The sequence below is a fragment of the Streptomyces sp. NPDC017991 genome (genome assembly GCF_044328075.1).
In the GTDB taxonomy this organism is placed as follows: domain Bacteria; phylum Actinomycetota; class Actinomycetes; order Streptomycetales; family Streptomycetaceae; genus Streptomyces.
The window spans coordinates 1-213,844 of record NZ_JBIRGP010000017.1 but is presented as its reverse complement, the minus strand read 5'-3'; the positions used below and the strand labels follow the sequence as shown (position 1 = coordinate 213,844).

180 protein-coding genes, 2 pseudogenes and 1 riboswitch are annotated in these 213,844 nt (G+C 70.7%); of the genes and pseudogenes, 63 read left to right on the top strand and 119 right to left on the bottom strand.

The annotated features are described in order from the left end of the window. Positions 1-349 precede the first annotated feature (349 nt). The 3 genes from ACH4DZ_RS39295 to ACH4DZ_RS39285 form a co-directional block, all read right to left on the bottom strand. Positions 350-1,966 carry a BTAD domain-containing putative transcriptional regulator gene (locus ACH4DZ_RS39295; RefSeq protein WP_398293666.1) on the bottom strand — a complete coding sequence of 539 codons (1,617 nt, stop codon included), beginning with the start codon at positions 1,964-1,966 and terminating at the stop codon, positions 350-352. 157 nt (positions 1,967-2,123) lie between these two features. Continuing rightward, complete coding sequence (locus tag ACH4DZ_RS39290) at positions 2,124-3,536, bottom strand: FAD-binding oxidoreductase (RefSeq protein WP_398293664.1); 1,413 nt, start codon at positions 3,534-3,536, stop codon at positions 2,124-2,126. A gap of 72 nt (positions 3,537-3,608) precedes the next feature. After that, the gene (locus ACH4DZ_RS39285; RefSeq protein WP_398293661.1) at positions 3,609-4,073 is read right to left on the bottom strand and encodes a hypothetical protein; all 465 of its coding nucleotides are present in this window, start codon (positions 4,071-4,073) and stop codon (positions 3,609-3,611) included. Positions 4,074-4,708: 635 nt separating this feature from the next. Between ACH4DZ_RS39285 and ACH4DZ_RS39280 the strand changes: the two genes are divergently transcribed. Further along, a complete protein-coding gene (locus ACH4DZ_RS39280; RefSeq protein ID WP_398293659.1) occupies positions 4,709-4,885 on the top strand; it encodes a hypothetical protein in 177 nt (58 codons plus the stop codon). A 488-nt stretch (positions 4,886-5,373) separates the two neighbouring features. Here the strand turns inward: ACH4DZ_RS39280 and ACH4DZ_RS39275 are convergent, their stop codons facing one another. Next, the gene (locus ACH4DZ_RS39275; RefSeq protein ID WP_398293657.1) at positions 5,374-5,730 is read right to left on the bottom strand and encodes a hypothetical protein; all 357 of its coding nucleotides are present in this window, start codon (positions 5,728-5,730) and stop codon (positions 5,374-5,376) included. Between the two features lie 217 nt (positions 5,731-5,947). Here ACH4DZ_RS39275 and ACH4DZ_RS39270 point away from each other — a divergent pair, with 217 nt between their 5' ends. Then, positions 5,948-7,720: a hypothetical protein gene (locus ACH4DZ_RS39270; RefSeq protein ID WP_398293655.1), complete on the top strand. Its 1,773-nt coding sequence runs from the start codon at positions 5,948-5,950 to the stop codon at positions 7,718-7,720. Between the two features lie 68 nt (positions 7,721-7,788). Here ACH4DZ_RS39270 and ACH4DZ_RS39265 read toward each other — a convergent pair whose 3' ends face one another. Beyond that, entirely contained in the window at positions 7,789-8,280 is a 492-nt protein-coding gene (locus tag ACH4DZ_RS39265) for a DUF6299 family protein (RefSeq protein ID WP_398293652.1), read from the bottom strand. Positions 8,281-8,535: 255 nt separating this feature from the next. On the opposite strand from ACH4DZ_RS39265, the gene ACH4DZ_RS39260 reads away from it, so the two are divergent. From ACH4DZ_RS39260 to ACH4DZ_RS39220, 9 genes are all read left to right on the top strand, one after another. Continuing rightward, entirely contained in the window at positions 8,536-8,784 is a 249-nt protein-coding gene (locus ACH4DZ_RS39260) for a DUF5999 family protein (protein WP_398293650.1), read from the top strand. Positions 8,785-8,913: 129 nt separating this feature from the next. Further along, positions 8,914-9,756 carry a PaaX family transcriptional regulator C-terminal domain-containing protein gene (locus ACH4DZ_RS39255; RefSeq protein WP_398293648.1) on the top strand — a complete coding sequence of 281 codons (843 nt, stop codon included), beginning with the start codon at positions 8,914-8,916 and terminating at the stop codon, positions 9,754-9,756. Between the two features lie 116 nt (positions 9,757-9,872). Continuing rightward, positions 9,873-10,802: a sulfotransferase family protein gene (locus ACH4DZ_RS39250; protein WP_398293646.1), complete on the top strand. Its 930-nt coding sequence runs from the start codon at positions 9,873-9,875 to the stop codon at positions 10,800-10,802. Beyond that, on the top strand, positions 10,799-11,227 hold the full coding sequence (locus ACH4DZ_RS39245) for a hypothetical protein (RefSeq protein WP_398293644.1): 429 nt from the start codon (positions 10,799-10,801) through the stop codon (positions 11,225-11,227). Before ACH4DZ_RS39250 ends, ACH4DZ_RS39245 begins: the two co-directional genes overlap by 4 nt. Continuing rightward, positions 11,224-12,519, top strand: coding sequence for a glycosyltransferase family 4 protein (locus ACH4DZ_RS39240; RefSeq protein WP_398293642.1), 1,296 nt, complete (start codon positions 11,224-11,226; stop codon positions 12,517-12,519). The genes ACH4DZ_RS39245 and ACH4DZ_RS39240 overlap by 4 nt, the downstream gene beginning before the upstream one ends. Continuing rightward, on the top strand, positions 12,516-13,088 hold the full coding sequence (gene cysC / locus ACH4DZ_RS39235; RefSeq protein WP_398293640.1) for an adenylyl-sulfate kinase: 573 nt from the start codon (positions 12,516-12,518) through the stop codon (positions 13,086-13,088). The genes ACH4DZ_RS39240 and cysC overlap by 4 nt, the downstream gene beginning before the upstream one ends. A gap of 80 nt (positions 13,089-13,168) precedes the next feature. Continuing rightward, a complete protein-coding gene (gene cysD / locus ACH4DZ_RS39230; RefSeq protein ID WP_398293680.1) occupies positions 13,169-14,056 on the top strand; it encodes a sulfate adenylyltransferase subunit CysD in 888 nt (295 codons plus the stop codon). 2 nt (positions 14,057-14,058) lie between these two features. Beyond that, complete coding sequence (locus ACH4DZ_RS39225) at positions 14,059-15,378, top strand: sulfate adenylyltransferase subunit 1 (RefSeq protein ID WP_398293638.1); 1,320 nt, start codon at positions 14,059-14,061, stop codon at positions 15,376-15,378. Between the two features lie 197 nt (positions 15,379-15,575). Further along, complete coding sequence (locus ACH4DZ_RS39220) at positions 15,576-16,028, top strand: ATP-binding protein (RefSeq protein WP_398293636.1); 453 nt, start codon at positions 15,576-15,578, stop codon at positions 16,026-16,028. Between the two features lie 54 nt (positions 16,029-16,082). On the opposite strand, the gene argF is transcribed toward ACH4DZ_RS39220, so the two are convergent. Continuing rightward, positions 16,083-17,090 (bottom strand): ornithine carbamoyltransferase, encoded by a 1,008-nt coding sequence (gene argF / locus ACH4DZ_RS39215; RefSeq protein ID WP_398293634.1) that lies wholly within the window; start codon positions 17,088-17,090, stop codon positions 16,083-16,085. 119 nt (positions 17,091-17,209) lie between these two features. Further along, on the bottom strand, positions 17,210-18,436 hold the full coding sequence (locus ACH4DZ_RS39210; RefSeq protein ID WP_398293632.1) for an arginine deiminase: 1,227 nt from the start codon (positions 18,434-18,436) through the stop codon (positions 17,210-17,212). A 183-nt stretch (positions 18,437-18,619) separates the two neighbouring features. On the opposite strand from ACH4DZ_RS39210, the gene ACH4DZ_RS39205 reads away from it, so the two are divergent. Beyond that, a complete protein-coding gene (locus ACH4DZ_RS39205) occupies positions 18,620-19,756 on the top strand; it encodes an SPFH domain-containing protein (protein WP_398293630.1) in 1,137 nt (378 codons plus the stop codon). After that, positions 19,753-20,673: a hypothetical protein gene (locus tag ACH4DZ_RS39200; RefSeq protein WP_398293628.1), complete on the top strand. Its 921-nt coding sequence runs from the start codon at positions 19,753-19,755 to the stop codon at positions 20,671-20,673. The genes ACH4DZ_RS39205 and ACH4DZ_RS39200 overlap by 4 nt, the downstream gene beginning before the upstream one ends. 55 nt (positions 20,674-20,728) lie before the next feature. Here the strand turns inward: ACH4DZ_RS39200 and ACH4DZ_RS39195 are convergent, their stop codons facing one another. The 14 genes from ACH4DZ_RS39195 to ACH4DZ_RS39130 form a co-directional block, all read right to left on the bottom strand. Continuing rightward, positions 20,729-22,441 (bottom strand): aKG-HExxH-type peptide beta-hydroxylase, encoded by a 1,713-nt coding sequence (locus ACH4DZ_RS39195; protein WP_398293626.1) that lies wholly within the window; start codon positions 22,439-22,441, stop codon positions 20,729-20,731. A gap of 60 nt (positions 22,442-22,501) precedes the next feature. Further along, a complete protein-coding gene (locus tag ACH4DZ_RS39190) occupies positions 22,502-22,726 on the bottom strand; it encodes a hypothetical protein (RefSeq protein ID WP_398293624.1) in 225 nt (74 codons plus the stop codon). A gap of 100 nt (positions 22,727-22,826) precedes the next feature. Beyond that, positions 22,827-23,951: a caspase family protein gene (locus tag ACH4DZ_RS39185; protein ID WP_398293622.1), complete on the bottom strand. Its 1,125-nt coding sequence runs from the start codon at positions 23,949-23,951 to the stop codon at positions 22,827-22,829. After that, the gene (locus ACH4DZ_RS39180; protein WP_398293621.1) at positions 23,948-25,120 is read right to left on the bottom strand and encodes a hypothetical protein; all 1,173 of its coding nucleotides are present in this window, start codon (positions 25,118-25,120) and stop codon (positions 23,948-23,950) included. Before ACH4DZ_RS39180 ends, ACH4DZ_RS39185 begins: the two co-directional genes overlap by 4 nt. A gap of 108 nt (positions 25,121-25,228) precedes the next feature. Continuing rightward, a complete protein-coding gene (gene fxsT / locus ACH4DZ_RS39175; protein WP_398293619.1) occupies positions 25,229-29,749 on the bottom strand; it encodes an FxSxx-COOH system tetratricopeptide repeat protein in 4,521 nt (1,506 codons plus the stop codon). Next, the gene (locus ACH4DZ_RS39170; protein WP_398293617.1) at positions 29,691-30,800 is read right to left on the bottom strand and encodes an AAA family ATPase; all 1,110 of its coding nucleotides are present in this window, start codon (positions 30,798-30,800) and stop codon (positions 29,691-29,693) included. Before ACH4DZ_RS39170 ends, fxsT begins: the two co-directional genes overlap by 59 nt. Beyond that, positions 30,797-32,305 (bottom strand): hypothetical protein, encoded by a 1,509-nt coding sequence (locus tag ACH4DZ_RS39165; RefSeq protein WP_398293615.1) that lies wholly within the window; start codon positions 32,303-32,305, stop codon positions 30,797-30,799. Before ACH4DZ_RS39165 ends, ACH4DZ_RS39170 begins: the two co-directional genes overlap by 4 nt. 196 nt (positions 32,306-32,501) lie before the next feature. After that, a complete protein-coding gene (locus ACH4DZ_RS39160; protein ID WP_398293613.1) occupies positions 32,502-35,168 on the bottom strand; it encodes a polynucleotide kinase-phosphatase in 2,667 nt (888 codons plus the stop codon). After that, positions 35,165-36,631 (bottom strand): 3' terminal RNA ribose 2'-O-methyltransferase Hen1, encoded by a 1,467-nt coding sequence (locus ACH4DZ_RS39155; RefSeq protein ID WP_398293610.1) that lies wholly within the window; start codon positions 36,629-36,631, stop codon positions 35,165-35,167. The genes ACH4DZ_RS39160 and ACH4DZ_RS39155 overlap by 4 nt, the downstream gene beginning before the upstream one ends. Before the next feature lie 149 nt (positions 36,632-36,780). Next, complete coding sequence (locus ACH4DZ_RS39150) at positions 36,781-37,701, bottom strand: LLM class F420-dependent oxidoreductase (protein WP_398293608.1); 921 nt, start codon at positions 37,699-37,701, stop codon at positions 36,781-36,783. Positions 37,702-37,888: 187 nt separating this feature from the next. After that, the gene (locus ACH4DZ_RS39145; protein ID WP_398293606.1) at positions 37,889-38,350 is read right to left on the bottom strand and encodes a DUF6099 family protein; all 462 of its coding nucleotides are present in this window, start codon (positions 38,348-38,350) and stop codon (positions 37,889-37,891) included. Positions 38,351-38,605: 255 nt separating this feature from the next. Beyond that, positions 38,606-38,932 (bottom strand): nucleotide pyrophosphohydrolase, encoded by a 327-nt coding sequence (locus ACH4DZ_RS39140; RefSeq protein WP_398293604.1) that lies wholly within the window; start codon positions 38,930-38,932, stop codon positions 38,606-38,608. Continuing rightward, the gene (locus tag ACH4DZ_RS39135; RefSeq protein ID WP_398293602.1) at positions 38,929-40,227 is read right to left on the bottom strand and encodes an ATP-binding protein; all 1,299 of its coding nucleotides are present in this window, start codon (positions 40,225-40,227) and stop codon (positions 38,929-38,931) included. The genes ACH4DZ_RS39140 and ACH4DZ_RS39135 overlap by 4 nt, the downstream gene beginning before the upstream one ends. A gap of 123 nt (positions 40,228-40,350) precedes the next feature. Then, the gene (locus ACH4DZ_RS39130) at positions 40,351-40,740 is read right to left on the bottom strand and encodes a cell division protein SepF (RefSeq protein ID WP_398293600.1); all 390 of its coding nucleotides are present in this window, start codon (positions 40,738-40,740) and stop codon (positions 40,351-40,353) included. A 421-nt stretch (positions 40,741-41,161) separates the two neighbouring features. Between ACH4DZ_RS39130 and ACH4DZ_RS39125 the strand changes: the two genes are divergently transcribed. From ACH4DZ_RS39125 to katG, 3 genes are all read left to right on the top strand, one after another. Continuing rightward, the gene (locus tag ACH4DZ_RS39125) at positions 41,162-45,238 is read left to right on the top strand and encodes a molybdopterin-dependent oxidoreductase (RefSeq protein WP_398293678.1); all 4,077 of its coding nucleotides are present in this window, start codon (positions 41,162-41,164) and stop codon (positions 45,236-45,238) included. Positions 45,239-45,510: 272 nt separating this feature from the next. Then, complete coding sequence (locus ACH4DZ_RS39120; RefSeq protein ID WP_398293597.1) at positions 45,511-45,966, top strand: Fur family transcriptional regulator; 456 nt, start codon at positions 45,511-45,513, stop codon at positions 45,964-45,966. A gap of 55 nt (positions 45,967-46,021) precedes the next feature. Then, positions 46,022-48,253 (top strand): catalase/peroxidase HPI, encoded by a 2,232-nt coding sequence (gene katG / locus ACH4DZ_RS39115; RefSeq protein ID WP_398293595.1) that lies wholly within the window; start codon positions 46,022-46,024, stop codon positions 48,251-48,253. Between the two features lie 51 nt (positions 48,254-48,304). On the opposite strand, the gene ACH4DZ_RS39110 is transcribed toward katG, so the two are convergent. Further along, the gene (locus ACH4DZ_RS39110; RefSeq protein WP_398293593.1) at positions 48,305-48,514 is read right to left on the bottom strand and encodes a DUF397 domain-containing protein; all 210 of its coding nucleotides are present in this window, start codon (positions 48,512-48,514) and stop codon (positions 48,305-48,307) included. Then, positions 48,496-49,338: a helix-turn-helix domain-containing protein gene (locus ACH4DZ_RS39105; protein WP_398293591.1), complete on the bottom strand. Its 843-nt coding sequence runs from the start codon at positions 49,336-49,338 to the stop codon at positions 48,496-48,498. The genes ACH4DZ_RS39110 and ACH4DZ_RS39105 overlap by 19 nt, the downstream gene beginning before the upstream one ends. 211 nt (positions 49,339-49,549) lie before the next feature. Between ACH4DZ_RS39105 and ACH4DZ_RS39100 the strand changes: the two genes are divergently transcribed. Together ACH4DZ_RS39100 and ACH4DZ_RS39095 are read left to right on the top strand one after the other, a co-directional pair. Continuing rightward, positions 49,550-49,771 carry a hypothetical protein gene (locus ACH4DZ_RS39100; protein ID WP_398293589.1) on the top strand — a complete coding sequence of 74 codons (222 nt, stop codon included), beginning with the start codon at positions 49,550-49,552 and terminating at the stop codon, positions 49,769-49,771. Continuing rightward, positions 49,768-50,016 (top strand): hypothetical protein, encoded by a 249-nt coding sequence (locus ACH4DZ_RS39095; protein ID WP_398293587.1) that lies wholly within the window; start codon positions 49,768-49,770, stop codon positions 50,014-50,016. The genes ACH4DZ_RS39100 and ACH4DZ_RS39095 overlap by 4 nt, the downstream gene beginning before the upstream one ends. Positions 50,017-50,045: 29 nt before the next feature. Here ACH4DZ_RS39095 and ACH4DZ_RS39090 read toward each other — a convergent pair whose 3' ends face one another. The 10 genes from ACH4DZ_RS39090 to ACH4DZ_RS39045 form a co-directional block, all read right to left on the bottom strand. Continuing rightward, positions 50,046-50,396: a DUF3140 domain-containing protein gene (locus ACH4DZ_RS39090; protein WP_398293585.1), complete on the bottom strand. Its 351-nt coding sequence runs from the start codon at positions 50,394-50,396 to the stop codon at positions 50,046-50,048. Then, positions 50,393-50,620, bottom strand: a complete 228-nt coding sequence (locus ACH4DZ_RS39085; protein WP_398293584.1) for a DUF2945 domain-containing protein — start codon at positions 50,618-50,620, stop codon at positions 50,393-50,395. The genes ACH4DZ_RS39090 and ACH4DZ_RS39085 overlap by 4 nt, the downstream gene beginning before the upstream one ends. 113 nt (positions 50,621-50,733) lie before the next feature. Next, the gene (locus ACH4DZ_RS39080; protein WP_398293582.1) at positions 50,734-51,750 is read right to left on the bottom strand and encodes an LD-carboxypeptidase; all 1,017 of its coding nucleotides are present in this window, start codon (positions 51,748-51,750) and stop codon (positions 50,734-50,736) included. 104 nt (positions 51,751-51,854) lie between these two features. Beyond that, on the bottom strand, positions 51,855-52,868 hold the full coding sequence (locus tag ACH4DZ_RS39075; RefSeq protein WP_398293580.1) for a DNA topoisomerase IB: 1,014 nt from the start codon (positions 52,866-52,868) through the stop codon (positions 51,855-51,857). A gap of 111 nt (positions 52,869-52,979) precedes the next feature. Continuing rightward, a complete protein-coding gene (locus tag ACH4DZ_RS39070) occupies positions 52,980-54,131 on the bottom strand; it encodes a spore photoproduct lyase family protein (protein ID WP_398293578.1) in 1,152 nt (383 codons plus the stop codon). A gap of 61 nt (positions 54,132-54,192) precedes the next feature. After that, positions 54,193-55,767 (bottom strand): cryptochrome/photolyase family protein, encoded by a 1,575-nt coding sequence (locus ACH4DZ_RS39065; protein ID WP_398293576.1) that lies wholly within the window; start codon positions 55,765-55,767, stop codon positions 54,193-54,195. A 220-nt stretch (positions 55,768-55,987) separates the two neighbouring features. Further along, entirely contained in the window at positions 55,988-56,872 is an 885-nt protein-coding gene (locus ACH4DZ_RS39060) for a glycosyltransferase family 2 protein (RefSeq protein ID WP_398293574.1), read from the bottom strand. Next, positions 56,872-57,954: a glycosyltransferase gene (locus ACH4DZ_RS39055; RefSeq protein WP_398293572.1), complete on the bottom strand. Its 1,083-nt coding sequence runs from the start codon at positions 57,952-57,954 to the stop codon at positions 56,872-56,874. The genes ACH4DZ_RS39060 and ACH4DZ_RS39055 overlap by 1 nt, the downstream gene beginning before the upstream one ends. Continuing rightward, positions 57,951-59,057: a glycosyltransferase gene (locus ACH4DZ_RS39050; protein ID WP_398293570.1), complete on the bottom strand. Its 1,107-nt coding sequence runs from the start codon at positions 59,055-59,057 to the stop codon at positions 57,951-57,953. Before ACH4DZ_RS39050 ends, ACH4DZ_RS39055 begins: the two co-directional genes overlap by 4 nt. Further along, entirely contained in the window at positions 59,054-60,166 is a 1,113-nt protein-coding gene (locus ACH4DZ_RS39045; RefSeq protein WP_398293567.1) for a glycosyltransferase family 1 protein, read from the bottom strand. The genes ACH4DZ_RS39050 and ACH4DZ_RS39045 overlap by 4 nt, the downstream gene beginning before the upstream one ends. 356 nt (positions 60,167-60,522) lie before the next feature. Between ACH4DZ_RS39045 and ACH4DZ_RS39040 the strand changes: the two genes are divergently transcribed. After that, on the top strand, positions 60,523-62,055 hold the full coding sequence (locus ACH4DZ_RS39040; RefSeq protein ID WP_398293564.1) for an FAD-dependent oxidoreductase: 1,533 nt from the start codon (positions 60,523-60,525) through the stop codon (positions 62,053-62,055). Positions 62,056-62,105: 50 nt separating this feature from the next. Here ACH4DZ_RS39040 and ACH4DZ_RS39035 read toward each other — a convergent pair whose 3' ends face one another. From ACH4DZ_RS39035 to ACH4DZ_RS39025, 3 genes are all read right to left on the bottom strand, one after another. Next, positions 62,106-63,584, bottom strand: a complete 1,479-nt coding sequence (locus ACH4DZ_RS39035; RefSeq protein ID WP_398293561.1) for an aminotransferase class I/II-fold pyridoxal phosphate-dependent enzyme — start codon at positions 63,582-63,584, stop codon at positions 62,106-62,108. 245 nt (positions 63,585-63,829) lie between these two features. After that, positions 63,830-64,366, bottom strand: coding sequence for an isochorismatase family cysteine hydrolase (locus tag ACH4DZ_RS39030; RefSeq protein WP_398293559.1), 537 nt, complete (start codon positions 64,364-64,366; stop codon positions 63,830-63,832). Positions 64,367-64,425: 59 nt separating this feature from the next. Continuing rightward, complete coding sequence (locus ACH4DZ_RS39025; RefSeq protein WP_398293557.1) at positions 64,426-65,355, bottom strand: LysR family transcriptional regulator; 930 nt, start codon at positions 65,353-65,355, stop codon at positions 64,426-64,428. A 92-nt stretch (positions 65,356-65,447) separates the two neighbouring features. Here ACH4DZ_RS39025 and ACH4DZ_RS39020 point away from each other — a divergent pair, with 92 nt between their 5' ends. The 3 genes from ACH4DZ_RS39020 to ACH4DZ_RS39010 all read left to right on the top strand — a co-directional run bounded on the left by ACH4DZ_RS39020 (position 65,448) and on the right by ACH4DZ_RS39010 (position 68,459). Continuing rightward, positions 65,448-66,362: an alpha/beta hydrolase gene (locus ACH4DZ_RS39020; RefSeq protein ID WP_398293555.1), complete on the top strand. Its 915-nt coding sequence runs from the start codon at positions 65,448-65,450 to the stop codon at positions 66,360-66,362. A gap of 77 nt (positions 66,363-66,439) precedes the next feature. Then, a complete protein-coding gene (locus ACH4DZ_RS39015) occupies positions 66,440-67,942 on the top strand; it encodes an MFS transporter (protein WP_398293553.1) in 1,503 nt (500 codons plus the stop codon). Positions 67,943-68,132: 190 nt separating this feature from the next. After that, complete coding sequence (locus ACH4DZ_RS39010) at positions 68,133-68,459, top strand: plasmid stabilization protein (RefSeq protein WP_398293551.1); 327 nt, start codon at positions 68,133-68,135, stop codon at positions 68,457-68,459. 113 nt (positions 68,460-68,572) lie between these two features. Here the strand turns inward: ACH4DZ_RS39010 and ACH4DZ_RS39005 are convergent, their stop codons facing one another. The 3 genes from ACH4DZ_RS39005 to ACH4DZ_RS38995 all read right to left on the bottom strand — a co-directional run bounded on the left by ACH4DZ_RS39005 (position 68,573) and on the right by ACH4DZ_RS38995 (position 71,763). Then, positions 68,573-70,039 (bottom strand): aminotransferase class I/II-fold pyridoxal phosphate-dependent enzyme, encoded by a 1,467-nt coding sequence (locus ACH4DZ_RS39005; protein ID WP_398293549.1) that lies wholly within the window; start codon positions 70,037-70,039, stop codon positions 68,573-68,575. Positions 70,040-70,237: 198 nt separating this feature from the next. After that, complete coding sequence (locus ACH4DZ_RS39000; protein WP_398293546.1) at positions 70,238-71,431, bottom strand: amidohydrolase; 1,194 nt, start codon at positions 71,429-71,431, stop codon at positions 70,238-70,240. A 137-nt stretch (positions 71,432-71,568) separates the two neighbouring features. Next, a complete protein-coding gene (locus tag ACH4DZ_RS38995; protein ID WP_398293544.1) occupies positions 71,569-71,763 on the bottom strand; it encodes a hypothetical protein in 195 nt (64 codons plus the stop codon). Between the two features lie 415 nt (positions 71,764-72,178). Here ACH4DZ_RS38995 and ACH4DZ_RS38990 point away from each other — a divergent pair, with 415 nt between their 5' ends. From ACH4DZ_RS38990 to ACH4DZ_RS38970, 5 genes and pseudogenes are all read left to right on the top strand, one after another. After that, positions 72,179-72,856, top strand: coding sequence for a hypothetical protein (locus ACH4DZ_RS38990; RefSeq protein WP_398293542.1), 678 nt, complete (start codon positions 72,179-72,181; stop codon positions 72,854-72,856). Positions 72,857-72,862: 6 nt separating this feature from the next. Further along, positions 72,863-72,916, top strand: a pseudogene (locus ACH4DZ_RS38985) (hypothetical protein); the annotation flags it as partial. Between the two features lie 31 nt (positions 72,917-72,947). After that, a pseudogene (locus ACH4DZ_RS38980) lies at positions 72,948-73,481 on the top strand (MMPL family transporter); the annotation flags it as partial. 292 nt (positions 73,482-73,773) lie between these two features. Next, positions 73,774-74,172, top strand: coding sequence for an ANTAR domain-containing protein (locus ACH4DZ_RS38975; protein WP_398293540.1), 399 nt, complete (start codon positions 73,774-73,776; stop codon positions 74,170-74,172). A gap of 633 nt (positions 74,173-74,805) precedes the next feature. Then, entirely contained in the window at positions 74,806-74,982 is a 177-nt protein-coding gene (locus ACH4DZ_RS38970; RefSeq protein ID WP_398293537.1) for a hypothetical protein, read from the top strand. A 288-nt stretch (positions 74,983-75,270) separates the two neighbouring features. On the opposite strand, the gene ACH4DZ_RS38965 is transcribed toward ACH4DZ_RS38970, so the two are convergent. Next, positions 75,271-75,804 (bottom strand): beta-ketoacyl synthase N-terminal-like domain-containing protein, encoded by a 534-nt coding sequence (locus ACH4DZ_RS38965; protein WP_398293535.1) that lies wholly within the window; start codon positions 75,802-75,804, stop codon positions 75,271-75,273. 72 nt (positions 75,805-75,876) lie between these two features. Here ACH4DZ_RS38965 and ACH4DZ_RS38960 point away from each other — a divergent pair, with 72 nt between their 5' ends. Next, positions 75,877-76,077, top strand: coding sequence for a hypothetical protein (locus tag ACH4DZ_RS38960; RefSeq protein WP_398293533.1), 201 nt, complete (start codon positions 75,877-75,879; stop codon positions 76,075-76,077). Positions 76,078-76,285: 208 nt separating this feature from the next. Here the strand turns inward: ACH4DZ_RS38960 and ACH4DZ_RS38955 are convergent, their stop codons facing one another. Both ACH4DZ_RS38955 and ACH4DZ_RS38950 read right to left on the bottom strand, forming a co-directional pair. Next, positions 76,286-77,626, bottom strand: coding sequence for a class I SAM-dependent RNA methyltransferase (locus tag ACH4DZ_RS38955; RefSeq protein ID WP_398293531.1), 1,341 nt, complete (start codon positions 77,624-77,626; stop codon positions 76,286-76,288). Positions 77,627-77,810: 184 nt separating this feature from the next. Further along, positions 77,811-79,862: an APC family permease gene (locus ACH4DZ_RS38950; protein ID WP_398293529.1), complete on the bottom strand. Its 2,052-nt coding sequence runs from the start codon at positions 79,860-79,862 to the stop codon at positions 77,811-77,813. Between the two features lie 464 nt (positions 79,863-80,326). Between ACH4DZ_RS38950 and ACH4DZ_RS38945 the strand changes: the two genes are divergently transcribed. Both ACH4DZ_RS38945 and ACH4DZ_RS38940 read left to right on the top strand, forming a co-directional pair. Further along, on the top strand, positions 80,327-80,998 hold the full coding sequence (locus ACH4DZ_RS38945) for a TrkA family potassium uptake protein (RefSeq protein WP_189774659.1): 672 nt from the start codon (positions 80,327-80,329) through the stop codon (positions 80,996-80,998). Beyond that, the gene (locus ACH4DZ_RS38940) at positions 80,998-81,675 is read left to right on the top strand and encodes a TrkA family potassium uptake protein (RefSeq protein ID WP_107021534.1); all 678 of its coding nucleotides are present in this window, start codon (positions 80,998-81,000) and stop codon (positions 81,673-81,675) included. The genes ACH4DZ_RS38945 and ACH4DZ_RS38940 overlap by 1 nt, the downstream gene beginning before the upstream one ends. A 157-nt stretch (positions 81,676-81,832) precedes the next feature. On the opposite strand, the gene ACH4DZ_RS38935 is transcribed toward ACH4DZ_RS38940, so the two are convergent. From ACH4DZ_RS38935 to ACH4DZ_RS38890, 10 genes are all read right to left on the bottom strand, one after another. Further along, on the bottom strand, positions 81,833-82,570 hold the full coding sequence (locus tag ACH4DZ_RS38935) for a DUF3159 domain-containing protein (protein ID WP_398293527.1): 738 nt from the start codon (positions 82,568-82,570) through the stop codon (positions 81,833-81,835). A gap of 3 nt (positions 82,571-82,573) precedes the next feature. Then, complete coding sequence (locus tag ACH4DZ_RS38930; protein ID WP_189774656.1) at positions 82,574-82,972, bottom strand: OB-fold nucleic acid binding domain-containing protein; 399 nt, start codon at positions 82,970-82,972, stop codon at positions 82,574-82,576. Between the two features lie 46 nt (positions 82,973-83,018). Continuing rightward, positions 83,019-83,702 carry a response regulator gene (locus ACH4DZ_RS38925; protein WP_398293525.1) on the bottom strand — a complete coding sequence of 228 codons (684 nt, stop codon included), beginning with the start codon at positions 83,700-83,702 and terminating at the stop codon, positions 83,019-83,021. Further along, positions 83,699-86,263, bottom strand: a complete 2,565-nt coding sequence (locus tag ACH4DZ_RS38920) for an ATP-binding protein (RefSeq protein ID WP_398293523.1) — start codon at positions 86,261-86,263, stop codon at positions 83,699-83,701. The genes ACH4DZ_RS38925 and ACH4DZ_RS38920 overlap by 4 nt, the downstream gene beginning before the upstream one ends. Positions 86,264-86,553: 290 nt before the next feature. After that, on the bottom strand, positions 86,554-87,264 hold the full coding sequence (locus ACH4DZ_RS38915; protein WP_398293521.1) for an ABC transporter ATP-binding protein: 711 nt from the start codon (positions 87,262-87,264) through the stop codon (positions 86,554-86,556). 59 nt (positions 87,265-87,323) lie between these two features. Then, the gene (locus ACH4DZ_RS38910) at positions 87,324-88,568 is read right to left on the bottom strand and encodes an alginate lyase family protein (RefSeq protein ID WP_398293519.1); all 1,245 of its coding nucleotides are present in this window, start codon (positions 88,566-88,568) and stop codon (positions 87,324-87,326) included. Between the two features lie 196 nt (positions 88,569-88,764). Next, positions 88,765-89,655 (bottom strand): peptidoglycan-binding protein, encoded by an 891-nt coding sequence (locus tag ACH4DZ_RS38905; RefSeq protein WP_398293517.1) that lies wholly within the window; start codon positions 89,653-89,655, stop codon positions 88,765-88,767. Positions 89,656-90,007: 352 nt separating this feature from the next. Then, positions 90,008-90,769, bottom strand: coding sequence for a DUF3710 domain-containing protein (locus tag ACH4DZ_RS38900; protein WP_149515224.1), 762 nt, complete (start codon positions 90,767-90,769; stop codon positions 90,008-90,010). A gap of 1 nt (position 90,770) precedes the next feature. Then, entirely contained in the window at positions 90,771-91,265 is a 495-nt protein-coding gene (gene dut / locus ACH4DZ_RS38895; protein WP_373312051.1) for a dUTP diphosphatase, read from the bottom strand. Between the two features lie 23 nt (positions 91,266-91,288). Next, positions 91,289-91,873 (bottom strand): PaaI family thioesterase, encoded by a 585-nt coding sequence (locus tag ACH4DZ_RS38890; RefSeq protein WP_398293515.1) that lies wholly within the window; start codon positions 91,871-91,873, stop codon positions 91,289-91,291. Between the two features lie 58 nt (positions 91,874-91,931). Here ACH4DZ_RS38890 and ACH4DZ_RS38885 point away from each other — a divergent pair, with 58 nt between their 5' ends. Beyond that, the gene (locus tag ACH4DZ_RS38885; protein WP_398293513.1) at positions 91,932-92,393 is read left to right on the top strand and encodes a DUF3093 domain-containing protein; all 462 of its coding nucleotides are present in this window, start codon (positions 91,932-91,934) and stop codon (positions 92,391-92,393) included. Between the two features lie 223 nt (positions 92,394-92,616). Here the strand turns inward: ACH4DZ_RS38885 and ACH4DZ_RS38880 are convergent, their stop codons facing one another. The 4 genes from ACH4DZ_RS38880 to ACH4DZ_RS38865 form a co-directional block, all read right to left on the bottom strand. Continuing rightward, positions 92,617-93,513, bottom strand: a complete 897-nt coding sequence (locus ACH4DZ_RS38880) for a hypothetical protein (protein WP_398293511.1) — start codon at positions 93,511-93,513, stop codon at positions 92,617-92,619. A 13-nt stretch (positions 93,514-93,526) separates the two neighbouring features. Beyond that, complete coding sequence (locus ACH4DZ_RS38875) at positions 93,527-93,823, bottom strand: DUF4193 domain-containing protein (RefSeq protein WP_005481602.1); 297 nt, start codon at positions 93,821-93,823, stop codon at positions 93,527-93,529. Positions 93,824-94,215: 392 nt separating this feature from the next. Beyond that, a complete protein-coding gene (locus ACH4DZ_RS38870) occupies positions 94,216-95,457 on the bottom strand; it encodes a sensor histidine kinase (protein WP_398293509.1) in 1,242 nt (413 codons plus the stop codon). A 5-nt stretch (positions 95,458-95,462) separates the two neighbouring features. Then, positions 95,463-96,116, bottom strand: coding sequence for a response regulator transcription factor (locus ACH4DZ_RS38865; protein WP_006380516.1), 654 nt, complete (start codon positions 96,114-96,116; stop codon positions 95,463-95,465). Between the two features lie 425 nt (positions 96,117-96,541). On the opposite strand from ACH4DZ_RS38865, the gene ACH4DZ_RS38860 reads away from it, so the two are divergent. Next, positions 96,542-96,715 (top strand): hypothetical protein, encoded by a 174-nt coding sequence (locus ACH4DZ_RS38860; RefSeq protein WP_398293507.1) that lies wholly within the window; start codon positions 96,542-96,544, stop codon positions 96,713-96,715. 187 nt (positions 96,716-96,902) lie between these two features. On the opposite strand, the gene ACH4DZ_RS38855 is transcribed toward ACH4DZ_RS38860, so the two are convergent. Together ACH4DZ_RS38855 and ACH4DZ_RS38850 are read right to left on the bottom strand one after the other, a co-directional pair. Beyond that, positions 96,903-97,727: an inositol monophosphatase family protein gene (locus ACH4DZ_RS38855; protein WP_398293505.1), complete on the bottom strand. Its 825-nt coding sequence runs from the start codon at positions 97,725-97,727 to the stop codon at positions 96,903-96,905. Beyond that, the gene (locus tag ACH4DZ_RS38850) at positions 97,724-98,851 is read right to left on the bottom strand and encodes a ferrochelatase (RefSeq protein WP_398293502.1); all 1,128 of its coding nucleotides are present in this window, start codon (positions 98,849-98,851) and stop codon (positions 97,724-97,726) included. The genes ACH4DZ_RS38855 and ACH4DZ_RS38850 overlap by 4 nt, the downstream gene beginning before the upstream one ends. Positions 98,852-99,014: 163 nt before the next feature. Between ACH4DZ_RS38850 and ACH4DZ_RS38845 the strand changes: the two genes are divergently transcribed. The 3 genes from ACH4DZ_RS38845 to sepH all read left to right on the top strand — a co-directional run bounded on the left by ACH4DZ_RS38845 (position 99,015) and on the right by sepH (position 103,095). Beyond that, a complete protein-coding gene (locus ACH4DZ_RS38845; RefSeq protein WP_398293500.1) occupies positions 99,015-100,253 on the top strand; it encodes an MFS transporter in 1,239 nt (412 codons plus the stop codon). Then, positions 100,213-101,532 (top strand): D-arabinono-1,4-lactone oxidase, encoded by a 1,320-nt coding sequence (locus ACH4DZ_RS38840; protein WP_398293498.1) that lies wholly within the window; start codon positions 100,213-100,215, stop codon positions 101,530-101,532. The genes ACH4DZ_RS38845 and ACH4DZ_RS38840 overlap by 41 nt, the downstream gene beginning before the upstream one ends. A 471-nt stretch (positions 101,533-102,003) precedes the next feature. Continuing rightward, entirely contained in the window at positions 102,004-103,095 is a 1,092-nt protein-coding gene (sepH, locus tag ACH4DZ_RS38835; protein ID WP_398293496.1) for a septation protein SepH, read from the top strand. 153 nt (positions 103,096-103,248) lie between these two features. Here the strand turns inward: sepH and ACH4DZ_RS38830 are convergent, their stop codons facing one another. Then, positions 103,249-104,076, bottom strand: coding sequence for a sulfurtransferase (locus ACH4DZ_RS38830; protein WP_398293494.1), 828 nt, complete (start codon positions 104,074-104,076; stop codon positions 103,249-103,251). 312 nt (positions 104,077-104,388) lie between these two features. On the opposite strand from ACH4DZ_RS38830, the gene ACH4DZ_RS38825 reads away from it, so the two are divergent. After that, positions 104,389-105,183: a VOC family protein gene (locus ACH4DZ_RS38825; RefSeq protein WP_398293492.1), complete on the top strand. Its 795-nt coding sequence runs from the start codon at positions 104,389-104,391 to the stop codon at positions 105,181-105,183. Between the two features lie 166 nt (positions 105,184-105,349). On the opposite strand, the gene ACH4DZ_RS38820 is transcribed toward ACH4DZ_RS38825, so the two are convergent. From ACH4DZ_RS38820 to ACH4DZ_RS38780, 9 genes are all read right to left on the bottom strand, one after another. Further along, positions 105,350-107,989 (bottom strand): FtsX-like permease family protein, encoded by a 2,640-nt coding sequence (locus ACH4DZ_RS38820; RefSeq protein ID WP_398293490.1) that lies wholly within the window; start codon positions 107,987-107,989, stop codon positions 105,350-105,352. Beyond that, positions 107,986-108,750, bottom strand: coding sequence for an ABC transporter ATP-binding protein (locus ACH4DZ_RS38815; protein WP_398293488.1), 765 nt, complete (start codon positions 108,748-108,750; stop codon positions 107,986-107,988). The genes ACH4DZ_RS38820 and ACH4DZ_RS38815 overlap by 4 nt, the downstream gene beginning before the upstream one ends. A gap of 23 nt (positions 108,751-108,773) precedes the next feature. Then, positions 108,774-109,232, bottom strand: a complete 459-nt coding sequence (locus ACH4DZ_RS38810) for a hypothetical protein (protein WP_398293486.1) — start codon at positions 109,230-109,232, stop codon at positions 108,774-108,776. A 191-nt stretch (positions 109,233-109,423) separates the two neighbouring features. Continuing rightward, positions 109,424-110,098 (bottom strand): response regulator, encoded by a 675-nt coding sequence (locus ACH4DZ_RS38805; protein ID WP_398293484.1) that lies wholly within the window; start codon positions 110,096-110,098, stop codon positions 109,424-109,426. After that, complete coding sequence (locus tag ACH4DZ_RS38800) at positions 110,098-111,330, bottom strand: sensor histidine kinase (RefSeq protein WP_398293482.1); 1,233 nt, start codon at positions 111,328-111,330, stop codon at positions 110,098-110,100. Before ACH4DZ_RS38800 ends, ACH4DZ_RS38805 begins: the two co-directional genes overlap by 1 nt. A 615-nt stretch (positions 111,331-111,945) precedes the next feature. Beyond that, positions 111,946-112,596 carry a thymidine kinase gene (locus ACH4DZ_RS38795; RefSeq protein WP_398293480.1) on the bottom strand — a complete coding sequence of 217 codons (651 nt, stop codon included), beginning with the start codon at positions 112,594-112,596 and terminating at the stop codon, positions 111,946-111,948. Positions 112,597-112,688: 92 nt separating this feature from the next. Then, positions 112,689-113,876 (bottom strand): alkaline phosphatase family protein, encoded by a 1,188-nt coding sequence (locus tag ACH4DZ_RS38790; RefSeq protein WP_398293478.1) that lies wholly within the window; start codon positions 113,874-113,876, stop codon positions 112,689-112,691. Beyond that, positions 113,876-114,463: a DUF5998 family protein gene (locus tag ACH4DZ_RS38785; protein ID WP_398293476.1), complete on the bottom strand. Its 588-nt coding sequence runs from the start codon at positions 114,461-114,463 to the stop codon at positions 113,876-113,878. The genes ACH4DZ_RS38790 and ACH4DZ_RS38785 overlap by 1 nt, the downstream gene beginning before the upstream one ends. A gap of 41 nt (positions 114,464-114,504) precedes the next feature. Then, positions 114,505-117,612 (bottom strand): GNAT family N-acetyltransferase, encoded by a 3,108-nt coding sequence (locus ACH4DZ_RS38780; RefSeq protein ID WP_398293474.1) that lies wholly within the window; start codon positions 117,610-117,612, stop codon positions 114,505-114,507. A 199-nt stretch (positions 117,613-117,811) separates the two neighbouring features. On the opposite strand from ACH4DZ_RS38780, the gene ACH4DZ_RS38775 reads away from it, so the two are divergent. Then, positions 117,812-118,093: an HPr family phosphocarrier protein gene (locus ACH4DZ_RS38775; RefSeq protein ID WP_398293472.1), complete on the top strand. Its 282-nt coding sequence runs from the start codon at positions 117,812-117,814 to the stop codon at positions 118,091-118,093. 307 nt (positions 118,094-118,400) lie between these two features. Here the strand turns inward: ACH4DZ_RS38775 and ACH4DZ_RS38770 are convergent, their stop codons facing one another. The 4 genes from ACH4DZ_RS38770 to ACH4DZ_RS38755 all read right to left on the bottom strand — a co-directional run bounded on the left by ACH4DZ_RS38770 (position 118,401) and on the right by ACH4DZ_RS38755 (position 123,323). After that, positions 118,401-119,093, bottom strand: a complete 693-nt coding sequence (locus ACH4DZ_RS38770) for a GntR family transcriptional regulator (RefSeq protein WP_398293470.1) — start codon at positions 119,091-119,093, stop codon at positions 118,401-118,403. Between the two features lie 259 nt (positions 119,094-119,352). Beyond that, complete coding sequence (locus ACH4DZ_RS38765) at positions 119,353-120,138, bottom strand: M23 family metallopeptidase (RefSeq protein WP_398293468.1); 786 nt, start codon at positions 120,136-120,138, stop codon at positions 119,353-119,355. A 12-nt stretch (positions 120,139-120,150) separates the two neighbouring features. Continuing rightward, positions 120,151-120,306, bottom strand: a riboswitch (cyclic di-AMP (ydaO/yuaA leader). Positions 120,307-120,552: 246 nt separating this feature from the next. Beyond that, the gene (locus ACH4DZ_RS38760) at positions 120,553-121,941 is read right to left on the bottom strand and encodes a M16 family metallopeptidase (RefSeq protein WP_398293466.1); all 1,389 of its coding nucleotides are present in this window, start codon (positions 121,939-121,941) and stop codon (positions 120,553-120,555) included. Further along, positions 121,938-123,323 (bottom strand): M16 family metallopeptidase, encoded by a 1,386-nt coding sequence (locus tag ACH4DZ_RS38755; RefSeq protein ID WP_398293676.1) that lies wholly within the window; start codon positions 123,321-123,323, stop codon positions 121,938-121,940. The genes ACH4DZ_RS38760 and ACH4DZ_RS38755 overlap by 4 nt, the downstream gene beginning before the upstream one ends. A 614-nt stretch (positions 123,324-123,937) precedes the next feature. On the opposite strand from ACH4DZ_RS38755, the gene ACH4DZ_RS38750 reads away from it, so the two are divergent. Beyond that, complete coding sequence (locus ACH4DZ_RS38750) at positions 123,938-126,388, top strand: DNA topoisomerase (ATP-hydrolyzing) subunit A (protein ID WP_398293464.1); 2,451 nt, start codon at positions 123,938-123,940, stop codon at positions 126,386-126,388. Positions 126,389-126,443: 55 nt separating this feature from the next. Here ACH4DZ_RS38750 and ACH4DZ_RS38745 read toward each other — a convergent pair whose 3' ends face one another. Further along, on the bottom strand, positions 126,444-127,520 hold the full coding sequence (locus ACH4DZ_RS38745; RefSeq protein ID WP_398293462.1) for a CobW family GTP-binding protein: 1,077 nt from the start codon (positions 127,518-127,520) through the stop codon (positions 126,444-126,446). Positions 127,521-127,839: 319 nt separating this feature from the next. Here ACH4DZ_RS38745 and ACH4DZ_RS38740 point away from each other — a divergent pair, with 319 nt between their 5' ends. Next, a complete protein-coding gene (locus tag ACH4DZ_RS38740) occupies positions 127,840-128,364 on the top strand; it encodes a DUF6082 family protein (protein ID WP_398293460.1) in 525 nt (174 codons plus the stop codon). Positions 128,365-128,471: 107 nt separating this feature from the next. Continuing rightward, positions 128,472-128,708 carry a hypothetical protein gene (locus ACH4DZ_RS38735; protein WP_398293459.1) on the top strand — a complete coding sequence of 79 codons (237 nt, stop codon included), beginning with the start codon at positions 128,472-128,474 and terminating at the stop codon, positions 128,706-128,708. A gap of 203 nt (positions 128,709-128,911) precedes the next feature. Here the strand turns inward: ACH4DZ_RS38735 and ACH4DZ_RS38730 are convergent, their stop codons facing one another. Further along, positions 128,912-130,093, bottom strand: a complete 1,182-nt coding sequence (locus tag ACH4DZ_RS38730) for a citrate synthase (RefSeq protein ID WP_398293674.1) — start codon at positions 130,091-130,093, stop codon at positions 128,912-128,914. Positions 130,094-130,191: 98 nt separating this feature from the next. On the opposite strand from ACH4DZ_RS38730, the gene ACH4DZ_RS38725 reads away from it, so the two are divergent. The 4 genes from ACH4DZ_RS38725 (at position 130,192) to ACH4DZ_RS38710 (ending at position 134,961) form a co-directional block, all read left to right on the top strand. After that, positions 130,192-131,451 (top strand): citrate synthase, encoded by a 1,260-nt coding sequence (locus ACH4DZ_RS38725; RefSeq protein WP_398293457.1) that lies wholly within the window; start codon positions 130,192-130,194, stop codon positions 131,449-131,451. A 52-nt stretch (positions 131,452-131,503) separates the two neighbouring features. Next, positions 131,504-132,454, top strand: a complete 951-nt coding sequence (locus ACH4DZ_RS38720) for a sucrase ferredoxin (protein WP_398293455.1) — start codon at positions 131,504-131,506, stop codon at positions 132,452-132,454. Positions 132,455-132,598: 144 nt separating this feature from the next. Continuing rightward, positions 132,599-134,284: an ATP-binding protein gene (locus tag ACH4DZ_RS38715; protein WP_398293453.1), complete on the top strand. Its 1,686-nt coding sequence runs from the start codon at positions 132,599-132,601 to the stop codon at positions 134,282-134,284. After that, entirely contained in the window at positions 134,281-134,961 is a 681-nt protein-coding gene (locus ACH4DZ_RS38710) for a response regulator (RefSeq protein WP_398293451.1), read from the top strand. The genes ACH4DZ_RS38715 and ACH4DZ_RS38710 overlap by 4 nt, the downstream gene beginning before the upstream one ends. Positions 134,962-134,980: 19 nt before the next feature. Here the strand turns inward: ACH4DZ_RS38710 and ACH4DZ_RS38705 are convergent, their stop codons facing one another. The 6 genes from ACH4DZ_RS38705 to ACH4DZ_RS38680 all read right to left on the bottom strand — a co-directional run bounded on the left by ACH4DZ_RS38705 (position 134,981) and on the right by ACH4DZ_RS38680 (position 141,893). Continuing rightward, a complete protein-coding gene (locus ACH4DZ_RS38705; RefSeq protein ID WP_398293449.1) occupies positions 134,981-136,573 on the bottom strand; it encodes a cation acetate symporter in 1,593 nt (530 codons plus the stop codon). Then, positions 136,570-137,058: a DUF485 domain-containing protein gene (locus ACH4DZ_RS38700; protein ID WP_398293447.1), complete on the bottom strand. Its 489-nt coding sequence runs from the start codon at positions 137,056-137,058 to the stop codon at positions 136,570-136,572. The genes ACH4DZ_RS38705 and ACH4DZ_RS38700 overlap by 4 nt, the downstream gene beginning before the upstream one ends. Before the next feature lie 104 nt (positions 137,059-137,162). Continuing rightward, positions 137,163-137,843 (bottom strand): response regulator, encoded by a 681-nt coding sequence (locus tag ACH4DZ_RS38695; RefSeq protein ID WP_398293445.1) that lies wholly within the window; start codon positions 137,841-137,843, stop codon positions 137,163-137,165. Further along, complete coding sequence (locus ACH4DZ_RS38690) at positions 137,840-138,991, bottom strand: sensor histidine kinase (RefSeq protein ID WP_398293443.1); 1,152 nt, start codon at positions 138,989-138,991, stop codon at positions 137,840-137,842. Before ACH4DZ_RS38690 ends, ACH4DZ_RS38695 begins: the two co-directional genes overlap by 4 nt. Next, entirely contained in the window at positions 138,988-139,512 is a 525-nt protein-coding gene (locus ACH4DZ_RS38685) for a DUF1453 domain-containing protein (protein ID WP_398293441.1), read from the bottom strand. Before ACH4DZ_RS38685 ends, ACH4DZ_RS38690 begins: the two co-directional genes overlap by 4 nt. Positions 139,513-139,769: 257 nt before the next feature. Continuing rightward, a complete protein-coding gene (locus ACH4DZ_RS38680) occupies positions 139,770-141,893 on the bottom strand; it encodes a type IIA DNA topoisomerase subunit B (protein WP_398293439.1) in 2,124 nt (707 codons plus the stop codon). Between the two features lie 441 nt (positions 141,894-142,334). Between ACH4DZ_RS38680 and ACH4DZ_RS38675 the strand changes: the two genes are divergently transcribed. Continuing rightward, entirely contained in the window at positions 142,335-142,565 is a 231-nt protein-coding gene (locus ACH4DZ_RS38675) for a hypothetical protein (RefSeq protein WP_107021495.1), read from the top strand. A gap of 133 nt (positions 142,566-142,698) precedes the next feature. Here ACH4DZ_RS38675 and ACH4DZ_RS38670 read toward each other — a convergent pair whose 3' ends face one another. From ACH4DZ_RS38670 to ACH4DZ_RS38640, 7 genes are all read right to left on the bottom strand, one after another. Then, the gene (locus ACH4DZ_RS38670) at positions 142,699-143,514 is read right to left on the bottom strand and encodes a S1 family peptidase (RefSeq protein WP_398293437.1); all 816 of its coding nucleotides are present in this window, start codon (positions 143,512-143,514) and stop codon (positions 142,699-142,701) included. Positions 143,515-143,649: 135 nt separating this feature from the next. Beyond that, positions 143,650-145,188: an RNA polymerase sigma factor gene (locus tag ACH4DZ_RS38665; protein WP_398293435.1), complete on the bottom strand. Its 1,539-nt coding sequence runs from the start codon at positions 145,186-145,188 to the stop codon at positions 143,650-143,652. 406 nt (positions 145,189-145,594) lie between these two features. Further along, positions 145,595-146,482, bottom strand: a complete 888-nt coding sequence (locus tag ACH4DZ_RS38660; protein ID WP_398293433.1) for a FadR/GntR family transcriptional regulator — start codon at positions 146,480-146,482, stop codon at positions 145,595-145,597. Positions 146,483-146,644: 162 nt separating this feature from the next. Next, on the bottom strand, positions 146,645-148,516 hold the full coding sequence (locus ACH4DZ_RS38655; RefSeq protein ID WP_398293431.1) for an ATP-binding cassette domain-containing protein: 1,872 nt from the start codon (positions 148,514-148,516) through the stop codon (positions 146,645-146,647). Positions 148,517-148,643: 127 nt separating this feature from the next. After that, on the bottom strand, positions 148,644-149,402 hold the full coding sequence (locus tag ACH4DZ_RS38650) for an NUDIX domain-containing protein (protein WP_387328671.1): 759 nt from the start codon (positions 149,400-149,402) through the stop codon (positions 148,644-148,646). Positions 149,403-149,527: 125 nt separating this feature from the next. After that, the gene (locus ACH4DZ_RS38645; RefSeq protein ID WP_398293429.1) at positions 149,528-151,642 is read right to left on the bottom strand and encodes a glycogen debranching N-terminal domain-containing protein; all 2,115 of its coding nucleotides are present in this window, start codon (positions 151,640-151,642) and stop codon (positions 149,528-149,530) included. A 499-nt stretch (positions 151,643-152,141) separates the two neighbouring features. After that, entirely contained in the window at positions 152,142-153,890 is a 1,749-nt protein-coding gene (locus tag ACH4DZ_RS38640) for a DUF4192 domain-containing protein (protein ID WP_398293427.1), read from the bottom strand. A 132-nt stretch (positions 153,891-154,022) separates the two neighbouring features. Between ACH4DZ_RS38640 and ACH4DZ_RS38635 the strand changes: the two genes are divergently transcribed. Together ACH4DZ_RS38635 and ACH4DZ_RS38630 are read left to right on the top strand one after the other, a co-directional pair. Beyond that, complete coding sequence (locus ACH4DZ_RS38635) at positions 154,023-156,185, top strand: RecQ family ATP-dependent DNA helicase (RefSeq protein ID WP_398293425.1); 2,163 nt, start codon at positions 154,023-154,025, stop codon at positions 156,183-156,185. Positions 156,186-156,406: 221 nt separating this feature from the next. After that, positions 156,407-157,033, top strand: a complete 627-nt coding sequence (locus ACH4DZ_RS38630) for a hypothetical protein (RefSeq protein WP_398293423.1) — start codon at positions 156,407-156,409, stop codon at positions 157,031-157,033. Positions 157,034-157,481: 448 nt separating this feature from the next. Here the strand turns inward: ACH4DZ_RS38630 and ACH4DZ_RS38625 are convergent, their stop codons facing one another. The 3 genes from ACH4DZ_RS38625 to ACH4DZ_RS38615 all read right to left on the bottom strand — a co-directional run bounded on the left by ACH4DZ_RS38625 (position 157,482) and on the right by ACH4DZ_RS38615 (position 159,665). Then, positions 157,482-158,111: a hypothetical protein gene (locus ACH4DZ_RS38625; RefSeq protein ID WP_398293422.1), complete on the bottom strand. Its 630-nt coding sequence runs from the start codon at positions 158,109-158,111 to the stop codon at positions 157,482-157,484. A 68-nt stretch (positions 158,112-158,179) separates the two neighbouring features. Next, a complete protein-coding gene (locus tag ACH4DZ_RS38620; RefSeq protein WP_398293420.1) occupies positions 158,180-158,881 on the bottom strand; it encodes a ribonuclease HII in 702 nt (233 codons plus the stop codon). Positions 158,882-159,041: 160 nt separating this feature from the next. Next, positions 159,042-159,665: a TetR/AcrR family transcriptional regulator gene (locus ACH4DZ_RS38615; protein ID WP_398293418.1), complete on the bottom strand. Its 624-nt coding sequence runs from the start codon at positions 159,663-159,665 to the stop codon at positions 159,042-159,044. A 215-nt stretch (positions 159,666-159,880) separates the two neighbouring features. Here ACH4DZ_RS38615 and ACH4DZ_RS38610 point away from each other — a divergent pair, with 215 nt between their 5' ends. After that, on the top strand, positions 159,881-161,428 hold the full coding sequence (locus ACH4DZ_RS38610) for an MFS transporter (protein ID WP_398293416.1): 1,548 nt from the start codon (positions 159,881-159,883) through the stop codon (positions 161,426-161,428). 176 nt (positions 161,429-161,604) lie between these two features. On the opposite strand, the gene ACH4DZ_RS38605 is transcribed toward ACH4DZ_RS38610, so the two are convergent. From ACH4DZ_RS38605 to ACH4DZ_RS38590, 4 genes are all read right to left on the bottom strand, one after another. Further along, positions 161,605-163,281 (bottom strand): DUF4153 domain-containing protein, encoded by a 1,677-nt coding sequence (locus ACH4DZ_RS38605; protein ID WP_398293413.1) that lies wholly within the window; start codon positions 163,279-163,281, stop codon positions 161,605-161,607. Positions 163,282-163,632: 351 nt separating this feature from the next. Continuing rightward, entirely contained in the window at positions 163,633-164,544 is a 912-nt protein-coding gene (locus ACH4DZ_RS38600) for an ADP-ribosylglycohydrolase family protein (protein WP_398293411.1), read from the bottom strand. Between the two features lie 61 nt (positions 164,545-164,605). Next, positions 164,606-165,265 carry a histidine phosphatase family protein gene (locus tag ACH4DZ_RS38595; protein ID WP_398293409.1) on the bottom strand — a complete coding sequence of 220 codons (660 nt, stop codon included), beginning with the start codon at positions 165,263-165,265 and terminating at the stop codon, positions 164,606-164,608. Between the two features lie 122 nt (positions 165,266-165,387). Next, on the bottom strand, positions 165,388-165,993 hold the full coding sequence (locus ACH4DZ_RS38590; RefSeq protein WP_398293407.1) for a YdbC family protein: 606 nt from the start codon (positions 165,991-165,993) through the stop codon (positions 165,388-165,390). A 153-nt stretch (positions 165,994-166,146) separates the two neighbouring features. Between ACH4DZ_RS38590 and ACH4DZ_RS38585 the strand changes: the two genes are divergently transcribed. Beyond that, entirely contained in the window at positions 166,147-166,680 is a 534-nt protein-coding gene (locus tag ACH4DZ_RS38585; protein WP_398293405.1) for a TerD family protein, read from the top strand. Positions 166,681-166,784: 104 nt separating this feature from the next. On the opposite strand, the gene ACH4DZ_RS38580 is transcribed toward ACH4DZ_RS38585, so the two are convergent. Then, positions 166,785-169,682, bottom strand: a complete 2,898-nt coding sequence (locus ACH4DZ_RS38580) for a vitamin B12-dependent ribonucleotide reductase (protein ID WP_398293403.1) — start codon at positions 169,680-169,682, stop codon at positions 166,785-166,787. Positions 169,683-169,835: 153 nt separating this feature from the next. Continuing rightward, on the bottom strand, positions 169,836-170,387 hold the full coding sequence (gene nrdR / locus ACH4DZ_RS38575; RefSeq protein WP_398293401.1) for a transcriptional regulator NrdR: 552 nt from the start codon (positions 170,385-170,387) through the stop codon (positions 169,836-169,838). 527 nt (positions 170,388-170,914) lie between these two features. Between nrdR and lexA the strand changes: the two genes are divergently transcribed. Beyond that, positions 170,915-171,697 (top strand): transcriptional repressor LexA, encoded by a 783-nt coding sequence (gene lexA / locus ACH4DZ_RS38570; RefSeq protein WP_189774560.1) that lies wholly within the window; start codon positions 170,915-170,917, stop codon positions 171,695-171,697. A gap of 201 nt (positions 171,698-171,898) precedes the next feature. On the opposite strand, the gene ACH4DZ_RS38565 is transcribed toward lexA, so the two are convergent. The 5 genes from ACH4DZ_RS38565 to ACH4DZ_RS38545 all read right to left on the bottom strand — a co-directional run bounded on the left by ACH4DZ_RS38565 (position 171,899) and on the right by ACH4DZ_RS38545 (position 180,988). After that, positions 171,899-173,893, bottom strand: coding sequence for an ATP-dependent DNA helicase (locus tag ACH4DZ_RS38565; RefSeq protein ID WP_398293399.1), 1,995 nt, complete (start codon positions 173,891-173,893; stop codon positions 171,899-171,901). 100 nt (positions 173,894-173,993) lie between these two features. Further along, positions 173,994-176,294, bottom strand: coding sequence for an IucA/IucC family protein (locus ACH4DZ_RS38560; protein WP_398293397.1), 2,301 nt, complete (start codon positions 176,292-176,294; stop codon positions 173,994-173,996). Positions 176,295-176,351: 57 nt separating this feature from the next. Further along, positions 176,352-177,158, bottom strand: a complete 807-nt coding sequence (locus ACH4DZ_RS38555; protein ID WP_398293395.1) for a GNAT family N-acetyltransferase — start codon at positions 177,156-177,158, stop codon at positions 176,352-176,354. A gap of 39 nt (positions 177,159-177,197) precedes the next feature. After that, complete coding sequence (locus ACH4DZ_RS38550; protein WP_398293393.1) at positions 177,198-179,198, bottom strand: IucA/IucC family protein; 2,001 nt, start codon at positions 179,196-179,198, stop codon at positions 177,198-177,200. Positions 179,199-179,398: 200 nt separating this feature from the next. After that, entirely contained in the window at positions 179,399-180,988 is a 1,590-nt protein-coding gene (locus ACH4DZ_RS38545) for a diaminobutyrate--2-oxoglutarate transaminase family protein (protein WP_398293391.1), read from the bottom strand. A 352-nt stretch (positions 180,989-181,340) separates the two neighbouring features. On the opposite strand from ACH4DZ_RS38545, the gene ACH4DZ_RS38540 reads away from it, so the two are divergent. Then, complete coding sequence (locus tag ACH4DZ_RS38540; RefSeq protein WP_398293389.1) at positions 181,341-182,570, top strand: trypsin-like serine peptidase; 1,230 nt, start codon at positions 181,341-181,343, stop codon at positions 182,568-182,570. Positions 182,571-182,769: 199 nt separating this feature from the next. Then, on the top strand, positions 182,770-183,969 hold the full coding sequence (locus ACH4DZ_RS38535; RefSeq protein WP_398293387.1) for a trypsin-like serine peptidase: 1,200 nt from the start codon (positions 182,770-182,772) through the stop codon (positions 183,967-183,969). A 156-nt stretch (positions 183,970-184,125) separates the two neighbouring features. Here ACH4DZ_RS38535 and hflX read toward each other — a convergent pair whose 3' ends face one another. The 6 genes from hflX to miaA form a co-directional block, all read right to left on the bottom strand. Further along, positions 184,126-185,619: a GTPase HflX gene (hflX, locus tag ACH4DZ_RS38530; RefSeq protein ID WP_398293385.1), complete on the bottom strand. Its 1,494-nt coding sequence runs from the start codon at positions 185,617-185,619 to the stop codon at positions 184,126-184,128. Positions 185,620-185,869: 250 nt separating this feature from the next. Beyond that, on the bottom strand, positions 185,870-187,393 hold the full coding sequence (locus tag ACH4DZ_RS38525) for a M1 family metallopeptidase (protein ID WP_398293383.1): 1,524 nt from the start codon (positions 187,391-187,393) through the stop codon (positions 185,870-185,872). A 224-nt stretch (positions 187,394-187,617) separates the two neighbouring features. Next, positions 187,618-189,759, bottom strand: a complete 2,142-nt coding sequence (locus ACH4DZ_RS38520) for a RelA/SpoT family protein (protein ID WP_398293381.1) — start codon at positions 189,757-189,759, stop codon at positions 187,618-187,620. A gap of 169 nt (positions 189,760-189,928) precedes the next feature. Next, positions 189,929-190,798 (bottom strand): diaminopimelate epimerase, encoded by an 870-nt coding sequence (gene dapF, locus ACH4DZ_RS38515; RefSeq protein WP_398293379.1) that lies wholly within the window; start codon positions 190,796-190,798, stop codon positions 189,929-189,931. A gap of 124 nt (positions 190,799-190,922) precedes the next feature. Next, positions 190,923-191,444, bottom strand: a complete 522-nt coding sequence (locus ACH4DZ_RS38510) for a hypothetical protein (RefSeq protein ID WP_398293672.1) — start codon at positions 191,442-191,444, stop codon at positions 190,923-190,925. Between the two features lie 108 nt (positions 191,445-191,552). Further along, positions 191,553-192,491 (bottom strand): tRNA (adenosine(37)-N6)-dimethylallyltransferase MiaA, encoded by a 939-nt coding sequence (gene miaA, locus ACH4DZ_RS38505; protein WP_398293377.1) that lies wholly within the window; start codon positions 192,489-192,491, stop codon positions 191,553-191,555. A gap of 183 nt (positions 192,492-192,674) precedes the next feature. Between miaA and ACH4DZ_RS38500 the strand changes: the two genes are divergently transcribed. Beyond that, a complete protein-coding gene (locus tag ACH4DZ_RS38500; protein ID WP_398293375.1) occupies positions 192,675-193,091 on the top strand; it encodes a hypothetical protein in 417 nt (138 codons plus the stop codon). Positions 193,092-193,547: 456 nt separating this feature from the next. On the opposite strand, the gene ACH4DZ_RS38495 is transcribed toward ACH4DZ_RS38500, so the two are convergent. Genes ACH4DZ_RS38495 through miaB form a run of 3 tightly spaced genes read right to left on the bottom strand, consistent with a single transcriptional unit; the run spans position 193,548 to position 196,178 of the window. After that, positions 193,548-194,318: a class III extradiol dioxygenase subunit B-like domain-containing protein gene (locus tag ACH4DZ_RS38495; protein WP_398293373.1), complete on the bottom strand. Its 771-nt coding sequence runs from the start codon at positions 194,316-194,318 to the stop codon at positions 193,548-193,550. 34 nt (positions 194,319-194,352) lie between these two features. Beyond that, a complete protein-coding gene (locus tag ACH4DZ_RS38490; RefSeq protein WP_398293371.1) occupies positions 194,353-194,622 on the bottom strand; it encodes a hypothetical protein in 270 nt (89 codons plus the stop codon). A gap of 35 nt (positions 194,623-194,657) precedes the next feature. After that, complete coding sequence (gene miaB, locus ACH4DZ_RS38485; RefSeq protein WP_398293369.1) at positions 194,658-196,178, bottom strand: tRNA (N6-isopentenyl adenosine(37)-C2)-methylthiotransferase MiaB; 1,521 nt, start codon at positions 196,176-196,178, stop codon at positions 194,658-194,660. Between the two features lie 135 nt (positions 196,179-196,313). Here miaB and ACH4DZ_RS38480 point away from each other — a divergent pair, with 135 nt between their 5' ends. Continuing rightward, positions 196,314-197,309 (top strand): TAXI family TRAP transporter solute-binding subunit, encoded by a 996-nt coding sequence (locus tag ACH4DZ_RS38480; protein WP_398293367.1) that lies wholly within the window; start codon positions 196,314-196,316, stop codon positions 197,307-197,309. 94 nt (positions 197,310-197,403) lie between these two features. Here ACH4DZ_RS38480 and ACH4DZ_RS38475 read toward each other — a convergent pair whose 3' ends face one another. Together ACH4DZ_RS38475 and ACH4DZ_RS38470 are read right to left on the bottom strand one after the other, a co-directional pair. Beyond that, complete coding sequence (locus tag ACH4DZ_RS38475) at positions 197,404-198,810, bottom strand: ATP-binding protein (protein WP_398293365.1); 1,407 nt, start codon at positions 198,808-198,810, stop codon at positions 197,404-197,406. 9 nt (positions 198,811-198,819) lie between these two features. Then, entirely contained in the window at positions 198,820-199,506 is a 687-nt protein-coding gene (locus ACH4DZ_RS38470; RefSeq protein WP_398293362.1) for a response regulator transcription factor, read from the bottom strand. A gap of 313 nt (positions 199,507-199,819) precedes the next feature. Between ACH4DZ_RS38470 and ACH4DZ_RS38465 the strand changes: the two genes are divergently transcribed. The 8 genes from ACH4DZ_RS38465 (at position 199,820) to ACH4DZ_RS38430 (ending at position 206,193) form a co-directional block, all read left to right on the top strand. Beyond that, the gene (locus ACH4DZ_RS38465) at positions 199,820-200,596 is read left to right on the top strand and encodes an amino acid ABC transporter ATP-binding protein (RefSeq protein ID WP_398293360.1); all 777 of its coding nucleotides are present in this window, start codon (positions 199,820-199,822) and stop codon (positions 200,594-200,596) included. A gap of 58 nt (positions 200,597-200,654) precedes the next feature. Continuing rightward, positions 200,655-201,500, top strand: a complete 846-nt coding sequence (locus ACH4DZ_RS38460; protein ID WP_398293358.1) for a glutamate ABC transporter substrate-binding protein — start codon at positions 200,655-200,657, stop codon at positions 201,498-201,500. Positions 201,501-201,590: 90 nt separating this feature from the next. Beyond that, positions 201,591-202,256 (top strand): amino acid ABC transporter permease, encoded by a 666-nt coding sequence (locus ACH4DZ_RS38455; protein WP_398293355.1) that lies wholly within the window; start codon positions 201,591-201,593, stop codon positions 202,254-202,256. Next, a complete protein-coding gene (locus tag ACH4DZ_RS38450) occupies positions 202,253-203,149 on the top strand; it encodes an amino acid ABC transporter permease (protein ID WP_398293353.1) in 897 nt (298 codons plus the stop codon). The genes ACH4DZ_RS38455 and ACH4DZ_RS38450 overlap by 4 nt, the downstream gene beginning before the upstream one ends. Positions 203,150-203,357: 208 nt before the next feature. Then, a complete protein-coding gene (locus ACH4DZ_RS38445; protein WP_398293351.1) occupies positions 203,358-204,953 on the top strand; it encodes an FAD-dependent monooxygenase in 1,596 nt (531 codons plus the stop codon). An 89-nt stretch (positions 204,954-205,042) separates the two neighbouring features. After that, the gene (locus ACH4DZ_RS38440) at positions 205,043-205,129 is read left to right on the top strand and encodes a putative leader peptide (protein WP_310875732.1); all 87 of its coding nucleotides are present in this window, start codon (positions 205,043-205,045) and stop codon (positions 205,127-205,129) included. 81 nt (positions 205,130-205,210) lie between these two features. Further along, entirely contained in the window at positions 205,211-205,762 is a 552-nt protein-coding gene (locus ACH4DZ_RS38435) for a cysteine dioxygenase (RefSeq protein ID WP_398293349.1), read from the top strand. Then, positions 205,759-206,193 carry a rhodanese-like domain-containing protein gene (locus ACH4DZ_RS38430; protein WP_398293348.1) on the top strand — a complete coding sequence of 145 codons (435 nt, stop codon included), beginning with the start codon at positions 205,759-205,761 and terminating at the stop codon, positions 206,191-206,193. Before ACH4DZ_RS38435 ends, ACH4DZ_RS38430 begins: the two co-directional genes overlap by 4 nt. A 266-nt stretch (positions 206,194-206,459) precedes the next feature. Here ACH4DZ_RS38430 and recX read toward each other — a convergent pair whose 3' ends face one another. From recX to ACH4DZ_RS38410, 4 genes are all read right to left on the bottom strand, one after another. Next, positions 206,460-207,464 carry a recombination regulator RecX gene (gene recX, locus ACH4DZ_RS38425; protein ID WP_398293346.1) on the bottom strand — a complete coding sequence of 335 codons (1,005 nt, stop codon included), beginning with the start codon at positions 207,462-207,464 and terminating at the stop codon, positions 206,460-206,462. Between the two features lie 3 nt (positions 207,465-207,467). Next, on the bottom strand, positions 207,468-208,598 hold the full coding sequence (gene recA, locus ACH4DZ_RS38420) for a recombinase RecA (RefSeq protein ID WP_398293344.1): 1,131 nt from the start codon (positions 208,596-208,598) through the stop codon (positions 207,468-207,470). Between the two features lie 271 nt (positions 208,599-208,869). Continuing rightward, positions 208,870-210,132, bottom strand: a complete 1,263-nt coding sequence (locus ACH4DZ_RS38415) for an AI-2E family transporter (protein ID WP_398293342.1) — start codon at positions 210,130-210,132, stop codon at positions 208,870-208,872. A 61-nt stretch (positions 210,133-210,193) separates the two neighbouring features. Further along, on the bottom strand, positions 210,194-210,388 hold the full coding sequence (locus ACH4DZ_RS38410; protein WP_107021447.1) for a DUF3046 domain-containing protein: 195 nt from the start codon (positions 210,386-210,388) through the stop codon (positions 210,194-210,196). A gap of 80 nt (positions 210,389-210,468) precedes the next feature. On the opposite strand from ACH4DZ_RS38410, the gene ACH4DZ_RS38405 reads away from it, so the two are divergent. After that, positions 210,469-211,413 (top strand): hypothetical protein, encoded by a 945-nt coding sequence (locus tag ACH4DZ_RS38405; protein ID WP_398293340.1) that lies wholly within the window; start codon positions 210,469-210,471, stop codon positions 211,411-211,413. Between the two features lie 83 nt (positions 211,414-211,496). Here ACH4DZ_RS38405 and ACH4DZ_RS38400 read toward each other — a convergent pair whose 3' ends face one another. Genes ACH4DZ_RS38400 through ACH4DZ_RS38390 form a run of 3 tightly spaced genes read right to left on the bottom strand, consistent with a single transcriptional unit; the run spans position 211,497 to position 213,447 of the window. Next, the gene (locus ACH4DZ_RS38400) at positions 211,497-211,805 is read right to left on the bottom strand and encodes an AzlD domain-containing protein (protein WP_398293338.1); all 309 of its coding nucleotides are present in this window, start codon (positions 211,803-211,805) and stop codon (positions 211,497-211,499) included. Next, positions 211,802-212,545, bottom strand: coding sequence for an AzlC family ABC transporter permease (locus tag ACH4DZ_RS38395; RefSeq protein ID WP_398293670.1), 744 nt, complete (start codon positions 212,543-212,545; stop codon positions 211,802-211,804). Before ACH4DZ_RS38395 ends, ACH4DZ_RS38400 begins: the two co-directional genes overlap by 4 nt. A gap of 32 nt (positions 212,546-212,577) precedes the next feature. After that, entirely contained in the window at positions 212,578-213,447 is an 870-nt protein-coding gene (locus ACH4DZ_RS38390) for an AraC family transcriptional regulator (RefSeq protein WP_398293668.1), read from the bottom strand. Positions 213,448-213,844 lie beyond the last annotated feature (397 nt).

Below are 213,844 nucleotides of genomic sequence, written 5' to 3'. Positions count from 1 at the left end.
GAGGATGTCTTTCTCGGGTACGAGTTGCAGGGACGTCAGTGTGTGGTGGATGTCGTCCAGTTCTGTCGTGCAGGTGTCGCACTGCTGGAGGTGCCGGGCGACGCGTTCGGCGTCCCGGGTGTCGAGGGCGGCCAGGGCGTAGACGGCCAGCTCCGATTTCTCCTGCTCACAGATCACCGTTGGTCTCCTGAAATCATTGTCAGCCCCCCGGCGAACTAGCTCATTCTACGAAGACCCGGCCCCCTCGGTTCATGAAGCACCGACAACACCCGACAGGCGTAGTGGGCCACTTGGCCGGAAAGCACCGGGATTGCTTCTTCTGCATCTCGGGCAACCCGCATCCCCGGCACTACGGGGCGAGGTGGTTCGGGCTGTCCCTGGCGCGGGGCCGCGCGGAATGGGGCAGAGGCAGCTCCAACCTCAGCGTGCCGGTCGGATCCAAGCTGCCGTTACGGGCTCCCGTCGCGATCGCAGCGAGGGTGAACCCGGGATTGATCACTGCGAAAGCGGCCACCGTGGAAAGCAGCAGCGGGTTTCCGCCGCACTGTTCTGCAAGATCGTGCACGGCGTCGATGTCGGTTGCCACTCTCTCCGCACCGATGCGCCGGCTCAACATCTCACGGGATTCCGACGCCGACATCGGCCCGAGCAGAAGGGCGTGCGCGCTCTCCCGGACGGCCAGACCGCTCAGTCGCTCCCGACTGGTCACCACGACGGCCGAACCTCCCGCGCCTGGCAACAAAAGGCGTACCTGCCGAGCGTCCCGGGCGTTCTCCAGAAAAAGCAGACACCGCTTATGGGAGAGCACGCTCCGAAGGAGTGACGTCTGCGCCTGCAGACGCATCGGGATACTCGCGTCTGCCACCCCCAGGGCCCGCAGAAAGGACTTCAGCACCCTTTGCGCGGTCACCAGTGGGTCGGCGGTGCCGATTCCACGCAGGTCCGCGTAGAGCTGGCCGTCGGGGAACGTGTCCGCCAGCCGATGGGCCAGACTGAGGCCCAGAGCGGACTTCCCCACCCCGGCAGCGCCCTGGATCGCAATGATGGCGACGAATCCGGGAAACTTGGTGATGGCCGCCTGCGCCTCGGCCAGTTGGGCTTCCCGTCCGCAGAAGAACACGGGCGGGGCAGGCAGCTGTCGGGGCACCGGCAGTTCGACCGGAGCAGGCACGGGACGATCCGTCGGCGCGGCCGTCGGGACGATGGCAACGGGTTCGCCCGCCAGGATCTGTTGCCGCAGTCTTTGCAGCGCGGGCCCGGGATCGACGCCGAGTTTATTGGCCAGAGCTCGTTGGGTCTGGCGATAGACATCGAGCGCGTCAGCCTGCCGACCGTTTCTGTAGAACGAGAGCATCAAAAGCTCACGAAATCGCTCGTCCAACGGGTGCTCGGAGACAAGACGGTTCAGCTCGCTCACGGAGTCCGTATGAGCTCCGGACGATATTTCTGCGGCTATTCTTGTCTCGATAGCGGTGAGGCGAAGAGGCAGAATGAGCTGACGCTGCCTCTCGGCGTATTCCCCCGTCATCCCAGACAGTGGCGACCCTTGCCACATATCCAGAGCGCTGCGCAGTTTATCGATGGCAGCGGGGAAGTTTCCCTCCGAGCAGCAGCGTTCGGCCGCGGCTGTCAGCTCCTGGAATTCAACAAGATCGAGGCTGCCGGCAGGAGGCCAGATCTGGTACCCCTTGCTCACCGTACGGATAACGGAATCGGTCCGGTCTTCCGGCCCCCCGAGGCAGCGGCGCAGGTGGTGGATATGGGTGTGCAGGGAGGCGGAAGCCGCAGCCGGGGGCGCGCTTCCCCAGACGGCGTCGATCAGTTCGGCCGGTGACACATACGCACCCGCCCGCAGCAGGAGAGCGACCAGAACCGCTTTGCGCCGAGGCGGCCCAAGGCATATCTCCTGGTCCCCCCGCCATGCGCGTACGGGCCCGAGTAGCGCAAAACGCAACGCTCCAGTCATGTGTCCTTGATTCTCGTGTGCAGGAAACGCGGATCCTGTCCGTGCAGACCGTTTCGCCGACCGCCCGTATGTGTCAGCTTCCTTTCGCAGCGACGCCGGTCGGCATCCACTGCGAAAGGAAGCGGTAGGTGGCTCCGGGCAGACCTGGAGCGCGAGGTCACACTTCGCGGCGGGCTGTCCACGGGACGATGTTGTGGTTGTTGACCCGGAAGAGGTTGGCGGGATCGTAGAGGGTCTTGATGTCCTTGAGACGATCAAGATCGTCAGGCGTGAAGATGCTGTCGGCCGTGTCTTCGCGTGAGGTGAAGTTCTGGTACGTCCGTCCGGTCGTCCACGGGTGCAGCGCCTCGATCAGCGAGTTCATGAGTTCCGCTCCGGCACTGATCGCCTCAGGCGGTCCCACCGTGGCGCCCCAGACGGTGAACAGGGCGTCCCTGGCCGCTATGGCACTTGAGCCGGGGAGCTTCTCACCGAGAGCGCCTCCGAGGTGGCGCACCTCCACGACCGTGACGGCTCCGCCCGACTGCGGCCCCACCTTCGCGAGAATGGTGTCGACGGCCGCGGCGGGCAGTTCGGCCAGCAGGGTGCTCGCTTCCTCGTAGGGCGCGGGGTCGGTCGGGTCCTGGTGCACCGTGGCGAACGCGCTGTAGGGCTGCGGGCCGATCGCGTCGATGAGGGCGGGGCCGATGTCCCGGAAGGGAGCGATCAGTGTTTCCGCGTCCTCGGCTGATCCGAGGAAGGCAACCCGTACGTGTGCGACGGACTTTCCGCGGAGCATCTCCGGAATCTGCGGCAGTGGCGGGAAGTTCAGCAGCGCGACCGAGCAGGTGAGCTCGTTCGGAGCGCTGCGGACGATGTCCCGGTAGGCGTGCAGCACCGTCTCGGCCTGTTCGGCGGGGTAGAAGAGACCGCCGCCGTAGAAGTCGGAGACGGGAAAGAGTTCGATCTCGATCGCCGTCACGACACCGAAGTTGCTGCGGCCGCCCCGCATACCCCAGAAGAGCTCCGGCTCGGTGTCAGCCGTGAGCCGGCGGAACCGCCCCTCCGCCGTGACAACCTCGATCGCGGCGACGTGATCCGCGGCCCAGCCGTACTTCCGGCCGAGCACCGGGCTCAGGCCTCCGCCCAGGACGTAACCGACGACGCCCACCCCGGCGGACGAGCCGTTGAGGGGAGTGAGCCCGGCGGTCTGGGCCGCGTCGACGACATCTCCCCACACACCTCCCGCTTCGACCCGGGCGGTGGCACCCGCCGCGTCGATCACGACCGAACGCATCCTGCCGGTGGTGATGAGCACGAACCCCTCGGCGAGGGGGAACGGCTGATGTCCGGTGGCCAGAACGCCCACGGGAAGACCGTGGGCTGCGGCGAACCGTACGGTGGCCTGTACATCGGCCGGGTCAGCCACTGCGACGACGAGCAGGGGCCGGTGCTGCGAGAGCAGGTTGAATCCCGTGACCTCGGCCGCGTACCCGGGATCGTCCGGCGTGAAGACGGATCCCGTGAGCCGAGCCGCCAGTTCGTCCACAGCATCCTGCTGGAAACTGTTTCCTGCGATGGTTTCAGTCATTCCTTTTTCCTTCGTCAGAAATGCATCGATCAGATTCTCATCAAAAGTGGTCCGACTGTCCTCCCGCTGTCGTCATGACTTGATCAGGCTTCCGTCAGGTGCTACCGCGAACCATTCGTCGTCAATGCCCTGACCGTTCAGATCACCAGGTACGACGTCCCCGACGTAGTAGTAGAGCGGCCAGTCCTTGTACTTCACCTGAAGCACTCCCTCGGTCCGCTTGGTACGAGTGAGCAGTGCCTTATCAATGTCCTTGGCGGACTTGGCATCGGACGGGCTGGTGAGAGCGGGCCATACGGCGATGCAGTTGGCGTCGCAGTTGCTTTCGCCGTCCTTGTCCACCGTAAATCCGTAGAGAGTTCTACCGGACTGGTCCACGAGAATCTTCCCGAGTTCGGATTCGGCGGTCTTCACCGTAACCGCCTGCGGTTCGGGGGCGCCGGACTTCCCCGCCTCCGAGTCGTCGCCGCTGCAGGCGGTCATACCGAATAGGGAGAGCGAGACGATCGATGCGAGCACAAAGACTCGGTTGCGCATGTTTCTCCTTGCAGTGCAGGCGTCATGATCTGGGGCGTCGGTGAGTGGTGGCCCCCGTATCGAGTGGCGTTCCGGTAGCGAGGTACCAACGACGGTTACGTGTTCTCGCGCAGGGCGGTTCACTGGCCGCCAAGCGGCCGGCCCGGCCGTGCGCTGCGTCCGGCGGGGCACTCAATTCCGCGCGGTATCGTCCGAAAGTTCACGCCGAGCAGAGTGAACCTCCGGACGACACGGCCCGTATCCCCTATTGCACGTCTTTCGCTCTCTTTCCCGGGCGCGAGGGAAATCTGCGCATGGAAAAGACACCGCTGTTTCCTGCCGTATATTCACGCTCCAGGCGTGCGCCGACAGGGCTCCGTCGTTCTCACTATTGGCGGCACAACCGGTACGGGCCTGACGCCCCACTCGGCCGTGACGGCGGTCCGTGCGCGATCCGGTGGCCGGCTCACCGCCCGTGACACCGCCGCCCGCGCTTTCGCCCACGGCCACGGCTACGACGAGACCCACCGCACCGTCCCCTCACGGTCGTTGCCTGACGGCTTCCCGATCACCCCGTCCCGGCTTCTGAACCACCGGCGGCCGGGGCGGGGTGCGACAGGGAACCGGATGATCCGGACCGCCACGAAGGGATGGTCATGCGCGGAAGCCGCATCACGCTCACCACCGACATCGAGGCGCTCGGCACCCGGCACCGCGCCGGGGACCGGGGAACCATCGAAGAGGTGCACGCGGGCGGCCATCTGACGGTCCGCATGGACGACGGCCGCCCCAACTTCCCCACCGAGGACGAAGTGACCTATGAACAGCGGTGAGCGGGCTGCCGGTTCGGTCGGCGAGGACGGGTCTCCACGCACAGAAGAGCGCCACCATCAGCCAACTCATCTTCAACGACGTCTACTTCGACGGCGGCGCCGTCTCCATGAGGACGCCCCCTGGCTGCCCGCCGGCCCCGATGCGGTGCTCTCCGTATGAGCGGAAGCGCGCTGACCACTGCCGCGGAGGAACGAGGCCGACCTCCAGCGCAGAGCCTCGGCCCTGCCTCGCTGCTTTACGTCGAGCAGAACCGAAAGGGCATCCGTCTGCCGTGGGAGTCCTCTGGGACCCTTCTGGGACTTCCGGCTTCATCACCGGCACGAGCGTGAAACAACGGAAAGACCATTCGCACAGGTCAGCGACCAAAGACCCCTCATCATGGCCGGTCACCGCTCTGACTGTTCCCTTCCGGGACATCTGAGGGTCCGCGGAGACAACGGGCACGTCGGCGGGGGTGCCGACAGACGTATCGCCGCGCGCCGCGCTGTCAGGAACGTGTCCTCGGCATCTCGGCGAGGGAGGCCAGTGCGCTCAGCGCGGCGAACAGGGCGATGTACAGGCCTGTGGCCGTGTCGCTTGCAACGCCTTCCTCGACGAGGGTGCCGCCGATGATCCACCAGGCCACGAAGCCGGCCACGACGAGCAGGTGGTTGCCCTGTTCCCTCAGCAGCCGCATGCCCGCCCACAGCAGTAGCGGCATCGACAGCAGCCCGACGAGCCCCGCCAGCATGCCTTCCAGGAACCCCGCGCCCATGGCGTCACCGCTGGCCCGGGACACCTCGTCCGACCACTCCCACAGGGAGGTCCACATCGTGTAGCAGGCGACTGCCGCCGACGCCGACACGAATGCGCCTTTCAGCGGGCGGAAAAGCCTGCTCCTCGTCACGTAGCCACCGTTCCACGTGGCAGGGGCGCGGGCCTGAGTACGCGTACTCAGGCCGGCCTCAAGGGGGCATGCCCGAGTGCCCCGCTAAGCGTGACGGCATCCCGGGGCAGGTCGTTGGGTCCGTCGCCGGGCCGTTTCCGGTCCCCCGCCGCCGCCCTGCCCCTGGAAGAGCCCCGTGCCCGTACAGCCGCTCTCCCCGCCTGCCCCCGCTCCACCCGCGCCCGACCGCGTCCCCGAAGCGCGCCGGGTGCCCTCCGCGTACCGGCCGCGCCGGCCCCTCACCCCACGGTCGTGGCCTGTCCCGGCGCTCGCCGTGCTCGCCGTGCTTCCGCTGTACGGGGTGTGGGGCGTCCTTCTCGCGACGGGCGGCGGTGATCTCGCGGCCCAGTACGCCTGGGCGGGGTTCGTCGCGCGCAACCCCGACACCGTGTACGGGCTCTTCTGGTACGGGGGCACACACACCGCCAACTACAGCGTGCTGTCGCCTCCTTTGATGGCGGTGCTGGGTGTACGTACCGTCTCCGTCCTCGCCGGGGTGGCCGCCACCTGGCTGCTGGGCGCGCTGCTCGAACGGACCGTGGCACAGGCGCCGTTGTGGCCCGCGCTGCTCGGGGCGTTCGGGCTGTGGGCCAACGTCGCCTCGGGGCGTACGACCTTCGCCCTCGGGCTGGCCTTCGGGCTCGGGGCTCTGCTGGCCCTGGCCGGCCGCCCGGAGCGGCGGGGGCGGCGGGGGCGGCGGGCCGTGGGTGCGCTGGGCGCGTTGCTCGCGACCCTGGCGAGTCCGGTGGCCGGGCTGTTCCTGCTGGTGGCCGCCGCCGGGTGGCTGTCGCACCGGCGGTACGCCGCGTGCCTCGTCCTGTCCGTGCCGCCCGTCGCCGTCGGCGCGCTGACGGCACTGCTGTTCCCCTTCGAGGGCGAACAGCCCATGGCGGCGGGCCGCGTGCTGATGCCCGTGCTCCTGTCGGCCGCCGTCGCGATGGCGGCTCCCCGCGCGTGGCGGGCGGTGCGGGCCGGGGCGGTCGTCTACGCCGTCGGCGTGGTGCTGACCTGGCTCGTCCCCTCACCGATCGGCACCAATGTGGAGCGGCTCGCGGCGCTCTTCGCACCGGCGGTGCTGCTCGCCTGTCTGGTGAGCAGCACCCGGCCCGCCTGGTCCGTTGGCGTCCGCAACGCCGTACGCCGGACAGGGCCGCTCGATCTCGGTCTCGGCCTCGGCCTCACCCTCGGCCTCACCCTCGCCCTCGTCGTGTCGGTCGTCTGGACCACCATGTCGACCGTCAACGACCTGCGGGTCGCCACGTCCGTACCGGCCTGGGCCACCCACACGAACGGCGTCCTCAAGCAACTCGACCGGCTCGGCGCGCACCGCGACCGGGTCGAGGTGGTGCCCGCCCGCAACCACCGCGAGGCGGCCCTGTTCGCCCCGCACGCACAGGTGATACGGGGCTGGAACCGGCAGTTGGACGTCGAGCGGGGGCGACTGTTCTACGAGGGCGCTCTCGACGCGCCGCGCTATCACGCCTGGCTGCGTCACTGGGCCGTCGCTCACGTGGTCGTGCCGGACGGGAGACCCGACGGTCCCGCCGAGCACGAGGCGGCCCTGGTCGCCGCCGGACAGGACTGGCTGCAGCCCGTCTGGCGGGACGCGCACTGGCGGATCTACCGCGTCCGGGACGCCGAGCCGCTCGTCTCGGCGCCGGGCAGCGTGGTGCGGGCGGGCGAGGCGGCCGTGGTGCTGAGGGTGCCGCGTGCCGGGACGGTGACCGTACGGGTGCGGTACTCGCCGTGGCTGCGGGCCGCCGGTGGCTGCGTACGGCCGGACGGGCCCTGGACACGGCTGACCGTGCCACGGGCGGGCCTCTACCGGCTGGACTCCAGCTATGCGGCCGGGCCCACGGACGGCGGGGGCTGCGCACCGGGGCGGGACGAGGAGCGGCGGGACGGCTGAACCGGTCCGCCCTCCGGGCCTTTCGGGGCGCGGAGGGCGGACCGGTCGTGCCGCGGGCCGACGGTGTGTCAGCCGACGAGTGTGACGTCCTGTTCCCTCGCCGCGTGGAACATCGGCAGCGGCAGGCCGCCGGAGCGCAGTTCCATGAGCGTGGCCTCGACCTTCGCCGCGCCCGCCCTGAAGCGGCCCGGTTCGGTGTGTCCGGTGTTCGTCCAGCGGTGCTCGGCGCCGTCACAGACCGCGGTGGTGCTGCCGATGCCCTTGCGCACGCTGCTCCCGCCCTTGCTCAGGGACGAATCGTCCTGGCTGAGGGCGGGCCCGGCCTGGCGCAGGGAGGAGCTGACGAAGACCGGGCCCGTGCTGCCCTTGCAGCGGTACGTGCCGGACAGGGTGACGGTGCCGTCCGCGGCGAGTCGGGCCGTCGGGTCGACGGTCACCGTCTCCGACAGCGCGACCGGCTCGGCGGACGCGCCCTGTGGGGACAGCGCGCCCGCGGCCGGGGCGGCGGCCAGCAGCAGCGCCGCACCGGCGGCTGTGCCCATGACCTGGTGCAATCGCATCGGAATACCTCCTGGGGTGGGGGCCTCCACAGGTACCGGCCCGGCGGGCGCGTGGGCGTGACCCTCACCCCTTTGGTGGCGAGTTGACGGCTGGTCCGCACCGTCCGTCCTGGACTCGTCCGAGTGATGTCCGGGTGTTGTCCGCGTGTTGTCACTGTTCCCGTCCGGCTGTTCCGATGAGTTCGCGGCAGGCGCATGGTCTATCCATACGGGCGACGAAAACGCCGCCCGACTCCTCGCACGTGGAGGCCCACCATGTGTTCTCACCAGTCTTCGTGCCCGTCCGCCACCCGCTCGGACCACCCGGATCGTTCGAACGGTTCCGACGGTTCCGACCGCTCTCACCGCTCCGACGCGCACATCGTCTCCGCGCACCCGGAGCAGGGCTGGTACCTGCTGTGCGACGGCGCGATCGTCTTCGACGACACCGGCGCGCTGCTGCCCGACGGCCAGGTCGTCGCTCCGCACCGGGTGCCGGCCGAGCAGCTCGCCATCGCCGCCTGACCGCCCCGCACCGGCAGAAGCACGGCCCGCCTGCCTGGCTGCCTGTCTGCTTGCCTGCCTGTCTGTCTGTCTGTCTGTCTGTCTGTCGCGTACCGTTGACTGTCGTCAAGAAGTCGCTGACGACCTAGAGTGATCAACGTGTCCGAGCAGCACGCCCCCCGGTCCCTCATCGTCACCTTCTACGGCGCGTACGGCCGCTTCGCCCCTGGTCCCGTACCCGTGGCCGAGCTGATCCGGCTTCTCGCCGCGGCCGGCGTGGACGCGCCCTCCGTACGTTCGTCGGTGTCCCGGCTCAAACGCCGGGGGCTGCTCCTGCCGGCCCGTACAGCGGCCGGCGCGGCCGGGTACGTCCTGTCGCCGGACGCGCGACAACTCCTCGACGACGGCGACCGCCGGGTCTACGCCGCCTCCCCGCCCGAGGACGACAGCTGGGTCCTCGCCGTGTTCTCCGTGCCGGAGTCCGAGCGGCAGAAGCGTCACGTACTGCGCTCGCGCCTGGCCGGCCTCGGTTTCGGGACGGCCGCCCCCGGAGTGTGGATCGCCCCGGCCCGCCTCTACGAAGAGACCCGTCACACGCTGGAACGGCTGCGGCTGGACGCGTACGTGGAACTGTTCCGCGGCGCGCACCTGGGTTACGCGCCGACGGCCGAGGCGGTCGCGCGCTGGTGGGACCTCGCCGGGATCGCCAAGCAGCACGAGGCGTTCCTCGACCGGCACGCGCGCGTGCTGCACGAGTGGGAGAGCAGGACCGACACCCCCGCGGAAGAGGCGTACAGCGACTATCTGCTCGCCCTCGACTCCTGGCGCCACCTCCCGTACGCCGATCCGGGGCTGCCTGCCTCGCTGCTGCCCCCGGACTGGCCCGGAGCCCGCTCCGCCGCCGTCTTCCGGGCGCTGCACGAGCGGCTGCGGGACGCCGGGGCGGCCTTCGCGGGCGCGCCCGGGGCTCTTCCCGAACCCGGCCCCGAGTGACGTCACAGCACACTCAAACCCGAACCCATGTGACGTGAGGCACAATCCCCGTCGCTAAGGCAACGCTCAGGTCGCTCAATCCCTCCTCTCATAATCCTTACCTAGCGTCGGGACGCATGAGTCTGATGGGCAATCTGAACCGGGCGCTCTCCGCCACCACCGGCCTTCAGGTGCGCCGGGCCACTCCCGCCGCGCCGCCGCAGCCGAACAGGGCCGGGGCGAAACCCGGCAAGCGGCCCACGCCGGTGTACCGATGTCCGGCCCCCGGAGACCTCGCCACGGACCGGTTGCTGCGGCGGCCGGTCTTCATCATGTCTCCCGTACGCTCCGGCTCGACGCTGCTGCGGATGCTCCTGAACGCGCACTCGCGGCTGCACTCCCCGCACGAGCTGCACATCCGCCGCCTTGAGGTCGACTTCGGCAGCAGACTCTCGCAGCGCGCCATGAGCGCCCTCGACCTGGAGCGGGGCGATCTGGAGCACCTGCTCTGGGACCGGGTCATGCACCGGGAGCTGGTCAGGTCGGGCAAGGACGTGCTGGTCGAGAAGACGCCCAGCAACGCGTTCGTCCACCGGCGCATCCGGGACTGCTGGCCCGACGCCCGCTTCGTCTTCCTGCTCCGCCACCCGGTGTCCATCGCCCGGTCCTGGCACGAGGGCGACCCCGAGAAGCGGACCTTCGACGAGGCCGCGGCCGACGCCCTGCGCTACATGAAGGCCGTCGAGAACGCCCGGCGGGCGATCACCGACGGCCATCCGGACGCTCACCCCGGCGGCCAAGCCGTCCACCACACCCTGCGCTACGAGGACCTCACCGCCGACGCCGAGAAGGAGATGCGCGACCTCTGCGCCTTCCTCGACGTCGGCTTCGAACCGTCGATGCTCGACTACGGCCGCCGCGACGACACCCTGGTCGTGAAGGGCCTCGGCGACTGGCGGGACAAGATCCGTACCGGCCAGGTGCAGAGCGGACGCGCGCTGCCCGCCGAGGACGAGATCCCGGAGCTGCTGCGAACCATGTGCACGGCCTGGGGATACAGCTCGTGAACCGGCACGAACGCGAGAAGCCGCACGCCGAGATCGCGGAGGTGTGGCCGCGCGACGGGCGCGTACGGCTCGTCGGCCGCATCCACGGACGTCCCGCCGAGGGCGACTGGCGGCTGCTGCTCACCCGCCGCGGCCACGCCGGCCGCGCCCTCGACTACCCCGCGCAGGTGAAGGGCGACCGCTTCGAGGGCGAGCTGCCCATCGCCGACCTGGTGACGCCGGACCCCGCCGGGACCGAGGAGTGGGACATCCATCTCACCGACGGCGAGGCCCGGTTGAGGGCCGGACGACAGCTCGACGACATCCACGGCAAGAAGAAGATCATGGTTTTTCCCGAGCAGCGCGTACGCGGTCTGCGCGTGCGCCCGTACTACACGGTGAAGGACAACCTTTCGCTGGAGTGCCGTACGGGAGCCGCCTCATGACGGGCCATCAGATCGCTGGACAGCGGGCGGACGCGCCCCGACGGCCGAAGGTCCGCTATCTCCTGCTGCACGCCTACGGCCGCGGCGGCACCATCCGCACGGTGATGAACCAGGCCAACTCCCTGGTGCAGGCGGGCTGGGAGGTCGAGCTGGTGAGCGCGCTGCGCCGCCGGGACGACATCCAGTTCCCGCTCGACCCGCGCGTCCGCGTCAGCACGGTCGTCGACCTCCGCGAGAGCGCCCACTCCCCCGGCGAGGGCGTGGCCGGGCGCTGGCGGGACTGGCGCCGGGGGCGGCTGACCGAGCGGCCCGCGCGGCACATCCCGTCGGGCGAGTTCGGCTACCGGTACTTCAACCGGTACGTGGAGCAGCGGCTGATCGCGTACCTCGCCTCGTTGTGCGACGGCATCCTCGTGACCACCCGGCCCGCGCTCAACTTCCTCGCCGCGGAGCACGCGACGGGCGGCGTGGTGCGGGTGGCGCAGGAACACATGAACCACGGCACGCACAAGCGTGACGTGCAGCGACGCATCCGGGAGACCTACTCGCGCTTCGACGCGGTCGCCGTGCTGACGGAACGGGACCGCGAGGAGTACGAGCAGTTGCTGCCCGGCGCCCGGGTGGTGCGCATCCCCAACGCGGTGCACTCCCTCGACCAGATCCCCTCGGACCACCGGTCGAAGATCGCGGTGGCGGCCGGGCGGCTGTTCCCGCAGAAGGGTTTCGACCTGCTGATCCCCGCGTGGGCGAGGCTCGTCGAGACGTACCCCGACTGGCAGTTGAGGATCTACGGCAGCGGCGAGAAGAAGGCCGAGCTGCGGGCACTCATCGAGGAGCACCACCTCTACAACCATGTGCTCCTGATGGGTCACACGGACCGGCTGGACGACGAACTCGCCAAGGCCTCGTTCTACGTGCTCAGTTCACGCTTCGAGGGACTGCCGATGGTGATGATCGAGGCGATGAGCCACTCGTTGCCGGTGGTGGCCTTCGACTGTCCGACCGGTCCCTCGGACGTGCTCACCCACGGCGTCGACGGCCTGCTGGTACCGCCCGAGGACCCCGACGCCCTCGCCGAGTCCATGGCCAAGCTGATGGGCGACCGGGCGTTGCGCGCCGACATGGGCGTCGCGGCCGTGCTGACGGCGGCCTCGTACGGTCCGGACGCGGTGCACCCGCGTTGGGAGGCGCTGTTCAGCGAACTCGGCGCGCCGGACCGGCCCGGCACACCCCCCGCTCTCCCCGAACCACGGCACCGCACCGCGGACGCCGCGAAAGGACACCACGCATGACCACCACGGCAAGGGGCCGTCAGAAGCCTCCTACCGCTCAGGGGGCCACGGTCTGGCTCACCGGGCTGCCGAGCGCGGGCAAGACGACGATCGCCCGCTTCCTCGCCGGCCGGCTGCGCGCCGAGGGCCATCGCGTGGAGGTCCTCGACGGCGACGAGATCCGCCGCTTCCTCTCCGCGGGACTCGGCTTCTCCCGCGAGGACCGCAACACCAACGTGCAGCGCATCGGCCTGGTCGCCGAGGTACTGGCCCGCAACGGAGTCCTCGCCGTCGTCCCCGTCATCGCCCCGTACGCCGACAGCCGCGAGGCGGTGCGCAAGCGCCACGAGGCGAGCGGGACGCCCTACTTCGAGGTGCATGTCGCCACGCCGGTCGAGGTGTGCAGCGAGCGGGACGTGAAGGGCCTGTACGCGCGGCAGGCGGCCGGCCGGCTGACCGGACTCACGGGGATCGACGACCCGTACGAGCCCCCGCTCGACCCGGCGCTCGCGCTGGACACCCGGTCGCAGACGCCCGAGGAGTCGGCGGATGCGGTGCACGCGGTGCTGGCGGCCAGGGGGTTGGTGTGAGGCTCTCGACGACCCCGGCGGCGACATCGACGGCGGCGGTCCCGGCGGCGGTCCGGGCCGCAGCCGCCCGCCCGTACGCCCTGAGCCATCTGGACGCTCTGGAGTCCGAGGCGGTGCACATCTTCCGCGAGGTGGCAGGCGAGTTCGAGCGGCCGGTGGTGCTCTTCTCCGGCGGCAAGGACTCCATCGTCATGCTGCACCTGGCACTGAAGGCGTTCGCACCCGCCGCGGTGCCTTTCTCCCTGCTGCACGTGGACACGGGACACAACTTCCCCGAGGTCCTGGAGTACCGGGACCGTGTGGTGGTCGCACATGGGCTGCGGCTCCATGTGGCCTCCGTACAGGACTACATCGACCGTGGTGTGTTGCGGGAACGTCCCGACGGGACGCGTAACCCGCTGCAGACCGTGCCACTGACCGAGAAGATCCAGGCCGAACGCTTCGACGCCGTGTTCGGCGGCGGCCGGCGGGACGAGGAGAAGGCCCGCGCCAAGGAGCGCGTGTTCTCCCTGCGGGACGAGTTCTCCCAGTGGGACCCGCGCCGCCAGCGCCCCGAACTGTGGAACCTCTACAACGGACGCCACGCCCCCGGCGAGCACGTCCGCGTCTTCCCCCTGTCCAACTGGACCGAACTCGACGTGTGGCAGTACATCGCCCGCGAGGGCATCGAACTGCCCGAGATCTACTTCGCCCACGAGCGGGACGTCTTCCAGCGGGCCGGCATGTGGCTCACCGCCGGCGAGTGGGGCGGCCCCAAGGACGGCGAGACGGTCCAGACCCGCCTCGTGCGCTACCGCACCGTCGGCGACATGTCCTGCACGGGCGCGGTCGACTCCCACGCCACCACCCTGGACGCCGTGATCACCGAGATCGCCGCCTCCCGGCTCACCGAGCGGGGCGCCACCCGCGCCGACGACAAGATGTCCGAGGCCGCGATGGAAGACCGCAAGCGCGAGGGGTACTTCTAGCCATGACCAGCACCACCACCTCCAGCACCACCACCTCGGCGATCCGCGCAGGCGTCGCGATCCGCGCAGGCGTCGACACCTTGCGGTTCGCGACCGCGGGTTCCGTCGACGACGGCAAGTCCACCCTCGTCGGCCGCCTGCTCCACGACTCCAAGTCGGTCCTCACCGACCAACTGGAAGCCGTCGCACACGCCTCACGCAACCGCGGCCAGGACACCCCCGACCTCGCCCTCCTCACCGACGGCCTGCGCGCCGAACGCGAACAGGGCATCACCATCGACGTCGCCTACCGCTACTTCGCCACCCCCAAACGCCGCTTCATCCTCGCCGACACCCCCGGCCACGTGCAGTACACCCGCAACATGGTCACCGGCGCCTCCACCGCCGAACTGACCGTGGTCCTCGTCGACGCCCGCAACGGCGTCGTCGAACAGACCCGCCGCCACGCCGCCATCGCCGCCCTCCTGCGCGTCCCCCACGTCGTCCTCGCCGTCAACAAGATGGACCTCGTCGGGTACGAGGCGAAGGAGTTCGACCGGATCGTCGAGGACTTCGCGGGCCACGCCGCCGAGCTGGACCTGCCGGGCTTCACCCCGATCCCCGTATCGGCGCTGGCCGGCGACAACGTGGTGGACCGTTCCGCGCGCATGGACTGGTACGAGGGCCCCGGGTTGCTGGAGCACCTGGAATCCGTCCCGGTCGGCGCCGACCCGAGGGGCGCGCCCGCCCGGTTCCCCGTCCAGTACGTGATCCGGCACGGCGAGGCCCGTCATTACGCGGGCCAACTGGCCTCCGGCTCGCTGCGCGTCGGGGACCGCGTGACCGTCCACCCCTCCGGCGGAACGTCCGCGATCGAGGGCATCGACGTACTCGGGAAGGAGGTGCGGGAGGCGTTCGCGCCGCAGTCCCTGACCCTGCGCCTGGCGGACCACCTCGACGTCTCCCGCGGCGACATGATCACCAGCGGGGCGGAGGCGCCCGCGCTCACCCGGGACGTCCGGGGCGCCGTCTGCCATCTGGCCGACCGTCCGCTGCGTGTCGGCGACCGTGTCCTGGTCAGGCACACGACCCGCACGGTGAAGGCGATCGTGCGGGACCTGACCGGTGGGGGCAACTTCGACGGGTCGGCGCCGGGAGGAGGAGAGGCCGGGCTGTACGCGAACGACCTGGGCCGGATCACCCTGCGCACCGCCGAGCCGCTCGCGCTCGACGACTACGCCGACTGCCGCCGTACCGGCGCGTTCATCCTGATCGACCCGGCGGACGGCTCGACGCTGACGGCGGGCATGGTCGATCTGAGCGGGGTTGACGGCACGGGCTGAGCAACCCGACCGAGCAGCCGTACGAGGCCGGGCACCGAGCGACAAGGTGCCCGGCCTCCCGCTGTCGTGACACGCCCGGTCACCGGGTCACGTACTGGCCGGGGGACCGGGCCGAACGTCCCGGAAAAGGCCCACCGAGCGCCTCTGGCGGGATGCGACGTACCATTCCTAAAGTTGAAAGCAGGACATCCTGCTCCATGAACGGATCCGCCTTGCACGAGCCCCACGCCCCAGCCTCCTGGCGCATCGCCCTGCCGCACACCGTCGCGGCGGTGCCGGTAGCCCGCGCACTGGTCCGTACCGCGCTGGCGGAGATCGAGCTGACCGCCGACTGCGACACCGCGGAACTGCTCACCGCGGAGCTGGTGGCCAACGCCGTGGAGCACACCAGGGGCGACACGCCCATAGAGCTGGTCGTGGAGCTGCTGCCCACCGGATGCCAGGTCGAGGTGCACGACCCGGACCCGTCCCCGCCGGGCGATCTCACGATCCCCGATCCGTCGTGCGCGCCCGATCCCTGGCAGGAGCACGGCCGCGGGCTGCTGCTGATCCGCACCCTCAGCTCGTCGTGCGGCCACCGCCCGACGGAGTCCGGCAAGGCGGTCTGGTTCCGGCTGCCGGTCGTCCCCCACCAGCGAAGGCCCGCCTGAAAAAGCTCAAGACACAGCGCAAGACACGGCTCAGGACACGGCGCACGACACGGCTCAGGACAGCGTCGCCACCAGTACCGCCTTGATCGTGTGCAGCCGGTTCTCCGCCTCGTCGAAGACGACCGAGTGGGCCGACTCGAAGACCTCGTCGGTGACCTCCAGACAGTCCAGGCCGTGCCGCTCGTGGATCTCGCGTCCGACCTTGGTGCCCAGGTCGTGGAAGGCGGGCAGGCAGTGCAGGAACTTGACGTCCGCGTTGCCGGTGGCTCGCAGGACGTCCATCGTCACGGCGTACGGGCCGAGGTCGGCGATGCGCTCGTCCCAGACCTCCTTGGGCTCCCCCATCGACACCCACACGTCCGTGGCGACGAAGTCGACGCCCAGGACCCCCTCGCCGACCTCCTCGGTGAGTGTGATCCGCGCCCCGCTGAGCACGGCGAGCTCGCGCGCCCGCGCCACGACCTCCTCGGCGGGCCAGTAGGCCCTCGGCGCGACGATCCGTACGTCCATGCCGAGCAGCGCGCCGGTGACCAGGTAGGAGTTGCCCATGTTGAAGCGCGCGTCGCCCAGGTAGGCGAAGGTGATCTCGTTCAGCGGCCGGTCGCAGTGCTCGGCCATCGTGAGCACGTCGGCCAGCATCTGCGTCGGGTGCCAGACGTCGGTCAGGCCGTTGTAGACGGGCACACCGGCGTGGGCCGCCAGCTCCTCGACGTTCTCCTGGCTGTCCCCCCGGTACTCGATGGCGTGGAACATCCGGCCGAGCACCCGCGCGGTGTCCTTCACGGACTCCTTGTGCCCTATCTGTGAGCCCGACGGGTCGAGGTACGTGGTGGAGGCGCCCTGGTCCGCGGCGGCGACCTCGAAGGCGCAGCGCGTGCGCGTCGACGTCTTCTCGAAGATCAGCGCGATGTTCCGGCCCCGCAGGTGCTGGGTCTCCGTCCCGGCCTTCTTCGCTGCCTTCAGCTCGGCGGCGAGCTCGATCAGGCCGCGGAACTCCTCCTGCGTGAAGTCCAGCTCCTTCAGGAAGTGGCGGCCGGCGAGGGCGTACGGGACTGTCGCCATGGGGGCGCTCCAGGGTTACGTAAACAGGGACTCTTGGAATTCTATACGACGGGCCACATTTCTATACGGCCCCCCGTCCCCGTCCGGGCCGGTCAGCCCCCTGTCCCCGTCCCGGCCGGTCAGCCCACCGCGTCCCGCTGAACCGGGCAGCTCATACAGCGCGGGCCACCCCGCCCCCGCCCCAGTTCGCTGCCCGGGATCTCGATCACCTCGATGCCCTGCTTGCGCAGATGGGTGTTCGTGGTCTGGTTGCGCTCGTAGGCGACGACGACGCCCGGTTCGACCGCGAGGACGTTGCAGCCGTCGTCCCACTGCTCGCGCTCAGCGGCGTGGACGTCCTGGGTGGCGGTCAGGACGCGGATCCGGCTCAGTCCGAGCGCGGCGGCGATGGCGCGGTGCATGTGCTCCGGCGGATGGTCGGTGACCTTGAGTTCCTTGTCCCCGACACCCGGTTCGATGGTGTACGAGCGGAGCATGCCGAGGCCCGCGTACTGGGTGAAGGTGTCGCCGTCGACCATCGTCATCACCGTGTCGAGGTGCATCAGGGCCCGCTTCTTGGGCATGTCGAGCGCCACGATCGACTGCGCCGAGCCGGTGGCGAAGAGCTTGTGCGCGAGCATCTCCACGGCCTGGGGTGTCGTCCGCTCGCTCATGCCGATGAGCACGGCGCCGTTGCCGATGACGAGTACGTCGCCGCCCTCGATGGTGGACGGATAGTCGGCCTGCCCCTCGGACCACACATGGAAGGCCTCCGCGCGGAACAGCGGATGATGCCGGTAGATCGCCTCGAAGTGCACGGTCTCGCGTCTGCGCGCGGGCCAGCGCATGGCGTTGATCGAGACGCCGTCGTAGATCCAGGCGGAGGTGTCGCGGGTGAAGAGGTGGTTGGGCAGCGGGCCGAGGAGGAAGTCGTCCAGGTCCATGACATGGAAGCGCACGGAGGTCGGCTCGGGGTGCGCCTCAAGGAACTCCCGTTTGGTCATGCCGCCGACCAACGCCTCCGCCAGCTCGCCGGCCGGCAGCCCCTCGAAGGCGGCCCGCAGGTGGTCGGTGGCGAGCGGCCCGTACTCCTTCTCGTCGAAGACCCGGTCCAGTACGAGCGACCGTGCCTCCGGGATGGCCATGGCCTCGGTCAGCAGGTCACCGAAGAGGTGGACGGTGACGCCGCGGTCGCGCAGGACGTCCGCGAACCCGTCGTGCTCCGCGCGCGCCCTGCGCACCCACAGCACGTCGTCGAAGAGCAGGGCGTCCTTGTTGCTGGGGGTGAGCCTTTTGAGCTCCAGATCCGGCCGGTGGAGGATGACGCGGCGCAGCCGCCCGGCTTCGGAGTCGACGTGAAATCCCATGACTCCATCCTGACCACCCAGGGGCCGTTTGACCCACCGCTCGACCCACCGGTCGGCACTTTCTTCGCCCACGCGTTCGCGCCGACGCCCCACGCACTCACCCTCTTTATAGTCTCCTTGACTATTAATGAGGGAGTGATTATCGTCGACCAGACGACAAACGAGGGGGAACGAGGGAATCCAATGGCCGACATCACCCGGCGCCTGGGCTGGCGCCACCTGCGCGGCGCTCCGACCGCACACATTCGGCACCACCGCGGCGCGGAACTGCTGCACGACGGCCCCGGACTCAGCTTCTGGTACCGCGCACTGAGCGCCGCGCTGTCCGAAGTACCGGTGGACGACCGCGAGTTGGCGATGACCTTCCACGCCCGTACGTCCGACTTCCAGGACATCGCGGTGCAGGCGACCGTCACCTACCGGGTCAGCGACCCGGCGCTCGCCTCGGCACGCCTGGACTTCTCCATCGACCCCGACAGCGGGGTGTGGCGGGGCGCGCCGCTGGAGCAGTTGGGCACCCTGCTGACCGAGTCGGCCCAGCAGCACGCCCTGGACGTGCTGGCCCGTACGACCCTGGCATCGGCGCTGGTCGACGGCGTGGCGGCGGTACGGGAGCGGGTCGCGGCGGGGCTGGCGGCGGAGCCGCGGCTGCCCGCGACCGGCATCGAGGTGGTCGCCGTGCGCGTGGTGGCCCTTCGCCCGGAACCGGAGGTGGAACGGGCCCTGCGCACCCCGGCCCGCGAGCAGATCCAGCAGGAGGCGGACCGCGCCACGTACGAGCGCCGGGCCGTGGCCGTCGAACGGGAGCGGACGATCGCCGAGAACGAACTGGCGAGCCAGATCGAACTCGCCCGCCGCGAGGAGCAGTTGGTCGAGCAGCGCGGGACGAACGCGCGCCGCGAGGCGGAGGAGCACGCGGCGGCGGACGCGGTACGCGCCGAGGCCGAGGCGGCCCGGACGGTGAAGCTCGCAGGGGCGGAGGCCGAACGGTCCGTGCAGCTGGCGGACGCCGAGGGCAGGCGGAACGAGCGGCTGGCCAAGGCGGAGGCCGAGCGGACGGTACGGCTCGCGGACGCCGAGGCGACCCGTGCCGTGCGGCTCGCTCGGGCGGAGGCGGAGGCGGCGCGCGAGGTCGGGGAGGCGCGGGCGCAGGCCCAGGCCGCCTGGCTGCGGGTGCACGCCGAGGTCGACGTCAGCACCCTGCACGCCCTGACCGGGTCGCGGCTGGCGGAGAACCTGCCCAGCATCGACAGCGTGACCATCTCGCCGGACGTACTGACCGGCCTGCTGGCCAAACTGGGCGTCCGGGACGGCACATGAGCCTCGCCCCACGGATCGTGCTGGTCCACCGCACCACGGAGTACGAGGAGTTGGTGGCCCACCACGGCACGCACGGGCAGGCCGCCTTCTTCCTCTCCTCCCGGGGCCGGGACATCGAGGAGGTCGCCGAACGCCACCGCCGCACGAGGCGCGCGCTGTCGGACGTGACCTCCGCGATTCCCCTGACCTGGCGTCAGAGCCGGGTGGAGCGCGCCGACCTGGACCGGTTCCTGTTCGCGCCGGAGGACGTGGTGGTCGTGGTCGGCCAGGACGGCCTGGTGGCGAACGCGGCCAAGTACCTCACCGGGCAGCCGGTGGTGGGCATCGACGCGGAACCCGGCCGCAATCCGGGTGTCCTGGTGCGTCACCGCCCGGCGGACGCGTCCCGTCTGCTGCCCGCGGCGCTCGCCGCCGGCACGGGCATGGAGGAACTCACCATGGTGGAGGCGGTGGCCGACGACACGCAGCGGCTGCTCGCCCTGAACGAGATCTACCTGGGCGCGGCCGGCCACCAGACGGCCCGGTACCGCCTGGGCATCGAGGGCGAGGGGGGTGCCACGGGCGGCGGCGGGGGTCTCGTCGAGGCGCAGGCCTCCTCCGGGGTGCTGGTGGGCACGGGGACGGGGGCGACGGGGTGGATCAGGTCGGTGTGGCAGGAGAGGGGCGACCCCCCGCCCCTCCCCCGTCCCACGGAGGACTGCCTGGTGTGGTGCGTCCGCGAGGCCTGGCCGTCCCCGGCGACCGGCACGTCCCAGGTGGCGGGCCGCCTGTCGGCCACCTCCCGCCTCACCCTGACCGCCGAGTCCGAACGCCTGATCGCGTTCGGGGACGGGATGGAGGGGGACGCGCTGGAACTGACATGGGGGCAGTCGGTGCGGGTGGGGGTCTGCGGGCGGCGGTTGCGGTTGGTGGGGTGAACCGGGCTCACTCCGTCGGGCCGTGCACTCCCTGGGCCTTGCACCCCTGGGCCGCTCATCCGCTGGGCAGCGGCTGGAGCAGTTCCGGGCGGGCCAGCATCCGGCGCCCGGAGCGGCCCGGCTCCAGGGCGGCGCGGGCGACGATCCAGCCGGCGAGAGCGTGCGGGTCGCCCGGATCATGGGCCAGGACCCGGGCGTAGGCGGTCATCGCGGTGGCCGGGTCCCCGGCGGCGAGGTGCTCGTCGGCGGTGCGGGGCGCGCGCGGGCGGGCGGCGAAGGCGTAGGTGCGGTTGTCGGGCCAGGACGTCCGCTCCGTACGGAGTACGAGCGTGCCCGGTGACACCGACGCCCCCGGCCGGGGCAGCACGTTGCGCAGTCGCCATTCGGTACGGTGCAGGGTCGCTGCCGTGCGGGCTCGAACAAGAGCGGTCGCCGGGACGGGCTCACGAAGCCAGCCGTCGAGCGTTCGGGCGAGTCCCACCGCGCAGGCCCTCCCCTGGACGGTCAGCCGACCGCTCGTCAGCAGGGTCCGCACGACGAGGCGGCTCTGCGTCCGGCGCAGCGCGAAGTGATAACCGGCCACATCCGCCGCCTCGGACCGCCGGGCCTCGGCCAACCGGTCTCGCCAGAAGCCCGCGACACCGGTGAAGGCGTACGCACCCTGGAGCAGACCGGTGAGATGCCGCGGGTCGCCACGCCATGGAGCGTAGTACCGCTCCTCACGATCGTCGTCGAGCAGCGGGAACAGATGGAGCAGGGCGGCCAGTTTGCTGTGCTGGAACTCGTGCACCAACGTTTCGGCGAGCGCGAGGGCACCGGCGGGCCGGGCGATGACCATGGCGGCGTAGGAGTCGCCGCTGGAGGCGGAGAGCCGCACGGTGGGCGGGGCTGCCAACTGCGCGGTCGTGCGGCCCCATGGCACCACGGCGCGAATCTCGGCGGCGTCCAGGCGCCCCGGTCCGTTCGTGCCGTCGGCGGAAACTATGAGAGCGGCCTCCTTGAACAGCCGCTGCCACTCGGTGGCTTCCCCGGCGTCCAGCCGGGCGGGCGCAAGGGGGTCGTCGAGGTCCCGGTAGGGGTCGAGGTCGTCCAGGGTGACTGCGGCTGTTCCCGGAGGCGGGCCGAGAGTGAGGAGACGCAGCGGCAGCCAGTGCGGGTCGGTGTCCGGTACGGCTCCCGCGGTGCCCATGGCGACGGCCGCGGGATGACGGACGACGACAGGCCGGCTGTCCGTCGCCTCCGAGGAGAGCGTCAACTCGCTGGCGCGCACCCTCGCCCTGCCGACCGACGGACCTCGTGGTGCGCCGGGCAGTTGCACCAGTCCCAGGCAGGGGAGGGCCAGGGCGCCGTCGATAAGGGGCACTCTGAGGTCGGCGCCCGTGCCGGCCTTCAGAGCCGCCGCCACGGCCAGCGCGCAGAGGTGGCCCGCCTCGGCCCAAAGAGGCGGCCCGCCCGAAGCGCTGCCGTGCAGGCGGCGCAGTACGTGGCCGAGCCAGCCGCCGGTCTGCGGGGCGAGAAGCAAGCCCTCGACCATCCCGGGAGCCCGATCGGCCGCAGTTTTGATGACGCGCCACGCCTCGATGGGCGGATCGAGCGGTGACGGCCGTGCGTCGAGGCGAGCAAGCAGCGTGCGCAGGAGCAGCAGCCTGCGGGCGCGTTCACTGCGCGCGAGCAGGGCAAGGGCCTCGGGCGATCCGCCGCCGCCTGCGAGTTCTTCGAAGAGGCGCATCGGCATGCGGAGCGGTGACGCAAGCTGCTCGCTGGTCATTACCGGGAACCTCCGGTGGAACATGCGGGCACGAGAAGAAAGAGGAGCGGACATCACTCGTCACTCCGCTCTGCCGGGTTCGCCGCCCTTCATGCCGCTCCGCGCTCTCAGGACATCGGCGAGAACGCGAGAATCGTCGCTGAGCGGAGGCAGGCCGTCGAGGGCGGTCAGTGACACGGTCGCGAGGTCGGGCAGATCGGACTCCCAGTCGAGAGCGCCGCCTGCCGCTACGGCCGGCTCGCGGGCGGCGGCTCGGGCGTCGTGCAGAGCATGCGACTGGTCCAAGGCGCATCCCTTTCTCAGGCAGTGGCACTCGATGCCCCGCATACCGTCCATCATGACGAACACAGCCCTTGACGGAAAGCCGTACGATCACGCCACCTGATCAACCCGGGCGGCGCCGTTGAGTATGGTATGTCGCGAATTCCCGCAGCGCATAGGCGAGTTCTGTTCTTCTGTCGGTGTCGTCGTCCACGGACACCACGACGTCGAACAGCTCCCACAGGTCCTCGGGACGGCGGCGGCCGAGCGCGTTGAGGATGCCGGTGACATCGGTACGGGCCTTGCTGTGACGGGGCAGCGTCGCATGGATCCGTGGGCCCAAAGCGGCGACGACAGCCTGTCGTTCGACGGGGTCGGCCGTCCAGTCGTAGGCCATGATCGCCTCCACCGCCCGGAGCAGCGGGGACAGGCCACGCCCTTCCGTGGGTGGCAGCGTCTCGGTCCGCTGCGGACTCCGCAACCGGATCTCGGGGTGCTGCAGCGTCCGGCCCGCCTCGCGCAGCGCCGCCACCCGGGCCCGTACGGCGGAAAAGAGTTCCTCCGGATCGGGCAGAGCGGGCAGCACGGCGGCCCGCTCCGCGAGCAGGTCGAGCAGAATCTCGGAGAAGAGGCCGGTGGCTCGCACGGGATCGTTGGCCGCGGCCCGGCCACGCCCCGCGGCGCGCAGCGTCGACTGCCGGTGCGCGAGATTGCGCCGCCCCACCGGAAGGGCGTCGTCGGGCAGCGGGTCCCGGAAGGACAGCGCCTCCTCGAAGGTCTCGCAGGCGTCCACCAGCCACAGTTGTTCGGTGAGTGCGGGAACGGCGTCGCCCGCGTACCGGGCCAGCGCGGTGTCCAGGTCGAGAGCCACCTTGTCCCCGGTGGTCGCGTCGGAGCACAGCAGCCGGAGGTGGTCCGCGCGGTCGAGGACCCCGTGGCCGCCCCACCACACCCACAGCACTTCGCCCTGGGCGGCGGCGAGTTCCCGTACGAGTGCGCGTCGCAGGGTCGCGTGGTCGGCGGGCCGGTAGGGGGTGTCGGGGATGAACGGGGGCAGGGGGGCCAGGTGCAGGCGCAGATGGGAGTCCGGCACCCCGGCGAGGCTCAGCAGTCGGTGGAACGCGAGTGCGTCCCTGGCGGGCCCGGGCAGGTCCCACGCACCGCCCGCGTCGTATTTCTCGATACCGACGATCAGGGCGTGGACCCGGCGCGGATCCTGTCCTTTCGCTGCCGGTTCCGGGCCGGTCACGGCAACCGGTCCGCGATGTGCCGGTACACGGCGGGGTGGGTCCAGTAGGCACTGTGCGACGCGGGAAACGGCTGACGGCTGTCGACGGCGATGTCGGTGACCCGTTCGCCGAAAAGACCGGCACCGAGGTAACTGAGCAGGTCGCGGCGGTCGTACAGATTCAGCCAGGGCGGGACGTGCGACGGCAGGAGCGCGGGATGCGCGAGAGAGGGCAGGGCACCCAGCTCGTAGAGGAACGGGGCCTGCGAGCCCGCGGTGACCAGCAGGCGGACCTGTGGGAGCGGCGCGGTGACCAGCGTGTCCAGGGCGATGATCCCGCCGAGACTGTGCCCGATGAGGGTGACGGGCGGTTCGAGGCCGGCGACCAGTACACGCAGGTCGGCCCGGACCGCCTCGCCCCTGCTGAGGTACCGCAGGACGTCCCCGGCCGCGGGGTGGGCCGCCTCGGTCAGGGCCCGTCGACGACGTACGACGGCTCGGGAGGCGCCGCGGCCCACGAGCCGTAACAGCCGTGCCCCCAAGCCGCGTTCCGCGCCCCTGGGCGGTGCGCCGAGCGCCTGGGCGACGCGGTCCACCACGGCGTCCCTGGTGTCACCGGTCGGGATGAGCGGATCGTCGGCCTCCAGCGCGTCGGCGACGACCCGGGCGACCAGCCGGCGAGCCGCGACGGCCGCGAGTTCGTAGGGGGGCAGCGCGGCGGCTGCGGGACCCAGCAGTGGATGCGCGGCCAGTTCGGACGCGGCCCCCGCCAGCCCGGGGCCGAGTCCGGCGGCGGGGCCGTCCCCTTGCGCGGCCAGTTTCTCCAGCAGCGCCTGTATCTGCTGTTCCGGCGGTACGGAACCCGGCGGGCGTTCGGTGGCCGACGCCGTCTCTGCCGCCGCCAGGGCGAGTTCGGCGTCGGGGTCGGCGTACAGCACCGCCCAGACAGACGTCTCGTCGTCCGGGTCCGCCCCGGCCGGAACGTCACCGAGGCCACGGCTGACGCCCGCCTCCGGCGGCAGGCTCAACCCACCGCCGGCCAGGGTGGCCCCGTGCGGTCCACCCCAGTAGTACGGCACGACACGAAGCCCGTCGCGCAGAGCCGCGAGCCCTGCGGCCACTCGACCGGCCAGGGCCGAGAAGCCGGGTTCACGCACCCCGGTGCCATGAATGAACACGACCGTCGCCATGTGTCCCCCGCACTGCTGCTCAAGGTTCCCGTACGACTTCCCCGGGCCGACGGGCACTGCGTCCCGGCTCGGACGGCACGGAGTGCCGAACCGTGCCGGGACGTCGTGTCACAGCGGCATCGGCGCGATGTCGCACTCGATCCGCCTGCGCCGACCGGCCGCGACGAGCCACGGGTGGTCCTCCCGGACCACGCGCGCGAAGCCCTGCACCGCTCGCCGTTCCAACTCGTCCGCCTCTCCCCCGCGCCCCAGCCCTCTCAGGTCGAGCGCCAGGTTCGAAGCACAGGCCAGCGTGAGCGGGTGTTCCGCTCCCGCCACCTCGGACAACAGCGGGAGACAGACCGCGTCGATCGCACGGGCCCGCTCGAATTCCAGTCGCTGGTACGCCGTGTTTGCCTGACCGATCCCGACCGTCAGCGTCGTCACATGACGGTCGCCGACCGTCTCTGTGAGCCGGGCGGCGGCGTCGTCCTCGTGTTCCTGCGCGAGGTCGACCTCCCCGAGACCGCGCAGTGTGGCGGCCAGATTGGCCTTCGCGAGCAGGGTGTACGCGTGGTCGAGACCGAAGCGCTTCGTGCAGCCGTCCAGGGCTTCGCCGCCCAGCGCACGCGAGCCCTCCAGGTCACCGGTGAGACGCCGATCGACACTGCAGTTGATCGCCATGGCGAGGGATTCCGGGTGACTGCGCCCGTACCCGGCCACGAAACTGTGCAGAGTCTCGTCGGACAGCTTGGCGGCGTCGGTGATGGCACCGTCACGACGTCGGCAGACCGCCAAGTTGCCGGCGATGCGCAGCGTGAGGGGATTCTCGTCCCCGAGAGCGGCGCGCGCCTGGCGATGGACGTCCTCATGGAAGACGCGGGCGCCCGGATAGTCTCCGCCCTCACGCATGTCGAGCGCCAGGCCGTTGAGCGTGTTCAGGGTGAGCGAACTGTTGGGGCCGAACATTTCCTCGCGCAGCCGGGCGGTTTCCTGGTCCATGGGCAGCGCCTCTCGGAACTGGCCGCACAGCCGCAGATCGACACCCCAGCTGTGCGCGGCCCGCAACGCGATCTCGTCATCCAGTCCCAACTGGGTACGGGCGCGTTCAGTGGCTTCCTGCCCCAGGTCACGGGCTTCGGTGAACCTTCCCTGGAAGCGCCGCGCATCAGCCATCTCGATCATGGAGTCGATGAGGTCCTCCTCCTCGACCGCCCCCCGGCGTGAGAGCTCCAGCGCCTTCTCGTTGTACCGGATGGACTCGTCGGTCTCACCGATACGACGCAACAGGAACGCCAGGATCTTCGACATGCGGATGACGTGGATGTCCTCCTCACCGGAGGCGCCGAGCCATGCGCTGTAAGCCTGTCGGGCGAGAGTGGCCGCACCCTTCTGGTCACCCCAGAAATAGAGGAACAGCACGGTGTCGTACACCAGTTCACGAACATCCGCGTCCGTGTTCGTCACTGCCTGAGAGCTCAGCACGTGCGGCAGCAGAGCCTGATAGGCAGGCCATTCCTGCGATGAGGCGTTGTGGCCGGGTTTGGCCGCCGACAGGAGCTGGTGGGCCGCGTTTCGCATACGCTCACGTTCCTCGGGCCCTTGCTTGGCAAGGAGCACGTTCTGCAGCAGACGGTGCATCTGGAGTGTGTTGGCTCGAAGGTCCAGTTTCACCAAGGAGAACTGGGTCAGGGCGCGAATGGCCCGGCCGCGTTTGATCGCCTCACCGAGGATCGGATCGACATGGGGCGAGATGTCCACGCCGCGGCTCCTGCGCAGAAGCGAGAGCGGAATGGGCTCAGGGGCCATACAGGCGCAGATATCCAGAAGTTCTCGCGCTCCTGGGCTGTTCTCCTTGATCCGCCCCAGAGAGATGTCCCACGCCGCGGCGACGGAGACGGGGTAGTCGGGCGCCGGGTCGAGACGGAGGATCTCCGGACTGCGGCTGTCCAGCAGATCGATGTAGTCCTCGACAAGCATTCCCGTGACCGCGCGCCAGGCTCCCGCCTGCTCCACGGCGAGCGGCAGGTCGCCCAAGGCCGCGGCAAGCATGTCGGCGTCACCCGGGGACAGGTCCGGGGAACGCTTCTGAAGAAGCTCGACCGATTCCTCCCGCTCGAACACATTGACCGGGAGGGACATCGCGACGCGTTCCCACTCCCGGTTGCGGGACGTGACAATGATCTTTCCCGGGCCGTTCGCGGGGAAAAAGTTACGGACCAGCTCGACGTTCTCGGCGTTGTCGAAAACCAGCAGCCAATTGTCGTACGGCACTCCCGTGCGCAGCGCTTCGAGTACGGCGGGCACGGCCGTGTTGGCGGTGGGAGCACCGCCTCCGTCCTGTCCCGCCGGGGCGACCCGCAGACGGGCGGCCAGACCGGCGAGTGCCGTCAGGATCAGACTCTCCCGCTCGGCCGGGATCCAGCAAATGACGTTGTATTCGCGCTGGTGACGGTAGACGTACTCAAGTGCGAGCTGCGACTTGCCCACCCCGCCCAGGCCGTGCAGCGCGTGGGGCAGCACGGCGGCGGTGTCCCGGGCGCGCAGCTCGTCCTTCACGGTCCTGAGAAGACCCATCCGCCCCACGAACGAGTTGTTCCGCAACGGAACATTCACCATGAGAGCCGGATCTCCGGTCGCCGGCGTGCCGGTCGTGGTGCTCATCATGGGGGGCTCAGCCTCCGGGATCTCGGGTTGTGCTGTGTCGGTAACCGGACTCGTCACACGCTCTCCAGGTTGATCAGGATCAGAGACTCTGGACTCGGGTGCCTCGCCCGGTCCCGCACCCCCGGATGATCCACCAATAACTGGAGGTTTCGCCACACCCGCCGCGAATTGCGGTGAACCTGGCGCAATGCGCTGCGCACGTTCGGCGTAACGGGGACCGGACAGAGCGCGCAGCACCGCCAACTGGCTCCGCAACCAGCCTTGCTCCGCCGGGTCGGGCAGTGCGGCGCCCTCCGGATCGCTCAGGGCGTCGCGCAGCGCGACGCCCTGCTCGCCGGCCGCCGGAAGACCACTGAGGGAACCGACCGTGAGGTGGAGGTCGGTCCGGGTCACGGTCGCGAGAAGCTCCTCCCTGATCCCCTCGGCGAACTCCGGCCGCCCGTCACCGGCCCCGTTCCAGTCGATCAGACCGCCCATCAGGATCTCGGCGAGGTCGTCGACATCGGCTGTCGGCATGGCATGTTCGCGGTATTGGTCGACCAGCTCCAGGTCACAGGGCATCACGGCCATCCGGGACGCCATCCTGCGCGCCGACGGAGAAGCGAGACCGAAGAAGCGGCGCACCGCGTCCGACGCCGCACCGGGATGCCGGGGCACATCCAGTCCTGGCGCGGGCGAACCCTTCGTGAGAGTGCCGGCCAGGACGACGGGCAGCTCGCGGTAGATCCCGCGCATACCCGTGACGAGATCGGCCCAGGCGGCGACCGACGCCGGTGTACGGGACAGCACGGGTACGGGAACAGCCCCGTCGCCCCTCTCCGGCAGTGGACGCATCGGGTCGGGGCCGGGAGCGGGCGGACGGTACTGCAGGCTCTCGTTGGTCGCGCCGAACCCTCCGGCGGCAAGCTCCGCCTGGTGGGGGTCGAGCGAGGAGCGGTGGCGCAGATGAGGCGGCAGCAGGTGGACGAGCGCGGTGGGCCCCGCCCGTCCCAGGCGGCTGAGCAGCACGTCGGCCGCGGTACCCGCCCAGCCGTGTGCCAGACCGTCGGTGACGACGAGAAATACGCGATCACCGCTCCCGTCGAGCAGTTCGGCGGGGTCGGCCGGAGCCTGGTCCGCGCCGCGGCGCACGGTCGGCGCTCCGGCCCGCGGGACCGCGACCCGGACGACACGCACGGCCCGGAAGGCTCCGCTTTCCTCCGCCGCCTGCGCCAGCCGGGCGGTGCAACCGCTCCAGATCCGCATGGTGGGCGCGTCGTCCATCAGCAGTACGAGATCGAAGGAGGAAGTCAGGGCCGGTCGCAGGAAGGGCAGCCACAACCCGTCGACGATGCCTCGCTCCGCGGTGGTTTCCTCATCCAGTTCTCTGTCGAGCCGGGAGGGCACGCGGCGGCCGAGCCCGTGCAGGGCACGAGCCAGCCGGGCCGTCTCTCTGCCCGGACGCCACCGTGTGGACGACGCTTCCGCGTCGGGCAGCAGGGGCCCGCCGACGCGCAGGACTTCGGCCCCCTCGGGATCGGGCAGGAGTAGCGGTCGCGTCGTCGGGCCTCCGAAAGCGCCGCCCAGCGACAGAGCGGGCCGGACCGGCGGTTCACCGGAGCGGTCCGCGTCACCGAGAGTGACCTCGGAAAACTGCGGTGCGCGGTCGGAGGCAGCAGGGCGGTCGTACGGAAGCCGACCGGCGGCGTCGGCCGGACCTGGTCCGGCGGGACCGCCGAGACTGGCATCGGCGCCCGTGTCGGCACCGGGACTGTGGTGCCCGTGGCGTCCCCAGTGAGCCGCGAGCCACACGGCGTCAGCGAGCTCCTGCCAGTGCGGTGCCGCATCCGCATCGGCTGCGGGCAGCGTTGACGGGGACGACGTCCCGGTGGGTGGGTTCCCGTCGCCGTGCCCGGATAAGCGCTGCCTGTGAACGCCGGTCAATTCAGCGGCCCTTCGCGAGATCGCGGAGGAGCATTTCAACGAGCTTACGCCCGGCGGCATCGACCTGGGAACCACTCAGAGTAGTCAACTGCACCGCGTTCAGCAACTGATCGAGGGAGTGGGTACCCCCACTCCCCACTCGGTGCAGATAGTCGTCGACCAGGGACTCCGCCCCCACCGGCAGCTCCCTCAGGTGGCTCACCACCATGGCCAGAAGCTGCTCTCGCGTGGGCGACTGCAGCTCCAGCGGGAGACAACGCCTGCGGAACGCCGCCGGGAACTCCCTCTCCCCATTACTGGTGATCACAACGACGGGAAACTCCCGGCACTCGATCCGTCCGTCGCGCACCACGGCATGTCCGCCCGGGTCACTGGTGTGCACGACGGCCGACTCCGCGGCGTCGCGCACCAGCTCCGGGATCTCATAGCTTCCGTTCTCCAGCACATGCAGCAAGTCATTGGGCAGGTCGATGTCGCTTTTGTCCAGCTCGTCCACGAGGAGGACACGGGGACGATCGTAGGGCAGCAGAGCCGTTCCCAGGGCTCCCAGAGTAAGGAACTCCCCAAGCTTGGGCGCGTGTTGACGGATTTTCGCGGAAGCGCGCCCCCTCTCGTCGATCGTCGCACGCGCCGTGTCGTCGGCGCCGTCGTCGAACTCCGCCACACCCTCCTCCCGAAGTCCGGCCCGCCAGGCGGCGATCGCCTGTGCGCGTCCGAGCGCGTCGTAGGTGTGCAGGCCGTCCCGCAGGGTGGTGCGGCTGACGATGCCCCATTCGAGGACCCGCCCCAACCCGAGTTCACGTCCGATGAGGAAGGCGAGGGTGGACTTTCCGATGCCGGGAGGCCCGGTGACCAGCAGCGGCCGACGCAGCACCAGGGCCGCGTTGACGATGTCGGTCTCCTTGGCACCGAGCTGTTGGATCACACCACTGGTCCCCAGCCGCCGCAGTGCGGTCTCCGTGTCGTCCGGTGGAGGGGGCTGAGGCGGACCTCCCCGGAACCGCCGCCACGGCGGAGGCTCGGGCAGCAGCGATGGGGAGGCGTCGGGGGCACGTCCGGTGGCGTGAAAGACGCGCCAGTCGTGAGGGGCGGACTGCTCCAGTTCGGTCATGTCGGTGCCTCCTTGCCGTCGGGAAGGTCTTGGTCGAGATCATGGAAGTCGACGCGACGATTCGGGTCGTCCCAGAAGAAGGCGACGTGACGCCCCAGCAGAAGGGTCCGGCTGTCGTTGAGCGCGGCCTTGAGGCGCAGACGGTGGATGGCCATGGGAATCTGCGTGGGCGTCGGCACTGACGCGAACACGGCAGTCAGCACTTCCCGCCGCTCTTCAAGGAAAACACCCCGGCGATCCCACAGAGCAAGCCCGATCCCCTCGGCGATGGCGGCCTTGAGCGCCGCCAGAGGCGAAGCGGAGCCGGGGGCGTCCATGACCACCGCGGTGTGACCGCCCTCCCCGGCCAGCACGGTTCCCCACTCGTCCAGCCGCCTGACGTCGGACTCGCTCCAGCCGTGCACCACGACTCCGCGCTCGCCGAGGCCGCGCCAGCGCTCCTGCCACTGCTGCCGGACCCGTACGTCGGTGGTACGCATCCGCTCCAGGCTGCGTAGGTGGACCGGGTACTTCAGCGCGAGCGGTAACGGGCTCGCGTCGCCGATCCGGAGCATCAACCCCGCCACATCGTGGTTGAGGAGGTCGTACGGAAGAACGAACTCCACGTACGGAGGCACCTGTTTGCGTCCACCCGAGTGCGCGTCATGGTCGGTCATCCACAGACGGGCCCCCTGACGCAGGGCCAGCTCGACAGTGGGCCCGAGGGCGTCGAGCCGGGTGGTCCCGGGTTCGCCGGGCTGCGGATTCCACCGGCCGCGGGTCGTGTTGAGCCAGGAACGGACCATGACCTCGTCCGATCCGTCCCGCGTGGGCTCGACGGACACGACCAGGCAGCGGGGGATCGCGGGGTCGTACGCGGCGGCGGCACGCCGTACCCGGCGCCGCTCCAGCTCTTCGGACAGGTCCGCCTCCCGAGCCCACTCCTTGGCCCAGTCGGCCAGGGCGGTCCGGTGGTCGGACGGCGTCGGGGCGAGTGCGGCCGCCAGGTCCATGAGCAGGACGGCGGGAGGAAGGCCGTCCGACTGGACGTTCAACTCGACGGTGAAGGTGAAGAGCTGCTCGACGGAGAGTCCCATCGGCAGGTCCAGGCCGTTCAGTTCCAGGACCAGCTCGTCCCGTAATCGCATCGGTGGCACTTCGCCCTTGGCGGCGTCCAGGGTGCTGTGCGCGGCGCGCTGGTCCTCCCTGGACAGCGGTCCGGACGGCATCGCGTCCGGCACCGAGCGGACCACCGGGGAGAAGATCCGCTCCAACTCGGTCGCCGCCATGGGCCCTTCGTAAACCCGCACCACCAACAGGAGTACGCGTTCTCCCCCCGCCACGCTCAATGAGACGCGGGCGAAGAGGGCGGCGTCGTCGCGGAGTTTGATCCCGCGCGCTTCGACGGGTCTGCCCAGATGCTCTCCGAGCACCTGGCCGAACTGCATCCGCGTCTGTCCGTCGTCCAGGCAACTCAGTTCGCACAGAGCTTCCGTCAGCTCGGCCAGCAGCTCAAGTCCCCGCACACGGCCAGGATCGCTCCCGGGCTCGCCGAACCCCGCGCCTGTCCCCACCGACTGTCCCCCATGAGTCGGTACACCTGCTGGATCGACCTGCGAAGATAGCATGGCAACTCACGGTTAACCAGGTGCCCTTGAGGGCGCGTGCAGCGGTTGCGGCGCGGCTGGTGCGCCGCGCCGCCTGCCTGTCGGCATCGGATGCCTACAGCCGAGGATCCACCGGCTCCGACTCCAGCGCCAGCACCCCGAACACGGCCTCGTGCACCCGCCACAGCGGTTCGCCCCCGGCCAGTCGGTCCAGGGCCTCAAGGCCCAGCGCGTATTCGCGCAGTGCCAGTGAGCGCTTGTGGTTGAGGGAGCGCCCCCGCAACCGGTCGAGGTTCTCGGGGCGCGTGTACTCCGGCCCGTAGATGATCCGCAGGTACTCCCGGCCCCGGCACTTGATACCCGGCTGGACCAGCCGGCCGTTCCCGGTGCGTGCCACGGCCTGGACGGGCTTGACGACCATGCCCTCGCCGCCGCGGCCGGTCATCTCCAGCCACCAGTCGATCCCGGCCCGCACCGACGCCGGGTCGTCGGTGTCGACGAACAGGCGCCGGGTGGTCCCCAGGAGTCCGGACGGGTCGGCCGTCACCAGCCGGTCGATCAGCGCGAGCTGCTCGTCGTGCGGTACGGCCGCCAGGCTCCGTCCCTGGGTGGCGAGGATCTGGAAGGGGGCGAGCCGCACTCCTTCCAGACCGGACGTGGGCCAGCAGTACCGCCGATACGCGTCGGTGAAAGCAGCCGCGTCGACGGCCCGTTCCCGCTGCTTGGAGAGCAGGTCCCCCACGTCTACGCCCCGCGCCGCCGCCTTCTCCAGCGCGGCCACCGCACCCGGGAACACCGCGCCGGCCGCCGCGCCCACGGCCGCGTACTGCGAGCGCAGCAGCCCGGTGGCCTTGAGCGACCAGGGCAGCAGCTCGGCGTCGAGCAGCAGCCAGTCCGTCTCCAGTTCCTCCCACAGACCGGCCTCCGTGGCGGCGTCCCGCACCCGCCCGAGGATCTCCTCGGTGAGGGAGACACCCGTGGCCGAACCGACGGAATCGCCGGAACCGACGGAACCGCCGACCTGCTCCGAGAAGAAGGGGCGGCCCGTACGGGTGTACAGCGAGCCCGTGACCCCGCTCGTGGCCCCGAACCGTTCGCGCGCGGTCTCCGCGTTCCGGCACACCAGCGCCACCGCCCGCGACCCCATGTGCTTCTCCTCGCACACGACCCGCACGACCCCGTCGGCCCGGTACTGCTCGAAGGCCTCGGCCGGGTGTTCCAGGAAGTGCCCGTCAGCGGCTCCGCCGCGGGCCTCCGCACGGGAGGTCGCGGTGGGTGCCATGGTCGGCGGCAGGTACGGCATCAGGCGGGGGTCCACGGCGAAGCGGCTCATGACCTCCAGGGCCGCGGCGGCGTTCTCCTCGCGCAGGGAGACCCGCCCCGCGTGCCGGGTCTCGACGATGCGGCGGCCGTGCACGTCCGCGAGGTCGAGCGGCCGTCCCTCGTGGCCGCCCGGCGCCTCGGAGGCCAGCGGCCTGACCGGCTCGTACCAGACCTTCTCGGCCGGTACGTCGACGAGTTCGCGCTCCGGCCAGCGCAGCGCGGTGAGCTTGCCGCCGAACACGGCTCCGGTGTCCAGGCAGATGGTGTTGTTGAGCCAGGTGGCCTCCGGCACGGGCGTGTGGCCGTAGACGACCGCCGCCCGGCCCCGGTAGTCCTCGGCCCACGGGTAGCGCACGGGCAGCCCGAACTCGTCGGTCTCGCCGGTGGTTTCGCCGTACAGCGCGTGCGAGCGCACCCGGCCCGACGTACGGCCGTGGTACTTCTCGGGCAGGCCCGCGTGGCAGACGACGAGGCCGCCGCCGTCGAGGACGTAGTGGCTGACCAGCCCGTCCACGAACTCCCTTACCTGTGCCCTGAACTCGTCGCTCTCGTTCTCCATCTGCGCGATGGTCTCGGCGAGGCCGTGGGTGTGCTGGACCTTGCGGCCCTTGAGGTGACGGCCGTACTTGTTCTCGTGGTTGCCCGGTACGCACAGCGCGTTGCCCGAGCCGACCATGGACATCACCCGGCGCAGGACGCCCGGGGAGTCGGGGCCGCGGTCGACGAGGTCGCCGACGAACACGGCCGTACGCCCCTCGGGGTGCACGCCGTCCGCGTAGCCCAACTTGGCCAGCAGCGCCTCCAGTTCGGAGGCGCAGCCGTGGATGTCGCCGATGACGTCGAAGGGTCCGGTGAGGTGAGTCAGGTCGTTGTACCGCTTCTCGGTACGGACCTGCGCGGTCTCGGCCTCCTCCACACCCCGCAGGACGTGCACCTTCCGGAAGCCCTCGCGCTCCAACTGCTTGAGTGAGCGCCGTAGTTCACGGATGTGCCGCTGGACGACACGGCGCGGCATGCCGGCGCGGTCGGTGCGCGAGGCGTTGCGCTCGGCGCACACCTCCTCGGGCACGTCCAGCACGATGGCGATGGGCAGCACGTCGTACTTCCTGGCCAGTTCGATCAGCTGTCTGCGGCTGTCCGACTGCACGCTGGTCGCGTCCACGACGGTGCGTCGGCCCGCCGCGAGACGCTTGCCCGCGATGTAGCCGAGGACGTCGAAGGCGTCCCTGCTGGCGCTCTGGTCGTTCTCGTCGTCGGCGACGAGGCCCCGGCAGAAGTCCGACGAGATCACCTCGGTCGGCTTGAAGTGCCGCCGGGCGAAGGTGGACTTGCCCGAGCCGGACGCGCCGATCAGCACGACGAGGGAGAGGTCGGTGACGGGCAGGGTACGAACCTTGCCGCCGGTGCTGGTGCCGCCGGTACCGGTGTCGTCGGTGCCGGTGTCGTCCGTACTGGTCATGCGGCCTTCGCCTCCTTCGTGTCCTGTGCGCGCAGCGCGAAGACCGCCATCTGGGTCGGTGGGCCCACCTCGGGGTCGTCGGGGCCCACCGGTACGAACTCCACGCCGTAGCCGTGCCGTTCGGCCACCTCGCCCGCCCAGGCCCTGAACTCGGCGCGCGTCCACTCGAAGCGGTGGTCGCCGTGCCGCACATGGCCGGCCGGGAGGGTGTCCCAGCGGACGTTGTACTCGACGTTCGGTGTCGTCACGATCACCGTCCCGGGGCGCGCGGAGCCGAACACCGCGTACTCCAGGGCGGGCAGCCGCGGCAGGTCGAGGTGTTCGACGACCTCGCTGAGCACCGCCGCGTCGTACCCCTTGAGCCGCTTGTCGGTGTAGGCGAGCGAGCCCTGGACGAGCCTGACGCGCTCGGACTGCCGCTCCCCCATCCGGTCCAGGCCCAGCCGCCGCGCGGCGACGGTGAGCGCCCGCGTCGACACGTCGACCCCGACGATCTCGGTGTAGCGCGTGTCCTTCAGCAGCTCCTGCACCAACTGGCCCTGTCCGCAGCCGAGATCGAGCACCCTGGCGGCACCGGTCGCCCGCAGTGCGGCGACGATCGCCTCCCGCCGCCGGACCGCGAGCGGTACGGGCGCCTCCTCGGTGTCCGTCCGCTCGTCGACGGCGTTGTCGATCTCCTCGACCGCGCTGTCGTCCGTCTCGGCGAGCCGTACGAGTTCCAGCCGCTCCCTGGCCTGCCGGGTGAGCGTCGTCCGGCGCGCCAGATAGCGGCTGGTGATCAGCTCCCGCTCCGGGTGGTCCGGCAGCCAGCCCTCCCCGGACCGCAGCAGCTTGTCCACCTCGTCGGAGGAGACCCAGTAGTGCTTGGCGTCGTCGAGCACCGGCAGGAGGACGTACAGGTGCCGCAACGCGTCGGCGAGTCGCTGATCGCCTTCGAGTACGAGGCTCACGTACCGGGAGTCGCCCCACTCGGGGAACTGCGTGTCCAGCGGCACCGGTTCCGCGCTCACCGTCCACCCGAGCGGCTCGAAGAGCGCCCGTACGACATCGGCGCCGCCGCCGGCCGGCAGTGCGGGTACCTCGATGCGCAGGGGCAGCGGGCGTGCGGGCAGCTCCGGCTTCGCCTGGCAGATGCCCTTCATCGCACTGGAGAACACGCTGCTCAGGGCCACGGCGAGCAGAGAGGAGGCGGCGTACGGGCGGTCGTTGACGTACTGCGCGAGAGCCGCGTCCGGCGCTCCGCCACGGCCCCTGCCCTTGCCGCGCCGGACCAGTGCCACCGCGTCCAGCTCCAGGAGCAGCGCCGCCGTGCAGCGCTCCGGGCTCGCCTCGGGGTAGAAGACGTGCGCCTTGCCGTAGGAGGTGGAGAACACCTGCGCGTTGTCAGGATGCTTGTGCAGGAGATAACCGAGGTCGGTCGCAGGGCGCTCAGGGGCGCCGGTCGCACTGATCGCAAGGAACACTGGTCTGCCTCGAAACGTCTTCTGAACTGCGGAAACCTGCCGTATCCGCGCGCCCGCCCAACGTACAGCGAACCCTTCTGCCGCACCCAGGCATTTTCGAGGGCGCGGGGCCGTCGGCACGGCCCCACGCCCCTGCGGGGCACCGCCGCTCAGAGCTGGGACTGGACCTGGGAGGAGATAAGTTCCAGGTGGTCCAGGTCGTCGAGGTCGAGGATCTGGAGGTAGAGCCGCCGGGAGCCGATCTCCGCGAAACGGCCGATCCTGTCGACGACCTCGGCCGGGGAGCCCGCCAGGCCGTTGGCCTTCAGCTCCTCCACCTCACGGCCGATCGCCGCCGCCCGGCGGGCCACCTCGGCGTCGTCCTTGCCCACGCAGGCGACGAGCGCGTTCGAGTAGACCAGGTCGGAGCCCTTGCGGCCGGCCTGCTCCGCGGCGGCCCGCACCCGGCCGAACTGGCGCTCACTGTCCTCGACGGACGCGAACGGCATGTTGAACTCGTCGGCGTACCTGCCCGCGAGGCGCGGCGTACGGGAGGCGCCGTGGCCGCCGATGAGCACCGGGACCTTGGACTGCGCGGGCTTGGGCAGCGCGGGCGAGTCGGTGAGCTGGTAGTAGGTGCCGTCGTAGGTGAAGGTCTCGCCGGCCTCGGTCTCCCACAGCCCGGTGACGATCGCCAGCTGCTCCTCCAGGCGGGCGAACTTCTCCTTCGGGAACGGGATGCCGTACGCCTTGTGCTCCTCCTCGAACCAGCCGGCGCCCAGGCCCAGTTCGACCCGGCCGCCGGACATCTGGTCGACCTGGGCGACCTGGATCGCCAGCACGCCGGGCAGGCGGAAGGTGCCGGCGGTCATCAGTGTGCCGAGGCGGATCCGCTTGGTCTCGCGGGCGAGTCCGGCAAGGGTGATCCAGGCGTCCGTGGGGCCGGGGAGGCCGTCCACGGACCCCATGCGCAAGTAATGGTCCGAGCGGAAGAAGGCGTCGAAGCCGAGGTCTTCGGTGGCCTTCGCCACGGCGAGCAGGGTGTCGTAGATCGCCCCTTGCTGGGGCTCGGTGAAGATTCGAAGATCCATGCCTCCATCCTGCACGGTCGTACGCCGGTCGACCCCATCGGTACCGCCGGTCGATCGCGTCCCCGGTCGGGTGAAATCCGTCGACCGTGTGCGCGGGGCGGGGCGGGGGCGGTGACGCGCCCGTGCGGTGGTCGTCGGCCCGGGCGGAGCCGGACCGGCCGGCGGCCGAGGACGAGGAGGCCGCCCACTACCCCGTCGCCGCCCCCTGATCCCGCACCGCGAGTCTTCGCAGCATCTCAAGAACCCGGTCCCGCGACTCGTCCGCCGCGTCGATCGCCTCCATGCACTGCCAGTACGTCCCCTCGTCCGCAGCCGCGCAGGCTATACCGACCAGGGTGATCCCCACCTCCCCGAGCAACCCTCCGAGTTCGAGAAGCGCCCGCCTCGCATCACCCAGCTCGGTCAGCTGCGCCGCCCGTAAGCTGCTGACATCGACCGCCGGAGCGCCCAGAACCCCGCAACCGCGACCGGCCAGCTCCGTCAACCCCAGTGCCTCGCCCCGCAGTTCGGGGGGTCCGGACACCGCCAGCCGACTGCCTATCGCCTGGGCGAGGGCCTGGGCCTGCCAGGCCTCGGCCATGGTCTCGGAGGTGTCGCCGCTCCTCATCAGGGCACACCTGCTCGCACCGATGAGCCGCACCGCATCCATCCACTGTCCCCGTCTGTCCCGACGCGTTGTGCACACGCCTGCCCGAACTCCGCCTGCCACTACCCAGAGTGAGCTGCCTCGGGACGAAAAGCCAGAGGAAGTCTGAAATCTGCGGACACGGAATCGAATATGAACAGATCAACAACTCCGGAGAGTGACAATCGGAACTGTTGGTCCGGCTTTGCGCGCGCAGCACGGGAGTTGGCGCAGTTGGTAAGAGTTGGTGGCAGTCGGCAGCGGGCCCACCGGAGGGGGTCACTCCCCCACCGGGAATCTCACCTCGTTCCGGTCGATCTTCGCGTCCAGCGCCGCGAGTGCGTCGACCCCCAGCACCTCACACAACTGGAGCAAGTACGCGAGCACGTCCGCGACTTCGTCCCGTACACGCGGTGCTTTCTTCGGGTCGTCCATCACCCGGGCCGACTGCTCGGGCGTCAACCACTGGAAGATCTCGACGAGTTCGGACGCCTCCACGCTGAGCGCGGCGACGAGGTTCTTGGGCGTGTGGTAGGGCTCCCAGTTCCGCGCCGCGGCGAACGCGGCCAGTCGGCGCTGCAGGGTCGCCACATCAAGTTCGGTCACGGTCCAAGGTCTACCACCGTCACCCCGTCCACCCCCGCCGCCCAGGACGCGTCGCTCACGGCCCCCACCAGCCGGATGTGTCCCCGTTCGCACATCCGGGCGGCCAGCCGTACGAGCCCTTCGCGCTGCCGGGCGTCCAGATCACGGTCGAACCCGTCGACGAGCACGGTGAGCGTCTGCAGCGCCGCGGGCACCTCTCCCGCCAGGTCGACCTCCAGCACACCGGGCCCGGTCAGCAGCACCAGGGCCAGCGCGAGATAGCGCAACTCCCCGTCCCCCAGGCGGCCGAGCGGTGTCCGCAGCCCGTCCCCCCGGTCGAGCCACGCGCGGACGGTGCCGCCCGCCCCACCGGTCCCGGGCTCCGCCAGTACGTCGTGCACCGGCCCCGCGCACCCGGCCCGCACCGCGTCGACCAGCAGCCCGTGCCGCCGCCCGCACTCGGCGCGTGTACGCCACAGCACCGCGGCGAGGTTGTCGCAGCCGCGCAGCAGCCGTCCCGCGCCGAGCGGCACGTCGGCGCGCATGGAGCGGGGCTGCGGGTCGCACACGAAGACCGACCGCAGCGCGACCACCATCTGCTGGGCGGCGGCGAGTACTTGGCGCTGGCCGTCCGTCCTGCCCGCGACCCGCAGCGGCAGGAGCGCGGTGCCGAGCCGGTCGTCGGGTAGCGGCGCCCTCGTCACGGGGGACGAGCCCGCGGTGTGCCAGGCCGCCTGCACCGCCCGTCGGGCCGGATCCCGCAGGGCCGTCTCCAGCAGGGTGCGCCCTCCGGCGGTCAACCGCTCGCCCACGATACGAAGTCGCGGCTCGGCCTGTACGGCCACATCGAGCCGTACGGGACCCTCGGGGCCGTCCGCCGTGCAGCCGATCCGGAACCCGCGGCGCCGCTGGACGTCGGGCCGGGCCCGCTCGGGCACACAGGCGGCCGGATCCGGGAACACCTCGCCGAGTTCGGCGCCGCCGCCGAGCCGGGCCAGTGCCTCGTACGCCCGCAAGGCGCTGGACTTGCCGCTGCCGCTGGGCCCGCGGAGGAGGCTGAGAGGCCCGAGCGGGAAGCCGGCACCTCGGTGCGCGGCGAACGCGGACAGCCGCAGCTCGGTGACGCTCGGGCGGTCGGGACGGGAGGCTTTCGCCTCCGCCGCTTCCGCCGCCTCGGCCGCCTCCGCTGCCGGCACGCGAGGCTCGCGAGAATCTGCGGCTCCGTCGTGGTCGGCCGCGCAGTTCCCCGCGCCCCTCGGAGGCGCGGGGAACTGCGCGATCTTTTCGCCTTCAGGGAGGCGAGGAGACACGGTCATGTCCGGACCGTAGGACTCCGCCCCGAGGCGGAACCGTTTCGTCCGCGGACCTTCCTACGATCGAGGGACCCGGTCACCGCGGTTGCCGGAAAGGTCCGCGCCGAGAACGTCCGCGCGGAAACGTCACACGCCGGGGATCCCGGCCCCCTTCATCAGTCCCGCCACCTCGGTGCCCGGCGGCGTCAGCAGGAAGACGTTCTTGTCGACCCGGTGCATCCCGCTGGCCAGGCCGAAGACCACACCCGTACTGAAGTCGAGTACACGCTTGGCGACGTCCGTCTCGGCGCTGGTGAGATCCAGGAGGACCGGAATTCCGGCCATCAGGGTCTCGGCGACCTCGCGGGCGTCCGCGAAGATGGTGATGCGCAGCACCACGAAGCGGCGCCGCGTCTCGGTCTCGGCCTCCGGCAGCGCCCGATGGCCGACCGCCGACGGCCAGGCATCGCGGCCGCGCAGAGGAACTACCTGGGCGAGCCCTTCCCACTGTTCATCGGTGACGTCGTGGCTGTTCACCGGCTCCCCCACCCTGTCGTGCCCTGAGTAGTGCCCGGAATCGTGCTGATCGCCTGCACCAGTCGTTGTCGGGCCATTGTTGCGCATGGTCACCCGTTCGGCCGAATGCGACACGGTCCGCAGCCGACCGCCGTAGGCTTCGAAACCTCGGACCGGCCCTCATATCGGCCCTCGCGCCGACCTCTGCGCCGCCCCCTCACACCGGACCGGCTGCCGTTGTGTGACGGGCGTAACCCCTCAAGATCACGCCACGTGACACAGGCGTAACGGGCAATTCGTACAGTCGGGAGCCCCGAGACAAGCCGGAGAAGGGCAGCGTGTGAGCACGACCTCCCCCACGTCCTCGTCCGCCCCTACGCCCTCGTCCGCCCCCACGTCCCAGGTGCGCACGGTCTGCTCGTACTGTGGCGTCGGCTGCGGCATGGTCCTCGACATCGGGATGGGCCCCGACGGACGGCGTACGGTCCTGAAGGCGACCGGGGACAAGGCGCATCCGGCGAATCACGGCCGGCTGTGCACCAAGGGAGCGACCACCGCGGACATGCTCGCGGCGCCGGGACGGCTGGCCACCGCGCTCGTACGGGAGGACCGCGGGGCCGGACCCGCACCCGTGTCCGTGGACGCGGCGATCGCCGAGACCGCGCGGCGGCTGCGCGCGGTCATCGACGAGCACGGCCCGGACGCCTTCGCCTTCTACGTCTCGGGGCAGATGAGCCTGGAGGCCCAGTACCTGGCGAACAAGCTGGCCAAGGGGTTCGTACGGACGAACCAGATCGAGTCCAACTCCCGGCTGTGCATGGCGAGCGCGGGCGCCGGTTACAAGCTGTCGCTGGGGGCCGACGGGCCGCCCGGCTCGTACCAGGACTTCGAGTCGGCGGACGTCTTCCTCGTCATCGGCTCGAACATGGCCGACTGCCATCCGGTCCTGTTCCTGCGGATGATGGACCGGGTGAAGTCGGCGGGCGCGAAGGTCGTCGTCGTCGACCCGCGGCGCACGGCCACCGCCGACAAGGCCGATCTGTATCTGCGGATCAAGCCGGGTACGGATCTCGCCCTCCTGAACGGGCTGCTGTACCTGCTCCACGAGAACGGGCACACGGATCCCGACTTCATCGCGGCCCACACCGAAGGATGGGAGGCGATGCCCGGCTTCCTCGCCGACTACCCGCCCGCCGCCGTCGCCGACATCACCGGTATCCCCGAGGACGACATCCGTGCGGCCGCGCGGCTGATCGGCGAGGCCGGTGAGTGGATGAGCCTGTGGACCATGGGCCTCAACCAGTCCACACACGGCACCTGGAACACGAACGCCCTGGTCAACCTGCATCTCGCCACCGGCGCGATCTGCCGTCCGGGGTCCGGCCCCTTCTCGCTCACCGGGCAGCCCAACGCCATGGGCGGGCGTGAGATGGGGTACATGGGGCCCGGCCTGCCGGGGCAGCGTTCCGTGCTCGTCGACGACGAGCGCGCCTTCGTCGAGGAGCTGTGGGAGCTGCCGCCCGACACCCTCCGCAAGGACGGGGCCGGCAAGGGCACGGTCGAGATGTTCCGGAAAATGGCCGATGGCGAGATCAAGGCCTGCTGGATCATCTGCACCAATCCGGTCGCCTCGATGGCCAACCGCCGGACGGTCATCGAGGGCCTCGAAGCCGCCGAATTCGTCGTCACGCAGGACGTGTTCGCCGAGACCGAGACCAACGCGTACGCCGATGTCGTGCTCCCCGCCGCGATGTGGACCGAGACCGAGGGCGTCCTCATCAACAGCGAGCGCAACCTCACGCTCGCCCGGCCCGCCGTCGACCCGCCCGGCGAGGCGCTCGCGGACTGGCGGCTCATCGCGCGGGTGGCCTGCGAGATGGGGTACGAGAAGGGTTTCTCGTACGCGAGCGCGGAGGAGATCTTCGAGGAGATCAAGCGCGCGTGGAACCCGGGGACGGGGTGGGATCTGCGGGGGGTCACGTACGAGCGGCTGCGGGACACCTCCGTGCAGTGGCCGGCCTCGGACGTGCGGGGGCCTGACCGGAATCCGATCCGCTATATCGGCTCGGATTCCGGAGGCGGGGGGCCCGTCTTTCCCACGGCCAGTGGGCGGGCCGTGTTTCATGCCCGGCCGCACATGCCCGCCGCCGAGCTGCCCGACGACGACTTTCCGTTCGTGCTGAACACCGGGCGGCTGCAGCATCAGTGGCACACGCTGACCAAGACGGGGCGGGTGGCGAAGCTCAACAAGCTCGATCCCGGGCCGTTCGTGGAGGTGCATCCAAAGGACGCGGCCTTGCTCGGCGTGGGTGACGGGGATCGGGTCGAGGTCGCGTCCCGGCGGGGGCGGGCCGTGTTGCCCGCGGTGGTCTCGGACCGGGTGCAGCGCGGGTGTCTGTTCGCGCCGTTCCACTGGAACGATCTGTTCGGGGAGTACCTGAGCGTCAATGCCGTCACCAGTGACGCCGTTGATCCGGTGTCCTTCCAGCCGGAGCTGAAGGTGTGTGCGGTGGCGCTGACGCGGGTTTCCTCGCCGCCGAGGGCGCTGCCCCCGGGCCCCCGCTCCTCAAACGCCGGAGGGGCTGAGAGTAAGGGGGCCGAAGGGGCTGAGAGTACGGGCGCCGGAAAGGCTGAAGGGATCTTCGGGCTGCAGCCCAGTCCCCCTCCCCTCCTCTCCGCCTCCGAGCGCCAGTACCTCACCGGCTTCCTCTCGGGGCTTCCCGCGGGGTCTCCCGGGGTGCCCGTGCTTCCGGCGGACGCGCCCTTCGACGCGGGTCACGCGCTCTGGGTGAACGGCGTTCTCGCCGGTATGTACTCCCGCGCGGCCGACAGCCCACGGGTCGCGGAGGCGCCCACCCCCCTCCGCGAAGTCGTCGTCCTCTGGGCCTCGCAGACCGGGAACGCCGAGGAGTTCGCCACCGCGGCTGCCGAGCAGCTCGTCGCCGGCGGCCACCGGGCCACGCTCCTCGGCATGGACGACGCCGACCCGCGTGCCCTGCCGCCGGGTGCGGATCTGCTGCTCATCACCAGTACGTTCGGCGACGGGGACGCGCCCGACAACGGCTCCGGGTTCTGGGCGAGCCTGGCCCCGGAGTCGCCCGAGCCACCCCGCATGGACGGCGTGCGCTATGCCGTGCTCGCCCTCGGCGACTCCTCGTACGACGACTTCTGCGGGCACGGGCGGCGGCTCGACCAGCGGCTGGACGAGCTGGGCGGGGTGCGGCTCGCTCCGCGTGCCGACTGCGAGCCGGACTACGAGGCGCCCGCGCGGGCCTGGCTCGATCAGGTGGTCGGCGCGCTCGCAACCGGCGAGGAACCCGCCCCGGCGGCAGCGGTTGCCGCACCGGCCCCCACGCCGACCGCGCCGACCGCTGCGACCGCGACAAGGAAGCCCCCCGCCGTCACCGCGCGGCTCGTCGGGAACCGGCTGCTCAGCCTGCCCGGTGCGGGCAAGGAGGTGCGCCGGTTCACCTTCGACACCCGGGGTGGCGACAGCCCGCTGACGTACGAGGCGGGGGACGCGCTCGGCGTACGGCCGCTCAACTCGCCCGCGCTGGTGGCCGAGTGGCTGGCGGTGGCCGGGCTCGATCCCACAACCACCGTCGATATCGCCGGGGTTGGCCACACCTCCGTCGGCGACGCCCTCGGTCGGCTTCTCGACATCACCCGGATCTCCCCGGACCTGCTGCGTTTTGTCGCCGAGCGTACCGGCGACACCGGCGACAACCGGGAGTTGAAGCGGCTGCTGCGGCCCGACAACAAGGACGGGCTGGCCAAGTGGAGTTGGGGACGGCAGGCCGTCGACGTCATCGCCGAGCATCCGGTACGGGCGAGCGCCCAGGAGTGGGCCGGCGTCCTGAAGCGGCTCCAGCCCCGCCTGTACTCCATATCGTCCAGCCCGCTCACCGACCCGCACCACGTGTCGCTCACGGTCTCCGTGGTCCGGTACGAGAGTCTGGCCGGCCGGGCGCGCGGCGGGGTCTGCTCGCCCTTTCTCGCCGACGCCGAAGCGGGGACACCGGTGCCCGTGTTCGTACAGCGCTCCCCGCATTTCAGGCCCCCGGCCGATCCGGCGACCCCGATGGTGATGGTCGGGCCCGGCACCGGGGTTGCACCCTTCGTCGGCTTCCTGGAGGAGCGGCGGGCCCTCGGGCACCGGGCACCGAACTGGCTGTTCTTCGGCGAGCAGCACCGGGCGACCGACTTCTACTACGAGGAGGAACTGGACGGCTTCCTCGCCGACGGCACCCTCAGCCGGCTGGACACGGCCTTCTCCCGCGACCAGCGTGCCAAGGTCTACGTCCAGGACCGGCTGCGCGAACACGGACCCGAGCTGTGGTCGTGGCTCCAGGGCGGCGCCCGCTTCTACGTCTGCGGCGACGCCTCCCGCATGGCCAAGGACGTCGACCGGGCCCTGCGGGACATCGCGGTCGCCCACGGCGGCCTGGGCGGGACGGAGGCCGCCGCGTACGTCAAGCAGCTCGCGGCGGAGAAGCGATACGTCAGAGACGTGTACTGAGCCGTGCCCCTTCAGGGGCGCGGGAACTGCGCGGCCCACCCCGTGCCCCTTCAGGGGCGCGGGGAACTGCGCGGCCCGCCCCCACCGGGCCCGCAGACGAATCGCCGCCCTCACAGAGCCACATCCCTTGCCACCCCCCTTGCAGGACAAGGCCCCCACTGACCTGCACCGACACCCCCACCGGATGGTGAACGGCACCCCAAACCCACGCATCAAAACCTGTACCGTTCATTTACTTGAACTGTTCGTGTTTATGTCAGTAGGTTGGGTCCATGACCGCACCCGGGACTCCGACGACCGCCGAAGAGCTGCGCGGCGCCGGCCTGCGGGTGACGGCGGCCCGTGTCGCGCTGCTCGAAACCGTCCGGGCAGGTGATCATCTCGGTGTGGAGGCCATCGCCACCGAGGTACGGGCCCGCGTGGGCCACATCTCGCTGCAAGCCGTGTACGAGGCACTTCACGCGCTGACCACGGTGAAGCTCGTCCGGCGCATCGAGCCGCCCGGCAGCCCGGCCCTCTTCGAGGGACGTGTCGGGGACAACCACCACCATCTCGTGTGCCGGTCGTGCGGAGTCGTGGCCGACGTCGACTGCGCGACCGGTCACGCCCCCTGCCTCACCGCGTCCCAGGACCACGGCTTCGCGGTCGACGAGGCCGAGGTCATCTACTGGGGCCTGTGCCCCGCCTGTCTCACCAGTTCCCCCAGTCCCACCGGCCTCAGTTCCTGAGCAAGCGATCCACCCCGTTGAGCTTGTGCTCCACCCCGTTCGGAAGGATTTCCCCATGACCGAGAACCATGACGCGATCGTCACGGACCCTGAGCCGCAGGAGTCGGGAGGCTGCCCGGTCGCCCACGGCCGCGCCCCGCACCCGACCCAGGGCGGAGACAACCGTCAGTGGTGGCCCGAGCGCCTCAACCTGAAGATCCTTGCCAAGAACCCGGCCGTGTCGAACCCCCTCGGTGAGGAGTTCGACTACGCCGAGGCGTTCCAGGGCCTCGACCTCCCCGCGGTCAAACGTGACATCGCCGAGGTACTGACCACCTCGCAGGACTGGTGGCCCGCGGACTTCGGCAACTACGGCCCGCTCATGATCCGTATGGCCTGGCACAGCGCCGGCACGTACCGCATCAGTGACGGCCGCGGTGGCGGCGGCGCCGGTCAGCAGCGTTTCGCGCCGCTGAACAGCTGGCCGGACAACGTCAACCTCGACAAGGCCCGCCGTCTGCTGTGGCCGGTGAAGAAGAAGTACGGCCAGAGCCTGTCCTGGGCCGACCTGCTGATCCTCACCGGCAACGTCGCCCTGGAGACCATGGGCTTCGAGACCTTCGGCTTCGCCGGTGGCCGCGCCGACGTGTGGGAGCCCGACGAGGACGTCTACTGGGGTCCCGAGACCACCTGGCTCGCCGACGAGCGCTACACGGGCGACCGTGAGCTGGAGAACCCGCTCGGCGCCGTCCAGATGGGCCTCATCTACGTCAACCCCGAGGGCCCGAACGGCAACCCGGACCCGCTGGCCTCGGCCCGCGACATCCGTGAGACGTTCCGCCGGATGGCGATGAACGACGAGGAGACGGTCGCCCTGATCGCGGGCGGTCACACCTTCGGCAAGACCCACGGCGCGGGCCCGTCCGAGAGCGTCGGCGACGACCCCGAGGCCGCCTCGTTCGAGGAGCAGGGCCTCGGCTGGAAGAGCACGTACGGCACCGGCAAGGGCGGCGACACCATCACCAGTGGCCTTGAGGTCACCTGGACGAGCACGCCCACCCAGTGGAGCAACGGCTTCTTCAAGAACCTGTTCGAGTACGAGTGGGAGCTGACGCAGAGCCCCGCGGGTGCCAACCAGTGGGTCGCGAAGGACGGCGCCGGCGCCGGTACGATCCCGGACGCGCACGACCCGTCGAAGAGCCACGCCCCGAAGATGCTGACGGCCGACCTCGCGCTGCGCTTCGACCCGGCGTACGAGGAGATCTCGCGCCGCTTCTACGAGAACCCCGACCAGTTCGCGGACGCCTTCGCCCGTGCCTGGTACAAGCTCACCCACCGTGACCTGGGCCCGAAGTCCCTCTACCTCGGCCCGGAGGTCCCGGAGGAGACCCTGCTGTGGCAGGACCCGGTCCCGGCGGTCACGCACGAGCTGGTCGACGCGGCGGACATCGCCGAGCTGAAGAGCCAGCTCCTCGCCTCGGGCCTCACGGTCTCCGAGCTGGTCTCCACGGCGTGGGCCTCGGCCTCGACCTTCCGTGGCAGCGACAAGCGCGGCGGCGCCAACGGCGCGCGCATCCGCCTCCAGCCGCAGAGCGGCTGGGAGGTCAACAACCCCGACCAGCTCGCCTCGGTGCTGCGCACCCTGGAAGGCGTCCAGTCGTCCTTCAACTCCGCGCAGAGCGGCGGCAAGCAGGTCTCCCTCGCCGACCTGATCGTCCTCGCCGGTGCGGCGGGCGTCGAGAAGGCGGCCAAGGACGGCGGCGTCGACATCGAGGTGCCGTTCACGCCGGGCCGCACCGACGCGTCGCAGGAGCAGACGGACGTGGAGTCGTTCGCCGCGCTGGAGCCGACCGCCGACGGGTTCCGCAACTACCTCGGCAAGGGCAACCGCCTTCCCGCCGAGTTCCTGCTGCTCGACCGGGCGAACCTGCTGGGGCTGAGCGCTCCCGAGCTGACCGTCCTCGTCGGCGGTCTGCGTGTCCTGGGCGCCAACCACGGCCAGTCCGCGCACGGCGTCCTCACCGACAAGCCGGGGACGCTGACGAACGACTTCTTCGTCAACCTCCTGGACCTCGGTACGACGTGGAGCTCCACCTCGTCCGACCAGACCGCGTTCGAGGGCCGCGACGCGTCCACCGGCGAGGTCAAGTGGACCGGCACCCGTGCCGACCTGGTCTTCGGCTCGAACTCCGAGCTGCGCGCGCTCGCCGAGGTCTACGCGAGCGACGACGCGAAGGAGAAGTTCGTGAAGGACTTCGTCGAGGCGTGGGTCAAGGTCTCGAACGCGGACCGGTTCGACCTGGTCTGATCCTGACCTGAAGCCCGGGCCGGTCCATCTGGACCGGCCCGGGTTTCGTGTTCAGCCGCTCAACTGCCCGTTCCGGACCGCCGAGACGAACGAGGTCCAGTCGGCGGTGGGGAACACGAGCACCGGGCCGTGCGGGTCTTTGCTGTCCCGCACGGGGACCACGGCGGTGAGGTCGCCGGATATCTCGACGCACGCGCCACCGTCCGAGTTGCTGTACGAGCTCTTGTGCCACGTCGCGGCACTCAGGTCGATGGAACGCACGGTACTTCCTCCAACAGGCGCAGGATCATCTGCCTCGACTCGGCCCGGGTCAACGCCAGGTCACGAACTGCATCGTAGGCATTCTGCAGCTTCTCGACCGCCGCGCTGTCTTCGATCAGGTCGCCACGGTGCGCGTTCTCCGTGTACGCCACCGTACGTCCGCCGCGCAGCCGTAGGAACCACACGTCAGTACTGTCGAGCCCGTAGGGACCAGCGCTGAACGGCAGCACCTGAACCGCGATGTTCCGGCGCTCCGCCACCTCAGCCAGGTGCTTCAACTGCCCATGCCACTCGGTGGTGTTCAGCAAGGCGGTCCGCAACACCGCCTCCGACAGGATCGTCCGGAACGGCGGCGCGTCCTCCCCCTCCAGCAACTCCCGGCGCCCCGCCCTCGCTTCGACCTGCTGCTCAAGCTCCTTGCCCCTGAGCCCGCCCGCCGCGAGCACCTCCCGCGCATACCCCGGTGTCTGCAACAAACCGGGCAGCACACTCACCGCGAAGTGCCACAGGCTCACCGCCTCCGCCTCCAGCGCCATGTACCGCCGGTACCGCTCGCGGAACTGCGTGTGGTCCCCGGCCGCGACCTCCCAGAGCGCCAGCAACAGCCCCGGTGTCCCGTAATGCGTGTCCAGCGCCTGGACCACCTCCGGGCTGCCCAGCGTCTCGCCCTTCTCCATCTTGCCGAACAACGAGTAGTCCCAGCCCAGCCGTTCGCCGAGCGCCCGCAGACTCGTCCCGCTCGCGGCCCGTAACGTCCGCAGCTCCTCCGCGAACCGCTGACGGGGTTCCTGACTGCGGCCGGTGATGACGCGTCGCTGCGGCATACCGCTCCCTCCCGGACGTACACGTGCGTGCGCGATGTGGAACGTGTGGAACCACATCCGCGCGACCGGGAACCACTCCCCCGCCCACACCGTGGCCTTCCACCCCCGGGCGCATCCTCGTAACGACCGGACTACACAGCGTAATTCACGCAGTACAGCCGGTCATGGAATCAGCGAAACCGCCTGCCCGCCCCCACCGACGAGGACTGCCATGACCCCCACGCCCCACACCCAGGAAGCCGTCGCGGCACGCGACGCCCTCGCCGCCGCGCTCTCCCGGGCCGGCATCCAGCTCCCCGCGATGGACATCCGCACCCCGTGGGCCGACGACCGCAAGGACGAGGCCCGGTACGCGCTTGTGCACCTGGGCGTGTGCTCGGCTCCCGTCGCCCTGCTGCTCGCGGACGTGATCACGAAGGGGGCGGCCCGGTGACGGGCGACGCCGACGCGGCCCCCACCGCCGTCGACGCCACCACCGTCGGCAAGGTCGTCCGCGACGCCGCCCGCGGCCTCGTCGGACGCGTCATGGGTCACGAGGGCCCGTACATCCAGCTCCGCCCGCTGAGCGGGGGCCGTGAATGGGACGCCGACCCGGACCACGTCCGCGACCTCACGCCCGACGAACTACTGAGCGCTCTCCTCGCCGAGGTGAACGCCCGCAGCAGACAGCCAAGATGACCGCCCGGACGGCACCACCGTCAGCGTGATCACGACTTCGGGTCGTGGCCCCAGTTCATCAGGGAGTAGCGCCACCGTGTGTCCGTGACGTCGCCCGAGGGGCGCTGCTTGAGGTGGCGGTGCACATAGCCGACGACCTTGCGCATATGGGCGACGTCGTCGTCGGTCAGGTCGGCCTTCTTCTTCTCCAGCAGGCGGACGATACGGCGTCCGGACGCGTGCCCCACGCTCTCGCCGTCGCCGTCCGACTGACCCACGCTCTTCGAGTCGTCGGTGTCCAGCCACTTCTTGAGGGCACTGGGCGTCATGTTGACGGCCTCGCCGAACTCCTTGACCGTGTCCTCGCGGTCCGTGTCGGTTTTTCCGCTGCCGCCACTCATGAGCCGCCGCTCTTCTTGCGCAGCGACCCGGGCTTGTGGACGGCGTTGCGGCCCGACTTGTCGCTCTCGACCTCGTACTGCGGCTCGTCCTTCGAGGCGTCGACGGTACGGCCCGCCACCTCGGCCCGTCCCGTGATCTTCTTCTTCACCTTGCCGGGGACGGTCTGCCCATGACTGCTCCAGGAGACCTTGTCACCCTTGCTCAGCTTCTTGCCCTTCGCCACGATCCGCACGCTCCCTCGACCTCGGCCCCCGCACTGGACACCCCTCCCCACTGTCCAGCTCTTCGTGGCAGGACGCATTTCGGCGGCGTCCGAGTGGTCGGAGACGCTGTCGGTCAGCGTTCCGCGGAAGCCACGGGAGCCGCAGCTGCCTCGACCGCCGGTTCGAGCAGGGACAGCGTCCGGTTGTCCGCGTCCACGTCCGCGCGTACGCCGAGGGGCAGCGGCAGGTTCGGTGAGGTGTGGCCGAAGTCGACCTGGGCGAGGACGGGGATGTCACGCTCCCCCAGGACGTCGAGCACCACCTCGCGCAGCCCGACCTGCTCCCCGCCGCCCTCCCAGGGCGTGACCTCGTGCGGGATGCCGACCACCATGCCGGCGATCCGGTCCAGCACACCGGACAGCCGCAGGGTCTGCAGGTCGCACCAGATCCGGGTCACCGGCCGCTGCAGCTCCTCCCAGAACAGGACGGCGCCGTCGAGCCGTTCGGCGGGCAGCGCGAAGGGCGTCGCCTGCACCTGGACCAGGCGGTTCAGCAGGCCGCCGAACAGGGGACCCTGCGCGCGGCCCGGCCGCCAGGTCTCCCACGTCCCGCCTGCCGGCAGCGCGCCCGGCGCCTCGGCCCTGGTGAGCACCCGGGTGTAGAGGTCGACCAGTTCGGACCGGCGGGCCTCGTCGCCCAACGTGTACCAGTCGCTGCCGAACCCGTGGGTGACGATGTCGGCGTGGAAGCCGACGAGGCCGGTCCTGGCGTACAGGGCCATGTGCAGCACGGAGATGTCGCTGTAGCCCAGGATCGGCTTCGGGTCGGCCCGGATCGCGTCCAGGTCGATCAGATCGAGATAGCCGATGGTCGCCTGGCCACCGGTGTGCGCGACCACGGCCCGCACCTCGGGGTCCCGGAGCAGCGCGTTCAGCTCGGCGGCCTGCTCCGCCGGGGCGCCCGCCGCCCACCAGCGGCTGCGCGCGGTGTCGACCATCGGGCTGACCCGCACCCGGAAACCCATCCGCTCCAACATCGCCACACCGCGGGCGAGCAGCGGCTCGTCCCCGGGCTCCAGACGGTCCGAGGGCGCGGTGACGACCACGAGATCGCCGGGACGCAGCGCACGGGGACGACGGATCGTGGACATGGAGCCTCCTTGTTGATCGACAAGGGCGGACAACCACGCGGGTACCGCTGGTATTCCGACCACCGGGGTCCGACCACCGGGGTCCGACCACCGGGGTCCGACGTCTAGGCGCTGAGCAGGCGCAGTACCGCCTCCTCCACCGGCTGCGTGGCGAGTGCGCCCGCCACCGGGACGGAACCCAGGGACGCGAGGGCGGGGGCGATCGTCCTTCCCTCGTCGAAGAGTTCGAACAGGCGCGGGTTGATGTAGGAGGCCCGGCACACGGACGGCGTGTTGCCGAGGTAGCCGGCGACCTCGCGGACCGCCCGTGCGGCGGCCCGCTTCCGGGCGGTCGGCGAGGTGTCCGCCACCTCGGCCGACACGGCGAGCGCGACCGCGGCGAGCACCGTGGCGTGCCAGGTCCGGAAGTCCTTGCTGGTGATGTCCAGGCCCGCGAGGTCACGCAGGTGCCCGTTCAGGTCGGTCGCGTCGATGGTGTGCCAGCGGCGCGCTTCCCAGTACGCGAAGAGGTGGTCGTTGTCGTCGCGGCGGCGGAGCAGGGCCCGGACGCCGGCGTAGACCTGTTCGTCGACGATCTCCCGGCAGTAGCGGCGCCCGCTCTTGGCCGCGTAGTCGAAGCCGACCGCGCCCTTGCTGCAGGTGACCTGGTGGCGCCGTACGGTCGTCAGTCCGTACGACTCGTTCGTCTTCGCGTACCGGTCGTCGCCGACGCGGAAGAAGCCGAGGTCGAGCAGCCGGACCCCGAGCGAGAGCACCCTCTCCCGGCTCAGGCCCGAGCCTTCGAGGCTCTTGCCGACCTGCCGGCGCACCTCGGGCAGGGCGGCGCCGACCTCCAGGACGCGGGTGTGCTTGGCGGCTTCCTGCTTCTCGCGGAAGAGGGGGTGGTAGAGGTACTGGCGGCGGCCGGCCTCGTCCGTGCCGACCGCCTGGATGTGGCCGTTGGGGTGCGGGGAGATCCAGACGTCCTGCCAGGCCGGCGGGATGACGAGATCGCGTACGCGCCGGGCTTCCGGGCCGTCGGGCAGTGCCCGGCCCCTGGTGTCCAGGTAGCGGAAGCCGCGGCCGTGCCGGCGGCGGCCGTAGCCGGGGCCCGTGAGGTCACTCGTCCGGAACCGCATCGCGCTCCTCCTCCGTTCACCCGCGGCCTGCGGGACCGCGACCAGCACGGAATGTGGTTCCCTTTCCCACCCGTCTCAAAAGGCGTACCTGTCTCAGCAGGCGTACCCGTCTCAGAAGGCGTACCTGATACGCAGCCACGGCGCGTGTGCCGCCAGCAGTTCCCGCAGCCGCGCCAGGGCCCGCTGCTTGGTCTCCAGGGCGTAGCGGACGTTGAGCGCCCCGTTCTGGGAGCGCTTGGTCTCCTGGATCTCCGGCTGCCACAGCACGTCCTCGGCGCGCGGGTGCCAGCCCAGGTTGACCTCGTGGAGCGCCTGGTTGTGGGTCAGCATGATGACCTCGGCCGCCGCCTGCTCCTTCACCCGGGCGGGCAGGACGTCGTCGAGGTGCGTGAGCAGGTCGGCCCAGTCCCGCTCCCACCCCGGGCGCAGCACCACGGGCGAGAGGTTGAAGTGGACCTCGTACCCGGCGTCGAGGAAGTCGGCCGCCGCCGCGATGCGCTCGGGGACCGGGCTGGTGCGGATGTCGAGGAGCCGGGCGTCGTCGGTCGGCATGACGGAGAAGCGCACGCGGGTGCGGCCCCGCGGGTCGAGTGCGAGCAGGTCGGGGTTGACGAACTTGGTCGCGAAGGAGGCCTTCGCGGTCGGCAGGCGGCGGAACGCGGCGACGAGGTCCGCGGTGTTGTCGCAGACCAGGGCGTCGACGGAGCAGTCACCGTTCTCACCGATGTCGTAGACCCAGGCCTCGGGGTCGCACTGGTTGGGTTCCGGTTTGGGGCCCTGGGCGCGTACGTGCCGCTGTACGTGGGCCACGATCGCCTCGATGTTGGTGAACAGGGTGATGGGGTTGGCGAATCCCTTGCGGCGCGGGACATAGCAGTACGCGCAGGCCATCGCGCAGCCGTTGGAGGGGCCGGGGGCGATCCAGTCGGCCGACCTGCCGTTGGGTCGCGTGCTGAGGCTGTGCTTGACGCCGAGGACGAGTGTGTCGGTCTTGATGCGGACCCAGCGGGCGATGTTGCCGTCGTTGCCGTGCAGGGAGGGGATCTGCCAGTGGCCGTCGACCTCGGTCACCCGCACGCCCGGCAGCCGGGCCATGATCTGCTGCCCGCGCGGGGAGTCGAGGGCCGCCGGCTCGGCGTACACCTCCCGTACGTCGAGCATCCGGCGGGCCCGGGGGCTGTCCCGGAACGCCCCCTCAGCGGTCCGCGGGGGTGCCGGTGCGGTGTCCGACCAGTCGAAAAGCGGTTGCTGCTCGGGCTCCACGTGCTGTTCCTCTCCGGCTGTTCCTCTCCGGGGCAGGGGCTCAGTCCCCACACCTCACACCTCACACCCTGCGGTCGCGCTCCTGCTCCAGCAGCTCATCGAGGTCGGCGAGGCGGTCGAGGCCCCGTACGGCCTGCGTCATCCGCGGGTTGTGTTCGAACCGGGCCCGGTGGCGGTGCAGCAGGTTCCAGTACCCGGCGGTGAAGGGGCAGGCGTCCTCGCCCACCCGTACGGTCGGCTTGTAGCGGCAGGGACCGCAGAAGTCGCTCATGCGGTTGATGTACGCGCCACCGGACGTGTACGGCTTGGTGGTCATGCGGCCCCCGTCGGCGTACTGCGACATGCCGACCACGTTCGGGACCATCACCCAGTCGTAGCCGTCGACGAAGCTGCGGTGGAACCAGTCGGTGACGGCCCCGGGCTCCCACCCCCGTTGCAGTGCGAGACTGCCGAGGATCATCAGACGGGGGATGTGGTGCGTCCAGCCGGTGGCCCTGACCTGCTGGAGGACGTGGCCGAGGCAGTTGGCGTCCGTCGCGTCCGGGGACAGTTCCGTGAACCAGTCGGGCAACGGCTCGTGATGGCCCAGCGCGTTGCTCTCGCGGTACCGCGTCCCGAAGTGCCAGTAGACGTGCCAGACGTACTCGCGCCAGCCGGTGACCTGCCGGACGAACCCCTCGGCGCTGTTGAGCGGGACGTTCCCCGACCGCCAGGCCGCCTCCGCCCGCTCGGCGCATTCGGCGGGGTCGAGCAGGCCGAGGTTGAGCGAGGAGGAGAGCAGGCTGTGGCTCATCGTCGCGTCCCCGGTGAGCATCGCGTCCTCGTACGCGCCGAAGGTCGGCAGTCGGTGCTCGACGAAGCGGTGCAGCGCGGCCAGTGCCTCCCGGCGGGTGGCGGGGAACCCGCGCGGCCCGTCCTCGCCGACGAACTCGACGTCCCCGTCGCGCGACCAGCGGTCGAGATCGGCCCGTACCTCGTCGTCGATCTCGCTCTCGCGAGGGTGGTACGGGGCCGGAACGCCCAGGTCGGCGGCGCCGCGCGGCGGGGGCTGCCGGTTGTCGTGGTCCAGGTTCCAGCGCCCGCCGGCCGGCCGGTCGCCCTCCATCAGCAGGTCGTGCGTCTGGCGGACCCAGCGGTAGAAGTCCTCCTGGCGCAGGTGCTTCGTACCGCGGCCGTCCGCCCAGCGCTCGAACTCGTCGTGCGTCACGAGGAAACCGCGGGCCGGCAGGACACGTACGGAGGGCAGGGAGCGTACGAAGGCGAGGGCCGCGTGGGACGTGGGGTGGTGGACGGTCACCCGGGCGTCCCCCAGCGCCTCGCGCAGCCCCTGGCGGTAGGTGTCCGCCTTGACGTACCGCACGCGGTCACCGAGTTCGGCGGCGCGGTGGCGCATCGCCGAGAGGATCAGATGGGCCTTGGCGCGGTGGAACCGCCGTCGGCGCAGGACGCTGCGGGCCTCGATCATCAGCAGCGGCGCGTCCCGGCGCGGGCCGCCGCGCGCGGGATCGACGAAGTGCGGGCCGAGTTGGTCGCCGAAGAGCCAGTGGTGGGTGCCGGGCTCTTCGTCGGCCTCGTTCTCGGCCGCGTTCTCAGCCGCGGTCACAGGCACGTTCCCGGCCGCCGTGTTCCTTGTCATGCCGTGCGCTCCGTCGACGAGTCGTCGCCCCGTCGGCGCCCTGCGCGGCGCGACGCTTTCCTCCGCAGATCAAAGCGCACGACGGCGCGGGCGGGACGCGGCACACGCCGGGCGCCCTGCTTCTCGCGGAGCCGTCCGCTGGTGCGGTCGCTGAACCACGCCCCCAAAAAAAGAACGGGACCGCGATCCCGCCGAGGCCGAGGGCGTGGCGGCGCTCCCGTCAAGCGCCTCGGCTCGGGCGGTACCCGGAGGGCCGTGTTCCGTCGGGGGGCGGGGTGTGCTCCCAGCGGAGGGTGGAAGGGTGCCGGCGGATCAGTCCGCGTTCCGCGAACGCGTCGAGCCAGCCGCTCATCGGCCACCAGCCCCAACGGCGATGGAAGATCTCGCTGTTGCGCAGGATGTCGTGCAGATGTTCCACCGGCGGGCTGGAGGTCGGGTGGTACTGGTGGAAGGCCGGTGCGCCGCCCACCCAGGTGAGCCGGACACCGGCCTCGCGGGCCCGCTGACCGTAGTCGGTGTCCTCGCCGCCGTACCCCTCGTACTCCTCGCAGAAGCCGCCGACCGCGTGCCAGGTGTCGGCGGTCAGCGCGAAGGACAGCGACCAGAACAGGGTGTGGTCGGTGCCGTCCTGGGTCTCGCCGGCTCCGGGGGCGGGCCGGGCGGGGTGCGGTGCGGCGAGCGCCGGGAGGTCGGCCAGCCGGTAGCCGCCGACCGGGTCCGGCGGTGGCGGGAGGTACGCGACGGTGCCGCAGAGCAGGGAGCGGGGGCGGCCGGGCTCGCGGGCCACCCCGGCGTACCGCTCCAGCAGCCTGTCGCCGGGCACGCAGTCGACGTCCAGGAAGACCAGCAGTTCGGCGCCGTGGGCGAGGGCATGCGCGGCGCCGAGATTCCGGGCACGGGCGAGCGGCAGCCTGCCGTCCCGCACCGGACAGTCGACGACCGCCGCACCGGGCCGCCGCCCGGCGACAACGGCACCCAGCCCCGGATCCCCCATGGCGACGACGACGTACTGCCCGGGCATGCACGACCCGCCGCCGAGCCCGGCGTGCTGCAGAGCGAGATGCCCGTGCCGGCCGGCAGCGAGGGTGATCACGGCGGTACGCATCAGGGGGCGCCGGGGGTACGGGGGACGGTGGGGTGCTGGGGGGCGCCGGGGTGCCGTACCGGGGCGGCGTGTCCCGCCGCCTCGGCCAAGGCGGTCGCCGCCCGGGTCGCCCCGTCGCCCGGTGCCCAGTGGGACCAGCGGTCCCCGCCCCGCTCGTGGGCCTGTTCCAGGAGGGCGGGCCAGGCCTCGGGCGTCGGCCAGTGGGGGGTGACGACTGCGAGGCGGCCTCGGGTCAGGGCGCGGGCCGTGGCGGCCTGTTCGCCGAAGGGGCGTTCCTGGGGGACGACCACCGCGGGGCGGCGCGCGGCGGCGCACTCGGCGAGCGCGTTCTGGCCCGCGTGGGTGACCACGACGTCCGCCGCGCACAGCGCGGGCCACGGGTCGGCCGACCAGCCGCCGTCCGGCCCGCCGAGCGTCGTCCACTCCCAGCCGGGGGTGGCCGCCCGCGCGGCCTTCACCTCGCCGGGTGTGACGTCGGCCCCGCCCGAACCCATCAGGAGCAGCACCCTCCGCTGCGTACGCGACCGGTCCGTACGCCCCGGTTCGCCCGCGGGGCGCGGGCGGCCGTCGAAACGGGAGAAGGCGCCCGTGTGCACGGTCTTGGCCGACCAGTGCGCGGGCCGGCCCGGTTCGGGCAGCGCGGCCGGCCAGGGGGCGAGGACGAGTTCGGCCAGGTCGTACGCCATCCGGTGCGGCGGGTCGGTGCGGTCGCCCCGCATCGCCGCCAGCGCGACGGGTGTGCCCAACAGCCTTGCCAGCAGGGCCACTTCGACGGACACGTCGGACATCAGGAGCCGGGGCGCGGTCCCCTCGATCCACCGCGCGATCAGTGCCATCCGCCCGCGGAGCCCGGCGTGCCCGACGGGCGCCCAGTGCAGCCGTCCGCCCGCCGTCACGTCACCGAACCCGGCCGGGTCGCCGTCGTCGTCCCTCGGCAGCCGCACCCACTGGCCGGGCCAGGGCCAGTCCTGGGGCTCGGACAGGGTGGACAGACCCGTCACCGGGACGGGGCAGTGCGCGGCGACGGTCCGGGCGCGGTTCAGATGGCCGCTGCCCTGGTGGTGGACGTAGTAGCCGATCATGCCGACACCGAGCGGTAGAAGCGCTCGTAACTGCGGGTCATGACCTCCATGGAGCAGAAGGCCTCCGCGTGGCGTCGCGCGGCGGCCCGGGAGAGGGCGGTCGTCGGCTCGACGGCCGCTGCCAGCGCCTTACAGTCGCCGGGCTCGACCAGCAGGGCGCAGTCGTCCGTGACGATCTCCGGCAGCGCGCCGCGCGCGAATCCGCACACCGGTGTGCCGCAGGCCAGCGCCTCCGCGATCACCAGTCCGTACGGCTCGTCCCAGCAGGGCGGGACGACGGCGGCGGCCGAGGAGCCGACCAGTTCGCACAGTTCCGGCTGGGAGAGGTGGCCCTCGTAGGTGATCGTGCGGTCGAGACGGGGACGGATGCACTCCTCGAAGTACTCCGTGTCTCCGACGGGCCCCGCGAGCCGCAGCCCCCGCCCCGCGAGACGTGCGGCTTCGATCGCGAAGTGCGCGCCCTTCTCGGGCACGATCCGCCCCGACCAGACCAGCTCCTCCCCGCCGGGCCCCGGGCGCCAGCGCTCGGTGTCGATGCCGTTGCGCACCACGGTGGCGGCGGGCACCACGTGCCGCCAGGCCGCGGCGGTGTGATCGCTGACCGCGCTGAACCGCATGGGGCAGTACCGCGGCGCCTGGATGGCCGACTCCAGCCACGGCGTGGGCGGGGTGTGCAGGGTGGTGACGACCGGTACGGAGAGCACGGCGGCCATCGCCACCGGCAGGTAGTGCAGGCTGTTGTTGTGCACGATGTCGTACCGCGCCGGCGCACGGGAGAGGTCGAGCATCAGCTGCAGGTAGGCGTGGTGCTCCGCCAGCCAGTGGGCGGCCACCATGCTCGTGTCCCGGCAGGCGGCCTCGCTGATCCGGGGCGGCCGGAACGGCATCTCCACCGCCCCCAGCCCGGGGTCCGAGCCCGGCCCCGCGAAGATCGTGACCTCGTGACCGCGGGCGCGCAGGGCCTTGGACAGCGTCCAGGTGTGCGCTTCGAGACCGCCGGCGAACGGATCACGGATCGGATGCCGGGCGGAGGCGATCAGGGCGATCCGCAGCGGCGCGACGGGGTCGGGTCGCGACGGGGGCCGCACGTCGGACGCCGTCACAACAGGTCCGCGTAGAGGGCTTCGTGCGCACGGGCGAGCAGGAGACGTTCGGCCCGGCGGTCGGCCGGGTCGGCCCGCCAGACGGGCCGCTCCTCGTAGGCGGTGCGCACCGCGTCCCGCAGCGACGCCTCGTCGAGCCCGCCCCGGTCGTGGCCGTAGCTGAGGCAGGGCCGCTGCTCCGCGTAGAACCCGCAGGTCGGCGCGAGGACGGTGGTCCCCAGGTCGTGGCACGCCTCCAGCCAGCCGGAGTGGGTGCCGAAGCGGTAGGGCAGCACGGACACGTCGAGGTTGATCAGATAGTCGTAGAGCGCGTCGTCGTCGAAGTAGTCGTGGACGTGCAGCCGCAGCCGCTCCTTGCGGTCCATCCCGCGCAACTCGTCGAGCACTCCGGGCGCGTACCAGTGTCTCGCCGGATCGTCGATCTCCGGGTGGCAGTCGACGCGCAGCACCGCGTCGGGCAGTTCCGACAGCGCGTCGGCGAGCACCCGGGCCACCGGCAGCGGGTCCATGTTGGCCCGGATGCTCTTGGCGTGCAGACCGACCGTGAACGTGTCGCGTACGGGCCGGGGGCGTACGAGGCCGGCCTGTCCGACCACGTGCGGGTGCGGCAGGACCAGCGCGGTACGGCCCCAGCGTGCGGCGATCTCCCGCGCGGCGCCCGGGGTGAGGGTGATGATCCGGTCCGCGGCGGGGACGAGCACGTCCAGTTGCGCCCGGTGCTCGTCCTCGTCCCGGTGGTGGGGGTTGACGAGGTCGTGGACGGTCTGGACGAGCGGTTTGCCGTTGCGGCGCAGGGCGTCGACGAGGTCCTCCAGCGCCCGCGGAGTCTGCGCGTCGAAGCCGAAGTGGAGATGGAGGACGTCGAAGGTGTCGGCGTGCTCGTCGACCCAGTCCGGGTCGAGCATGACCGGCGGCCACCACTGGCCGGACCCGCTGGGGGCGCCGCAGGGGCGGGGGTCGGCCAGCCGGATCACGCGGTCGCCGCCCGGCGGGGACAGGTGGCGCACGTACACGTGCCCGGCGGGGATCGAGGCGACTCGGATGATGCCGCCGGTCCCGGACGCCGGACCGGGCATGGCGGGGTCGTGGCGGGTGGCCGGTTCGGGCACGGGTGTCTCCTCCTTCGGTCACGCCGAGAAAGCCGGGGATGCCCGGGGTGTCGGGGATGCCAGGGATATGGGGGATACCAGGGATGTCGGGGATGCCGGTGCGCCGCCCGGGGCAGCAGCGCGCGGGACACCCCGTACCTGCGTGTCCCACGATTCCCCGCCGGCCGGTCCGGAGCATGCGGGAGACGGCCGTCCGGGCGAAGGGCGGGCCTGCTCTTCCCTTGCGTCCGGCCCCCGCTTCAGGGGCGGCCCGCCACCTGTGGCTCCGGCGACGGGGACAGGGCCGCTCGGGGGAATCGCGGGAAGAAGGGCTCCCCGCACGTCTTCCTTTCGACCGGTGGGGGAACCCGTGGGCCATGACCACGCGATCTGAACTGCCGGGCACCGCCGAGTCGTACTGGATGGCCACCGCGCCGGGCACCCGGTGGCCGGCACTGGAGGCCGACGCGACGGCGGACGTCGTCGTGATCGGGGCGGGCATGGCCGGCCTGTCCGTCGCCTGGGAACTGACCCGGGCCGGACGCGACGTCCTCGTGCTGGACGCGGACCGTGTCGCCGCCGGGGTGAGCGGCTACACGACGGCGAAGCTCACCGCGGCGCACTCGCTCGTGTACGCACGCCTGCGCCGCACACGCGGAAAGGAAGGCGCACGCCAGTACGCCCACTCCCAGCAGGCCGCGGTGGAGCGGGTCGCCTCCGTGGCGGCGGAACTCGGCGTCGACTGCGACTTCGAAGACTCGTCGGCCCTGACCTTCACGGTCGACCCGCGACAACGATCCACGTTCGAGGCCGAGGCGGAGGCCGCCGCCGAAGCGGGACTGGCCGTCGACCTCGTGACGGAGACGGATCTGCCGTTCCCGGTCGCCGCGGCGGTACGCGTCACGCGGCAGGCTCGGTTCCATCCGCGCAAGTACCTGCTGGCCCTGGCGGACGACATCACCGCGCGAGGCGGTGTCATCCACGAACGGACCCGGGTGACCGGCCTCACCGAGGGGACCCCGTGCGAACTGACGACCGAGCGAGGCACCACGATCACGGCGAACGACGTCGTCGTCGCCACGCACTACCCCGTCTTCGACCGTGCCCTGCACTTCGCGCGCCTGTCACCGCGCCGCGAACTGGTCGTCGCCGCCCCCCTCCCCGCCTCGGCGGCACCGGAGCACATGTACCTCACGGACGACTTGGGCAAGCGGTCCGTACGCACCGCTCCGCTCGACGAGGGGCGACGGCTGCTCATCGTCACGGGGGAGAGTTTCACTCCCGGCACGGGCGACGGCCACGAGCGTTTCCTGCGGCTCGACGCGTGGATGCACGAACACTTCCCGGTCGGCGACACGGCGTACCGGTGGGCGGCCCAGGACAACGACGTGAGCGACGGCGTGCCGCTGGTCGGCCCGTTCCATCCGGGCGCACGCCATGTGTACGTGGCGACCGGCTTCGGCGGCTGGGGCATGAGCGGGGGCGCCATGGCCGGACAGCTGCTGGCGTCGACGCTCACCGGCGCGGAACCCGAGTGGGCGGGGCTGTACGACCCGCGCCGGCTGTGGAGCACCCTCCGGGAGGGCTCGGCGCTGCTGAAACAGCAGGCGGACGTGGCCAAGCACTTCGTGGGCGACCGGCTGAGGACCACCCACGTCGACTCCGTCGCCGAGATCGCCCCCGGCTCGGGTGCGGTCGTACGGGTCGAGGGGCGCCGCTGTGCCGTCTACCGCGACGAGGCGGGCACGGCCCACGCGGTGTCGGCGCGCTGCACGCATCTCGGCTGCCTGGTCGCGTTCAACGAGGCGGAGACCGCCTGGGAGTGCCCGTGCCATGGTTCACGCTTCGGCGTCGACGGCGAGGTCCTGCAGGGGCCGGCCGTACGCCCGCTGCCGCCGCGGACGGTCTGAGCGCCTGGGTCCGGGCGCGGGCCCACCAGCCGGTCCGCGCCCGGACTCCGTCAGTCCGCGTCGACGTCGTGCACGGACACGCGGATGGTGCCGGCGCTGCCGTCGGCGGCATCGGGGATGAGCATCCCCGCGCCGGCACCGCTGCGCAGGTAGTCCACCACGGCCCGGTCGAGCATCTCGCCCGGGAGCACCGCGGGGATGCCGGGCGGGTAGGGCGTGAGCATCTCGGCACAGATCCGCCCGACCGCGCTGTCCGCGGGAACCTGCTCGACCTCGCCGAAGAAGGCGTCACGCGGCAGCGTCACCTGTCGCAGGCGCAGGCTCCCCGGGTCCGGGACGCGGATGTCCGGGGCGGGCGGCAGCTCGTCGGCATGGGCGACCAGGTCGCGCAGACCGTCGAGGAGCCGTTCCGTGGTCGTCTCGTCGTCGGCGTGCGTGAGCTGGGCGTTGATGCGGCGGTGGTCGGAGGTGTGCAGGTTGATGCGGTGGTGCCGGCGCATCCAGTCGGCGGCGTCGTAACCGCTGAACCCGACTCCGCTCAGGTCGATGAAAACCTGGAGGGGGTCCATGTCGAAGGCGCGCCCGGGGGCACAGAAGTCGTCACGGTCGTTGACGTGCAGGCCCTTGATGTCCTCGATGGCGGCTCGTACCCGCCGGGCCCTCTCCAGAGCCCCCTCCATCAGCTCGTGGCCCTGTTCCACCATCTGCCGGCGCCATCCGTCGAGGGCCGCGTAGACGAGGACCGAGGGGCTGGTGGTGTCGAGCAGGTCGGCGCGGGAGGCGAGGGTCTGTGGGGTGACCCGGTCGCCCTGGAGGTGGAAGACCGACCCCTGTTCGAGCCCGGAGCCCATCTTGTGGACCGAGGTGACGCAGACGTCGGCGCCCGCGTCCATCGCCCAGGTGGGCAGCTCCGGATGGAAGGGCAGGTGGGCGCCCCACGCCTCGTCCACGATCAGCGGTACGCCGTGCTCGTGGCAGAGCGCCGCGACGGCTCCGATGTCGGCGCAGGTGCCGTAGGGGGTGGGGCTGGTGACCAGCGCCCCGCGCGCGTCCGGGTGCTCCTCGAACGCCGCGCGGAAGGCCTCGGGGGACGGCGGGTGGGCGAGGTGGAGATCGGGGTCCCACTGGGGGTCGACCCACACCGGGCGGATCCCCGCGAGGATCAGACCCGAGATGACCGACTTGTGCGCGTCACGTCCGACCAGGAGTTTCTCGTGCGGCCCGGCGACCGAGAGCATGGCGGCCTTCACCGACAAGGAGCTGCCGCAGGTGGAGAAGAACGTGTGATCGGCGCCCACCGCGTCGGCCATCAGCGCTTCGGCCTGTTTCAGGATCCCCTGGGACGTGGTGCGGTCGTCGAGCCCGGACACCGCGAGCATGTCCGCGTCGAACAGGGCGTCGCCCAGTACGGCCCGTACCCGCGGGTCGGCGCCCCGGCCCTGCTTGTGACCGGGCGGCGTGAACGGCAGATGGTCCTGCGCCTGGTACGCCACCAGCGCGTCGAGTACGGGAGCTGTCGAGTGGTCCATGGTGTGGGGCTTTCCGCTACGGAAGGGCGAAAACATCTCGCGCCGGGGCGCGACCGCCGGGACGGCTGCCGACGAGTGCCACGAGTGCCCCGCGGCGGGACGGCCGACACCTGTAGTGCTCTGTCCGGGCCGTCCGGGCCATCCGGGACCGCCGGCCGGCGCGTGGGCCCTTGCCACGCGCGTCACGCGAGGCGGCGCGTGAAGTCGGCCGTACCGGGAGCCGCCGGCTCGCCCGGCCGGCCGGCTCACCACGTGACGTCTGCGGCCCGCGTGATCTCCGCGTCCATGTTCCGCCGCATCATGCTCAGCGCGGCCTCCGCGAGTTCCGGGTGGATGGCGGCCACGGCGTCCGCGGGTACGACGACGTCGAGATGCCGGATGTGCGCGTCGAGCGCCGAGTACAGCACGCACTGCTCGGTCACCTGCCCGGTCAGAACCACCCGGTCGACGCCGAGTTCCGCCAGCAGATACGTCATCGGTGTCTCGTAGAAGATGGAGTGCCGGGCCTTCACGATGAACAAGGACTCCTCGTCCGGACGCAAGGGCTCCACGAGAGCGGCATGCGGCGTCGCCAGGGCCTCGTCGAGCAGCTCGCCGTGGTGGGAACGCCACTGCCCCCAGTTGTCGTTGGCGTAGATCACCGGGATACCGGCCTCGCGGGCGCGGTGGAGCAGCGACACGATCCCGGGCAGCGCCGCCTCGGCGGCGGGCAACAGGAGTTCCGCGTCCTTGTGCTCGTAGGTATTGATCATGTCGATGACGATGAGCGCGGAGCCGGTCATGCAACCACCATCCCCCCTCCGAGCCGTCCTGGCACATCACTGCCGGCCGGTCACAGCCCTCACGCCCGGTCCAACCGCAGGTCGAGTGCGGCACCGACGTCGGGGCAGTTCCGCCGGACGGTGTCGAGGAAGGCGTCCAGCGCCGGCGAGCGGTCCCGGTCGGCGAAGGACAGGACCAGATCGGGCAGCGCCGTCCTCGGGGTCACCTCGCAGAACCGGATCCCCGGCCTCGGGGCTTCGCGCATGCGGGAGGGCCCGAGCCCCACGCCGACCCCGCAGGCGGCCAGGCCCATGATCGTGTGCACGTCCCTGGCCACGGTGGCGCCTTCCAGTGCCGCCGCGTCCTCGCCCAGCAGAACGCGCAGCCCGGCGGCGATGACGGGCTCGTCCTCCCCGGCGGCCACGACCAGCGGCTGCCGCCGCAACTGGTCCACGCTCACCGATGCCTGGCCCGCGTAGGGGTGCGCGCTGCCGACCACGGCGATCAGATGGTCGTGTCCGACCGGGACGGACACCAGATGCTCGGCGCCGGCGCCCCGGGGCGGTCCGAGGGTGACGGCCACGTCCAGTTCCCCGGCGACGAGAGCCGCGGTGCCGCGACCGGATGCCATCTCGTGCAGCTCCAGCCGTACGTCCGGCCGCTCACGGCCGAACCGGCCCAGGACGTCCGGGAGCGGGTCCAGCAGCGCGGAGGCGACGAATCCCAGCCGCAGCCGGCCCGTCTCGCCGCGGGCCGCCCGGCCGGCGTCCGTCCTGGCCGCCGTCATCTCCTCCAGCGCCCGCCGCGCCCGGGCGAGGAACGCCTCGCCCGCGGCGGTCGGGAACACGCCCTGGCGCGTACGGTCGAACAGCCGGGCGCCGGTCTCGCGCTCCAGGTCGGCGATCTGTTTGGACAGCGGGGGCTGCGCGATACCCAGCGCGCGGGCGGCCCGGCCGAAGTGCCTGTGCTCGGCGAGGGCGAGCGCGTACCGCAGATGCCGCGCTTCCATGCCGCTCCCCCTCCATACACACAAAGTATCGCCACTCAGCGTGCCATATCTTGCCCTGGATCGACCCGCGGTGATCGCTTGAGATGGGGGCCATGCCTCCCTCCGCGAGCGACACCCCCTCCCCGAACCACATCGCCTCCCTGAACCACACCGTCTCCGTGGACCACACCGTCTCCGTGGACCACACCGTCTTCGTCCTGGTTCACGGTGCCTGGCACGGCTCGTGGCAGTGGGCAGCGACGCAGCGCGCGCTCGCCGGTCTCGGTGCCGCGAGCGTCGCCGTCGACCTGCCGGGACACGGCTTCGGCGCTCCCCTGCCCAGCGGGTACCTGCTGCCCGGCCGCCCCGGCCTGCTGACCGAGAGGTCACAGCTCGCCGACGTGACGATGGACGACTGCGCAGATGCCGTGCTGGACACGCTGCGCCGGGTCCGCCGCTACGCCCGTGTCGTGCTCGTCGCGCACAGCGCGGGCGGCGGTCCCGCGTCGCTGGCCGCGGAGCGCGCCCCCGACCTCGTCGACCAGGTCGTCTACCTCTCCGCGTTCGTCCCCGCGGGCCGTCCCCGGTTCTTCGACTACCTGGGCGCGCCCGAGAACGCCACCGCACGGGGGCAGGGCCTCAACCTCGGTGATCCCGAGGCACTGGGCGCCGTACGCATCGACCCGTTGTCGCCGGACCCCGCCTACGTCGAGGAGCTGCGGCAGACCCACTACCACGACACGCCCGCCGACCGCTTCGACCGCTGGCGCTCCGCGCTCAGCCCCGATCTGCCGCTCGCCCTCCCGTCGACTCCCATCACCCTGACCCCGGCGCGGTGGGGCCGTATCCCGCGTACCTTCCTGCGCTGCGCGGACGACCGGGCACTGCCGACGGCCGCACAGGACCTGATGATCGCGGAGGCCGACCGGGCCCTGCCGGGCGAACCGTTCACCGTCCGCACGCTTCCGGGCAGCCACAGCCCGTTCGCCGCCCGCCCGCAGGAACTCGCCGAGGCCCTGGTCCGGTGAACGGCCGACACTTCCCGCCGCCGACGGACGGGCGAGGCTTCCCGGCGCCGGTCGACCGCCGGGGCTCCCCTCCGCCGGTGGACCGCCGGAGCTTCCTGCTGCCGGTCGTGCTGAGCGCGACCTTCGTGCAACTGCTGAACGTCACGATCGCGCAGATCGCCGCTCCGGCCATCCAGTCGGGCCTGGGCGCGGGCCCCGGCGCGGTGCAGCTCGTGCTGGCCGGGTACACCCTGGCGTACGCGTGCCTGCTCGTCACCGCCGCACGGCTGGGCGACCGCTACGGTTACCGGCGGCTGTTCGTGCTGGGCACCGCGGTCTTCACGGCCGGCTCGGTGGCCTGCGCGGCCGCGCCCGGCGCCGGCTGGCTGATCGCGGCCCGGCTGGTGCAGGGTGCGGGCAGCGGCCTGGTGGCCCCGCAGGTGCTCTCGCTCATCCGCACCGGCGTTCCGCAGGACTGCCGCCCACGGGCCCTCGCCCTGTACGGCGCCACGATGGGCGTGGCCTCGCTGGCCGGACCGCTCATCGGCGGGCTGCTCGTCGGCGCCGACCTCTTCGGCCTCGGCTGGCGCGCTGTTTTCCTGGTCACGGTGCCGGTGGCACTCGTCTCGCTGGCGGGGGCGGCCCTGCTTCCCCGTACGCGCAGCGCGGACGGACCGCGCGTGGACCGGCTGGGAGCGGCGCTGGCCACCACCGGCTTCGCCACGCTGGTCCTGCCGTGCGCGCTGGGCCGCGAGGCCGGCTGGCCCTGGTGGACGTGGGCCTCCTTCGCCGTGGCCGCGGTGGCCCTCACCTGCTTCGTCCGTACGCTCCGGCACCGGCCGGACCCCCTGATCCACCCGTCGGTCCTGCGGGACGGGACCGCGCGGCGGGGCCTGCTGCTGGTGTTCGTCTTCAACGCCGGGGTCCCGTCGTTCACGTACCTGCTGTTCCTGCATCTGCAGTCCGCACTCGGGTACGCGGCGCTGTCCGCCGCGCTGGTGTCGGCGCCGTTCGCCGCCGCGGCCGTGGTGGGCAGCAGGGCCGCCCCGGCCCTCTCCCGCCGGCTGGGCACGACGGCGCTGACGGCCGCCGCGCTCGTGCTGGCGGGTACGGCCGTGGCGCTCGCGCCGCTCATCGGCACCGGGCCCGGACGCCGTGCGGCACTGCCGGTACTGGCGGTACTGGCGGTACTGGCGGCCGGGGGTGCCGCGTTCGGCCTGTTCACGGCCTCGGTGTTCACACTGGTCCTTGGGGGTCTGCGGGGCGCCGCCGCGGATTCGGTGTCCGGCCTGCTGCCCACGGCCCAGCAACTCGGCGGCTCGATCGGCGTGACGGCGGCGGGGCTGGCCTATTTCGCACCGGCCGCCAGCGCGAACGCGGCGTTCACCCACGCCATGGCGTACGAGGCCGCGGTCTTCGTACTCACGGCCCTGATCGCCCTCGGCCTGCGCCGACCCCCTTCCGAACCGAAGCGATCCCGGTTGCCGGCGTTCCGGCCGGGCACGTCCACGTGCGGCACTGCGCCGCGCGGAAGGTCCGGGTCGTGCGACCGGGTCGTGCGGCCGGGTCGTGCGGCTCACCGATCCGGTCGCCATGACTGACGTGCTTCGTACTGAAAGGCGTTCTCATCCGTTCGGGCGCCACCTGCTGGCGCACCCGCCGAGACACCGCATCTGATGGAAGCGATCCGGGTCCCGGGATGAGAAGTCGCGCTACGGGTACGCGGAAGACCATCGAAACGAGGAGAGGACGCGGGCCGAACAACTCCCCGCGTCCGGTGAGGAGAACGTCATGCCGCAGGGGTCCAATGCGAAGCGTGAGCGTCAGTACGAGCACATCAAGGAAGGCGCGGAGAAGCGCGGCACCTCCACCGGCCGCGCGAAGGAGATCGCGGCGCGCACGGTGAACAAGGAGCGGGCCCGCGCCGGAGAGTCGAAGACGTCGAGCAAGGTGTCCACCCGGGACAAGAAGTCGGCTCCGCAGCGCGGCGGCGAGCGTTCCCACAGTGGTGCCCAGGGGCCGACGAAGGACCAGCTCTACGCGGAGGCGAAGAAGCGCGGCGTCGACGGCCGCTCCTCGATGAACAAACAGCAACTGGCCAAGGCCCTCGGCCGCTGACCGTCCGCCCTCGGCCACGACGACACGGCTGTCCCGGGCAACCTTCGGTGCCATCCGGGTGCCCGTAGAACCCCGTCATGAAAACCCCGTCGTGCCGCACTCGGGGGGCCGGTTCAGTCCTCGGCGACGACCCGCACAGTCCTGACCGATGTGTCGGCGGCGTCCGGCACGACCATGCCGGCGTCGACGCCGGTACGCAGATAACGCAGGACTTCGGCGTTCAGGCGCTCGCCGGGCACCGCGGCGGGAATGCCGGGCGGGTACGGAGTGATCATCTCCGCGGTGATCCGTCCGATCGCCCCCTCCCAGGGCACCTGTTCGGTCGGCCCGAAGAACGCGTCGCGCGGGAGCATGACCTGATCCAGCCGGAGCTGTTCGGGGTCCGGGACGTCGACCTGCTCGGCGGGCCGCAGTTGGTCCGCGTGAGCGGCGACGTCCCGCAGAGCCGTCAGGAGGATCCGCGTGGAGTCCTTGTCGTCGGCATGGGTCAACTGGGCGCTGATGCGGCGGTGGTCGGACAGGTGGAGGTTGATCCCGTGGTGTTCGCGCAGCCAGTCGGCCGCCCGGTAGCCGGTCGTACCGAGCGAGGTGATGTCGATGATGATCTGGAGGGGGTCCATGTCGGTGGCGAGGCCGGTACCGCAGAAGTCGTCCCGCCCGTGTACGTGCATGCCGTCGATGTCCGCGATCCGGTCCCGTACGGATGCGGCGAGGGCCAGCGTGTCGTCGTACAGGGCCCGACCGTGCTCCACCATCTGGCGGCGCCAGCCGTCCAAGGCCGCGTAGACGAGGACCGAGGGGCTCGTCGTGCCGAGAAGGTCCTCACGGTTCCTGAGCACCTCGGGGGCGATCAGTTCACCCTGGAGGTGGAAGACCGAACCCTGCTCCAGTCCCGAGCCCATCTTGTGCACCGAGGTCACGCAGACGTCTGCTCCGGCGTCCATCGCCCAGGTGGGCAGACCCGGATGGAACGGCAGGTGCGCGCCCCATGCCTCGTCCGCGATGAGCGGCCTGCCCCGTTCGTGGCAGACCCGCGCGATGGCGGACAGGTCCGAGCAGGTGCCGTACGGCGTGGGGGTGGTGACGAGGGCGCCCTTCGCGTCGGGGTGCGCGGCGAAGGCCGCCTCGAACGCCGCCGCGGACGGCGGGTGCGCCAGGTGCAGCTGGGAGTCCCATTGCGGGGTGACCCAGACGGGCCGGATACCGGAGAGGATCAGTCCTGAGACCACCGCCTTGTGCGCGTCGCGTCCCACGAGCAGCTTCTCGTGCGGCCCGGCCACCGACAGCATCGCCGCTTTGATCGACAGCGAGCTGCCGCAGGTGGAGAAGAAGGTGTGCTCGGCCCCGACGGCGTCCGCCATCAGGGTCTGTGCCTCTTCGAGGACGCCGTGGGAGGACGTCCGGTCGTCCAGCCCGCTCGTCGCCAGCACGTCGGAGTGGAAGACCGCGTCTCCGAGTACCTCGCGGACCCTGGGGTCGGCGCCGCGTCCCTGCTTGTGGCCCGGCGGGGTGAAGGGGGTCTGCCTCTCGGCGTGGTAGGCCGCCAGAGCTTCGAGTACCGGCGCTTTCGAGTGGTCCATGTGCCTCGACTGCCCTTGCCTCGTGAGAGGGAAACAGCTTGCCGCCTCGGATGCGGCCGTGCAGGCGTACGCCGGAACCGGGCGCGCACCCGTTCGGCGGGAGGCACCGGCCCGGCGGCTCAACGGACCCGCACAGGCCGGATCCGCAGTGCTGCAAGCCGCTACTGCGGGCCACTGCGGCAGGCCGGATCCGCACTGCTACAAACCAGCCGCGACCTTGTCCCGTAGGCAGCGCCACGCCCGCTCCGCGGTCTCGGGAGTGAGCAGTACGTCCGCTGCCGTACAGGCCAGCGCCTCGGCCGCGGCGAGCATCGCGGCACGTCCGCGCTCACCGGCGGCGGCCTCCGCGAACTGCGGGGTGTGGTCGCTGCCCGACTCGTCCATGATCGCTACGAAGGGGTGGATGGCGGGGACCCGCGTACTGACGTTCCCGATGTCCGACGAGCCGAGGTAGACCCCCGGTTCGGGTTCCCGGGCGGGAATGCCGGCCCGTGCGAGATGCTCCGCGAAGAGTCCGGACAGCACGTCGTTGTCGCGGAAGTGCTCGTACCCGGCCGTCACGCGGACCGTGTCGACCGTGGTGCCGGTGGACAGCGCGACGCCCTCGGCACATCGCGCCAGTTCGGCGTCCAGGTCGTCGAGCGCGGCCGTCGTGCCGCCGCGCAGTCCGAACAGGCCCTCAGCGAAGGCCGGCACGATGTTGGTGGCCGTGCCGCCCTCCGTCACGATGCCCTGGACGTGCGATCCGGGTGGCAGGCGCCGGCCCAGCACGGCGAGCGTGTTGAACAGCTGGACGAGCGCCGCCAGCGCGTCGACGCCCTCGGTCGGGTTCCCCGTGGGATGCGCCGCACGGCCGTGGAACCCCACGCGCACCTGGCGCTGCGCGGTCAACGGCGCCCACGTCCAGGTGTGTACGCCCGGGTGGAACATCAGGGCGGCGTCGACCCCGTCGAAGACGCCCGCCTCGGTGAGCGTCACCTTGCCGCCGCCGCCCTCCTCGGCCGGGGTGCCGACGGCGAGGAGCGTGCCGTTCACCCGCTCCAGCGCGTCGCGCAGCGAAAGCGCCGCTCCCAGTCCCGCCGCGGCGATCAGGTTGTGTCCGCAGGCGTGCCCCATGTCCGGCAGGGCGTCGTACTCCATGAGCAGCGCCACGCAGGGCCCGTTGCCGTCACCCGTCCGGGCGGTGAACGCCGTGGGCAGGCCCGCCACGCCACGCTCGACGAGGAAGCCCTCCCGCTCGAAGTGCCCGGTCAGCAACTCGACCGCCCGGTGCTCCTGGAAGGCGAGTTCCGGCGTGCGGTGCAGCTCCAGTGCGACCTCCCAGAGCTGTACGGCGCGAGCGGCCACCTCCTGTCCGATACGGGCGTACGCGACGTCTCTCGTGATCGCCATGCTGCCTCCCTGGAGCCGAGGGCGCACCGGCCCCCGGACTCGCACATCTGACAACTGCGGGGAACGACATCCGGGCGTCGCGGACCGCTGGGGAGGAGCCGAGCCCCGAGCCGGACGCCTGCTGGACGGCGACGGGTTCAGGCCGGGTGGTCCGGCTGCTGCTCGGGCGGCGTACCGCCGCCTTCCCCTCCACCCTTCTCGCCGCGGTCCGTGCCCTGTGCGTGGCCGCCGTTCCCGCGAGTGCGCTGTGCCGCCTTGCGGGCCTGGCTGTCCTGCGGAGTGGCCGCGCCCTTGTCACTGCGCCGCACCTCGGGCTGCTGTGGGTTCGACATCGACTGTCCTCCTTCTTGCTTCTTTGCCTCTTGCTTCTTTGCCTCTTGCTTCTTTGCCTCTTGCCTCTTGTCCTCTTGTGGGTGCCGGAACGCTTGTTCCTCACACGAGTGGCCCATCGGTTCCCGTCCGAAACGTGCGGCGCTCGGTACTCGGCCCGCCCGGGTTGCGGCAGCCTTCGCCGGTCGGCCGGGAAAACGGCGCGTTCGGACGGCGCCCCGGTTCGAACGACAGGGTCCGCTTCGGCGGCTGTCCTCGACCTGCCTGTTCGCACCACTCACCGGCACAGCCGCGGACGGCCGAAGTCCGCTGTTCTGTGCGGTCTTTTCGGACGCTCTGCCGCGTGAGGGACTGACGCCCGCGCCGACCGGGGACGCCATGGCCGTGTCCTGCCCGCCCGAGCGAAAGGCGACACCCATGGCCTTCACCCAGCGTTCCACCGACGACCTCGCTGTTGCCGGCCTGCGCCTGCGCACCGACGGCTACGCGCCGCTGCCCCGCCTGCTCACCCCCGACGGCCTCCAGACGCTGCGGACGGAGGCGCACCGGCTGGCCGAGATCGCCCGGCGCCGGGACTTCACGATGGTGTGCACGGACAGCTCCCCCCGGCACATGACCACGCTCGGCGGCCACGTCATCGAGCGGGAATCAGCACTGGTACGCCGGCTGTACGAAGACCCGCACCTGCTCGCCCTGGTGGCCGAGGTCATCGGCGAGACACCCGTGACGGTGGCCGATCCGTTGGAGCGCTACGTACTCAACATCCTGCATCGCGTGGGTGACACGCACGGTGCCCACACCGACGACCATCCCTACGCTCTGGTGCTCTTCCTCGAAGCCCCCGACGGGCCCGGCGCCGGCGGGCTGCTGGAGTACGTGCCCCGGGCCGGCGCGTTGGCCGATCTGAACACCGGCACCGCGCTCTCGGCCCATCACCGGGCGGGCGACGCCTACCTCCTGCGCAGCGACACGACAGCCCACCGCGTGACCTCACTGGAACACGCCGGTGTACGCCGCACGGTCCTCAACCTCGCCTACACCACCCGTTCCGCGACACCCCGCAGCACTCCATCGGCACGCGCGCTCTACATGTGAGAACGGATGAACCGGTTGCTCGACCTCAACAGCAACGCCCCCACTCTCGCCACGATGCTGGGCATAGCGGTCGGCATCGACTACGCCCTCTTCACTCATCGGCCTCGAACGGACGGGCCCCATCATGAGCCTGATGCCCGTCCTCATGGTCGGCATCGTCTTCGGCCTGGCCATGGACTACCAAGGTGTTCCTGGTGACCCGCATGTGACCCGCATGCGCGAGGCGTACGTCCACGGAGCCGACGCCCGCACCGCGATCGAGACGGGCCTCAGGCACAGCGCCACCGTCGTCACCGCCGCGGCCCTCATCATGATCAACGTCTTCGCCGGCTTCGTCGGCTCCCACGACCCCATGATCAAGGCGCTCGACTTCGGTCTGGCCATCGCCGTCGCCTTCGCCGTCGCCTTCGCCTTCGACGTCGCCTTCGACGCGTTCGTCGTCCGCCTGACAATCGTCCCGGCAGCCCTCGCGCTGCTCGGCGAGCGCGCCTGGTCCCTGCCCGCCTGGATCGACCGCCTCCTGCCCGACGTCGACATCGAAGGCGAGAAGCTCGCCAAGCACTCCCCCGCCGCTCCCACGCTCCTCGAACCGAGCTACGCCGGCCCGACGGACCACCAGCGCTGACAGCCTTCGCCCCGTGGGCCCGCGGTCGCCACGGCACCGCGGGCCCACACCGCGCCCGGGGACGCCCATGCACCGTGTACTCCTCGCGGGCACGGCCGGAGCCACGGAACACCCGCCGCCGACGGGAGAGTGGACGTGCGACGGTTCACGAGACGCCGTCCGCGTTCGCCGCGCGCAGGTCCGACGTGCAGGCGCAGCAGCACCGCGCCGAGTACGCCATGAACCGGCCCACCGTGGGACACCCGCCGTGGTCGGCGGGGATGCCTCGCCAGGGTCCGGGTACGTGCGATGTATGCGCCCGTCTCAACGCCTGGAACTCCGGCGTGGCCGCACCGGAGAACCGACCCCCGGGTTCGCGCCACGCGACGACCACTCTCCCGACTCGTGCCTCCTCGATGACACCGACCGGCCCCCTGCCGAGCCGGCCGAAGCCCTGCGCGAGGAGATCGCACAGCTGCAGGAGGCGCTCGTACGGCGGCCGGTCATCGACATGGCCCGCGGAGTGCTGATGGCCGTCTGGTCCTGCACGGTGGACGAGGCATGGGAGCTCTTGGTAGACGTGTCGCAGCACTCCAACACCAAGCTGCACGACGTCGCCGACGCCGTCCTCACATCCGTACAGGGCGAGCCGCTGCCCGCGCACCTGCAGGACCACCTGGCCGCAGCGGTCGCCAGGCTGCGCGCACGCTGACGCTCACGCGCAGAGCCGGCACTCGGGGTGACCGGCGTCTGCTCCCGCAGGCCCGCTGCACCTGGCCGGCCAGGGCGTTGAACTGTGCGGGGCGGTTGCTGAGCGGTCCGCTGTCACAGCGCGCGTCGTCGAACGCGAAGCCCCGGTACACCCACGACACCCCGGCCGGCAGCCGGTCCTCGTCGGCCATGGGAGCGAGCGAGCGGGCGGGCGAAGAGGTCGGCGCCGTGCGTCGCCACCACCCACCCCCTCTCCCGGTCCGCCCCGCACAGACCGCCGGCGTCGGCCTACTCCACGGCCACGACACGGCGTGCCCGTGCGCCGGCGCCGTCAGCCGAACGGATGGCGCGCGCCCCGCGATTGACCCGACGCCTACTGTCTCCTGCGCGGATCACCCTTCCGCTGTACCGGTGGCCAGGCAGTAGGCGTTGCGTCGAAGCCGTCAGTCGAATTCGTACCCCCCGACGCGCCGCTGTCCTGCTCATGGTCCGTACAGCACTCCTGGGCGGCGCATATGGGACAGGGCCCGCCCAGACAGCCGGCGTGGCGCCACCCGCCCGCGCTTCTCGACGTGCGGTACAGCGGTAGCTGATGAACAGTCGTACCGAGTCCCCCCACTAGAAGGAGATCCTCATGCTTCGGCGTATCTCACTCGTTGTAGCCGGTGTGCTCGCGGTCGGCTTCATGGCCGCGGTTCCTGCCGCCGCTCACCCGTCGGACGTGGAAGGTTGCTGGGCGTCCGGCGGCCACCTGCAGGCCGGCGATGTCAAGGTGGCGGACTTCGACGCCACCTGCTGGTCCGTCGACTGACAACGAACCGCAGACGGACCGAAGATGATCCGTATCGAGTGCTGCGACGGGCATCGATCCTGACGTCCGCCGCCGGAGACGTCGTACGGGCCGCTGACCGTGGCCCGTACGACGTCGGCCTGTCAGACCTCGCCGGGCAGTGGGTAACCGGCATGCCCCATGGCGCGGCGCGGCCGTCGTGATGGACGAACAGGGCCGGCTGTTCCCTGACCCCGACCCTGATCCGGAGCAGGACGTCCAGGCCCGTGCGGGAGCGCGACGCGCAGCGTGCCGTCCCCGGCCCAGCGCTCAAGAGGCCGTGAATGAGGGCGAGATGGGCCCTGCTTGACCACCGGCGGTACCACGGTCCGGCGGTGGGACAGCGGCGTGCAGGCAGTCCCGGCGCACCGAGCGCGGCACCCTCCGCATACGCTCCCACGCGGTCCCGACAGGCGCAGGTACAGCGCGTAGGCGCTCACACCTTCCGCTGGCCTCTGGCCTCTGCACCCGCAGCATGTAGTCCTTCTGGCAGATCCCGAAGAACATGCCCGGTGTGTCCGACGACCGCTGGGCCGGGATCCCGGCGTGCTCAATGGCCTCCCAGACGACTTCGGACAGCAACCGGTGCTCGGGATCCACCCAGGTCGAGTCCTTCGCGTTGATGCCGAAGAACTCGGGCTCGTAGGCGTAGACGTCACCGACCGCTTCCAGGAGGCCCATGACGGGCACGGCGGCCACCGTTTCCAGCTCGGTACGCGGACCGGGTGACAGCCACCAGGGGTCCGGCGTGGTCAGCGCGCACAGCCTGCCCGCACCGGCGAGGATCGCGGCCGCTGGAGGCAACCGCGCCTCCACTCCTTCCGAAGGGGAAAGTCCATGCGCATGATCGCGCGCGTTTCACTCACCATGCTCTGCGTGACAGGAGCCGCCTTCGCGGCCCTTCCCAGTGCTCAGGCCGCCGCCGCCCCGGCCTCCGACTGCCGCTTCACCTCCACGCTCAGCCACCCCGGCACTCTGGGCCGCTCCTGCAAGGACAGCCGCTCGGACGACGACCGGGACCTGTCCGAGAACGTCGGGGGCGTCGTCGGCATCGTGCTGGACATCCTCTTCGACTGAACAACCCAGCAGGCTGCTGCGGCTGCTCCGCACCGCCGGAACCGGGCGCTCTGCCCAGCCCTCGACGACCAGGCAGAGCACTCGGTCGCGGATGGGACCACTGTCTGCCCGCGGCACAAGGCGCCCTCCCGCGCGCCGAGACGGGGCACCGCCCACCGACCGCATGACCCGCGACGACCTCATCACGCACACCACCCGAACGCGCGGGTCAGGCGCCCTTTGCCACCGGCTCAAGGATCGCCACGCACTCCACATGGTGCGTCATCGGGAACAGGTCGAACGCCCGCAGCGTCCGCACCCGGTACCCGCCCTCCTTGAAGTACGCCAGGTCCCGTGCCAGCGCCGCCGGGTCGCAGGCCACGTACGCGATCTTGCGGGCGCCCAGTGACGTCAGGTGCTGGACCGTCTTCTTGCCGGCGCCGGCGCGCGGCGGGTCCAGGACGACGAGGTTGACCTCGGTGATGCCGGTGCGCGGCAGGACCGCCTCGACCTTGCCCTGTTCGATGCGGACGCGGTCGAACGCGGCGAGGTTGTGCCGGGCGTCCTCCACCGCGCGCTTGCCGGACTCGATGCCGAGGACCGCGCCCTTGTCGCCGATGCGGTCGGCCAGCGCGCCGGCGAAGAGGCCGACGCCGCAGTACAGGTCGAGCGCCATGTCGCCCTTGCGCGGCAGCAGGCCCTGCATGACGGCCTTGACCAGGGTGTCGGCCGCCTGCGGGTGGACCTGCCAGAAGCCGCCGCTGCCGACCCGGTGCGTACGGCCGTCGGCGCGCTCGCGGACGAAGGCGCGGCCGTGCACCCGGTGGATGCCGCCGTCGTGCTCCTCGACGCGCATGACGGAGGCGGGCCTGTCGAGTTCGACGAGCGGCAGCCGCGCGCCGGGCTTCGGTTCGAGGATGACCATGCGGTCCTGCGAACCCGTCGCGGCGATCGCCTCGACGGACTCCATGCCGGACCAGTCGTGCTTCTCGATACCCAGCTCGGAGACCCCGGGGGCGGCGATCATGCAGTGCTCGACCGGCTCGACCTCGTGCGAACGGTGGCGGCGCAGACCGGCGTTGCCGTCCTCGTCGACCGCGTACTGCACGCGCGTACGCCAGGCGGGTACCTCGCCGGGGGGCAGCTTGTCGCCCTCGGCCGGCATCACCGTGCCGTCCCAACCCGCCTCCTCCGGGGTGAGGCCCGCGAGCCGCTGGAGCTGCTCGGCGATGACCTCGCCCTTCAGCCGCCGCTGCGCACCCGGCTTGGCGTGCTGCCAGTCGCAGCCGCCGCAACGCCCGGGGCCCGCGTAGGGGCACGGAGCCTCCACCCGGTCCTTGGAGGCTTCCCGGATCTCGACCGCGTCGGCGCGCAGGAAGCGCGAGTCCTCCTCGCCGTCCGTCACCCGCGCGAGCACCCGCTCACCGGGCAGCGCATGCCGTACGAAGAGGACCTGGCCGGCGTCGTTGCGGGCGACGCAGTGCCCGCCGTGCGCGACGGGGCCGACCTCGACCTCGTACTCCTGCCCCACGAGCGACCCCGCCGGCGTTTTCTTCGGTTCTGCCTGCATTACGGGGTGACTCCAGATGCGAAAGGGGAAGGCGCGACAGGGGGGCGAACGGCCGGAGCGGCCGGACCACAGCCCACCAGTCTACGTGGACGCCACCCGACCGCTCACCACAAGCCGCTCACCGCAAGCCGGTCCCCCTGGCCGCTCACCACACAAGCCGCTCGCAAACCACGTGCGGGCCCGCTCAGCGCTTGGGCCCCGACGGCTCCTTCGGCCGGTGCTCCGCCGGACCGCGGCGCACCGAGCCCGGAGCGGTCCACTCCGAACGCCTGCGGGCCCGCTTCTTGGCCACCTCGGAGGACTCCAGCTGATAGGGCACGGACGTCACCATCACGCCCGGCGTGAACAGCAGCCGCCCCTTGAGCCGCAGCGCGCTCTGGTTGTGCAGCAGGTGCTCGTACCAGTGGCCGACCACGTACTCGGGGATGATCACCGACACCACGTCACGCGGGGACTCGCGGCGCAGCCCCTTCACGTACTCGATGACCGGCCGGGTGATCTCGCGGTACGGCGAGTCGAGGATCTTCAGCGGCACGGTGAAGCCGCGTCGCTCCCACTCGTCCCGCAGGGCCTTCGTCTCGACCGGGTCGACGTTGACACTGAGCGCCTCCAGGGTGTCGGAGCGCATCAGCTTGGCGTAGCCGAGGGCACGCAGCGCCGGCCGGTGGATCTTGGAGATCAGGACGACGGAGTGGACGCGCGAGGGGCGCAGGCTGTCGTCGGACGGCCCGTCGGGCGCGGCGATTTCCTCGGCCACCCGGTCGTAGTGCTTCCGGATCGCGGACATCGTCGCGTAGAAGATCACCATGCCGAGCAGGGCGACCCAGGCGCCGTGCGTGAACTTCGTGCCGAGGACGACGACCAGGACCAGGCCGGTGAAGAAGGCGCCGAACGCGTTGATGGCCCGGGAGCGGACCATGTGGCGGCGCTTGGCCGGGTCCTTCTCGGTGGCCAGGTGGCGGTTCCAGTGCCGGACCATGCCGGTCTGGCTCAGCGTGAAGGACACGAACACGCCGACGATGTAGAGCTGGATGAGACGCGTCGAGTCGGCGCCGTAGATCCAGATCAGCAGGATGGCCGCGCCCGCCAGCAGCACGATGCCGTTCGAGAAGGCGAGCCGGTCGCCGCGGGTGTGCAGCTGGCGCGGCAGGTAGCGGTCCTGCGCGAGGATCGAGCCGAGCAGCGGGAAGCCGTTGTACGCGGTGTTCGCGGCCAGGAAGAGCACGAGCGCGGTGGCCGCGGCGAGCACGATGAACAGGAAGCTGCCGTTGCCGAACACCGCCTCGGCGACCTGGGAGATCACCGGGTTCTGGACGTAGTCGGAGCCGACCGCGACCCCGTTCTCCAGCAGGTCGTGCGCCGGGCGCTCGGCCATGCGGACGTTGGTCGCCATGGCGAGGGCGATGATGCCGCAGAACATGGTGACGGCCAGCAGGCCCATCGCCGCGAGCGTGCTCGCCGCGTTCTTGGACTTGGGCTTGCGGAAGGCCGGGACGCCGTTGCTGATCGCCTCGACGCCGGTGAGCGCCGCACAGCCGGAGGAGAAGGCGCGCAGCAGCAGGAAGACGAGGGCGAAGCCGGCGAGTCCCTGGTGCTCGGCCTTGATCGTGAAGTCGGCGGTCGGCGCCTTCATGGTGTCGCCGAGGACGATCCCGCGGAACGCCCCCCACGCGATCATCAGGAAGACGCCGGTCACGAACACGTACGTCGGGATCGCGAAGAGCTTCCCCGACTCCTTGACCCCGCGCAGGTTCATCAGGGTGAGCAGCACGATCACCGCAATCGCGCAGAGGACCTTGTGCTCGACGACGAACGGGACCGCCGAGCCGAGGTTCTCGATGCCGGACGCGATGGACACGGCGACAGTGAGTACGTAGTCCACGAGCAGCGCGCTGGCGACGGTGAGACCGGCCTTGGGGCCGAGGTTGGTGTTGGCCACCTCGTAGTCGCCGCCACCGCTGGGGTAGGCGTGCACGTTCTGCCGGTAGGAGGCCACGACGGTGAACATCAGCACGACGACCGCGACGGCGATCCAGGGGCTGAAGTGATAGGCCGACACGCCCGCGATGGACAGGACGAGCAGCACTTCTCCCGGCGCGTACGCCACGGAGGAGAGCGGGTCGGAAGCGAAAACGGGGAGTGCGATGCGCTTCGGCAGGAGAGTTTCTCCGAGCCGGTCACTGCGCAGTGCGCGCCCGATCAGGATCCGTTTGGGCACGTCGGTCAGTTTGGACACGGTGAGGATCGTAAGCGCTCGAACACCGCCTCGCCCACCCTCTCCCGCCCGCTGGGACGCCTGATCGGCGGGATCCGTGACCGGGATCTGCTCTACGAGTGAAATCCGGTGCGCACTCGCTTATGTATTGCCTGGCCAGGCGAATCTCCATGCCTATATGAAAAAAGCCAAAACTTTGCCCCCCTTTACCAATTCATGGAGGTTCCATGCTCGCCACCGCGGAACTCGCCGGCGCCACCGCCGAGCTCATCGGCGCCGCCGCCGGACTGGTCGGCCTGGGCATCCTGGCCCTCGTCAGCGTGCGCAGCATCAGCCGCCGCTGATCACCGGCGAGCTGATCGTCGTCACGGTGCGGGGCGGATGTGCACGGGGGTGCCGCCGACGGACCGCGCGTGTGTAGCTTGGGCGTCGGTCTGAGACCCTGTTTCAGCCTGAGCAGTACTTTTCACACCGGAAGGACGGTCGTGCACATCGTCATCATGGGCTGCGGCAGAGTGGGTTCCGCTCTCGCCCAGACCCTGGAGCAACAGGGGCACACGGTCGCCGTGATCGACCAGGACCCCACCGCCTTCCGACGACTGGGCTCCGGTTTCGGCGGCCGTCGTGTGACCGGCGTCGGTTTCGACCAGGACACCCTGCGCGAAGCGGGCATCGAGGAGGCGGGCGCCTTCGCCGCCGTCTCCAGCGGCGACAATTCGAACATCATCGCCGCCCGGGTGGCCCGCGAGATGTTCGGCATCGAGAACGTGGCGGCGCGTATCTACGACCCCCGGCGCGCCGAGGTGTACCAGCGCCTGGGCATCCCCACCGTCGCCACCGTCCGCTGGACGGCCGACCAGATGCTGCGCCGGCTGCTGCCGTCGGGCGCCGAGCCGCTGTGGCGCGATCCCACCGGCGGGGTGCAGCTCGCCGAGGTGCACGCGTCGACCGCGTGGGTGGGCCAGCGGATCAGCAGGCTCCAGGAGGACACCGGCGTACGCGTGGCCTTCCTCACCCGCCTGGGTGAGGCGGTGCTGCCCTCCTCGCAGACGGTTCTCCAGGAGGGCGACCTGGTGCACGTGATGATGCGCACGGACGACATCGAGAAGGTCGAGGCGTCGTTCGCCGAGGGCCCCGAAGAGGAGAGCGGTCACTGATGAGGGTCGCCATTGCCGGTGCCGGCGCCGTGGGCCGCTCGATCGCGGGCGAGCTTTTGGAGAACGGGCACGAGATCCTGCTGATCGACAAGGCGCCGACCGCCATCTCGGTCGAGCGCGTCCCCATGGCGGAGTGGCTGCTCGCCGACGCCTGCGAGATCACCTCCCTGGACGAGGCGGCGCTCCAGCGCTGCAACGTGGTGATCGCGGCCACAGGTGACGACAAGGTCAACCTCGTCGTCTCCCTGCTCGCGAAGACCGAGTACGGGGTCCCGCGGGTCGTCGCCCGCGTCAACAACCCCAAGAACGAGTGGCTGTTCAACGAGTCGTGGGGTGTGGACGTCGCCGTCTCGACACCCCGTCTGATGTCGGCCCTGGTCGAGGAGGCGGTGAGCGTCGGCGACCTGGTCCGCCTGCTCCGCTTCAGCCACGGCGACGCCAACCTCGTCGAACTGACCCTGCCGCCGGAGTCCGCGCTGGCCGGCACGCAGGTCGGTGACGTGGCCTGGCCCGAGGACACCTCGCTGGTCACCATCATCCGCGGCACCCGGGTCCTCACCCCGACCCGCGAGGACTCGCTGGAAGCGGGCGACGAACTCCTCTTCGTGGCGGCCCAGGCCCGAGAGGAACAACTGGAGGACCTGCTGTCGGTACGCCGCGAGGGCACGACGGACTGACGAGCAGAACAAGCAGAGATACGAGTAGGGGGCGCCCGGATTTCTCCGGGCGCCCCTTCTCTTTTTAGCCCGTCCGGCGTTTGAGGACGAGGCCGTTCAGGCCGACAGCGGGGTCTGGGGGCGCAGCCCCCCGGCGGCCCGCACAGGCGCAGGGTGCCTACTCAGCAGACCGAGCCGCAGCCTGCCGCTCCTTCTCGGCCTTCTCCTCGGCCTCCATCTCGGCGAAGACATCGATCGGCGGCGGAGCCTTCGCGAGGAACACCCACGTCAACCACACCGCGAGCAGGAAGGGCGGAATCTTCAGCGCGATCAGAACCCAGCCGAACTGAGTCGTGTCGGCCCACCAGTAGAGCGGAAAGAGAATCGCGCACTTGGCGAGCAGGATCAGGCCCCAGGCGTAACTGGCTTTCGCGTAGGCCTTCTTGCGGCCCGGATTACGCGTACGCCAGGAGAGGTTCTCCTTGAAGACCGGGCCGAGGATCAGGCCGATCAGCGGGACCCCGGCGAGCGTCGTGATGATGTACGCGAGGGCGAGACCGAGCGTGTACAGCATGCCCGGCAGGTAGAAGTCCTTCGCGTTGCCCGTCATCATCGCGAAGACGACACCGAAGGCGACACCGAAGACACCGCTGAACGCGTGCTTGACGGTGTCCTTCATGACCAGACGGACCACGACGAGCAGGATCGAGACACCGAGGGCCGCGATGGCCGCCGAGTGCAGGTCCTTGTTGATCGTGAAGATCGTGACGAAGAGCAGGCCCGGCAGGACCGTCTCGATCATGCCCCGCAGACCGCCGAACGCCTCGAAGAGGGCGGCTTCGGTCACCGCCCGTGAGTCCTGCGCATCCTGCGCGTCCCGCTGGGCGTCTTCGGTCGGCTTGTCGAGCGACGTCACCGGCTACTCCCGTCCGAGGGGTCTGAGTTCGTACTTCGGATTGAACAGCACGCGCCGGCCCCGGCTCATCGAGATACGGCCCGACGCCATCAGCTTGCGCCCCGGTTCTATCCCCACGATGGAACGCCTGCCGAGCCACACCACGTCCAGGGCGGCCGAACCGTCGAACAGCTCGGCCTCCAGGGCCGGGACACCGGCCCTCGGGCGCAGGGTGACCGTGCGCAAGGTACCAGTAACCGTGACCACCTGTCGGTCGCGGCAGTCACCGATACGTGTGCAGCCCGCGGTCTCGGAGTCCTCGCGCAGCTCCTCCGACTCCAGGTCCTCCTGGGAGGAGGAGAGCCGGTCGATCATGCGCCGGAACCGGCCCGCCGGCTTTTCGGATCGAGGGACAGCACTCATACCTCAAAGCGTACCGGGGGCCGCTGACAGGAACGTACCCGTAGCACTAACGCTCGAACCGGTAGCCCATCCCCGGTTCGGTGACGAAGTGCCGCGGATGCGAGGGGTCCCCCTCCAGTTTGCGGCGGAGCTGGGCCATGTAGACCCGCAGGTAGTTCGTCTCGGTGCCGTAGGAGGGGCCCCAGACCTCCTGGAGCAGCTGTTTCTGGCTGACCAGGCGGCCCGTGTTGCGCACCAGCACCTCCAGGAGGTGCCACTCGGTCGGGGTGAGGCGTACGTCGCGGCCGTCCCGGTGGACCTTCTTGGCTGCCAGGTCGACGGTGAAGTCCTCCGTCGTGACGATCACGTCGTCCTCGCCGCCGCCGGTGGGCTCGGCCCGGCGGACGGCCGCGCGCAGCCGGGCGAGCAGCTCGTCCATGCCGAAGGGCTTGGTCACGTAGTCGTCGGCGCCCGCGTCCAGGGCCTCGACCTTCTCGTCGGAGGAGTGCCGCGCGGACAGTACGAGAATCGGTACGCGTGTCCAGCCGCGCAGTCCCCTGATCACCTCGACGCCGTCCATGTCGGGCAGACCCAGGTCGAGCACGACGACGTCGGGGTGGCGGGCGGCGGCGAGCTGGAGGGCGGTGGCGCCGTCGGGGGCCGCGTCGACCTCGTACTTGCGTGCCTTGAGGTTGATCACGAGGGCTCGGGTGATCTGCGGCTCGTCGTCGACCACGAGGACCCGGGTCATGAAGCCTGCCTTTCCGGTTGTACGGGCTCTTCTTGTGCGGGTTCCGCGGGGGCTTCCGCGCGGGAGGAGCCCACTCTGAGCGTGAGAACCATGGTGAGGCCGCCGCCGGGAGTGTCCTCCGCGTTGAGCGTGCCGCCCATGGCCTCGGCGAAACCGCGGGCGACCGCGAGGCCGAGGCCGACCCCGGCGCCGCGCGGGGCGTCACCGTACCGCTGGAAGGGGGCGAATATACGGTCCTTCGCCTCGTCCGGGACGCCCCGGCCCCGGTCCACTACCCGTACCTCCACCCGGTCGCCGAGCGTGCTGGCGGCGACGAGGACGCGCCGGCCCTCGGGGCTGTACTTGACGGCGTTCTCGACGAGGTTGGCGACCGAGCGCTCCAGCAGGCCCGGGTCGACGGCGACCATGGGCAGGGTCTCGGGGATCTCCAGTTCGACGCTGTGTTCCGGTACGCCGCCCAGCGCCATCGGGACGACCTCGTCGAGGTCGATCTCGCGGATCAGGGGGGTGACCGTGCCGGTCTGGAGGCGGGACATGTCGAGCAGGTTGCCCACCAGGTGGTCGAGCCGGTCGGCGCCCGCCTCGATGCCCTCCAGGAGTTCCGCCTCGTCCTCCTCGGACCAGGCCACGTCGTCCGACCTGAGGGACGACACGGCGGCCTTGATCGCGGCCAGCGGCGTACGCAGGTCGTGGCTGACGGCGGCCAGCAGCGCGGTGCGGATGCGGTTGCCCTCGGCGAGCGTGCGGGCCTGGTCGGCCTCCTGCTGGAGGCGCTTGCGGTCGAGGACGACGACGGCCTGGGCGGCGAACGCGGCCAGCACCCGGCGGTCCTCGGCGGGCAGCACCCGGCCGGAGAGGGCGAGGGCGGTGTGGTCGCCGACCGGCATGTCCACGTCGGCGGCCTCGGGAAGCGTCGGCGGACGCGGGCCCACGCTGCCCGCGCAGGTCCACGGGGCGACGTCGCCGGCCCGCTCAAGGAGGGCGACCGACTCCATGCCGAAGGTCTCGCGGACCCGTTCCAGCAGGGCGTCGAGGCTGGTCTCGCCGCGCAGGACGCTGCCCGCGAGGAAGGAGAGGATCTCGGACTCGGCACGCAGCCGGGCCGCCTGGTGGGTGCGGCGGGCCGCCAGGTCCACCACCGAGGCGACCGAGATGGCCACTCCCACGAAGATCACGATGGCGACGATGTTCTTGGGGTCGGAGACCGTCAGCCGGTGCAGCGGCGGAGTGAAGAAGTAGTTCAGCAGCAGGGAGCCGAAGGCCGCCGAGGCGAGCGCCGGGAGCAGTCCGCCGAGCAGGGCCGCCGCCACGGTCAGGGTCAGGAACAGCAGCATGTCGTTGGCGAGCCCGAGGTCCGCGTCGGCGTTGATCAGCAGCAGCGCGAGGACCGCCGGGCCGACGACGCCGGTCAGCCAGCCCGCGATGATCCGGGACCGGCCCAGGCGCGCGCCCCGGGCGACCGGCAGACCGCGCCCCTTGCCCGCCTCGTCGTGCGTGACGATGTGCACGTCCAGGTCGGGCCCCGACTCGCGGGCGACCGTGGCGCCGACGCCGGGCCCGAACACGTACTGCCAGGCCTTGCGCCGTGAGGAGCCCAGCACGATCTGGCTGGCGTTGACGCCGCGCGCGAACTCAAGGAGCGCGGACGGGATGTCGTCGCCCACGACGTGGTGGAAGGTGCCGCCGAGGTCCTCGGCGAGGGTCCGCTGGACGGCGAGTTCCTTGGGCGAGGCGGCGGTGAGGCCGTCACTGCGGGCGATGTAGACGGCGAGCACCTCGCCGCCGGCGCCCTTCTCGGCCAGCCGGGCGGCCCGACGGATCAGCGTACGGCCCTCGGGACCGCCGGTGAGACCGACGACGATGCGTTCGCGGGCCTGCCAGGTGGAGCGGATGCCGTGCTCGCCCCGGTACTGCTGGAGGTACTCGTCGACGCGGTCGGCGACCCAGAGCAGGGCCAGCTCGCGCAGCGCGGTGAGGTTGCCGGGGCGGAAGTAGTTGGACAGGGCCGCGTCGACCTTGTCCGGCTTGTAGATGTTGCCGTGCGCCATCCGGCGGCGGAGTGCCTGGGGCGACATGTCGACCAGCTCGATCTGGTCGGCCCGCCGCACCACCTCGTCCGGGAGGGTCTCGCGCTGGCGTACGCCCGTTATCGACTCGACGACGTCACCGAGCGATTCGAGGTGCTGGATGTTGACCGTCGAGACGACGTCGATGCCCGCGGCGAGCAGTTCCTCGACGTCCTGCCAGCGCTTGGCGTTGCGCGAGCCGGGCACGTTGGTGTGCGCCAGTTCGTCCACCAGGGCGACAGCGGGGGCACGGTCCAGGACGGCGTCGACGTCCATCTCGGTGAAGGCGGCGTCGCGGTGGGCGAGCTCCCTGCGGGGGATCTGCTCCAGTCCGTGCAGCATCACCTCCGTGCGCGGCCGGTCGTGGTGCTCCACGAAAGCCACCACGCAGTCCGCGCCCCGCTCGACACGGCGGTGCGCCTCGGACAGCATCGCGTACGTCTTGCCGACGCCGGGTGCCGCACCGAGGTAGATCCGAAGCTTGCCGCGTCCCATGGCCTCATTGTCTTCCCAAACCGCACTGCGTGGCTGGGTAGACCATACGGCCGACGATCCGGACGAATAGGACGGGAGGCACGGGTACGAACGTCTTTGACACAACCCTGACGCCCCCACAAGCCCCTCGGGGACGCGGGGAACGGCGCAATCTTTCGTCTTCGGCTTCCAGGGGCGCGGGGAACGGCGCAATCTTTTCTGCGCGACCAGCCCCCACCGGACCCGCGGACGAAATGCAGGGGCCAGGCCTGAGCCCCGGCACGGGGCCGAGAGCCTCGGGGGCGAGAACCTCAGCTCTCCAAGATCTCGCCGTCACTCAGTTCCAGAACCCGGTCGGCCAGGTCCAGAAGCGCCGCGTCATGCGTGGCCACCAGCGCGGTGACCCGCTCGCTGCGAACGACCGCCCTCAGCAGTTCCATCACCCCGATACCGGTCTCGGCGTCGAGCTGGCCGGTGGGCTCGTCGGCGATGAGGAGCGCCGGGTTGTTCGCGAGGGCGCGGGCGATGGCGACGCGCTGCTGCTGCCCTCCGGACAGCTCACCGGGCCGCTGTGCCGCGTGGTCGGCGAGTCCGACCAGCGAGAGCAGCAGCTCGACGCGTTCCTCGCGCTCGCTCGGGTCGGCCCGGCGCAGCCGCATGGGCACGCCCACGTTCTCGGCGGCCGTCAGGATCGGGATCAGTCCGAAGGACTGGAAGACGAAGCCGATACGGTCCCGGCGCAGCTCAAGCAACCCGTTCTCGCCGAGTCCGGAGAGGTCGAGCCCGTCGACCGTGATCCGCCCCCCGTCCGGCTCGTCGAGCCCGCCGACGAGGTTCAGCAGTGTGGTCTTGCCCGACCCCGAACGCCCCTTGAGAGCGACGAGTTCCCCCTGCGGTATGTCGAACGACACCCCGCGCAGGGCGTGCACGGCGGTGCTTCCGCTGCCGTACGAGCGGTGGACGTTCTCCACCCGGACCATCGTGTCCGTGGCGACCGTGTCCGTGCCGACCTGAGTGCTCATGCCTCTCCCCCGTGGACCGGGCGCCAGTATCACCGTCCGACGCCCGGACCTGCAACGGTTCAGCTCGGGTTGTCGCCGTGAGTGAGCGTTTCCCAGGCGACGAACAGGTTGTTGCTGCCCGCCGGACGGTTCTGCGCCGTCAGCCGCTCGGTGTTGCTCATGGCGATGCCGAGACGGTTGTGCAGGGCGTTGTAACCGACCTCGGTGACCGGTCCGAGCCCGAGGTGCAGCGACCCACCGCACAGCCAGCTCGGGGCCGCCTCACCCAGCTCGTACTTGGCCTGGAAGCCGAGCGCGTGCCGCAGCCGCTCGCCGACGTCGGTGCCGTACAGGTCCTGGCCCTGGATCCGGCTGGTCTCGGCGATGTGCGCTATCGCGGAGATCCCGTATCCGGTGTGGGTGAGGTCGCGGCAGGTCTCCTGGGTGACCCCGTTGACGAAGGTGGACTGGCCCTGCCAGTAGTTGACGATCTTCTGGGTGGTGTCGAGGTTCTGGCTCGGCACGGTCTTCGGCAGGGCGCCGTCGGAGGATATGTAGACGTAGGCGGCCGTACGGGTGCGGAACTTGGCCATGGCCTTGTCGTAGGAGGCCTTGTCCTCCAGGAAGACGGAGATGCCGACGGCGGCCTCCATCATCGAGAGTTCCCAGTTGCCGTTGGAGTTCGAGCCGTTGATGACCTTGGGCAGATAGACGTCGCGCAGCATCGTCGAGAAGCGCCCGGAGTTCGCCCAGCCGCCGTCGTACGTGTACTTGATGATCTCGGCGGCCTTCGGCCAGGACGAGCCCGCCCAGCCGGTCTGCAGCGGCGCGTTGCTGTTGGTGTGGTCCCTGATGGTCGCGGACCAAGCGTCCATCAGCTCGATCGCCTTCTTCGCGTACCGGGCGTCGCGCGTGATGTACCAGGCCAGCGCCTGGGTGTACGCGGCGATCGCGTCCTCGCGCTCGTCGGTGCAGCCGTAGTTGGGGTTCGAGTACGAGCCGCACTCCACGACCGCGCGGGGCTTGGCGGTGCGCGTGAGCGAGCCGTACTTGCTCGACATCATCTGGTCGTACGCGCCCTTCCAGGGCTGCGCACCCGCGTTGACCTGCTGTCGGGTGAAGTCCAACTGGCCGCGGGAGACGGTGACTCCGGGGTGCGCGAAGGTCGCGGGGGCGGCCTCGGCGCGCTCGGCGGCGGGCCAGGCGAGGGCGCCGGCCAGCAGTGCGGTCACGGTGGCGAGGAGCGCGAAGCGGGATGCACCGCGGTGGCGCGCGGGGCGTGAGGGGCGTGAGGGACGTGGGGGGACCGGAGCGGTCGGCTTCATGGGGGGCCATCCGTTCTCGTATGTGAACACGGAATGCCTTTATGAACACAGGCGCTTGGCCGGTGACCATAGGTACAGACCATGTCCGCGTCAAGAGAGGGGTCACGAGAAACGTCCGACCGCGGTGGCGGACACGGCCCGCGGGCCCGGGAGCCGTCCGGAGCCCACGGACCACGGACCGCGGACCACGGACCACTCAGGCCTTGACCGTGAAACCGTGCTGCCGACCGAGCTTCTTGAGTGTGGTCTGCCCCGGGATGCCGTTCGCCTCCGCGCCACTGAAGCCGTAGCGGCGCTGCAGGGCCGCGTACGCCTCGACGGTCCTGCTGCCGAAGGATCCGTCGGCCCACTGCGCGGGCAGCAACCCCTCGGCCACCAGGGCCTTCTCGACGACCAGGACGTCGGACCCGTGCGTCTTACCACCCTGCGGCAGCCCCGGGTCGCGGCGCGCGGCGGCGATCAGATTGCTGAGGTCGACGACCGGCTTGACGGGCGCACTGCCGTTCCCCGACTTCTCGACCGGGGCCGCTTCGAAGAGGGCGGACCTGTCGATGTCGCCCGGGTCCCAGTGGTCGTTGCCCGGGATGTTCGCATGGCCGTAGTGGCCGCCCTTGCTCATCCAGACCGAGCGGGGGCGGTTGGTGGCGTCGGCGGCCGAGGTCGCGAGGCGCCCGGCCGGGAAGGTGTCCGGGATCTTCCAGGAACGGATCGCGGCCATCATGGCCTGGTAGTTCGGGCCCGGCTCCCAGGTCTTCGTGAACGGTTTGGCGGCCCACCCCAGTACCTCGATCTGGATGCAGACCTTTCCGACGCGGTTGGTCCTCGTCGATCCGTCGTTGAGCAGTGCGCGGGCACTGTGGTTCAGCGGGCCGAACTGTCCGAGGCGGTCGGTCTTCGGGTCGTAGAGCAGGTGCGGCTCGGCGGTCTTGCGGATCAGGAGCGCCGCCACGGCCTTGAAGGCGTCGTCGCCCGTACCGCTCTCCGTGGTGTGCCAGACGACCCGGCCCGGAACCGACGGATGATCCATCGCGCCTCCGATGGTCCCGTCACCCAAGCGCTGCGCCTTCTCGATCCAGTTGGTACCCACTTCGCATCCCCCATGGATTTCGCATGATCGGCAAGTCGGGTGTGGATCAAAGGACTTGAGATCCCCACCCTCCTTCGTCATGCCCAGGGTGACGCAGCGTAGTCACGCGAGGCACGACTGCGGGCCTTCTTCACTCGTTCGGCCCACACGCGGGCCCTCGAAAGGCATGCATGTCCAGACATGGATGAGGGAGGAGGAACACCCATGACGACCTGCGGTGCACGGCCCCGAGAGCATCATCCGGGCCGCGGTGGCCGCACCAGCCTCACCGGCCGCACACAACGACGGGCCGCACTCCCCGGAGGGGGAGTGCGGCCCGTCGCACACGTACGGTACGCGGCCGTCGAGGCGCCTAGCGCACCTCGGTGATCTCCGGTCCGCGCTGCAACTGCCCCATGCCGCCGGAGAAGCGGGACCCGGCCTGCTCCTCCTGCTGCACACCCTCGGCGACCATCTGCGCGTCGTCCGGCAGCTTCAGCACGATCGGGTCGCGCGGGGCCATCGGGCCCTCACCGCGGACCACCACGGTGTCCCGGAAGATCTGCTCCAGCAGACCGGCGGCCTGCGGCTGCACCGCGCCCTGCCCGGAGATCACTCCGCGCAGGAACCAGCGGGGACCGTCCACACCGATGAACCGGACGACCTGGAAGCCTCCCGTGCCGTCGGGCAGCTGCACCGGTACCTGAGCGCGCAGCTCCCAGCCCAGCGGCCCCTCGACCTCGTCGATGACACCGCCCTGCTGGGTGATGCCGGTGGCGATCTCCTCGCGCACCTCGCCCCAGATGCCCTCGCGCTTGGGAGCGGCGAAGGCCTGCAGCTGGACGGCGCTGTCCTTGAGCACCACGGTGGCCGCGACGATCGCGTCGCCCGCGACCTCCACCCGGAGCTCCATGCCGTCGACCCCGGGCACGAAAAGACCGCCCAGGTCGACCCGGCCGTCGGCCGGGTCGCGCACCTCGGTGCTGTCCCAGGGACCGTCGGGGCGCGGCTCCGGTTCGAGCCTCACGCGCTCGCGCTCCGCTCCGTCCGCCTCAGTGTCGACTCCGTCGACGACCTGCTCGGCCTCGCCCGCCGCGTCCTCGGCGGCACTGCCCTTCTTGCGACGTCCGAACACGTCACTGTCCTTCCCGGTCGGATACGACCGAAGCGTATCGATTCCCACCCGTTGTGCCGCCCACCGCGGAATGCCCGCCGGTGGACCCGAAGCCCCCTGCGGCCCGCGCCGAGTCGGGAAGCTCCGCGACTTCCTGGAAGCTCACCTTCTCGACCTGCTGGACGACCAGTTGGGCAATCCGGTCGAAGCGCTCGAACCGCACGGACTCGCGCGGGTCGAGATTCACCACGATCACCTTGATCTCCCCACGGTACCCGGCATCAACCGTCCCCGGGGCATTCACGAGAGCGACACCGCAGCGGGCGGCCAGCCCCGAACGCGGGTGCACGAAGGCCGCGTACCCCTCGGGAAGCGCGATGCACACCCCGGTGGGCAGCACGGCGCGTTCGCCGGGCTCCAGCACATGGCTCCGCGTGGTCCGCAGGTCCGCGCCGGCGTCGCCGGGGTGCGCGTAGTGCGGAAGCGGTACGTCCGGGTCGACGCGCTTGATCAGCACGTCCACCGGGGCCTGGGCGGGGGTCACGGGTTCACCTCGAAAGCGCGGGCACGACGGACCTGGTCGGGGTCGTCCATGGCCGCCCGGATCTCCTCCGGCCGGCCGTTGTCGACGAAGTGGTCGACCTTCACCTCGATGAAGAGAGCGTCCGCGCGGACGGCGACGGGCCCCTCGGGACCACCGATCCGTCCCGTGGCGGACGAATAGATCTTGCGTCCGGCCACCGCCGTGACCTCGGCCTCCAGATACAGCACGGTGCCCACGGGCACGGGCCGTACGAAGTCGGTCTCCAGGCGGCCGGTCACGGCGATGGTGCGCAGCAGCCAGTTCAGCGAGCCGAGGGTCTCGTCGAGGGCACTCGCGAGGACGCCGCCGTGCGCCAGGCCGGGAGCACCCTGGTGCGCGCTCCGCACGGTGAACTCGGCGGTGATCCGCAAGCCGTCGCCCGCGCGCGCCTCAAGGTGCAGTCCGTGGGGCTGTCCGCCGCCGCAGCCGAAACACCGGTCGTAGTGCGCGCCGAGGAGCTCGCCCGGGGCGGGCGCGTCGGGATGGCGCACCGGCGCCACGGCGTCGGCCGGGGGCCGCAGGGCCGAAGATGTACCACTCACAGGCGCAGACCTTACCTCCGCGTCAGCGGCCCGCACGCACCGTGGCAGGCTTGGCGGTATGCAGCCCTCCGCCTCGCCGTACGAAGAACGTCTGACCGCGCCCCGATCCTGGTGGTTCGTCTGCCTGCTGGTGGGCGTCTCGATGGCGCTGATCCTGCTGCCGTTCGGCACGCTGCCTCTCCTGGGCGGCCTGGTCGGCGGCACGGCGGTGTCGGCGGTGGTGGCCAGTTCGTACGGCTCCGCGCGGATCCGCGTGGTGGGCGGCGCCCTGATCGCAGGGGACGCCAAGATCCCGGTCTCGGCCCTCGGCGAGGCACACGTCCTCGACCCCGAAGAGGCCCGCGCCTGGCGGTCGTTCAAGGCCGACGCGCGCGCCCACATGCTGTTGCGGGCCTACATCCCCACAGCCCTGCGCGTGGACATCACCGACCCGGTCGACCCGACTCCGTACGTCTATCTGTCGACCCGCGACCCGCAGCGTCTGGCGGCGGCCCTGGAGGCCGCGCGTACGACCGCGTAGACGGGCGGCGACCGCGGCCGGACCGCATTCGGGGCCCGGCCGTACCGGTGTCCGACCCGCGGTCCACCGCCGTGTGCTGTCCGAGGTCCGGCCCTCATCAGCGTCCGAGCCCGAACGCGAACCCGAACAGGTTTCCGTACGCGTACTCGTACGGAAACTTTTCCTTCGGCCGGTCAGAACTTTGCCCGCCGCGAGAGACCGACGGCCGACGGCCCGTGCGGGGTCAGCTGTCCAGCTCTCTCGGGAGGTCGCCCATGCTCAGCGGATCGGCCGGTTTCTCCAGGGGCGGCAGCGCCGGGAGGGCGTCCCAGGGCACCTGCACCTTGCGGAGGTCTCCGCGGACCCGGTCCGCGAGCTTTCTCGTGTCACGGCGGTTCATGACCGCCCCTACGGCCGCGCCCACCATGAACGGCATGAGGTTCGGCAGGTTGCGGACCGTGCGCTTCATGATCTGCTGGCGCAGCTCGCGCTTCATCTGGCCCCCGAGGGCCGCGTTGAGCGTCGACGGCTTGGTCACGTCGATGCCGCGCTCCTCCGACCACGAGTTCAGATACGTGGTGGAGCGCTCTTTCAGGTTGCCGGGCGGTCGCAGGCCGTAGACCTCGTACAGCTCGGCGATCAGCTTCAGCTCGATCGCCGCGACGCCGGTGACCTCGGCGGCCAGTTCCGTGGGCATGGCGGGCGGTACGGGCATCATCGCGGCGGCGCCGACGCCGGCGCCCACGGTAGACGTCGCGTTGCACGCGCCCGCGACGAGCTTGTCCGCGAGCTGTTCGGGCCCCAGGCCCGGAAACTGCCTCCGGAGTGCGGCGAGGTCGCGTACGGGGATCCGCGGGGCGATCTCGATGATGCGGTCGGCGACGTACGCCAGGGCGGCCCTGGCCCGGCTGCCGCCCTTACGGACGCCTTCCGCGACCCCGTGGCCGACGGCGACCGCCCGGCGTCTGGCGACAGACGCCTTGGTCACCGGCACCTCAAGGGCGCCGGAGGCGCCTGTCGCGTCCACTGCTTCGAGCGAGGCCGGGTGGCCCCGCTCGTCGTCGTGCGAGCCGTCCTGAGACGGACCGGCCGCTCCCCGGTCACGGAAGCGGCGCTTCCAGGGCGGGGTCGAGCCTGTCACGGCCGACCCTGCCTCAGTCGCAGTCGCGGCAGATCGGCTGACCGTTCTTCTCGCGGGCCAGCTGACTGCGGTGGTGGACCAGGAAGCAGCTCATGCAGGTGAACTCGTCCTGCTGCTTCGGCAGGACCCGGACGGCCAGTTCCTCGTTCGAAAGGTCCGCTCCGGGCAGTTCCAGGCCTTCGGCGGCCTCGAACTCGTCCACGTCGACCGCCGAAGTCGACTTGTCGTTCCGGCGAGCCTTCAGTTCTTCAAGGCTGTCCGAGTCGACGTCGTCGTCGGTCTTGCGTGGGGTGTCGTAATCCGTTGCCATTGTCGCTCTCCCCCTCTGGGTGTCTGCGGTGTCTCAGCGCAGGTAACGCGTGAGAGGCCGGACTTGTGCCCGACCTGAGGCGGAGATTTTGCCTCACATCAAGGTCTGTTACTCAATCGACACCCAACCGGACTCCCGAGGAGTGATCGGCTTGGATGGCGAAGCGGACCGTACACGGTCCGAATGCCGCACTTCAAAGGCGTCTCACCGTGTACTTCCCGTGATCTCGACCCCCGAAAACCCGGATTTTCCCGGCTTTCCGGCAGTTCCATTGATCACGGAGGGTAGATGACCGGAAATTGGCCCTGTGATCGATCACACACGAGCGTGCCTTTCGCCTGCCCGGGAAATTCCGCGCAAAGCGAACATCCTCGCGTGTCGGCGACATGGTCTCAGATAGGCAGGGCTACTCGCATCACCAGGCCACCCCCCTCGCGCGGTTCCGCGACGATGTGGCCGCCGTGGGCGCGGGCCACCGACCTGGCGATCGACAGTCCCAGCCCGACACCCTTGTCACTTCCCGTCCGCTCGGTGCGCAGCCGCCGGAACGGCTCGAAAAGATTGTCGATCTCGTACGCGGGGACCACGGGTCCCGTGTTGGACACCGTGAGGACCGCCTGGCCGTGCTGCACCTGCGTGACGACCTCGACCCAGCCGTCCTCCGCCACGTTGTAGCGCACGGCGTTCTGGACGAGGTTCAGGGCGATCCGCTCCAGGAGGACGCCGTTGCCCTGGACGACCGCGGCGGCCCGCTCCCCGCGGACCTCCACGCCCTTCACGTCCGCCTCGCCACGCACCTGGTCTATGGCCTGCGAGGCGACCTCGGCCAGGTCGACCGGCTTGCGCTCGACGATCTGGTTGTCGCTGCGCGCGAGCAGCAGCAGGCCTTCGACCAACTGCTCACTGCGCTCGTTGGTGGCGAGCAGGGTCTTGCCCAGCTGCTGCAGTTCCATGGGGGCGCCCGGATCGGACAGGTGCACCTCCAGGAGCGTGCGGTTGATCGCCAGCGGCGTCCGCAGCTCGTGCGAGGCGTTCCCGACGAACCGCTGCTGGGCCGTGAAGGCCCGCTGCAGCCGCTCCAGCATGTCGTCGAAGGTGTCCGCCAGCTCCTTGAGCTCGTCGTCCGGGCCGTCCAGCTCGATCCGCCGGGACAGGTCCGAGCCCGCCACCGCGCGCGCGGTACGGGTGATGCGGCCCAGCGGTGAGAGAACCCGCCCTGCCATCGCGTAGCCGAAGGCGAAGGCGATCACGGCGAGACCCAGGAGAGCCATCAGCGAGCGGCTGAGCAGTCCGTCCAGGGCGTGCTGCCGCTGGACGGCGGTGCACTCCTTGAGCATGGCGTTCAGCTCTTGGTTGTTGCCCGCCCCGCTCAGCTGCGGACAGGTGGCACTGGTGAGTTCGAGGTTGCTGCCGGTCACCTGGAAGTCGACGCCGCTGCCCTCGTGCAGGGCCTGGGCCGCGAGCAGATAGATGATCGACAGCAGCAGGATGCCGGCGATCAGGAACATCCCGCCGTACAGCAGCGTGAGCCGTATCCGGATGGTCGGGCGCAGCCAGGGGAAGGGTGGCTCCGGTTTCCTCGGGTCCCAGGTGGGCTTCGGGGGCGCCTTGGGAGGCGCGGGGGTCGTGGTCATCTGGGTCAGATCCGGTATCCGGAGCCGGGCACGGTGACGATGACCGGCGGCTCGCCGAGCTTGCGGCGCAGGGTCATCACCGTGACCCGCACGACGTTGGTGAACGGGTCGGTGTTCTCGTCCCAGGCCTTCTCCAGGAGCTGCTCGGCGGAGACGACCGCGCCCTCGCTGCGCAGCAGGACCTCCAGGACGGCGAACTCCTTGGGCGCGAGCTGGACCTCCTTGCCGTCGCGGAACACCTCGCGGCGGTTGGGGTCGAGCTTGATCCCGGCGCGCTCCAGGACGGGCGGCAGCGGCAGGCTCGTACGCCGGCCCAGCGCACGCACGCGTGCCGTCAGCTCGCTGAACGCGAAGGGCTTGGGGAGGTAGTCGTCGGCGCCGATCTCCAGGCCCTCGACCCGGTCGCTGACGTCTCCGGAGGCCGTCAGCATCAGCACGCGGGTCGGCATGCCGAGCTCGACGATCTTCCGGCAGACGTCGTCGCCGTGCACGAGCGGGAGGTCACGGTCGAGGACGACCACGTCGTAGTCGTTGACGCCGATGCGCTCCAGGGCGGCTGCGCCGTCGTACACGACGTCGACCGCCATGGCCTCCCGGCGCAGTCCGGTGGCCACCGCATCGGCGAGCAGCTGCTCGTCCTCGACGACGAGTACGCGCACGTCGCTTGTCCTTCCTGTGTCCTCCCGCGCGGCGACTTCTCGGCGCACACGGGCGGGTCCGATGGGGCCCTCCCGCTCGAACGCAGCCGAGAGCGGGGAGGGTGAGACTCCATCCTGCCCTTTTCGGCCATAAGTCGGCTGTAAGACGGGTTCGGGAGCGGGGAATGCCAGATTTTCTCGGCGGGTTGAGGTTTCCGTGAAAGGGAGCGAGGGGAGGACGGCTTTACACCCCGCGATCACGCTCTGCTCGTGCCGCACCACCCGGCGGTACGTCATGGTCCGCTTCCGCAGAGCGGGCGTGGGTGTCCGGCACTGACGCCGCCCGGCTGGGCAGCGCCGGGCATCCCTGGAGACGTGATCGCCCCTTCCGAACGGCACACCCCCGTGCCACCACCGACCCACGACCCAGGACGAGGGGGCGCAGCATGGACGCATTCACCACAGGACTTCTGCAGCGCATAAGGGCGACCGAGTCCGACCTGACGATGGCTCGCGAGACCGGCGACGACTTCCTCGCGGAGGTCGAGCAGGCGGAACTCGACGACCTGCACCGCCTTGCCGCGGAGCACGGTGTTCAGGTCGGCGTGTCACACGTCTGATCCAGCTTTGACAGGAGCGGGGCCCGGCAGATCCAGTCCGGGGCCCCGCTCGGTCGTCTGTCGTGCGATGTAGGCCGCGCGGTGCCGGCCGTGTGTCCGACGCGCGGTGTCTGTCACGCGCGGTGTCTGTCACGCGCGGTGTCTGTCACGCGCGGTGTCTGTCACGCGCGGTGTCTGTCGCGCGGTGTCAGTCGTGCCAGGCGCCGAGTTCGTCGAGCCGGGACTGGAGGGTCTCGAAGAGGCCGGGCGGGGCCGCGACGGTCAGGTCGGTCGAGAGGGGCTCTCCGGGGCGCCCACCGGTCAGCGCGCCCGCCTCCCGGGCGATCAGGTCACCCGCGGCGTAGTCCCAGGGGTTGAGTCCCCTCTCGTAGTACGCGTCCAGGCGGCCCGTCGCCACGTCGCACAGGTCGATGGCCGCCGAGCCGCCGCGGCGGATGTCGCGGACCTGGCCGATCAGCTGCCCGACCACCTCGGCCTGCCGGGTCCTGCGGTCCGCGAGGTAGCCGAAGCCGGTGCCGACGAGGGCCAGCCCAAGATCGGGTGCGGGCCGCACGCGCGCGGGGCGGTCGCCGACGTGGGCGCCGCCGCCCAGGACGGCCCGGTAGGTCTCCGCCCGCATCGGGGCGTGCACGACCCCGACGAGCGTCTCGCCGTCCTTGCGGGCCGCGATGGAAACGGCCCAACTGGGCAGGCCGTAAAGGTAGTTGACAGTCCCGTCGATCGGGTCGATCACCCACTGGACGCCGCTGCTGCCCTTGATGTCGGCGCCCTCCTCCCCCAGTACGCCGTCGTCCGGCCTGGCGTCGGCCAGCAGACCGGTGATCAGCTTCTCGGAGGCGATGTCCATCTCGGTGACGACGTCGACGGCGCTGGACTTGGTCGCCGCCACGCCCAGGTCGTCGGGGCGGCCGTCCCGCAGGAAGGCGCCCGCGCGGTGGGCCGCGTCGAGGGCGATCTCCAGCAGTTCGGCCTTCAGCTCGTCGTTCGCTGTGGCGGTCACGGGGCTCCTCATACGTACGGGCTGTCGGCGCCCGCGGCGGCGGGCTTGGGGGCGCGGGCCGGGCAGCAGCCCGCGGGGCAGAGGTCGTGGCTCGGGCCGAGAGCGCCGAGGGCACAGGGCGAAACGTCTCTGCCGTTCTCGGTGGCGGCCCGCTCCAGCACGAGGTCGCGGATCGCGGCGGCGAACCGCGGGTCGGCGCCCACGGTGGCCGAGCGCCGCACCGGCAGCCCCAGTTCCGCGGCCTTCGCCGTGGCTTCCGTGTCGAGGTCGTACAGGACCTCCATGTGGTCCGAGACGAACCCGATGGGCGCCATGACGACGGCGGGGACGCCGGCTCCGTGCAGCTCCTCCAGGTGGTCGCAGATGTCCGGCTCCAGCCACGGGATGTGCGGGGCTCCCGAGCGCGACTGGTAGACGAGCCGCCAGGGGTGCTCTGTCCCGGTGCGTTCGCGCACCGCGTCGGCGATGAGCCGGGCGACGTCCAGGTGCTGCCGTACGTACGCCCCGCCGTCGCCGTGGCCCTCCACCGGTCCGGAGGTGTTCGCCGCGGACGTCGGGATCGAGTGCGTCGTGAAGGCGATGTGCGCGCTCGCGCGGACGTCCTCGGGAAGCTCGGCGAGCGACTTCAGGAGGCCCTCGGTCATCGGCTCGACGAAGCCAGGGTGGTTGAAGTAGTGCCGGAGCTTGTCGATCCGCGGCAGCTCCAGACCCTCGTCCTTCAGGGTCGCGAGGGCGCCGGCCAGGTCCTCGCGGTACTGCCGGCAGCCCGAGTACGAGGCGTACGCGCTCGTGGCCAGCACCAGGACGCGGCGGCGGCCGTCGGCGACCATCTCGCGCAGCGTGTCGGTCAGGTACGGCCCCCAGTTCCGGTTGCCCCAGTACACGGGCAGGTCCAGGCCGTGCTCCGCGAAGTCCTTGCGCAGGGCGTCCAGCAGGGCGCGGTTCTGGTCGTTGATCGGGCTGACCCCGCCGAACAGGAAGTAGTGCTGCCCCACTTCCTTGAGGCGTTCCTTGGGGATGCCCCGGCCCCGGGTCACGTTCTCCAGGAACGGGACCACTTCGTCGGGGCCCTCGGGGCCGCCGAAGGAGAGCAGGAGCAGGGCGTCGTAGGGAGTGGCATCGAGGGCGTCTCGCATGCCTCGATCCTGCCACCCGCCTCCGACAGCCGGGCATCGGCGGGGGGCCGAACGGGAGGTGGACACGGTGACCGGGGACATCCGCAGATGGGTTAGGGTCACCTGGCTCGTAAGCTGTATCAATCGGATTCGCGCCTTACCGGACCCTCACCGGAGACCTCCCGTGCTCAGCCCCTACCGCGCCCTGTTCGCCGCGCCCGGCTCCAGGAGTTTCACCGGCGCGGGCCTCCTCGGCCGGATGCCGCTGTCGATGATGGGCATCGGCGTGGTCACGATGATCTCCCAGGTCACCGGGCGGTACGGGCTGGCGGGGGCCCTCTCGGCGACGATCGCGCTGTCCGCGGCGGTGCTCGGGCCCCAGATATCCCGCCTGGTGGACCGGTACGGACAGCGGCGGGTGCTGCGGCCCGCCACGCTGTCCGCGCTCGCCGCGTCCACCGGGCTCCTGCTGACCACCCACTTCGACGGGCCGGACTGGGTGCTGTTCCTCTGCTCGGCCGGCATCGGCTGCGTACCGAGCGTCGGCGCGATGACCAGGGCGCGCTGGGCGCTCATCTACCGCGGCAGGCCGGAACTGCACACCGCGTACGCCTTCGAGTCCGTCATCGACGAGATCTGCTTCATCTTCGGGCCGATCATCTCCATCGGCCTGTCCACCGTGTGGTTCCCGGAGGCCGGGCCGCTGCTCGCGGCCTGTTTCCTGGTGGCCGGGGTCTTCTGGCTGACGTCCCAGCGCGCCACCGAGCCCCCGCCGCATCCTCGTGGGCACCACACGGGAGGCTCGGCGCTGCGCTCGGCCGGACTGCAGGTCCTGGTGGCCACCTTCGTGGCGACCGGCGCGATCTTCGGCGCGGTCGACGTGGTCACCGTGGCCTTCGCCGACGAGGAGGGCCACAAGGGTGCCGCGAGCATCGTCCTGGCCGTCTACGCGGCGGGGTCCTGCGTGGCCGGGGCCGTCTTCGGGCTGCTGCGCTTCACGGGGGCGCCCGCCCGCAGGTGGGTACTGGGCATCTGCGCCATGGCCGTGAGTATGATCCCTCTGCTACTGGTCGGAAACTTGCCGTTCCTGGCTGTGGCGCTGTTCGTTGCGGGCCTGTCCATCGCACCGACGATGATCACGACGATGGCCCTCGTCGAACTGCACGTACCACGCGCGAAACTGACCGAGGGCATGACGTGGGTGAGCACGGGGCTCGCGGTCGGGGTCGCGCTCGGTTCCTCCCTGTCCGGCTGGGTGATCGACGCAGCCGGGGCGCGGGCCGGGTACGGGGTTCCGGTCGCGGCCGGGGCTGTCGCGGTCGCGGTGGGTTTCCTCGGGTATCGCCGGCTCAACAGGCCGGTTCCGCAGCGGGGAGGGACCCATGAGAAGCACAGTGAGCGCGAAGAGCGGCACCTGGCGTAACTGGGCCGGGAACGTCACCGCCCGGCCGGCCCGGGAGGTCACTCCGGCCTCCGTCGAGGAACTCTCCGCCGCCGTGCGCCGGGCCGCCGAGGACGGGCTCAGGGTCAAGGCCGTCGGTACGGGCCACTCCTTCACCGCGGCGGCGGCGACCGACGGCGTATTGATCCGCCCTCAACTGTTGACCGGCATCCGCAGGATCGACCGTGACAACGGCACCGTCACGGTCGAGGCCGGCACACCGCTCAAGCGCCTCAACCTCGCCCTCGCCCGGGAGGGTCTGTCGCTCACGAACATGGGCGACATCATGGAGCAGACGGTGTCGGGCGCGGTCAGCACCGGCACGCACGGCACCGGCCGCGACTCCGCCTCGATCGCCGCCCAGATCGCGGGACTTGAACTCGTGACCGCCGACGGCTCGGTCCTCGCCTGTTCCGAGAAGGAGAACCCCGAGGTCTTCGCGGCGGCCCGGATCGGGATAGGCGCACTGGGGATCATCACCGCGATCACCTTCTCCGTGGAGCCCCTTTTCCTCCTCTCGGCCCGCGAGGAGCCGATGAGCTTCGACGAGGTGACGGGCTCCTTCGACGAACTGTGCGCGGAGAACGAGCACTTCGAGTTCTACTGGTTCCCCCACACCGGAAACTGCAACACCAAGCGCAACAACCGCAGCGTGGGCCCGGAGAAGCCGGTCGGCACCGTCCGTGGCCTGTACGAGGACGAGTTCCTCTCCAACGGCGTCTTCCAGGCGGCCAACTACGTGGGCCGGGCCGTCCCCGCCACGATCCCCTCGATCGCCCGGATCTCCAGCCGCGCCCTGTCCGCGCGCACCTACACCGACATTCCCTACAAGGTCTTCACTTCTCCTCGCCGGGTGCGTTTCACGGAGATGGAATACGCGGTTCCGCGAGCCGCCCTGGTCGAGACACTGCGCGAACTGAAGGACATGGTCGACCGTTCGCCTCTGCGCATCAGCTTCCCGGTGGAGGTGCGCACGGCCCCCGCGGACGACATCACCCTCTCCACCGCGTCCGGCCGGGACAGCGCTTACATCGCGGTCCACATGTTCAGGGGGACGCCGTACCAGGCGTACTTCAGCGCCGCCGAGCGGATCTTCACCGCGCACGAGGGCCGGCCCCACTGGGGCAAGGTGCACACCCGTGACGCGGAGTACTTCGCCGGTGTCTATCCGCGCTTCGGCGAGTTCACCGCACTGCGGGACCGCCTCGACCCGGAACGGCGCTTCGGCAACGACTACCTGCGGCGGATCCTGGGCGTATAGCGGTTCAGACAGACCATGAACGGCCGACGAGCCGACCGATTGCCCGAGCACAGGACGTACGGTCGAAGGAACTCCCTCCACTTCTGGCGATCATGTGAAGAACGAGTCTCATCATGATCACGAGAACGTCACCCCGGGCGGCCAACTCCCGCCCCCGGACAGAAGTTCGGTGGCGTGCCGATCCACGCAAGTGGCCCGAATGGAGTACTGTTGCGAGCCCTGGGACCGGACGCACGCCAGGGTGTCCGGAGCCGTACAGGACCGCCGAGAGGGGGCCCGTTGCACAGGGTGATGAGGTTCGTCACTTAGCGTTGCGAATAGGTAACCGTGCCATAACGGCGAGTTCGGGCCACCGTCCGACACGCCGGGCAACTCGGCAAGGTTGTGGCAGGCTGCACCCGGGCAGGCCACACTCGACTAGCGGAAGCAGCGACGCACGTGACGTCGGCAGGCACCACCCGGGAGGTCCCCATGCCCGAACTGCGTGTCGTGGCCGTCTCCAACGACGGCACACGGCTGGTGCTGAAGGCTGCGGACAGCACGGAGTACACGCTTCCGATTGACGAGCGTCTACGCGCCGCCGTACGCGGCGACCGTCCCCGCCTCGGCCAGATCGAGATCGAGGTGGAGAGTCATCTCCGCCCCCGAGACATCCAGGCACGCATACGGGCGGGCGCATCCGCCGAAGAGGTCGCCCAGCTCGCCGGTATCCCCGTCGACCGGGTGCGCCGCTTCGAGGGACCCGTTCTCGCCGAGCGAGCCTTCATGGCGGAGCGGGCCCGCAAGACGCCCGTCCGCCGCCCCGGCGAGACGACCGGTCCCCAGCTCGGCGAGGCCGTGCAGGAGCGCCTGCTGCACCGCGGCGCCGACAAGGAGTCCGTCCAGTGGGACTCCTGGCGCCGGGACGACGGCACCTGGGAGGTGCTGCTCGTCTACCGCGTGGCGAGCGAACCGCACTCCGCGAGCTGGACGTACGACCCTCCCCGGCGGCTCGTACAGGCCGTCGACGACGAGGCACGCTCGCTGATCGGCGAGTCCGACGACCTCGGCGCCGCCGAGCCCAGTTTCCCGTTCGTCCCGCGTATCGCCCGGCTGCCGCGCGACCGTCCGCTGGACCGCGCCCTGGACCGGCAGATCGAGCGGCCGAGCCTGCCGCCCGCCGAGCCGGACATCGAGGAGGGCGTCAGCGAGCGTGAGCGCGACTCGCTGACCAGCCTCCTGGAGGCGGTGCCCAGCTTCCGCGGTGACATGGTCGTGCCCGAGAGGCCCTCGGCAGGACCTGCCGCCTCGACGGCCTCCACGACGTCGACGACGGAACGCCTCGCGGAGGAGGAAGCGCCCGTCCCGGAGCCCGAGGTGGAGGAGCCGCCTGCTCCCGCGGCCTCGGCCGGTTCGGCCTACGCGGACGTGCTCATGCCGCGCTCGGTGGCCAGCCACCGCGACCGGCTCGTCGGCGCCACCGACCGGCAGGCCGAGGCGGACGGTGTCCGTCCGGGACGCAGAGCGGCCGTACCGAGCTGGGACGAGATCGTCTTCGGGACGCGACGCAAGAAGCAGGACTAGGAAGTGGCAGGGGCTCGCACCGTCTCGGTGCGAGCCCTCTGCTCTCCCGTCCGCCCCTCCTTACCGGTCCGCGCTTCCCCACCGGTCCGCGTCCCCGTTTCCTTGCCGGTCGGCGGTTCGTTCTCGGCCCGTCCGGCCGCCGCGCCCCTGGCGCTACTGCGGATCGGGGCCGGTCGCGACCGGCCGTCCGTCGTCCTGCGACCACTCCGACCAGGACCCCACGTACAGCGCGGCCGGGATGCCCGCGACCGCCAGCGCCAGAACCTCGTGCGCTCCGGAGACGCCCGACCCGCAGTAGACGCCGACCTCCGACGAGCCGTCGACGCCCAGGGACGCGAAGCGGTCGGCGAGTTCACCGGCCGGCAGGAAGCGACCGGATTCGGCCACATTCCCGGTGGTCGGCGCCGAGACCGCGCCGGGGATGTGGCCGCCGACCCGGTCGATCGGCTCGACGTCGCCGCGATAGCGCTCGGCGGCCCGGGCGTCGAACAGCAGTCCGGTGCGGGCCAGCGCCGCGGCGCCGTCGGCGTCGAGCAGGGACACCTTTCCCGGAGCCGGTACGAAGGTTCCGGCGGCCGGAGCCGCACAGCCGCTCTCGACCGGACCGCTCCAGGCCGCGAGGCCCCCGTCAAGCACACGCACCGACGGGTGACCCGCCCAGCGCAACAACCACCAGGCCCGCGCGGCCGCCCAGCCGAGCCCTCCGTCGTACACGACGACGTCACGGTTCTCGCAGACCCCGGCCGCGCGCATGGCCTCGGCGAAGACCTCCGGGTCCGGCAGCGGGTGGCGGCCCGCCGCGCCGGCGGGGCCGGCGAGTTCGGTGTCCAGGTCCACGTAGACGGCCCCCGGAATGTGCGCCTCCTCGTAGGAGTGGCGCAGGTTCGGGCCACCCAGCTGCCAGCGGATGTCCAGCACGACCGGCGGGTTCGGCCCCGTCAGGTCGCTCGCGAGTCGGGATGCGGAGATGATGGCGTTCATGGCCACCATCCTCGCGCACGAGGTGGCCTCCTCGTGCGGGTCCGGCTACTGTGCTCCGCCGGGCCGGCCCGACCACACGGCGTGCGGGAACGGGCACACGCTGTGCGACCGAGGACATGCCGAGGCAATCGCGGGGAAACAGATGGGCAACAGGAATGCGGGCGTCCTCCCGCCGTGGGCCGTTCGGCCGTGGCGCGGCCGACCGTCGGTGGTGCGACCATCGGCACCGGGCACCGTGGTCCACGACAGCGGCAGGCCCGGTTCGACAGCGGAAGTGAAGCGGCCCCGCGAGGCGCCGAGGAGAGGGTGACGATGACCGAGGCACGGGAGTCGGCCGGCCTGAACGGTTCTGCGTACACGCCCGGCACGCCCTGCTGGGTGAGTCTGATGGTGCACGGGATGGCCGCGACCCAGGAGTTCTACGGGGAACTGTTCGGCTGGGAGTTCCAGCCCGGTCCGCAGCACCTGGGCGCCTATGTGCGGGCGCAGTTGGACGGGCAGGAGGTGGCGGGCATCGGCCAGCTTCCACCGGACCGCCATCTGCCCGTGGCGTGGACGCCCTACTTCGCCTCGGACGACGTGGACCTGACGGCGGAGACCGTCCGGCACTGCGGCGGCACGGTCGGCGTCGGCCCGCTGGTCGCCGACGACGCCGGTCGCCTGGCGATCGCCTCGGACCTCTCGGGCGCCGTGTTCGGCGTCTGGCAGGCCGCGGCCCATCTCGGTGCGGGCATCGCCGGGGTGCCGGGGACCCCGGCGTGGAACGAGCTCGTCACCCGTGAGTCCGCGGGTGTCGCCAAGTTCTACGAGACCGTCTTCGGTTACGAGGAGGAGCCCGTCGTCTCCGCCGACTTCGACTACGTCACCCTGCACATCAAGGGCCGCCCGGTGGCCGGAATCCATGGCGTCGGCAACGCCCTGCCCCGCGACCGGGGCGCCCACTGGCTGACGTACTTCGAGGCCGTCGACGTGGACGCGGCGGTGGCCCTGGTCGTCGAACTCGGCGGCCACGTTCTCCAGCCGGCCCACGACAGCCCGTACGGCCGGGTCGCCATGGTGGCGGACCTGGAGGGAGCGGCGTTCTCACTGGTACGGAGCAGCCGCTGAGCAGGGCAGTGTACGCGGTGGGGCCGGGTCGTCAGTGGCGGGCCGTCAAGCGGCGGGTCGTCCGTGGCGGATCGTCAGGTGCCGGGCCGACGGTGGCGGGCCGCGGTGCCCACCGGGAGTACGTCCGGGGACAGGACGCCCGCCCGCGCGGTGGCCGTGGTCCCGGCTACTCGGTCTGGGCCGCGGCGACTGTCGGCGAGGTCCGGGAAGCCCGGAGGGCGGGCACCATTCCCGCGGCGGCGGTCACCAGGACGAGGACGGTGAAGACCGCCGCGAGTTCCCCGGCGGGGACGGTGAACGGGGCGCTCGTCCGGGCGACACGGACCACCAGCCAGGAGTACGGCATGCCGAGGGCCAGGCCGAGGACTCCGCCCAGTACGCCGTAGAGCGCGCATTCCACCGTGACCATGCGGTGCACGGCCGCTCCGCTGAGGCCCAGGGCCCGCAACAGCCCGAACTCACGCTTGCGTTCCACGACGGTGAGACTCGCCGTGGTCGCGACTCCGGCCACCGCCACCAGGACGGTCAGCCCCAGGACCATGATCACTGTCGTGGCCATCGTCCGCAGGTCGTCCGACTCGCCGGCCTGGCCTGCCGAGTCCTCGGCGATGACGCGGCCGTCGCCGCGCTGAGAGCCGGTCAACGTGTCGGTGATGGCCCGCTGTGCGCGTATCCGCCCCTGAGCGCCGTCCTTCGAGGCGTTGGCGGTGACCGTGGTGGGCGCCGCGGCCATTCCCATCCGGCTGAGGTCCGCGGCGGGGACGAAGAAGTTCCCTCCGTAGGGTCCGGCTCCGGGCAGCGTCGCCGCCACGGTGAGCTGGACGGGACGGCCCTTGAACTTCAGTGTCACACGGTCGCCCGCCCGGACGCCGAGCCGATGGGCGTGGTCGGCGTCCACCACGACGTGGGCGGGGTCGAGGTGGCCCAGGGAGCCGGTACGGGCGGTCAGACCCACGCCGGAGCGGACGGTGCCGAGGTCGAGGTCGGAGATCGTCGCGCTGCGGGTGCTCTCGACGACCTCCGCCGTGCGGAACGCGGTCACCTCGGCCAGCTCGGGGTGAGAGGTCAGATCGGCGGCCAGCAACCGGTCCAGCGAGTCGTTGTCTCTCGCGTACAGGTGGAAGTCCGCGGGTGCCTCCACCGCCTGCCGGTACCGCTCGTACGCGTTCAGGGAAGCGAGGCAGGTCAGGGTCGAGCCGACCAGGCAGACGCCGAGGGCCACGACGACCGAGACCGAGGCCGCCCGTCCCGGCGCGTCTCCGACGCCCGCGACCGCGAGGCGCCCGGCCGCACCGGTGCGGCGCAGTGGCACGGCGACGGCCGACAGCACAGGCCGGACCAGACGGGGGCCGATCGCGATCAGGGCCAGGAAGGCCAGCCCGCCCGAGAGCACCACGACGGTCAGCGCCTCGAACCGGTCGTACTCCGTGTCGCCCGGCTGGGGCAGCCCGCCGTACTGCTGCCGGGCGAGACCCGCGGCGCCCGCCGCGCACAGCAGGCCCAGCAGGGTCCGTCCGATGCCGCCCTCCGCGTCCTGCCCGCCCGCCGCGCTCCGCAGGGCCTGCAGCGGGGAGACCCGCGAGGCGCTCAGGGAGGGGGCGAGGACCGCCAGGACCGCCAGGACAACGGTGCCGAGAACGGTGAGGACGGCCTCCGTCAGCGGGACCTGGGAGGGTGCGGACAGGTCGTGCCCGAACCGCCCGGCGACCGGAGGGAGGAACTGCCCGCAGCCCCAGGCCGCCAGCACACCGGTCGCGCCGGCCAGCAGGCCGACCACCGCTCCTTCGGCGACGAGCGCGGCGGCGAGCCGTCGCGAGGTCGCCCCGATGGCACGCAGCAGCGCCAGTTGGCGTACGCGCCGGGCGAAGACGATGCGGAAGGTGGAGGTCGCGACGAGAACGGCCGCGCCGACGGCGACGGCGAGGAAGACGGTGACCAGTTCCAGGATGTCCTTCGCCGCCGCCACCGCCTCACGGGCCTCCTCCTCCCGCACCTCGTCCCCGGACCGCACCCGCGCTCCGGGCACCGCCCGTCGGATCCGCTCCGTCAGTTCCGCGGACACGGAACCGGACGCCGAGGACGCGCTGTCGGTGCGGATGTCGATGCGGGAATAGTCGGACACGCCGAGCAGCGCGCCGAGTTGGGGGCCGGGGGCGTACCCCGTGGGCTTCGCGTCGTTCGTGGCCATGCCGCGGACGATGCCGCTGACCTCGACCGTCACCCGCCGGGTGCCGTCGCCGTCGGCCTCGGCCTCGGGCTCGGGCTCGGGCTCGGGCTCGGGCTCGGGCTGCAGCAGGGTGAGCGACGATCCCGGAGCGAGGCCGTACTCCCGCGCGGCCTGCGTGTTGACGGCGAGGCGGCCCGGGCCGGAGGGGTACGTGCCGTTGAGCAACCGGACCTCCGCCAAGGCGCCGGTGCCCGGGTCCGCGGACAGATCGAGGTAGCGTTCGACGGCGCTGCCGGCCAGCGGGCTGCCACCGTCGATCCGGCCCACGGCCTCGGTGACTCCGGGCGTCTTTCGGACCTCGCGCAGGCGGGCCTCGCCGATGGCCTCACCATCGCCGTCGTCATCGCCGTCGCCGTCGCCGTCGTCGTCGCCGGGCGTGAGCACCAGCGACACCGCTTCCGGTGTTCCGCGGAACTTCTCGACGACGGTCGCGGTGATGATCTGCTGGGCCATGACGGCCCCGAAGACGACGAACGCCGCGATCAGCAGCGACAGTCCGGTCGCCGCGAACCGTCCGGGCCGCCTCAGAAGTTCCGCCACCTGGGAGCCCAGGACGGTCGCACGCCACGGAGTCCTCATCGTCGCCTCTCCTTGACATCGGTGGCGGGTGCGGCGGCCCGCCCGGAGGGGACGGCGTGCTCGTCGTTCACGACACGTCCGTCCGCGAGGGTCAGCACCCGGTCCGCGTACCGCGCGGCCTCGGGGTCGTGGGTGACCATCACGACCGACTGGCCGAGGTCGTCGACGGACCGGCGCAGCATGGTGAGGACCTCGGCGCCGGCCCGGGAGTCGAGGTTGCCGGTGGGTTCGTCGGCGAAGACCACGGCCGGCCGGGCCACCAGCGCCCTGGCCACGGCGACCCGCTGCTGCTGGCCTCCGGACAGTTCGGCCGGGCGGTGCGACACCCGGTGGGCGATGCCGAGGACTTCGCAGAGGTGGTCCACCAGCTCGCGGTCCGGGCGTTCGCCGGACATGGTGACGGGCAGCACGATGTTCTCGTAGGCCGTCAGCTGCGGCAGCAGGTTGAACGACTGGAAGACGAACCCGATCCGTTTCCGGCGCACCCGGGTCAGCTGCCGGTCGGACAGTCCGGTGATCTCCGTTCCGTCCAGCACGATGCTGCCGGAGGTGGCGGTGTCGAGTCCGGCGACGCAGTGCATCAGGGTCGACTTCCCCGACCCGGAGGGGCCGACGACGGCGGTGAACCGGGCGCGCCGGATCCCGACGGACACCTCGTCGAGTGCCCGGACCTCGGCGGTGCCCTGACGGTAGGTCTTGACCAGGGCGGTAGCGGTGATGACGTCGTCCGGTGTGTGGCCGCGGGCGGTGTGGAGAGCCATGGGAGCAGTTCTCGCGATCCGGGTCAGGAGCCGAGCGGCGGCATGGAGAGGGTGACGCCGGAATCCGAGCAGTGTCCCTGCGCGTCCTCCTGGAGGTTCTTCACGTCCTTCGCGGACGGCGCTTCGTCGGACTTCTCGGCGGCCCCGAGCGCCCACCCCTCGTACTGCGAGATCTTGGCTCCGAGGTAGCCGTCCTTCATCTGCGCGCGGCGCTCGTCGCCGGTTTCCTTCCACCACTTCTCCGCGTCAGGCGCGGGGCCGGTGGAGATCTCCTCGGCCTCGGTGATGATGCGCTGTGCCAGCCGGCAGTCCTCGGCGGACGCCTGGCTGAGCTCGTTGCGGTCCTGCCACCAGTACCCCGCTCCGACGGCCAGGGCCGCGGCGGTCACGGCCGTGACCGCGCCGATGACGAGGCGGTTCCGCTTGCGGTTCTGCGTGGCGGGTGTGGTGGGCGTGGTGGGCGTGGTGGGCGTGGTGCCCATCGGGTCCTCCAGTGGGTTCTCGGCCGCGTTCGGCGACAGTGAGAAGTCTGGAGTTCGGCGGCCCGCCGGGCATCGGCCACGAATCTGAGATCGGACGCGGCGGATCTGGCACGCCGGGCGAGGTGGCTCCTGCACCCCCGGGGGCAGAACGCGGCGGCGCCTCTGCACCCGCAGGGGGAGGGACGGGACTCTCAGGGGGAGGGACGGACGAGCCCCGACTCGTAGGCGAACGCGACGGCCTGGGCACGGTCCCGCAGGTGCAGCTTCGCCATGAGGTTGCCCAGGTGCGTCTTCACCGTGGCCTGCGCGACGTACAGGTCCGCCGCGATCTCGGCGTTGGACAGTCCCCGGGCGACCAGGGCGAGCACGTCCCGCTCGCGCGCGGTGAGGGCGTCCAGCCGTTCGGCCTGTCCGTTCGCCGGTCCCAGCCGGTCGGAGACCCGGTCGAGGAGCAGCCGCGTGATGCGCGGCGCCACCACCGACTCCCCCGCCGCCAGGACCCGGATGGCGTTCACGACCTCCGCGGCGGGGGCGTTCTTCAGCAGGAAGCCGCCGGCTCCGCTGCGCAGCGCCGCGAACGCGTCCTCGTCGTTGTCGAAGGTGGTCAGCACCAGCACCCCGGGTGGATCGTCCATCCGCATCAGCTGTTCCGTGGCCTGGATGCCGTCCATGACGGGCATGCGGATGTCCATGATGACGACGTCCGCCTCGACCTTTCGCAGCAGGTCGAGGGCGTCCGCCCCGTTCTCCGCCTCACCCACGACCTCGATGTCGTCCTGACCGGACAGCACCATGGAGAAGCCGGCCCGGATCAACGGCTGGTCGTCCACCACGGCCACCCGGATCGGCCTGCCTGCCTGCGTCATCACTTCGTCCTTGTCGGAATCGAGGCACGTACGTGCCATCCGCTGCCGAGCCGGGGGCCGGCCTCGAAACTGCCGCCGGCCAGCTCCGCCCGCTCCCGCATCCCCACGAGCCCGTTCCCTCCGGAGCGCCCACCGATGCCGCGGCCGGCGAGGGTGCCCGCTCCGTCGTCGACCACACCGATCAGCAGTGTGCCCTGTTCCTCGTGGAGCCTGATGTCGACCCCGGCCCCGGCTCCCGCGTGGCGGAGCACGTTCGTGAGGCACTCCTGGACGATACGGAAGGCCGTCATCTCCTCCGCCGGCGACAGCCGCCCTTCGCCGACCTCGACCGACACGTCCACGGTCAGACCTGCGGCCCGTGCGCGTTCGGCGACGACCTTGATCTCGTCGAGGGTGACGAGGCGCCGTGCCGGGCCGCTGTCGGCGGAGTCCGGGTTGCCCTCGCGCAGCACCCGGACGATGCGGTGCATGTCGTCGATCGCGTCCCGGCCCGTCGCCGCGATCGTCCGCATCGCGGACTGCGCCATGTCCGGCGACTTCCTCAGCACGGACTCGGCGCCGTCCGCCTGGAGGATCATCACGGCCAGGCTGTGCGCCACCACGTCGTGCAGTTCACGGGCGATCTCGGCCCGCTCCCGGGCCGCGGCCAGCCGGACGCGCTGCTCCTGTTCCCGCTCGACGTGCCAGGCGCGGGCCGCCTGGCTCTCGGCGTAGAGGCGCCGTGTGTGCAGGGCGAAGGCCGTCAGCCAGACCGTCAGCGTCAGTCCCCAGAGGATCAGGAGCGATTGGAGATCGACGGACGCCTCGATGCCGGGAGTTGGCATCCCCACCGTCCCCGCCACCGAGGCCAGCAGCACCACACCGCCCGCGAGATACGGCATCCAGCGGGTCCGGGAATGGTGGATGACCGACATCATGGCGAACAGCACGGCCACGTCGTACGAGGCCGGCGCCGACGCCAGCGGAAGTTCGGGCAGGCCGTGCAGGACGAACTGGACGACGCCCAGCGCCAGGACGACTGCCAGCACCGTGCCGGGGAACCGTCTGCGGGCCAGCAGGCACAGTGCCATCAGCCCGCCCAGGAGCAGGTCGTACTCGGCGTCGTAGTACCACGCCGCCACCAGGACCACCAGCGCGATACCCATGTCGCAGGCCCGGGCGACGGCGCGTCCGTACCGGCCGGACAGCGCCATCCAGGGCGACGGGACCGGGGCCGTTCTCTCCTCAGCCAACCGTCGTACCCTTCTCCTCCGGCAGACGCGCCACCGCGTGGCCTGCGGCACAAGTGCCGTCGGGCCGCGGGGACTTCGCGATGAGGGCGATGCCCTCTCGCGCACATACTGCCTCAGCGCGGGACCGGTGTGCGGCGCAGCGGCGCGGGCGTCTCATGGATCGAGGGAGCCCGGCGCCGGTGGCGGGACAGCGGTCGCAGCGCATGAACGCTCCCCGACAGCGGTCGCAGCGCATGAACGCGCGCGCCGTGTGGCAGGTGGTGTCCGACTGCGGGTGGATACCGATCAGCTCCGCCATGGTGCGGATCCTCTCGTCGCGGGCCCGGCTGGGCAGGTGGACGCCCGAGTCGAGCCACGGGAACGAGCCGCGTCACCTGGGCCCTGATGTCGGACTGCGGCCGGGGCGCGGCGGCTGCGGGCACGCCGAGCCGCGGAGCAGGGTCAGGTCTGTCCAGGTCGGCGGGCCGCCGTGGCGTGACGTGCTCAGCCGGCCGGGCGCCGGCCCCAGACCACGCACAGGTCGCTTTCAGGGAGGCGGGCGTCAGACCGGCGGCCGGTCAACGGCCGTGCAGTCGGCACGGCCGCCGTCACCGGCGCGGCAAGCAGATTCGAAGCTCAGGACGGAGCGAACGGCAGGACGTCCGGCGAGAGCGCGCCCGCACGCCCAGCGGCGCTCGTCATGCGGCGGCGGTGGTGACGTCGGCACAGCACCTCATAGCCGACCTCCGCCGCCGGGCGGTTCACGTCGCCGACGACGACCTGCTCGCCTTCCAGCACCATCTCGCCGTCCACCGTGCGGGCGTTGTGCGTCGCACGCGCCCCACACCAGCACATCGCCTCCACCTGGAGCGCCTCTATCCGGTCCGCCAACTCGATCAGCCGCTGGGAACCCGGGAAGAGCCTGGCGCGGAAGTCGGTCGTGATGCCGAAGGCGAAGACGTCGAGGCCCAGGTCGTCCACGACCCGCGCCAGTTGGTCGACCTGCTCGGACGCCAGGAACTGTGCCTCGTCCGCGATCAGGTAGTCGACCCTGTCGCCCTGCGACATACGGCCCACGACATAGGCGTACAGATCCATCTCCGGTGCCGCCTCGACAGCGTCTGTCACCAGACCGAGCCGCGAGGACAGCTTCCCCTCCCCCGCCCGGTCGTCACGCGTGAAGAACACGCCCTGCAGACCCCTTGCCGACCGGTTGTAAATCCGCTGTAGAGCAAGTGTCGACTTCCCGCAGTCCATGGTTCCGGAGAAGAAGACCAGCTCGGGCATGGGGAGTCGAGCACCTTTCAACAGGGGTGAGACAGCGGCGGAGCAGGGGCGGGGTGGGGGCTGGGCAGGGGTGATGCGCGGCGGCGGAGAGGTCAGGAACGCACTTCCAGCAGGGGGACGTGCTGTTCCGCCGGGGTCATCGAGCCGTGGTTGCCGACCATCAGCGACTCCTTCGGCTCCCGCTCCGACGCGGTGATCAGGACGTCGTCCCGGGCGGCCGCGACCACGTCGCCGATGCGCGCGTACACCCGCTCGTCGACGTGCGGGCCGAACCACCCCGCCGCGATCGCCTCGTCGCGCGAGGCCACCCAGAACTGCTCCCCGAGGACTTCGCGCCAGCAGGTCAGGACGTCCGACTCGGCACCCGGGACCGCGTACACGTGCCGGGCGCGGCCCTCGCCGCCGAGGAGGGCGACGCCCGCGCGCAGCTCCCAGTCCTCGTCGAAGTCGATCCGGTGCTGCTCGTCGAAGGGGATGTCGATCATGCCGTGGTCGGCCGTGACGTACAGGGCCGCGCGCGGCGGCAGTTGCTCGGCCAGGCGCTGGACCAGCCGGTCCACGTACATGAGCTGTCCGCGCCAGGCGTCGGAGTCGATGCCGAAGCGGTGTCCCTTGCCGTCCACCTCGGCGTAGTACGTGTAGACCAGCGAGCGGTCCCCCGCGGCCAGTTGCTCGGCGGCCATGTCCATGCGGTCCTCGCCGGTCAGCCGGCCGTGGAACGTGCCGCCGCTGAGCGCGATCTTGGTCAAAGGGGTGTTCTGGAAGTGCGGGGCCGACACCTGCGCCGTGTGCACACCGGCCGCGTCGGCCAGCTGGAACACCGTGGGATACGGCTGCCACGTGCCCGGCTTGGTCCAGGGGATCCAGCGGAGCTGGTTCATCAGCTCGCCGGTCTCCGGGTTCCGTGCGGTGTAGCCGGGCAGTCCGTGGGCTCCCGGGGGCAGGCCGGTGCCGACCGAGGCCAGCGAGGTGGCGGTGGTCGCTGGATAGCCCGCCGTGATCGGCCGGCCGGTGCCGCCGCGCGAGCTGCCCAGCAGGGAGCTCATGAACGGTGCCTCGTCCGGGTGCGCCTTCAGCTGTTCCCAGCCGAGGCCGTCGATCAGGAAGACGCAGTTCCGGTCGGCCGGGCTCAGTTCGCCGAGCGAGGCGGTCATGTCCGGTACGTCCATGCCCGCGGCCAGCGTGGGCAGGAGGTCGGCGAGCGAGCCGCTTCCGTACTCGGGTACGGGCGCGGATTCGACGGTGAGCGGTTCCGGGTCGTCCCAGACTTGCTGGGACATCAGCGGGTGACGTCCGCGGTCGCCTCGGAGAGCGACTGCGCGAAGGCGAGCGTCTGGCGCACGGCGTCCGGCCCGTCACCGGCCTCGCTGACGCGCAGGCTCAGGTCGTCCGCCGTCGAGCTGCCGGTGTAGCCGTGGTCCGCCTCGCAGTTGGCGTCGCCGCAGGCCGCCGGCTCCAGGTCGATACGGGCGACCGCGCCCCAGCCGATGGTGAGCACGACCTCGCGCGGCAGCGTCCCCACGACGTACTTCTCGGGGTTCGCCACGACCCGGCTCAGCACCACCGACGAGATCCGGCCGATCTTCACGGACTCGGTGGACGTGGTCGCGTACGGCGTGGGCGACGTGCTGTCCGCCGCCTGCTCGTCGGTGTGGCTCACGATGAAACGGTTACCCGTGAGGACGAGCACCGTCACATGCCGACGTACCTCGTTCGCGTCGAACGTCGTCTCCTGGTGGACCAGATACGACCGGATGGGCTCGCCCCCTACAGCGGCCTCCACCGCCTCGGCCACAAGGGCCGGGTAGTAGCCGCTGCGCTCGATCGCCGCTCGCAGCCCCTGGGTCGTCGTACTGGTCTTGGCCATGACGTCCATTCTACGGGGGCGCACTGACTGCGAGGCACCGCTCAGTACACAGGAAGCGTGCGTGGCCCGAGGTCGTCACGGGCCGGCGGCGGCGCGAGCCGTACGGAAGCGCTGAGCACGCTCAGCCCGCGCGGGGCGACGACGACCGGTTCCAGGGACACGGAGACGACCTCGGGGTGATCGTCGACGAGCCGTGACAGGCGCAGCAGCAGTTCCTCCAGTGCCTCGACGTCCGCCGGGGCCGAGCCGCGCCAGCCGAAGAGGAGGGGTGCGGTCCGGATGGATCGGACCAGTGAGGCGGCGTCGCGGTCGGTGACCGGAATCAGTCGGTGTGCGGTGTCTCCGAGCAGTTCGGACGCCGCTCCCGCGAGCCCGAAGGAGAGCACCGCTCCGGCGGCCGGGTCGATGACCGCCCGTACGACCGTGTCGACGCCGCGTGGGGCCATGCCCTGTACCACCGGGCACAGTTCCTCGGGCTCCCCGAAGAGGCTGGTCAACTCGGCGTACGCGCGCCGCAGTTGCTCCTCGTCCGCCAGGTCGAGGCGGACGCCGCCCAGGTCGGCGCGGTGCCGCAGATGCGGGGCGGTGGTCTTCAGCGCCACGGGGTAGCCGAGGCGCTCCGCCGCGGTGGCGGCTTCCCCGGGGGTGGGTGCGGGCAGGGCACGGCGCACCTCGATGCCGTACCGGGCGAGGAGGGCGCAGGTGTCGTCGGGGCCGAGCGTGCGGCTGCCCTCCACGGATCCTGGTTCTGCTGCCGGTTCCGGTGCCGGTTCCAGTGCCACTGCGGCTTCTGGTGCGGGTTCCGCGGTCGCTGCCGGCGCCGGCTCCCCTTGCGGCGACGGTTCCGCTTCCGGTGCCGGTTCGGCAGTCGCCACCGGTTCCGCGGTCGCGATTCCCTCTCCGTCGACGAGGAGGCGGCTGATCTGTTCGGCGGCGGCCTTCTCGTCGATGTCCTCGTACTCGGGCACCCGTCCGGGATCGGCTGCCTCCTGCCGCCACTGGCCGTATTTCACCGCTTCCGCGAGCGCGCGCACGGCCCGCTCTGCGGCGGGGTAGGCGGGGATGAGCCGCGAGTCCACCTCGGCACCCTCCGTCCCGGTGTCCTCCGTCCCGGCGCCCTGCGTCCCAGCGCTCTCCGTCCCGGCGCCCTCCGTCTCGGGGAGGACGGGGGCGGCTTGTGGTGCCGGACCGGCTTCTGCTGATGCGCTGCCGACCGGTGCGCCGCCTCCGGCCGGTGCGGGGCCGGCCTGTGCGGGGCCGGTCGGTGCCGCGCCGACGGCCGGTGCGGTGCTGGCTGCCGCGGACAGGGCCTCCGCGAGCCCGCCCAGCTCCACGTGCACCACGAGGACCGGCTTGGCGGGCGCCGCCGCCGAGGCCGAACGAAGGGCCTCCGCCAGAGCGGCGTCCGCCGCTGACCGCTCGCCCACCGCCGGAATCGCCGTGACCACGACGGCGTCGCAGGCTTCGTCGGCCAGGGCGGACGCCAGCGCGGCACGGAAGTCCTCGGCCGAGGCGCCCGTCGTCAGATCGCGGGGCGGCAGCGGTTGCAGCCCCTGGGCGAGACACGCGTCGTACGTCAGCAGCCCGAGCGACTCGGAGTTGCCTAGAATCGCCACCCTCGGGCCCGCGGGCAGGGGCTGGCGCGCCAGCAGCAGTCCCGCGTCGACCAGCTCCGTGATCGTGTCCACCCGGATGACCCCGGCCTGCCGCAGCAGGGCGGACACCGTGGCGTGCGGCAGCCGGGTGGCCCGTACCGCGTGGCCCTGGGGCGCGGCTCCGCCGTGCCGCGCGCCCTGGACGACGACCAGCGGCTTGGCCGCGGCCGTACGCCGGGCGAGGCGGGTGAACTTCCGCGGATTGCCGATCGATTCGAGGTACATGAGGGCGACATCGGTGTCCGGGTCGTCGTACCAGTACTGAAGGACGTCGTTTCCGGACACGTCCGCGCGGTTGCCGGAGGAGACGAAGGTCGACACGCCCGTCACCCCGGTGACGCCGCCGCCGCGCCGGTGCAGACGGGACAGCAGCGCGATCCCGATGGCTCCGGACTGGGCGAACAGGCCGATGCGTCCGGTGCGCGGCATCTCCGGCGCGAGCGAGGCGTTGAGCCGGGTCCGCGGGGAGGTGTTGATGACGCCGAAGGCGTTCGGCCCGATCAGACGCATCCCGTACGTACGCGCCTGGCGTACGAGCTCGCGCTGGCGCTCCCTGCCCTCGGGACCGCTCTCGGCGTATCCCGCGGAGACCACGACGAGCCCCTGCACCCCGTGCTCGCCGCACTCCGCGACCGCTTCCGGGACCCGTTCGGCCGGGACGGCGATCACCGCGAGGTCGACGGGCTCGCCGATGTCGCGCACGGAGCGGTGGGCCGGGACTCCGGCGAGCTCCTTCTCCTGAAGTGCTCCGTTCACCGCGTACAGACGCCCGGTGAAGCCCGCGTCCCGCAGGTTCTCCAGGACGCTGCGGCCCACTCCGCCGGGTGTGCGCCCCGCTCCGACGACCGCGACCGAACCGGGTGCCAGGAGCCGGGCCACGGAACGCGCCTCCGCCCGCTGCTCCCGCGCACGCTGCACGGCGAGCGAACGGTCGGTGGGCTCCAGGTCGAACTCCAGGCGTACGACGCCGTCCTCGAAGCTGCGCTTCTGCTGGTACCCGGCGTCCGTGAAGACCTTGATCATCTTGCTGTTGGCGGGCAGCACCTCGGCGGCGAAGCGGCGGATGCCGCGCTCACGGGCGACGGCCGCGACATGTTCGAGCAGCGCGGAGGCCACGCCACGGCCCTGGTGGGCGTCCTGGACGAGGAAGGCGACCTCCGCCTCGTCCGCCGGGGCGGAGGCGGGCCGACCGTCCGCGTCGATGCGGTCGTACCGTACGGTGGCGATGAATTCGCCGCCGACGGTCGCCGCGAGTCCCACCCGGTCCACGAAGTCGTGGTGGGTGAAGCGGTGGACGTCCTTGGCGGACAGACGCGGGTACGGCGCGAAGAAGCGGTAGTACTTCGACTCGGCGGACACCTGCTCGTAGAAGCTGACGAGGCGGTCGGCGTCGTCAGCCGCGATGGGCCGGACACGCGCGGTGCCGCCGTCGCGCAGCACGACGTCGGCCTCCCAGTGAGCGGGGTACTCGTGCCGGTCCGGCGGGGTCTGCATGGGGCCCAGAGTACGACTCGGGTCCGACAACGGCGGGTTCGCGTCCGGCGGGGACCCGGGGCAGTCTTGGGGGCCGAGGCGGTCGTGGAGCCCCGGGCAGGCAATGGGGCCCGGGCCCGCACCCGCGCGGGGCACGCCTCACCGTTCACCGTATGGAACACTGGTCTAGACAACCTTGACACCTGAAGGGCAGCATCACATGGCTGAGCGCCGCGTCAACGTCGGCTGGGCCGAGGGCCTGCACGCCCGTCCCGCCTCCATCTTCGTCCGGGCGGCCACGGCCACCGGCGTCCCCGTGACGATCGCCAAGGCCGACGGCAACCCCGTCAACGCCGCGTCCATGCTCGCGGTCCTCGGCCTGGGTGCCCAGGGCGGCGAGGAGATCGTCCTGGCCTCCGACGGCGACGGCGCGGACGCCGCGCTCGACCGTCTGGCGAAGCTGGTCGCCGAAGGTCTCGACGAGCTCCCCGAGACGGTCTGACCCTCAGGTCTCCTCGGGCCTCTTCGGACTTCCTCGGGCCTCTTCGGGTCTTCCGGATACCGCCGGATCCCATCGGTCCCGGCGGATCCTCTACGGCGGAGCCGCGTCACCCCCACCCCGGGCGACGCGGCTCCGCCGTTTTCGTGCGCGGGCCCCGGGGCCGTTCTTTTCCCGCTCGCGGCGTATCGATTTCTACCCGGGACCGCGCGCACGGAAATGACGCGCTCGACAATTCCGGGCACGCGGAAGAAAAGGGCACAAGAAATAGGGCCCCACCGAATATCCCTCTTTGTATACGGCGCTTCTGTTAATGCCGCAGGCCCGCCGTGTTTACGGGATGTTGCGAAGTCCTCACACGCTCGGCGCGGTCCCCGCCGGGGAACCGCAGCCGGTGCGCGGACACCGCGCGCTCCGTGTGCAGCGCCGTGATCGCCCTGGCCCGGTCGCTGTCACCACGGGCCACGGCGTCCACGATGGCCCCGTGCTCGGTCCAGGACTCGGCGGGGTGCGCGGGCGCCTCGACCGAGTACATCCAGGCGATCTTGTGCCGCAACTGGCCGAGCGTCGAGGTCAGCGCCGGGCTGCCCGAGGACTGCGCGAGCGTCTCGTGGAACCAGCCGCCGAGCGAGCGCAGATCCTCGCTGTTGCCCCGCCTGGCCCGCTCCTGGCCGAGCCTGACCAGCCCGCGCAGCACCTTGAGATGGGCCTCGGTGCGCCGCTGGGCGGCACGGGCGGCGCCCAGCGGCTCCAGCAGCACACGCATCTCCAGGAGGTCGGCGGCCTCCTGCTCCGTGGGTTCCGCGACGCACGCGCCCGCGTGCCTGCGGGTGACCACGAAGCCCTCCGCCTCCAGGGTGCGCAGCGCCTCGCGCACGGGGACCCGCGAGACGCCGTAGCGGCGCGCGAGCAGTTCCTCGGTGAGCCGGCTGCCGCGTTCGTAGACACCCGCGACGATGTCGTCCCGGATCGCCGTGCATACCGAGCGCGCGGGAATACGCATGACCGGACCTCCGCCTTAATCCCCGCGAAACGCGGTCGATTGACGCTTGTTCGGTGACTCTATTGCAGAGAACGGGAAATTCCGAAGGCAGCCGGGAATCCATGGCTATTTTTTGGACACATCGCGCTTCTGAACAGGCAGTCGTCCGGTGCGAAAGTGACCGGAAGGGGTCTGAACGCGTCGAAGGCCCCGGCTCATGAGCCGGGGCCTTCGACGGAGGTGCTGTGCTGTGCGGAAGTGCGGTGCGGGTGCCGTGCGGTCAGACGTTCACGCCGTGCCCGCGGAGGTAGGCGATCGGGTCCATGTCGGATCCGTACTCGGCGGTCGTACGCGCCTCGAAGTGCAGGTGCGCCCCTGTGACGTTGCCGGTCGCCCCGGAGAGGGCTATCTGCTGCCCCGGAGTGACCGTCTGGCCGACCGAGACACCGATGGACGAGAGATGCCCGTACTGGGTGTACGTGCCGTCAACCATCTTGATGACGACCTGGTTGCCGTACGAGCCGCCCCAGCCGGCCTCCACGACGGTGCCGGAGCCCACCGCGTGCACGGCGGTGCCACTGGCGGCGTGGAAGTCGATACCGGTGTGGCTGCCGGAGGACCAGATGCCGCCACCGGCCTGGTAGGAGGTGGAGACGTACGAGCCGGTGATCGGCGCGGTGTAGGCGTTGAGCCGCTTGCGCTCTGCCTCGCGGGCCGCGCGGGCCTTGGCCTCGCGCTCCTTCTCGGCCTTCGCCTTGGCCTTCGCCGCGGCCTCCTCCGCACGCTTCTTCGCGTCGGCCTCGGCCTTCTCGCGGGCGGCGGCCTGCTCGGCGGCCTGGCGCTGGGCGGCGGCCTGCGCGTCGATCTCCTGGGCGACCGAGTCGCCCATGGCGACGGCCTTGAGGGGGCCCGTCTGCTCGATCTCGCTCTCGGCGGCGAACGCCGGGGCGGCCAGCGTGCCCACGACACCGGTGGTGGCCAGGGCGGCGACGCCGACGGTCCTGCGGGTGGTGCGCGTCATGCGGCTGGGAAGACGGTGCTTCCCCGTGGCGCGGGTGAACGCCATGAAGTGGCTGGTCCTTTCCTTCCTTCTCGCCTACCGGGTTAGCTGACGGGTTCGGAGCAGGAAGGTCTCCTACGGACCCCCTTCGGGAAGGGCGTCCGATTCACCCCAGGGACCTGGGTCCCCGGCTCCCCTGGCTCGCGCCATGCGGGGACTCGGCGATGACTGTCCGGTGCCGCGGACGCGGCGCAGTGCCTGACGAACAGCCGGACCGACGCTAAGCGGCACCTCTTTCGATCGACAAACGGATCACCGTTTTTGTAGCGCACGCCACAGGGCAGACAGGCAACTTCCCTGCAATACGGACACACCGTGGGCGAAGAAGGACAGGAAAGGGCCCGGGTGACTCGTCCGGTCACCCGGGCCCCGGCCGTGACAGGTCCCGCTCGATCCCGGGCCCCACCCGGTCACAGATCCCTACTCGGCGCGCACGACGCTGACTTCGCCGACACCGAGGGCCCTGACGGGCTCCTCGATCTGCGCGGCGTCACCGACGAGGACGGTCACCAGACGGTCCACCGGGAACGCGTTCACGGCGGCCGCGGTGGCCTCCACGCTGCCGGTCGCGGCGAGCTGCTTGTACAGCGTCGCCTGGAAGTCGTCCGGCAGGTGCTGCTCGACCTGGTCGGCGAGCGTGCCCGCGACGGCACCCGCTGTCTCGTACTTCAGGGGCGCCACACCCACCAGGTTCTGCACGGCGACGTCGCGCTCGGCGTCCGTCAGGCCCTCGGCGGCGAGGGTGCGCAGCACCTTCCACAGGTCGTCGAGCGCCGGACCGGTGTTCGGGGTGTCGACGGAGCCGCTGATGGCGAGCATCGAGATGCCCGTCCCGTCCGGCGCGGAGCGCAGCACCTGGCCGAACGCCCGCACACCGTAGGTGTATCCCTTCTCCTCCCGCAGGACGCGGTCCAGGCGGGAGGTGAGGGTGCCACCGAGGCAGTACGTGCCGAGCACCTGGGCGGGCCACACGCGGTCGTGCCGGTCCGCGCCGACGCGGCCGATGAGCAGCTGCGTCTGGACGGCTCCCGGCCGGTCGACGATGATCACGCGGCCGGTGTCGTCGGCGGTCACCGGGGGCACGGGACGCACCTGGGCCTGCGATCCGGTCCAGGTGCCGAGCGTGTCACCGAGCAGCGCGTCGAGGTCGACGTCCGTGAGGTCGCCGACGACGACCGCGGTCGCCGTGGCGGGGCGTACGTGCTTCTCGTAGAAGGCGCGCACGGCCGCCGAGTCGATCGCGGTGACCGTCTCCTCGGTGCCCTGGCGCGGACGCGACATCCGGGAGTCCGCCGGGAAGAGCTGCCGGGACAGCTCCTTGGCGGCCCGCCGGGCCGGGTTGGCGGTCTCGTGCGGGATCTCGTCGAGCCGGTTGCGCACCAGCCGCTCGATCTCGCCGTCCTCGAACGCGGGCGCCCTGAGCGCGTCGGCGAGCAGGCCGAGCGCCTTGGGCAGCCGGGAGACGGGGACTTCGAGGCTGAGCCGTACGCCGGGGTGGTCCGCGTGGGCGTCGAGCGTGGCGCCGCAGCGCTCCAGCTCGGCGGCGAACTCCTCGGCGGAGTGCTTGTCGGTGCCCTCCGAGAAGGCCCGCGCCATGATCGTGGCGATGCCGTCGAGGCCCTTCGGCTCGGCCTCCAGCGGGGCGTCCAGGAGGACCTCCACGGCGACGACCTGCTGGCCGGGGCGGTGGCAGCGCAACAGCGTCAGGCCGTTGCCGAGGGTGCCGCGCTCGGGCGCCGGGAAGGCCCAGGGCCTGGCCTCGCCGGCCTGGGGCTGCGGGTGGAACTCCATCGTGGCGAGCTCGGTCACTTGGCCGCCTCCTCGTCGGTGTTGTCGGCGGCGGCGCCGGTGGCCCCGGCGGCGTCGGTCTCTTCGGGCGCGTCGGTCCCGTCCGGGGCGAGGGGCTCGTAGACCAGCACCGCGCGGTTGTCGGGTCGCAGACGGGCCTTGGCGACCTCCTGCACCTCCTCAGCGGTGATGTCGAGAACGCGCTGCACGGCGGTCAGGGCGAGCTGGGGGTCGCCGAACAGGACCGCGTACCGGCACAGTTCGTCGGCGCGGCCCGCGACCGTGCCGAGACGGTCCAGCCACTCGCGCTCCAACTGGGCCTGGGCACGCTCCATCTCCTCGGCCGTGGGGCCCTCCGCGGCGAACCGGGCGAGCTCCTCGTCGACGGCGGTCTCGATGACCGGGACCTCGACGTCGCCGGACGTCTTCACGTCGAGCCACCCCAGGGAGGGCGCTCCGGCGAGGCGCAGCAGACCGAAGCCGGCCGCGACGGCGGTGCGGTCACGGCGTACGAGCCGGTTGTAGAGCCGGGACGACTCGCCGCCGCCGAGCACGGTCAGGGCGAGGTCGGCGGCGTCCGACGCGCGCGTGCCGTCCTCCGGGAGCCGGTAGGCGGCCATCAGCGCGCGCGCCGGGACCTCCTCCTCGACGACCTCGCGCAGTTGCCCGCCCATGGTCTCCGGGAGCGAGCCGTCGCGCGGGGCGGGCTTGCCGTCGTGACCGGCGATGGAACCGAAGTACTTCTCGACCCAGGCGAGCGTCTGCTCCGGGTCGATGTCCCCGACGATCGACAGCACGGCGTTGTTGGGCGCGTAGTAGGTGCGGAAAAAGGCGCGCGCGTCCTCAAGGGTGGCCGCGTCCAGGTCGGCCATCGACCCGATCGGGGTGTGGTGGTACGGGTGACCCTCCGGGTACGCGAGGGCGGTCAGCTTCTCGAAGGCGGTGCCGTAGGGGACGTTGTCGTAGCGCTGCCTGCGCTCGTTCTTGACGACGTCCCGCTGGTTCTCCATCGACTCGTCGTCGAGCGCGGCGAGCAGCGAGCCCATGCGGTCGGCCTCCAGCCAGAGAGCGAGCTCCAGCTGGTGCGTCGGCATGGTCTCGAAATAGTTGGTCCGCTCGAAACTCGTCGTGCCGTTGAGCGAACCGCCCGCTCCCTGGACCAGTTCGAAGTGGCCGTTGCCCTTCACCTGGCCGGACCCCTGGAACATCAGGTGCTCGAAGAGGTGGGCGAGCCCGGTGCGGCCCTCGACCTCGTGCCGCGAGCCGACGTCGTACCAGAGGCACACCGCCGCGACCGGGGTCAGGTGGTCCTCGGAGAGCACCACTCGCAGGCCGTTGGCCAGGCGGTGCTCGGTCGCTGTCAGGCCGCCGGAACCGGCCTCGGCTGTGGCCGTGTGACCCATGGGCATGTACGTCCCTTCGATCGCGGAAAACTGCTGAATTCTGCTAGTCGTGCCACTGTATGCAAGCGCGCGGACAGCTGGCGAAGTTCCCGCATCGGGTACGCCGAGAGCGAGCACGCGAGCGTCCTCGGACCCGGCCGGCCGACACACCGGGTCTCGTACGTCCGTACGAGCACACGCGCTCCGGCAGAGGCGCCCCGTTCAGGGGCACGGGGAACCGCGCGACCGGCCACAGCGGACCCGCACGCGCCGGCCCCCTGCCCGGTCCCCCCGACGGGAGGCCGCCCCGCAGGGGCACTCCTTCACTTTCAGGGCGCGGGGAACCGCACGACCGGCCAAGACGGCCCGCACCCGGCAAACCCCCTCCACCACCCCCGTGAAAACGGAACGCGGTAGCGTCCTCAGACCTCCGCGGGCAGTCGCGGGTCGCGCTCGTGGAGCCTCCGGGGCCGCCTCGATCGGGGCCTGCCAGGCCTGTTGGGGCGGTCGCGCACCCGGCCCGACAGGCCCGTACGGACGGGTCGTGGTCCGCGTTGTCAGTACTGCGGTCCACAATGGACCGCGTCAGAACCCGTTCATGCCCAGGCAGAGACTGTGAAGGAGTCGCAGCAGCGATGGCCCGCCGCAGCACGAAGACCCCGCCTTCCGACGACTTCGAGGAGCGCATCCTCGACATCGACGTCGTCGACGAGATGCAGGGCTCTTTCCTTGAGTACGCGTACTCGGTCATCTACTCCCGAGCCCTGCCGGACGCCCGCGACGGCCTCAAGCCCGTGCACCGCCGCATCGTCTACCAGATGAACGAGATGGGGCTCCGCCCCGACCGCGGCTATGTGAAGTGCGCCCGCGTCGTCGGCGAGGTCATGGGCAAGCTCCACCCCCACGGCGACGCGTCGATCTACGACGCGCTGGTCCGCCTGGCCCAGCCCTTCTCCATGCGGCTGCCCCTGGTCGACGGCCACGGCAACTTCGGTTCGCTGGGCAACGACGACCCGCCGGCCGCCATGCGGTACACCGAGGCGAGGATGGCCGACGCCACCTCCCTCATGACGGAGTCGATCGAAGAGAACACGGTCGACTTCAGCCCGAACTACGACGGCCAGGAGCAGGAGCCGTCGGTCCTCCCGGCCGCGTATCCGAACCTCCTGGTCAACGGCGCGTCGGGCATCGCGGTCGGCATGGCGACGAACATGGCGCCGCACAACCTCGGCGAGGTCATCGCCGCCGCCCGCCATCTGATCCGCCACCCCGGGGCCGATCTCGAAACGCTCATGAAGTACGTCCCGGGCCCCGACCTGCCCACGGGCGGCCGGATCGTCGGCCTGACCGGGATCAGGGACGCGTACGAGTCGGGCCGCGGCACCTTCAAGATCCGCGCGACGGTGTCGGTGGAGAACGTGACGGCGCGCCGCAAGGGCCTCGTCGTCACCGAACTGCCCTTCACCGTCGGCCCGGAGAAGGTGATCGCAAAGATCAAGGACCTGGTCGGCTCGAAGAAGCTGCAGGGCATCGCCGACGTCAAGGACCTCACCGACCGCTCGCACGGCCTGCGCCTGGTCATCGAGGTCAAGAACGGCTTCGTGCCGGAGGCGGTCCTGGAGCAGCTCTACAAGTTGACTCCGATGGAGGAGTCCTTCGGCATCAACAACGTGGCGCTGGTGGACGGCCAGCCGCTCACCCTGGGCCTCAAGGAACTGCTGGAGGTGTACCTCGACCACCGCTTCGAGGTCGTGCGCCGACGCAGTGAGTTCCGCCGCACCAAGAAGCGCGACCGGCTGCACCTGGTCGAGGGCCTGCTCGTCGCCCTGCTGGACATCGACGAGGTCATCCGCCTCATCCGCTCCAGTGAGAACTCCGCCCAGGCCAAGCAGCGCCTGATCGAGCACTTCTCACTGAGCGAGATCCAGACGCAGTACATCCTGGACACGCCGCTGCGCCGGCTGACCAAGTTCGACCGCATCGAGCTGGAGACCGAGCGCGACCGCCTCAACGGCGAGATCGACGAGCTGACCGGCATCCTGGACTCGGACGCCGAGCTGCGCAAGCTGGTGTCGGGCGAACTGGCCGCGGTGGCCAAGAAGTTCGGCACCGACCGGCGTACGGTGCTGCTGGAGTCGGCCGGTTCCGCCGCCACGGCCGTTCCGCTGCAGGTGGCGGACGACCCGTGCCGGGTGCTCCTGTCGTCGACGGCACTGCTCGCGCGTACGGCCAACGGTGACCCCTTCGGGGAGAGCGAGGGCAGGCGCGTCAAGCACGATCTGATCGTCTCCGCCGTCCCGGCGACTGCCCAGGGCGAGATCGGCGCGGTCACGTCCAGCGGACGGCTCCTGCGGCTCAACGTCATCGACCTCCCGCAGCTGCCCGAGACCGCCTCGGCGCCCAACCTCTCCGGGGGCGCGCCGATCTCGGAGTTCCTGGCCCTGGAGGGCGACGAGCAGGTGGTCTGCCTGATGACGCTCGACGAGTCGTCGCCGGGCCTGGCCCTCGGCACCCAGCAGGGTGTGGTCAAGCGCGTGGTCCCGGACTACCCGTCGAACAAGGAGGAGCTGGAGGTCATCACCCTCAAGGACGGTGACCGGATCGTCGGCGGGGCGGAGCTGCGCACCGGCGAGGAGGACCTCATCTTCATCACCGACGACGCGCAGCTGCTGCGCTATCAGGCGTCCCAGGTGCGTCCGCAGGGCCGGCCCGCGGGTGGCATGACGGGTGTGAAGCTCACGGACGGGGCCAAGGTGATCTCGTTCACGGCGATCGACCCGGCCGTGGACGCGGTGGTCTTCACCGTGGCGGGCTCACGGGGCACGCTGGACGACTCGGTCCAGACGACGGCCAAGCTGACCCCGTTCGACCAGTACCCGCGCAAGGGCCGCGCCACGGGTGGCGTGCGCTGCCAGCGGTTCCTGAAGGGCGAGGACTGCCTGAGCCTGGCCTGGGCGGGCCCCGCTCCCGCCCGGGCCGCGCAGAAGGACGGAACACCGGCGGAGCTGCCGGAGATGGACCCGCGCCGCGACGGCTCGGGTGTCTCGCTGGCGAAGACGGTGTCGGTGGTGGCGGGCCCGGTCTAGCCCCCGCCACCCGGCAGACCGGCCCACCCACCCCGACCCACCACCTCCGCCTCCCCTACTGCTCCTGCTCCTGCTCCTGCTCCTGCTCCTGTACGTAACGCAGGACGCCCCACATGCTGCGTTCGTCGGCGTGTGGGGCGTCGTCCTTGCAGGCCTCCAGTTCCTTGCCGAGCGCGAGGGCGTCGATGCCGGACCCGATGAGCACGAGCTGGGTCAGCCGCTCACCCGGAGGCCAGGGTTCCGGATAGAAACGCAGGAAGCGGCCCACCGCGTGCACGGCATACCGGTTGCGGGGATCGGCGGCGCCGAAGTCGACGTACCCCTTGATCCGGTACAGACCGTCGGGTCTGCTGTCGAGGAAGTCCATCAACCGCCGGGGGCCAAGGGGCACTTCGGAGGTGAAGGAGACGGACTCGTAGGCGGAGTGCAGATGTCCGAGGTGCTCGTCGGCGCCACCGTCACCGCGGTCACGGTCCTCGTGCCGGTGCAGGTCGTCGAAGGACAACTGGCCGATACGTTCTTCGGTGGGTCGGCAGTCGAAGAGGAACTCGGGGTCGATCCTCCCGTACGAGGCGGGTACGACAGCGGCACGGTCGGCGAGCGCACGCACCAGCCGGATCACGCGGTCGGGGTCCGGCGCGCGGTCCGCCTTGTTGACGACGACCAGGTCGGCGATGGCAAGGTGCCGGTCGATCTCGGGATGCTTCTCACGGATGGCGTCGAACTCGGCGGCGTCGACGACCTCCACCAGTCCGCCGTAGACGATGCGCGGGTTCTCGCTGGCCAGGAGCATCTTCACCAGTTCCTGGGGCTCGGCCAGACCGCTCGCCTCGATGACGATCACGTCGATCCGCGACGAGGGTCGGGCGAGCCGGTCCAGATAGAGATCGAGTTCACTGGCGTCGACGGCGCAGCACAGGCACCCGTTTCCGAGGGAGACGGTGGAGTCCCCGAGCGCTCCCGCGACAGCCATGGCATCGATCTCGATGGCACCGAAGTCGTTCACGACGGCACCGATACGGCTGCCTCCGCTTCGGTGCAGGAGGTGGTTGAGCAGCGTGGTCTTTCCGGAACCGAGGAAACCGGCAAGGACGAGGACCGGGATCTGCTGGGGGCTCGCCTGACTCGACACGCGACCTCTCTCACACCAATTGCGCGCTCCGGCTCGCAAACCGGCTCTCACGACAGGGAACGAATGCCCGCCAAGGATACGAGCCGCCCCGGAAAGCGCCGGAAGTGAACGATTGTTAGCGGCGCTCGCGGGGCACACGTTGGGCAGGGCGCCGAGTTGCGCGACCCGCGCTTACCTCTGTGCGCCGCCTCTCCGCCTCCCAGCCGATCAGACCCGCTCGGCACCCTGGGAGACGGCAAGCGCCGCCCAACGCTCGCCGGTCCCCATCAGTCGACCCGCACCGACGACCGGCGGACGGCCGCCTGATTCGGGGGTTGGCATGGCCACACAGAATTATGAGATCCGGGGGTTGAGCACCGCCGCAGTGGCGGGACTCGCGTTCACAGCAGGAACTCTCGCAGTCCTCACCTTCCAGCAGCGTCAGTACAACAAGAAGAGACTGCGGGTGGAGCAGCAGCGCGTGCACCTCCATCTGCTGAGCAAGGCCATGGACGACCCGGAACTGGCCGTCGTGATGAGCACCGTCGATCTCAGCGCCGCGCCGGTCGCCGAACGACCCAGGCTGCGACGCCAGTACCTCTTCGCCAACGCGCTGTACACAAATGCCCTGCACACCTTCTATGCCGGAGACGTCAACCGGCAGGAGCTGCACGGACACCTTCGGGTGCTTTGCCAGAGCAGCGTGTTCCGCGATTTCTGGGAAGCCACCCGCCACCATCGCGACAGCCTCGACGGCTCGTCCGAGGAGGCTCACGTAGGGAAAATGGTGGACCGGCTGGTCCGCGATCTGGCCGAGGCAGACACGGAAGAGTGGTGGGTCGTGGGCGAACCCCCGTCAATATAGGGCCAGTTGGGCTACCCCTCGGGATCGCCCCGGGTTCGCCGCAGGGGCACCGAGGGACTACATTTGCCCCGCTCTTCTGTCTATTCTCCTGAGGACCGGGATCCCCTTTGAAAATCGTGCGTCGCATCGGCGCGTCTCCTCGTGAACGAGGCAGCGTGACCGGCGAGACCTGCCCCGACATCTTCGAACTCAACGACGGCAACTTCGCTGTCATCGGCACAGAGGCCACAGCGGCGCTCGACACCGAGCTTCCCGCCGACGCCGCGCGCGCCGACGACGAACGCATCGTCGTGGTGAGCCGGGAAACCTTGATTCGCGCGAAGGCCGACATCCCCGACGCCTGACCCCGCGGCCGGTAGACGAGTCCACCCCCGACTCGCTCCGTGATAGCCATCGCCTCGCTGCACCCCACCTCGGTGCAGGTCGAAAGCCGTCCCCGACCGGGCAGCACACCAACCGATCACTGCTCGCCGACACACCGCAAGGCCCGGCGCCAGACCGGCTCTCCGGGCCTCACGCGCACCCAACGCCTCGACAGCCGAAGCGGTCAGGCAACCGCAGGCACCACAGCCGGCGCCCCCGGCCCCACATACCGCGCCGCCGGCCGAATGATCTTCGGGTCCTCCGCCTGTTCCAGGATGTTCGCGCTCCAGCCGACCACGCGTGCCGCCGCGAACGTAGGCGTGAACATCTCACGCGGAAGGCCGCAGAGTTCCATGACGACCCCCGCGTAGAACTCCACATTGGTGTGCAGCTCACGACCCGGCTTGAGGTCCGCCAGAATGGCCTCCACCTGGCGCTCGACCTCGACGGCGAAGTCGACCAGTGGACCGCCGAAGCCCTGGGCGATCTCGCGGAGCATGCGCGAACGAGGGTCCTCGGTGCGGTAGACGGGATGGCCGAAGCCCATGATGCGTTCACCGGCCAGAACCCGTTCTCGGATCCAGGAGTCGATACAGTCGGGCGTTCCGATCGCGTCCAGGGTGTCCAGGGCCCGGCTCGGGGCCCCGCCGTGCAGCGGACCGGAAAGAGCCCCCACCGCCCCTCCGAGACAGGCCGCCACGTCAGCCCCCGTCGACGCGATCACTCGGGCAGTGAATGTTGACGCATTGAATCCGTGATCAATGGTTGAGATCAGGTATTGCTCGACGGCCCGTGCCCTGGCTGGCTCCGGCTCCGCCCCCGTCATCATGTACAGGTAGTTGGCGGCATACGGCAGGTCGTCGCGCGGCTCGACCGGATCAAAGCCGCGCCCGAGCCGGTGGAGCGCCGTCAACAGCGTCGGCACGGCCGCCGACGCCGCGAGCGCGTCCGCCCGGCGCTGCTCGCCGTCTAGGTCGTACACCGGCCGGAACCCACGCGCCGCACCGAAGAGCGACAACGCCGTCCGCATGCCGGCGAGCGCCCCGGCCCGCCCACTGGCCGCGGCGATCGCGGGCAGCGCCGCCCGCACCTCCTCGGGCAGCCGCCGCAGTTCCACCGTCCGCGCGGCGAAGGCGGAACTCTGCGCCGCGTCCGGCAGTTCACCGTGCGTCAGCAGATGCCATACGTCCTCGAAGCCACGGCTCCTCGCGAGTTCCACGGCCGAGTACTGACGGTAGTGGTAGAACCCCTCGGCCCCTCTGACGTCACCCAGCACGGTATCGGTGACGACGACGCCCGCGAGTCCACGCGGAACGTCGACGAAGGGCCCAGCGTCCCGACCGTTCGCGGCCCGGTTGATCGACATGACTGCCTCCTTGAACTTGATTCGACTGTCCATGCTTGACTTATTCATTGTCAATATTGATTGAATCAATATTCGACCCTATAGATACGGTGACACCCATGACGGATCAAGGAGCGGCCCCGGCACACGAGGGGCAGCGGATCAGTACGCGAGAAGCCGCCGAACTCCTCGGCGTGAAGCCGGAGACGGTGTACGCCTACGTCAGCCGTGGCCGACTAGGCAGCCGGAGCAACCCGGGCGGCCGTGGCAGCACCTTCGACCCCAAGGAGGTGGAAGCTCTCGCGCGCCGCAACAGGCGTGCACCGGCAATGAGTTCACCGGCTGCGGGCACCCTCTCCGTCCACACCCGGATCACCTTGATCGACAAGGACCGCTACTACTTCCGGGGCGTCGACGCTGCCGAGCTCGCCGCACGCCACTCCTACGAGGAGGTGGCGGAGTGGCTCTGGACAGGTGTTCTGCGCCCCGGCGCCACCTTCACGGCACCCGAGGCATCCGTCGCGACGGCGCGCCGCGCCGTCGACGCACTGCCCGAGCACACGAGCCCCACCGACCGGCTCCGCGTGGCCACCATCGCCGCGGCGACCGCCGATCCACTGCGCTTCGACCTTTCCGAACAGTCCGTGCTGGGCACGGCCCGCACCCTGATCCCCACGCTCGTCGCCGCCCTGCCGCCCAGGAGGCACGACCAGCTGGACGACGGCCCGCTGGCCCACCGTCTGTGGGCCCGGCTCAGCGGACGCGAGGCATCGGGAGCATCCCTGCGGGCCCTGGACACGGCACTCGCGCTCCTCGCCGACCACGACCTGGCCGCCTCGACACTGGCGGTCCGGGTGGCGGCCTCGGCCCGCGCCCATCCGTACGCCGCCGTCTCGGCGGGCCTCGGCGTACTCGAAGGCCCCCTGCACGGGGCGGCCAGCGGCTTGGCGCACCGCATGCTCCTCGACGTTCTCGACCGCGGCACAGCGGCCCCCGTGATCGCCGACGAGCTGCGCGCGGGGCGCCGCGTCCCGGGCCTCGGTCATCGCCTCTACGCGGGCGAGGACCCACGCGCGCGGGCGCTGTTCGCCCTCCTGGAGGACATCCCCGACGCCGCGCCGGCGCTGGCCGCGGCTCGCGACGTCGTGGAAACGACGGCTCGCCACGTCCCGCTGCACGCCAACGTAGACCTGGCCCTCGCCGTCCTCACTGCCTCGTCCGGCATGCCCGCCTCAGCGGGTGAGACGATCTTCGCCGTGGCCCGGACCGCCGGCTGGATCGCCCACACCCTGGAGGAGTACGGCGAGGTACCGCTGCGCATGCGCCCGAGCGGGCACTACGTAGGAGAACGGCCGCCTCAGCCACTTCCGGAGCAGTGACACCACCGGCCCCGCAAGTCACCAGGAGCCACGTCAGGTTAGGCTCACCTCTGTGAGTACGTGCGCGAAGGTCTCACAGGACCTGGAGGAGCCCCTCGCGGGGACCGCCGCCACGGCGAGGACGTGGCTGCTGGTCGAACAGCCCGGCCCGTGGGGCGCCGAAGCGCTGACGTCGAGTCATCTCGATCCCGTACTGGGCCGCGCCCTGGAGCGGGCCGCCGAGGACACCGGTGTACGCATCGCCCTGATCCGCCGCCCGGGACGCCACGCGGACTGTCACAAGGTCGCCGAGCGCCAGGTGTACGCGGCCCACACCACTCCGGGAAACGTATGGCTGCACAGTGCCACCACATCAGACCCCGAACAGCTGCTCACACTTGATTTCGCCGAGCTGGGCAGAGGCCTGGCCCGTACCTTCGACACCGCGCTCGACGGCCGCCCCCACGACGGTGACCCACTCGCCCTCGTGTGCACCAACGGCAAGCGCGACCGGTGCTGTGCCCTGCTCGGCCGCCCCCTCGCCGCCGAACTCGCCGCCTCCGGAGTGGCGGGAGCGTGGGAGGTCACACACCTGGGAGGCCACCGCTTCTCACCCACTCTCCTCGTCCTGCCGTTCGGTTACGCATACGGGCGCGCCGAGGCCCATGCTGTGAAGGAAGTCCTCCAGGGCGTACGCGAAGGGCGTGTCGTCACCGAGGGGTGCCGCGGCGGCTCCGCCTGGGAGCGCCCCGGTCAGGCCGCCGAGCTGGCGGTGCGTACGGCGGTGCGCGAGGACGCGGCGGGCGCGCTGAGCGTGGCCCGTACCGAGGGCGAGGCACCTCACTGGGAGGTGACGATCGCCCACACGGACGGCCGCCGCTGGCTCGTCGCGGTGAGCCAGGGCGCCTCGTCGCCGCCCCGTGCGGAGAGCTGCGGCTCGGCTCTCGGTTCCCCGGCTCGCATGGACGTGACGGCGGTGCGTGAGCTGTCACGTCCAGCCGCCACAAGCCCCGCGACCGGTTGACCTGCTGACGCGGCGACCCGCCGCCCCGTCGGCCTGTCGACCCGCTGACCCGCTGACCCGCTGACCCGCTGACCACGGCATCCGAACGAGATTCACGCCACTTCGTCCACGGCCCGGCCCGCCGTTCCCCGTACCGTCATGGGTATGAGCCCCCCTCCCCCTGCTCGACGACTCCGCCTCGGCATGCCGAGGCGGATGTTCTCGCAGGTGCTGCTGATGCAGGTGGCGATCGCCGCCGGAGTCGCCGTACTCGCGACGGGTCTGTTCCTCGCTCCTCTCAGTGACCAGCTGGACGACCAGGCGATGCGTCGCGCGCTCGCGATCGCGCAGACCACGGCGGCACAGCCACAGCTCGCCGACGAGCTGACGTCGACACGCCCCTCGAAGGACGGGCCCGTCCAAGCCGAGGCGGAGCGCATCCGCAGGGCGAGCGGGGCCGAGTATGTCGTGGTCATGGACATGCACGGCGTGCGCTGGTCGCACACCCATCCCGCCGAGATCGGGGGACGCGTCTCCACCGACCCGCGGCAGGCGCTGGCCGGCCAGGAGGTCATGCAGATCGACGACGGCACACTGGGCCGCTCGGCACGCGGCAAGGTGCCGCTGCGCGACGCCGGCGGTCACATCGTCGGCGCGGTCTCGGTCGGTATCGAGTACGACAGTGTGCGGGACCGCCTGGTCCATGCCATCCCGGGGCTCTTCGCCTACGCGGGCGGGGCGATGGCCGTGGGCGCGCTGGCCGCCTACCTGATCTCACGGCGGGTACAGCGGCAAACCCGTGACCTGGCCTTCTCGGACATCGCCGGACTCCTGGCGGAACGTGAGGCCATGCTGCACGGCATCAGGGAGGGCGTCGTCGCGCTGGACCGGGAGGGCAGGATCCGGCTGCTCAACGACGAGGCCCGGCGGCTGCTGGGCCTCGGCGACGAAGCCGTGGGGCAGCCCCTCGGCACGGCGCTCGGCGAGGGACGTACGACCGATGTGCTGGCCGGGACCGTCAGCGGAACCGATCTGCTCACCGTCCGCGGACAGCGGGTCTTGGTCGCCAACCGCATGCCCACCGACGACGGCGGCGCCGTCGCCACACTGCGGGACCGCACGGAACTGGAGCAACTGGGCCGCGAGCTCGACTCCACCCGCGGTCTGATCGACGCCCTGCGCGCCCAGGACCACGAGCACGCCAACCGGATGCACACACTGCTCGGTCTGCTGGAGCTGGAGATGTTCGACGACGCGGTGGAGTTCGTCGGCGAGGTGGTCGGCGACCACAGGGCCACCGCGGAACAGATCACCGAGAAGATCCACGACCCGCTGCTCGCCGCCCTCCTGGTGGGCAAGGCCACAGTCGCGGCGGAGCGCGCCGTTGCCCTGACGGTTTCCGACAGGACGCTGTTCCCCGACCGGCTGGTCGATGCCCGGGGACTGGTCACGATCGTCGGTAACCTCGTCGACAACGCGCTCGACGCCGTCGCGGGCACCCTCCACGCGCGCGTGGAGGTCGAATTGCGCGCGGAAGGGCGTACGGCCGTGCTCAGGGTGCGGGACACCGGGCCAGGGGTCCCCGCCGGGCAACGTGAGTTGATCTTCACGGACGGCTGGTCCACCAAGGAGCCGCCGGCCCACCGGGGGCGCGGGATCGGCCTGCCGCTGGTGCGCCGGCTCGCTGAACGGCAGGGTGGCAGCGCACAGGTCGCGCAGGCGGAGGGCGGGGGCGCGGAGTTCACGATCGTGCTGCCGGAAGCCCTCGCGGAACCTGCGCTCACCTCCCAGCCGGAACCCGGCCCCGCACTGGAGAGATCCGCCACGACCACCAAGGAGGAACCGCGATGATCGAGGTACTGGTCGTGGACGACGATGTCCGGGTCGCTCGGGTCAACGCCGCCTATGTGGAGAAGGTCGCCGGTTTCCATGTCGCGGCCGAGGCGCACTCAGCGGCGGAGGCCCTGCGGCAGATGGAGGCGCTGCCCCAACTGGATCTGGTGCTGCTCGACCACTACCTGCCCGACGAGACCGGTCTCGCGGTCGTCCAGGAGATGCGGCGGCGGGGCCTCCAGGCCGACGTGATCATGGTGACCGCGGCCCGCGACATCACCACGGTCCAGGCGGCGATGCGGCACGGCGCTCTGCAGTACCTGGTGAAACCGTTCGCCTTCGCCGGACTCCGCGCGAAACTTGAGGCGTACGCCGAACTGCGTCGCACCCTCGACGGGGGCGGCGAGGCCGAACAGGCCGAGGTCGACCGGATCTTCGGCGCCCTCTCCACGGGCACGGAACCGGACCTGCCCAAAGGGCACTCCCCCACCACCGCGGAGGCGGTGCGCCAAGCCCTGGTGAACGCGGAAAGCCCTCTGTCCGCCCAGGAGATCGCCGAGCGGACCGGACTGAGCCGGCAGACCGCCCAGCGTTATCTGAAGCTACTTGAGCGCACCGGCCGGGCCACCCTGAGCCTGAAGTACGGCGACGCGGGCCGCCCCGAACACCGCTATGTCTGGGCGACCCGCCCCTGACGGAGAACCCGCGTGAGCCTCAGACCGCCCCGGCCCCCGTGAGCGCCCGCACCTCCGTCTCCGCGTGTTTGGCCTCGTCCGGCGCATCCGTCGAGGTGACCGTGCCGAGCCAGCCCGCGAGGAAGCCCATCGGAATGGAGACCAGGCCCGGATTGTCCAGCGGGAAGTACTGGAGGTCGACGCCCGGGAACAGCGAGCCGGGACTGCCCGACACCACGGGCGACAGCACCACGAGCACCAGGGCCGGCACCAGCCCCCCGTACACGGACCACACCGCGCCGCGTGTCGTGAAGTTCCGCCAGAACAGCGAGTACAGCAGGACGGGCAGGTTAGCCGACGCGGCGACCGCGAAGGCCAGTCCCACCAGGAACGCCACATTGAGGTCGCGTGCCAGCAGGCCGAGCGCGATGGCCACGACGCCGACCCCGACGGCGGCGATCCGCGCCACGGCCACCTCACTACGCGGCTTGGCACGCCGTCGCCGCAGCGACGCATAGAGGTCGTGTGCGACGGAGGCCGAGGAGGCGAGCGTGATGCCGGCGACCACCGCGAGGATCGTGGCGAAGGCGATCGCGGCGACGATCGCAAAAAGAACCGTTCCTCCGGCGGATGAGGCCCCGCCGCCCAGATCGAGCGCCAGCAGCGGAACCGCCGTGTTCCCGGCCGCGTTCGACCCGCGTACGGCATCGGGGCCGACGATCGCCGCCGCTCCGAAACCCAGCACGATCGTCATCAGGTAGAACCCGCCGATCAGCCCGATCGACCAGACGACCGAGCGACGGGCGGCACGGGCGGTCGGCACGGTGTAGAAGCGCGACAGGATGTGCGGCAGGCCCGCCGTGCCGAGCACCAGAGCCAGTCCCAGGCTGATGAAGTCGAGGCGCGCCGTCCAGTCGCCGCCGTACTTCAGGCCCGGTGCCAGGAACGACTTCCCGTGCCCGCTCCGCTCCGCCGCCGTACGCAGCAACTGGTCGAAGTCCCCGTGGAACCGCACCAGGACGAGCACGGTCAACGCGATCGCCCCGCCCATGAGGAGGACCGCCTTGACGATCTGGATCCATGTGGTGGCCCGCATCCCGCCGAACGACACGTACACGACCATGAGCGCGCCGACGCCGATGACCGTCCAGGTCTGCGCCGCCTCGCCCGTGCCTCCCAGCAGCAGCGCGACCAGGCTGCCCGCTCCCACCATCTGGGCGACCAGATACAGAACCGACACGGTCACCGAGGACGTTCCCGCCGCGATGCGCACCGGCCGCTCGCTCATCCGGGCGGCGACGACGTCGGCGAGCGTGAACCGCCCGCAGTTGCGCACCAGTTCGGCGACCAGGAAGAGGACGACGAGCCACGCGACGAGGAACCCCACCGAGTACAGCAGTCCGTCGTAGCCGAAGAGCGCGATCAGCCCCGAGATGCCGAGGAAGGAGGCGGCGGACATGTAGTCGCCCGCGATGGCAAAACCATTCTCCATCGGCGAGAAGAGCCGGCCGCCCGCGTAGAACTCCTCCGCCGAACCGTGCCGGTGACGGCTCACCCAGGTCGTGATCCCCAGAGTGATCGCGACGAACACGCTGAAGAGCAGCAGGGCCAGCGTCTGATGGTTCCCCGTCACCTGTCACCACCCGCGACGCTGCGCGTCAGCTCCTGGGTGTCCCAGCGCAGGTCGAGCGCGGCCCGGTCCCTGCGCAGCCGCGCGTGCCGCGCGTACGCCCAGGTGAAGAGGAACGTCGTGAGGAACTGTCCGAGCCCCGCGACCATCGCCACGTTCACCGCGCCGACGACGGGCCGCGCCATGAAGGCCGGCGCCGTGGTCGCCGTCACGACGTATGCCACGTACCAGGTGAAGAACACCGCGACGGCCGGCATCACGAACCTCCGATACCGGCTGCGCACCTCCTGGAAGGCGGCGCTGCGCTGCACCTCCAGATAGACATCGGCGGCGCGCGCGCTCAGGTCCTCCCGCTCCCCGCGCGCGGGCGGCACAGCGGGAGCGGGCGTACCCGTACCGTCCAACTCGCCCCACCCGGAGGCGAGCGCGTCGTACCAGGGGTCGTCGATCCGGACCTGTCCGGGGTCGGGACCGTCGTGCTTCTCCACCGAACTCTCCTTGTCCGCCGCCCGTTTCGGCCGCGTGCCCAAGGATGGACAGAACGGGAAGATCCCTGACTCTTCTCTCCGCGCACTTCACCCCATCAGGTGACTCACCCCCCTGGTGGCCGCACAAGTCCTTTCCCGAAGGCGTAACGGACGGCCTGAGCGCGGCCCTTGAGCCCTGTCTTGGCGAAGAGGTTGTTGATGTGGGTCTTCACCGTGGCCGTGGACACTTGCAGCTTGCGGGCGATCTCCTGGTTGCTCAGGCCCTCGGCGATCAGCACCAGCACCTCCGTCTCCCGCAGGGTCAGCCCGTCCGGAGTCTCCTGCGCGGGCAAGGCGAACTCCGGTTCCGTCAGTCGCTCCAGCAAACGCCGCTGGATGCCCGGCGAGAGTCCCGCGTCCCCGGACAGCACGCTCCGCACGGCTCGGACGATCTCGTCGCCGGTCGCGTCCTTGGTGAGATAGCCGCGAGCGCCCGCTCTCAGAGCGGGAAACAGCGACTCGTCGTCCGCGAACGTGGTGAGCACGACCACCTGTGTCCTCGGATACTCGGACCTGATGCGCCTGGTCGCCTCGGCTCCGTCGCAGCGGGGCATGCGCAAATCCATCAGCACCACGTCCGGGTCGAGCTCGGCCACCAGCCGTACCGCCTCGTACCCGTCGGCGGCCGCACCGACGACCTCGATACCCGGCAGCAGGCCGAGCAGCATCACGATGCCCTCGCGCACCACGGTCTGATCGTCCGCCACCACGACACGGGCCGCTCCCCCACCGCAGTCCTCCGTCATACGGGCACCTTCAGCATCACCACGAACCCCTCCTCGTCCGGCCCGGCCGCCAACGAGCCGCCCAGCAGCTCGGCGCGCTCCCGCATTCCGAGCAGACCGTATCCGGCGCCGGTGTGGGTGAACTCTCCCGGCGGCGCACCCGAATCCCGTACGTGCAGCGTCACTTCGTGCCGGCCGTACTCCATCCGTATGCGGACCTTGGCGCCCGGCGCGTGCTTCCGGACGTTCGTCAGCGCCTCCTGGGCGACTCTGCGAACCGCTTGGGACACCTCTGCCGGGAGCAGTCGCCGTTCACCCGTGACGGTGACGTCGGCACCGTCGGACTCGGCGACGAGCTCGCTCAGGAACTCCTCCAGCGGGGACAGCTCACCGCGCAGCGCGGAAAGCGCCTGCCTGGTCTCGGCGAGCCCTTCACGGGCCATTCTTCGCGCGGCCACGACACGGTCGAGGACCTGGTCCCTCTCGCCTCCTCCCTCGATCAGCAGTCGGGCCGCCTCCAGGTGCACGAGCTGGGCCGAGAGACTGTGTGCCAGTACGTCGTGGATCTCCCGTGCGATCCGGGCCCGCTCCGCCAGCGCCGCGGACTCCGCCTCGGCCGCCCGCGCCGCACGCTCCTGGACGAGCAGCCGCTGGGTGCTGCCCCGGGCCTCCGCGTCCAGCCGGAGCACGTAGCCGGCCAGAGCGATTCCTCCGGTCGTGGCCACGACGGCCGGCAAGCTGTCGTGATTGACGGCCGCGAACGCTCCCAGCGCCGCGCCGGTGGCGGGGAGGGCTGCGACCAGGGGCAAACGCTCCATCGCGATGACGCCACACACGCACCACAGGACGAGGGCGGGCGCCCGGAACCCCCCACCGTGAGCCGCCACGGCGACGGCGAACAGCAGGGCCAGCAGTCCAAGAGAGGGCACGAGCCGGTGGTCGAGCGTGGTCCTCGTGAAGCCCCAGGCTCCGAATCCGCACGCGAGGACTCCCAGGACGGCTGCCGCGATGCCCCAGCCGTGCAGGTCGCTGTCCTTGAAGGTCGCCACCAGAAGAATCCCGACGGCGAGGATGCGTGAGGCCAGCGTGAGCGCGTGCCGGGCCCTGTGCACCCCCGCTCCGGAGAGCGCCTCACGGGAGGGCCAGCGCTGCCAGACGTTCTCCGTCACACGCGCTCCTTCCACATGGGGCGCGGCACGTCTTCACCGTATGCCGTGCTCTGCCCGGTCGCCGGACGCAGTTCCTGCGCCCGCCATGCCAGGATCCCGGAGCGGACGAGCAGTGTCACAGCGAGCCCGAGGAGGAGGGCCGAGGTGTCCTGGTGGAGGCCGAGCGCGGCGCCGAGGCCGGCCAGGCCCGCCCGCAGGGCCATGCCTGCTGTCCAGACGCTGACGCCCGCCTTGCTGCCCCTGCTCCACACCGCTCCGTCCGGCGTCGCCCACAGTCGCGTGGTCCATGCCCAGCCGAGGCCGGTGACCAGGGCGATGAGGAGTTCGGTGCCGAGGAGGAGAGCCGATGCCGTCCGATGGCCGGGATCCAGCAGGCCGGGCTCGCGCACGGCGAGAACGATGAGTACGCCTGGCGCGACCCACCAGCGCCTGTCCGCGTCCAGCCGCCGGGGGCGGAACTGGCGGGCGATCACCAGGACCACCACGGCGAGGATCGCCAGGACATCGACAAGCCCGGACATCGCGGCCTCCGTGAGTGAGGAGAGGAAGGCGTCGGCAGCGAGTGCTGCCGACGCCTTCGACGCTACGGAAGCGCGCCGGTCTGCGGATCGGAGCCCGGGTGGATCGCGGGTGGATCCTGGCGAGCGCTGATCTCCACCCACGGGTGGAGCGAGTCTCCTGTGCTCTTCCCCGCGCCCGCACGGAGCTCTGCGGTCCGACGGGGCCGGCCGGAGCTCCGGCCGGCCCCGTCGGACCGCGGACGCGTCGGTCGGACCGCCTACGCGTCGATGCGCGAGCGGTCCAGCGTCGCCGCGGAACTGGAGATGAACTCCTTGCGCGGAGCGACGTCGTTGCCCATCAACAGGTCGAACACCTGCTCGGAGGCTTCGAGGTCGGTGATGTTGATCCGGCGCAGTGTGCGGTGGCGCGGGTCCATGGTCGTCTCGGCCAGCTGGTCCGCGTCCATCTCACCCAGACCCTTGTAGCGCTGGATCGAGTCCTTGTACCGCACGTTCTTCCGCTGGAGTTCGAGCAGGGTCTCCCGAAGCTCACGGTCCGAGTACGTGTAGATGTACTTGTCCTGGCCCTTCTTGGGCTGGCTCAGCTCGATCCGGTGCAGCGGCGGCACTGCCGCGAACACCCGGCCCGCCTCGACCATGGGCCGCATGTAACGCTGGAAGAGCGTCAGGAGCAGACAGCGGATGTGGGCGCCGTCGACATCGGCGTCGACGAGCAGGATGATCTTCCCGTAGCGGGCGGCGTCGAGATCGAAAGTGCGCCCCGAGCCCGCTCCTATGACCTGGATGATCGCGCCGCACTCGACGTTCTTCAGCATGTCGGACACGGACGACTTCTGAACGTTGAGGATCTTTCCGCGGATCGGCAGGAGTGCCTGGAATTCGCTGTTCCGGGCGAGCTTGGCGGTGCCGAGCGCCGAGTCGCCCTCGACGATGAACAGCTCGCTGCGCTCCACGTCGTCGCTGCGGCAGTCGGCGAGCTTGGCGGGCAGCGAGGAGGACTCCAGGGCCGTCTTCCGCCGCTGGGCGTCCTTGTGCTGACGGGCAGCGATCCGCGTACGGGCGGCGGCCACCGCCTTCTCAAGGACGACACGGGCCTGAGCGGCCGCGTCCCGCTTCGTGGAGGTCAGGAACGCCTTGAGCTCCTTGGAGACCACGTTCGTCACGATGCGACGAGCCGCGGAGGTGCCGAGCACCTCCTTCGTCTGCCCCTCGAACTGCGGCTCTGCGAGGCGCACGGTGACCACGGCGGTGAGGCCCTCCAGGGCGTCGTCCTTGACGACGTCGTCCTCCGCGACCCGCAGCAGCTTCTTGGAGCGCAGCACTTCGTTGATCGTCTTGGCGACCGCTTGTTCGTAGCCGGCGACGTGGGTGCCGCCCTTGGGCGTGGCGATGATGTTCACGTACGACCTGAGCGTCGTGTCGTAGCCCGTTCCCCAGCGCATCGCGACGTCGACACCCAGCTCACGGGTGACTTCGGTCGGAGTCATCTGTCCGTGGTCGTCGAGGACCGGGACGGTCTCCTTGAAGCTGCCCTGACCGGAGAAGCGGAGCACGTCACAGACGGGCTTGTCCGAGGCCAGGTACTCGCAGAACTCGCTGATGCCGCCGTCGAAGCGGAAGGACTCCTCGCCCTTGCTGCCGCCCTCACCGAGGCCGAACTCGTCGCGGACGACCAGGGTCAGGCCGGGTACCAGGAAGGCGGTCTGCCGGGCGCGCTGGTGCAGGTTCTCCAGGGAGAGCTTGGCGTCCTTGAGGAAGATCTGGCGGTCGGCCCAGTACCGCACGCGCGTGCCGGTGCGATTCTTGGGGACCCTCTTGAGCTTGCGCAGCCCGGAGGACGCGTCGAACGTGGCATCGGCGCCGTCGCCCTTGAAGGCGCCGGGTGTGCCCCGCCGGAAGCTCACCGCGTGGGTGTTGCCCCCGCGGTCCACCTCGACGTCCAGGCGGGCCGAGAGCGCGTTCACCACGGAGGCGCCCACGCCGTGCAGGCCACCGGAGGCCGCGTACGAGCCGCCGCCGAACTTGCCTCCGGCGTGCAGCTTGGTCATCACGACTTCGATGCCTGAAAGGCCGGTTTTGGGCTCGACATCGACCGGGATGCCCCGGCCGTTGTCCCGCACCTCGACGGAACCGTCGTCATGCAGGGTCACGTCGATGTGGTCGCAGTACCCTCCAAGGGCTTCGTCCACGGAGTTGTCGATGATCTCCCAGAGGCAGTGCATCAGACCGCGGCTGTCGGTCGAACCGATGTACATGCCCGGGCGCTTCCGCACGGCCTCTAGACCTTCGAGGACGAGCAGGTGCCGCGCGGTGTAGTTGGAACCGTCCCGGTCTGCTCCGGTCAGCAGGGCTGTGGACGGCACGGACGTCTCGGCGGTCACGCGGTTCGCTCCTCGCTGAATTTCAGTTGGGGCCCTTTTGGGTAAGGGTCCGGCTTCGGTCACCGGTCTGAGGGTACCGAGGCCTGGTAGAGCCGTTGTAACGCCACCCTCGCCCCAAACGCAGACTAGTCCAGAGTCGTATGCTTGTTCGATCCCTCGTTGGAGTGAAGTACATATCACGTTCCCTTCCAGGCATGAACCATTTAGGCTCCGGGCACGTCCTCAAGAACAACCGGCAAGCCAGCCGGTGAGGACTGAACCTGACAGAGCGCGAACCCGTAAGACACGAAGACACGCAATACGGCTCATTCGCCGCCAACCGGCAGCAGACAGCCGACTCGGAAAGATTTTTTTCGAGGAAGAGCCACGAGCGGGAACGTTTTCGGCCTGGTTGGATGTTGACCCTGGTACGACAGCTCGTCGAGCTAGAGAAGAGGCGACGTGACTACTGTTCTGACCCCCGCGAGCCCACTGACGGCCGCTGACCGCTGCGACCGTTGCGGCGCCCAGGCATATCTGCGCGTCGTCCTCCTCAACGGTGGTGAACTGCTCTTCTGCGCCCACCACGGGCGCAAGTTCGAGCCGGAACTCAAGAAGATCGCCGCTGAGATACAGGACGAGACGGAGCGGTTGACGGCCGCCCCGGCAAGCGCCAATGACGAAGAGCACTGACACTTCGCGCAGACGACGAGCCATCTCCGGCACAGGCCGGTGACCGGGCGGCCGCCCCTGATCCCAGGGGCGGCCGCCCGCGCTCGTGGCTGCGCAAGGTGCGTTCCTGCCCACGAAAGCCGTCAGGCGGCTCTCAGTGGCCCCCTCCGAGCGCTGTGACGACCTCTGAGGCCCGCGTATAGACCCCGGGGCTGCCGACCCGTCCGCAGCCGCTCCCCCACGACACAAGGCCGATCAACCGCCCCTGAGCGACCAGGGGCCCGCCGCTGTCACCCTGACAGGCGTCCCGGCCACCAGCCGCCTCTCCCGCGCACAGCATGGAGCCGGCGAGGTACGTTCCGTCCGCACTGCTCGGATAGGCCTCCTCGCAAACGGCGTCGGACAGCACCCGGACATGCGAGGCACGCAGGGAACCCGCGTAGTCCCCGCCACCTGTCGTGTCGCCCCAGCCGTACACCACAGCGCCCGTCCCGGGGTTGTAGACGGCGTCCCCGGCGCCCGCCATGCGAATGACCGAATCGGCGGCGAGCGGCTCCGAGAGGGTGAGTACGGCGAAGTCCCCGGCATTCGTGTAGCTGTCGTGCCGCGGATTGATCCAGATGTCGCGCACGGCGATCTCCTTGCCCCCGTCCGCCCGCAGATCCCCGCGACCCGCGACGACCCTCAGATCCCGGACCTGCCGAGGGGGAGCCCCCAGCACTTCCTCGCCCAGACAGTGGGCGGCTGTCAGCACCGTGTCCCGCCCGATCACCACTCCCCCGCAGAACTGTCCCGCACGTGTTCCCCCGAACCGGTCACGGCTGGACAGGGCCACCATCCAAGGGGCCTCGGCGATGTCCACCGGGTGGCCACCGATGACGACGTCGGCCGTCGCGGGGGCCGGGACTACCAGCGGTATCACTGCCGCCGTGGCCACAAGGGCCAGTGCACGGACGAAGGTACGACGCATGCGCGCTCCTCACTCCGGGGTTGTCACGAGACACCCAGAGTGATCCAGCCGACAGCACTCCGCACTCCGCACAGACCGAGGGCCCGGCTCCCATGACGGGAAGCCGGGCCCTCGACGACGTACTACGGCCGAGGCCTAGTCCAGGTAGTCACGCAGGACCTGCGAGCGTGACGGGTGACGCAGCTTCGACATGGTCTTGGACTCGATCTGGCGGATGCGCTCGCGCGTGACGCCGTACACCTTGCCGATCTCGTCGAGGGTCTTCGGCTGACCGTCGGTGAGACCGAAGCGCATCGAGACGACGCCCGCCTCACGCTCGGACAGGGTGTCCAGGACGGAGTGCAACTGCTCCTGGAGGAGCGTGAAGCTGACTGCGTCGGCCGGGACGACCGCCTCGGAGTCCTCGATGAGGTCACCAAACTCGCTGTCGCCGTCCTCACCCAGGGGGGTGTGGAGGGAGATCGGCTCACGACCGTACTTCTGGACCTCGATGACCTTTTCGGGGGTCATGTCGAGTTCCTTGGCCAGCTCCTCCGGAGTGGGCTCGCGGCCCAGGTCCTGGAGCATCTGGCGCTGCACGCGCGCGAGCTTGTTGATGACCTCGACCATGTGCACCGGGATACGGATGGTGCGGGCCTGGTCGGCCATGGCGCGGGTGATCGCCTGACGGATCCACCACGTGGCGTAGGTCGAGAACTTGTAGCCCTTGGTGTAGTCGAACTTCTCCACCGCGCGGATCAGACCGAGGTTGCCCTCCTGGATGAGGTCCAGGAAGAGCATGCCGCGGCCGGTGTAACGCTTGGCCAGGGAGACCACCAGGCGGAGGTTGGCCTCCAGGAGGTGGTTCTTGGCGCGCCGGCCGTCCTCGGCGATGATCTCCAGCTCGCGCTTGAGCTTCGGCGCGAGCTTGTCGGCGTTGGCCAGCTTGTCCTCGGCGAACAGACCGGCCTCGATGCGCTTGGCGAGTTCGACCTCCTGCTCGGCGTTGAGCAGCGGGACCTTGCCGATCTGCTTGAGGTAGTCCTTGACGGGGTCGGCGGTGGCACCGGCCGCGGCGACCTGCTGCGCGGGGGCGTCGTCCTCGTCCTCGTCGGACAGCACGAAGCCCTGAGCGCCGTCCTCGGTGGGCTCCTCGCCGGTCTTGGCCGTACCCGGAGTCTCCTCGGTCGCCTCGTCGTCGCCCTGCTCGGCGTCGGCGTTCTTGGCGGTGGTCTTCTTCGCCGCCGTCTTCTTGGCGACGGTCTTCTTCGCGACCGCCTTCTTGGCGGTCGTCTTCTTGGCCGCGGCCTTCTTGGCGGTCGCGTCCTCGGCGGGATCGTCGACCTCGGGCATCGCCGGCGTGGCGGTGGCGGTGGCCTTCTTGACCGTCGCCGTCTTCGCCGCGACGGTCTTGGTGGCGGTGCGCTTGGCGGGACTCTTCGCTGCGACGCTCTTCCGGGTGCGCTTCGGCTCCGCGGCACTGACCATCAGCGTCACACCCTCTTCCTCGAGGATCTGGTTGAGGCTGCGCAGTACGTTCTTCCACTGAGTGGCCGGAATCTGGTCAGCTTCGAAGGCCCGACGCACGTCATCGCCGGCGATCTGCCCCTCAGCCTTTCCCCGCTCAATGAGCGCCATGACAGAGACGGACTCGGCGATCTCCGGCGGGAGCGTACGGGATGTGCTGGCCGACACGAACAACCTCTCGGAACGTTGGAAAACGGCTTCCGGCCCCGTCCACTGCGGAGAGGAGCCGACGACCGCCGACTTTGGAATGGGCCGACGGCGCGGGCGGGAGCCGGGGAGAGTCACAGCGCCTGAAGCGGCGCCCATATTCCCTACTCGGCTGTCACCTCTTAGGTCATCGCGCTGTCCCGAAGAGTGTTACGCCCAATCTGCGTGGCCCGAGTCACACCCCGTAAGTGCCTAAAAGCGGCCAGATACGGTCAGAGGCGGTCAGTAGACGCATCCGGCATCCCCTCGCATCGCCGGGCCCCACCGGACTCCTGGAGGATCCGGTGGGGCCCGGCGGCAGACGGTTCGCCGACCGAATGGTGCCACGCGGGGCGAACGCCCCGACCGCGCCACCCGCGGTGCGCGATCAGTGCTCGCGCGGCGCGGGCACGACACGCTCCACCTCGGGGTGGACGGTGAGCAGCTGCCGCATGGCCGCCTCGGCGCCCGAGGCGTCGCCCGCCGCGAGAGCGTCGGCGATACGGGCGTGGTGCGAGAGGGAGGCCTCGTTCGGTCGGTCGCAGCCCGCGACCGGGCCACCGGAGACCTGGAGCGCGGCCGACACGATCCCGGAGAGGTGCTCCAGCATGCGGTTGCCCGCGACCTGGATGAGCAGCGAGTGGAATTCCGCATCGGCCCGCGAGAACGTGAGCGCGTCACCCTGCCCCATCGCGTGACCCATGATCTCGACCATGTCGGTGAGCCGTTGCTGGACCTCCGGCCGGCCGTGCCCGGCGGCGAGGCGGGCGGCCAGCGGTTCGATGGTCCAGCGCAGCTCGCTCAGCTCACGACGCTGGTCGTCGCGCTGCGGACCGAAGGCGCGCCATTCGATGATGTCCGGGTCCAGGAGGTTCCAGTCACTGACCGGACGCACACGTGTGCCGACATTGGGGCGGGCGCTGACCAGACCCTTCGCCTCAAGGACACGCAGGGACTCACGGACGACGGTGCGGGAGACCTCGAACCGCTGGCCGATCTCCTCGGGGACGAGCGGGCGGTCGGCACCCAGGTCACCGGAGACGATCATCTGACCCAGCTGCTGAACCAGTTGGCCATGCAGGCCGCGGCCGCGACTTCCGGCGGCACGTCGGCCCATGCGGCCCAGGTCCGGGTCCGTGGCATCCCACATGGAGCCGCCGACGCGGTCTGCGCCGGGGCCCTCCGCATAGGGGTAGCGGTCGAGTTCGCCCGGACCGGTGAGGCCGGAGTCTGCGGAACGGGCGGCGGTCATCATGGCGTGCGCAAGGGTAGTCACGGATCCTTTGTCGGCGCCGTCTCCAACTCCCTTGAGGTCTTTGGTGAAAAGCACACGAAAGGGTGATCGCTCACCCCGTCGCAATTGACGCCTTATCGGAAAGAAATGGGCGTTCTGCGTGGAGTTGCGCACACGAGGGGAACACACGTGCACGGAAGGTCGTCATCGGGCCCGGCTCCGCAGGGTCGTGAGCAGATACGCGCAGAGCAGAGCCGTGAGTGACAACATCAGTGCGCCGGCTACGGGTTGAGCGATCACCTCTGCGGCGGCGACCAGATAGTGCTCGCCCCCGAACGGCCACCGCACCAGTACGAGCTCACGCAGCCGGGTCGAGAACCCGGCAGCCGTCCGGACCGACGGCCCCTCCAGAACCTTTTGCACGACCGGTACGACCAGGATCGGCACGGCGAGAACCGCCGCGAGGCCGGCGGTCGTGGACCGGAAGATCCCTGCCGCCAGAACCCCCGCCCAGGCGCACCCGATCACGAGGCCGACCCAACTGGCACCCAAGGGGATCCAGTCGGGCGGAACTCCCGTCAGCTCCCGTCCGTAGACGACGTAGAGCAGTTCGGCGTTCAGACCCACCACGCCGAGGGCGAGCGTCAGCGCGGTCGCCGCCGCGACGACGAGTTTGGCGGCCAGCAGCCCCAGGCGACGGGGGACGGTACCGCGGTCCGTGGCCAGGGCGGGGTGACGGAACTCGTCGCCGAAGGCGAAGGCGCCGAGCAGTCCCGCACCCAGCGCCGCCGGCGGCAGGGGAAAGTCCCGCGGCCACGCGGCGAGCAGCCGCGACTGCGGCGTGTGTCCCGCTCTGGCCAGGAGTACGGCGATGAGGGCGGAGACGACGAGCACGGCGGCCGCGGTGAGCCAGCCCGTAGCGACCCCCGCCGCGCGGCGCAGCTCGTAGCGCAGCGGCCGAAGGGGGCCGGCGCCCTGGCGGACGGTGATGGGCGGCGGCAGGGGCGACAACTCGCGCGCGCCCTGCACCCCCGCGCTCCGCACCGACGCCACGGCCTCACCCTCGACCCCTGCCTCAACCTCGACTGCCGCTTCAGCTCCAGCTCCAGCTCCAGCTCCATGAGGATGCTTCTCCGATTCCGATTCCGGTTGCGGCTGCGGCTGCGGCTGCGGCTGCGGTTCCGGTTGCGGCGCAGGCGTCGCCCCCATGTCCCCGACCTCGTCGGCGAGTTGGTGTACGAGGATGCCGTGCCGGTAGGCGGACTCGCCGATGTCGGCACAGGTGCTGCCGTACACGGAGAGGCGATTGCCGTCCTCCCGCACGACCTCCACGGAGCACCGGGCGGCGCGGGCCTCCTTGACCAGCAGAGCGCCGAGCCGGGCGGCGTGCGGGCTGCGGACGGCGACTCGGGGCCGGAGCCGGGTGCGGGCGAAATCCGCGGCCTCCTGGTCGGCGACGAGCCTGCCCTTCTCCAGTGTGACGACCCGGTCAGCGGTCCGTGCGGCTTCTCTCGGGTCGTCCGTGGCGAACAGCACGGTGCCGCCTGCACCGGCATGGGCACGCAGCACCCCGTGCAGCCAGCGACTTTCGCGAGCGGAGAGTCCGTCCGTGGCACCGTCGAGCACGAGCGTGTGCGGATCGGACAACAGGGCGCAGGCGAGGCCCAGGCGGCGGTCCATACCTCGCGAGAGAGTTCCCAGACGCTCGTCGCGCAGGCTGACGAGGCCCACCACCTCCAGGACGTCGTCGGCGCGCCGTGCGGGTACGCCCGCCGCGGCGCACAGCATGCGGAGTTGGCCTCGGACCGTGCGTGCCGGGTGACCGGGAACCTCGCCGAGGAGAACGCCCACCTCACGCGAGGGATGGGCGATGCGGTGCAGCGGGCGACCTCTGAAGTAGGTGATTCCGCGGCCCTGTTGCAGTTCGAGCATGAGCCTGAGGGCGGTCGTCTTGCCTGCGCCCGGGGCTCCGAGGAGCGCCGTGACACGGCCGGGAGGCGCCTCGAAGGAGACGTCGTCGACAGCGGGGGGAAACTCCTTGCGGGCGTTGCTGGTCAGTCCGATGGCCTGGATCACCCTAAGCAAGATAGCGCGATATGTGCCTTTTTCCGGTCACCTCGGGCGCCCTCGGGAGCAGCCTCCGCACCGGTCCGGCCGCTTGACCGGACTGTCGGCGTCATGGCCGACCTCTCTCGCCCCGGTCTCAGACTTCGGGGCGGAGCATCGGCGGATTGAGCAGCGTGGCGCCACCCGCCCGGAAGAGCTGGGCGGGGCGACCGCCCTGACGGGTCGTCGTCCCGCCCGTGGGAACGAGGAAACCCGGCGTACCGGTCACCTTGCGGTGGAAGTTGCGCGGGTCGAGCGCCACCCCCCACACCGCCTCGTACACCCGGCGCAGCTCGCCGACCGTGAACTCGGGCGGGCAGAAGGCCGTGGCCAGCGACGAGTACTCGATCTTGGAACGGGCACGCTCCACACCGTCCGACAGGATCTGGGCGTGATCGAAGGCGAGCGGCGCGGCCTGTTCCCCGTCACGTCCGTAACCGCCTTGCTGAAGCAGGTCCTCGACTGGAGCCCAACGCGCGCTGTTCGCGTCTCCGCCGGCTCTGGGCGCGGGCAGGTCGGGCGCGAGAGCGAGATGGGCGACGCTGACGACCCTCATGCGCGGGTCACGTTTGGGGTCGCCGTAGGTCGCGAGCTGCTCCAGGTGAGCCCCGTTCACCTGTGCGGGGGCGTCCGGGGCATGCGCGCACAACCCGGTCTCCTCCATCAGTTCCCGCGCCGCAGCCTGCGACAGGTCCTCGTCGGGCCGTACGAAACCGCCGGGCAACGCCCACCGCCCCTGGAAGGGCGGCTCGCCCCTGCGAATCGCCAGCGCGCACAGGGCGTGACGACGCACGGTCAGCACGACCAGGTCGACGGTGACGGCGAACGGCGCGAAAGCTGACGGGTCGTAGGGCATGCCGCGATCATAGTCGTCTGCCTGACGATAAACACTCCCTTCACCGGTCGCTCACATGGCTGAACCGACGCTCCCGGACAGGACACCGCGACCCTCGTGAGCCCAGGTTCGCGGGGGACCGGCCCTCACGCCCCCAGCTGAAGCCCGTCGGCCGCCTCCTCGACCATGGCCAGACCGAGCCTGCTGACGCGTACGGAGAAGGGGGCGCCCGCGACTCGCAGGCCGGTCAGCCCGATCTCTCCCAGCGGAGCACCGCGCACCGGACGCAGTGTCACCGTGCGAGCCGGGGCGTCGGGACGGATCCCGGCGAGCGTGGTCAGCAGGAGGACCCCGGCGGCCGCGGCTGTGGCCGCCGGTCTGCAGGCCGTTGGATGCGGAACCGGGTAACCACCTTCCGTACGCCGCTCCCCCGCGTACATCTCCGGCAGCCGGTGACCGAAAGTCTCGGCCGCCGCCAGCACACCCAGCAGCAGTGAACCCGCCTCCTTCTCGAAGCCCGCGGCGGCCAGTCCCGCCACCGCGAGACCCGTCTCGTGGACGCGCACGGACCCGCTCCGATGCCCGAACGGGTTGTAGCCCGTCTCCTTCACACCGAGGCTGCGCAGCCCCCAGCCCGAGTCCATGGCGGGCCCACCGAACAGGCGCGCGAGCTGTTCCGTCTGCACCGTGTCGAGCAGACCCGGTGCCGGTGTGCCGGCGCCGAGCAGTCCGGTGTCGAGCAGGTGGACACCGCCGGAGCCGAGGTGCGGTACGAGCCGTCCATCCGGCAGACGGGCCGCGGCCGGTCTGCCGCCCCCTCTGTCCTCGATCCAGAAGTCCTCCCGGAACGCGGTCCTCATCTTCCCCGCCCACTGCCGCAGCTCGACGCCGCCTCCCCTGCCGTACGCGTCGAGGAGGTCGGCGCCCAGCAGAGCGGCACGGTGAGCGTGCGCCTGCGTCTCACAGCGCCATGGCCCACCCGGGTGCGGGTCCGCCAGATACGTACCGTCGCCGACAGCGGTCCGCAGCCACTGGAGGCAATGTTCGGCCGCGGGCAGCAGCTCCTCCGTCTCCGGCTCGGAGAGCCCCCAGCGGCGGGCCTCGGCGAGCACCACGGGAAACAGCAACGTCGCTTCCTGCCCCGTCCAACTCGGTGGCAGCTGGGCACCGGCTTGCCGACGCGGGCCGGGAATCAGGCCGGATCGAGGCCATGCGCCCACGAGTTGGGTGCGGGCGAGGGTCCGCAGGGTCCCCGCGGCGAGGCGCGTGCCCAGCGGCAGCGTCATGCGTGCTGCCGCGAGGGCCTCGGCGGGTGCCAGGCAGCAGCGCCAGGGCGCCCCGGCCGCCAGGTATGTGTCGGACGGCTGCGCGGGATCACGCAGGAGAAGGGCCTGCAGATCCTCGATGCTCGTACGCAGGAGCGCCTCGACCCTCGGATCGTCACTTACGGCCCGTGCCGGAGCAAGAGGACTTGCGGCCCCGCGGGCGACGGCCCGAACGGCCCCTGCCCCTGCACCTGCACCTGCACCTGCACCTGCCCCTGCCGGACGTACCTTCAGCTCCACGCTTCGGGTGCCGCCGGGAGGCAGTTCGAACTCCCAGCGCAGCAGTCCGGCGGAGGCCAGCGCGTCCGAAGGCGGCGGGTCGGCCGTGACGACGGAGTCCCCGGTAGCACACGACCACCGCATACCTGAGTCGTGGACGCTGGGCCGCAGATCGGGGCCGGCTCTCCCCGCCGCGACCGCACCCAGTTCGGCCAGGTCCGTGCCGAGCGCCACCTCGACGGGGAGGCGCAGAGGTCGGTCGGCCGCACTGCGCAGGGTGATCCGCTCCGTGCCGTCCGCGTATCGCATGCGTTCGACCAGGACATCCGGGTCGGGTCCACCATCGGCGGAGAGGCTCAGGACCGCCACGAATCGCGCCTGGTCGGGCGCGACCATCCAGGCCTGGATGGCGAGCGGCTCCCGGCCCGCCACCCGTAGCCGGCATCGGGAGAGCAAGCGCCGACCCGACCGGTAGAAGCCTTCCAGTCCATGGCCCGTCAGCTGCCCCTGTTGCGTGGAGATCGCGAGTCCTGGCAGGGCGACACAGATCAGTGCGGTGTGGGCGGGTGGCAGGCTCACCGTGCCGCGCTGCACGACCGGCGCTGTCTGCGGGGCCAGAGCAGCGGCGCGGCCCGCGGAGGGCTGTGGGGGCCTGCCGAGGGGCGACGGGTCGCTGTTCGGAACGGAAGGCATCGAGGACGGGATGGGCGGAGGCATGGGGCGGCTTCTTCCGTGCTCCGTGCGCTGAGTGGGTGCTCGGCGGTGTATGAGGGCTCGGCGATGTGCGGGGGCTCCGACAGGGCGAGGCCGCTGCGATGGCACGGCACGCACGAGGGCTGCGCCACTCAGGTGAACGGGGCTGGCCTGTCCCGAGTCACGCCCTGGGACGCGGAAGCCGTCCGATCGGACCCGACGGCCGACCTGCTGACATCGATGCCCGGCCCGTCTCCACGCCGGAGTCCGGCGGCCCCATGCCGCCCCGAAGACCACGGACTCCACCACCTGCACGACTCCCACCGCCACCGCCACCGCCACCGCCACCGCCACCGCCACCGCCACCGCCACCGCCACTGCCACTGCCACCGCCATCGTCATCCCCTGGCCAAGGCGCTGGCCCTCGTCCAGAGCCCACCCCCCACCCCGACCCCGACCTCAGCCCCGACCTGAACAGGAAAAACCCCACCCACGTCCCGTCGATCTCATCGGGCCCCCTCCCTCACGTCTCCCCCTTCGACTCACCCGTCGACGTCCCAGGCCGCCCGACAGCCCCCGCAATACCCGTGTCCCTCGCACTTCGGCAAGAGCGAGCCGCACCACCAGTGCTGTCGCCGCGTCGTCCCGGGCCTCCCTCTACCGGGGAGCCGGAACCGGAAGAGGTGGACCGAGGACGGCGCGTGCCACCGGCACCGGCCGGTCGGGAACCAGGCCGGTCGGGTGCGCCCTCCGTAACCCGCGACCTGCGTCGGCGGCGGGCGGAACCCTTGGCAGGCCCCGCCGGAACACCTCCGGGCAGCCCAGCTGCGGCCGAAGGCCCCACCCGCGCCACCGGCGCCACCGGCGCCACCGGCGAGGCGAGCACCTCACCGTCGACACGGTCGGCGCGCTCCCCTCGTAGACAGCGGCGGATCGACTCCGGGTCCAGCCCCTCGTTGCACGCCTGGTGGAGCAGCCGGGCGAAGAGGTACTCGGAATCCGCTCCGAGCGCCATGGCCAGTGCTTCGCGGGCCTCCAGTTCGTCACCGGAGGACCAGGCGACCCACCCGGCGAGCGTGAGGGGCGCCGCTGCGTGCTCCCCGTACGAGCCGACGCAGCGGCGTGCCAGGGCCCTCCAGAGGCGCAGGGCCGGTCCGGCCTCGTCCCCCTCCATCCACTCCGCCGCCCGGTCCCGTGTCGTGCGGTCCTGCAGACCGAGGATCAACGTGGCCGCCTCCTCGTGACGCAGCAACTCGTCGTCCCGGAGATCCGCCGACAGCGTGCCGGCCCCAAGAGCGGCAGAGGTGGCGTCGGCGAGCCGGCGCATGACCTGGTGAGCCAGTTCCAAGGTCCTGGCCGCCACACCGGCGCGGCTCCCGTCGTCCAGGATTCGGGGAATCAGCGCCATGCTCACCGCGTCGAGGGCGGATTCCTGCTCCAACGCCGCCTTGCTCTCCCACGGAGTGAGCCTCGCCCGTAGCTGCCGCAGGGTGCCCCTCACCTGAAGGCCGGCATAGGTGGCCGCCGCGGCCAACACGGACGTGCCCGGCAGCCCCATGGACGTACCGTCCGGCGGACAGCAGTCTTGGCTGGGGCAGCAGTACGACCAGAAGCGGCCGTCCGAGATGCACAGTGCCTCGATCACCGGCACGTCGAGCACTCCGCAGGCCTTGCGCAGCAGTTGGGCGAGCGGACGCAGCCGTTCCATCACTGCCCGACCCGACTCCCCTTCCCCGGGTTCCTGGCAGAGGAAGGCGACCATGCTCTCGGGCAGGGCACCCCTGCGCTCGCTGCCCTTCACCAGGCCGTGCGTCAGCTGCTGCGCCACGGACGGCCAGTCGTCCGCGTGGCTCGGGATGCCGAGCCGGGCCCGACCGCCGAAACGGCCACGCCCGTCCCTGTCGTGCAGGGCGACGAGCACGATGCTGTCCTCGGGCCGGTACCCGAGCAGGTAGGGCAGGGCATCGGCCAGTTCGGCCGGAGTGCGGAGGGTGACCTGGTGGTCCGGACACAGGCCGCCGGCCGTGCCATGTGCGCCGGCGACCGCGCCGTGTGCCGAGTCGGCAGAGGTCGTACCGTCGACACCCTCTCGCCGTCCGACGTGATCCACGCCCGGTTCGCCTCGTCCACCCCACCCGTCGCGCCCGTCCTGCCTGCTCCGCCCGTCCTGCCCGTCCTGCCTGTCCGTGCCGTTCTTTTCGGCAGTCTCGTCGCATCGGCCGGTGTCGCCGCCGCCGCCGAGGTTCTCGGCCGGTTCGCTGTGGTTCGTCATGCCGTGACCATCCCGCGAAACCCGGAATTCCGCTTTGCCCTGTGGATAACCACGACCATGGCCACGTCAGAAGTTGTCCACAGCGGACCGGCTCATTCGCGCGATGTCCGACCCATCGGGTTGCATGGGGCCATGAGCAACGACGAGCTGCGCACAGCGGCCGACACCGTCCTCGCCCGCCTCGTCGGCGCGCCGGGAGGCGACGCCCGGCTGCGCGAGGACCAGTGGCGCGCCATCGAGGCCCTCGTGGCCGACAAGCGCCGGGCCCTGGTCGTGCAGCGCACCGGCTGGGGCAAATCCGCCGTGTACTTCGTCGCGACCGCGCTGCTGCGGGAGCAAGGAGCCGGTCCCACCGTGATCGTCTCCCCCCTCCTCGCCCTCATGCGCAACCAGGTCGAGGCAGCCGCACGCGCCGGCATCCGGGCGCGGACCATCAACTCGTCCAATTCCGAGGAGTGGGACACGATCCAGGACGAGGTGGCCGAAGGTGAGGTCGATGTCCTTCTGGTGAGCCCCGAGCGGCTCAACAACCCGGACTTCCGGGACCAGGTGCTGCCCAGGATGGCGGCTGCGACAGGTCTCCTCGTGGTGGACGAGGCGCACTGCATCTCCGACTGGGGCCACGACTTCCGGCCGGACTACCGTCGTCTGCGCACCATGCTCGCCGACCTCCCCTCCGGCGTCCCGGTCCTCGCGACCACTGCCACGGCCAACGCGCGTGTGACCGCCGACGTCGCCGAGCAACTGGGCACCGGCGGAAGCACCGACGCCCTTGTCCTGCGTGGCCCCCTGGACCGCGAGAGCCTGAGCCTGAACGTGCTGCAGCTGCCGGACGCCGCCCACCGGATGGCCTGGCTCGCCGAGCACCTGGGCGAACTGCCCGGCTCCGGGATCATCTACACACTCACCGTGGCCGCCGCCGAGGAGGTCACCGCCTTCCTCCGGCAGGCCGGGCACACCGTGACCTCGTACACGGGGAAGACGGAGAACGCGGACCGCCAGCAGGCCGAGGAGGACCTGCTCGCCAACCGCGTCAAAGCCCTTGTCGCCACATCGGCGCTCGGTATGGGCTTCGACAAGCCCGACCTCGGCTTCGTGGTGCACCTGGGTTCGCCGTCCTCACCCATCGCCTACTACCAGCAGGTGGGCCGTGCGGGCCGTGGTGTCGAGCACGCCGAGGTGCTGCTCCTGCCCGGCAAGGAGGACCAGGCGATCTGGCAGTACTTCGCATCGATCGCCTTCCCTCCGGAGGAGCAGGTCAGGCGCACCCTCGATGTTCTCGGCCAGGCGGGCCGCCCGCTGTCGCTCCCCGCGCTCGAACCCCTGGTGGAGCTGCGCCGGTCACGGCTCGAAACGATGCTCAAGGTCCTGGACGTGGACGGCGCCGTGAAACGCGTCAAGGGCGGCTGGATCTCCACGGGCACCCCATGGACGTACGACACCGAGCGCTACGCGTGGGTCGCCAAGCAGCGCGCGGCCGAGCAGCAGGCCATGCGCGACTACGTGACGACGACCGGCTGCCGGATGGAGTTCCTGCGCCGACAGCTGGACGACGAGGGAGCCGCCCCGTGCGGTCGTTGTGACACCTGCACGAAGCCGCGGTTCTCCGACGCCGTGTCCTCGTCCGCCCTGGACTCGGCGCGTGGCGAGCTCGGCCGCGCGGGCATCGAGGTGGATCCCCGGAAGATGTGGCCCACGGGCCTGCCCGCCGTGGGCGTCGATCTGAAGGGACGCATCCCGGCCGGGGAGCAGGCCGCGACCGGACGGGCGCTGGGAAGGCTTTCGGACATCGGCTGGGGCAACCGGCTGCGGCCGATGCTCGGCCCACAGGCCCCGGACGGGCCTGTTCCGGACGACGTGGCTCAGGCCGTCGTCGGCGTGTTGGCCGACTGGGCGAAGGGGCCGGGCGGTTGGGCGTCGGGCGGTTCCGGCGCCGTGCCGCGCCCGGTCGGCGTCGTCACCATGGCGTCGCAACGCCGGCCGCACCTCGTCCAGTCGCTGGGTGCGCGGATCGCCGAGGTCGGCCGCCTGCCCCTGCTGGGCTCCATCGAGTACGCCCCGGGAGCCGACGCCGCACAGGTCTCCAGAAGCAACAGCGCGCAGCGGCTGAAGGCCCTCGACGGTGCGCTGGTGGTGCCGCCCGGTCTGGCCGCGGCGCTCGCCGGAGCCGACGGACCCGTCCTGCTCGTGGACGACTCGACCGACACCGGCTGGACGCTCGCGGTGGCCGCGCGCATGCTGCGGCGGGCAGGCGCACAGGGGGTGTTGCCGCTGGTACTCGCTGTACAAGGTTGATTCCCGCGGTGCGGTGGTAAATACCGAGCAGGGATATAAGCAGCGGATCGCCAGATAACGGTCGGTGGCCCCAATTGCTCGTTGCCGCAACCAAGTTCGACAGGAAGAATTGACCTCGCGCCCCGTGTGGCCTCCCGAGGTCGTCCGTTCGGGCTGTGCTGCGGCGCGCTCCCCCAGTCCGACCTCGCCCGCTGTGTGGGCGCGTAGCCGAAGGGAGGACCGTGACCTTCGGATTCGCTCCGTCCTCGGCGGCATCGATGTCGACGGCCGCCAATTCCGCCAATCCACTGACCCGGATGCTCGAACCCGCCGAATGGGCCGCTGCGGGGATACCGCTTCTGCGCAATCCCCGGGAGGTCGTCAGCGGGCTGCACTCCCGGCATCGGCCCGGCCCCATGACCGCGATCGTGGCAGTGCTCGATCCCGACGAACGGCTGAACGCGAGCGCTTCCTTCATCAGGCGGCCGGCTCCGGCGGACGGCTGGATGTTCCGCAACGCGCTGCTCGCGCAGTTGCGCCGGGTCATCCCGCACGACCTGCGACGCCGCACACCGGTGCGTACCGCCGTACTGCTCTACTGCCGTGACGGCGACGCGCGGTGGACGGAGGAGGACGGGGCGTGGATGTGGGGGCTGCGCGACGCCTGCACGCTGCACGGCCTGCGCTGCGGGGCATACATCACGCTGACACGTGACGGATGGCAGGTGCTCGGCGAGGGACGCGGGGGCCGTCGGCCCAACGCGGACTCGCCGCCGGAGTCACTGGAGTCGTTCGCGGCGGCCGAGTCCATACAGCCGCGCACCGGCGGGTCCGCCTCGGAGGTACTGCGCCGCGCGGCCGCGCGCTGAGCCGACGGCCAGCCTCGGTCGTCGGCACGGACCTGCCCACGAAGTGCCCCTGCGCACCGACGCGGCCTGCAACTCGCGCGCACGGCTGCTTTGGCGATAAGCGCCAATCCAACCCACGCCAACCCACTCACACCGCTGCCACGGAGACACATCGCTCCGGCTCCGGCTCCGGCTCCGGCACGACCGGACGCGACAACCGCACAACCGTACGCAATGCCGAAACCGAGCCGTACCGACGCACGCATGACCGCGCCACGAGCAGGCAGGAACAGACACGAACAGGGCGGCTCACGCGTGCACGCTCACGCCCGGACCGCACCACAACAACGGCCGCGCCGGCACGTCCCCCCGTACCGGCACACGTCGGATCGTCCTCTGTGCATGCTCCGAGCGGATGCCACCACGGTGGCATCCGAGTCGTGAGAACCCCCTGGAAGAGCGGAGGTTCTCAGACCCCCGCGCCCAGCACCGAGTTGATCTGCTGCGGGTCCCCGCAGACGATCAGCAGGGCACCGGCTCGGCCGAGGGCCAGCGGCAGCGCGGTGGCAGCAGTGGCCTCGGGCCCGCCATTGACGGCGACAACGACCACGGGCCGGGACGCGGCACGACCGACAGCGGAGGCGTCGGCGTAGAACACGTCGTCTCCCGCGTCGTGCTGGGCCCAGTACGCGGCCTCGCCGAAGGAGAGCTCGTGCGCGGCCCACGGATGAGGTTCGCCGGTGGTGATCACCAGCACCTCACCGGGGGCCCTGCCCGAGTCGAGGAGCAGGTCGACCGCTTCCTCGGCGGCGTCCAGCGCGCCCTCGGCCGAGGCCGGGATCAGCTGGATCGTCGGAGTCGAGGCTGCGGCTGGGGCCGCCGGAGCGGCAGGCTCCGGCTTGGCCACGGCCGTGTCGCGCGGCGTGCGTTGTGCAGGCGGCATCGGCCGGACAGGACCCGGACGGCCTGGACGCGGAGGTGCCGCGGGGCGGGGGCCGGGTACGGGGCGGGGGGTCGGCGCGGTCCGGCCGGTGGCCGGACTGACGCGGGGACCCTGGGCACTCTCGTGAATCTGAGGCTCCTCGGGAATGAGAGGCATGAGCTGATTTTTATCAAACGTTGGTGCGACTCGCGTAAGCGGGTGGCACATGAGTGCGAACAGAACCGTCAGAAGTCGAAGCCGAGTTGCCCTTCGATCTCCGGAACGCTTCCGTCCGCCCAACCGCGGACCTTCTTGAGGTGCCGCCACTGGGGCAGCGCATCAAGATACGCCCACGACAGCCGGTGGTACGGGGTGGGGCCCCGCATCTCCAGTGCGGCCCTGTGAACCGGTGACGGATACCCGGCGTTGGCCGCAAAACCGAAGTCTGCATGGTCGACACCCAGTTCGGCCATCATTTTGTCGCGCTGGACCTTCGCGATCACCGAGGCCGCCGCCACGGAGACGCAGGACTGGTCGCCCTTGATCACCGTGCGGACCCGCCACGGAATGCCCAGGTAGTCGTGTTTCCCGTCGAGAATGATCGCGTCGGGACGCACCGGCAGCGCTTCGAGGGCGCGGCAGGCGGCCAGCCGCTGCGCGGCCGTCATCCCCAACTGGTCGATCTCCTCCGGAGAAGCATGCCCCAGGGCGTACGACGTCACCCACTCCGCCAGTATCTCGGCGAGTGCTGTGCGCCTCTTGACGGTGAGGAGCTTGGAGTCGGTGAGGCCTTCGGGCGGGCGACGCAGGCCCGTGACCGCCGCGCAGACGGTGACCGGGCCGGCCCAGGCGCCGCGCCCCACCTCGTCGACACCGGCGATGACCTTGGCTCCGGTCGTGGCGCGCAGGGAGCGCTCGACGGTGTGGGTCGGTGGTTCGTACGGCATGACACGCTCAGCCTACGCCGCCCGGAACCGCACACGACACCCGGTTCCCCCGAGCGCCCCGCGCACCTCCGACCTGGCCGCCCCGAGGCCCGTCCGGGGTCACCCCCAAGCCTGCACAGCGTCACCCGGAGGCCCGCGCGGAGTGACCGCGAAAGCCCGGTCAGGTACCTTCCGGCCGCAACAGCGGGACCATGAGCTGGTCGATCATCTCCTCGATGTCCCGCTCGTTCCATTCGCTCGCGCACACCTTGGAGCGGTACATCATCATCGCCGGAATGGCATCGAGAACGTAGGAGTTCGCCGCGTCCGGCCGGACCTCTCCCCGCCGGATTCCTCGGTCGACGACCTCTCCGAGCAGGCGGATCGTCGGCTCCACGACCCCCGACAGGATCACTTCCTGGAAACGCTGCGCCTGGAACGAGTCGCATTCGTGAATCACCGAGCGCAGCGCGAAACCGGGGCGCGAGAACATCGCCTCGCGCGCCCGTCGGCACAGTTCCAGCAGGTCGGCCCGCACACTTCCCAGATCGGGTACGTCCACGAGCGACGGCAGCCCGGCCTGGAGCGCGTCCGCGACGAGGTCCTCCTTCGACGGCCAGCGGCGGTAGACCGCGGCCTTCCCCGTCTGGGCGCCGGCCGCGACACCCTCCATCGTGAGGCCGTTCCAGCCGACCGTGCTGAGCTGCTCCAGCGCGGCATCGAGGATCGCGCGTTCGAGTACGGCGCCGCGTCTGCGCGGGGAGGCCGCCTGGGCGGGGGCAGCCGTCCAACTCGAAGTAACCATGAGCCTGTCTCCATGTGAGCGGGCGAGGGGCACGCATGTTCGTACACAGGTACACACGTACGCACGCGCCATGCGGACCGGGGTCCTTGAGCGGTCAAGTGACGTCAATCGGCAGCGACTTCAGTGAACGCTTGCGTTCACTGTCGGGGACTCACTACCTTTTGACGCGACAGTGAACGCGAGCGTTCACTAACGCACTCGTGGGGGACTCAATAGTGACAACCTCTCCGTTGATCAAAGATCAGAAGCCAGGAGCGGCCCGCCGGGAGGGGCATCCCGGCATCGCGCTCACCGTCATCGCGGCCTGCCAACTCATGGTGGTACTCGACGCGACGATTGTGAACATCGCGCTCCCGCACATTCAAGGCGCGCTCAAGTTCTCCACCACGGATCTCACCTGGGTGGTCAGCGCCTACACACTCACGTTCGGCGGTCTGCTGCTGCTCGGCGGCCGGGCCGGTGACATCCTCGGCCGACGCCGGGTCTTCATGGCCGGCATCCTGCTCTTCACGGTCGCCTCGCTGCTCGGCGGACTCGCACAGGAGCCCTGGCAGCTGCTGGCGGCACGCGCCCTCCAAGGGGTGGGCGGCGCGATCGCCTCCCCCACCTCGTTGGCGTTGATCACGACGACGTTCCCCGAAGGGCCCGAGCGCAACAGGGCGTTCGGCGTCTTCGCCGCGGTCTCGGCCGGCGGCGGCGCGATCGGGCTGCTCGCCGGCGGCATGCTCACCGAGTGGCTCGACTGGCGCTGGGTGCTCTTCGTCAACGTACCCATCGGTGTACTGATAGCCGTGGTCACACCGCTCTACATCAGCGAGTCCGAGCGGCATCCCGGGCGCTTCGACATCGCCGGCGCGCTGACCTCGACGCTCGGTATGGCCTCGCTCGTCTACGGCTTCATCCGAGCCGCGGAGGAGGGTTGGCGGGACAGTCTCACCATCGCGTCCTTCGGCACCGCGGTCGTCCTTCTTGTGGCCTTCGCGCTGGTCGAGTCCCGGGCCAAGGAACCGATCACACCGCTGCGGATGTTCGCCGACCGCAACCGTTCGGGTACGTACGTGATCATGCTGAGCCTGGCCGCGGCGATGTTCGGCATGTTCTTCTTCATCGTCATCTTCGTACAGAACGTGCTGCGGTACACCCCCATCGAGGCCGGCCTGGCCTTCCTCCCCATCACGGTCGCGATCGGCACCGGCGCGGGTCTGTCGCAGCGGTTCCTGCCGGTGCTCGGGCCGAAACCGTTCATGGTGGTCGGCTCGACCCTCGTGGTGATCGGGCTCGGCTGGCTGACCTTCATCGATCCCGGAAGTTCGTACCTCAGCGGTGTGCTCGGTCCGATGCTGCTGTTCGGCTTCGGCATGGGGCTGAACTTCGTGACGCTGACCCTGACCGCGGTCTCCGGAGTCGCCGCCCACGAAGCGGGCGCCGCTTCCGGACTGCTCAACGCCACGCAGCAGGTGGGCGGTTCGCTCGGCCTCTCCATCCTCACCACGGTCTTCGGTACGGCGAGCCGTGACGAGGCGGAGAAGCAGGTCACGGACTTCATGGCCAACGCCTCGGCGGAGCAGAAGGCGGAGTTCGCCACGACGCACCAGCTGCCCGCTCCCTGGAGTCACGAGGTGCTCGCCCAGGGCATCTCCACGGCCTTCCTGCCGGCCGTCGCCATGGCCGTGCTGGCTCTTGCCGTCGCCACACTGGTCATCCGGGTCCGCAAGAGCGACCTGGAGGCTCTGTCGGGCACGGCGGGGGTCGCGGCGGGCTGACCGGCCACCGCCACGGACACGATGAGAAGGCCGGGCCGCCGTACTGGAAACGGCGGCCCGGCCTTCTCGGTTCCTACGCGGTCGATCTCCTCGGTTCCTACGCGGTCGATGCGGCGGCACACCCCATGCTGCGACATCAGCGGTACGCGAGCGGTACGCGCCCTCTGCGCCCCGCCTCAGCGGTACGCCAGCTCCTGGTCCAGGCGACTGCACACGCGCCAGTCGGCCTCGGGGGACGGCTCCCGCTTGTCGAGGATGTTCCGGGCGCGTGCCTCGCCCCAGCTCGTGGCGTACCAAGGGGCGGCGTTCTCCCCCAGGTCCTCATTGATGGGTTTCAGGGCACAGGACCGCAGAGGCTCATCAAGTTTGTCCAAAGCCGGCACGGCATCGGCGGACAACCCGCGCGCGTAGTCGAGGTCGAACGTGCCCGTCCGCTCGTATCGCTGGACATTGCGCTCGGCGATCATTCCGTCGGGCGACACGAGCCCGAAAGCGAGCACTGTCGCGGCGGCGGTGGCCAGCACCACGCGCGGCAGCCAGCGGGCTCCGAGGACCCCGGCCGCCATGATGAGCACGATGACCAGGCCGAGCCAGAGTTCGACGGTCACCACGGAGATCCTCAGCCGGGTCAGCCCGTACGCCTCCACGTACATGTCCATGCGCCGCACCGCCGAGGCCACGACCACGAGGGCGAGGGCGCAGAGGGTGCCGAGGACGGCGCGTACGAGCGTCCGGTCGCGCGAGTCGTCCCGGGGCGCCCAGCGCAGGGCGAGGACGATGACGAGCAGGGTGAGGAGTGTGACCAGGAGCAACTGCCAGAAGCCCTGACGCGCGTACTCGGAGTACGTCTGCCCGGTCTTCCTGAGGACGGCGTCGTACCCACCGAGCAGGACGGCCAGCTGGACGGCGTTGAAGACGGCGAAGAGCGCGACGAGCACGACCAGGGGCAACGCCCACTCGACGCGACCGCGGGCGCGCCCCGGAGGCACTACGACGCGGTCCCACGGAACGGGTGCCGCGGCCGTGTGTGCCGCCGCCAGAGCGCCGACCACGCCGATCACGAACAGGACGGCGTGCCAGGGGCCACCGGAGACCGACGCGTCGGGCACGAGGTCCGCCAGGAGGTCGGCGAAAGCCGCGTCCGCGCCGGCGAAGAGCGCACCGAAGACCACCAGCAGAACGGCGGCCACCACGATCGCGCGCAGCACCGGGCCCACGTTGCCGCGTGCCCCGCCGGTCCGCTCGCGCAGTCCGCGCCAGCCCCAGCCCGGACCGGTGACCAGCGAGGTGTAGAGGCCGATCGGACCGAACAGCATCCCTGTCCAGGTACGACCGCCGTGCAGTGCCAGCGAACCCACCGCCAGAGCGGCGACGACGGCGAGGAACGACGGCCAGCCGGCGTCGCGCAGTGCCGGAACGATCAACAGGGCCAGTCCGCCGCCGCCCCACACCAGCGTCCAGGGACGTGGCCGCCGGCCCGCCCTCCCGGCCGCGAAGTACACACCGAGCGTGATCGGTATCGCCACCAGCAGGAGATTGAGCGCCAGGCCCTCTCCGAGCAGAAGCATGCTGAGCAGACCGGTGGCCAGAGCGGCCCAGAGAGTCGCGGTACGGACGGGCGCGGCCGTATCCGCCTGGATGTCCGCGAACCAGGACTCCACGGCGGGACCGTCCCAGCTTTCGTCCCCGTCGAGGTCCTTCACGACCGAGTCCTTCTCGCCCGAGCCCGTGCCTGAGTCCGTGCCCGAGCCCGTGCCCGTGCCCGTGCCCGCCCTCGTGCGCCCGCCGCCGGAACGGGCCGCGGGAACGGTGTCCTTCGGCTCCTCGACATCGGCATCGACATCGGCATCCATATCGACAGCGCTACCGGAGTGCGCCACAGCATCCGCCGGCTTCGCTGACTCCTCGGTTTCCGGCCCTCTCGGCTCGGCCTCGGACGGTTTGTCGGACACAGGACCCCCTCCCCCACCGGCCCGGGCAGCACGCAGCGCACGGCTGCGGGGAAGCTCAGGGACCGGTTTCTCGTCGGCGCCGACTCTTGATGATCAACGATCGGCTCGGCGGAAAGGGTAACCGCGGGGCTCTCGGGACAGCGGGGCAAGACCGCTCTGTGGCAGGGCTGTGACAGGGATCGACACTTGGGGCACGCGAGAAGTGGGCACGCGCGCGTGCCCAACGAGCTGAGCCCGGCACCACGCCGTCAACTAGAGCGCATCCGCCGGTGTCAGCCAGCCCGGCAGCGCCTCGGTGCGCTCCAGCCACTCCGCGGGCGGTGCCCCGGCCGACGCGGCGGCCACAACGCCTCCGACGATGGCACAGGTCGTGTCCATGTCGCCGCCCACCTGGGCGGTGGCCCAGAAGCCCTCTTCGTAGTCGCCGAGGGCCCGCGCTGCCGACCAGAGCGCGAACGGCACCGTGTCGTGCGCGGTCGTACGCCGGCCGCAGCCGAGGACGGCCGCCACCGTGGTCGTGTCCCCGTAGTCGAGCATGTCCCGGGCGCGCCGCAGTCCCGCGCCCACGGCGCTGCGCGGCACGAGACCGATGACGCCGTCGAGCAGCGCGTCGGGCCTCGGCGGCCCTCCCGGCGCCGCGGCCAGCGCGGCGGCGGCCGCCACGGCCATCGCGCCGACCACCGCTTCGCGGTGCTGATGGGTGGGGTACGCCGAGATCTCCGCCTGGTGCGTGGCCTGCTCCGGATCGTCCGCGTACCAGGCGCCCAGCGGGGCGATCCGCATCGCCGCGCCGTTGCCCCACGAACCCCGCCCCTTGAAGAGGGCCGAGGACAGTTCGCGCCAGTCGCCACCCTCCCGGATCTGCCGCAGCAGCCGGTCCACCGCGGGACCGTAGTCCCGGTCGGCGTCATGGCGCTCGGCGAAGGAGCGGGCCAGTTCGTCCTGGTCGATGCGGTGATGAGCGGCCAAAGTGGCCACTACGGAGGCGGCCATTTCCGTGTCGTCGGTCCATTTCCAGGGGCCCGGCGGCAATGCGCGGTCCTGGAGCAGCGGATAGTTCGCGGGCACGAAGAACTGTGAGCCCAGCGCGTCCCCGACCGCGAGACCGCGCAGACTGGCCAGGGCGCGGTCGAAGCGCCCGGCGGGAGAGGATTCAGCGGTCATCGCCCTGCCACTCTAGTTCGTTGCTCACGAATTCCGGACAAAAGACAACAGAATGAGCCCACTAACCGGTGGCCCCGTACGACTCCGGATCCCGCCAGCGTTCGAAAGGGCGATCGATCGTGTAACGGCCGTCCTCCCCGAGGACGAGCATCCGCATCTCCGCGTTCCCGGGGTTCGACAGCGACTCGAACTCGGCGACCGTCCAGTGGAACCAGCGCATGCAGAACAGCCGCATGGCCAGACCGTGGGTCACCAACAGCACGTTGGGCGGGTGATCGGGTGCCTCGAAGCTCCGGAAGAGGCTCTCCAGGAAGTTGCCGACCCGGTCGTACACATCGGCGCCCGACTCACCCTGGGCGAAGCGGTAGAAGAAATGCCCGTACGCGTCGCGATAGGCCTTCTGAAGACGTACGTCGTCCCGGTCCTGCCAGTTCCCCCAGTCCTGCTCGCGCAGCCGGGGCTCCTCACGGACGCGGACCTGGCCGGGGTCGAGATGGAAAGACCGGAAGGTCTCGTGCGTACGGCGGTACGGGGAGACGTACACGCTTACCTGCTCGCGGCCGAAGACCTCTCTGAGCCGCTTGCCCGTCTCCTCCGCCTGCCGCCACCCCTTCTCGGTGAGTGCCAGAGCGTGGTCGGGTTCACGCTCGTAGACGGAGTCATCGGCATTGCCCACCGACTCGCCGTGCCGGACAAGAACGATGCGCCGTGGACGTGCCATACCGGAACCCTAGATCGGGTCACGCCCGATCGAGCACTCGTACGGGCTGCATACGTCACAGGTCACACAAATCGCGGCCCTGCGGGACGCCAGAACCCCATCAGGACGACATCAGGACGCCGTCAGACGGTCCAGGTCGGTTCCAGCTGGACGATGTCCCCCGTGAGCGCCACGACGTCCGCCTCTATCTGGGCCCGCAGGGCGAGCCGCTCCACCCGCTCGGCGCGGTATTTGCCGTGCTCGGCGGCCGACTGCCACATCGACAGGACCAGGAACTCGGAGCCGGGCGCCTCGCCGAACAGGCCCCGCACCATGCCGGGCGAGCCGGCCATCGCCGGGTTCCAGACCTTCTCCTGCATCAGCGCGAAGTGCTCGGCGCGCTCCTCGTGCACGCGACAGTGCGCCACCCGCACGAGATCGGCCTCCGTGAAGCGCGGCTCGAAGCCGGTCTTCACGTCGAAGCGGTGGTCGAAGAGTGTGGCGTACTGGTCCTTGAAGGTGCCCGACTGGGACGCGGCCAGCCGGTCATGGGAGCGCGCCATGAAGGAGTCGTAGAAGGCGCGGCTCTCCCAGAAGGCGAAGATGTGGGCGACGCCGGGCCTTCCCCGGCTCCAGCCCCCGCCCTGCCCCCGGAATCCCGGCTCCCCCAGAAGTCCCGCCCATTTTCGCTGTCCCCGTTCGAAACCGCGGCGGTCCACCACGGTGCAGCGAATCCACTTGACCAGCACGGCGCCATCGTAAGGCCCAGGAACGTGGCGTCGGCCACGCTCGGGCGCACTGCGTCCGCGCGAGCGCCCCCGTGTGCGTGGCACGATGGGCAACACGCCTCACCTGCCCGGCAGTTGAGGCGGCCGACTCAGGGGCACCAGGAGGGATGTGCGGTGAACGGCCTCAACAAGGGCATCAGCAAGGTCGAGGTCTCGGTGAAGTGGGATCCCAGTCCCGCCGGCGAACCGGCCATCGATCTCGACATCGTCGCCGCCACCTATCTCGCGACCGACACCCATGAGAACCCCGACTACGTAGTGCACTTCGACAGCCGTTCCCCGGACGGCACCATCTACCTCAACCGGGACAGCAAGGACGGCAAGGGCTTCGGCTGGGACGAGGTGATGACCCTGGAACTGAGCCGTCTCAACAGCCGCTACACGCGCGTGATGGTCGGCGTCGCCATCCAGCAGCGCACCGGACCGCGCACGTTCGCAGGCGTCACCAACCCGGCCCTGCGGATCCGCGAGGGCTACACGGTCCTGTCCGAGAACGACTTCGGCGGCGTCCTCGGGGCGACGGCCACGACGGTCGCCGAGTTCGTACGCGACGCCTCCGGAGGGTGGACCTTCCGTCCCGCCGTCCGCGGCTTCGACGCGGACCCGGCGACCTTCGCGAGAATCATGGGCAACGCCGACGCGTCCTGAAGCCACACGGCTCCCGCACACGCGCTGAAAGCACGCGCACACGCCGAAGGGGCGGTACAGCCTGTGGCTGTACCGCCCCTTCGGCGTGTGGGTCCCGCGAAAGATCAGCTGCAACCGCTGGTCGAACCGCAGCCCTCGCAGATGTAGCAGGAACCGGCCCGCTGCATCTTCGTACCGCAGGAGAAGCACAGGGGGGCGTCCGCCTGGATGCCCAGCTGCATCTCCACCAGTTCGGCACTGGTGTGGGCCTGCAGCGGAGCGGGCTTGACCGCTTCGACCTCGGCCTTGGGGGTGACGACGGCCTTCAGCTCCTGCGCGCGGGGCGCGGACTGGGCCAGCCCCTCGACGTCGACCTCGTCCTCGCCGGCCTCGTACGAGCCCGTCTCCAGGTGTCGCTGCCGCTCGTCGGCCGAGTGGATGCCGAGGGCGGAACGCGTCTCGAAGGGCAGGAAGTCGAGCGCCAGGCGGCGGAAGATGTAGTCCACGATCGACTGCGCCATCCGCACGTCCGGGTCGTCCGTCATGCCGGCCGGCTCGAAGCGCATGTTGGTGAACTTGGAGACGTACGTCTCCAGGGGCACGCCGTACTGCAGGCCTACGGAGACGGCGATCGAGAAGGCGTCCATCATGCCCGCGAGGGTGGAGCCCTGCTTCGACATCTTCAGGAAGACCTCGCCGAGACCGTCGTCCGGGTAGGAGTTGGCCGTCATGTAGCCCTCGGCGCCGCCGACCGTGAAGGACGTGGTGATACCGGGGCGGCCCTTCGGGAGGCGCTTGCGGACCGGGCGGTACTCGACGACCTTCTCGACCGCGGTACGGATGGTGTCCTCGGCCTTGGCCGTGACGGCGTCGGTCGCGACCTTCTCCTTGGTCTTCGCGGAGAGGGGCTGGCCGACCTTGCAGTTGTCGCGGTAGATCGCGAGCGCCTTGACGCCCATCTTCCACGCCTCGAAGTAGACCTCTTCGACGTCCTCGACGGTCGCCGTCTCCGGCAGGTTGACCGTCTTGGAGAGCGCGCCCGAGATCCACGGCTGGATCGCGGCCATCATGCGGACGTGACCCATCGCGGAGATGGAACGCTCGCCCATGGCGCAGTCGAAGACCTCATAGTGCTCGGTCTTGAGGCCCGGGGCGTCGATCACATTGCCGTGGTCGGCGATGTGGGCGACGATCGCCTCGATCTGCTCCTCCTGGTAACCCAGGCGGCGCAGGGCCTGCGGGACGGTGCCGTTGACGATCTGCATCGAGCCGCCGCCGACCAGCTTCTTGAACTTGACCAGGGCGAGGTCGGGCTCAAGGCCGGTGGTGTCGCAGGACATCGCGAGACCGATGGTGCCGGTCGGGGCGATGACCGAGGCCTGCGCGTTGCGGAAGCCGTTCTTCTCGCCGAGACGCAGCACGTCCTGCCAGGACTCCGTGGCGGCGGCCCAGATCGGCGTGTCCAGGTCGTCCACGCGCGGGGCCACGGCGTTGGCGTCGGAGTGCTGCTTCATGACGCGCTGGTGCGGCTGCGCGTTGCGGGCGTAGCCGTCGTACGGGCCGACGACCGCGGCGAGCTCCGCGGACCGCTTGTACGAGGTGCCGGTCATCAGCGAGGTGATGGCACCGGCGAGGGAACGGCCGCCGTCGGAGTCGTACGCGTGACCGGTCGCCATCAGCAGGGCGCCGAGGTTGGCGTAGCCGATGCCCAGCTGGCGGAAGGCGCGGGTGTTGTCGCCGATCTTCTGGGTCGGGAAGTCCGCGAAGCAGATCGAGATGTCCATCGCGGTGATGACGAGCTCGACGACCTTGGAGAAGCGCTCGACGTCGAAGGACTGACGGCCCTTGCTGTCGTCCTTCAGGAACTTCATCAGGTTCAGCGAGGCGAGGTTGCAGGACGTGTTGTCCAGGTGCATGTACTCGCTGCACGGGTTCGAGCCGTTGATACGACCGGACTCCGGGCACGTGTGCCAGCGGTTGATCGTGTCGTCGTACTGGATGCCCGGGTCGGCGCACGCCCAGGCCGCCTCCGCCATCTTGCGGAAGAGCTCCTTGGCGTCGACCTCCTCGATGACCTCGCCGGTCATGCGGGACGTCAGGCCGAACTTCTCGCCGTTCTCGACGGCCTTCATGAACGTGTCGTTCACGCGGACCGAGTTGTTCGCGTTCTGGTACTGGACGGACGTGATGTCGTCGCCGCCCAGGTCCATGTCGAAGCCCGCGTCGCGCAGGGCGCGGATCTTCTCCTCTTCCTTCACCTTGGTCTGGATGAAGTCCTCGATGTCGGGGTGGTCGACGTCCAGGATGACCATCTTGGCGGCACGGCGCGTGGCGCCGCCCGACTTGATCGTTCCTGCGGAGGCGTCGGCACCGCGCATGAAGGAGACGGGACCCGAGGCGTTGCCGCCCGAGGAGAGCAGTTCCTTGGAGGAGCGGATCCGGGAGAGGTTCAGGCCGGCGCCGGAGCCGCCCTTGAAGATCATGCCCTCTTCCTTGTACCAGTCGAGGATCGACTCCATGGAGTCGTCGACGGCCAGGATGAAGCAGGCGGAGACCTGCTGCGGCTGGGGCGTGCCCACGTTGAACCACACCGGCGAGTTGAAGCTGAAGATCTGGTGCAGGAGGGCGTACGCCAGCTCGTGCTCGAAGATCTCGGCGTCGGCGGGCGACGTGAAGTAGCTGTGGTCCTCGCCGGCCTTCCGATACGTCTTCACGATGCGGTCGATGAGCTGCTTGAGGCTCACCTCGCGCTGCGGAGTGCCCACGGCACCCCGGAAGTACTTGCTGGTGACGATGTTGACCGCGTTCAACGACCAGAAGTCGGGGAACTCGACGCCACGCTGCTCGAAGTTGACCGAGCCGTCGCGCCAATTGGTCATGACGACGTCACGGCGCTCCCAGGACACCTCGTCGTACGGGTGCACGCCCGGGGTGGTGTGGATGCGCTCGATACGCAGTCCCTTGGTGGCCTTGGTGCCCTTCGCGCGGGAACCTCGTGCCGGACCGCTCGCCGTCTCTGTCATGCCGCCTCCCTGTATCAGGCTAAAACGCCCCGAAGTGCCTCGTTCTTCCCGGGGCACGGTGTGTGTTCTGGCATTGCGAGCACCGCCTACGCGTCCGCTCGCAACAGGTATGTGGTCGCCGCCGATCGGCAGGGCCGATGCCGGCCCTTCTCGTCAGTCGGCGGCGTTTGCGGGCACCGGGACTTCGACAGCCTCTCCGGACCCGCGGTCGCTTCCTTGGCACCCCTCGCACACGTCTTCGTCGGCCGTGGCGGGGCCCTGCGTCTCTTCCCTGAGTTCCGTGATGGCGGCCTCGAAGTCCTCCAGCGAGTCGAACGCCCGGTACACGGACGCGAACCGCAGATAAGCCACGAGGTCGAGCTCCTGCAAGGGGCCGAGTATGGCCAGTCCCACGTCGTGGGTGGTCAGTTCGGCACTCCCGGTGGCCCGCACCGCCTCCTCGACCCGCTGGCCGAGCTGAGCGAGTGCGTCCTCCGTGACGGGCCGCCCCTGGCATGCCTTGCGCACGCCGTTGATGACCTTCGTACGACTGAACGGCTCGGTGACTCCGGACCGCTTCACGACCATGAGGGAGCACGTCTCCACGGTCGTGAACCGACGGGAGCAGTCGGGACACTGGCGGCGCCTGCGGATCGACGTGCCGTCGTCCGTCGTACGGCTGTCGACGACACGGCTGTCGGGGTGCCTGCAGAAGGGACAGTGCATCGAATCCAACCCTCCTCGCACAGCACGACTCGATAGCCTCGGCAGGCCCTTGAGCCCCTCGAAGCAGCCCCCAGCATAGGCGATGACCTAGGACCTGGAAGACCGGGGGACCACAACTTCTGGGCTGCTGTGGAACTCGGACCACTATATGTAGGGCCTGACCCGAATTTCACGCTCTACGCGCGTGTCGCACCCGTATTGGCATGTGCCGCGCGTCCATTCCGGCGGGGAGCGTACGGGGATACGGTGTGCGGCAGCGATACGGGGGCCGGTTCCCGATCCACGGGGCACCTGATGGCAGACTGGTCCTCGCCCCGCTCCGACCCACAAGGCCACGGCATCGGCGGCGAAGAGTACGAGAAAGTGCGGCACCGAGCACCTTCGTCCGCCCCGTGCAGCGGTAGCCATACACCCAGACGCGTGATCACGTAAGGCCATTCGCGTTTTTTCACTCGAACGTGTGTTTGGCGCAACCTTTCGAAAGCAACTACCGTTGTCCAGCAGGGAGACGAACGAGAGGGGCCGACGTGACCACCACCGCAGACAGTGCCACCATCACTGCCCAGGACCGCTCCCAGGGCCGATTTGAGCCGGTGCAAGCCATGAATGAAACCGCGAACCAGGAGGGGCCCAAGCCCGCCCGCTCCCTGCCGGGCCGACCTCCAGGCATCCGGGCGGACAGCTCCGGGCTCACGGACCGGCAACGCCGCGTCATCGAGGTCATCAGGGACTCGGTCCAGCGGCGGGGATACCCACCGTCCATGAGGGAGATCGGACAGGCCGTGGGCCTCTCCAGCACCTCCTCCGTGGCCCATCAGCTGATGGCACTGGAGCGCAAGGGCTTCTTGCGCCGCGATCCGCACCGACCCAGGGCCTACGAGGTCCGCGGATCCGACCAGTCCACCGCGCAGCCCACCGACACGGCCGGAAAGCCGGCGGCGTCGTACGTCCCGCTCGTCGGCCGGATCGCCGCCGGTGGTCCGATCCTCGCCGAGGAGTCGGTCGAGGACGTCTTCCCGCTGCCCCGGCAGCTGGTCGGCGACGGTGAGCTGTTCGTGCTGAAGGTCGTCGGCGACTCGATGATCGAAGCCGCGATCTGTGACGGCGACTGGGTGACCGTCCGCCGCCAGCCTGTCGCGGAGAACGGCGACATCGTGGCGGCCATGCTGGACGGTGAGGCGACGGTCAAGCGCTTCAAGCGCGAGGACGGCCATGTGTGGCTGCTGCCGCACAACTCCGCCTACCAGCCCATCCCTGGTGACGAGGCGACCATCCTCGGGAAGGTCGTGGCGGTGCTCCGGCGGATCTGAGGATCCACCCCTGACCGGGCCCCGGGACCCCTGCGCCGGTTCCGGGGCCCTGTGCTGTCCCCGTTCCTCACGGGTTCCCCACCGGGCCCCGCGCCGGACCGCTGTGCACGCCCGCCCTGCACGCCCGCTGTGCACGCCCGCTGTGCACGTCACAGGGGCTGCTCCACCGGTTCTCACCGGAGGGAGCAGCCCCTGTGACGTTCAGGCCTTCTCGGACTCCGCGGCCTCCTCGGCCTTACGCGCCTTCTCGTCGATGGCGGCCAGCGACCGCCGCACCTGGTTACGGTCCGTCGTGTACCAGAAGTCGGGCAGTGACGCCTTCAGGTAGTTGCCGTAGCGAGCGGTGGCGAGCCGCTGGTCCAGCACGGCGACCACACCACGGTCCTCCGTCGCCCGTACGAGGCGGCCGGCGCCCTGGGCCATGAGCAGGGCCGCGTGCGTGGCCGCGACGGCCATGAAGCCGTTGCCCCCGGCGTCCTCGACCGCCTTCTGGCGGGCGCTCATCAGCGGGTCGTCGGGGCGCGGGAAGGGGATCTTGTCCATGACGACCAGCTGGCAGCTGGCCCCCGGGACGTCGACGCCCTGCCAGAGCGAGAGCGTGCCGAACAGACAGGTCTTCGGGTCCGCGGCGAAGTTCTTGATCAGCTCGCCGAGCGTCTCCTCGCCCTGCAGCAGGATGGGGAACTCCGGGACACGGGAGCGCAGTTCCTCCGCGGCGAGCTGGGCGGCGCGCATCGAGGAGAACAGGCCGAGCGTACGGCCGCCGGCCGCCCGGATCAGCTCGGTGAGTTCGTCGAGCATGTCCCCGCGGTCGCTGTCCCTGGCGGGTCTGGCCAGGTGTTTCGCGACGTACAGGATGCCCTGCTTGCCGTAGTCGAACGGCGAGCCGACATCGAGGCCCTTCCAGAGCGGGATGTCCTCCCCCTGGACGCCTTCCGGGGACAGGCCGAGGGAGGCGCCCACGCCGTTGAAGTCGCCGCCGAGCTTCAGCGTGGCCGAGGCCAGGACGACGGAGCGGTCCGTGAAGAGCTTCTCGCGCAGCAGGCCCGCCACGGACATCGGCGCGACCCTCAGGGAGGCCCCGAAGCGGTCGTGCCGCTCGTACCAGACGACGTCCCACTCGGAGCCGTTCGTGATGCGCTCCGCCACGTCGTGGACGCTCTCCACGGAGGCGAGGGCCTGCTTGCGGACGGCGTCCTCGTCGGTGACGGACTTGTCGCGGGTCGCACCGATCCCCGAGATCACCGTGCGGGCGGCGTCCCGCAGGGCCATCAGCGCGTACCCGAGGTCCTCCGGGATCTCCTCAAGGCGGCCGGGCAGAGCCAGCTCCATCAGCCGCTCGAAACCCTCGGCGGCCGTCTGGAGCTGATCGGCGGCCTTTTCGTTGACGAGCTTCGCCGCCCGGCGCACCGCCCGGTTGACCTGGCCCGGCGTGAGCTCGCCTGTCGCGACTCCGGTCACCCGGGAGACCAGCTCGTGGGCCTCGTCGACGATCAGCACCTCGTGCTGAGGCAGGACGGGGGCGCCTTCGATGGCGTCGATCGCCAGGAGCGCGTGGTTGGTGACGACGACATCGGCGAGCTTGGCGCGCTCACGGGCCGCCTCGGCGAAGCACTCCGCTCCGTAGGCGCACTTCGAGGCGCCGAGGCACTCCCTGGAGGAGACGGAGATCTGCGACCAGGCCCGGTCCGAGACACCGGGGGTGAGGTTGTCGCGGTCGCCCGTCTCGGTCTCGTCCGACCACTCCCGCAGCCGCAGCAGGTCCTGGCCCAGCTTGCTGGTGGGCGCGGCCGCCTCGAACTGGTCGAAGAGGCCCTCCTCCTCGTCCTGCGGGGCTCCTTCGTGGAGACGGTGCAGGCACAGGTAGTTCGACCGGCCCTTGAGCATCGCGAACTCGGGCCGGCGGCGCAGCAGCGGATGCAGGGCGTCCACCGTGCGCGGCAGATCCCGTTCCACCAGCTGCCGCTGGAGTGCCAGGGTGGCCGTCGCCACGACGACCCGCTCCCCGTGCGCCAGCGCGGGAACCAGGTAGCCGAGCGACTTTCCGGTGCCGGTGCCCGCCTGGACCAGCAGATGGGAACCGTCGTCGATGGCCTGCGCGACGGATTCGGCCATGGTCACCTGGCCAGGGCGCTCCGTACCGCCGACGGCTGTGACGGCGGCGTGCAGGAGTTCGGGGAGTGAGGGCTCTGTCATAGCCCGACCACCCTACGGGTCGGCACCGACAACCGGGTGATCGCGGCGGCGGAGGGGGATGTGATCAGGACGCGTACAGGGGTGTCGGCGCTGTGGGTGGTCACGACTGGTGGAGAGGGTTCGGGACGGTGCCGTGCACGGCGGCGTGCGGGCGCTGCGGCCGGTCCCGGTAGCCGTCGAGGTGCAGCCGGTTGCGGTTGAGGCAGAGCCGCTCGATACGGGGAGTGAGCAGGTCGAACGTCTCGTAGCGTTCCTTGAGCTCCGGGAAGAGCCTGTGGTGCCGAAGGATCTCCGCCCGGACGAGTGACCAGAACTCGTCCTCACGGACGCCCAGTTGCTCCTGGCACAGCGGGGCCAGATAGCGGAAGACGCCCACGAAGAGCCCGGAGTGGATGAACTGGGTGAGAAAGGCGGCCGGCTCCGTGAGCAGTACGGCCCGTACGTCGTCGGGCATGGAGGCGTGCTCGGGAAGCCGCTCGGCGCTCACGTTCACGTCGTCCACGAAGTCCTTCACCGCGAGCCGCACCGGTACGTCGTGGTCGTCGAAGACAACGATCGCGTTCTCGCCGTGTGGGCTGAACACAGTGCCGTAGCGGTAGAGGAAGTGCAGCAGGGGCGGCAGCAGCGCGGCGAAGAGGCGGCGCAGCCAGCTTCGCGGGTCGAGACCCGAGCGGTCGACGAGCTCCGCCGCGAAGGCACGGCCCTCGGGATCGGTGTGCAGGAGTGCCGCGAGCGTACGGGCGCGTTCGCCGGGCACGAGATGGCGGGACAGCGGCTCGCGCCAGATCGCGCCGAGCAGTTCCTTGTACTGGTAGGGGACTTCCGGCAGCGCGTCGTACACCGGGTGCCCGACCGTCACGGACGCGACCTCGCCCAGCAGGATCACTCCGCAGGTGTCGTGCAGGAAGGGATCGGTGTCCCGCAGCCCGTGCATCCAGGCGGTGACGGCGGGGGCCGCGAGGGTCCGTTCCGTCGGGAGCCCGCGCCACACCAGGGTGTTGAGGACGGACAGCGGCAGTTTCACGGTGTGCCGGTCCGGACGTGAGGTGTTGAGGAACGTACGGATCGACTGCTGGGGCAGACGGAGATCGCCGTCCGGGGGCAGCGGGACGATGGCCCCCGCGGCGACGGAGGGCGCGAAGAGCGGCAGCACGACGTCGTTCCACTGCCAGGGGTGCACGGGCAGATAGAGGTACGACTCCGGGGTGAGCCCCCGCGCGCGCAGTGCCGTGTCGTAGGACTTGCGGACCTCGGGGTCGAGCTCGCGCGCGTAGAGCTGGTCGGCACTGTCCAGGCCCTGGACGCCCCGGTAGGTGGCGATCGAGGTGTGGACGGCGATCCACGGCAGGACTGTCGCCCTTCGGCCCTCGGGCGCCCACTGGGCGGCGTCCGTCGCGGAGAAACCGAGCCGGCCCTTGTTGAGGACGATCCACGGGTGGCCCGTCTGGTGGCCTTCCAGCTCCGCGTACCCGAGATCGGCGAGGCGGGCGGCCGGGAGGGCGGTGTGGTCCAGCCGGGCGTCCGCGGCGAGGGTGGTGGACAGCTCGCGGATGACGTGACCGAGGGTGGCCCCGTCGAGGTGGAGCACGGCACGGGCGCGGGTGAGGAAGTCGAGGGGGTCGGTGTAGGGCCGCTGGTGCGGGGGTGGCTTGGGGGCGCCGGGTGCCGTGGGGGCGATGTCCGAGGGCTCGGAGGGGGGCGTGGGCTCGGAGGGGGGCGTGGGCTCGGTGAGCGGTCCGGTTACGGCGGCGCGTTCGGCGGAGAGGGCTGCGGTTGTTCCGGCCGCTTCGGTCAGGGTGAGTGACTCCGGGTCCACCCGCCAGCTGTCGTACGCACCGCGGCGGGCGCGGAAGGCAAGGACACCACCGGCGTCGAGGCGGAGTGTGTAGGAGCGTTCGCCGTCGGGGGTGGGGCCGGCCGACTCGGGCTCGGAGGGTGGCGCGGCTCGGGGCTTGGGGGCGGCCGAACTCTGGGCTTCCGGTGCGGGCGAGTTCGCGGACTCCGGTGCGGGAGAGTTCGCAGGCTCCGGTACGGGCTGGCCTAGGGGTCCGCGGAGGGGCGGCGCGGTGAGCGGTCGCCGAGCTTCCGTATCGAGTGGCGAATCGTCTCCTCTGTGTCCCCGGGGCCCGGCGGAAGCCCCGGCGCTGGAGGAGCCGGAGGAGCCAGAGGGGCTGGAGGGGCTGGAGGGGCTGGAGGGGCCGGAGGGAACGCTGGCTGCCGCTGTACCGCCGGTGCGGGGCGCGGTCGGCTCCGGCAGGAGGATTTCCTCGTGCGCGAACTCGCCGATCATCTTCGCGAGCAGGCGGCGCCCCGCCTCCTCCCATCTTTCCGGGCTCAGTTCCGGCGGGTCGTAGAGACGTGACGGCTCTCCGGGAGCCGGGGCGGCGGACGGGTTCGGCACAGGGACTCCTCGACTGGGAACCTGATCGGGACGAGCGGTGTAGGGGAAGTGACAGCGCTACAACAGATCGCGCAGGGCCCGGTCGCGGACCATGAGGGCTGCCTTCTTGTCCGGCAGATCGACCTCGGCGGAGAACCGGAAGCCGGCGCTCAGGAAGGCGGACACGGAGGGGGTGTTGCGAAGGTCGGGCTCTGCGACGACCCGTGCGCAGGAGGGACGCCGGTCGAGGACGAGGTCCGAGACAGCACGGAGCAGGATCGTGCCGAGTCCCCGCCCTCGATGGGCGACCCCGCCGATGAGCAGGTGGATTCCGGTGTCGTGAAGGCGAGCCGGGTAGTGGCGGGCCAGGGGGTCGAGATCCGCGCGGTAGATCTCCCAGTAGCTCATCGGTGTGCCGTCCAGCACGCCGAGACAGGGGACGCTGCGTCCGTCGCCGGAAAGTTGGGCGCGCAGGTGGTCCTCGGTCGCCGTACCGGGGCCGGCGAGCTCCCAGAAGGCGGCCACGGCAGGGTCGTTCATCCAGCGACCGATCAGCGGAAGGTCACGGTCGAGGTGTACGGGGACCAGGTCGAAGACGCCCACGGCGGTGGCCGTCTGCCCCCAGTCACCGACGCGGTCCAGCAGGTCCTCACCGGCGAGGGTGAGGGGACGGGCGGGTCTCGTCTCGCGCGGTACCGGAGGCTTCTTTCTGGCGAAGAGTGCGAGGAGCTCGTCGGGCAGACGCAGGTCAAGGGTGTCCGGGCCGTCCGGGCTGTCCTGGCTGTCCGGGCCGTCCACAGCGGGGCCCGTCCTACTACGGGCACCGGCGCGGTGGGCGGTACGGGCGTCGGCGCCGGCGTCGGTGCTCGCATCGGAGGGAGGCACGGCGACGCTCCTCTCAGGAGACGGAGTGGGGCATGTTCCTCATGGATGAAGGGGATTGGCGATGGTGACGTAGACGGACTGGGTGTCGACCGGGCCGACGAGTTCGTCGAGACCGTGCAGCCGGGTCAGCAGGTTGGCCTTGCAGCGCAGGACGGGAGAGTCGAGCAGAAGGGCGGGCAACGTGGTCCGCGGCAAGCGGGCGGGGCCGGAGGCGACGTCGGCGAGGAAGCGGCGGAAGGCGGCCAGCAACAGGCGTTCGTCAGCGAGGCGTTGGGAGCCGAAGGCGCCGATGAGACCGAGCACGTTGTTGATGGCGAGGTAGTAGGCGAACCGTTCGTCGGTGACCGCGTCGGAGACGAAGGTGTCGCTGTGCTCGCCGATGCCAGGCAGTCGCCTGCTCAGTTCCGCGCGCCGGGACTCGCGGAAGTAGTAGCCCTGGTTGTCGCGGTAGCGGCCGCCGCTGGGCCAGCCCTCCGGGTCCAGCAGGAGCAGGGTGTTCTGCTGATGTGCCTCCAGTGCGATGCCGGCTTCGCTGTCCAGCCAGAGGACAGGGCGGACGACGTGTTCGAGATAGCGCAGGAACCACTCCGCGGCGACGGCTCCACGCGGCCGGCCCGTACGTCCCGCGAGCCGTGTGACGATCTCGGTGAGCCGGGACCGGGTCGCGGACCGGGTCGGCTCGGGATGCCCGGATCCGGTGGACGTGCTCCCGAGCCTGGGCGAGACGAGCCCGGCGACGCAGGAGACGTCGTCGGTCGGCGTGAACGGGTTGTGGCGGATCATCACGTCGAGTCCGGTCAGCGGGGTGCCGTCGGGTTCGTTCACCGCGAGCCACGCGGGGTCGCGCACGATGTCGAAGCCCGGGTGGGTCGCCTGCCACTGTTCGGCGAGGCCCGCCCGCAGCAGGCGGTGGACCTCGATCCCCCGGTGGAATTCCTTGCGGAGGTTCTCCCGGCGGGAGTTGGTGATGCGCAGGCCCAGCGACACCTTCAGCATCGCGGGGGCACCGGAGCGGTAGAGGGTGCGGACGGAGGAGGTCGGGTGCCACGGGGAACCGTGGGGGCCGAGGTCCCGGAGCAGTCCGGCGGTGAGCAGTCTCGCGATCTCCGGGCGCCGGTGGACTTCACGAAGCTGCCAGGGATGCATCGGCAGCGCGGCGTAGCCCTCGGGCAGCCGCGGTCCTGCACCGGCGAGCCGGGAGGTGAGCTGTTCCGCGGGTACGGGTCGGCCTCGCTCGGTCCACGCCGAGTCGGTGGCGAGCACGGAAGGAGCGACGGCCATCCAGTGCAGTGCGAAGGAGCCGCGCAACTCCGGCGAGTAGAGCCGGTTCTCGGCGACGGAGAGACCTTCGCGGCTCTTCGGGGTGGGGTGGAGCGGGTGGCCGAGCAGCAGTGACTGCTCGGCGGAGAGGAAGAGGTCGGAACCGTCGGCGGGGTTCTCCCGGCGGTCCGTGATGAACACGACGGTCCGCCGCAGAGAGTCCGCGACCCGACCGACCAGATCACCGTCGTCGACCGGGGCGCGGAACGCGGCGGCCGCAGCGGGGGCGGACCCGACGGACGCAGTCGGGATCGCGTGCGTCGGAGTCTCGTGTGCCGGGGTCGCGTGCGTCGGAGCCTCGCGCCCCAGCAGGGCCGCGAGCGTGACGGCGTCGGTGGGAGGGGCCTGGTCCGGGGCGCCGGCGAGGTGAGGCGGGCCAAGTCGGTGCCACCCCGTGGGGGACCAGTACTGGACCGGGACGACGAGGGCCGTACCACTGACCGGAAGGGGGATGCGCAGGACGCCGTCGGCAGGAGCGGGGAGGTCGTGCTCGCGTACCCAGCAGCGCAGCAGGTTCTCCACGGCCGCGGCCTGGGCAGCGGTGTGCGGGTCGGGGTGTTCCAGCAGATCCGTGGTGGCGCCGTACAGTCCTTCGGACGTCCTGGCCCCTCCCTTCTGCCGGGGGACCGACTCGCCTCCCGGCCCGAGCGGGACCTGCGGGCGGCAGGCTGCTCGCTCGTGGGGCTGGGGGCGTCCGTCGGATGCGGGCGTGGCGTTCAAAAGGGTTCCTTGGAGGTGGTTCAGGCTCGTACGGCGACGAGCCGGGGCTGTTCCGGCATGGGTGACACCTGTGCGTTTCCCGGTCGGGGCGGGGAGATGGAAGGTGCCGCCGGGTAGTCCTGGCGGATGTCAGCACCGTCGCCGGCACAGAGGCACCCGCCTCCCGGTCCCGGGCCCAGATCCCCCATAGATCCGCCCCCCTACCCTGTGTATTCGGTCTGGTCGTTCTGTTTGGTCGGGTCGGTCTGCTCGTTCTGTTCAGTCGCGTCGGTCTGTTCGGGCGGTTCGGTGCGCTCGGCCGGCAGCTTTCGGGCGCCCGGGACACCTCCGCCGGTGGGCGTCTTCGCCACCTCGGCCACCGCGTCAGCGAGCCGGTCCAGTACCGCGGTCGCCTGCTCGTCGGTGATCGTGAGGGGTGGCAGCAGGCGTACGACGCCGGCGTGCCGACCGCCCAGTTCCACGATCAGACCGCGTCGCAGGCACTGCCGTTGGACGGCGGCCGCCAGCTCGGGCGCTGCGGGGGGAGGTCCTCCCGGAGTTGCTGCCGACTTCCCGGGGTCCACCAACTCGACGCCGATCATCAGTCCTCGGCCGCGCACCTCTCCGACGCAGGCGAAGTCGGACTCCAGAGCGCGGAGTCGGCCGATCATGCGATCGCCCAGTGCGGCGGCACGCTCGGCGAGTCCGTTCTCGCGGACGTACGCGAGGGTCGCGGCGCCCGCCGCCATGGCGAGTTGGTTGCCGCGGAACGTGCCGGCGTGGGCGCCCGGTTCCCATACGTCGAGGTCGTCGCGGTAGACGACGACGGCCAGCGGCAGGCTGCCGCCGATGGCCTTGGACAGGACCATCACGTCGGGTGTGACGCCGCTGTGCTCGACCGCCCAGAAGGTGCCGGTCCGGCCGACCCCCGTCTGCACCTCGTCGGCGATCAATGGAATGGAGCGCGCCGCGGTGATCTCCCGTATCCGCCGCATCCAGTCGTCGCGGGCCGGGATCACTCCGCCCTCGCCCTGCACCGGTTCGAGGATCATGCCCGCGGGGCTCGTCACCCCTGATTTGGCGTCGTCGAGGAGGGACTGCGTCCAGCGGGCGGCGAGTTCGGCCCCGTGCTCGCCTCCGACGCCGAAGGGGCAGCGGTAGTCCTGCGGATAGGGCAGGCGGGTGACCCGTACATCGGGGGCGCCTCCGGATGCCGCGAGCGCCCCTTCGGTCATCCCGTGATAGGCGCCGGTGAAGGCGAGGATCCCGCTGCGTCCGGTCGCGGTGCGCACCAGTTTCAGCGCCGCCTCCACGGCGTCCGTGCCGGCGGGGCCGCAGAACTGCACCCGTGCGCGGTCGGCGAGACCGGGTGGCAGCGTGCGGAACAGTTCGGTGGTGAAGGCGTCCTTGACGGGTGTGGCGAGGTCCAGGACGTGCAGCGGGGCTCCGGAGTCGAGGACCTTCCGGATGGCCTCCAGGACGACCGGGTGGTTGTGGCCGAGGGCCAGAGTGCCCGCGCCCGAGAGGCAGTCGAGGTAACGGCTCCCGTCGGCGCCCTCGATGGTCAGCCCGCGCGCCCGCACGGGAACGATCGGCAGGGCGCGCGCGTAGGTGCGGGCCGCCGACTCGCGCGTCGACTGCCGTCGCAGGATGCCCTCTTGCGCCGCGCGCGCCGTCACGTTCTCCTGCACCGTGCGTACTGTCACGGTTTCGTGCGCCGTGCGCGCCGTCGGGTTCTCCTGCATCGCACGCGCCCCCGGCGCTTCCTGTGTCGCGGGCGCCGTCCCGGGCGCGGACTCCGTCACAGCCACGTCTGTCGTCCTCCCGCTGTTCACGCCGTCCACGCCACGCTGTCCAGGGGCGGGTTGCCGGTCCGCCCGAGGGGAGGCGGCAGAGGGATGAACGCAGCCGGAACGTCCCCCGTACGTACCAACGACGATGACCGCGCGGGGCAACGGCGGGCCGGAGATCCTTGCCGTGACGGAACCGTTGCGGCTCCGTCGGAAGTCCCCCACAGCAACGGCATAGTCTGTGGTGCCGTTCGGCGATCCTCGCTGATCAGCACCCACGGTCCACGTCGGGTACGCACGGGTCCCCGGATCCGTACGAAGTCCCGTGTGGCAGCACAGAGTTGTTCGTTCACCTCCAGGGGGAGTTCACACCATGCGACCGATACGTCCGCTCTTCGCCGCCCGTCGAGGGAGGAGCCCGCGCCGCAGAATCTCCCCCGTGCTGGCCGCGGTGGGCCTGGCCACCGCGCTGGCTCTGACCACCACCGCCTGCGGCGCGGACAAGGAAGCCGACGCGGCTGCCGAGACGTCCGCCGCCGCGGCCGGTGACGGCAAGATCCAGATCCCGGACGACATCAAGGACCGGCTCAAGGAGCACGGCGTCGACATCGACAAGTGGAAGGGCGGGGCCTGGAAGGACTGGGACAAGGACGACTGGCTGCGCGAGGCCGGCGACTACATCAACCCGGTCATCGCGGACCTGTGGGACCCGGACCGTATGCGCGAGGCCGAGGACCCGGACCAGGGCAAGGGCGTCGACGAGAACGACCTCTCGGGCGACCAGGGCGTGACCGACCCCGAGCCGGCGCCCGTGCAGGCCAAGGCCGTTCCGGCGGGCTACCACGAGAACGTGCCCGAGGCGGGCAAGGTGTTCTTCGACTCCCCCGAGGGCACGATGGTCTGTTCGGCGACCGTGGTCGAGGACCCGGCGCACCCGGGCAAGTCCAACCTCGTGTGGACCGCGGGACACTGTGTGCACGCGGGCAAGAAAGGCGGCTGGTACCGCAACATCGCCTTCGTGCCCTCGTACAACGACAGCGCCATGTCGGCGAGCGAGAGCGCGAACGCCACCAAGGAGCAGGTCGCCCCGTACGGCGTCTGGTGGGGCAACTGGGCGCAGACCTCGGACCAGTGGATCGAGCAGGGCGGCCCGACGGGCGGCGAGGGTGCCTCGTACGACTTCGCCGTCATCCATGTGACGCCGGAGAAGGGTGGGGACGGCAAGTCCCTGGAGGAGACCGTCGGTTCGGCGCTCCCGGTCGACTTCGACGCTCCGGCCGTGTCCGAGGTCGGGGACATCACCGCGACCGGTTACCCGGCGGCGAAGCCGTTCGACGGGGAGACCATGTACCAGTGCACGGACCAGCCGGGCCGTCTCTCGCTCGTCAGGTCCGACCCGACGATGTACCGCATCGGTTGCACCATGACCGGTGGTTCCTCGGGCGGTGGCTGGATCGCGGCGGGCTCGGACGGCGAGCCCGCGCTGGTCTCCAACACCTCGATCGGCCCGGTGACCGCGGGCTGGCTGGCGGGTCCGCACCTGGGCACGGAGGCCAAGGGGATCTACGACGCGGTGAGCAAGAAGTACGCGGCACAGCAGTAGCCGCACGGGGACGGACGGCGGCAGGGTGGGCCTCACGCAGACATTCACCGCCCGGCCGCCGTTCGTCCCCGATTCCCTGGCACAGTGATTCCCGGGCACAGCGGGGTTGTCGCGGTGGGGTTGTCGCGGTGGCACGGGTTCCGCCCATGTGCGCGACCCGAAGGTCAGAAATACACGTTCTATCGGGGGTAACGACACCATGCGTTCCACACGTCCGTCCTTCGCGGAAAGTCGCGGGCGGGGCCGCTTCCTCGCCGCCGCCGGACTCGCCGCGACCCTGGCGCTCACCGGCACCGCCTGCGACTCGGGGGACGACAAGGCCGCCGACAAGCCGGCTGCCACGGGTTCCGAGTCCTCCGGTTCCGACAAGATCGAAATTCCGGCCGACATCGCCGACAGGCTCAAGGAGCACGGCATCGATGTCGACGACTGGAAGGACGGCGAGTGGAAGAACTGGGACCAGGACAAGTGGCTCAGTGAGGCCCAGGACTTCGTCAACCCGGTGATCGAGGGACTCTGGAAGCCCGAGCGGATGACCTCCGCCGAGGACCCGCGGAAGACGGTCTCCACGAAGGACGCGGCGGCCGAGCAGGGGGTCAGCGACCCGGCGCCCGCCCCGGTCAGGGCGGAGCGCGAGAACACCCCGTACCACGAGAACGCCGCGCCGGTCGGGAAGGTCTTCTTCGACTCCCCCGAGGGTTCGATGGTCTGCTCCGGCACGGTCGTCTCGGATCCGCGCAACCCGGGCAAATCCAACCTCGTGTGGACCGCAGGTCACTGCGTGCACGCCGGCGGTGGCGGTGGCTGGTACCGCAACATCGCCTTCGTGCCCGCCTACAACGACCTCGGCAAGTCAGAAGCCGATCTGGGCGACGCCACGCAGGAGGAGATCGCCCCGTACGGCCAGTTCTGGGCGGACTGGGCCTCGACCTCCGACGAGTGGATCGCGGGCGGCTCGGAGTCGGGCGGCGCGGGTGCCCCGTACGACTACGCGGTGCTGCACGTGAAGCCGGAGGCCGGCGACAAGTCCCTGGAGGAGACGGTCGGCAACGCGCTCGACGTCGACTTCTCCACGCCCGCCGCCGCGAACGCGGGCACGATGGGAGCGTGGGGCTACCCGGCGGCGGCACCCTTCGACGGTCTGATCATGCACAAGTGCGTCGACCGGCCGGGCCGGCTCTCGCTCGGCGCCGGGCTGCCGACCATGTACCGCATCGGGTGCACGATGACCGGTGGTTCGTCCGGCGGCGGCTGGTTCCGGGTGGTCGACGGCAAGACCGTGCTCGTCTCGAACACGTCGATCGGCCCGTCCGACAGCACCTGGCTGGCCGGTCCGCAACTGGGCAAGAGCGCCAAGGCCATCTACGACAACATGAGCGAGGAGTACGGCGCCAAGTAGCCGCCGTACGCGCCTGCGCGCAGTACACAGCACGAAAGCAGTACCCAGCACGAAGTGCGCACACCGAAGGCCCGCCCCCGTGGATCACTTCCGGGGGACGGGCCTTCGTCGCGGTTACGTACGCCCGGTGCGCTTACACGCGGTGCGGTGCGGGGCTCAGGCCGCCGGAGCCGGCACGTACGGAGCGAGCTCCGCCGCCAGTTCCTCGTGCACCCGCGCCTTCAGCAGGGTGCCCTCCGGGGTGTGCTCCTCGGAGAGGACCTCGCCGTCGGCGTGGGCGCGCGCCACCAGCCGGCCGAGCGTGTAGGGCACGAGGGCCTCCAGCTCGACCGAGGGGTGCGGCAGTTCGACGTCGATGAGCGCGAGCAGCTCCGCGATGCCCTGGCCGGTACGAGCCGAGACGGCGATGGAGCGCTTCTCGTTCCGCATCAGCCGCTGGAGCACCATCGGGTCGGCCGCGTCCGCCTTGTTGATCACCACGATCTCGGGCACCTTGGTGGCGCCCACGTCGCGGACGACCTCGCGCACGGCGGCCAGCTGCTCCTCCGGCGCCGGGTGCGAACCGTCCACCACGTGCAGGATCAGGTCGGAGTCGCCGACCTCCTCCATCGTGGAGCGGAACGCCTCGACGAGGTGGTGCGGCAGATGCCGTACGAAGCCGACGGTGTCCGCCAGCGTGTACAGCCGCCCGCTCGGGGTCTCGGCCCGGCGCACGGTCGGGTCGAGGGTCGCGAACAGCGAGTTCTCGACGAGTACGCCCGCGCCCGTGAGGCGGTTGAGCAGCGAGGACTTGCCGGCGTTGGTGTAGCCGGCGATCGCCACCGAGGGCACCTTGTGGCGACGGCGCTCCTGGCGCTTGATGTCTCGGCCGGTCTTCATGTCCGCGATCTCCCGGCGCATCTTCGCCATCTTCTCGCGGATGCGGCGCCGGTCCGTCTCGATCTTGGTCTCACCGGGGCCACGGGTGGCGAGCCCGCCGCCCGCGCCGCCGCCCATCTGACGGGACAGCGACTGACCCCAGCCGCGGAGCCTCGGCAGCATGTACTGCATCTGCGCGAGAGCGACCTGCGCCTTGCCCTCACGGGACTTGGCGTGCTGGGCGAAGATGTCGAGGATCAGGGCCGTCCGGTCGATGACCTTGACCTTGACGACGTCTTCGAGGTGGATGAGCTGGCCCGGCGACAGTTCACCGTCGCAGATGACAGTGTCCGCGCCGGTTTCGATCACGACGTCCCGCAGCTCGTTGGCCTTGCCGGAGCCGATGTAGGTGGCCGCGTCGGGCTTGTCCCGGCGCTGGATGACACCGTCGAGCACGAGCGCTCCCGCGGTCTCCGCGAGGGCGGCCAGCTCGGCCAGTGAGTTGTCCGCGTCGGTCGCGGTCCCCGAGGTCCACACACCGACGAGGACCACACGCTCCAGACGGAGCTGTCGGTACTCGACCTCGGTGACGTCCTCAAGCTCGGTGGAGAGGCCCGCGACGCGGCGCAGGGCCGCACGCTCGGAGCGGTCGAACTGATCGCCGTCCCGCTCTCCGTCGATCTCGTGGCTCCAGGCGACGTCCTCTTCCATCAGGGCATCGGCCCGAAGACCGTCGGGGTGGTTCTGCGCGAGGCTCTGTGTGTCCTGGGAAGGGGAAGAAGAGGAGGTCATTGGGTCCTTACGTCGATGGGGATACCGGGGTGACGGACTCCTCGCCCGTCACTGGCCTCAACGTCCGGGGCCGCCGGGAGATTCCCGCCCGGGCCCACGGGGCCGTGCCGCCGACCTGAAGTGTCGTCGACGTGAAGATGTTCGCACGGCACGCCCCGTCTCGTCACTCGAATTCCCGGGGGTTACGGAGCGCGCCTTTCGGGAAGTACCGGGCGCGCTGCGCGGGGGTCACCCGGCGCGTTTCACGGAGTCACCCGGCGCGTTTCGCGGCCTTCTCGGCGGGCGCGGCGCTCTTCCAGTCCGGGTGCCCCGGCATGGGCGGGGTCTTCTCCGCGTAGAGCCACGCCTTGAAGAAGCCGCTCAGATCGCGGCCCGCGATGCCCGTGGCCAGGCGCTCGAAGTCCGCCGTGTCGGCGACACCGTCGTGGTGGGTGCTCACCCAGGCGCGCTCCAGCCGCTCGAAGGCGGGGCGGCCGATCTCCTCGCGCAGCGCGTACAGGACGAGGGCGCTGCCGTCGTAGACGTTCGGGCGGAAGATGCTGAGCTTCTGGCCGGGCTCGGCCTCCTTCGGGACGGCGGGCGGTCCGCCGGCCCTGCGCCAGGTGTCGGACGACCGGTAGGCGGCCTTCATCCGGGCCTCCATGGGCCTGTCGGCCCTTTCCTCCGCGAAGAGTGCCTCGTACCAGGTGGCATGTCCTTCGTTGAGCCACAGGTCGGACCAGGTGCGCGGGGAGACGCTGTCGCCGTACCACTGGTGGGCCAGTTCATGCACCATGATCGACTCGACGTACCACTTCGGGTACTCGGTCCGGGCGAAGAGGTCCTTCTCGAAGAGGGAGAGCGTCTGTGTCTCCAGTTCGAAGCCGGTACGTGCCTCGGCGATGAGCAGCCCGTACGTCTCGAAGGGGTAGTCGCCGACCTTCTCCTCCATCCAGGCGATCTGGTCGGGGGTCTTCTTGAGCCACGGCTCCAGCAGCTCGCGGTCCTTGGTGGGCACCACATCGCGTACGGGCAGACCGCCGGGGCCGTTTCGGCGCACCACGGAGGAGCGGCCGATGGACACCTGTGCCAGCTCGGTGGCCATGGGGTGCTCGGTGCGGTAGGTCCAGGTGGTGCCCGCGGCACGGCGGGTCGTCCCTACGGGGAGGCCGTTGGCGACGGCCGTGTAGCCGTCGGGGGCGGTGACCCGAATGGTGAACACCGCCTTGTCCGAGGGGTGGTCGTTGCCGGGGAAGACGCGGTGTCCGGCGTCGGCCTGGTTGGCCATCGCGAGCCCGTCCTCGGTCCGCACCCAGCCGCTCTGCTGGTCCTTCGTGGAGACCGGGTCGCTGTCGTGGTGCACGGTGACGCGCATCGGGATGCCGGGCGGCAGCGCTTCGGCGGGCGTGACGACCAGGTCCTCGCCGGCGCTCCGGAACTCGGCGGGCTCGCCGTCGACCTCGACGGATCGCACTGTTCCGTGCGAGTAGTCAAGATTGAACTGCTCCAGCCAGTCCGTCGTACGGGCCTCGATGACGGTGACGGCCGGCAGCGGCTTCGTGTTGCTGCCCGAGTACGTGAAGGCCAGGTCGTACGCCGTGACGTCGTACCCGGGGTTGCCCAGGTGGGGGAAGAGACGGTCGCCGATTCCGAGCGGTGACGGTGCGGGGGCGCTCGCGGCGATGAGGCAGACGGATGCGGCGGTCGCGAGGAACGCGGTTCGCAGCCGCCGCTGTCGGGAGTCCCTGGGGGTTTCCGTCCCGGCGCTGTGGAGGGTTGTACGGGTGCGCAGCATGGACCACGGCTATCAGCGCGTGGGGAGCTCGCGGTGCCGACTCGCGCCGGAGCCACCCGAACGGCCGCCTTCGCGTGCCCTCGGGGAGTCTCTCGCGCCCCCGCACCGGCGATCGCGGTCTTCTGCCCTGAGGGGCGCGGGGAACGGCGCGACCAGCCACGACGCACCCGCACCCTGCGACGCGCCCGCCCCGCGCAGGGGCCCGAAAAAGCCGCGCCGACTCGCTACGGAGCAGTCGACTGGTGGTGGGCCCGGCTTACGTCGAAGACGCCCGGGACGTTGCGCATGGCGCGCATGAGGGCTGGGAGATGTGCGGCGTCCGGGAGCTGCAGTGTGTACGTATGGCGTACGCGCTGCTGGCTGGGCGGTTCGACGGTCGCCGAGACGATGGCGACGCCCTCCAGGGCGATCGCCTCGGTGAGGTCGGCGAGGAGATGGGGCCGCCCGAAGGACTCCGCGAAGAGCGTGACACGGCACTCGCTGCTGTCGCCCCAGCGCACCTCCACCTCCGCGCGCCCCACACTCTTCATGCGCTCCACCGCGGCGCACTCCACGCGGTGCACGGTCACCACTCCCCCGCGCACGGAGAACCCGGTGATCGCGTCCGGCGGTACGGGCGTACAACAGCCCGCGAGACGTACGGTCGCGCCGGGCCGGTCGACGACGACGTCCGCGGCGGCCGGGCGGGCGGCGGGCCCGTCCGCGGCCGGGCGGCGGGTCTCGGCGGGGGCTTCGGACGACGCGGCGGACGCCGGGTGTGCGGCCAGCCAGCGCGTGATGGCGATCCGCGCGACGGGCGTGTGCGCGTGCTCCAGCCACTCCCTGGAGGGCTCCGAGGCCGGGTCCTGACCCATGAGGAGCTGAACGGTGTCTCCGTCGCTCAGAACCGTGCTCAGCCTCGCCAGACGGCCGTTGACGCGTACGCCGATACAGGCGTGCGCGTCCTCGCCGTACTGCGCGTAGGCGGCGTCCACACAGCTGGCACCCGCGGGCAGTCCGAGTGTGCCTCCGTCGGGACGGAAGACCGTGATCTCCCGGTCCTGGGCGAGGTCCTCGCGGAGGGTGGACCAGAACGTGTCGGGGTCCGGCGCGGCCTCCTGCCAGTCGAGGAGGCGGGACAGCCAGCCGGGGCGGGTGGGGTCGGCGCGCTCGCCGTCGGCGGGGCGGGAGCCGTCACCGTCGGTCTGCTCCTCCGCGGAATCCGCGGGAGAGGCGTAGGGATTGCCGAGCGCGATGACGCCGGCCTCGGCGACCTTGTGCATCTGGTGCGTACGGATGAGGACTTCGGCGACCTGGCCGTCGGGGCGGGCCACGGCCGTGTGCAGCGACTGGTACAGGTTGAACTTGGGAACGGCGATGAAGTCCTTGAACTCCGAGACCACCGGGGTGAGACAGGTGTGCAGTTCGCCGAGGACCCCGTAACAGTCGGCGTCCTCGTTCACGAGGACCAGCAGGCGGCCGAAGTCTGCGCCCCGCAGCTCGCCGCGTTTGCGCGAGACGCGGTGCACGGACACGAAGTGCCGTGGCCGGATGAGGACTTCGGCCTGCAGACCGGCCTCACGCAGGACTCCGCGCACCTCTTCGGCGATCTCTGCGAGGGGATCGTCGGTGCGCGAGGAGTTCGTGACGATGAGTTCGCGCGTACGGGCGTACTCCTCGGGGCGCAGGATCGCGAAGACCAGGTCCTCCAGCTCGGTCTTGAGCGCCTGGACACCCAGGCGTTCGGCGAGCGGGATGAGGACGTCCTTGGTGACCTTGGCGATGCGTTCCTGCTTCTCGGGCCGCATGACTCCGAGGGTGCGCATGTTGTGCAGCCGGTCGGCGAGTTTGATCGACATCACGCGGACGTCGCTGCCGGTGGCGACGAGCATCTTGCGGAACGTCTCGGGCTCGGCGGCCGCTCCGTAGTCGACCTTCTCCAGCTTCGTCACGCCGTCGACGAGATAGCGGACCTCCTCGCCGAACTCGGCGCGGACCTGATCCAGCGTCACCTCCGTGTCCTCGACGGTGTCGTGGAGCAGGGAGGCGGTCAACGTCGTGGTCTCCGCGCCCAGTTCGGCGAGGATCAGCGTCACGGCGAGCGGGTGCGTGATGTACGGCTCGCCGCTCTTGCGCATCTGGCCGCGGTGCGAGGACTCGGCGAGGACGTAGGCGCGGCGCAGCGGGTCGAGGTCGGCGTCGGGGTGGTGGGCCCGGTGGGCCTCGACCACATGGCCGATCGCGTCGGGCAGCCGGTCGCGGCCCGCGGGCCCCAGGAGAGCGGCCCGGCCCAGGCGCCGCAGATCGATCCGGGGGCGGCCCCGCCTGCGCTGCACCGCGGGCGTGATGGGGCCGGGCGTCGCGGGGTTCGTGGCCTCCGCACTCATGGGCACCTCCGGCTGCGTTGACCGGCGGACGGGGCGCCCCATGGCGTACGCGGCTCTGGGGATGGCGTCGTTCCCCCGTCCGGGCCGGTCCTTGATGCTACCGAGCCCACCACGCCCGACTGACCGCCTCTGGCCGAGCGTGAAACGGATCACCCATTCGAGCGAAGGTTCAGGGGGTCGCGTTTTCGAGCCAATCGGTGTCGATCTCACCCTCTGCGACGATCACCGCGGGCCCGGTCATCTCGATCTCGCCGTCGGGGCGCTCAGTGATGACGAGCCGACCGCCGGGCACGTCAACGGTGTATGTGGCCGGTGTGCCGGTCACGGCGGGGTCGGCGCCGTCCCTGCGCGCCGCGGCCACGGCCACGGCGCACGCGCCCGTGCCGCACGAGCGGGTCTCGCCCGAGCCCCGCTCATGGACACGCAGAGCAACGTGATGAAGGCCACGGTCGACGACGAACTCGACGTTCACGCCGTCCGGGTACGCGGACAGTGGGCTGAACGGCGGGGGGGCGTACAGATGTCCGGCGTGGTCGAGGTCCTCGACGAAAGCGACGGCGTGGGGGTTGCCCATGTTCACGTTGCGGGCGGGCCAGCTGCGGTCGCCGACGGTCACGGTGACGTCGCCCTCGGGGAGGACCGCCTTGCCCATGCCGACGGTGATGTTGCCCTCCTTGGAGAGATGCACGGTCTTCACGCCCGCGCGCGTGGCGACCGCGATGTCCCCTTCGGCCACATGTCCGGCGCGCTGGAGGTAGCGGGCGAACACACGCACTCCGTTGCCGCACATCTCCGCGATCGAGCCGTCGCCGTTGCGGTAGTCCATGAACCATTCCGCTTCGGCCGCCATCGAGCGGGCCTCGGGGTGCGCGGCGGACCGTACGACATGCAGCAGGCCGTCCCCGCCGATGCCCGCGCGGCGGTCGCACAGGGCCGCGGCGGCGGCCGGGGGCAGGTCGATGGTGTTCTCGGGATCCGGGACGATCACGAAGTCGTTCTCGGTCCCGTGCCCCTTGAGGAAGGCGATCCGCGTGCTCATTCCTCGATCGTAAGGGGTCGGTACGACAGCCCGGCATGCCCGCCCGGTCACGGCAGCGCGGCCGAACGGTCCGGCAGGCGACCGCGCGGGCGTGACGCCGTGCCGCGGAGGTTCCCGGAGGGCCTCAGCGCAGGCGGGCCACGCGCCACACCGCGAGCACCACGGCCGCGGCGACGAGGACGGCGTACGCGATCGCGACGCGCCAGTCGGGGCGGCGGCCCGAACCGCGCTGCGGCAGGCCGGGCCACGTGTAACCCACGCGGCGGGCTGCCATCATTCCCCAGCCCGCGGCGCAGGAGCAGATCAGCAGGCCGAGCATGGCGATCATGGCTCCGCTGTCGCCGAAGTCGAAGGCCAGCGGGAAGGCGAACATCAGGGAGCCGAGAGCGGCGAGACTCACGATGGGGGCGAGCTGCCAGATACGCATGCGGCGCTGCGGGCGCAGCTCCACCTCGACCTCGGGCCCCGGGTACATCTCATCGGGCTCGGGACCGTCCGCGGTCACACCACCGATGATCTCGTCGGGGCCGTCCGGGCTCAGCCGGTCCCCGTCGGGGTCCTGCTGGTCCTGTGCGGTGTCGTGCACCCCGCCGGTGACGGTGTCCTGCTCCGCGCCTGGTGCGGTGTCACGAGGGCCGGCCTCCATCGCCACGCGCCCTCCCCACTCGGACTCCACTTGGTCGATCGAAGCTCGATGATGGCACGGCCCCAGAGGCCCGGATGACGGCCGGAGCGTCCCGATGCCAGGACGTGATCAGGCTGTGACCGGTCGTTCGACCAACGCCAGCGCAAGCTGCGGAAGTTCTGTGAGATCCGCCGCGGCCCCACTGAGCCAATGCACCCGCGGATCGCGTCTGAACCAGGAATCCTGACGGCGCGCGAAGCGCTTGGTGGCACGTACGGTCTCGACCCGCGCCTCGTCGTCGGTGCACTCCCCGGAGAGCGCCGTGAGCATCTGCTGGTAGCCGAGCGCGCGCGACGCCGTACGCCCTTCACGCAACCCCTGCGCCTCCAGTGCGCGCACTTCCTCCCCGAGGCCCCCCTCCCACATGCGGTCCACCCGGCGGGCGATGCGCTCGTCGAGCTCGGGGCGCGCCACGTCGACACCGATCTGCAGGGTGTCGTAGACGGAGTCGTGGCCCGGGAGGTTGGCGGTGAAGGGTCTGCCGGTGATCTCGATGACTTCGAGGGCCCGGACGATACGGCGGCCGTTGCTCGGCAGGATCGCGTGGGCGGCCTCGGGGTCGGCGACGGCGAGCCGGGCGTGCAGGGCGCCGGAGCCCCGCAGGGTGAGCTCCTCCTCCAGGCGGGCCCGTACCTCGGGATCCGTACCGGGGAATTCGAGATGGTCGACGGCACCTCGGACGTACAGGCCGGAGCCGCCCACGAGGATGGGCCAGCGGTCCTCCGCGAGGAGCGCGTCGATGCGGATGCGCGCGAGCCGCTGGTACTCGGCGACGCTCGCCGTCTCCGTCACGTCCCAGATGTCCAGCAGATGGTGGGGAACACCGCCGCGCTCCTCGGGCGTCAGCTTGGCGGTGCCGATGTCCATCCCCCGGTAGAGCTGCATCGAGTCTGCGTTGACGACCTCACCGCCGAGGCGCTGGGCGAGGTGGACGCCGAGATCGGACTTTCCGGCCGCGGTGGGACCCACGACGGCGATGACCCGCGGAACGGGAGCTGCTCTACTCACCGTCACAGTCTCGCAAACCCGGGGCCCACTTCTCGAACGAGCTACGTGACGGTACGGGGCGGGGGTCGTTGCCTGTTGCGAGGTTCCAGCCGCCGGTTTCGAGAACCGGTGACCCCGGGCGACGCAATGGGACGCACCGGGAGACGCGGAATTTCGCCCACACGAGCAGGGTATGGAGACGAAATGGGCGTTTTTGCATGGCTTCTTCGTAAAGAGAGGTCTGAATCAAAGGGGTCGGAGTCCGAAGGGTCCGAGTCCCACGGGCCCGAGGAGGCGTCGACCGGCGGGGCGCGGACGGACGGTCTGACGGCCGGATCCGACGCGGAGACTTCGACGGAAGCGGGGGCTGAACCGGTTTCGGAGGGGGCGACGAAGGGCTCGACCGACGCCGGGGGCGGGCCGGAGGCCGCGGTCGCCGGGCCCGAGGCCGCCTCTTCGAGCGCGTCCGCTACTGCGACCGCGCCTTCGACTGCGACCGCGAGTGCGGCTGCGGAGTCCGTCGAGGGCGGGGAGTCCGCGGCGGAGGCCGTCGAGATCCCGAAGCAGCAGTCCGCCGAGAAGGCTGCCGACAGCGAGGTCGGCGAGAACGCCCGTCAGTGACGGCGTGACGCCTCCGTCGCCCGCGCGGGTGCCGTCCTCGGCGTCGTGAGCGACCACACTTCGGCGGACGGCCTCGGAGCGATCGCGGCTCCGGGGCGTCCGCCGTGTTCTCGGGAGGCCGGGTCCTGCGGATCGCGCCATGCGGGCCCTGCGGGCTGTGCTGGCCGCCAGGGGGCGTTCGTCGACTGCGGGTGCGCTGTGGGCTGGTCGTGCCGTTCCCCGCGCCCCTGGGGCGGCTGGGCTGGGCGCGGTCGGCACGCGGTCGGCGCTGTGGCCGGGCGGGGCGAATGCGTCTGCCCTCGGGTGCCGGTCCGCCGTGGCTGGTCGCGCAGTTCCCCGCGCCCCTGACAGGGCGGCCCCACCCTGACGGGGCTGGGCGGGGCCGGCAGGCGCTCGGCGCGGTCGCCCCTGGACCCTCACTAGCCCCTAGCCCCTAGCCGCAGGCCCCAAGCGGCGCTACGACCAGGTCGCGACCATGTAGCCGACGCCGTAGGGGGCGTCCTCGTACAGCAGGGTGCCGTCGAGGTCCGCTTCCTGGGCCGCGCCTGCGAGCACCTGCCAGGGGGCCCGGCCAGAAGCCTTCAGTTCGTACGCCAGCTCGGCGTCCAGGGCCTTGAGAGCGGCCACGTCCGCTGTGCCCAGCGCACGCGCGACCTCCGCGTCGAAGCCGGCCGCCCGCTCGTCCAGGTAGCCCGGCGCCTTGAGCGTGCGGCACGCACTGGAGTCGCCCATCACCAGCAGTGCGACTCTCCCGCTTCCGGCGGCGATCTGCTGCCCGACTTGGATACACCGCTCGGCGGCGAGTGGTTCCCCCACGCCGAGGCCCTCGACAGGAGCGTCCGACCAGTCCGTACGGCCGAGCAGCCAGGCGGCGACCGCCAGCGAGGCAGGCAGTGCGGCCGGCAGCACACGTCCGGCTGCCGCGGAGGAGGGCGCGGCCGGTCCCTCGGAGGTGCCGACTCCGCTCCGGAGTCCGTTCCCGCCGAGCCGCACGCCGAGGTCGACACCGAAGCCGCGGAACGAACCGCGGGAGCCCTCCGGATGCGGCCCGCGACCGCTCTCCTCGGCGGGGCCCACGACCACCAGCCGGTCCGGGCGGGCGGCGGCCAGTACTCCCAGGGCGTCCGTGCAGGCGGCACGCGCGGCGTCGAGTTCGGGCGCGGCCCCCGCGGCCACGTCGGGGACGAGCAGGGGCGGGCAGGGGCACACGGCCGCGGCGACAAGCATGATCGGCAGCGTAACCCCGCGCGGCGGCCGGGTGTCAGTCCTCGATCAGCACGTCGGAGAGGTCGATGACGGTGAGCACGAGAACAACCAGTTTGCCGTCGCTGATCACGTACTCGACGAACAGGTTGCGCGACAACGCGATCTCACGCGTCGACTCGTCGCCGCGAACGGAATGGGAGAGCTTGTGCCGCGGCTCGGTCACCAGTATGGCCAGGCCGCGCTCCAGCACGTCACGCCGGTCGGCGGGCAGGCTGTCGCGCACCTGGGCGGCCTCTTCGGTGAACGAGACCCTGCAGGGCAACACGTGATGCTCCTTCCCGCCCGTCATGTGCCAGGCCGTCAGTCCAGACCGCAACCACTGCCCGCGGCGACCGGCAGCGGCTCCGGGACACCGATCTGCGGCAGCCCCAGCATGACGCCGACGGGCTTCGCGGCCTCGGCGGTGTTGCGCTTCTCCCAGGCGTCCCCCGCGCGCGTGCGGCGCACGTCCAGCGTGGCTCCCTCGGCGAGGAGGTGGTGCGGGGCGGCGTACGTGATCTCTACGGTGACGACGTCGCCGGGGCGGACCTCGGCGTCGGGCTTGGTGAAGTGCACCAGGCGGTTGTCGGGGGCGCGGCCGGAGAGGCGGTGCGTGGCGCCGTCCTTGCGGCCCTCGCCCTCGGCGACCATCAGCTCCAGGGTGCGGCCGACCTGCTTCTTGTTCTCGTCCCAGGAGATCTCCTCCTGGAGGGCCGACAGGCGCATGTAGCGCTCCTGCACGACCTCCTTGGGGATCTGCCCCTCCATGGTGGCCGCGGGGGTACCGGGGCGCTTGGAGTACTGGAACGTGAAGGCCTGCGCGAAGCGGGCCTCGCGGACCGCGTGGAGGGTCTGCTCGAAGTCCTCCTCGGTCTCGCCGGGGAAGCCCACGATGATGTCGGTGGTGATCGCGGCGTGCGGGATCGAGGCACGGACCTTGTCGATGATCCCGAGGAACCGGTCCTGGCGGTACGAGCGGCGCATCGCCTTAAGGACGGTGTCCGAGCCGGACTGCATCGGCATGTGGAGCTGCGGCATGACGTTCGGGGTCTCGGCCATGGCGGCGATGACGTCGTCCGTGAAGTCGCGCGGGTGCGGCGAGGTGAAGCGCACCCGCTCCAGGCCGTCGATCTTCCCGCAGGCCCGCAGGAGCTTGCTGAAGGCCTCACGGTCGCCGATGTCGGTGCCGTAGGCGTTCACGTTCTGCCCGAGCAGGGTGATCTCGGAGACGCCCTCGCCGACGAGGGCCTCGATCTCGGCGAGGATGTCGCCGGTCCTGCGGTCCTTCTCCTTGCCGCGCAGCGCCGGGACGATGCAGAAGGTGCAGGTGTTGTTGCAGCCCACGGAGATGGAGACCCAGGCGGCGTACGCGCTCTCGCGGCGGGTCGGCAGCGTCGACGGGAACGCCTCCAGGGACTCGGCGATCTCGACCTGCGCCTCTTCCTGGACGCGGGCGCGCTCCAGGAGGACGGGGAGTTTGCCGATGTTGTGCGTCCCGAAGACGACGTCCACCCAGGGCGCCCTCTTCACGATGGTGTCGCGGTCCTTCTGGGCGAGACAGCCGCCCACGGCGATCTGCATGCCGGGCCGCTTCGTCTTCATCGGCGCAAGCCTGCCGAGGTTCCCGTAGAGGCGGTTGTCGGCGTTCTCCCGCACCGCGCAGGTGTTGAAGACGACGACGTCGGCGTCCCCGTCGGAGCCTTCGGGAGCGCGCACGTAACCGGCGCCCTCCAGCAGCCCGGAGAGCCGCTCGGAGTCGTGGACGTTCATCTGACATCCGTAAGTGCGCACTTCGTACGTTCTGGTCAGGTCCACTGCCCGGCTCCGGTCGCTGCTGCTCATGCGACAAGGGTAGGTGGTGCCCGGAGTGCGCCCCGCCCCCCGGGCTCCGAGTGCGCCCCACCCCGTGGAGCCCCGAGTGCGCCCCCCAGGCACCGCCCTGGTCATCCGTGCCGGTGAGCTGGCAGGATCGCGCGCATGTTCCAGGCACTCTCCCCCACCGGCCGACGCCGGGCCCTGCAGGGTTCGGCCGCCGCCTTCGTGGCCTTCGGGCTGCTCCTGTGGTGGCTGCTGCCGCTGGGCGAGAGCTCGCCGGGCGGGAAGGTCGTCTTCAGTACGGGGACACGGACCGGCGTGTATCAGCTGTACGGAAACCTGCTGCAGGAGGCGCTCGCCAAGGACATGCCGCGCCTCGACGTGGACCTGCGACAGAGCGAGGGCTCCCAGGAGAACGTGGCACGGGTGGCGACCGGAAAGGCCGACTTCACCATCGCGGCGGCCGACGCGGTCGAGAAGTACAAGGAGAGCGGCAAACCCGGCGCGGACCTGCTGCGCGGCTGCGCGCGGCTGTACGACGACTACGTGCACGTGGTCGTCCCCCAGGACTCCCCGGTGAACTCCATCGCGGACCTGAAGGGCAAGAAGGTGGCGATGGGACAGCCGGGTTCCGGGGTGCTCCTGATCGCGAGGCACGTGCTGGCGGCGGCCGACCTCGGTCCGAAGGACGTCAAGCCGGTGTACGCCGGTATCGCGGACATGCCGAAGATGCTGGAGAAGAAGAAGATCGACGCGTTCTTCTGGTCCGGCGGGCTGCCGACCGGTGCCGTCACCGACCTTTCCGAGCGTTTCGACATCAAGCTGGTCCCGATCACGGCCGACCTGGTCGCGAGACTGCACCAGCCGGGCGCGGGGTCCAGCTACTACCGGTCGGCCCTGATGCCCGCGGACACCTACCACGGGGACCGCAACGATGCCGCGGTACCGACGGTGGCGGTGGCGAACCTGCTGGTGACGCGGGCCGGGACGGACGCGACGCTCACCGAGGGGATGACCCGGACAGTGATCAACAGTCGCGACCGCATCGGCAAGGAGGTACACGCCGCACAGCGCGTGGATCTGCGGACCGCCATCTACACCGACCCGCTGGAACTGCACGAGGGCGCACAGCGCTACTACCGCTCGAACAAGCCGTAGCAGCCCGGCCACGGGCGGCCCCCGACCGGCGGTGGGTACTGAGCACACCCTCCCCGGCCCCCTGTAGGCCCTCTGTAGGCCTCTGTACGCCCGCTCAGGCCCCGGACATCGTCCGGGGCACCGTGACCGTCACCTTCAGCCCGTGCGGCTCGTGGTGGGCGTACGCGATGGAGCCGCCGCCCGCGGAGAGCAGCGCCCGGGAGATCGACAGGCCGAGGCCCGAGCCCTTGATGTTCTGGTGGCCCGCGCTGCGCCAGAAGCGATCGCCGACGCGGGTCAGTTCCTCGTCGCTCAGGCCGGGTCCGCGGTCGGTGACGACGATCGTCGAGACCTCCCCGTTCGAGGCCACCCCGACCTCGACGGACTCTCCCTCGGGCGTGAACTTCAGCGCGTTGTCGATGACCGCGTCCAGGGCGCTTGACAGGGCGACGGCGTCGACCCACGCGGTCGTCGCCGGGCACGTCCCGACGAGCCGTACTCCCTTGTCGTCGGCGACCGGCGACCAGGAGGCCACGCGTTCGGCGGTGAGTTCGCCGATGTCGGTGAGCCGCAGGTCCGCATCGGCGTGCTCGGCGAGAGCGAGGTCCAGGAGGTCGTCCAGGACATGGGCCAGGCGCTTGCCCTCCGTACGGACGGCAGCGATCTCCTCGTTGCCCTCGGGCAGTTCCAGCGCGAGCAGTTCGATGCGCAGCAGCAGGGCGGACAGGGGGTTGCGCAGCTGGTGCGAGGCGTCGGCGACGAAGGCGCGCTGCTGCTCCAGGACCTCCTGGACGTTGTCGGCCATCTCGTTGAAGGACCGGGCCAGGCGCCTGAGTTCCGGCGGTCCGCCGGCGGCGGCGACCCGGGACTTCAGGCGGCCGGTCGCGATGTCGTGGGTGGTGGCGTCGAGGACGCGCACGGGCCGCAGCACCCAGCCGGTCAGACGCAGCGCGGCGCCGAGCGCGAGGAGCATCGCGCCGGTCTCGCCTGCGCCGATGACGAGCCAGCCGTGCAGGATCCTGGACCGCATCTGTCCGGTGGGCGAGTCGGTGACCACGACCGCGACGACGTCACCGTCCCGGATGACGGGGGACGCGACGACGAGACGGTCCCGCTGCCACGGCCAGACCTGCGCCGGGTCATGGCTGCGGCGGCTCTGGAGTGCTTCGTCGAAGGCGGCGCGGACCTCGCCCTTCCTGGGGATGGTCCAGTCCTCGGGCGCGTTGGCCATGATGTCGTCGTCGCGGTAGAAGACGCCCGCGTTGATCCCGTACAGCCTCTGGTACGTGCCCAGTTCCTGCCGGAGCGTCTCGCCGCGCTGTTCCGTGGCGCTGACCCGTGAACCCTCCGGGCGGTCGGCCACGAACTGGGCCAGGGACGCGAAGCGCGCCGTGTCGTCGATGCGGTCGACGACCACCTTCTGCTGCTGGGCGGCCGCCAGGCTCACGGCGAGCGGGATGCCCAGGGCGAGCAGGATGGCCGCCATCAGGACGATGAGCAGCGGAAGAAGACGTGTGCGCACCGGGGCCCGCTACGCGGCAGGCGCGACGAGCCGGTAGCCGACGCCGCGCACGGTCTCGATCAGGGCCGGCATGCGCAGTTTGGAGCGCAGCGACGCGACATGCACCTCCAGGGTGCGGCCGGTCCCCTCCCAGCTGGTGCGCCAGACCTCGCTGATGATCTGCTCCCGCCGGAAGACCACTCCGGGCCGCTGGGCGAGGAGCGCCAGCAGGTCGAACTCCTTGCGGGTCAGTTGGACGACCGAACCGTCGACGCTGACCTGCCGGGTGGGCAGCTCGATGCGTACGGGTCCCAGGCGCAGCGCGTCGTCACCGGGGGTCGCCGCGTCGTCGGGGACGGTGCGCCGGGCGACGGCGTGGATACGGGCGAGGAGTTCCCCGGTGTCGTAGGGCTTCACCACGTAGTCGTCGGCGCCGAGGTTGAGTCCGTGGATCCGGGAGCGTACGTCCGCGCGCGCGGTGACCATGATCACGGGCGTGCTCGTCCGCTTGCGGATCTTGCCGCAGACCTCGTATCCGTCCTGGTCGGGCAGGCCGAGGTCGAGGAGCACCACTCCGAAGCCGTTGCCTTCCGGAACGAGTGCCTGGAGGGCTTCCTCGCCGCTGCGGGCGTGTGTGACAGCGAAACCGTGGCGTGCGAGGACCGCGGACAGAGCGGCTGCTACGTGGTTGTCGTCCTCGACGAGGAGCAGTCTCATCACGGCCCCCTTCAGTTCATCGTTCGTACGTCGTCGGCGCGTAGACAGTGGAAGGACCTACGTTCTCGGCGGTCGGACTCGGCCACGCGCGCGTGTCCCCTGGCAGTCAGGCCGATGGACGCCGACGGCGTCAAGCGTGTTCGGGGCGCGGCCCGCATCCGTTACGCAGCCGGTACGCGCCCGAGGCGGCCTTCACGAAGAGTGTCTGTTCGCCGCCGGATCGTTATGCTCAATTTCCCCTCAGATGTGATGACGCTGATCGTGCGGCGTCACTACTGTCCTCCGCAACCGAGGAGGACGGAGCTAGAGGCCGATGACCGAAGTATCGGTGACCAAGGACGCCCTGCCCGCGGCCGACGATCTGGTCGTACTGAAGAACGTCAACAAGCACTTCGGTGCGTTGCATGTACTTCAGGACATCGATCTGACCATCGCCCGTGGTGAGGTTGTCGTGGTCATCGGACCCTCCGGGTCCGGAAAGTCCACCCTGTGTCGCGCGATCAACCGGCTGGAGTCGATCGAGTCGGGTTCGATCACGATCGACGGAAAGCCACTGCCCGAGGAGGGCAAGGCACTCGCCCGTCTGCGTGCAGACGTCGGCATGGTGTTCCAGTCGTTCAACCTGTTCGCACACAAGACAGTGCTCGAAAACGTGATGCTGGGCCAGCTCAAGGTCCGTAAGGCGGACAAGAAGGACGCCGAGGAAAAGGCCCGCGCTCTGCTCGACCGGGTGGGTGTCTCCGCCCAGGCCGACAAGTACCCCGCGCAGCTCTCCGGCGGGCAGCAGCAGCGTGTCGCGATCGCACGAGCGCTGGCGATGGGTCCCAAGGTCATGCTCTTCGACGAGCCGACGTCGGCTCTCGACCCGGAGATGATCAACGAGGTCCTGGAAGTCATGCAGCAGCTCGCGCGTGACGGAATGACGATGGTCGTAGTCACCCACGAGATGGGATTCGCCCGTTCGGCGGCCAACCGCGTCGTCTTCATGGCGGACGGACGCATCGTCGAAGAGGCTGTGCCGGACCAGTTCTTCAGCAACCCGCGCAGCGACCGGGCGAAGGACTTCCTGTCGAAGATCCTGCACCACTGACGACCTACGTCACCCGCACGCCGGATCGCACTCCTTCACCACTCAAAGGATGTTCACCATGAAGCTCCGCAGGGTCACCGCCGCCTCGGCCGCCGTCCTCGCACTCGCTGTCGCCGCCACCGCGTGCGGTTCCGACGACAAGGACGACAGCAGCAGCTCCTCCTCCGGGGGTGGCGACAAGAAGATCACGATCGGCATCAAGTTCGACCAGCCCGGCATCGGCCAGAAAACGCCGGACGGCTACGCGGGCTTCGACGTCGACGTGGCGACGTACGTCGCGAAGAAGCTCGGCTACAGCGAGGACCAGATCACCTGGAAGGAAGCGAAGAGCGCCGACCGCGAGACCATGCTGCAGCGTGGTGACGTCGACTTCATCGCCGCCTCCTACTCGATCAACGACGAGCGCGCCGCGAAGGTCGACTTCGCCGGCCCGTACCTCCTGGCCCACCAGGACGTCCTGATCCGCTCCGACGACAACTCGATCAAGTCGCCGGCCGACCTCAACAGCAAGAAGCTGTGTTCGGTCACGGGCTCGACCTCGGCGCAGAACGTCAAGGACAAGCTCGCCCCGAAGGCCCAGCTGCAGAAGTACCCGACGTACTCCGCGTGTCTGACCGGTGTGCAGAGCGGCGCGCTCGACGCACTGACCACGGACGACTCGATCCTCGCCGGTTATGCCTCGCAGGCGAACTTCAAGGGCAAGTTCAAGCTCGGCGGCTTCAAGATGACCAACGAGAACTACGGCATCGGCATCAAGAAGGGCAGCGACCTCAAGGCCAAGATCAACACGGCTCTTGAGGAGATGGTCTCCGACAAGTCGTGGGACAAGGCCGTGGAGGCCAACTTCGGCCCGGCCGGATACAAGAACGAGCCCGCCCCGAAGATCGGCGACGTCGTCAAGTAAAGCGGGATCCGTCCTGACCGGTGCGTCGTCCTCCTGGGGCGGCGCACCGGTCAGGAGGAGCCCTCCCCACACGCGGAAGCGCGGGAGATCGTGTTCGATTTTCTTGAAGGTTACGACTTGTGGGCAGCCTTCTGGACGACGGTGCAGCTGACCGTCCTGTCCGCCGTCGGCTCCCTGATCTGGGGGACCCTGCTGGCCGCCATGCGGGTCGGCCCGGTGCCTCTTATGCGCGGCTTCGGTACCGCCTACGTCAACATTGTGCGGAACATCCCGCTGACCGTGATCATTCTGTTCTCCTCCTTGGGTCTCAGCCAGACGCTGGGCTTCAACATGGGCTCCAGCAACTTCGACGACGTCAACTTCCGGCTCTCGGTGCTCGGCCTGGCCATGTACACCTCGGCCTTCGTGTGTGAGGCCCTGCGCTCAGGCATCAACACGGTGCCGGTCGGCCAGGCCGAGGCGGCTCGCGCCATCGGCCTGAACTTCACCCAGGTGCTGTCGCTGATCGTGCTGCCGCAGGCGTTCCGTTCGGTCGTCGGTCCACTGGCGAACGTCCTGATCGCATTGACGAAGAACACCACGGTGGCCGCGGCGATCGGCGTGGCCGAGGCGGCGGCGCTGATGAAGGAGATGATCGAGAACGAAGCGCAACTCCTGCTGATTTCGGCAGTGTTCGCCTTCGGGTTCATCTGCCTGACACTGCCGACCGGTCTGATCCTCGGTTGGGTGAGCAAGAAGGTGGCGGTGAAGCGATGAGCTCGGTCCTCTACGACGCACAGGGCCCGCGCGCCAAGCGCCGGAACGTCATCTTCACGGTGGTGTTCGTGGCCGTCCTCGTCGCGGCGCTGTGGTGGGTCTACAAGACGCTCGACGACAAGGGCCAGTTGGAGTGGGTGCTGTGGAAGCCCTTCTTCACCGGCACCGAGGCCTGGTCGGCGTACATCTGGCCGGGCCTGAAGAACACCCTGATCGCCGCGGCGCTCTCGATGATCATCGCCCTGCCGCTCGGTGCGTTCTTCGGCATCGCCCGGCTGTCCGACCATGTCTGGCTCCGGGTGCCCGCGGGCGCCGTGGTGGAGTTCTTTCGCTCCATCCCGGTACTGATCCTGATGATCTTCGCCAACGCCGCGTACTCCCAGTACACGAACGTCAGCTCGGACGACCGTCCCCTGTACGCGGTCGTCACCGGCCTGGTGCTCTACAACTCCTCGGTCCTCGCCGAGATCGTCCGGGCGGGCATCCTCTCGCTGCCCAGGGGACAGGCCGAGGCCGCGTCGGCCATCGGTCTGCGCAAGAACCAGGTCATGCGGTTCATCCTGCTGCCGCAGGCGGTCACGGCGATGCTGCCGGCGATCGTCAGCCAGCTCGTGGTGATCGTGAAGGACACGGCACTCGGCGGCGCGGTCCTCACCTTCGCCGAACTGCTCGCCGCGGCCAACACGATGAGTGCCTACTACGGCGCGAACACCATCGCCAGCTTCACGGTTGTCGCGGTGATCTTCATTGTGATCAACTTCTCGCTCACGAGCTTCGCCGGCTGGCTGGAGACCAGGCTGCGCCGCGGCAAGAAGTCCACCGGTGCGGTCCTCGGCGCGGACGCGGTCGAAGAGCTCAACACGCCCGGTGAGCACGTGGACGGCGCCCGCTGAGCCGACAGGGGCAACTGAACGGCCCACGTACGCGGAAGAACTGACGTGGTGTGAGCAACCGGAGGCAGTGGCGTCGTCGCCACTGCCTCCGTCACTTGACGCAAGCACCGGCAATAGGTTGCATACGTTCTGTGATCGTGTACCCCGCTCCACCTGCGAATCCCGGTAGGACACCCAGTAGGCCGCTCCGGGCAGGGGGCACCGCGCCGTGGACCCGGTGATCATCGTCGGAGCGGGGCCCGTAGGACTCACGCTCGCCCTGGCGCTGGCGCGTCAGGAGGTCCCGTCGGTCGTGCTGGACGAGGGCCCCGGCAAAGACGAACAGCGGCTCGCGCGTACGGCCGTGCTGCGCGAGGACACGGCCGCGCTGATCGGGCGGCTGACGGGTTTCCTCGTTGACGAGGCGGGCTTCCGTTGGTCCGGATGGCGGTCGATGCGGCGCAAGCAGGTGATGCGGGAGATCACGTTCGGCGAGGACGATCCCATGCTGCTGCACCTCCCCCAGCACACGCTGACGGCCGCCCTGCGCGCGGCGATCGGGACCGAACGCCTGGTCAGGGTCGCCGTGGAGAGCCGTCTCGACTCCCTTGAGCAGGAGACCGCCGGCGTCACCGCGCACACCCGGGGCCCCAAGGGCACCTGGTGGCGCGGCAGCTACCTGGTCGGCTGCGACGGGCCCCGCTCGACGGTGCGCAAGCTCCAGGACATCCGATTCCCGGGACGTACGGCCGTCGAACGCCACGCCGTCGCCGCGCTGCGTACGGAACTCCCGTGGCCCGGGCAGGCGTTGCTGCACCGCACGCCCCCGTGGCGGACCTCGGGCCCCCCGGTCTCCGAGGTGACCGCGCGCCCCCTCGCCGACGACGTGTGGCGCATGGACTGGCTGCTGCCACCGGGCAAGGACCTGGTCACACCGGACCTCCTGGTGGCACGCGTCCGGGAGACCCTGGCGGGCTGGAGCAGGGGCACCACCCCGCCGTACGAGCTGCTCGACACCGGGGTCCACACGGTCCACCACCGGCTGGCGCGGCGCTGGCGGGCCGGCCGGGTCTTCCTCGCCGGGGACTCGGCGCATCTGCTCGGCGCACTCGGCACCCAGGGCCTCGACGAGGGCCTGCGGGACGCCGACAACCTCGCGTGGAAACTGGCCCTCGCCTGGCACCACGGTCCGCACGAGGCACTGCTCGACAGCTACCAGGTGGAGCGGCGTGCGATCGTCGCCGCGCGCCTGCGCGCCGCCGACCAGGCACTGCCGCTGCTGCGAGGCGGAGGACTGCGTTCCGCGGTGCCCGGGGCGGCCCGCGGCCATGACGCCCTCCTCACGGACGGACACCTGGGGCGCGGTCCATTGGGCACGCCGGGGGCGTACGCCAATTCACCGCTCGCACCTCCGCACGCAGAGTCCGCGGTCGAGGTCGACACGGAGGCGGGCGCCGCGATCGCCGATGTACGGGTGACGGCCGAGGACGGTTCGTCCGTGGCCCTGCGCGACCGGCTGGGCAGGGGCGCGCTGCTCGTGCTGCTGATCGCGCCGGGGACCGTGGTGTGGGACCGCAAGCACTGGGTGACGGCCGGGATCATGCCGCGGCTCGCCGCCGCCGTGACCGCGCTGCCGCACCGGGCCGAGCTGCTGGTCGCCGAGAGCTACCCGGGCGCGGCCGCGCACACCGTGCTGCTGATCCGCCCGGACGGACACCTGGTCACGGCGCTCGGCGGGGTGCGCCCCGCCGACCTCTACGAGGCCGCGGAGGCGGCACTGGGTGGCCCCCGCACCACGGCGGAGGCGCCCGCGGGCAAGTCCTGAAAGGGGCTTGTCTCCCCTGCGAAGGGGGCTGCTGTCCAACCAATGACACTGAGTTGACCGGCCCGCACCCTCATGGTCTACTCCGGATCGTGACCGACACCTGTGTGCGCCTGTGGCGGAGGGTCCATATGGACCTGATCCGCTATGCGGGCTGCGTGTGTCGCCCGTCCTGCTGAATTCGCATCCTCTGAAATCCCGCGCGCGAGGCCTCTCGGCTGCCGCGCGCACCCACGCGAACGCTTGTCAGGACGGTACCCGTGTCTGTAACACCCTCTGCTCCCGCTTCCGCCGGTTCCACCGCCTCCACAGGGGCCCGCACTCCCACCCAGGCCGAGCTGCTGGACTTCGTACGGCGCACGGCCGCCGACGCCGAACTGATCGCTTCCCTGCCGCTCGATCCCGAGGGCCGTACGTGGGTACGCCTCGAAGGTCCCGGCGGAAGCGAGGCCTGGCTCATCGGCTGGCCGCCCGGTACGGGCACCGGCTGGCACGACCACGCCGAGTCGGTGGGCGCTTTCCTCACCGCGTCCGGCGAACTCAAGGAGAACTCGCTCGTCGCACGGCTGCCCACGGACGGCTGGAAGACCCTCGAACTCACCGAGGGAATCGACCGTGAGCGGCGGCTGTCGGCCGGCAAGGGCCGCTCCTTCGGCCGCCACCATGTGCACGAGGTGCTCAACGAGTCCACCGAGGAGCACGCCGTCTCCGTGCACGCGTACTACCCGCCGCTCCCCCGGATCAGCCGCTACAGCCGTACCGGCCAGGTGCTGCGCCTGGAGCAGGTCGAGCGCCCCGAGGACTGGCAGTGACGGCCGAACGTCCCGTGGCTTCCGCGCGTTCCGTGACGGCCGAACGCCCTGTGGGGATCGACGAGTTGCTGGAGCGGGTCCGTGCGGACCTGGACCGGGTCGAGGCGGTGGCCGCCCATGAGGCCGCGGAGGCGGGCGACACCCTGCTCGTCGACATCCGGTACGCGGCGCTGCGCGAGCGCGACGGCCTGATTCCCGGCGCGCTCGTCGTCGAGCGCAACGAACTGGAGTGGCGGCTCGACCCCCAGGGCAGCCATCGCGCTCCCGAGGCCACGAGCCACGACCTGCGTGTCGTGGTCGTCTGCAACGAGGGCTACGCGTCCAGCCTCGCGGCCGTCTCCCTGCGACAGCTGGGACTGCATCGGGCGACGGACCTGGTGGGAGGCTTCCAGGCCTGGCGAACGGCGGGACTGCCGGTGGCCACAGCCTAGGGCTGTGGTCGACCGGGGCGCGGCGGTCTCCTCGGACGTGGGAGACGCGCGCCCTGGTTCCACCTCGCCCACAACCACACACGCACGACAACAGCAGCCCTCTGAAGGGGAGTTGTCACTTACTCGGATCGAAGCACTCCGGTGACAGCGTGACAGCCAGCTCCGGGCCCGAGCGCGATGGGCGCCCCCGCGCGTCCACCGTGCCCAGACCCCGCACCGGAAATCGCAGGGACCGTAGGTCCCCTCGGTGAAGCCTCTCGACTCCCTCAGAACTCCTCGTCGCCGAGGAGTTCTGTGTCCTCGCCCTCTTCCTCAAGCGCCTGGCGGACCACGCGCAGGGCGGTACCCTGGGAGTAGCCCTTGCGGGCGAGCATGCCCGCGAGGCGCCGTATGCGCTTGTCGCGGTCGAGGCCGCGCGTGGAACGCAGCTTGCGCGCCACGAGTGCGCGTGCGGTCGCCTCCTCCTGGTCGGAGTCGAGTTGTGCGACCGCCTCGTCGATCAGTGTGGAGTCCACGCCCTTGGTCCGCAGCTCCTGGGCGAGGGCCCGCCGGGCGAGACCCCGGCCGTGGTGGCGGGACTCCACCCAGGCGTCCGCGAAGGCGCCGTCGTTGATCAGCCCGACCTCTTCGAAGCGTGACAGCACCTCGTCCGCCACGTCGTCCGGGATCTCGCGCTTGCGCAACGCGTCCGCCAGTTGCTTTCGCGTGCGCGCGGTCCCGGTGAGCAGGCGCAGACAGATCGCCCGCGCCTGCTCAGCCGGGTCCTTCGGCTGCTCCGCCTTCTCGGCCCTCGACGAGGAAGGGGCGCCTCCGTCCTGTGCGTCGCCGGACGCCTCTCCGAAGCCACTGCGCCGGCCGCGCCCTCGCCGAGCACGGCCTCCGCGCCCCGGAGCATCCTGGTCCCGCGCTCCGCCGTCCCGGTCTCCTCCGTCCCCGTCCCCGTACGGCCACTCACCGGCGCCGCGCCCTGAGCCGGCGCCCGATGAACCGCTGCCTTCCCGCGGACCGTCACCGCGGGACTGACCACCGCCGCGCCTCCGACCGTTCGCAGGTCGGCGGTCTCCCCCGTGCTCGCCGTATGCCCCGTCCGGGCCCGAGGCGCCGGGACCGAACGGCTCACCCCCGCCGTACGGTCCACCGTCCTCGTACACGCTGCCGCCTTCGTCCGCGCCACCTCTGTCGGCAGAGCCGAAGTCTCCCCCGTGGCCCTGGCCCTGTCCTTGAGGGGCGACGGGGTAGACGTGCTCGGCCCAGTCCGTTCGTCGTGTCACGGACTAGCTCTTGGCCGCCGCGGCCTTGGGCTTGACGGTCTTGGTCGCGGGAGCGGGAACAGTCTTCGCGCCCTCCGCTGCAGCGACCGGCACCGCCGCGTCCGCGCCCGGCTCGGCAGCCGGCTTCTCCTTCTCCGGCTTCACACCGACGCCCAGCTTCTCCAGGATCTTCTTCTCGATCTCGTTGGCGAGGTCGGGGTTGTCCTTGAGGAAGTTGCGCGCGTTCTCCTTGCCCTGGCCGAGCTGGTCGCCCTCGTACGTGTACCAGGCGCCGGCCTTGCGGACGAAGCCGTTCTCCACGCCCATGTCGATCAGGCCGCCCTCGCGGCTGATGCCCTGGCCGTAGAGGATGTCGAACTCGGCCTGCTTGAAGGGCGGTGCGACCTTGTTCTTGACGACCTTGACGCGGGTGCGGTTGCCGACCGCGTCGGTGCCGTCCTTCAGGGTCTCGATACGGCGGATGTCGAGGCGCACCGAGGCGTAGAACTTCAGCGCCCGGCCACCGGTCGTGGTCTCCGGCGAGCCGAACATCACGCCGATCTTCTCGCGGAGCTGGTTGATGAAGATCGCGGTGGTCTTCGACTGGTTGAGCGCGCTGGTGATCTTCCGCAGTGCCTGGCTCATCAGCCGGGCCTGCAGGCCCACGTGCGAGTCGCCCATCTCGCCCTCGATCTCCGCGCGCGGCACCAGGGCCGCGACGGAGTCGATGACGATGAGGTCGAGCGCGCCGGAGCGGATCAGCATGTCCACGATTTCCAGAGCCTGCTCGCCGTTGTCCGGCTGCGACAGGATGAGGTTCTCGATGTCGACGCCGAGCTTCTTCGCGTACTCGGGGTCGAGGGCGTGCTCCGCGTCCACGAAGGCCACCTGGCCGCCGGCCTTCTGCGCGTTCGCCACCGCGTGCAGGGTCAGGGTCGTCTTGCCGGAGGACTCCGGCCCGTACACCTCCACCACTCGGCCGCGCGGCAGGCCGCCCACACCGAGAGCGACGTCGAGTGCCGTCGAGCCGGTGGGGATGACCTCGATGGGCTCGTTCGGCCGCTCACCGAGGCGCATCACCGCGCCCTTGCCGAATTGCCGTTCAATTTGTGCGAGCGCGGCGTCGAGCGCCTTCTCGCGGTCGGTTCCTGCCATGGGTTCCACCCGATTTGCTTGTGTCGATCGCTTCACGTCAAAGACGCTAACGCCTGCCACTGACAATCCGCCCCGACGCCCGTCCAGCCTGTGGATAACTCGGGCACTTCCGCATGAAATCCCCGCCCGCATCCCGTTCCGGGCTTCGCCAGAACCTCCATGAGAATGGATGTTCGATTTTGATGTCAAGCGCATCAGGCGCCGGGGCGAGGGTGTGTCGCGACCGTGCGGCCGGACCGTTCCGGGGCCGCCTGGACGGCCCGGGACGACCTCAGGAAGAGGCGCGGGGCCCGTCACCCTCACTCGGCGGCGAACCCTGGGAACCCCCGCGCAGCAACTGCCGTACGCGCTTCAGGAGGGTGCCGGAGCCTCGTTCGCGGCGCCCGTGCACCCTCGGGTCGTCCGTGACGGCGTACCTCTTCACGTACGCCCCCAGGAAGGCCTGCAGGGTGGCGATCGCCGGGATGGCGATCAGCGCGCCGACGGCTCCGAGCAGGGCGGTGCCCGCGATGACCGACCCGAAGGCGACCGCCGGGTGGATGTCCACGGTCTTCGCGGTCAGCTTGGGCTGCAGCACGTAGTTCTCGAACTGCTGGTAGATCACGACGAAGACCAGCACCCACAGCGCGTACCAGGGGTTGACCGTGAAGGCGATCAGCATCGGCAGGGCGCCCGCGAGATACGTACCGATGGTGGGGATGAACTGCGAGACCAGTCCCACCCAGACGGCGAGCACGGGCGCGTAGTCCACGCCCAGGAACTCCAGCAGGACGTAGTGCGCCAGGCCGGAGATGAGCGCCATCAGGCCGCGCGAGTAGAGGTACCCGCCGGTCTTGTTGACGGCGATCTCCCACGCGCGCAGGACCTCCGCCTGCCGGGACGGAGGCAGGACCGAGCACAGTGCGCGCCGCAGCCGCGGGCCGTCGGCGGCGAAGTAGAACGCGAACAGGGTGATCGTCAGGAGCTGGAAGAGGCCGCCCAGCACCTGCGCGGACACGTCCAGGACGCCGGTGGCGCTGTTCTGCACGTACTTCCGGAGCCAGTCGGAGCGCAGCAGGCTGTCCTGGATGTCGACACGGCTGAGTTCGGTGTGGAAAGTGGTGTTGATCCAACTGATCACCGAGTCGACGTACTTCGGGAAGTCCTCGACGATGTCGATGATCTGCCCGGCGAGCATCGAGCCGAGCAGCGCGATGAAGCCCGCGCTCACGATCATCGTGAGGAGGAACACCAGGCCGGTGGCCAGCCCTCTGCGCATGCCGAACGAGGACATCCAGCTCACCGCGGGCTCTATGGCGAGGGCCAGGAAGAACGCGATCAGGATGTTGATCAGCAGCCCGGTCAGCTGGTGGAAAGCCCAACTGCCCAGCTGGAAACAGGCGATGAGGGCAAGGGCGAGCACCATGGCCCGCGGCAACCAGCGCGGCATGCGGACGCCCCCCTCGACCGCGCCTCCGGCCGGGGGCCTGGGAGGTGTCGTGCCGAGCGGTGATGCGTGCTGTGCGACCTGCGCGGTCTCATCTGTCGATGCCACGGGCCAAGTCTCGCCCACGCCACCGGCAATCGACCCCACTCCCCCGGATCTTCGTGACCGCTCAGCGCGATTCGTGGGGAACGTTCACCGCGGTACACACCGCGCGCCACACGTCCTTCGCCTCCCAGCCCGCGTCCAGCGCCTGCCGCACCGTACGTCCGCCGAGTTCCGACATCACATGATCGCGCGCGAAGGTGTCGGCGTACTCCGTACCGAAGTGATCCGACATCCGCTCCCAGAAGACCGTCAACCGCATGACTTCATTATCCCGCCCCTGAGGGTGGGCCCGAGCCGGGACCGCTTGCCGAGAACGCTTTCCGTCCTACGGTCTGACCCATGGCCGAAACAGGAGCATCCACACTCCCCCCGACGCCCCCGGCGCACACTCCCGTCGCCCGCGCCGAGCAGTTCGTCTGGCTCACCGCGCGCGTGCTGGAGCAGCGGCGTTTCGCGTACCACTTCCTGGGCGACGGCGCGGACGCGGTGGAGACCGCGCTGTCCGCCTACCGCAACGAGGACGACGGGTACGGCCACGCGCTGGAACCCGATCTGCGAGGCCCGGTCAGCCAGCCCCTGCACGTCGGGCACGCGCTGCGGGTCCTGGACTCGATCGGGCGCTGCGGCGGCCAGCGGGTGGAACGCGTGTGCCGTTACCTGACCTCTGTGTCGACGCAGGACGGGGCGCTTCCGGCGATCCGTCCCAGCCAGCGGGGCTATCCGTCGGCACCCTTCGTACCGATCGTGGACGATCCGCCCAGCGAACTGCTCGCCACCGGCCCTGTGGTGGGCCTGCTGCACCGCAACGAGGTGTGGCACGCCTGGCTGTTCCGGGCCACCGACTTCTGCTGGCAGGCGGTGGAGTCCCTGGAGAAGACACATCCGTACGAGATCGAGGCCGCCGTGGCCTTCCTGGACTCCGCTCCCGACCGGCCGCGCGCGGAAGCAGCCGCCGACCGGCTCGGCCGTCTGGTGCGCGAACAGCGACTCGCGGTGCTGGATCCGGAACATCTCGACGCGTTCCCTGTGGCACCCGGATACGCGCCGGGGGAACACCACCTGCCGCACGACTACGCGAAGACGCCGGGCTCCCTCGCGCGCGCGTGGTTCACCGACGAGGAGATGACCCGCTCCCTGGGCTTCCTGAGAACACAGCAGCGGGAGGACGGCGGCTGGCCGATCCGCTGGCGCCAATGGGCTCCGGGCACGGCCCTGGAGGCCCGCCCGATCGTCACGATCGAGGCACTGCGCACCCTACGGGCACACGGCCTGCCGATCGGCTGACGCCTCCCTTCAGCCCGCCCCCACCCGCCATCGCGCCCCCACCCCCAACCCCCTCATCGCCGCCCCAGCCCGCTGTCGCCCCCTCAGCCGGCCATGGCCCGCACTCCTGCCGTGACCAGCACAGCCGCGGCGACGACCAACAGGAAGGGAGCACGTAGCAGCAGCGCCACGGTGGCCGCGGCAAGGCCCGCGGCCTTGGCGTCCAGCACCAGCAGCCGGCCGTCCGCGAAGGTCTGCTGAGCGGTCAGGGCGGCCAACAGGGCGACGGGCAGCAGGGCGGCCAGCCGCTGGACGAGCGGCCGCTCCAGAACACCCGCGGGAATCAGCAGCCCGATGAGTTTCACGGCATAGCAACCGACAGCGGTCACACCGATGGCTATCCAGATGTTCAACGCTCCTCCTCCGCCCCGCCACGCCCGCCGACGGACCCCGTACGCGCCCTGCGGCGACCATCGGCCCAGAGGGCGACCGGGGCGGCCAGCGCAGCCACCAGGACGGGGACCCCGGCAGGCAGTACAGGCAGCAGCCCGAGCCCGAGAACGACCGCGAGACCCGCGACAACGCGCTCCAGGGTCGTCCTGACCATCGGTGCGAGCAGCGCCAGGAAGACCGCGGGCCCGGCCGCGTCGAGGCCCCAGGCGTCGGTGTCGCCGATGGCCTCGGCGCCCAGCGCGCCGAGCAGCGTGGTCAGGTTCCACAGCACGTAGAGCGACAGCCCGGTGACGGTGAACCCGATCCGCACACTGCGCCGCGTGGGCTGGGCGAGGGCCACGGCGGTGGTCTCGTCGATGACCCACTGAGCGGCGAACGGCCGCACCGCGCGCGGGAGGGCCAGCAACTGCGACAGACGCAGTCCGTAGAAGGCGTTGCGCACCCCGAGGAAGAAGGCGCCCGCCGCGGCCGCGAACGGATTGCCCCCGCCGGCCAACGCCCCCACGAGGGCGAACTGCGAGGCGCCGGTGAACACCAGAAGACTGAGGGCACAGGTCTGCAGCACCGTGAGCCCACTGCCCGCCGAGGTCACTCCGAAGGCGAACCCGGAAAGCCCGACGGCCACCCCGACACCGAGCGCGTCCCTCACGACGGCGGCATCGGGTTTCCCGCTGTCGCCACTTCGCACATCCGCGCTTATGTCTCTTACCTGCGCGGGAACTGTTTCTTCTGTCACGCCTGGGACCGTAGGCGGGACCCCTCCCGCGGATCTTGTACGTTCTTGCGCTCGCGTTGATAGGCCCCCGGCGGCACGCCCACGATCCGGGTGAAGTGCCGATTGAGGTGCGGCTGGTCGGTGAAGCCCACGGTCAGCGCCACCTCGGCAGGCACGACTCCCGCGTCCAGCAGCCGCCGCGCGCGCCGTACGCGGACATCGGTGAGCCACGCGTGGGGCGGCATGCCGTAGGCGTCCCGAAAGGCGCGCAGCAACGCGAAGGGACTGGTCCCCAGATCCCCGGCGAGCCGCTCCAGAGTGGGTGGCCGCGCGATCCGCTCTTCGAGAACCGCACGCGCGCGTGCCGCCATCCTGGCCCCCGCCGTCCGCGGAACCCGCTGCGGCAGCGTTCCCCCGTTGATCCTCAGCAGCCGGGTCACGGCCACCCGCAACAACGTGTCGGCGGCAAGCGCATTGCCCTCGTCGGCGGCGCGCAACACCTGATGCACCAGCCCCACGGTGTACGGATCATCGACGACCGGACTCATGAAACCGGGCGCACCACGAAGAACGGTGGTCTCGGCGGCGATCTCCGCCACCAGTTCGGGCGACGGGTAGACCGCCCCGTACCGCCAGCCCTCGGGAACACCGGCACGCCCCGTATGAGGAGTATCGGGATTGACCAGCGCGAGGGCCCCGGCCCCGGCGTACTGATCGGCCCCACCGTGATGGAAGACCTCCACCCCGTCGGATATGGCGGCGATGACGAAGTTCTCGTGCGTATGCCGCACAAAGGTCTTCCGAACATACCGGGCACGCAGCAGATCGACACCGGGCAGCTCCGCGTACTGCCAGTGCCGAGCCCGCTCCTGCCCCGCACCCGCCATGCCCACATTCTCCGCCACCGACCCCCCGCACACACCTCACCCCCACCCCACACGCCCCACAACCACCAGACAACCGGCGACAGACGACGAGGGACAGGCGACAGACGACGAGGGACGGACGACGAGCGACGGACGACGGACGACGGACGACGGGGGACGAGGGACGGGCGACGGACGACAGAAGGGGCCGGTCCGGGGGTATCCGCCCGCAGCGGCTGGCGCGCAACTAGAGCACTTCCAAATCAAACAGACTCGCGCCAGACCGAGGACGGATACCCCCGGACCGGCCCCGCCCCCCCCCCCGGCCCGGCCCGCCCCCCGCCCCCCGCCCCCCCCCCGCCCCCCCCCCCCCCCCCGGGCCCCCGCGGCCCCCGCCCGCCCCCCGGGCGCGCGCCCC

Excerpts from the sequence above, each read along its gene's own strand:
- ACH4DZ_RS39120 (WP_398293597.1), top strand. The coding sequence starts at position 45,511 with ATGACCGCACCCGGGACTCCGACGACCGCCGAAGAGCTGCGCGGCGCC.
- ACH4DZ_RS39090 (WP_398293585.1), bottom strand. The coding sequence starts at position 50,396 with ATGAGTGGCGGCAGCGGAAAAACCGACACGGACCGCGAGGACACGGTC.
- ACH4DZ_RS38795 (WP_398293480.1), bottom strand. The coding sequence starts at position 112,596 with ATGCCCGAGCTGGTCTTCTTCTCCGGAACCATGGACTGCGGGAAGTCG.
- argF (WP_398293634.1), bottom strand. The coding sequence starts at position 17,090 with ATGGCGACAGTCCCGTACGCCCTCGCCGGCCGCCACTTCCTGAAGGAG.
- ACH4DZ_RS38915 (WP_398293521.1), bottom strand. The coding sequence starts at position 87,264 with ATGAGCACTCAGGTCGGCACGGACACGGTCGCCACGGACACGATGGTC.
- ACH4DZ_RS39025 (WP_398293557.1), bottom strand. The coding sequence starts at position 65,355 with ATGGAAGCGCGGCATCTGCGGTACGCGCTCGCCCTCGCCGAGCACAGG.
- ACH4DZ_RS39295 (WP_398293666.1), bottom strand. The coding sequence starts at position 1,966 with ATGACTGGAGCGTTGCGTTTTGCGCTACTCGGGCCCGTACGCGCATGG.
- ACH4DZ_RS38790 (WP_398293478.1), bottom strand. The coding sequence starts at position 113,876 with ATGTCCCAGCAAGTCTGGGACGACCCGGAACCGCTCACCGTCGAATCC.
- ACH4DZ_RS38955 (WP_398293531.1), bottom strand. The coding sequence starts at position 77,626 with ATGCAGGCAGAACCGAAGAAAACGCCGGCGGGGTCGCTCGTGGGGCAG.
- ACH4DZ_RS38820 (WP_398293490.1), bottom strand. The coding sequence starts at position 107,989 with ATGAGGACTCCGTGGCGTGCGACCGTCCTGGGCTCCCAGGTGGCGGAA.
- ACH4DZ_RS39150 (WP_398293608.1), bottom strand. The coding sequence starts at position 37,701 with ATGGATCTTCGAATCTTCACCGAGCCCCAGCAAGGGGCGATCTACGAC.
- ACH4DZ_RS38930 (WP_189774656.1), bottom strand. The coding sequence starts at position 82,972 with ATGAGTGCTGTCCCTCGATCCGAAAAGCCGGCGGGCCGGTTCCGGCGC.
- ACH4DZ_RS38525 (WP_398293383.1), bottom strand. The coding sequence starts at position 187,393 with ATGCTGCGCACCCGTACAACCCTCCACAGCGCCGGGACGGAAACCCCC.
- ACH4DZ_RS39100 (WP_398293589.1), top strand. The coding sequence starts at position 49,550 with ATGACCCCCACGCCCCACACCCAGGAAGCCGTCGCGGCACGCGACGCC.
- ACH4DZ_RS38405 (WP_398293340.1), top strand. The coding sequence starts at position 210,469 with ATGGCCGAAACAGGAGCATCCACACTCCCCCCGACGCCCCCGGCGCAC.
- ACH4DZ_RS38775 (WP_398293472.1), top strand. The coding sequence starts at position 117,812 with ATGGCTGAGCGCCGCGTCAACGTCGGCTGGGCCGAGGGCCTGCACGCC.
- ACH4DZ_RS39005 (WP_398293549.1), bottom strand. The coding sequence starts at position 70,039 with ATGGACCACTCGAAAGCGCCGGTACTCGAAGCTCTGGCGGCCTACCAC.
- ACH4DZ_RS38695 (WP_398293445.1), bottom strand. The coding sequence starts at position 137,843 with ATGACGGAGGACTGCGGTGGGGGAGCGGCCCGTGTCGTGGTGGCGGAC.
- ACH4DZ_RS39040 (WP_398293564.1), top strand. The coding sequence starts at position 60,523 with ATGACCACGCGATCTGAACTGCCGGGCACCGCCGAGTCGTACTGGATG.
- ACH4DZ_RS38535 (WP_398293387.1), top strand. The coding sequence starts at position 182,770 with ATGCGTTCCACACGTCCGTCCTTCGCGGAAAGTCGCGGGCGGGGCCGC.
- ACH4DZ_RS38565 (WP_398293399.1), bottom strand. The coding sequence starts at position 173,893 with ATGACAGAGCCCTCACTCCCCGAACTCCTGCACGCCGCCGTCACAGCC.
- ACH4DZ_RS39280 (WP_398293659.1), top strand. The coding sequence starts at position 4,709 with ATGCGCGGAAGCCGCATCACGCTCACCACCGACATCGAGGCGCTCGGC.
- ACH4DZ_RS39250 (WP_398293646.1), top strand. The coding sequence starts at position 9,873 with ATGAGTCTGATGGGCAATCTGAACCGGGCGCTCTCCGCCACCACCGGC.
- dapF (WP_398293379.1), bottom strand. The coding sequence starts at position 190,798 with ATGAGCACGCGGATCGCCTTCCTCAAGGGGCACGGGACCGAGAACGAC.
- ACH4DZ_RS38750 (WP_398293464.1), top strand. The coding sequence starts at position 123,938 with ATGGCCCGCCGCAGCACGAAGACCCCGCCTTCCGACGACTTCGAGGAG.
- ACH4DZ_RS38725 (WP_398293457.1), top strand. The coding sequence starts at position 130,192 with ATGACGGATCAAGGAGCGGCCCCGGCACACGAGGGGCAGCGGATCAGT.
- ACH4DZ_RS39020 (WP_398293555.1), top strand. The coding sequence starts at position 65,448 with ATGCCTCCCTCCGCGAGCGACACCCCCTCCCCGAACCACATCGCCTCC.
- ACH4DZ_RS38715 (WP_398293453.1), top strand. The coding sequence starts at position 132,599 with ATGAGCCCCCCTCCCCCTGCTCGACGACTCCGCCTCGGCATGCCGAGG.
- hflX (WP_398293385.1), bottom strand. The coding sequence starts at position 185,619 with ATGACCTCCTCTTCTTCCCCTTCCCAGGACACACAGAGCCTCGCGCAG.
- ACH4DZ_RS38650 (WP_387328671.1), bottom strand. The coding sequence starts at position 149,402 with ATGCCCTACGACCCGTCAGCTTTCGCGCCGTTCGCCGTCACCGTCGAC.
- ACH4DZ_RS38740 (WP_398293460.1), top strand. The coding sequence starts at position 127,840 with ATGGCCACACAGAATTATGAGATCCGGGGGTTGAGCACCGCCGCAGTG.
- ACH4DZ_RS38770 (WP_398293470.1), bottom strand. The coding sequence starts at position 119,093 with ATGCGTATTCCCGCGCGCTCGGTATGCACGGCGATCCGGGACGACATC.
- ACH4DZ_RS38465 (WP_398293360.1), top strand. The coding sequence starts at position 199,820 with ATGACCGAAGTATCGGTGACCAAGGACGCCCTGCCCGCGGCCGACGAT.
- ACH4DZ_RS38595 (WP_398293409.1), bottom strand. The coding sequence starts at position 165,265 with ATGGCACGTCCACGGCGCATCGTTCTTGTCCGGCACGGCGAGTCGGTG.
- ACH4DZ_RS39240 (WP_398293642.1), top strand. The coding sequence starts at position 11,224 with ATGACGGGCCATCAGATCGCTGGACAGCGGGCGGACGCGCCCCGACGG.
- ACH4DZ_RS39125 (WP_398293678.1), top strand. The coding sequence starts at position 41,162 with ATGGTCCTCGACATCGGGATGGGCCCCGACGGACGGCGTACGGTCCTG.
- ACH4DZ_RS38730 (WP_398293674.1), bottom strand. The coding sequence starts at position 130,093 with ATGTCGATCAACCGGGCCGCGAACGGTCGGGACGCTGGGCCCTTCGTC.
- ACH4DZ_RS38860 (WP_398293507.1), top strand. The coding sequence starts at position 96,542 with ATGGACGCATTCACCACAGGACTTCTGCAGCGCATAAGGGCGACCGAG.
- ACH4DZ_RS39000 (WP_398293546.1), bottom strand. The coding sequence starts at position 71,431 with ATGGCGATCACGAGAGACGTCGCGTACGCCCGTATCGGACAGGAGGTG.
- ACH4DZ_RS38500 (WP_398293375.1), top strand. The coding sequence starts at position 192,675 with ATGGGCGTTTTTGCATGGCTTCTTCGTAAAGAGAGGTCTGAATCAAAG.
- ACH4DZ_RS38805 (WP_398293484.1), bottom strand. The coding sequence starts at position 110,098 with ATGACGCAGGCAGGCAGGCCGATCCGGGTGGCCGTGGTGGACGACCAG.
- ACH4DZ_RS39060 (WP_398293574.1), bottom strand. The coding sequence starts at position 56,872 with ATGCGTACCGCCGTGATCACCCTCGCTGCCGGCCGGCACGGGCATCTC.
- recA (WP_398293344.1), bottom strand. The coding sequence starts at position 208,598 with ATGGCAGGAACCGACCGCGAGAAGGCGCTCGACGCCGCGCTCGCACAA.
- ACH4DZ_RS39225 (WP_398293638.1), top strand. The coding sequence starts at position 14,059 with ATGACCAGCACCACCACCTCCAGCACCACCACCTCGGCGATCCGCGCA.
- ACH4DZ_RS39205 (WP_398293630.1), top strand. The coding sequence starts at position 18,620 with ATGGCCGACATCACCCGGCGCCTGGGCTGGCGCCACCTGCGCGGCGCT.
- ACH4DZ_RS38540 (WP_398293389.1), top strand. The coding sequence starts at position 181,341 with ATGCGACCGATACGTCCGCTCTTCGCCGCCCGTCGAGGGAGGAGCCCG.
- ACH4DZ_RS38685 (WP_398293441.1), bottom strand. The coding sequence starts at position 139,512 with ATGTCCGGGCTTGTCGATGTCCTGGCGATCCTCGCCGTGGTGGTCCTG.
- ACH4DZ_RS39030 (WP_398293559.1), bottom strand. The coding sequence starts at position 64,366 with ATGACCGGCTCCGCGCTCATCGTCATCGACATGATCAATACCTACGAG.
- ACH4DZ_RS38615 (WP_398293418.1), bottom strand. The coding sequence starts at position 159,665 with ATGGTTACTTCGAGTTGGACGGCTGCCCCCGCCCAGGCGGCCTCCCCG.
- ACH4DZ_RS38765 (WP_398293468.1), bottom strand. The coding sequence starts at position 120,138 with ATGGCGTTCACCCGCGCCACGGGGAAGCACCGTCTTCCCAGCCGCATG.
- ACH4DZ_RS38710 (WP_398293451.1), top strand. The coding sequence starts at position 134,281 with ATGATCGAGGTACTGGTCGTGGACGACGATGTCCGGGTCGCTCGGGTC.
- ACH4DZ_RS38850 (WP_398293502.1), bottom strand. The coding sequence starts at position 98,851 with ATGCGAGACGCCCTCGATGCCACTCCCTACGACGCCCTGCTCCTGCTC.
- ACH4DZ_RS39075 (WP_398293580.1), bottom strand. The coding sequence starts at position 52,868 with ATGCGGTTCCGGACGAGTGACCTCACGGGCCCCGGCTACGGCCGCCGC.
- sepH (WP_398293496.1), top strand. The coding sequence starts at position 102,004 with ATGCCCGAACTGCGTGTCGTGGCCGTCTCCAACGACGGCACACGGCTG.
- katG (WP_398293595.1), top strand. The coding sequence starts at position 46,022 with ATGACCGAGAACCATGACGCGATCGTCACGGACCCTGAGCCGCAGGAG.
- ACH4DZ_RS39105 (WP_398293591.1), bottom strand. The coding sequence starts at position 49,338 with ATGCCGCAGCGACGCGTCATCACCGGCCGCAGTCAGGAACCCCGTCAG.
- ACH4DZ_RS38580 (WP_398293403.1), bottom strand. The coding sequence starts at position 169,682 with ATGACAGAGACGGCGAGCGGTCCGGCACGAGGTTCCCGCGCGAAGGGC.
- ACH4DZ_RS39080 (WP_398293582.1), bottom strand. The coding sequence starts at position 51,750 with ATGTCCACGATCCGTCGTCCCCGTGCGCTGCGTCCCGGCGATCTCGTG.
- ACH4DZ_RS39220 (WP_398293636.1), top strand. The coding sequence starts at position 15,576 with ATGAACGGATCCGCCTTGCACGAGCCCCACGCCCCAGCCTCCTGGCGC.
- ACH4DZ_RS38625 (WP_398293422.1), bottom strand. The coding sequence starts at position 158,111 with ATGCCTCTCATTCCCGAGGAGCCTCAGATTCACGAGAGTGCCCAGGGT.
- ACH4DZ_RS38645 (WP_398293429.1), bottom strand. The coding sequence starts at position 151,642 with ATGCCTCCGCCCATCCCGTCCTCGATGCCTTCCGTTCCGAACAGCGAC.
- ACH4DZ_RS38410 (WP_107021447.1), bottom strand. The coding sequence starts at position 210,388 with ATGCGGTTGACGGTCTTCTGGGAGCGGATGTCGGATCACTTCGGTACG.
- ACH4DZ_RS39210 (WP_398293632.1), bottom strand. The coding sequence starts at position 18,436 with ATGGGATTTCACGTCGACTCCGAAGCCGGGCGGCTGCGCCGCGTCATC.
- ACH4DZ_RS38855 (WP_398293505.1), bottom strand. The coding sequence starts at position 97,727 with ATGAGGAGCCCCGTGACCGCCACAGCGAACGACGAGCTGAAGGCCGAA.
- ACH4DZ_RS39055 (WP_398293572.1), bottom strand. The coding sequence starts at position 57,954 with ATGATCGGCTACTACGTCCACCACCAGGGCAGCGGCCATCTGAACCGC.
- ACH4DZ_RS39180 (WP_398293621.1), bottom strand. The coding sequence starts at position 25,120 with ATGGCGACGGTCGTGTTCATTCATGGCACCGGGGTGCGTGAACCCGGC.
- ACH4DZ_RS39135 (WP_398293602.1), bottom strand. The coding sequence starts at position 40,227 with ATGACCGTGTCTCCTCGCCTCCCTGAAGGCGAAAAGATCGCGCAGTTC.
- ACH4DZ_RS39145 (WP_398293606.1), bottom strand. The coding sequence starts at position 38,350 with ATGGATGCGGTGCGGCTCATCGGTGCGAGCAGGTGTGCCCTGATGAGG.
- ACH4DZ_RS39265 (WP_398293652.1), bottom strand. The coding sequence starts at position 8,280 with ATGCGATTGCACCAGGTCATGGGCACAGCCGCCGGTGCGGCGCTGCTG.
- ACH4DZ_RS39035 (WP_398293561.1), bottom strand. The coding sequence starts at position 63,584 with ATGGACCACTCGACAGCTCCCGTACTCGACGCGCTGGTGGCGTACCAG.
- ACH4DZ_RS38460 (WP_398293358.1), top strand. The coding sequence starts at position 200,655 with ATGAAGCTCCGCAGGGTCACCGCCGCCTCGGCCGCCGTCCTCGCACTC.
- ACH4DZ_RS38830 (WP_398293494.1), bottom strand. The coding sequence starts at position 104,076 with ATGAACGCCATCATCTCCGCATCCCGACTCGCGAGCGACCTGACGGGG.
- ACH4DZ_RS38920 (WP_398293523.1), bottom strand. The coding sequence starts at position 86,263 with ATGGGACGCGGCAAGCTTCGGATCTACCTCGGTGCGGCACCCGGCGTC.
- ACH4DZ_RS39170 (WP_398293617.1), bottom strand. The coding sequence starts at position 30,800 with ATGACCGAACTGGAGCAGTCCGCCCCTCACGACTGGCGCGTCTTTCAC.
- ACH4DZ_RS38815 (WP_398293488.1), bottom strand. The coding sequence starts at position 108,750 with ATGGCTCTCCACACCGCCCGCGGCCACACACCGGACGACGTCATCACC.
- ACH4DZ_RS38875 (WP_005481602.1), bottom strand. The coding sequence starts at position 93,823 with ATGGCAACGGATTACGACACCCCACGCAAGACCGACGACGACGTCGAC.
- ACH4DZ_RS39260 (WP_398293650.1), top strand. The coding sequence starts at position 8,536 with ATGTGTTCTCACCAGTCTTCGTGCCCGTCCGCCACCCGCTCGGACCAC.
- ACH4DZ_RS38755 (WP_398293676.1), bottom strand. The coding sequence starts at position 123,323 with ATGGGTCACACGGCCACAGCCGAGGCCGGTTCCGGCGGCCTGACAGCG.
- ACH4DZ_RS38470 (WP_398293362.1), bottom strand. The coding sequence starts at position 199,506 with ATGAGACTGCTCCTCGTCGAGGACGACAACCACGTAGCAGCCGCTCTG.
- ACH4DZ_RS38910 (WP_398293519.1), bottom strand. The coding sequence starts at position 88,568 with ATGAAGCCGACCGCTCCGGTCCCCCCACGTCCCTCACGCCCCTCACGC.
- cysC (WP_398293640.1), top strand. The coding sequence starts at position 12,516 with ATGACCACCACGGCAAGGGGCCGTCAGAAGCCTCCTACCGCTCAGGGG.
- ACH4DZ_RS38870 (WP_398293509.1), bottom strand. The coding sequence starts at position 95,457 with ATGACCACGACCCCCGCGCCTCCCAAGGCGCCCCCGAAGCCCACCTGG.
- ACH4DZ_RS38670 (WP_398293437.1), bottom strand. The coding sequence starts at position 143,514 with ATGCGTCGTACCTTCGTCCGTGCACTGGCCCTTGTGGCCACGGCGGCA.
- ACH4DZ_RS38450 (WP_398293353.1), top strand. The coding sequence starts at position 202,253 with ATGAGCTCGGTCCTCTACGACGCACAGGGCCCGCGCGCCAAGCGCCGG.
- ACH4DZ_RS38390 (WP_398293668.1), bottom strand. The coding sequence starts at position 213,447 with ATGGCGGGTGCGGGGCAGGAGCGGGCTCGGCACTGGCAGTACGCGGAG.
- ACH4DZ_RS38825 (WP_398293492.1), top strand. The coding sequence starts at position 104,389 with ATGACCGAGGCACGGGAGTCGGCCGGCCTGAACGGTTCTGCGTACACG.
- ACH4DZ_RS38975 (WP_398293540.1), top strand. The coding sequence starts at position 73,774 with ATGCGCCCGTCTCAACGCCTGGAACTCCGGCGTGGCCGCACCGGAGAA.
- nrdR (WP_398293401.1), bottom strand. The coding sequence starts at position 170,387 with ATGCACTGTCCCTTCTGCAGGCACCCCGACAGCCGTGTCGTCGACAGC.
- ACH4DZ_RS39160 (WP_398293613.1), bottom strand. The coding sequence starts at position 35,168 with ATGACCAGTACGGACGACACCGGCACCGACGACACCGGTACCGGCGGC.
- ACH4DZ_RS38990 (WP_398293542.1), top strand. The coding sequence starts at position 72,179 with ATGGCCTTCACCCAGCGTTCCACCGACGACCTCGCTGTTGCCGGCCTG.
- ACH4DZ_RS39010 (WP_398293551.1), top strand. The coding sequence starts at position 68,133 with ATGCCGCAGGGGTCCAATGCGAAGCGTGAGCGTCAGTACGAGCACATC.
- ACH4DZ_RS38635 (WP_398293425.1), top strand. The coding sequence starts at position 154,023 with ATGAGCAACGACGAGCTGCGCACAGCGGCCGACACCGTCCTCGCCCGC.
- ACH4DZ_RS38510 (WP_398293672.1), bottom strand. The coding sequence starts at position 191,444 with ATGGAGGCCGGCCCTCGTGACACCGCACCAGGCGCGGAGCAGGACACC.
- ACH4DZ_RS38480 (WP_398293367.1), top strand. The coding sequence starts at position 196,314 with ATGTTCCAGGCACTCTCCCCCACCGGCCGACGCCGGGCCCTGCAGGGT.
- ACH4DZ_RS39065 (WP_398293576.1), bottom strand. The coding sequence starts at position 55,767 with ATGACAAGGAACACGGCGGCCGGGAACGTGCCTGTGACCGCGGCTGAG.
- ACH4DZ_RS38810 (WP_398293486.1), bottom strand. The coding sequence starts at position 109,232 with ATGGGCACCACGCCCACCACGCCCACCACGCCCACCACACCCGCCACG.
- ACH4DZ_RS38925 (WP_398293525.1), bottom strand. The coding sequence starts at position 83,702 with ATGACCCGGGTCCTCGTGGTCGACGACGAGCCGCAGATCACCCGAGCC.
- ACH4DZ_RS38940 (WP_107021534.1), top strand. The coding sequence starts at position 80,998 with ATGAGGGTCGCCATTGCCGGTGCCGGCGCCGTGGGCCGCTCGATCGCG.
- ACH4DZ_RS39200 (WP_398293628.1), top strand. The coding sequence starts at position 19,753 with ATGAGCCTCGCCCCACGGATCGTGCTGGTCCACCGCACCACGGAGTAC.
- ACH4DZ_RS38995 (WP_398293544.1), bottom strand. The coding sequence starts at position 71,763 with ATGTCGAACCCACAGCAGCCCGAGGTGCGGCGCAGTGACAAGGGCGCG.
- ACH4DZ_RS39195 (WP_398293626.1), bottom strand. The coding sequence starts at position 22,441 with ATGACCAGCGAGCAGCTTGCGTCACCGCTCCGCATGCCGATGCGCCTC.
- ACH4DZ_RS38605 (WP_398293413.1), bottom strand. The coding sequence starts at position 163,281 with ATGGATGCCGATGTCGATGCCGATGTCGAGGAGCCGAAGGACACCGTT.
- ACH4DZ_RS39285 (WP_398293661.1), bottom strand. The coding sequence starts at position 4,073 with ATGCGCAACCGAGTCTTTGTGCTCGCATCGATCGTCTCGCTCTCCCTA.
- ACH4DZ_RS38495 (WP_398293373.1), bottom strand. The coding sequence starts at position 194,318 with ATGCTTGTCGCCGCGGCCGTGTGCCCCTGCCCGCCCCTGCTCGTCCCC.
- ACH4DZ_RS38520 (WP_398293381.1), bottom strand. The coding sequence starts at position 189,759 with ATGAGTGCGGAGGCCACGAACCCCGCGACGCCCGGCCCCATCACGCCC.
- ACH4DZ_RS38780 (WP_398293474.1), bottom strand. The coding sequence starts at position 117,612 with ATGCAGACCCCGCCGGACCGGCACGAGTACCCCGCTCACTGGGAGGCC.
- ACH4DZ_RS38785 (WP_398293476.1), bottom strand. The coding sequence starts at position 114,463 with ATGGCCAAGACCAGTACGACGACCCAGGGGCTGCGAGCGGCGATCGAG.
- ACH4DZ_RS38885 (WP_398293513.1), top strand. The coding sequence starts at position 91,932 with ATGCAGCCCTCCGCCTCGCCGTACGAAGAACGTCTGACCGCGCCCCGA.
- miaB (WP_398293369.1), bottom strand. The coding sequence starts at position 196,178 with ATGAGCAGCAGCGACCGGAGCCGGGCAGTGGACCTGACCAGAACGTAC.
- ACH4DZ_RS39290 (WP_398293664.1), bottom strand. The coding sequence starts at position 3,536 with ATGACTGAAACCATCGCAGGAAACAGTTTCCAGCAGGATGCTGTGGAC.
- ACH4DZ_RS38640 (WP_398293427.1), bottom strand. The coding sequence starts at position 153,890 with ATGACGAACCACAGCGAACCGGCCGAGAACCTCGGCGGCGGCGGCGAC.
- ACH4DZ_RS38620 (WP_398293420.1), bottom strand. The coding sequence starts at position 158,881 with ATGCCGTACGAACCACCGACCCACACCGTCGAGCGCTCCCTGCGCGCC.
- ACH4DZ_RS38840 (WP_398293498.1), top strand. The coding sequence starts at position 100,213 with ATGAGAAGCACAGTGAGCGCGAAGAGCGGCACCTGGCGTAACTGGGCC.
- ACH4DZ_RS38600 (WP_398293411.1), bottom strand. The coding sequence starts at position 164,544 with ATGACCGCTGAATCCTCTCCCGCCGGGCGCTTCGACCGCGCCCTGGCC.
- ACH4DZ_RS38970 (WP_398293537.1), top strand. The coding sequence starts at position 74,806 with ATGCTTCGGCGTATCTCACTCGTTGTAGCCGGTGTGCTCGCGGTCGGC.
- fxsT (WP_398293619.1), bottom strand. The coding sequence starts at position 29,749 with ATGCCGCCGGGCGTAAGCTCGTTGAAATGCTCCTCCGCGATCTCGCGA.